Source organism: Hymenobacter siberiensis (assembly GCF_018967865.2).
Lineage (GTDB): Bacteria > Bacteroidota > Bacteroidia > Cytophagales > Hymenobacteraceae > Hymenobacter > Hymenobacter siberiensis.
This window is the reverse complement of sequence record NZ_JAHLZY020000001.1, coordinates 1,319,730-1,549,290: the sequence shown is the minus strand read 5'-3', so window position 1 is coordinate 1,549,290 and position 229,561 is coordinate 1,319,730. Positions and strand designations below refer to the sequence as shown.

207 protein-coding genes, 5 tRNA genes and 7 pseudogenes (1 of these 219 running past the window's edge) are annotated in these 229,561 nt (G+C 60.7%); 107 read left to right on the top strand and 112 right to left on the bottom strand.

Translation table 11 applies throughout. The annotated features are described in order from the left end of the window. Positions 1-120: the 5' end (the start) of a THUMP domain-containing class I SAM-dependent RNA methyltransferase gene (locus KQ659_RS06910; protein WP_226915621.1), read on the bottom strand. Its footprint begins 1,062 nt before the window's first position; 120 of the gene's 1,182 nt are visible here — the first part of the coding sequence; its start codon is at positions 118-120; the stop codon falls past the left edge of the window. A 111-nt stretch (positions 121-231) separates the two neighbouring features. On the opposite strand from KQ659_RS06910, the gene KQ659_RS06905 reads away from it, so the two are divergent. The 5 genes from KQ659_RS06905 to KQ659_RS06885 all read left to right on the top strand — a co-directional run bounded on the left by KQ659_RS06905 (position 232) and on the right by KQ659_RS06885 (position 7,121). Continuing rightward, positions 232-1,647, top strand: coding sequence for a sugar MFS transporter (locus KQ659_RS06905; RefSeq protein ID WP_216689484.1), 1,416 nt, complete (start codon positions 232-234; stop codon positions 1,645-1,647). A gap of 128 nt (positions 1,648-1,775) precedes the next feature. Continuing rightward, a complete protein-coding gene (locus tag KQ659_RS06900) occupies positions 1,776-2,330 on the top strand; it encodes a hypothetical protein (RefSeq protein ID WP_216689486.1) in 555 nt (184 codons plus the stop codon). 112 nt (positions 2,331-2,442) lie between these two features. Continuing rightward, positions 2,443-3,483, top strand: a complete 1,041-nt coding sequence (gene murB, locus KQ659_RS06895; protein WP_317196128.1) for a UDP-N-acetylmuramate dehydrogenase — start codon at positions 2,443-2,445, stop codon at positions 3,481-3,483. A gap of 115 nt (positions 3,484-3,598) precedes the next feature. Next, the gene (locus KQ659_RS06890; protein WP_216689488.1) at positions 3,599-4,609 is read left to right on the top strand and encodes a fibronectin type III domain-containing protein; all 1,011 of its coding nucleotides are present in this window, start codon (positions 3,599-3,601) and stop codon (positions 4,607-4,609) included. Positions 4,610-4,763: 154 nt separating this feature from the next. Further along, complete coding sequence (locus KQ659_RS06885) at positions 4,764-7,121, top strand: phospholipase D-like domain-containing protein (RefSeq protein WP_216689490.1); 2,358 nt, start codon at positions 4,764-4,766, stop codon at positions 7,119-7,121. Positions 7,122-7,264: 143 nt separating this feature from the next. Here the strand turns inward: KQ659_RS06885 and KQ659_RS06880 are convergent, their stop codons facing one another. The 5 genes from KQ659_RS06880 to KQ659_RS06860 all read right to left on the bottom strand — a co-directional run bounded on the left by KQ659_RS06880 (position 7,265) and on the right by KQ659_RS06860 (position 13,090). Then, on the bottom strand, positions 7,265-9,709 hold the full coding sequence (locus KQ659_RS06880) for an endonuclease MutS2 (RefSeq protein ID WP_216689492.1): 2,445 nt from the start codon (positions 9,707-9,709) through the stop codon (positions 7,265-7,267). A 515-nt stretch (positions 9,710-10,224) separates the two neighbouring features. Further along, positions 10,225-10,527, bottom strand: a complete 303-nt coding sequence (locus KQ659_RS06875; protein ID WP_226929865.1) for a transposase family protein — start codon at positions 10,525-10,527, stop codon at positions 10,225-10,227. A gap of 133 nt (positions 10,528-10,660) precedes the next feature. Further along, positions 10,661-11,164 carry a transposase family protein gene (locus KQ659_RS06870; RefSeq protein ID WP_216689496.1) on the bottom strand — a complete coding sequence of 168 codons (504 nt, stop codon included), beginning with the start codon at positions 11,162-11,164 and terminating at the stop codon, positions 10,661-10,663. An 84-nt stretch (positions 11,165-11,248) separates the two neighbouring features. Next, a complete protein-coding gene (locus KQ659_RS06865) occupies positions 11,249-12,001 on the bottom strand; it encodes a TIGR02757 family protein (protein WP_408610774.1) in 753 nt (250 codons plus the stop codon). A gap of 150 nt (positions 12,002-12,151) precedes the next feature. Then, positions 12,152-13,090, bottom strand: a complete 939-nt coding sequence (locus tag KQ659_RS06860) for a DPBB and LysM peptidoglycan-binding domain-containing protein (protein ID WP_216689500.1) — start codon at positions 13,088-13,090, stop codon at positions 12,152-12,154. Positions 13,091-13,273: 183 nt separating this feature from the next. Between KQ659_RS06860 and kdsB the strand changes: the two genes are divergently transcribed. Then, positions 13,274-14,023: a 3-deoxy-manno-octulosonate cytidylyltransferase gene (gene kdsB, locus KQ659_RS06855; protein WP_216689502.1), complete on the top strand. Its 750-nt coding sequence runs from the start codon at positions 13,274-13,276 to the stop codon at positions 14,021-14,023. Here kdsB and KQ659_RS06850 read toward each other — a convergent pair. The 4 genes from KQ659_RS06850 to gap all read right to left on the bottom strand — a co-directional run bounded on the left by KQ659_RS06850 (position 14,020) and on the right by gap (position 17,018). Next, positions 14,020-14,466 (bottom strand): DUF1622 domain-containing protein, encoded by a 447-nt coding sequence (locus KQ659_RS06850; RefSeq protein WP_216689504.1) that lies wholly within the window; start codon positions 14,464-14,466, stop codon positions 14,020-14,022. The genes kdsB and KQ659_RS06850 overlap by 4 nt on opposite strands. Before the next feature lie 59 nt (positions 14,467-14,525). Continuing rightward, positions 14,526-14,861, bottom strand: a complete 336-nt coding sequence (locus KQ659_RS06845) for a translation initiation factor (RefSeq protein ID WP_216689506.1) — start codon at positions 14,859-14,861, stop codon at positions 14,526-14,528. A gap of 109 nt (positions 14,862-14,970) precedes the next feature. After that, positions 14,971-15,840 carry a diacylglycerol/lipid kinase family protein gene (locus KQ659_RS06840; RefSeq protein WP_216689508.1) on the bottom strand — a complete coding sequence of 290 codons (870 nt, stop codon included), beginning with the start codon at positions 15,838-15,840 and terminating at the stop codon, positions 14,971-14,973. Positions 15,841-16,010: 170 nt separating this feature from the next. Further along, entirely contained in the window at positions 16,011-17,018 is a 1,008-nt protein-coding gene (gap, locus tag KQ659_RS06835; protein ID WP_216689510.1) for a type I glyceraldehyde-3-phosphate dehydrogenase, read from the bottom strand. Positions 17,019-17,333: 315 nt separating this feature from the next. Between gap and KQ659_RS06830 the strand changes: the two genes are divergently transcribed. Beyond that, a tRNA-Glu gene (locus KQ659_RS06830) sits at positions 17,334-17,405 on the top strand. A 444-nt stretch (positions 17,406-17,849) separates the two neighbouring features. Here KQ659_RS06830 and KQ659_RS06825 read toward each other — a convergent pair. From KQ659_RS06825 to KQ659_RS06815, 3 genes and pseudogenes are all read right to left on the bottom strand, one after another. Beyond that, positions 17,850-18,571, bottom strand: a pseudogene (locus KQ659_RS06825) (IS5 family transposase); the annotation flags it as partial. 82 nt (positions 18,572-18,653) lie between these two features. Then, positions 18,654-19,133, bottom strand: coding sequence for a transposase (locus tag KQ659_RS06820; RefSeq protein WP_262905545.1), 480 nt, complete (start codon positions 19,131-19,133; stop codon positions 18,654-18,656). A gap of 152 nt (positions 19,134-19,285) precedes the next feature. Then, positions 19,286-19,498: pseudogene (locus KQ659_RS06815) on the bottom strand (transposase); the annotation flags it as partial. 193 nt (positions 19,499-19,691) lie between these two features. Here KQ659_RS06815 and bglX point away from each other — a divergent pair. After that, positions 19,692-21,998, top strand: coding sequence for a beta-glucosidase BglX (bglX, locus tag KQ659_RS06810; RefSeq protein ID WP_216689514.1), 2,307 nt, complete (start codon positions 19,692-19,694; stop codon positions 21,996-21,998). A gap of 1 nt (position 21,999) precedes the next feature. Here bglX and KQ659_RS06805 read toward each other — a convergent pair whose 3' ends face one another. The 3 genes from KQ659_RS06805 to KQ659_RS06795 form a co-directional block, all read right to left on the bottom strand. Further along, on the bottom strand, positions 22,000-22,608 hold the full coding sequence (locus KQ659_RS06805) for an HlyD family efflux transporter periplasmic adaptor subunit (protein WP_216689516.1): 609 nt from the start codon (positions 22,606-22,608) through the stop codon (positions 22,000-22,002). Positions 22,609-22,852: 244 nt separating this feature from the next. Beyond that, on the bottom strand, positions 22,853-23,959 hold the full coding sequence (locus tag KQ659_RS06800) for a carbohydrate-binding protein (protein ID WP_226915623.1): 1,107 nt from the start codon (positions 23,957-23,959) through the stop codon (positions 22,853-22,855). Positions 23,960-23,989: 30 nt separating this feature from the next. Next, positions 23,990-25,600: an alpha-L-rhamnosidase-related protein gene (locus KQ659_RS06795; protein WP_226915624.1), complete on the bottom strand. Its 1,611-nt coding sequence runs from the start codon at positions 25,598-25,600 to the stop codon at positions 23,990-23,992. A 99-nt stretch (positions 25,601-25,699) separates the two neighbouring features. Here KQ659_RS06795 and KQ659_RS06790 point away from each other — a divergent pair, with 99 nt between their 5' ends. Then, positions 25,700-26,137 carry a DUF4174 domain-containing protein gene (locus KQ659_RS06790; RefSeq protein ID WP_216689518.1) on the top strand — a complete coding sequence of 146 codons (438 nt, stop codon included), beginning with the start codon at positions 25,700-25,702 and terminating at the stop codon, positions 26,135-26,137. 165 nt (positions 26,138-26,302) lie between these two features. Here KQ659_RS06790 and KQ659_RS06785 read toward each other — a convergent pair whose 3' ends face one another. From KQ659_RS06785 to galK, 5 genes are all read right to left on the bottom strand, one after another. Then, positions 26,303-28,216, bottom strand: coding sequence for a DUF294 nucleotidyltransferase-like domain-containing protein (locus KQ659_RS06785; protein ID WP_216689520.1), 1,914 nt, complete (start codon positions 28,214-28,216; stop codon positions 26,303-26,305). A 151-nt stretch (positions 28,217-28,367) separates the two neighbouring features. Continuing rightward, positions 28,368-29,096: a 3'-5' exonuclease gene (locus tag KQ659_RS06780; RefSeq protein WP_216689521.1), complete on the bottom strand. Its 729-nt coding sequence runs from the start codon at positions 29,094-29,096 to the stop codon at positions 28,368-28,370. A gap of 17 nt (positions 29,097-29,113) precedes the next feature. Continuing rightward, positions 29,114-30,139, bottom strand: coding sequence for a LacI family DNA-binding transcriptional regulator (locus tag KQ659_RS06775; protein ID WP_216689522.1), 1,026 nt, complete (start codon positions 30,137-30,139; stop codon positions 29,114-29,116). Positions 30,140-30,348: 209 nt separating this feature from the next. Beyond that, positions 30,349-31,398, bottom strand: coding sequence for a UDP-glucose--hexose-1-phosphate uridylyltransferase (locus tag KQ659_RS06770; RefSeq protein ID WP_216689523.1), 1,050 nt, complete (start codon positions 31,396-31,398; stop codon positions 30,349-30,351). A 289-nt stretch (positions 31,399-31,687) separates the two neighbouring features. Next, complete coding sequence (gene galK, locus KQ659_RS06765; RefSeq protein WP_216689524.1) at positions 31,688-32,854, bottom strand: galactokinase; 1,167 nt, start codon at positions 32,852-32,854, stop codon at positions 31,688-31,690. 297 nt (positions 32,855-33,151) lie between these two features. Between galK and KQ659_RS06760 the strand changes: the two genes are divergently transcribed. The 4 genes from KQ659_RS06760 to KQ659_RS06745 all read left to right on the top strand — a co-directional run bounded on the left by KQ659_RS06760 (position 33,152) and on the right by KQ659_RS06745 (position 38,728). Beyond that, positions 33,152-35,740, top strand: coding sequence for a cellulase family glycosylhydrolase (locus KQ659_RS06760; RefSeq protein WP_216689525.1), 2,589 nt, complete (start codon positions 33,152-33,154; stop codon positions 35,738-35,740). Between the two features lie 90 nt (positions 35,741-35,830). Then, the gene (locus tag KQ659_RS06755; RefSeq protein ID WP_216689526.1) at positions 35,831-37,576 is read left to right on the top strand and encodes a glycosyl hydrolase 53 family protein; all 1,746 of its coding nucleotides are present in this window, start codon (positions 35,831-35,833) and stop codon (positions 37,574-37,576) included. Between the two features lie 66 nt (positions 37,577-37,642). Then, positions 37,643-37,783 (top strand): hypothetical protein, encoded by a 141-nt coding sequence (locus KQ659_RS06750; RefSeq protein ID WP_216689527.1) that lies wholly within the window; start codon positions 37,643-37,645, stop codon positions 37,781-37,783. A 42-nt stretch (positions 37,784-37,825) separates the two neighbouring features. Further along, positions 37,826-38,728 carry a T9SS type A sorting domain-containing protein gene (locus KQ659_RS06745; protein WP_216689528.1) on the top strand — a complete coding sequence of 301 codons (903 nt, stop codon included), beginning with the start codon at positions 37,826-37,828 and terminating at the stop codon, positions 38,726-38,728. A 71-nt stretch (positions 38,729-38,799) separates the two neighbouring features. Here the strand turns inward: KQ659_RS06745 and KQ659_RS06740 are convergent, their stop codons facing one another. Next, positions 38,800-39,015 carry a heavy-metal-associated domain-containing protein gene (locus tag KQ659_RS06740; protein ID WP_216689529.1) on the bottom strand — a complete coding sequence of 72 codons (216 nt, stop codon included), beginning with the start codon at positions 39,013-39,015 and terminating at the stop codon, positions 38,800-38,802. Positions 39,016-39,104: 89 nt separating this feature from the next. Between KQ659_RS06740 and KQ659_RS06735 the strand changes: the two genes are divergently transcribed. Next, complete coding sequence (locus tag KQ659_RS06735; RefSeq protein WP_216688119.1) at positions 39,105-40,217, top strand: IS4 family transposase; 1,113 nt, start codon at positions 39,105-39,107, stop codon at positions 40,215-40,217. Positions 40,218-40,365: 148 nt separating this feature from the next. Here KQ659_RS06735 and KQ659_RS06730 read toward each other — a convergent pair whose 3' ends face one another. The 5 genes from KQ659_RS06730 to KQ659_RS06710 form a co-directional block, all read right to left on the bottom strand. Next, a complete protein-coding gene (locus KQ659_RS06730) occupies positions 40,366-40,593 on the bottom strand; it encodes a heavy metal-binding domain-containing protein (RefSeq protein ID WP_216689530.1) in 228 nt (75 codons plus the stop codon). 233 nt (positions 40,594-40,826) lie between these two features. Continuing rightward, complete coding sequence (locus KQ659_RS06725; protein ID WP_216689532.1) at positions 40,827-41,141, bottom strand: outer membrane beta-barrel protein; 315 nt, start codon at positions 41,139-41,141, stop codon at positions 40,827-40,829. A gap of 130 nt (positions 41,142-41,271) precedes the next feature. After that, positions 41,272-42,444, bottom strand: coding sequence for a carboxypeptidase regulatory-like domain-containing protein (locus KQ659_RS06720; protein WP_216689534.1), 1,173 nt, complete (start codon positions 42,442-42,444; stop codon positions 41,272-41,274). 322 nt (positions 42,445-42,766) lie between these two features. Then, positions 42,767-43,882: a cytochrome-c peroxidase gene (locus KQ659_RS06715; protein ID WP_216689536.1), complete on the bottom strand. Its 1,116-nt coding sequence runs from the start codon at positions 43,880-43,882 to the stop codon at positions 42,767-42,769. 119 nt (positions 43,883-44,001) lie between these two features. Then, the gene (locus KQ659_RS06710) at positions 44,002-45,984 is read right to left on the bottom strand and encodes a PAS domain-containing sensor histidine kinase (RefSeq protein WP_216689537.1); all 1,983 of its coding nucleotides are present in this window, start codon (positions 45,982-45,984) and stop codon (positions 44,002-44,004) included. Positions 45,985-46,082: 98 nt separating this feature from the next. On the opposite strand from KQ659_RS06710, the pseudogene KQ659_RS06705 reads away from it, so the two are divergent. Next, positions 46,083-47,281: pseudogene (locus KQ659_RS06705) on the top strand (ISLre2-like element ISRsl1 family transposase). Between the two features lie 194 nt (positions 47,282-47,475). On the opposite strand, the gene KQ659_RS06700 reads toward KQ659_RS06705, so the two are convergent. Further along, positions 47,476-47,883: a hypothetical protein gene (locus KQ659_RS06700; RefSeq protein WP_216689539.1), complete on the bottom strand. Its 408-nt coding sequence runs from the start codon at positions 47,881-47,883 to the stop codon at positions 47,476-47,478. A gap of 82 nt (positions 47,884-47,965) precedes the next feature. Continuing rightward, on the bottom strand, positions 47,966-48,973 hold the full coding sequence (locus KQ659_RS06695) for a BLUF domain-containing protein (protein ID WP_216689541.1): 1,008 nt from the start codon (positions 48,971-48,973) through the stop codon (positions 47,966-47,968). 280 nt (positions 48,974-49,253) lie between these two features. On the opposite strand from KQ659_RS06695, the gene KQ659_RS06690 reads away from it, so the two are divergent. Then, the gene (locus KQ659_RS06690; protein WP_216689543.1) at positions 49,254-49,700 is read left to right on the top strand and encodes a BLUF domain-containing protein; all 447 of its coding nucleotides are present in this window, start codon (positions 49,254-49,256) and stop codon (positions 49,698-49,700) included. 9 nt (positions 49,701-49,709) lie between these two features. Here KQ659_RS06690 and KQ659_RS06685 read toward each other — a convergent pair whose 3' ends face one another. Next, positions 49,710-52,742 (bottom strand): CheR family methyltransferase, encoded by a 3,033-nt coding sequence (locus KQ659_RS06685; protein WP_216689545.1) that lies wholly within the window; start codon positions 52,740-52,742, stop codon positions 49,710-49,712. A gap of 196 nt (positions 52,743-52,938) precedes the next feature. Between KQ659_RS06685 and KQ659_RS06680 the strand changes: the two genes are divergently transcribed. After that, the gene (locus KQ659_RS06680; RefSeq protein ID WP_216689547.1) at positions 52,939-53,952 is read left to right on the top strand and encodes a chemotaxis protein CheB; all 1,014 of its coding nucleotides are present in this window, start codon (positions 52,939-52,941) and stop codon (positions 53,950-53,952) included. A 92-nt stretch (positions 53,953-54,044) separates the two neighbouring features. On the opposite strand, the gene KQ659_RS06675 is transcribed toward KQ659_RS06680, so the two are convergent. Then, positions 54,045-54,407 carry a hypothetical protein gene (locus KQ659_RS06675; RefSeq protein WP_216689548.1) on the bottom strand — a complete coding sequence of 121 codons (363 nt, stop codon included), beginning with the start codon at positions 54,405-54,407 and terminating at the stop codon, positions 54,045-54,047. A 250-nt stretch (positions 54,408-54,657) separates the two neighbouring features. Between KQ659_RS06675 and KQ659_RS06670 the strand changes: the two genes are divergently transcribed. The 4 genes from KQ659_RS06670 (at position 54,658) to KQ659_RS06655 (ending at position 58,357) form a co-directional block, all read left to right on the top strand. Continuing rightward, positions 54,658-55,047 carry a COG3415 family protein gene (locus tag KQ659_RS06670; protein WP_216688105.1) on the top strand — a complete coding sequence of 130 codons (390 nt, stop codon included), beginning with the start codon at positions 54,658-54,660 and terminating at the stop codon, positions 55,045-55,047. 2 nt (positions 55,048-55,049) lie between these two features. Then, positions 55,050-55,607 (top strand): IS630 family transposase, encoded by a 558-nt coding sequence (locus KQ659_RS06665; RefSeq protein ID WP_262905480.1) that lies wholly within the window; start codon positions 55,050-55,052, stop codon positions 55,605-55,607. Between the two features lie 408 nt (positions 55,608-56,015). Beyond that, positions 56,016-56,390, top strand: a complete 375-nt coding sequence (locus KQ659_RS06660) for a DoxX family protein (protein WP_216689550.1) — start codon at positions 56,016-56,018, stop codon at positions 56,388-56,390. A 176-nt stretch (positions 56,391-56,566) separates the two neighbouring features. After that, the gene (locus KQ659_RS06655; RefSeq protein ID WP_216689551.1) at positions 56,567-58,357 is read left to right on the top strand and encodes an ABC transporter ATP-binding protein; all 1,791 of its coding nucleotides are present in this window, start codon (positions 56,567-56,569) and stop codon (positions 58,355-58,357) included. Positions 58,358-58,455: 98 nt separating this feature from the next. Here KQ659_RS06655 and KQ659_RS06650 read toward each other — a convergent pair whose 3' ends face one another. Together KQ659_RS06650 and KQ659_RS06645 are read right to left on the bottom strand one after the other, a co-directional pair. Next, positions 58,456-59,286: a polyphosphate kinase 2 family protein gene (locus KQ659_RS06650; RefSeq protein WP_216689552.1), complete on the bottom strand. Its 831-nt coding sequence runs from the start codon at positions 59,284-59,286 to the stop codon at positions 58,456-58,458. 61 nt (positions 59,287-59,347) lie between these two features. Next, positions 59,348-60,076: a VIT1/CCC1 transporter family protein gene (locus KQ659_RS06645; RefSeq protein WP_216689553.1), complete on the bottom strand. Its 729-nt coding sequence runs from the start codon at positions 60,074-60,076 to the stop codon at positions 59,348-59,350. Between the two features lie 118 nt (positions 60,077-60,194). On the opposite strand from KQ659_RS06645, the gene KQ659_RS06640 reads away from it, so the two are divergent. Then, positions 60,195-60,893 (top strand): Dps family protein, encoded by a 699-nt coding sequence (locus KQ659_RS06640; RefSeq protein ID WP_216689556.1) that lies wholly within the window; start codon positions 60,195-60,197, stop codon positions 60,891-60,893. Positions 60,894-60,978: 85 nt separating this feature from the next. Here KQ659_RS06640 and KQ659_RS06635 read toward each other — a convergent pair. Beyond that, a pseudogene (locus KQ659_RS06635) lies at positions 60,979-61,410 on the bottom strand (low affinity iron permease family protein). Positions 61,411-61,653: 243 nt separating this feature from the next. On the opposite strand from KQ659_RS06635, the gene KQ659_RS06630 reads away from it, so the two are divergent. Beyond that, positions 61,654-61,735: transfer RNA gene (locus KQ659_RS06630), tRNA-Leu, on the top strand. A gap of 111 nt (positions 61,736-61,846) precedes the next feature. Here the strand turns inward: KQ659_RS06630 and KQ659_RS06625 are convergent. The 5 genes from KQ659_RS06625 to KQ659_RS06605 form a co-directional block, all read right to left on the bottom strand. Next, positions 61,847-63,460, bottom strand: coding sequence for an NFACT RNA binding domain-containing protein (locus KQ659_RS06625; RefSeq protein WP_216689558.1), 1,614 nt, complete (start codon positions 63,458-63,460; stop codon positions 61,847-61,849). A gap of 8 nt (positions 63,461-63,468) precedes the next feature. After that, positions 63,469-63,828 carry a cupin domain-containing protein gene (locus tag KQ659_RS06620; RefSeq protein WP_216689560.1) on the bottom strand — a complete coding sequence of 120 codons (360 nt, stop codon included), beginning with the start codon at positions 63,826-63,828 and terminating at the stop codon, positions 63,469-63,471. 91 nt (positions 63,829-63,919) lie between these two features. Next, positions 63,920-64,687, bottom strand: a complete 768-nt coding sequence (locus tag KQ659_RS06615; RefSeq protein WP_216689562.1) for an MBL fold metallo-hydrolase — start codon at positions 64,685-64,687, stop codon at positions 63,920-63,922. 119 nt (positions 64,688-64,806) lie between these two features. Further along, on the bottom strand, positions 64,807-65,193 hold the full coding sequence (locus tag KQ659_RS06610) for a response regulator (protein WP_216689564.1): 387 nt from the start codon (positions 65,191-65,193) through the stop codon (positions 64,807-64,809). A gap of 57 nt (positions 65,194-65,250) precedes the next feature. Further along, positions 65,251-68,901 (bottom strand): PAS domain S-box protein, encoded by a 3,651-nt coding sequence (locus KQ659_RS06605; protein WP_216689566.1) that lies wholly within the window; start codon positions 68,899-68,901, stop codon positions 65,251-65,253. Positions 68,902-69,032: 131 nt separating this feature from the next. Between KQ659_RS06605 and KQ659_RS06600 the strand changes: the two genes are divergently transcribed. The 6 genes from KQ659_RS06600 (at position 69,033) to miaA (ending at position 76,677) form a co-directional block, all read left to right on the top strand. Further along, on the top strand, positions 69,033-70,160 hold the full coding sequence (locus KQ659_RS06600) for a glycosyltransferase (protein WP_216689568.1): 1,128 nt from the start codon (positions 69,033-69,035) through the stop codon (positions 70,158-70,160). Positions 70,161-70,325: 165 nt separating this feature from the next. Next, positions 70,326-72,005 carry an amidase gene (locus tag KQ659_RS06595; RefSeq protein WP_216689570.1) on the top strand — a complete coding sequence of 560 codons (1,680 nt, stop codon included), beginning with the start codon at positions 70,326-70,328 and terminating at the stop codon, positions 72,003-72,005. Between the two features lie 362 nt (positions 72,006-72,367). Further along, on the top strand, positions 72,368-72,877 hold the full coding sequence (locus tag KQ659_RS06590) for a hypothetical protein (protein ID WP_216689571.1): 510 nt from the start codon (positions 72,368-72,370) through the stop codon (positions 72,875-72,877). A 48-nt stretch (positions 72,878-72,925) separates the two neighbouring features. Further along, a complete protein-coding gene (locus tag KQ659_RS06585) occupies positions 72,926-73,459 on the top strand; it encodes a transposase (protein WP_216689572.1) in 534 nt (177 codons plus the stop codon). A 181-nt stretch (positions 73,460-73,640) separates the two neighbouring features. Further along, positions 73,641-75,605 carry an OmpA family protein gene (locus KQ659_RS06580; RefSeq protein WP_216689573.1) on the top strand — a complete coding sequence of 655 codons (1,965 nt, stop codon included), beginning with the start codon at positions 73,641-73,643 and terminating at the stop codon, positions 75,603-75,605. Between the two features lie 160 nt (positions 75,606-75,765). After that, a complete protein-coding gene (gene miaA, locus KQ659_RS06575) occupies positions 75,766-76,677 on the top strand; it encodes a tRNA (adenosine(37)-N6)-dimethylallyltransferase MiaA (protein ID WP_216689575.1) in 912 nt (303 codons plus the stop codon). Between the two features lie 106 nt (positions 76,678-76,783). Here the strand turns inward: miaA and pfkA are convergent, their stop codons facing one another. After that, positions 76,784-77,755 carry a 6-phosphofructokinase gene (pfkA, locus tag KQ659_RS06570; protein ID WP_216689577.1) on the bottom strand — a complete coding sequence of 324 codons (972 nt, stop codon included), beginning with the start codon at positions 77,753-77,755 and terminating at the stop codon, positions 76,784-76,786. A 232-nt stretch (positions 77,756-77,987) separates the two neighbouring features. Between pfkA and KQ659_RS06565 the strand changes: the two genes are divergently transcribed. Next, positions 77,988-78,446: a tellurite resistance TerB family protein gene (locus KQ659_RS06565; protein WP_216689578.1), complete on the top strand. Its 459-nt coding sequence runs from the start codon at positions 77,988-77,990 to the stop codon at positions 78,444-78,446. Between the two features lie 111 nt (positions 78,447-78,557). On the opposite strand, the gene KQ659_RS06560 is transcribed toward KQ659_RS06565, so the two are convergent. From KQ659_RS06560 to KQ659_RS06545, 4 genes are all read right to left on the bottom strand, one after another. Further along, a complete protein-coding gene (locus KQ659_RS06560) occupies positions 78,558-79,748 on the bottom strand; it encodes an aspartate aminotransferase family protein (protein ID WP_216690736.1) in 1,191 nt (396 codons plus the stop codon). 283 nt (positions 79,749-80,031) lie between these two features. Beyond that, positions 80,032-80,520 (bottom strand): hypothetical protein, encoded by a 489-nt coding sequence (locus KQ659_RS06555; protein ID WP_216689580.1) that lies wholly within the window; start codon positions 80,518-80,520, stop codon positions 80,032-80,034. A gap of 25 nt (positions 80,521-80,545) precedes the next feature. Continuing rightward, positions 80,546-81,013: a hypothetical protein gene (locus KQ659_RS06550; protein ID WP_216689582.1), complete on the bottom strand. Its 468-nt coding sequence runs from the start codon at positions 81,011-81,013 to the stop codon at positions 80,546-80,548. A 66-nt stretch (positions 81,014-81,079) separates the two neighbouring features. Next, entirely contained in the window at positions 81,080-81,628 is a 549-nt protein-coding gene (locus tag KQ659_RS06545) for an RNA polymerase sigma factor (protein ID WP_216689584.1), read from the bottom strand. Between the two features lie 175 nt (positions 81,629-81,803). On the opposite strand from KQ659_RS06545, the gene KQ659_RS06540 reads away from it, so the two are divergent. From KQ659_RS06540 to KQ659_RS06530, 3 genes are all read left to right on the top strand, one after another. After that, positions 81,804-82,148 (top strand): single-stranded DNA-binding protein, encoded by a 345-nt coding sequence (locus KQ659_RS06540; RefSeq protein ID WP_216689585.1) that lies wholly within the window; start codon positions 81,804-81,806, stop codon positions 82,146-82,148. 29 nt (positions 82,149-82,177) lie between these two features. Beyond that, complete coding sequence (locus KQ659_RS06535) at positions 82,178-83,263, top strand: tyrosine-type recombinase/integrase (RefSeq protein ID WP_216689586.1); 1,086 nt, start codon at positions 82,178-82,180, stop codon at positions 83,261-83,263. A 139-nt stretch (positions 83,264-83,402) separates the two neighbouring features. Then, a complete protein-coding gene (locus KQ659_RS06530; protein ID WP_216689587.1) occupies positions 83,403-84,146 on the top strand; it encodes a PIN domain-containing protein in 744 nt (247 codons plus the stop codon). A 209-nt stretch (positions 84,147-84,355) separates the two neighbouring features. On the opposite strand, the gene KQ659_RS06525 is transcribed toward KQ659_RS06530, so the two are convergent. The 7 genes from KQ659_RS06525 to KQ659_RS06495 form a co-directional block, all read right to left on the bottom strand. After that, positions 84,356-85,312 carry a transketolase family protein gene (locus KQ659_RS06525; RefSeq protein ID WP_216689589.1) on the bottom strand — a complete coding sequence of 319 codons (957 nt, stop codon included), beginning with the start codon at positions 85,310-85,312 and terminating at the stop codon, positions 84,356-84,358. Positions 85,313-85,417: 105 nt separating this feature from the next. Continuing rightward, positions 85,418-85,780, bottom strand: a complete 363-nt coding sequence (locus tag KQ659_RS06520) for an endonuclease domain-containing protein (protein WP_216689591.1) — start codon at positions 85,778-85,780, stop codon at positions 85,418-85,420. Positions 85,781-85,887: 107 nt separating this feature from the next. Further along, positions 85,888-87,294: a vWA domain-containing protein gene (locus KQ659_RS06515; RefSeq protein ID WP_226929863.1), complete on the bottom strand. Its 1,407-nt coding sequence runs from the start codon at positions 87,292-87,294 to the stop codon at positions 85,888-85,890. 147 nt (positions 87,295-87,441) lie between these two features. Further along, positions 87,442-88,329 carry a transketolase gene (locus KQ659_RS06510; protein WP_216689593.1) on the bottom strand — a complete coding sequence of 296 codons (888 nt, stop codon included), beginning with the start codon at positions 88,327-88,329 and terminating at the stop codon, positions 87,442-87,444. 92 nt (positions 88,330-88,421) lie between these two features. After that, the gene (bcp, locus tag KQ659_RS06505) at positions 88,422-88,871 is read right to left on the bottom strand and encodes a thioredoxin-dependent thiol peroxidase (protein ID WP_216689594.1); all 450 of its coding nucleotides are present in this window, start codon (positions 88,869-88,871) and stop codon (positions 88,422-88,424) included. A gap of 263 nt (positions 88,872-89,134) precedes the next feature. After that, on the bottom strand, positions 89,135-91,099 hold the full coding sequence (locus KQ659_RS06500; protein WP_226929862.1) for a M23 family metallopeptidase: 1,965 nt from the start codon (positions 91,097-91,099) through the stop codon (positions 89,135-89,137). Between the two features lie 180 nt (positions 91,100-91,279). Then, the gene (locus KQ659_RS06495) at positions 91,280-91,894 is read right to left on the bottom strand and encodes a fumarylacetoacetate hydrolase family protein (RefSeq protein WP_216689598.1); all 615 of its coding nucleotides are present in this window, start codon (positions 91,892-91,894) and stop codon (positions 91,280-91,282) included. Between the two features lie 211 nt (positions 91,895-92,105). On the opposite strand from KQ659_RS06495, the gene KQ659_RS06490 reads away from it, so the two are divergent. Continuing rightward, positions 92,106-92,903, top strand: a complete 798-nt coding sequence (locus KQ659_RS06490) for a M48 family metallopeptidase (protein WP_216689600.1) — start codon at positions 92,106-92,108, stop codon at positions 92,901-92,903. An 86-nt stretch (positions 92,904-92,989) separates the two neighbouring features. Continuing rightward, positions 92,990-93,508, top strand: a complete 519-nt coding sequence (locus tag KQ659_RS06485) for a hypothetical protein (protein ID WP_216689602.1) — start codon at positions 92,990-92,992, stop codon at positions 93,506-93,508. A gap of 265 nt (positions 93,509-93,773) precedes the next feature. Here KQ659_RS06485 and KQ659_RS06480 read toward each other — a convergent pair whose 3' ends face one another. After that, positions 93,774-95,177 carry a UDP-N-acetylmuramate--L-alanine ligase gene (locus tag KQ659_RS06480; protein ID WP_226929861.1) on the bottom strand — a complete coding sequence of 468 codons (1,404 nt, stop codon included), beginning with the start codon at positions 95,175-95,177 and terminating at the stop codon, positions 93,774-93,776. Positions 95,178-95,579: 402 nt separating this feature from the next. Between KQ659_RS06480 and dnaB the strand changes: the two genes are divergently transcribed. From dnaB to KQ659_RS06465, 3 genes are read left to right on the top strand one after another with little or no spacing between them, the layout of a single operon-like run. Further along, positions 95,580-98,138, top strand: coding sequence for a replicative DNA helicase (gene dnaB / locus KQ659_RS06475; protein WP_226930104.1), 2,559 nt, complete (start codon positions 95,580-95,582; stop codon positions 98,136-98,138). 3 nt (positions 98,139-98,141) lie between these two features. Next, positions 98,142-98,576 (top strand): hypothetical protein, encoded by a 435-nt coding sequence (locus KQ659_RS06470; RefSeq protein ID WP_216689606.1) that lies wholly within the window; start codon positions 98,142-98,144, stop codon positions 98,574-98,576. Between the two features lie 11 nt (positions 98,577-98,587). Then, complete coding sequence (locus tag KQ659_RS06465; RefSeq protein ID WP_226915628.1) at positions 98,588-99,376, top strand: sulfite exporter TauE/SafE family protein; 789 nt, start codon at positions 98,588-98,590, stop codon at positions 99,374-99,376. Positions 99,377-99,389: 13 nt separating this feature from the next. On the opposite strand, the gene KQ659_RS06460 is transcribed toward KQ659_RS06465, so the two are convergent. The 5 genes and pseudogenes from KQ659_RS06460 to KQ659_RS06440 form a co-directional block, all read right to left on the bottom strand. Continuing rightward, entirely contained in the window at positions 99,390-100,595 is a 1,206-nt protein-coding gene (locus tag KQ659_RS06460) for a PepSY-associated TM helix domain-containing protein (RefSeq protein WP_216690739.1), read from the bottom strand. Positions 100,596-100,636: 41 nt separating this feature from the next. Continuing rightward, positions 100,637-101,143, bottom strand: a complete 507-nt coding sequence (locus KQ659_RS06455) for a type IX secretion system membrane protein PorP/SprF (protein ID WP_216689608.1) — start codon at positions 101,141-101,143, stop codon at positions 100,637-100,639. A 154-nt stretch (positions 101,144-101,297) separates the two neighbouring features. Next, on the bottom strand, positions 101,298-101,666 hold the full coding sequence (locus KQ659_RS06450; RefSeq protein WP_226915629.1) for an LLM class oxidoreductase: 369 nt from the start codon (positions 101,664-101,666) through the stop codon (positions 101,298-101,300). Positions 101,667-101,678: 12 nt separating this feature from the next. Next, the gene (locus tag KQ659_RS06445) at positions 101,679-101,837 is read right to left on the bottom strand and encodes a hypothetical protein (RefSeq protein WP_226915951.1); all 159 of its coding nucleotides are present in this window, start codon (positions 101,835-101,837) and stop codon (positions 101,679-101,681) included. Positions 101,838-101,970: 133 nt separating this feature from the next. Beyond that, positions 101,971-102,267, bottom strand: a pseudogene (locus tag KQ659_RS06440) (LLM class flavin-dependent oxidoreductase); the annotation flags it as partial. Positions 102,268-102,539: 272 nt separating this feature from the next. Between KQ659_RS06440 and KQ659_RS06435 the strand changes: the two are divergent. Beyond that, positions 102,540-103,253, top strand: a complete 714-nt coding sequence (locus tag KQ659_RS06435; protein WP_216689609.1) for a dienelactone hydrolase family protein — start codon at positions 102,540-102,542, stop codon at positions 103,251-103,253. Between the two features lie 235 nt (positions 103,254-103,488). Here KQ659_RS06435 and KQ659_RS06430 read toward each other — a convergent pair whose 3' ends face one another. Both KQ659_RS06430 and KQ659_RS06425 read right to left on the bottom strand, forming a co-directional pair. Continuing rightward, positions 103,489-104,526 (bottom strand): bile acid:sodium symporter family protein, encoded by a 1,038-nt coding sequence (locus KQ659_RS06430; protein ID WP_216689610.1) that lies wholly within the window; start codon positions 104,524-104,526, stop codon positions 103,489-103,491. Between the two features lie 97 nt (positions 104,527-104,623). Further along, on the bottom strand, positions 104,624-105,127 hold the full coding sequence (locus KQ659_RS06425) for a hypothetical protein (protein WP_216689611.1): 504 nt from the start codon (positions 105,125-105,127) through the stop codon (positions 104,624-104,626). A gap of 189 nt (positions 105,128-105,316) precedes the next feature. Here KQ659_RS06425 and KQ659_RS06420 point away from each other — a divergent pair, with 189 nt between their 5' ends. From KQ659_RS06420 to KQ659_RS06405, 4 genes are all read left to right on the top strand, one after another. After that, a complete protein-coding gene (locus KQ659_RS06420) occupies positions 105,317-106,360 on the top strand; it encodes an SDR family NAD(P)-dependent oxidoreductase (protein WP_216689613.1) in 1,044 nt (347 codons plus the stop codon). Between the two features lie 487 nt (positions 106,361-106,847). Beyond that, positions 106,848-107,276 (top strand): hypothetical protein, encoded by a 429-nt coding sequence (locus KQ659_RS06415; protein ID WP_216689615.1) that lies wholly within the window; start codon positions 106,848-106,850, stop codon positions 107,274-107,276. Positions 107,277-107,385: 109 nt separating this feature from the next. Next, positions 107,386-107,874 carry a hypothetical protein gene (locus tag KQ659_RS06410; protein ID WP_216689616.1) on the top strand — a complete coding sequence of 163 codons (489 nt, stop codon included), beginning with the start codon at positions 107,386-107,388 and terminating at the stop codon, positions 107,872-107,874. Further along, positions 107,846-108,712 carry a tetratricopeptide repeat protein gene (locus KQ659_RS06405; protein ID WP_216689618.1) on the top strand — a complete coding sequence of 289 codons (867 nt, stop codon included), beginning with the start codon at positions 107,846-107,848 and terminating at the stop codon, positions 108,710-108,712. The genes KQ659_RS06410 and KQ659_RS06405 overlap by 29 nt, the downstream gene beginning before the upstream one ends. 101 nt (positions 108,713-108,813) lie before the next feature. On the opposite strand, the gene mutM is transcribed toward KQ659_RS06405, so the two are convergent. From mutM to KQ659_RS06390, 3 genes are all read right to left on the bottom strand, one after another. Next, entirely contained in the window at positions 108,814-109,668 is an 855-nt protein-coding gene (gene mutM, locus KQ659_RS06400) for a DNA-formamidopyrimidine glycosylase (RefSeq protein WP_216689620.1), read from the bottom strand. A 206-nt stretch (positions 109,669-109,874) separates the two neighbouring features. Then, positions 109,875-110,789, bottom strand: a complete 915-nt coding sequence (locus KQ659_RS06395; RefSeq protein ID WP_216689622.1) for a PhzF family phenazine biosynthesis protein — start codon at positions 110,787-110,789, stop codon at positions 109,875-109,877. A 133-nt stretch (positions 110,790-110,922) separates the two neighbouring features. Beyond that, positions 110,923-111,873, bottom strand: a complete 951-nt coding sequence (locus KQ659_RS06390) for a M48 family metalloprotease (RefSeq protein ID WP_226915630.1) — start codon at positions 111,871-111,873, stop codon at positions 110,923-110,925. A 20-nt stretch (positions 111,874-111,893) separates the two neighbouring features. On the opposite strand from KQ659_RS06390, the gene KQ659_RS06385 reads away from it, so the two are divergent. The 4 genes from KQ659_RS06385 (at position 111,894) to KQ659_RS06370 (ending at position 114,530) form a co-directional block, all read left to right on the top strand. After that, positions 111,894-112,091, top strand: a complete 198-nt coding sequence (locus KQ659_RS06385) for a hypothetical protein (RefSeq protein WP_216689624.1) — start codon at positions 111,894-111,896, stop codon at positions 112,089-112,091. Between the two features lie 138 nt (positions 112,092-112,229). Then, the gene (locus KQ659_RS06380) at positions 112,230-112,694 is read left to right on the top strand and encodes a hypothetical protein (RefSeq protein ID WP_216689626.1); all 465 of its coding nucleotides are present in this window, start codon (positions 112,230-112,232) and stop codon (positions 112,692-112,694) included. Between the two features lie 30 nt (positions 112,695-112,724). Next, positions 112,725-113,240: an MOSC domain-containing protein gene (locus KQ659_RS06375; protein ID WP_216689628.1), complete on the top strand. Its 516-nt coding sequence runs from the start codon at positions 112,725-112,727 to the stop codon at positions 113,238-113,240. Between the two features lie 84 nt (positions 113,241-113,324). Further along, complete coding sequence (locus KQ659_RS06370) at positions 113,325-114,530, top strand: DUF4394 domain-containing protein (protein ID WP_216689630.1); 1,206 nt, start codon at positions 113,325-113,327, stop codon at positions 114,528-114,530. A 330-nt stretch (positions 114,531-114,860) separates the two neighbouring features. Here the strand turns inward: KQ659_RS06370 and KQ659_RS06365 are convergent. The 3 genes and pseudogenes from KQ659_RS06365 to KQ659_RS06355 all read right to left on the bottom strand — a co-directional run. After that, a pseudogene (locus KQ659_RS06365) lies at positions 114,861-115,270 on the bottom strand (RtcB family protein); the annotation flags it as partial. Positions 115,271-115,652: 382 nt separating this feature from the next. After that, positions 115,653-116,084: a transposase family protein gene (locus KQ659_RS06360; RefSeq protein ID WP_332875081.1), complete on the bottom strand. Its 432-nt coding sequence runs from the start codon at positions 116,082-116,084 to the stop codon at positions 115,653-115,655. A 5-nt stretch (positions 116,085-116,089) separates the two neighbouring features. Next, positions 116,090-116,593, bottom strand: a complete 504-nt coding sequence (locus KQ659_RS06355) for a transposase family protein (protein WP_216689632.1) — start codon at positions 116,591-116,593, stop codon at positions 116,090-116,092. Between the two features lie 173 nt (positions 116,594-116,766). On the opposite strand from KQ659_RS06355, the gene KQ659_RS06350 reads away from it, so the two are divergent. Beyond that, positions 116,767-117,669, top strand: a complete 903-nt coding sequence (locus KQ659_RS06350; RefSeq protein ID WP_216689634.1) for a histone deacetylase family protein — start codon at positions 116,767-116,769, stop codon at positions 117,667-117,669. Positions 117,670-117,942: 273 nt separating this feature from the next. Then, complete coding sequence (locus tag KQ659_RS06345; RefSeq protein ID WP_216689636.1) at positions 117,943-118,920, top strand: J domain-containing protein; 978 nt, start codon at positions 117,943-117,945, stop codon at positions 118,918-118,920. Positions 118,921-118,969: 49 nt separating this feature from the next. Here the strand turns inward: KQ659_RS06345 and KQ659_RS06340 are convergent, their stop codons facing one another. The 4 genes from KQ659_RS06340 to KQ659_RS06325 all read right to left on the bottom strand — a co-directional run bounded on the left by KQ659_RS06340 (position 118,970) and on the right by KQ659_RS06325 (position 122,031). Continuing rightward, a complete protein-coding gene (locus KQ659_RS06340) occupies positions 118,970-119,848 on the bottom strand; it encodes a hypothetical protein (RefSeq protein ID WP_216689638.1) in 879 nt (292 codons plus the stop codon). Between the two features lie 187 nt (positions 119,849-120,035). Beyond that, positions 120,036-120,332 (bottom strand): putative quinol monooxygenase, encoded by a 297-nt coding sequence (locus KQ659_RS06335; protein WP_216689640.1) that lies wholly within the window; start codon positions 120,330-120,332, stop codon positions 120,036-120,038. 72 nt (positions 120,333-120,404) lie between these two features. After that, the gene (locus tag KQ659_RS06330; RefSeq protein WP_216689642.1) at positions 120,405-121,328 is read right to left on the bottom strand and encodes an alpha/beta fold hydrolase; all 924 of its coding nucleotides are present in this window, start codon (positions 121,326-121,328) and stop codon (positions 120,405-120,407) included. 109 nt (positions 121,329-121,437) lie between these two features. Beyond that, a complete protein-coding gene (locus KQ659_RS06325) occupies positions 121,438-122,031 on the bottom strand; it encodes a TetR/AcrR family transcriptional regulator (RefSeq protein WP_216689644.1) in 594 nt (197 codons plus the stop codon). 325 nt (positions 122,032-122,356) lie between these two features. On the opposite strand from KQ659_RS06325, the gene KQ659_RS22065 reads away from it, so the two are divergent. Then, complete coding sequence (locus tag KQ659_RS22065) at positions 122,357-122,587, top strand: transposase (RefSeq protein ID WP_216689646.1); 231 nt, start codon at positions 122,357-122,359, stop codon at positions 122,585-122,587. 187 nt (positions 122,588-122,774) lie between these two features. Next, the gene (locus tag KQ659_RS06315; protein WP_216689648.1) at positions 122,775-123,071 is read left to right on the top strand and encodes a transposase; all 297 of its coding nucleotides are present in this window, start codon (positions 122,775-122,777) and stop codon (positions 123,069-123,071) included. A 98-nt stretch (positions 123,072-123,169) separates the two neighbouring features. Here KQ659_RS06315 and KQ659_RS06310 read toward each other — a convergent pair whose 3' ends face one another. From KQ659_RS06310 to KQ659_RS06290, 5 genes are all read right to left on the bottom strand, one after another. Then, entirely contained in the window at positions 123,170-123,898 is a 729-nt protein-coding gene (locus tag KQ659_RS06310; RefSeq protein ID WP_216689650.1) for a PD-(D/E)XK nuclease-like domain-containing protein, read from the bottom strand. Between the two features lie 166 nt (positions 123,899-124,064). Then, entirely contained in the window at positions 124,065-124,415 is a 351-nt protein-coding gene (locus tag KQ659_RS06305; RefSeq protein WP_216689652.1) for a hypothetical protein, read from the bottom strand. A 60-nt stretch (positions 124,416-124,475) separates the two neighbouring features. Next, positions 124,476-124,865: a hypothetical protein gene (locus KQ659_RS06300; protein ID WP_216689655.1), complete on the bottom strand. Its 390-nt coding sequence runs from the start codon at positions 124,863-124,865 to the stop codon at positions 124,476-124,478. 29 nt (positions 124,866-124,894) lie between these two features. Further along, entirely contained in the window at positions 124,895-125,143 is a 249-nt protein-coding gene (locus KQ659_RS06295) for a hypothetical protein (RefSeq protein ID WP_216689657.1), read from the bottom strand. Then, a complete protein-coding gene (locus tag KQ659_RS06290; RefSeq protein WP_216689659.1) occupies positions 125,133-125,987 on the bottom strand; it encodes a Kelch repeat-containing protein in 855 nt (284 codons plus the stop codon). Before KQ659_RS06290 ends, KQ659_RS06295 begins: the two co-directional genes overlap by 11 nt. Positions 125,988-126,196: 209 nt before the next feature. Here KQ659_RS06290 and KQ659_RS06285 point away from each other — a divergent pair, with 209 nt between their 5' ends. Beyond that, positions 126,197-126,619, top strand: coding sequence for an EamA family transporter (locus KQ659_RS06285; protein ID WP_216689661.1), 423 nt, complete (start codon positions 126,197-126,199; stop codon positions 126,617-126,619). Between the two features lie 430 nt (positions 126,620-127,049). After that, positions 127,050-128,315, top strand: a complete 1,266-nt coding sequence (locus KQ659_RS06280; protein WP_216689663.1) for a T9SS type A sorting domain-containing protein — start codon at positions 127,050-127,052, stop codon at positions 128,313-128,315. Between the two features lie 59 nt (positions 128,316-128,374). Here the strand turns inward: KQ659_RS06280 and KQ659_RS06275 are convergent, their stop codons facing one another. The 4 genes from KQ659_RS06275 to argB all read right to left on the bottom strand — a co-directional run bounded on the left by KQ659_RS06275 (position 128,375) and on the right by argB (position 134,141). Then, the gene (locus KQ659_RS06275) at positions 128,375-130,612 is read right to left on the bottom strand and encodes a TonB-dependent receptor (protein WP_216689665.1); all 2,238 of its coding nucleotides are present in this window, start codon (positions 130,610-130,612) and stop codon (positions 128,375-128,377) included. A 238-nt stretch (positions 130,613-130,850) separates the two neighbouring features. Then, positions 130,851-132,152: an argininosuccinate lyase gene (gene argH, locus KQ659_RS06270; RefSeq protein WP_216689667.1), complete on the bottom strand. Its 1,302-nt coding sequence runs from the start codon at positions 132,150-132,152 to the stop codon at positions 130,851-130,853. Positions 132,153-132,303: 151 nt separating this feature from the next. Next, complete coding sequence (locus KQ659_RS06265; RefSeq protein ID WP_216689669.1) at positions 132,304-133,371, bottom strand: M20 family metallo-hydrolase; 1,068 nt, start codon at positions 133,369-133,371, stop codon at positions 132,304-132,306. Continuing rightward, a complete protein-coding gene (argB, locus tag KQ659_RS06260; RefSeq protein ID WP_216689671.1) occupies positions 133,359-134,141 on the bottom strand; it encodes an acetylglutamate kinase in 783 nt (260 codons plus the stop codon). The genes KQ659_RS06265 and argB overlap by 13 nt, the downstream gene beginning before the upstream one ends. Before the next feature lie 423 nt (positions 134,142-134,564). Here argB and KQ659_RS06255 point away from each other — a divergent pair, with 423 nt between their 5' ends. The 11 genes from KQ659_RS06255 (at position 134,565) to KQ659_RS06205 (ending at position 146,703) form a co-directional block, all read left to right on the top strand. Next, positions 134,565-135,155, top strand: a complete 591-nt coding sequence (locus tag KQ659_RS06255; protein ID WP_216689673.1) for a GNAT family N-acetyltransferase — start codon at positions 134,565-134,567, stop codon at positions 135,153-135,155. Between the two features lie 96 nt (positions 135,156-135,251). After that, positions 135,252-136,436, top strand: a complete 1,185-nt coding sequence (gene argG / locus KQ659_RS06250; protein WP_216689675.1) for an argininosuccinate synthase — start codon at positions 135,252-135,254, stop codon at positions 136,434-136,436. A 107-nt stretch (positions 136,437-136,543) separates the two neighbouring features. Beyond that, complete coding sequence (gene argC, locus KQ659_RS06245; protein WP_216689677.1) at positions 136,544-137,533, top strand: N-acetyl-gamma-glutamyl-phosphate reductase; 990 nt, start codon at positions 136,544-136,546, stop codon at positions 137,531-137,533. A 12-nt stretch (positions 137,534-137,545) separates the two neighbouring features. After that, complete coding sequence (locus KQ659_RS06240) at positions 137,546-138,091, top strand: hypothetical protein (RefSeq protein ID WP_216689679.1); 546 nt, start codon at positions 137,546-137,548, stop codon at positions 138,089-138,091. A gap of 55 nt (positions 138,092-138,146) precedes the next feature. Further along, positions 138,147-139,286, top strand: a complete 1,140-nt coding sequence (locus tag KQ659_RS06235; protein ID WP_216689680.1) for an aspartate aminotransferase family protein — start codon at positions 138,147-138,149, stop codon at positions 139,284-139,286. A gap of 539 nt (positions 139,287-139,825) precedes the next feature. Further along, a complete protein-coding gene (gene carA, locus KQ659_RS06230) occupies positions 139,826-140,917 on the top strand; it encodes a glutamine-hydrolyzing carbamoyl-phosphate synthase small subunit (RefSeq protein WP_216689681.1) in 1,092 nt (363 codons plus the stop codon). 101 nt (positions 140,918-141,018) lie between these two features. Next, complete coding sequence (locus KQ659_RS06225; protein ID WP_216689682.1) at positions 141,019-141,345, top strand: hypothetical protein; 327 nt, start codon at positions 141,019-141,021, stop codon at positions 141,343-141,345. 23 nt (positions 141,346-141,368) lie between these two features. Continuing rightward, positions 141,369-141,659 carry a GIY-YIG nuclease family protein gene (locus KQ659_RS06220; RefSeq protein WP_216689684.1) on the top strand — a complete coding sequence of 97 codons (291 nt, stop codon included), beginning with the start codon at positions 141,369-141,371 and terminating at the stop codon, positions 141,657-141,659. Between the two features lie 100 nt (positions 141,660-141,759). Beyond that, the gene (carB, locus tag KQ659_RS06215) at positions 141,760-144,993 is read left to right on the top strand and encodes a carbamoyl-phosphate synthase (glutamine-hydrolyzing) large subunit (protein ID WP_216689686.1); all 3,234 of its coding nucleotides are present in this window, start codon (positions 141,760-141,762) and stop codon (positions 144,991-144,993) included. 98 nt (positions 144,994-145,091) lie between these two features. Next, positions 145,092-145,475: a hypothetical protein gene (locus tag KQ659_RS06210; RefSeq protein WP_216689688.1), complete on the top strand. Its 384-nt coding sequence runs from the start codon at positions 145,092-145,094 to the stop codon at positions 145,473-145,475. Positions 145,476-145,758: 283 nt separating this feature from the next. After that, positions 145,759-146,703, top strand: coding sequence for an N-acetylornithine carbamoyltransferase (locus tag KQ659_RS06205; RefSeq protein WP_216689689.1), 945 nt, complete (start codon positions 145,759-145,761; stop codon positions 146,701-146,703). Between the two features lie 231 nt (positions 146,704-146,934). On the opposite strand, the gene KQ659_RS06200 is transcribed toward KQ659_RS06205, so the two are convergent. Further along, positions 146,935-147,007 (bottom strand) — tRNA-Lys (locus KQ659_RS06200). A 197-nt stretch (positions 147,008-147,204) separates the two neighbouring features. Between KQ659_RS06200 and KQ659_RS06195 the strand changes: the two genes are divergently transcribed. From KQ659_RS06195 to KQ659_RS06185, 3 genes are all read left to right on the top strand, one after another. Then, complete coding sequence (locus tag KQ659_RS06195) at positions 147,205-147,849, top strand: hypothetical protein (protein ID WP_216689690.1); 645 nt, start codon at positions 147,205-147,207, stop codon at positions 147,847-147,849. A 55-nt stretch (positions 147,850-147,904) separates the two neighbouring features. Continuing rightward, positions 147,905-148,729: an MOSC domain-containing protein gene (locus KQ659_RS06190; RefSeq protein WP_216689692.1), complete on the top strand. Its 825-nt coding sequence runs from the start codon at positions 147,905-147,907 to the stop codon at positions 148,727-148,729. Positions 148,730-148,817: 88 nt separating this feature from the next. Continuing rightward, on the top strand, positions 148,818-149,483 hold the full coding sequence (locus tag KQ659_RS06185) for a DUF2461 domain-containing protein (protein WP_216689694.1): 666 nt from the start codon (positions 148,818-148,820) through the stop codon (positions 149,481-149,483). A 175-nt stretch (positions 149,484-149,658) separates the two neighbouring features. Here the strand turns inward: KQ659_RS06185 and KQ659_RS06180 are convergent, their stop codons facing one another. The 4 genes from KQ659_RS06180 to KQ659_RS06165 all read right to left on the bottom strand — a co-directional run bounded on the left by KQ659_RS06180 (position 149,659) and on the right by KQ659_RS06165 (position 151,563). Next, a complete protein-coding gene (locus KQ659_RS06180) occupies positions 149,659-150,324 on the bottom strand; it encodes a transposase (RefSeq protein WP_216689696.1) in 666 nt (221 codons plus the stop codon). A gap of 69 nt (positions 150,325-150,393) precedes the next feature. Next, on the bottom strand, positions 150,394-150,564 hold the full coding sequence (locus tag KQ659_RS06175) for a hypothetical protein (protein WP_216689698.1): 171 nt from the start codon (positions 150,562-150,564) through the stop codon (positions 150,394-150,396). Positions 150,565-150,627: 63 nt separating this feature from the next. Then, the gene (locus KQ659_RS06170) at positions 150,628-150,771 is read right to left on the bottom strand and encodes a hypothetical protein (protein WP_216689700.1); all 144 of its coding nucleotides are present in this window, start codon (positions 150,769-150,771) and stop codon (positions 150,628-150,630) included. Positions 150,772-150,939: 168 nt separating this feature from the next. After that, on the bottom strand, positions 150,940-151,563 hold the full coding sequence (locus KQ659_RS06165) for a deoxynucleoside kinase (protein ID WP_216689701.1): 624 nt from the start codon (positions 151,561-151,563) through the stop codon (positions 150,940-150,942). A gap of 126 nt (positions 151,564-151,689) precedes the next feature. On the opposite strand from KQ659_RS06165, the gene KQ659_RS06160 reads away from it, so the two are divergent. Beyond that, positions 151,690-152,115 (top strand): STAS/SEC14 domain-containing protein, encoded by a 426-nt coding sequence (locus KQ659_RS06160; protein WP_216689702.1) that lies wholly within the window; start codon positions 151,690-151,692, stop codon positions 152,113-152,115. Positions 152,116-152,205: 90 nt separating this feature from the next. Here the strand turns inward: KQ659_RS06160 and KQ659_RS06155 are convergent, their stop codons facing one another. Next, positions 152,206-152,655 (bottom strand): hypothetical protein, encoded by a 450-nt coding sequence (locus KQ659_RS06155; RefSeq protein ID WP_216689704.1) that lies wholly within the window; start codon positions 152,653-152,655, stop codon positions 152,206-152,208. Between the two features lie 117 nt (positions 152,656-152,772). On the opposite strand from KQ659_RS06155, the gene KQ659_RS06150 reads away from it, so the two are divergent. After that, positions 152,773-153,300 (top strand): GNAT family N-acetyltransferase, encoded by a 528-nt coding sequence (locus KQ659_RS06150; RefSeq protein WP_216689706.1) that lies wholly within the window; start codon positions 152,773-152,775, stop codon positions 153,298-153,300. A 117-nt stretch (positions 153,301-153,417) separates the two neighbouring features. After that, positions 153,418-153,642 (top strand): CDGSH iron-sulfur domain-containing protein, encoded by a 225-nt coding sequence (locus KQ659_RS06145; protein ID WP_035558496.1) that lies wholly within the window; start codon positions 153,418-153,420, stop codon positions 153,640-153,642. A 107-nt stretch (positions 153,643-153,749) separates the two neighbouring features. On the opposite strand, the gene KQ659_RS06140 is transcribed toward KQ659_RS06145, so the two are convergent. Both KQ659_RS06140 and KQ659_RS06135 read right to left on the bottom strand, forming a co-directional pair. Beyond that, the gene (locus tag KQ659_RS06140) at positions 153,750-154,799 is read right to left on the bottom strand and encodes a hypothetical protein (protein ID WP_216689708.1); all 1,050 of its coding nucleotides are present in this window, start codon (positions 154,797-154,799) and stop codon (positions 153,750-153,752) included. A gap of 127 nt (positions 154,800-154,926) precedes the next feature. Further along, a complete protein-coding gene (locus tag KQ659_RS06135) occupies positions 154,927-155,181 on the bottom strand; it encodes an acyl-CoA-binding protein (protein WP_168674628.1) in 255 nt (84 codons plus the stop codon). A 153-nt stretch (positions 155,182-155,334) separates the two neighbouring features. Between KQ659_RS06135 and KQ659_RS06130 the strand changes: the two genes are divergently transcribed. Further along, positions 155,335-156,633, top strand: coding sequence for a metal-dependent hydrolase family protein (locus KQ659_RS06130; RefSeq protein WP_317196131.1), 1,299 nt, complete (start codon positions 155,335-155,337; stop codon positions 156,631-156,633). Positions 156,634-156,655: 22 nt separating this feature from the next. Here the strand turns inward: KQ659_RS06130 and KQ659_RS06125 are convergent, their stop codons facing one another. Continuing rightward, positions 156,656-157,237 (bottom strand): hypothetical protein, encoded by a 582-nt coding sequence (locus KQ659_RS06125; protein ID WP_216689709.1) that lies wholly within the window; start codon positions 157,235-157,237, stop codon positions 156,656-156,658. Positions 157,238-157,375: 138 nt separating this feature from the next. Between KQ659_RS06125 and KQ659_RS06120 the strand changes: the two genes are divergently transcribed. Both KQ659_RS06120 and KQ659_RS06115 read left to right on the top strand, forming a co-directional pair. Next, a complete protein-coding gene (locus tag KQ659_RS06120; protein ID WP_216689710.1) occupies positions 157,376-158,566 on the top strand; it encodes a zinc dependent phospholipase C family protein in 1,191 nt (396 codons plus the stop codon). A 234-nt stretch (positions 158,567-158,800) separates the two neighbouring features. After that, positions 158,801-159,541 (top strand): peptidylprolyl isomerase, encoded by a 741-nt coding sequence (locus tag KQ659_RS06115; protein ID WP_216689712.1) that lies wholly within the window; start codon positions 158,801-158,803, stop codon positions 159,539-159,541. Between the two features lie 20 nt (positions 159,542-159,561). Here KQ659_RS06115 and KQ659_RS06110 read toward each other — a convergent pair whose 3' ends face one another. The 5 genes from KQ659_RS06110 to KQ659_RS06090 form a co-directional block, all read right to left on the bottom strand. Then, positions 159,562-159,969 (bottom strand): BLUF domain-containing protein, encoded by a 408-nt coding sequence (locus tag KQ659_RS06110; RefSeq protein ID WP_216689714.1) that lies wholly within the window; start codon positions 159,967-159,969, stop codon positions 159,562-159,564. A gap of 173 nt (positions 159,970-160,142) precedes the next feature. Continuing rightward, the gene (locus tag KQ659_RS06105) at positions 160,143-162,242 is read right to left on the bottom strand and encodes a M13 family metallopeptidase (protein ID WP_226929860.1); all 2,100 of its coding nucleotides are present in this window, start codon (positions 162,240-162,242) and stop codon (positions 160,143-160,145) included. Between the two features lie 156 nt (positions 162,243-162,398). Further along, positions 162,399-164,498: a M13 family metallopeptidase gene (locus KQ659_RS06100; RefSeq protein ID WP_216689715.1), complete on the bottom strand. Its 2,100-nt coding sequence runs from the start codon at positions 164,496-164,498 to the stop codon at positions 162,399-162,401. 149 nt (positions 164,499-164,647) lie between these two features. Beyond that, on the bottom strand, positions 164,648-166,705 hold the full coding sequence (locus KQ659_RS06095; RefSeq protein ID WP_216689717.1) for a M13 family metallopeptidase: 2,058 nt from the start codon (positions 166,703-166,705) through the stop codon (positions 164,648-164,650). Positions 166,706-166,870: 165 nt separating this feature from the next. Next, positions 166,871-168,919, bottom strand: a complete 2,049-nt coding sequence (locus KQ659_RS06090) for a M13 family metallopeptidase (RefSeq protein WP_216689718.1) — start codon at positions 168,917-168,919, stop codon at positions 166,871-166,873. Between the two features lie 153 nt (positions 168,920-169,072). On the opposite strand from KQ659_RS06090, the gene xseA reads away from it, so the two are divergent. From xseA to KQ659_RS06060, 6 genes are all read left to right on the top strand, one after another. Continuing rightward, on the top strand, positions 169,073-170,461 hold the full coding sequence (xseA, locus tag KQ659_RS06085) for an exodeoxyribonuclease VII large subunit (RefSeq protein WP_216689720.1): 1,389 nt from the start codon (positions 169,073-169,075) through the stop codon (positions 170,459-170,461). Between the two features lie 48 nt (positions 170,462-170,509). Further along, a complete protein-coding gene (xseB, locus tag KQ659_RS06080) occupies positions 170,510-170,797 on the top strand; it encodes an exodeoxyribonuclease VII small subunit (RefSeq protein ID WP_216689722.1) in 288 nt (95 codons plus the stop codon). Positions 170,798-170,990: 193 nt separating this feature from the next. Then, positions 170,991-171,218, top strand: coding sequence for a hypothetical protein (locus tag KQ659_RS06075; protein WP_216689724.1), 228 nt, complete (start codon positions 170,991-170,993; stop codon positions 171,216-171,218). A 177-nt stretch (positions 171,219-171,395) separates the two neighbouring features. Further along, on the top strand, positions 171,396-172,097 hold the full coding sequence (locus KQ659_RS06070; protein ID WP_216689726.1) for a hypothetical protein: 702 nt from the start codon (positions 171,396-171,398) through the stop codon (positions 172,095-172,097). A 292-nt stretch (positions 172,098-172,389) separates the two neighbouring features. Further along, positions 172,390-173,172, top strand: a complete 783-nt coding sequence (locus KQ659_RS06065) for a sensor histidine kinase (protein WP_216689727.1) — start codon at positions 172,390-172,392, stop codon at positions 173,170-173,172. Further along, on the top strand, positions 173,169-173,582 hold the full coding sequence (locus tag KQ659_RS06060; RefSeq protein ID WP_216689728.1) for a response regulator: 414 nt from the start codon (positions 173,169-173,171) through the stop codon (positions 173,580-173,582). The genes KQ659_RS06065 and KQ659_RS06060 overlap by 4 nt, the downstream gene beginning before the upstream one ends. Positions 173,583-173,669: 87 nt before the next feature. On the opposite strand, the gene KQ659_RS06055 is transcribed toward KQ659_RS06060, so the two are convergent. Continuing rightward, positions 173,670-176,396 carry a TonB-dependent receptor gene (locus KQ659_RS06055; protein ID WP_216689730.1) on the bottom strand — a complete coding sequence of 909 codons (2,727 nt, stop codon included), beginning with the start codon at positions 176,394-176,396 and terminating at the stop codon, positions 173,670-173,672. A gap of 374 nt (positions 176,397-176,770) precedes the next feature. On the opposite strand from KQ659_RS06055, the gene KQ659_RS06050 reads away from it, so the two are divergent. Genes KQ659_RS06050 through KQ659_RS06040 form a run of 3 tightly spaced genes read left to right on the top strand, consistent with a single transcriptional unit; the run spans position 176,771 to position 178,076 of the window. Beyond that, on the top strand, positions 176,771-177,046 hold the full coding sequence (locus KQ659_RS06050) for a hypothetical protein (protein WP_216689731.1): 276 nt from the start codon (positions 176,771-176,773) through the stop codon (positions 177,044-177,046). Between the two features lie 36 nt (positions 177,047-177,082). Continuing rightward, positions 177,083-177,844: a hypothetical protein gene (locus KQ659_RS06045; RefSeq protein ID WP_216689732.1), complete on the top strand. Its 762-nt coding sequence runs from the start codon at positions 177,083-177,085 to the stop codon at positions 177,842-177,844. Position 177,845: 1 nt separating this feature from the next. Next, positions 177,846-178,076 (top strand): hypothetical protein, encoded by a 231-nt coding sequence (locus tag KQ659_RS06040; RefSeq protein ID WP_216689734.1) that lies wholly within the window; start codon positions 177,846-177,848, stop codon positions 178,074-178,076. Between the two features lie 7 nt (positions 178,077-178,083). Here the strand turns inward: KQ659_RS06040 and KQ659_RS06035 are convergent, their stop codons facing one another. Further along, positions 178,084-178,440: an MGMT family protein gene (locus tag KQ659_RS06035; protein WP_216689735.1), complete on the bottom strand. Its 357-nt coding sequence runs from the start codon at positions 178,438-178,440 to the stop codon at positions 178,084-178,086. Positions 178,441-178,633: 193 nt separating this feature from the next. Between KQ659_RS06035 and KQ659_RS06030 the strand changes: the two genes are divergently transcribed. The 3 genes from KQ659_RS06030 to KQ659_RS06020 all read left to right on the top strand — a co-directional run bounded on the left by KQ659_RS06030 (position 178,634) and on the right by KQ659_RS06020 (position 184,724). Continuing rightward, entirely contained in the window at positions 178,634-179,827 is a 1,194-nt protein-coding gene (locus KQ659_RS06030) for an efflux RND transporter periplasmic adaptor subunit (protein WP_216689737.1), read from the top strand. 232 nt (positions 179,828-180,059) lie between these two features. After that, positions 180,060-183,143: an efflux RND transporter permease subunit gene (locus tag KQ659_RS06025; protein ID WP_216689738.1), complete on the top strand. Its 3,084-nt coding sequence runs from the start codon at positions 180,060-180,062 to the stop codon at positions 183,141-183,143. Positions 183,144-183,338: 195 nt separating this feature from the next. Further along, positions 183,339-184,724 carry a TolC family protein gene (locus KQ659_RS06020; protein ID WP_216689739.1) on the top strand — a complete coding sequence of 462 codons (1,386 nt, stop codon included), beginning with the start codon at positions 183,339-183,341 and terminating at the stop codon, positions 184,722-184,724. Positions 184,725-184,774: 50 nt separating this feature from the next. Here the strand turns inward: KQ659_RS06020 and KQ659_RS06015 are convergent, their stop codons facing one another. The 5 genes from KQ659_RS06015 to KQ659_RS22060 all read right to left on the bottom strand — a co-directional run bounded on the left by KQ659_RS06015 (position 184,775) and on the right by KQ659_RS22060 (position 186,775). After that, on the bottom strand, positions 184,775-185,185 hold the full coding sequence (locus KQ659_RS06015; RefSeq protein ID WP_216689741.1) for a T9SS type A sorting domain-containing protein: 411 nt from the start codon (positions 185,183-185,185) through the stop codon (positions 184,775-184,777). Positions 185,186-185,206: 21 nt separating this feature from the next. Further along, entirely contained in the window at positions 185,207-185,671 is a 465-nt protein-coding gene (locus KQ659_RS06010; RefSeq protein ID WP_216689742.1) for a hypothetical protein, read from the bottom strand. 195 nt (positions 185,672-185,866) lie between these two features. Next, entirely contained in the window at positions 185,867-186,049 is a 183-nt protein-coding gene (locus KQ659_RS06005) for a T9SS type A sorting domain-containing protein (RefSeq protein ID WP_216689743.1), read from the bottom strand. Positions 186,050-186,089: 40 nt separating this feature from the next. After that, on the bottom strand, positions 186,090-186,668 hold the full coding sequence (locus KQ659_RS06000; protein WP_216689745.1) for a transposase: 579 nt from the start codon (positions 186,666-186,668) through the stop codon (positions 186,090-186,092). After that, positions 186,575-186,775, bottom strand: coding sequence for a transposase (locus KQ659_RS22060; protein WP_408610772.1), 201 nt, complete (start codon positions 186,773-186,775; stop codon positions 186,575-186,577). Before KQ659_RS22060 ends, KQ659_RS06000 begins: the two co-directional genes overlap by 94 nt. Positions 186,776-186,930: 155 nt before the next feature. Here KQ659_RS22060 and KQ659_RS05990 point away from each other — a divergent pair. Next, a pseudogene (locus KQ659_RS05990) lies at positions 186,931-187,131 on the top strand (ethanolamine ammonia-lyase light chain EutC); the annotation flags it as partial. Positions 187,132-187,189: 58 nt separating this feature from the next. On the opposite strand, the gene KQ659_RS05985 reads toward KQ659_RS05990, so the two are convergent. Beyond that, positions 187,190-188,452 carry a zinc dependent phospholipase C family protein gene (locus KQ659_RS05985; protein ID WP_216689749.1) on the bottom strand — a complete coding sequence of 421 codons (1,263 nt, stop codon included), beginning with the start codon at positions 188,450-188,452 and terminating at the stop codon, positions 187,190-187,192. 104 nt (positions 188,453-188,556) lie between these two features. Continuing rightward, positions 188,557-189,609 carry an aldose epimerase family protein gene (locus tag KQ659_RS05980; RefSeq protein ID WP_216689751.1) on the bottom strand — a complete coding sequence of 351 codons (1,053 nt, stop codon included), beginning with the start codon at positions 189,607-189,609 and terminating at the stop codon, positions 188,557-188,559. Positions 189,610-190,265: 656 nt separating this feature from the next. Here KQ659_RS05980 and KQ659_RS05975 point away from each other — a divergent pair. From KQ659_RS05975 to KQ659_RS05965, 3 genes are all read left to right on the top strand, one after another. Further along, positions 190,266-191,498, top strand: a complete 1,233-nt coding sequence (locus KQ659_RS05975) for an isocitrate dehydrogenase (NADP(+)) (RefSeq protein ID WP_216689753.1) — start codon at positions 190,266-190,268, stop codon at positions 191,496-191,498. Between the two features lie 408 nt (positions 191,499-191,906). Further along, positions 191,907-192,062: a hypothetical protein gene (locus KQ659_RS05970; protein WP_216689754.1), complete on the top strand. Its 156-nt coding sequence runs from the start codon at positions 191,907-191,909 to the stop codon at positions 192,060-192,062. 64 nt (positions 192,063-192,126) lie between these two features. Further along, positions 192,127-192,426 (top strand): transposase, encoded by a 300-nt coding sequence (locus KQ659_RS05965; RefSeq protein ID WP_226929859.1) that lies wholly within the window; start codon positions 192,127-192,129, stop codon positions 192,424-192,426. Between the two features lie 208 nt (positions 192,427-192,634). Here KQ659_RS05965 and KQ659_RS05960 read toward each other — a convergent pair whose 3' ends face one another. The 6 genes from KQ659_RS05960 to mltG all read right to left on the bottom strand — a co-directional run bounded on the left by KQ659_RS05960 (position 192,635) and on the right by mltG (position 196,388). Further along, the gene (locus KQ659_RS05960) at positions 192,635-193,117 is read right to left on the bottom strand and encodes a hypothetical protein (RefSeq protein ID WP_216689756.1); all 483 of its coding nucleotides are present in this window, start codon (positions 193,115-193,117) and stop codon (positions 192,635-192,637) included. 142 nt (positions 193,118-193,259) lie between these two features. Beyond that, positions 193,260-193,344: transfer RNA gene (locus tag KQ659_RS05955), tRNA-Ser, on the bottom strand. 74 nt (positions 193,345-193,418) lie between these two features. Then, a tRNA-Ser gene (locus tag KQ659_RS05950) sits at positions 193,419-193,505 on the bottom strand. Positions 193,506-193,617: 112 nt separating this feature from the next. Further along, positions 193,618-194,598 (bottom strand): YihY/virulence factor BrkB family protein, encoded by a 981-nt coding sequence (locus KQ659_RS05945; protein ID WP_226915632.1) that lies wholly within the window; start codon positions 194,596-194,598, stop codon positions 193,618-193,620. 85 nt (positions 194,599-194,683) lie between these two features. Further along, the gene (locus KQ659_RS05940) at positions 194,684-195,175 is read right to left on the bottom strand and encodes an acyl-CoA thioesterase (RefSeq protein WP_216689760.1); all 492 of its coding nucleotides are present in this window, start codon (positions 195,173-195,175) and stop codon (positions 194,684-194,686) included. Positions 195,176-195,305: 130 nt separating this feature from the next. Then, positions 195,306-196,388 (bottom strand): endolytic transglycosylase MltG, encoded by a 1,083-nt coding sequence (gene mltG / locus KQ659_RS05935; protein WP_216689762.1) that lies wholly within the window; start codon positions 196,386-196,388, stop codon positions 195,306-195,308. A 205-nt stretch (positions 196,389-196,593) separates the two neighbouring features. Here mltG and KQ659_RS05930 point away from each other — a divergent pair, with 205 nt between their 5' ends. Next, the gene (locus tag KQ659_RS05930) at positions 196,594-197,226 is read left to right on the top strand and encodes an L-threonylcarbamoyladenylate synthase (RefSeq protein ID WP_216689763.1); all 633 of its coding nucleotides are present in this window, start codon (positions 196,594-196,596) and stop codon (positions 197,224-197,226) included. A gap of 176 nt (positions 197,227-197,402) precedes the next feature. Here the strand turns inward: KQ659_RS05930 and KQ659_RS05925 are convergent, their stop codons facing one another. Next, complete coding sequence (locus KQ659_RS05925) at positions 197,403-198,329, bottom strand: lysophospholipid acyltransferase family protein (protein ID WP_226929858.1); 927 nt, start codon at positions 198,327-198,329, stop codon at positions 197,403-197,405. Positions 198,330-198,331: 2 nt separating this feature from the next. Beyond that, complete coding sequence (locus KQ659_RS05920) at positions 198,332-199,201, bottom strand: hypothetical protein (protein WP_216689764.1); 870 nt, start codon at positions 199,199-199,201, stop codon at positions 198,332-198,334. A gap of 167 nt (positions 199,202-199,368) precedes the next feature. Here KQ659_RS05920 and KQ659_RS05915 point away from each other — a divergent pair, with 167 nt between their 5' ends. The 10 genes from KQ659_RS05915 to KQ659_RS05870 all read left to right on the top strand — a co-directional run bounded on the left by KQ659_RS05915 (position 199,369) and on the right by KQ659_RS05870 (position 216,512). Beyond that, positions 199,369-199,785 carry a hypothetical protein gene (locus KQ659_RS05915; RefSeq protein WP_216689766.1) on the top strand — a complete coding sequence of 139 codons (417 nt, stop codon included), beginning with the start codon at positions 199,369-199,371 and terminating at the stop codon, positions 199,783-199,785. Between the two features lie 148 nt (positions 199,786-199,933). After that, complete coding sequence (locus KQ659_RS05910; RefSeq protein WP_216689769.1) at positions 199,934-204,520, top strand: CusA/CzcA family heavy metal efflux RND transporter; 4,587 nt, start codon at positions 199,934-199,936, stop codon at positions 204,518-204,520. 150 nt (positions 204,521-204,670) lie between these two features. Then, positions 204,671-205,855: an efflux RND transporter periplasmic adaptor subunit gene (locus KQ659_RS05905; protein ID WP_216689771.1), complete on the top strand. Its 1,185-nt coding sequence runs from the start codon at positions 204,671-204,673 to the stop codon at positions 205,853-205,855. A gap of 72 nt (positions 205,856-205,927) precedes the next feature. Beyond that, positions 205,928-206,698, top strand: coding sequence for a WbqC family protein (locus KQ659_RS05900; protein ID WP_226929855.1), 771 nt, complete (start codon positions 205,928-205,930; stop codon positions 206,696-206,698). Between the two features lie 186 nt (positions 206,699-206,884). Then, positions 206,885-209,500: an ATP-dependent Clp protease ATP-binding subunit gene (locus KQ659_RS05895; RefSeq protein WP_216689773.1), complete on the top strand. Its 2,616-nt coding sequence runs from the start codon at positions 206,885-206,887 to the stop codon at positions 209,498-209,500. Between the two features lie 106 nt (positions 209,501-209,606). Further along, positions 209,607-210,263 carry a Uma2 family endonuclease gene (locus tag KQ659_RS05890; protein ID WP_216689775.1) on the top strand — a complete coding sequence of 219 codons (657 nt, stop codon included), beginning with the start codon at positions 209,607-209,609 and terminating at the stop codon, positions 210,261-210,263. 220 nt (positions 210,264-210,483) lie between these two features. Further along, positions 210,484-212,628 carry a S9 family peptidase gene (locus KQ659_RS05885; RefSeq protein ID WP_226915635.1) on the top strand — a complete coding sequence of 715 codons (2,145 nt, stop codon included), beginning with the start codon at positions 210,484-210,486 and terminating at the stop codon, positions 212,626-212,628. A 139-nt stretch (positions 212,629-212,767) separates the two neighbouring features. Further along, the gene (locus tag KQ659_RS05880) at positions 212,768-214,336 is read left to right on the top strand and encodes an acyl-CoA carboxylase subunit beta (RefSeq protein ID WP_216689777.1); all 1,569 of its coding nucleotides are present in this window, start codon (positions 212,768-212,770) and stop codon (positions 214,334-214,336) included. 134 nt (positions 214,337-214,470) lie between these two features. After that, a complete protein-coding gene (locus KQ659_RS05875) occupies positions 214,471-215,541 on the top strand; it encodes a M42 family metallopeptidase (RefSeq protein ID WP_216689779.1) in 1,071 nt (356 codons plus the stop codon). Between the two features lie 110 nt (positions 215,542-215,651). Further along, positions 215,652-216,512, top strand: coding sequence for an ABC transporter substrate-binding protein (locus KQ659_RS05870; RefSeq protein WP_317197791.1), 861 nt, complete (start codon positions 215,652-215,654; stop codon positions 216,510-216,512). On the opposite strand, the gene KQ659_RS05865 is transcribed toward KQ659_RS05870, so the two are convergent. Together KQ659_RS05865 and aroB are read right to left on the bottom strand one after the other, a co-directional pair. Beyond that, positions 216,496-217,740: a 3-phosphoshikimate 1-carboxyvinyltransferase gene (locus KQ659_RS05865; RefSeq protein WP_216689781.1), complete on the bottom strand. Its 1,245-nt coding sequence runs from the start codon at positions 217,738-217,740 to the stop codon at positions 216,496-216,498. The two genes, KQ659_RS05870 and KQ659_RS05865, sit on opposite strands and share 17 nt — an antisense overlap. An 81-nt stretch (positions 217,741-217,821) precedes the next feature. Then, on the bottom strand, positions 217,822-218,862 hold the full coding sequence (aroB, locus tag KQ659_RS05860; RefSeq protein ID WP_216689782.1) for a 3-dehydroquinate synthase: 1,041 nt from the start codon (positions 218,860-218,862) through the stop codon (positions 217,822-217,824). A gap of 120 nt (positions 218,863-218,982) precedes the next feature. On the opposite strand from aroB, the gene KQ659_RS05855 reads away from it, so the two are divergent. Further along, positions 218,983-219,432, top strand: a complete 450-nt coding sequence (locus KQ659_RS05855; protein ID WP_216689783.1) for a hypothetical protein — start codon at positions 218,983-218,985, stop codon at positions 219,430-219,432. A gap of 64 nt (positions 219,433-219,496) precedes the next feature. On the opposite strand, the gene KQ659_RS05850 is transcribed toward KQ659_RS05855, so the two are convergent. Next, entirely contained in the window at positions 219,497-220,624 is a 1,128-nt protein-coding gene (locus KQ659_RS05850) for a chorismate mutase (protein ID WP_216689785.1), read from the bottom strand. Between the two features lie 148 nt (positions 220,625-220,772). On the opposite strand from KQ659_RS05850, the gene KQ659_RS05845 reads away from it, so the two are divergent. The 6 genes from KQ659_RS05845 (at position 220,773) to lysS (ending at position 229,307) form a co-directional block, all read left to right on the top strand. Next, positions 220,773-221,972 carry a proline dehydrogenase family protein gene (locus KQ659_RS05845; RefSeq protein WP_216689786.1) on the top strand — a complete coding sequence of 400 codons (1,200 nt, stop codon included), beginning with the start codon at positions 220,773-220,775 and terminating at the stop codon, positions 221,970-221,972. 352 nt (positions 221,973-222,324) lie between these two features. Next, positions 222,325-222,693, top strand: a complete 369-nt coding sequence (locus KQ659_RS05840; protein WP_216689788.1) for a hypothetical protein — start codon at positions 222,325-222,327, stop codon at positions 222,691-222,693. 210 nt (positions 222,694-222,903) lie between these two features. Further along, complete coding sequence (locus KQ659_RS21775) at positions 222,904-223,755, top strand: hypothetical protein (protein WP_317196133.1); 852 nt, start codon at positions 222,904-222,906, stop codon at positions 223,753-223,755. Between the two features lie 243 nt (positions 223,756-223,998). Then, complete coding sequence (locus KQ659_RS05830; protein ID WP_216689790.1) at positions 223,999-226,167, top strand: carboxy terminal-processing peptidase; 2,169 nt, start codon at positions 223,999-224,001, stop codon at positions 226,165-226,167. Between the two features lie 243 nt (positions 226,168-226,410). Continuing rightward, a complete protein-coding gene (locus KQ659_RS05825; RefSeq protein ID WP_226929854.1) occupies positions 226,411-227,511 on the top strand; it encodes a hypothetical protein in 1,101 nt (366 codons plus the stop codon). A gap of 245 nt (positions 227,512-227,756) precedes the next feature. Then, positions 227,757-229,307, top strand: a complete 1,551-nt coding sequence (gene lysS, locus KQ659_RS05820; RefSeq protein WP_216689792.1) for a lysine--tRNA ligase — start codon at positions 227,757-227,759, stop codon at positions 229,305-229,307. The last annotated feature ends 254 nt before the right edge of the window (positions 229,308-229,561 follow it).

Below are 229,561 nucleotides of genomic sequence, written 5' to 3'. Positions count from 1 at the left end.
GTGGTCACCGATGAACTCGACGGCGCGGCTGCCTACGTGGGTGATGTCGGCCCCGAGGGCGTAAAGCTCGTCGGCGAGCAGTTCTTCCAGGCCGAACTGGGTGGTGGCGGTGAGGTGCATAAAGTAGCGCAGACTTTTAGTCCGCGGCCGCAAAGGTCGGCAGAAAGTGTAGCGCATGCTTTAGCTTGCGCCATCAAACCCGTCACATTCCCACTGGGCGCAGGCTAAAGCATGCGCTACGCTCCTATGGCCCTCGCCCCTTCCTCTGCTCCCACCATCAGCACCGCCGCGCCCGCTCGCTCCTACGCCGGCCCCATGGTGCTGATGACTACCCTGTTCTTCCTGTTCGGGGCCGTCACCAACTTCAACGATGTGCTCATGCCCTACCTCAAGGACGTGTGCCAGCTCACCGACTTGCAGTCCTCGGCCGTGCAGTCGGCCTTTTTTGGGGCGTATTTTCTCATGTCGCTGCCGGCGGGCTGGGTGCTGAAGAAGCTGGGCTACCAGCGCGGCATCGTGGTGGGCCTGCTGGTGATGGCGGGCGGCGCGCTGCTCTTCATTCCGGCGGCCGACTCACGCGCCTTCGCCCTGTTTCTCACGGCGCTGGCCACGCTGGGGGCGGGTATCACGCTGCTGCAGGTAGCGGCCAATCCCTACGTGAGCATCCTGGGGCCGGCGCGCAACGCGGCGGCGCGGGTGAGCATTGTGGGCGTGGCCAACAACTTCGGTGGGGCGCTGTCGCCGCTGGTGGGCGGACTGGTGCTATTCGGCGGCTCGGTGGCACTCAAGGCGCGGCTGGCAGCCCTGCCGCTGGCCGAACGGCTGGCCGAAGAATCACAGCTGGTGAAAGGGCCCTACATCGGGCTGGCCGTGTTTCTGGTGCTGCTGGCGGGCCTGTTTTTCTTTCTGGTGAAGCTGCCCGACATTGAGGGCATTCCCGAAGAGGCCGCCGAAGAGGCACGGCCCATGGCAGCCGGGCGCACGTCGGCGCTGGCATTTCCGCATTTGGTGCTGGGCGTGGCGGCCATTTTCGTGTACGTGGGCGTGGAGGTTGGGCTGGGCTCGTTTCTGATTCGCTACGGCGAGTCGCAGAGCATCCGGCAGCTTTCCGGCTTCACCCAAAGCCTGGTGCAGGGGCTCAACGTGGCCACCAACTACGCGCTGGTGCTGTTCGGCAAGGAGCCGTCGGCCATTGATACCACGGTGGGTTTCACCAAGGCGGTGGGCGCGGTGCTGGTGTCGTCGTACTGGTTTGGCTCGCTGGTGGGGCGGCTGCTGGGCATTCCGCTGCTGCTGCGCTTCCACAACCGGGTGCTGCTGGTGGCGGTGTGCGCGGCCGGCACCGCGCTGGTGGGAGCCAGCATTCTCAGCACCGGCGAAACGGCGCTGTGGCTCATCGTGCTCTGCGGCCTGATGAACTCCATTATGTGGCCTGTTATTTTCCCGCTGGCCATCACCGGGCTGGGGTCTTTCACCAAGCAGGGCTCTTCTTATTTGATTATGGCCATTGTGGGCGGGGCGCTCATTCCGCCGCTCATGGGCTGGCTGGCTACGCATGGCGGCGGCCTGCGGGTGGCGTTTGTAGTGCCAGCATTGTGCTACCTATACCTGTTGTTTTATGCCGTGAGCGGCTACCGAGTACGGTAGAGCGAGCGACGCAGCGAGATGAATGGGGCTTTCAAACCAGGAGCTGAGGTTGGCCGTAGATTGCGCCGTGGTCCGTAAATTTACCGGCCTGGTTCTTTCTGTTATCTTATTACAACTGCTTATTTGTCATGAAAAACCCGTCTAACAGTTCCAAAGTCCTATCGCTGTTTCTGCTTGTTGTGTTGCTAGGCACCAGCAGCTGCAAGAAAATTGAAGACCTGCTCACATTCCAGGTCAACGATTCCAGCAGCTTCATGATACCGGCCTCGGGCCTGCTCAATACCACGGTACTCTCGCTGCCGGGCGCTACGGTTAGCTCCTCGTCGTCGGGCACGTATTCGGCCAACAACACCAGCGCTGACTACGTGCAGGACGTGACCCTCGACCGCCTCGCCCTGACCGTGACCGACCCGGCCGGGCAGAATTTTGACTTCCTGAAGAGCGTAAAAATCTATATTGCCAGCGACAACCAGGGCACCAACAAAACCCTGCTGGCCTCCCTCGACCCCGTGCCCACCGGCCAGACGGCCATCACCCTGACGCCCTCCGGCGCCAAGCTCGACCTGTACCTGCGCAGCGGCTACTACTCGCTGTTTACCGATGTGACCCTGGCCCAGCCCGTGCGCCAGAACACCACCGTGCGCGCCGACTCGCGCTTCAACGTGAAAGCCAAGCTGAAATAATGTAGCGCGAACTTTTAGTCCGCGAGTGCCGGCCAGCCACCGAGCTTGCTGGCAGCGCCGAAATATGCGCGGACTAAAAGTCCGCGCTACATCGTCCGCTACCTTTGCGGGCATGATGCCTCAGCTCGAAGAAAACGTCTCCCTCCGCCCCTACAATACCTTCGGCCTCGATGTGCGGGCCCGCTACTTCGCCCGCTTCGCCTCGGCCGATGAGCTGCGCGCGCTACTAAAGCTACCCCAGGTACAGGCGGCTGAAAAGCTCATTCTGGGCGGTGGCTCCAACCTGCTGTTCACCCAGGATTTCGCCGGCGTGGTGCTTAAGAATGAGATTCGCGGACTGGAAATTATCAGCGAAGACGGTGATGCCCAAACGGCCCTGGTGCGGGCCGGAGCCGGCGAGAGCTGGCACGGCATGGTCGAATACACGCTCGACCAGCAGCTCAGCGGCATCGAAAACCTCTCCCTCATTCCCGGTACGGTGGGCGCGGCACCGCTGCAGAACATCGGCGCCTACGGGGCCGAGCTGCGCGATACCTTCGACCACTTGGAGGCCGTGGAAATAGCCACCGGCGAAGGCCGCGTGTTTTCGGCCGGCGAGTGCGGCTTCGGCTACCGCGAAAGCGTGTTCAAAAACGTGCTCAAGAGCCAGTTTGTGGTGACGGCCGTGGTGCTGCGCCTGCACCGCCAGGCCCGCCCCAACCTGCAGTACGGAGCCATTGCCGATACGCTGGCCGAGCTCGGCATCGAAGGCGAGCCCACGCCGCAGGACGTGAGCCGGGCCGTGGTGCACATTCGCCGCTCCAAGCTGCCCGACCCGGCCGAAATCGGCAACGCCGGCTCCTTCTTCAAGAACCCCGAAATCTCCCAGGCCCGGTTCGACCACCTCAAAAGCCAGTACCCCGACCTGCCCGGCTACCCCGTGCCCGGCGGCGTGAAAGTGCCCGCCGGCTGGCTCATCGAGCGGGCCGGCTGGAAGGGGCTGCGGCGCGGCCCCGGCGCGGGCACCCACGGCGTGCACGCCCGCCAGGCCCTGGTGCTGGTGAACCACGGCGGGGCTACGGGCGGCGAAGTACGCCAGCTGGCCGAAGAGATAATCTCGTCCGTACGCCAGCAGTTCGGCGTCGACCTTCACCCGGAAGTTAATATTTTGTGATTGAATGGCACCCGGCCAATCAGTCGATAATATTGCTGAAAACAGGAAATGATGCGTAATTTGTCGCATTCTTTACATCAGCCATTTCGCGGCCGGTCTGCTTATTCTTCAATTTATGAAACCAACTTTCCTTCTGCTTGCCGGGGTGCTCGCCGGCCCGGTGTGGGCAGCTCCGGCTTCCCTGCTCACGCCCCCTACGCCCCCGGTTCTCACCCTGAAAGCTGCCCGGGCCTTGGGGCCGGGCAGCACGGTTACGATACGGGCCGTAGTACTGAACGGGACCGAGATGGGCAACATTCGCTACGTGCAGGATGGCGAAGCCGGCCTGGCCCTCTATGCCCAGCCCGCTAAGCTGCCGGGCTTCGGCGATTTGCAGGCCGGCGACAGCATTCAGGTTACGGGCCAGCTCAAGGCCTACAACGGGCTGCTGGAAATGGACCCCGTCGCTTCGTTTCATAAGCTGGCCGGCGGCCGGCGGCTGCATCCGCTGCGCGTGTCGGCAGACCAGGTTACCACGGCTTATGCCGAGGCGAATGAAAGCCGGCTTGTTGAAATAACCGGCGTAACGCGGCTGCTCACCCCAACCAGCGCCCCCGCCGAGGCCCTGGTTGGCAACGCCAACTACCTGCTCGACGGCACGGCCGGCGCGCTGCTGCGCGTGGGGGCCGCCAGCACCGGGCCCGACGGCCTTATCGGGACCACTCCGCCCACCGGCGAGCCGTTCGACGTGCGCGGCATCATGAGCCAGTACTCGCCGGGGGGCACCGGCGGCTACCAGCTGCTGCCGCGCCTGGCCACCGACTTTGTGCGCGGCAGCGGCCTGCCCCGCCTCACCGAAGAGCCCGTGCCCGTCAATGTCAGTGCTACGGGCTTCACCGTGGTGTATTCCACCCTGAACCCCGGTGATACCCGCGTGCGCTACGGCCTCAATGCCAAAGAGCTGAAAGAAAGCCGCCTGGATGCAAGCCTGACCACCCACCACAGCCTCACGCTGAACAACCTGATTCCCGGCACTACCTACTACGTGGAGGTGGGGTCGCGCAATGAAGCCGGTACCGAAACGGCCACGCCGGTGCCCTTCATCACGAGCACCGGCAAGCGCAACCGTAGCAGCGGCAAAAACTAAATCGGGAACGTTAAATACGCCAACGCCCGTGTTGGGCCGCCACGCAAACCGGCGGCCCGACACGGGCGTTGGTTTGCCCAAAATTCAGCATCTTTGTATTTCGGCCCAGTGCTTCAACTTTAACTTAATCATTTCTTTACATTCTAGTTTTCTTATGAAGAAACTTACTCTGCTGGCGTTGCTGGCGTGTGCTACGTCGTGGCACGCGGCTTCCGCCCAAACGGCCATCACCATTGCGGCGGCCCGCGCTCAGGCCCCCACGGCCAACAACGTGGCCGGCCCCACCGTAACGGTGCGCGGCATTGTGACCAACGGCGACGAGCTGGGCTCCACGGTGAGCATCGTTCGTTATATCCAGGACCGCACGGCGGGCATTGCCGTGTACACGACGGGCGGTGCCACGGGGCCGCTGGTGGCGCCGCTGGTTCCCGGCGACAGCATTGAAGTAACCGGCAGCCTGAAAATGTATCGCGGCCTGCTCGAAATCGACCCCATTGCCTCCCTCACCGTGCTGGCTGGCAACCGGCCGGTGCCGGCCCCGGTAGTGTTCACGGCGGCCCAGGCTGCTTCGGCCTACGCCGAGCAGTACGAAGGCATGCTGGTACGCATCAACGGGCTGACCTCGGTGAATACTACCGGCGGCGGCGCGGTATCGGCCTTCACGGCCAACACCACCTACCGGCTGAACAACAATACCACGCTGGTCAACTATGTACCGACCAACTCCAACGGCCCCGATGGCCTCATTGGCAAGCCCAGCCCCACGGGTACCTTCGATGCCATTGGCATCATGAGCCAGTATTCGCCTTCGGCCACCAGCATTGTGGGCGGCTACCAGATGCTCAGCCGCAAATATGCCGACTTCGTGCAGGGCCTCACGCCTAACCTGACCACCAGCCCGGTGCCCTCCAACATCACCACCACCGGCTTCACGGTCAGCTTCAACACCCAGAACGCCGGCAATACCATCCTGTCGTACTCAACCTCGCCTACCGGCACGTTCACGACAGTGCCGGGTTCCACGGCCCTTACCACGGCTCATAGCCAGGTTATTACGGGCCTGCAGCCCGCTACCATCTACTACGTGCAAGCCGTGTCGGTGAACAGCGTGGGCCGGTCGGAGTCGCGCGCGGTGCCCATGATTACGGCTTCGCTGTCGTCGGGCGTTATCAAAAACTTCTTCAACCGGACCGTAGATGCCTCCCTGGCCCTGCCCGGCAATGCGGCCGTGACCATGCTCAACGGCGCGGCCCCCGATACGCTGGTGCGCTACATCAACCGCGCCACCCAGACGCTGGACATTGCCATCTATAACTGGAACAACACGACTATTCTGAACGCGGTGAATGCCGCCAAGACGCGCGGCGTGCAGGTGCGCGTTATTTTCGAAGACGACAACGCCAACGTGAGCGTGGGCCAGCTGCTGGCTTCTATTCCCCGCGTACCCCGGCCGGCCCAGCCCGGCAGCAGCGGCAGCAGCATCATGCACAACAAGTTTGTGATTATTGATGCCGAAAGCACCAACCCCAACGTGCCGTGGGTGTGGACGGGCTCTATGAACTGGACCCCGGCCCAGCTCACCACCGACGCCAACAACGTGATTGCCATTCAGGACCAATCACTGGCCCGCGTCTACGCGGTGGAGTTCAATGAGATGTGGGGCTCGCAGACGGCTACGCCCGGCACCAGCCTGTTTGGCTCGCGCAAGTCCGACAACACGCCGCACATCCTCAACATTGGCGGCAAATCGGTCGAGTCGTACTTCTCGCCCACCGACAACGTGAACGCCCGTCTGCTCACCGCCATCGCCTCGGCCGACAACGACCTGCACTTCGAGTCCATGCTCGTGACCCGTGCCGACCTGGGCCGCGCCATTGCCAACCAGGTCACCCAGCGCGGCATCACGGGCTGCTCCGACGGCCTCGTGAACGACACCAGCGGCACGGCCGGCTACGCCTTCCGCCTCGCGCAGGCCGGCCTGGGCAACCGTCTCATCATCAAGCGTACGGCGGCTGGCTTCGGCATCATGCACCACAAAACGCTGATTGTGGATGCCGGCGCCAGCCAGTCGGACCCCACGGTATTCGTGGGCTCGCACAACTGGACGGCTTCGGCCGACACCGAGAATGACGAAAACACGCTGGTGGTACACGATGCCCGCGTGACCAACCGCTACTACCAGGAGTACGCCGCCCGCATCGCCGAAAACACCACGGCCTTCACGGTGTGCCGCCTGGTACTGGCCACCCGCGCCGGCACCGTGCAGGCCAGCACAATGCAAGCCTACCCCAACCCGGCCCGTGGCAGCTTCCAGCTGCACCTGGCCAGCAGTTCGGCCCGCACCGCCACCATCGTGCTGCGCGACGTAACCGGCCGCGTGGTGCTCACCCAGACCCAGCCCCTCACCGGCACCGACCTGAACATCGACGCTACGTCGCTGAAATCGGGCCTGTACATGGTGCAGGTAACCACTCCCGAGGCCGTGCAGACGAGCCGCGTGGTAGTGGAATAGCTTGCGCGAAACTGATACAAAAAAGGCGGCTCCCGAATCGGGAGCCGCCTTTTTTATTGTTGGTGAACGTCAGAAAATTATCTGAACCGTCATGCTTCGCTACGCTCTGCATGACGGACGGTCTGTCATAAAACCGTTCTCCCCTACTTCAGCACGGCAATGGTCACGCCATCGCCGCCCCGGTCGGCGTGCTCGTCGGCCACGCTGGCTACGGCGCGTTGGGAGCGGAGGTAGTTGCGCACCACCTGGCGGAGCACGCCGTTGCCGCGGCCGTGCAGGAGCTTGATTTCGGGCATGCCCAGCATCACGGCGTCATCGACGAAGCTCATGGTTTTGGTGAGGGCGTCTTCGGCACGCTCGCCGCGCAGGTCGAGGGTGGGGCTGAAACCGGCCATGCGGTCAGTGATGTTCACACCGTTGCCACCGCCGGAGCTGCCGCCGCTGAGCTTTGATTTCTTGGATTTGGCAGCCTGCTCGCGCTCGCGGATTTCGGCCCGGCCCAGCTTTTCGAGCTGGCCGAGCTTGGTCAGCGTCTTCATGCCACCGAACATGACTTCGGCGGTCTGGCCTTTCACGCTCACTACTTCGCCGTGGCCTTCCTGGCCGAACAGGGCCACTTTATCGCCGGGCTTGAGGTCGCCGGCCTCGGCGCGCTCGCGGGTGGCTTTGGGCTTGGGCGGCTCTATTTGTAGCTCTTTCTTGACGAAGTTATCAAGCTTCTCGCGAGCGGCCTTGTTGATTTCCTTGTCGGCATTGCCACGCCGGATTTCGCCGATGGTGGCTTCGATTTGCTGGTTAGTGTTCACCAACAAGGCTTTGGCCTGCTGCTTAGCCGTGCGCAGTGTTTCAAGCTTAGTGTCTTCGAGGTGCTGCTTGAGGTCCTGGTATTCCTTGGCGGCGCTTTTGAGGCGGCGCTCGGCTTTAGCAGCCTCGGCAGTACGGGTTTCGAGCTCGGTTTTCTCCTTTTCGAGGCTTTCGAGCAGGCGGTCGTAGCGGATTTTGTCCTTGCCCACCAGCTGGGTGGCACGTTCCACTACCTCCTTCGGCAGGCCGATTTTGCGGGCTATTTCGATGGCGAACGACGAACCCGGCTTGCCCACTTCGAGGCGGTAGAGCGGCTGCAATTTCTCCGGGTCGTAGCGCATGGCCCCGTTCACGAGGTGCGGGGTGCGCTCGGCGAAGTTCTTGAGGTTGGTGTAGTGGGTGGTGATGACGCCGTACACACGGCTGCGGTTCAACTGGTCGAGCACGGCTTCGGCAATGGCCCCGCCCAGGCTGGGCTCGGTGCCGGTGCCGAATTCGTCAATCAGCACCAGGCTCTTCTTACCGGACAGCAGCATGAATTGCTTCATTGCCAGCAGGTGCGAGGAGTAGGTCGAAAGGTCATTTTCCAGGCTCTGCTCGTCGCCGATGTCCAGGAAAATATCCTCGAATACGCCGGCTTCGGAGTTGTCGGCACAGGGAATGAGCAGGCCCATCTGCAGCATAAACTGCACAAGGCCCACGGTTTTCAGGCTCACCGATTTGCCGCCCGCGTTGGGGCCGGAGATGATGAGGATGCGCTGCTCGTGGTTCAGCTCCAGGTCCAGGGGCACTACTTCGCGGGGGTCGCCGGTGTCGCGCTTGTGCTGGGCAAAGGCCAGCTGGAGCAGCGGGTGGCGCACTTTCACCCACTTCAGCAGGGGCTTGTTGTGCAGCACGGGCAGGCGGCAGTCGAGGGTGACAGCCAGCCGGGCTTTGGCTCTGATAAAGTCAATCAGCCCGAGGTAGGAATAGGCTTTGCGCAGGTCCGGGATGTGGGGCCGCAGCTGGTCGGTGAGGGCCGTGAGGATGCGAATCAGCTCGCGGTGATAGGCATTGTCGAGGTCCTTGATGTCGTTATTGAGCTCAAAAACGGCTTCCGGCTCGATGTAAACCGTCTGGCCCGAGGCCGATTCGTCGTGAATCAGGCCCTTCACCTTGCGCTTGTGCTCGGCGATGACGGGCAGCACCAGCCGCCCGCCGCGTATCGTAGGCTCGGAGTCGCTGGGAATCCAGCCCTCGTTTTTGGCGTGGCGCAGGATGCCGGCAATCTGCTTGCGCAGCTGGCCCTGGCGGGCAATGAGCTCCTGCCGAATCTGGCGCAGCAGCGGGCTCGCGTCGTCGCGCACCGCGCCGTCGTCGTCCACCACTTTGTCCAGCGCGGCCAGCAAATTGCGGTCGACCTGGACGCCGATGCCCAGCAGGCGCAGCGAGGGGTACAGGCCGGGGTCGGCATCGGAGAAGAAGCTCAACGCCTGCCGGATGGTTCGCAGGCTCATCTTTACCTCGAAGAAGGCGGCCACGTCGAGGTAGGCGCCCGGCAGGGCGGCGCGCTTGAGGTGGGCCTGGGCATCGTGGTAGTGCGAGGCCGGAAAATCGGCCCCGGAGCGCAGCAGGTAAGTGAATTCGTCGGCCTGTTGGAGCAGTTTCAGCAGGGGCTCGTGCTTGGGCTGGAACTCCATGCGGGCCACGTAGTGCCGGCCCAGGGCGGAAAGGCAATTGGCCTCAAGCTGCTCGCGCAGGGTGGTGAAGCCGATTTTTTGTTCGAAGTGTTGGGGTAACAGCAAGAAATTGAGCTTTGCGGGATTTCAGAATTGGGTACGAAGGTAAACAGCGAGCGGGGCGGGAAAGATTCGCGGGAGGCCGCTCAAGTTGATGCTGTTTCATGAGCGTCTGTCATCCCGAGCGGAGCGAAGGACCTTATCACCGCCGAACGATAGGTGCAAACTTGAGAAGGTCCTTCGCTCCGCTCAGGCTGACAGACGCTCAGAATATCGGATTAATGAAAAGCTTCGCTCTCAATAGGACCAGAAAGTCAAAAAATACCTGTGGCCGGAAGCACCGGCATATAGCGTTTATCCAAGCCGGCCCGTAGCTTTGGCCCCGACTATAATTTCCACACATTCATTTTTATATAATAGAGTTGTTGCGAAGCAAAAAGCCTTGATAATTAATTAATTATGTCAAAAATAAAAACCGACAAAAATTGCAAAGAGAACGTCTAAGCCACATTGCCAATAAAATTAGCGCGATTTCATGCCTGTAATAGGCTGATTTTGAGCACAAACATTACGCAACAAGTCTACTTGTCAAGATTGGCGGGTGCGTGTGTGAGATAAGCCCGGTGTTGGCTGCGGACGCGCAGGTTGTGCAGTCCGCAAGCCACCACCATCACGGTGTCGCGAAACCAGTCGCCGCGTAGGCGCAGCTTGTCGCGGACCATCCGTAAGCGCTTGATGCCGCTGTGGACGTGTTCAATGACCACCCGCAATGAGCTGAGCAACTGGTTGTAGAGCAGCTGGGAAAAGGTCAGCTCGCCTTTCGGCGGCTTCTTATGGGGCATCTCGATGAGCACCCCCGGCGGCCGATGGCCGAGGAAGCCCAAATCCTGCCGCAGCACGCTGCCGACCGGCAGGCACAGGGGGTAGAGGTCGACCTTTTTTTGTCGTGCACCCGCCCGGACTCGGTGGGCGAAAGATCGTGCAGGTACTGCGTATCGTCGGATAAGGTGATGTTTTTCAGGGCGTGGACTTTTTTTTGGCGCTGTACTCTTCTTCCTGTGCTGCCCGGTCGGCGTTGCGCGGAATGCCGCGCTCCACCCCGTCGCAGGTGAAGACCTTCACCGGGTGCGCGGCCAGGCGCTGGGCCAGCTGCGCCCCGTCGCGCACGGGCAGCAGGTGCCGGGCGGCCAGCGTCTGGTTGAGCACGTCGAGCAAGGGGCCCGCCAGGCGGCTCACGCGGGTCTGCGACACGCCGAAGCTGGCAGCCTGGTGCTGCTGCAAGAAATTGGTTTTGAGGTAGGTCAGCAAGAAAAAAAGCTTCGTGCCGGTGCCCGCTAAGGTGGCGTTGGCCCGTTCCCGGTGCGCCGGGATGCGCCGCCGGTCGCCGTCGAGGGTATGGTAGCGGTGGTAGCGCTCCCAACGGGGCGTAAAGTCAGTGAGCAGGTCATCAAATTCGGCGGGCAGCAGGCTGGTCAAGGCCAAAAACTGCGTCGGCCGCTCGCGCAGGGCCACATAATTCATCCTCAAAAATACGGCCTCGCCTCACGGGATAACATAAACTAGCTTTACCGCATCAGCATTATTGCTTTGCCATTGGTTTGAGTATCACTTATCCACCCCCGCCCCAAAGAGCGCGAAATCGTATTTCACCGGGTCGCTGGGGTCCAGCAAACGCAGGTTAGCCGTCAGTTCCTCCGCCGCTTCCCAGTCCACGAGCTTGCGGGTGAGCAGGCCCAGGGGGCGGGCCTGGCGCTCGACGTGCAGGTCGATGGGCATGATGAGGTCGGCGGGCGAGAGGCGGGTCCAGAGGCCGAAATCCACGCCGTGCTCGTCGCGGCGCACCAACCAGCGCAGGTACATGTTCACCCGCTTGCAGGCCGATTTGCGGGCCGGCGTGGCCACGTGTTTGCGGGTGCGCTGGGGCGCATCGGGCAGACTGAAGAAATGGTTGTGGAAGTTTATCAGCCGCTCGCGCTGCGTGTGGCCCACCAGAAACGCGGTTTCCAGCGTGTCGTGCTGCCCGTACCAATGGCGCAGGAAATGCACGAAATAGAGCAAATCAGTATCGCAGAATGTGCGGTGGCAGAAACCGAGCAGCTTCTTCAAGTCCTCGTCCTGGTGCTGGGTGATGAACTGGTGCGGGGCATCGTCCATGCGGCGCAGCAGCTCGTTGCACTTATTGATGATGGTTGGCCGCTGCCCCCAGGCCAATAGCGCCGCAAACAGGGCCGCGATTTCAATATCCGGCCGCTGGGTGAAGCGGTGGGGAATTTGAATGGGGTCGTTTTTGATGAACTCGGGACGGTTGTAGCGCTCGTATTGCGCATCGAGCTGGCGGCGGAGCTGGGCGATGTTCACGGGAATGGCAGCGTTTGGGTGGGAGGAGTAAGGCCCGTCATGCAGAGCGCAGCGAAGCATCTTGCCCGCAGCAACTAACTCAATCGAATGAATTACTTACTGCGGGCAAGATGCTACGCTCTGCATGACGTTCTGTTTGAACGACCAGCCCTACTGCGGGATGTAATTCGTCTCCACGCGGAAGCGGGAGTCGGCGGTGCCGAGCTTCTGCACGGCGCGGGGCGAGAGGCGCACCAGCACGTTGTTGTTCTCACCCGTATCGGGCAGCTTGCCGATGACGCGCACGTACACCGAGAGGCCATTCATGGCATTTTTCACCTGCATGATGGTGCCCACGGGGGCCGTTTTGTGCAGGGCAAGGTACTTATCGGTAATGCTCTTTTCGATGGGCGCGCCGAGGCCGGACTCCACCACGCGGGCCAGTACTTCGCTGGCGCGGCTGGGGGTGCGGTCCTCCTTTTCTTCCTCGCGGTCGGGCGTCACGGTGGCTACCTGGGCGGGCTTATCGGGGGCCGGGGCCTTGGCGGGCGTGGCGGGCACGGCTTCTACCTCAATGGGGCGCACGGGCGCGGTTTTGGCGGTGGCCGGGGCGGCAGCGGTTTCGGCCGTGCCGGTGAGGATGAGCAGCTGGCCCACGCGCACGGTGCCGCCGGCGGGCAGCTTGTTGAGTTTAATCAGCTCATCGGGCGTGAGCTGAAACTTGCGGGCAATACCGAACAGAGTTTCGCCCTTCACCACGGTGTAGCGAGCAGGCACGGCCACGGGCGCGACGGCCGTGGGGGTTTTATCGGGCGCGGCAGCAGTTGTAGCGCGGCCGGCGGCGGGGCGGGGCACGTACACAATCTGGCCCACGCCGAGCCCGTTTTTAATCTGCGGGTTGGCCTCTGTGAGTTGGGCCAGGGTGACGTGGTAGCGGCGCGTGAGGGCGGTGAGGGTTTCGCCAGCCGCCACGCGGTGCTTCACGAAGCGCTGGCCGCCGCGCATTTCCTGGCCAATGGAGTCGGCAGGGGCACTTTTGGCGTGGCCGGGTTTGCCCGGACCGGGACCGCCCAGGGCCAGCAGCGTCAGCAACGAAAGAATTACAGTCATAGAAAATAGCCTTCCAAAATTCACTTTGCCCCCGCCCGGAAGCGCCGGCTCAGGCAGCCCGCGAGGCAAAATAACGCAATAACCGGTGGGAAATTGAACCCGGCCGGTTTCAACCCTGCCCAGTTCCGTTATTTGGGGCTTGTTGGCAGTCATTTTCCCGCTCCTCACTTCCCACTTCCATCCATGGTACTTGGCCTGATTCCCGCCCGCTTTGCCTCCACCCGCCTGCCCGGCAAGCCGCTCGTCGATTTGGGCGGCCAGAGCATGATTCAGCGGGTGGTGCGGCAGGCCCAGCAAGCCAACCTGGCCCGCGTAGTGGTGGCCACCGATGATGCGCGCATCCTGCGTCACGTACAGGATTTTGGGGGCGAGGCCGTGCTCACCCACCCCGACCACCCCAGCGGCACCGACCGCTTGTGGGAGGCCTTCCAGCAGCTCGGCAGCCCGGCCGACGTGCATTGCATCGTCAATATTCAGGGCGATGAGCCGTTCATTCACCCCGCCCAAATCAACGCCCTGGCCGATTTATTCGCCGATGCCGCCACCGCGCCCGCCATTGCCACGCTGGTGAAGCCGGTGCTCACGGCGGAAGAGTTATTCAGCCCGCACCTGCCCAAAGTGGTGCTCAGCCAGCAGGGCCACGCCCTGTATTTCAGCCGCCACCCCCTGCCCTACCAGCGCGGCCGCGAGCCGGCCGAGTGGCTGGCCCACCACCGCTACCTGCGCCACCTCGGCCTGTATGCCTACCAGCCGCAGGTACTGGCGCAGCTCACGCGCCTGCCCGTGTCGCCCCTCGAAGCCGCCGAAAGCTTGGAGCAATTGCGCTGGCTGGAGGCCGGTTTCCAGATTCGCTGCGCGGAAACCGAACTGGATGCGTTCGGTATTGACACGCCGGAGGATGTGGCGCGGGCGCGGGCGCGGCTGGGCGTTTAGCTATCGGCGCGGTCTGCCACGGCCGGCGTTTCGGTGTTGGTCTGGTGGCGCTCGTCGCGCATTTCGCGGGAGAGAAAGTAGTTGAGGGCCGTGCGGATGATGGCAATGGTCCCGAGCTTGCCCAATTGCTCCCAGCTGGGCGAAATGGCCGTCGAAAGAATATCGGCCCCCAGCTGAAACTCCAGCGCCAGGGCCAGGTACCGGGCCAGTGCCAGCCGAATAGCCGTAAAATCGGCCGTCTGGCCCCGGCTCAGGGCCTTTATCAACAGCCAGCCCGCGCTGATAATGCCCAGCGCAATGATGCCCGCGCCCACGGTTTCCACGCCCAGCTTCAGCCACAGCACGGCGTCGATAATCGTGCTTTCGGCCCGGCCGTGCACAGAAGTCACGTCGCGGGCCGTTTCGGGCAGGGCCGAAAAAACAGGAGTAAGCCGCAAAATCATAGGCGCAAGCGAAGCAGGAACGCGAGGCGGAATACGGAAAACCCACGCCCGAAGCCGAATCAGCCGCCGGCTTTCTTGGCCTTGTAGCCTTCCTTAATCAGCACTTCCAGCACCTTATCGCGGAAGTCACCCTGCACCACTATTTCGCCGTCCTTGGCGCTGCCGCCCACGCCACACTTGGTTTTGAGGAGCTTACCGAGCGCCTGCAAGTCCCCGTCGGTGCCCATAAAACCAGTTACGAGGGTGACCTGCTTGCCGCCGCGCTGCTTTTTATCGAGCTGCACGCGCAGCTGCTGCTGCTGGGGGGGCAACGTGGTGGCCGCCGCCGCTTCATCGGTTTGGAAGGAGAAATCGGGATTGGTGGAATAGACCACGCCGGTACGGTTCTGTTTCATTTAATAATTAACATTTAGCATTTAATAATTCGGGAAAGCCGGGCCGGCATCAGTTTATCGAGGTATCATCCAAAATTTGTTAAATGTTAAGTGACACCTGTTAGATGACCTACACCGCCACGGCCAAGGCCAGCGGCAGCAGCTCTACGTCGAACTCGGTAGCATGGCCCAGGTAGTCGCCATCGACGTGAAAACCGATGGGCGCGGCGGCCACCACCCGGCCGCGCGGCACCCGAAAATATTCGGCCGCCTTGCTTTGCGGGAGGGTACCGAGGGCCATGGCCAGGCTCACGCGGAAGGCCCGGCCCACGGGCAGGACATCAATCAGGCACACGTCGAGCAGGCCGTCGCGCAGGTCGGCCAGGGGGGCAATATAGGCGTTGTTGCCGTATTGCGAGGCATTGGCGAAGGCCAGCACGTAGCAATCGGTGCTGATTTCCTGACCATTGAGGTTGGCCTGCACGGGCACCGGGCGGTAGCGGCGATACTCGCGCAGCGTTACCTGCAAGTACGTGCTCAGGCCCCGCGAGCCGGCCTGGGCGAAGTGCTGGCTCACGTGCGCATCAAACCCCAGCCCGGCGGTGCAGAAGAACGGGTGGCCGTTTATCACGCCCACGTCCATGCGGCTGAAGGTGGGCGCGGCCAGCCGGCGCAGCGCATCGGCCAGGCCCAGCGGCACCTTTAGGTGGCGGGCCAGGCCATTGCCCGAGCCCTGCGGGATGATGCCCAGGGTAGTTTCGGTGCCCAACAAGCCCCTCCCCACTTCGTTCACGGTGCCATCGCCGCCCACGGCAGCCACCACGGCAAAGCCTTCGGCGGCAGCCGTGCGGGCCAGCTCCACAGCATGCCCGGCGTATTCCGTGGGCCAAATTTCGTAGTCGGTTTCCCGCGCACCGAAGTACCGCGCAATCAGGGCGGGCATGTCGTGGCGCTGGCTGGGGCCGGCCTTGGGGTTCAGAACGAAGCAGGTTTTGGGCAATTTTTTTAAATATGAAGGAGACGGAAAACAGGAAGAATGTGCAAAAGGAAGGATGTATAGGCTACGGATACAAAGCAAAAAAGCCTGCCAAAAGGCAGGCTTTTTTGTTGCTTTGCCGAAAATCCGCTGTTGCGCACATTTTCACATTCAGCACATTTTCACATCAAAACTTACCCGTTCATCTGCTCGCCGAGCTTCTGAATCAGGTCGGCCGTGCGGGTCGAGTAGCCGGTTTCGTTGTCGTACCAGCCAATGACCTTGGCCAGCGTACCGTTGGCCGAAGTCAGCTCCGAGTCGAAAATGCAGCTATGGGGGTTGCCCACGATGTCAATGCTCACAATCGGGTCGGTGGTGTACTCGATGATGCCTTTCATGGGGCCTTCAGCGGCGGCCTTCAGGGCAGCGTTGATTTGCTCCCTGGTCACTTCCTTTTTCAGGATAACGGTCAGGTCGGTCATTGAGCCATCCGGCACGGGCACGCGCATGGCCAGGCCGTCGAGCTTGCCCTTCAGCTGGGGCAGCACCAGGCCCACGGCCTTGGCCGCACCGGTGCTGGTAGGGATGATGCTGTAGGCAGCGGCGCGGGCGCGGCGCAGGTCCTTGTGAGGCGCATCCTGCAGGTTCTGGTCCGACGTGTAGGCGTGCACCGTGGTGATGTAGCCTTTCTCGATGCCGAACGCGTCATCCAGCACTTTGGCCATGGGGGCCAGGCAGTTGGTGGTGCAGCTGGCGTTGCTGATGATGGTTTCCGAGCCGGTGAGAATTTCCTCGTTCACGCCCAATACCACAGTCGGAATATTGCCCGTAGCGGGGGCCGAAATCACAACTTTCTTGGCACCAGCAGTGATATGCTGGCCAGCGCCGGCCTCGTCAACGAAGCGGCCGGTCGATTCCAAAACTACATCAACGCCCATTTTGCCCCAGGGCAGGAGCTTGGGGTCGCGCTCGGCGAGGGCAGCGATTTTCACGCCGTTCACCGTCAGGCTTTCCTCGTCGTAGCTCACAGTACCGTCGAAACGGCCGTGTACGGAGTCGTACTTCAGCAGGTGGGCCAGCGTTTTGTTGTCGGTCAGGTCGTTGATAGCAACGATTTCCACGTTGTCGCGGCCAAGCAGCGACTTAAAGGTGAGACGGCCGATGCGGCCGAAGCCGTTGATGGCGACTTTAATTTTTGCCATTGTAAAACAGGTGGGGATTAGTGGCCAGCCGCCACGCTGGCGGCCGGTTGAAACGCGGGGCGAAGATAGCAAACCGGCGCGGGTTAGCCCACATTCTGCTTCGACCTTACATAAAGCCCGATTCCTCTCCGGCCTCCGACCCGATTCAACGGGCAGTTGTCCGGTCCCAGGCCCCACGACAGCCCCGCGATAGGACGCCGTGAAAATTTTTCAGCCTGAAAAACAGGGTACTTTGCTCTGAATAGCACTTTTTTTTCACCCAGAACTTGCACGAAACGAAGCGCGCCGTACCTTTGCATCATCAAAACGAACAACGGTCCGTTCGTCTAGGGGTTAGGACAGTAGATTTTCATTCTACCAACAGGGGTTCGATTCCCCTACGGACTACTAAAAAGGCCCTCACAGCAATGTAAGGGCCTTTTTTATTGTACCCAATAGCATCACTGGCAACAGCTGGGCGAAGGTTACAATGCTCATGCGGCTTCAATTGTGCCAGCTGATACGAAGCACGAAATGCCGCAGCGCTTCGAAAAGCGGCTTTGGTTGCGATGAGCGACAGCTTTTCCGGCAGAGCGGCGCAGCTGCTGCATAAAATCAGGTGCCGGGGTTTGAAACGCCTCCCCTAACACGCACAAAAAAATCCTCGCCCAGAACAGACGAGGATTTTTTGAACATATGAAGCTGTTTAGAAAATCGGGTTGCGCCGGTCCGACCGCCCTAGGCGGCCGGACCGGTTGCCGTTGGCATCGGCCCAACAAGCACTGGCGCCGTTCTCGCGGCAACCGGTCCGACCGCCTAGAGCGTGAGGACAATAAAAGATTTATTTATTTATCTAAACCAATCTAGCGTAGCACCAATATACCAAAAGGCGAGGAAGGAAACGGCGGTTTTTTCGTAGCGGGTGGCCAGGCGGCGGTATTGCTTGAGGCGGCCAAAAAAGCGCTCGACTTTGTTGCGGTCGCGGCAGGTTTCTTCGTCCATTGCCAAGGGTTCTACCCGGTTGGGATGGCTGGGAATGACGGCTTCGATGCCCCTTTCGGTGCAATAGGCGCGGGTTGCGTCGCTGTCGTAAGCCGTGTCGGCCAGCACTTTGCCCGGCTGCAGGTCCGCCAGCAAGGGCAGCGCCTGCGGGCTGTCGCCCGCCTGGCCTTCGGTCGCAATCAGCCGCACGGCGTTGCCCAGCGACTCCACGCAGGCGTGAATTTTGGTGCCGATGCCCCCGCGGCTGCGTCCGAGGCACTCGGTGGCGGCGTTACTTTTTTTTGGCCCGCTGAATGCTGGTGCGCCCGCACGACGGTCGAATCGAGCATGACCCAGTCCAGTTCGGGGGCTTGCAGGGCCTGGAAGGCCCGCTCCCAAACCCCTTTGGTCGCCATGCGCCGGAAGCGCTTGCACACGGTGTTGAATTTGCCGAAGCGTTCGGGCAGGTCGGCCCACGGGCAACCGGTGCGCATTATCCACACGACCGCGTTGAAAAACAAGCGGTTGTCTTTGCCCGTTACCCCGCAATCCGTGGCTTTACCCGACAAAAGGGGACTCACCGCCAGCCATTGAGCATCGCTAATCTCATGTCTTCTCATAAATAATTTCTTCGTTATAAACGATTGCCAAAGCAAAGGTAATTGTCCTCACGCTCTAGGGCGGTCGGACCGGAACAACGAAGCTGTTTAAAAAGTCGGTTTTCGGTTGATTTTTCGCAAAAATGATGACAACGAAGGCGAGCCAGTGCCAGGCCAGCAAGTTGCCGACGCTGGTTTCGTAGCGCACGAGCAAGATTTTGAAGCCGTCGAGCCAGGCGTTGGCGTGTTCGACCACGACGCGGTGGCGATAGAGCTCGGGGTTGAAGGGAGTGTCGTCGGCGGTCTGCCAGGCGGCGGCGCAGCGGTTGCGGGGGATGTTGGCCTCGATGTCGCGCCGGGCGCATTCCCGGCAAAAGTCCTTGGTGTCAAAGGCTTTGTCGGCGTTCAGAAACAGCCCGGCGACGGGAATATTGGCCGCTTCGAGCGAGGCGTAGATTTCGCCGAACAGGTTATTGAGCAGGTGGGTGTCATGGTGATTGCCCGCCTGCGGGCTGGCGCAGGCCAGGGACTGGCCCCGGTTGTCGGAGAGGAACAGGGCCGTGGTGGTGCGGGCTTTTTTGCGGCCCTGGTAGCCGACGGCTCCCCCCCCCCGTTTTTGGCGGGCGTGTGGCTGCCGTCGAGCTGGACGCTGGAACAGTAGAGATGGGCCCCGTTTTCGCGCAACATCCTGAGCCAGAACCCTTGCCAGGACCCGTCCTTGCGCCAGGCATTAAAGTGGGCGTACACGCCCTGCCAGGTCAGGGATGCGCCCGTAAAAAACTGTTTGACCGGCAATAAGCGCCACTGACAGCCGCTTTTGAGCTTGTAGAGAATGACTTCTACCAACTCAACCGGCTCCACGACCGAGGGGCGGCCGTGGGCCGAGAAAGGGAGCGCGGGCAGAATCCATTGGCGAATCATATCTTTGGACAGGACTTCCATTAAAATGCGAAAAAAGGAGTGTTACACCTCAAATTTCGCGCTTTTTTGGGAGTCCTTTGACTTTCTAAACAGCTTCCTCGATAGTAATTAATGCTGTTGCAACGAAGCGGTAAAGATGCTTCGCTGCGCTCTGCATGACAATTTAGCTCAGAAATCAACCTCCCCCTCCCACATGAAACGAATTCCCCTGCTCCTCCTCGCCCTCGCCCTGGCTCCCGCCGCCCAGGCCCAGAAAAAGCCTACGCCACCCGCCACCCCTTCCGCCCAGAAGATGAAGCAGTACATCGATGGGCTGATGGCGAAGATGACGACGGAGGAAAAAATCGGCCAGCTAAACCTGGTTTCCGTGGGGTTCGACGTGACCGGGCCGGTGGTGAGCAAGGACGTTGATGCCAACATCCGAAAGGGACTGGTGGGCGGCGTGTTTAATACCTACACGCCCATTGCCGTGCGCAAGCTACAGGAAATGGCCATCAAGGAATCACGGCTGCACATTCCGCTCATGTTTGGGTACGATGTTATTCACGGGCACCGCACCATTTTTCCGATTGCGCTGGGCTTGTCGGCCAGCTGGGACCTGAAAGCCATTGAGCAGAGCGCCCGCATCGCGGCCGAGGAATCGACGGCCGATGGCTTGAACTGGGTGTTCTCGCCGATGGTAGACATTGCCCGCGACGCCCGCTGGGGCCGCATTTCGGAAGGTGCCGGCGAAGACCCCTACCTCGGCTCGCGCATTGCCGAGGCCATGGTGCGCGGCTATCAGGGCCCCGGCAACGATATGACGAAGGATAATACCGTGATGGCCTGCCTCAAGCACTTCGCCCTGTATGGCGCCGCCGAGGCAGGCCGCGAATACAACACCACAGACATGAGCAAGCAGCGCATGTACAACGAGTACCTGCCGCCCTACAAAGCCGCCGTAGCGGCCGGCGTGGGCTCGGTGATGTCGTCCTTCAACGACGTGAACGGCACGCCCGCCACCGCCAACAAGTGGCTAATGACCAACCTGCTGCGCACGCAGTGGGGCTTTCAGGGCTTCGTGGCCACGGACTACACCGCCATTCCCGAGCTGGTGGAACACGGCATGGGCACCCCCGAGCAAGTGGCTGCCCTGGCCCTGAACGCGGGCATCGACCAGGACATGGTGGGCGAGTCATTTCTGAACTACACAGCCAAAAACCTGCAGTCGGGCGCGGTAAATAAGGCCCAGCTCGACGCCGCCTGCCGCCGCATTCTGGAGGCCAAGTACAAGCTCGGCCTGTTCCAAGACCCCTTCCGCAACGTGAGCACCGAGCGCGCCACCAGCACGCTGATGAAACCTGAGTTCATTGCCGCCGCCCGCGACATTGCCCGCCGCAGCATGGTGCTTTTGAAGAACGAGCGCAGCGCCCTGCCGCTGAAGAAAACCGGCAGCATTGCCCTCATCGGCCCGCTGGCCAACCGGCAGCGCGATGTAATTGGCAGTTGGAGCGGAGCCGGCGACTGGCACCAGGCTGTGTCGGTAGAGCAGGGCCTGCGCGCCGCCGCGCCCGCACTCAAAATCACCTATGCCAAGGGGGCCAACATTGCCGACGACCAGCAGATGCTGGACCGCCTGCAAGCCCACGGCGGCGAGCTGGAGCTGGACAAACGCAGCGCCGAGGACATGATAAAAGAAGCCGTGCAGGTGGCCCAGGCCGCCGACGTGGTGGTGGCCGTAGTGGGCGAAAGCCAGGGCATGACCGGCGAGGCCGCCGCCCGCGCCGACATCGGCCTGCCCGGCCAGCAGCTGGCCCTGCTCAAGGCCCTGAAAGCCACTGGCAAGCCGCTGGTACTGGTGCTCATGAACGGCCGGCCGCTGGCCCTGCCCTGGGAAAACCAGAACGCCGACGCCATCCTCGAAACGTGGTTTGCGGGTACGCAGGCAGGCCATGCCATCGCCGACGTGCTGTTTGGCGACTACAACCCGAGCGGCAAAATCACGGCCACCTTCCCCGTGGCCGTGGGCCAGGAACCCATTTACTACAACCACAAAAACACCGGCCGGCCCTACACCGGCGTGAAGCTCGACAAGTACAAGTCGCGCTACCTCGACGTGCCCAACGAGCCGCTCTACCCCTTCGGCTTCGGCCTGAGCTACACCACGTTCACCTACGGCAAGCCCACGCTCAGCAACCCCACCATCGGCCCCGCCGAAACCCTGACCGTGAGCGTGACCGTGCAGAACACCGGCCAGATGGACGGCGAAGAAGTGGCCCAGCTTTACATCCGCGACCTGGTGGGCTCCATCTCCCGCCCGGTTTCGGAGCTGAAAGGCTTCCAGAAGTTGATGCTGAAGAAGGGCGAGAGCAAAACCCTCACCTTCCGCCTCACACCCGATGCCCTCAAATTCTACAACAACGACCTGAAATTCATGACCGAGCCCGGCGACTTCCAGGTGATGGTGGGCGGCAACTCGCGCGATGTGCAGATGGTGCCGTTTAAGCTAACAGCAAAGTAGCTCAGCGCTTTAGCAGCACGCTAGCCACCTCGCCCAGGCGCAGCGGGGAGCGCGAGGGCAGCCGGATTTCGAGGGTGATGCCGCCGGTGGTGTCGGTGGCAGGTGCGGCCACACCGGTTACCACGCGGGTGGGCCGGGCCGTGGCCCATACCCGCACCGAGTCGCCGGGCTGCACGTGGGTCGTCCTTTTGGCCAGCAGGCCCACCGGCACCAGCAGGAAGCCCTTCTTCGAGATGGTGCTGACCACAGTTGTAGGCGTCACGTACTGGCCCACGGTCACCTGCCGCTCGCCCAGAAAGCCGTCGTGCGGAGCTACTACGAAGTTGTAGTCGGCCAGCTTGGCCATCACGGCCCCGCGGTGCATGTACTCGCCGGGACTAAAATACACGTTACGGATACGGCCGCGCTTGCGCGACAGTACCGGCTCGGTGCCGCCAGCCCCCACGCGGCCCGTTAGGATGACGACCGTCGAATCGGGCACAACAGCGGCGGGCGCGGGGCCGGCGGCCAGGGTCGCGACCTCAGCCGTGGATTTCCACCACCAGCGGCGGCCCGCCACGGCCACAACAATCAACAACAGGACCAAGGCAACAAGGAGTGGTTTTTTCATGAGATTCGGGAAGGGCTCAGCAGCCGGAACGTGGGCGAAGCTTACCAGCATACGGTAAAAGCTGTCCGGTAGCTGCCCCGTCCAATTGCGCCTTGGTGCTCTCGGGTGCTCTTTCGGAGTTGCACTCCGAAAGCTCCAACTGCCGGGGACTTGTAGTCCCCAGTCGCTGCCCACCCACGGGCGGCGTATAACTCCGCAACAAGGCGACTTTTGGAGTACAACCCCAAAAGAGCAAAGCACTAAACTACTCCACCCGGCGCACGCGCAGATAGTCCAGCATGGCCTGGTTCACCTCGCCGTTCATGTTTTGGTTGGCGGGCTCGTAGGCCAGGGTGAGGGGGTGAGTGCCTTTTTCGAGGCGCACGAGAATGGGGTTTGAGAAGCCCCAGCTGCTCCACTCCTGCACGCCGCGCTGGGGCAGCACCACGGTGCCCAGCAGCGCAGGGCCGCGCCGCAGCGTGCGGATGGCGCACTGGTTGTTGGTATTGATGGGGCCGTTGCCGTTGGCGTAGCGGAAATCGAGCGCGTAAAGGCCAGTTTCGGGCACCGTGACGGGAATGGTGAGGGCCGGGTTTTTGGTCGTCGATATTTCGATAAAGCCCTTGCCGGCGTAGCCTTTGTAGGGCTGGGTGGCTTTGGGAGCCAAGGTTTCGAGCTGATTCTCGTGGGTGAATAGGCCGGGGCCGACGGCCAGCGGCTCGCTGGCAAATGACTGTAAACCTGCACGAGTCCTCGCAATAACCTGATACTCGTGGTAGCCCGCAAGGTCCGGGACAGAAAAATAGTCAAGTACTGCATCGTCGGCGGTATCGCTATCACCAACCACCTTCCCATTTCGCAAGATTAAGTAGAAGTTGGCTCCGTCTATTGGCTCCCAGTGCAGCTTGCCGTCGCGGTAAGTCACGGTGGGCGTTTCGGGGGCCACGGCATCGACCACGCGGTTCACAGGCTGAACGACGGGCACTTCGCTGCTGAGCACGATTTTCACTGCGTGCCGCCCGCTCAGGCTGGCCGGCACGGCGGCATCAACCAGCGGCTGGCCATCCAAGGTGATGCTTTTGATGGCGTTGCCGAAGCCCATCATCTCCACGTCGAGCACGGCCTTGCGGTACTTGAAACCAGTGAGCCGGCGCGCCCCCTGAAACGCCTGCGGCACGAAGGGCCGAAACACCAGCCGCTCACCCTCGTACCGCAGTCCAAACAGTACCTTATACACCAGCCCCAAGCTGCCCAACAGGCTCCAAAGCATGTTGCTGGAGTTGATTTGGGTGCCGGCATAGTCGCCGGTGCGAGCCACGAAATTCTCCTTATTCGTAAGAAACAGCGCTGCCGGCCGGTAGATAGCAGCCATGCTCTCAGTAAGCGACGCCTCGTTGCCGGCCTACGCGGCGGCCAGCGCCCAGAAGCTCTGCACGAAGGGCCACACGGCATCGTTATGGTACGGTGGGATGCCCGGAATCTGGGGGTAGATGCACGGGATACCGAAGGGCACGGTGGGAGTTTTGCTCACTACCTGCTGCGCCCGCTCGCCCTCGACAATGCCGAACAGCACGCACAGGGCCTCACCCAGCGCCTCGGCTTTGGGCGAGAGCACCAGCGCAGTACGGCCATACAAAAACTGGCCGTAATAGCCCTTGTCGGCCTGCCAAAGGTGCTGGTTGATGGCGTCTTTAATATTGGCGGCCTGGCGCTTGTGCTGGGCGGCCACGCCGGGCTGGCCAAGCCGGGCGGCCATCTGGGCCAGCACCACGTTGGCCTGGTAGTGCACGACGTTGGTGCCCAGGTTTTCACTCTGGTAAATGTCCACGGGCTGCATCCAGCGCGGGTAGGTCTGCTCGCGCCAGTCGAGAAACGACGACTCGCCGCGCACCAGGCCGGTGGCGGGGTCGTAGGCGTTCTGCACATCATCGGCAATGCTCTGCCGGATGATAGGATATACCTTGCGCAGCCAGGCCTCATTGCCGGTGGCCTGGTAGACTTCCCACGCCGCCGTGGCCCAGATAATGCGGTCGGTGGAGCACGGGTAGGCCCCGCCCGTGCCGGTGTCCTGAATGATGCGGCCGGTGGGGCTCACCTTGCGCATCAGGCTTTTCATGGCCACTTTCGGCTGCAAAGAAGCCTGCGCCAGAATAATGCTGTAGCTCACATCGCGGGTCCACACGCCGGCCCACTCCTTGCCGGTACGGAAGGTGCTATCCGGCTCCACGGCGCGGCGGGCTTCCTCCAGGGCCAGGTTGTAGAGGGCATCGGCGAGGGGATGGTCGGAAGAATATTGCGGGAAATCGGCGGTGTTAATGACCTTTTTCCAGCTGGCGGCAGTGGTTTTGGTGGCAGCGGGCTGGTTCAGGGTCAGCGTGGCTTCGTAGATGCCGTCGCCGTCCGGGTCCTTCATTTCCAGCTCCGGCTTGTTGGTCAGGTTGTCGAAATCCCAGCTCAGCGGCGCAGTGCCCCCGGCAACGTAAACGTGCTTGAAATCCTGCTGATATAGCTTGTCGCCCTTGAACATGGTGTAGAAACCCTGCTTCTTAAAATCCGCCAGCACCGGCCGCAAATCCAGCCGGATTTTAATCGGGGTATTGGGGGCCAGATAAGTATCGGCGGTGGCCGGCACGGCATCCACGTAGCGCTGCCCGAACACGATGGGCGGCGTTTCGATGGGCCCGCCGCCGGGCCGGGGCACGGCCACCAACAAATGGTTGAGGCCGGGAGTCATTTCATTATCCTTGCCGTTGATGCTGAACTTGAACTCGATGCGCGGACTCTGCCGGTCGTTGGCCGGGCTCACGTAGTTGGATACCAGCTCAGTGGCGGAGAGGGCGCGGGCCTCGTGCGGGCCCTGCACCACTTTATCGCGGTACAGGCGGTAGGCATCGGATTGCCAGATGGGCGTTTGCACGGCGGGGGTAGTGGTGGTGGTAGGCTCCATGGTCTGGCAGGCCGTGAAAAAGCCGAGGGTGAGCAGGAAACCAGTAGCGAGAGAAGTTGATTTCATCAAGGCGAAAGGCAGCGAAAGTAGCGGGAACGCACAAATCACGGCACTTATAACACGTCCAGCCGTTATCATGAGCGCGCTGCTTTTAATCAACTCCCTATGAAACGACTGTGTTTTTTGCTTCCGGCCCCGCTCCTGCTGCTGGGTCTGCTCCTACTCACCGCCCAAACCTCCAAACCCATGCCGCTGGAACAAACCCTGCGCGAATACCGCTGGAAGAAACGCGTGCTCCTGCTGGCCGCCCCTACAGCCGAACAAGCCGATTTTAAAGCTCAGAAAGCCCTGCTCGCTGCCGAAAAAGCCGGAATGGCGGCACGCGATTTCGTCGTACTGGAAGTATTCTACAACCAGCTTTCCACCACCGACCAGCAATTTCTCACGAAGAAAACCGGGGTTTCGCCCCCAGCATTTGCGGCCGTGCTCATCGGCAAAGACGGCGGCGTGAAGGAGCGAAGCAGCCATCCCATCCAGACCGCCATCCTGTTCGGCACCGTGGATAAAATGCCCATGCGCCGCGAGGAAATGCGGCAAAAGTAAAGCAACAGCCGCGTAGCGGCGATAGGTTTGTAGTTCCGATAACCGTTTACCCACTAAGCCGCGTAGCGGTGACAGAAACGCCCGCAAATCTGTCACCGCTACGCGGCTTTTGAATCACTTGAATCGTGATTCTCTACAAACCTGTCGCCGCTACGCGGCTACTTTTCAGCTCAGCGACTTCGTGAACCCCACCTTAATCTTCAATTGAAAATCGGCAATGACCTTGAAAATCTCCTTCAGCGTCACCTGCTCTACCTTGGTTAGGGTCTTGGGGTCGAGGTAATTATCGGGCGTCACGTTGTCGTTGATAATCTGGGCGGCCTGCTTTTTCAGGCGCACGCCCATGAGGTAGTAGTACGATTGCAGCAGCTCGTGGGCCTCACGCTCGGTGAAGATGCCCAGCACCTTGAGGGCCTCCAGCCGCTCGCCGGTGTTGGTGGCGAAAATGCGGTGCTTGAGGGCATACATCCGCACCAAATCGACGATGGGCGACATGGTTTTCTTGAGGTTGAACACCTGATGCGCGCCGTGGGCGAAGGTGCGGATATTATTGAAAAACGTGAGGGGCGGCTCGTATTGCAGCGCGTTCACGGCCATGTGGTGGAAGAAGCGCTCCACCGGCTTTTGCAGCTCCACGGCCAGGAAATCGTGCAGCTCGTCCATGATGGCGGGGTCGCCGTAGAGGTAGCGGCAGTCGAAGGAAGCGGCGAATTGCATGCCGGTTTCGGGGTTCGATTCGGTCATCCACGCCACGTAGTTGCGCTTCCAGTGCGAGAGCGAGTGCGTCCACTTCGGGTTTTTGGCCATGAAGCCGCCCTCGCAGTAGCTGAAACCGATTTCGTTGAGCTGGTCGCTCACCATCTCGGCGAATTTCAGGAAGTAGTCGCGCACCAGCTCGCGCTGCTCGTTGGCCTTGTCTTCGTAGATAATAGCGTTGTCCTGGTCCGTGAGCAGGGTTTGTTCCTTGCGGCCCTCGCTACCCAGCACCATGTACACGAACTTGGCCGGCGGTGGGCCAAGCTCGGCAATAGCCCCCTCAATCAACTTCAGGGCAATGGCATCCGACACGGTGGTGATGACCTGGTTCACGATTTCGGGCTTCACGCCCCGGTTCAGGAGCTGGTACACCATTTCCGGCACCTGCTCCCAGCGGCGCTTCAGCTCGGGCACGGCCTGCGCCTGCTTCACCGACTGAATGAAGATGAATGGCGACTGCGCCTGGTCGTCGGTCAGCAGCTTGTTGCGGCTCAGAAAACCCACGTACTCGCCATCGGTTTCGACCAGCAAATAGCGCGTCTTAGTCCTGAACATCAGCAAAATAGCCTCATACACAAACGCCCGCGAGCTGATGCTGACCACCGGCGCGTCCACAATAGTTTCGACGGGCAGACTAGCATCGGCGCAGGCGGCCACTACCTTGTCGCGAAGCGTAATATCCGTGACGTAGCCAATGATGTGGCCGTCCACGTCGGCATTGGTGATGAAGTAGCAGCTGGTGCGGGCGGCGGCCATGCGCCGGGCCACTTCGTGGATGGGCGTGTAGGCCGCGCACACGTCGAGGGGCCGCAGCTCCAGCGTCTCGATACGGCGCGAAAACAGTTGGTCCGAAGCCAGGTAGCTGGAGCCGCTGCTCGTGGCGGGCCGCACAAAGTGGGCGTACTCCTCGTTCAGCATGCGCTGCCCGTAGCGCGTGGTGAAGAAGTGAAAGAAGCTCTCGTAGCCCTGGCACAGCGCCAGAAACTCGCGCCGGTGCAGGAAGTACACGCGGGTGTGGCGCTTGGCCACCACCGTGCGCAGCGACTTCTTCTTGTTGAGCAGCAGCGAGATGCCTCCATAGCACTCGCCGCGCCGGGTGAATTCCACCACGCGCCGGTTCTGCTGGCTGTCGTAGAAAAACGTCTCGTACTCGCCCTCCACGATGATGTCGAGGCCCCGCAGTTTCGTTTCGTCCTGGTAGTAGATGACGCCCTCGCGGGGATGGCGCACTTCTTCCAGGCCCTCGGCTACTTCGGCCAGCACATCTTCGGGCAGGCGGTCGAAGGGCTTCACGGTGCGCAGGAAATCGAGTTTTTCGCTCATGGGGCAGAGTATCGAAGGTTTAATGGGTAAAAGTAGACCGTCATGCAGAGCGCAGCGAAGCATCTCGCGTGCATTACTAATTCATTCGATTGAGTCACTATCACAAGCGAGATGCTTCGCTGCGCTCTGCATGACGGTCTTCCATCTTCATTCACATCAACAAAAACACCGCCAGCAGCACCAGCGCCACGCCGGCCAGCAGCAGCCACGGCGCCACGCCAATACGCAACCGGCGCCGCAGCCGGCGCGCCAGCCGGGCCGGCTGCGTGGGCAGCCCGATGGGGACTTGCTGGGCAATTATTTCGTCGGTAATCACGCCCTGGGCCTGCATCTGGAAGTAGCAGCGGGCCGTGGCGCGGGCATCCACCAGGGCATCATGCTCGCGTAGCAGCGGCTCCTGAAACAGGCGCTGGTGCAGCTCGCCCAGCCGCAAAAAGCCCTGGGTGCTGTGGCGCAGCAGCGGCCCCGTGGCCCGCATGGTGCAAAACTGGGGCAGCTCCAGCAACGGGTTTTTCAGCCCGGCCCGGTGAAAGCCCACGCCCAGCATATGGAAATCGAGCTGCATGAAATGGGCCACCACGCGGGGCTTATAATGCAGCAGGTCGCGGTGCAGGCGCTGCATCACGGCGTGGCGCGAGCGGCCGTTGGCCTGCAAAAACGCCGCCGTGAGGCCATGGATTTTGCCCGACTCCGGGCTCATGTCGTAGTCGCTGGGGCGGATGTAGTGGTTTTCGGCCTTCACTTCCTGGCCATCGGGGGTGCATACTACCCAAGCCAACTGCACAATGTGCGGCCAATTGTGGCGGCTGGCGTACGGCTGCGTCCAGTCGCGCGGAATGCCCGATGTTTCGGTATCGACGAACAGCAGGTAGTTGCTCACGGGAACCGGGCGCGACGTTAGGGCCGCTGGTGCCAGAGCGACGATTCCCGCTTCATCAGCCGGGGCTGAATCACGATTTTGCGGGGGGCCTGCTCGTGCTCCTGCACCATTTCGAGCAGCAGGCGCATAGCGGCCAGGCCCATTTCTTCGCAGCACTGGTCCACCGAAGTCAGGTTGGGCTCGGTGAGCAGGGTGAAGCTCTCGTTGCTGAAACCCGACAGCGCAATGTCCTCGGGGATGCGCAGCTTGCGCTCCTTGAGCACGCGCATGGCCCCTACCATGGAAAAGTCGCTGGCCGAGAATACGGCCTCAGGCGGCTTGGGCAGGGCCAGCAGCTGCTCCATGCCGGTGCGGCCATCGGCCTCCCACATCTCGCTGAACAGCACCAACTCTTCCTCCACCGGAATGCCGTACTCCAGCAAGGCCTGCCGGTAGCCGCCAAAACGGTTGATGTAGATATTGAGGTGCTGCGGCCCGCCGAAGTGCGCAATGCGCCGGCAGCCCTGCTCCAGCAAGTGCTTGGTCGACTGGTAGCCGCCCTGGAAATCGTCGAGCTCCACGGCGTTCACCTCCGGGCTATCCAGAATGCGGTCGAAGAACACCAGCGGAATATCGCGCTTCTTAATCTTGTCGAAGTGCTTGTAGTCGTGCGTGGTACGGGCCACCGACACCATGATGCCATCGACCTGCGCGTTAATCATCGTATCTACGTTCTTCTGCTCCTGGCCGTAGTCCTCGTTCGACTGGCACAGCAGCACGTTGAAGCCGGCGCGGTTGGCCACGGCCTCCGCCCCCTTCATCACCTGCGAAAAAAAGTACCCATCGATGTGCGGCACGATAACGCCCAGCGTGTTGCTGCGCCCCTTGCGCAGGGCCGCCGCCAGGTGGTTGGGCTGGTAGTTGAGTTGTTCGGCCAGTTTCCACACGCGCTTGCGGGTGGCTTCACTAATGCGCGAATGGCCGCTGAGCGCCCGCGAAACAGTAGAAACGGCCAAGTTTAGCTCCTTGGCAATGTCCGAGATAGAGGCGCGTTTTTGAGCCAAAGCGGAAATAAATTAGTGAGTGCGGGGCTAAATGTAACCCACTGGTACCATAACACCGATGAAGCGCGGAACGTTAACGGCAATTATTGTTTCTGATTTCGGGCGGGCTACGCGCCTGGGCCGGGCTGACCGGGAACGACCTCACGACGCCGCCCGGTCTGACCGCCTAGGGCGGTCAGACCGGGGGACGGCGCCCGGCGGCAATAAGCCTATTGAGCGGCCTTATAGTGTACTTCCGACTGCTCGCGCAGCCGCCCGGCGCTGAACTCGGGCGTGATGTCGCGCTGCGGGTCGCCCAGCAGCTCGTAGCCCACCATGAATTTGCGCACCGTGGCCGAGCGCAGCAGCGGCGGGAAAAAGTGCATGTGCAGGTGCCATTCGGGGTGCTCCTGGCCGTCGGTGGGGCGCTGGTGCAGACCGGCCGAATATGGGAAGGAGATGCTGAACAGGTTGTCGTAGCGAATGGTGAGACGGCGCAGCATGTCGGCCAGCGCGTCGCGCTCCTCGGGCGTGAGCTGGGTCACGTCCTGCACCGGGCGGCGGGCAATGACGATGGTTTCGAACGGCCACACGGCCCAGAACGGCACCAACACCACAAAATGCTCGTTTTCGATAACGACTCGCTCCTTTTGCTCCAGCTCGATTTTCAGGTAGTCGCTCAGCAGCGTGCGACCGTGCTGCTGGAAATGGGCCAGCTGCTGCACCGTTTCCTTGGCGGGCTCGCCGGGCACGGTGCGCTGCGCCCAAATCTGGCCGTGCGGGTGCGGATTCGAGCAGCCCATCATCGCCCCCTTGTTCTCGAAAATCTGCACGTAGTTGATATCCGGCCGCGCCCCGAGCGTCGTGAATTCCTCCACCCAAAGGTCCACCACCTTGCGAATGGCGGGCGCTTCCATCTGCGGCAGCGTCAAATCGTGGCGCGGCGAGAAACAGATGACGCGGCAGATGCCCGACTCCGCCTCTGCCCGCAGCAAGCCGCCTTTGGTGATGCCGCCGGTAGGTACGTCGGGGGTCAGCGCGCCGAAATCATTATTGAACACGAAGGTATCGGTGTACTGCGGGTTCACCTCGCCGCCCACGCGCACGTTGCCGGGGCAGAGGTAGCAGGTGGGGTCGTAGGCGGGGCGCTGGTCCGGCGCAGTTTCTTCCTGCTGGCCCTGCCAGGGGCGCTTGGAACGGTGCGGCGACACCAGCACCCATTCGCCCGAAAGGGCATTAAAGCGACGGTGCGGGTGCTCGGTGGAGTCGAAAGAAGACATAGGAGTTGTTTAGAAAGTCACAAAAGGTACTCAAACGGTCATGCAGCGCGCAGCGAAGCATCTTACTCGCATCGTTGAACGGGCCTGACGATGCGAGCAAGATGCTGCGCGCTGCATGACCGTTCGGGGACTTTCTAAACAGCTTCTTAACAAGTATTTTTAGAACGGTGTAGAGACGCAATATTTTGCGTCTCGTCGTTGCTGATGTTATTTAGTTGTTTGTGCGAACGGCACGGCTCCGGCCGTTCAACGCGGGTCGTTCAACGACGAGACGCAAAATGTTGCGTCACTACACCGCCACCGCCCCTACTCCACCCACAATCGTAGTCTGGCAGGTTTCCAACGTCATCCCGAATTTTTCCCGGTACGCCGCGCTCACGCTGGCAATAAACGCCGCCACCTTATCGGGCGCAACCAGGTTGATGGTGCAGCCGCCAAAACCGCCGCCCATCATGCGCGAGCCGAACACGCCGGGCGCTTTCCGGGCTGCCTCTACCAGCACGTCAAGCTCCTCGCAGCTTACCTCGTAGTCGTCGCGCAGGCCGGCGTGGCTGGCGTACATCTCCTGGCCAAAGGCGGCCAGGTCGCCGGCTTCGAGGTGGCGGCAGGCTTCTACTACGCGAGTGTTTTCCCGCACCACGTAGGCGCAGCGGCGGAACACCGTGGGGCCCAGCTCGTCGCGGTGGGCATCGAGCTGGGCCAGCGTGGCATCGCGCAAGGCTGCGATGTGGGGGTAATGCTGCTGAAGCACCGCCACGCCGCGCTCGCACTCCTGGCGGCGGGTATTGTAGGCGGTGCTGGCCAGGCTGTGCTTCACGCCCGAGTTGCAGAGCACGATGCGGCAGGCCGTGGTATCGAAGGGGAAATGTTCGTAGTCAAGCGAGCGGCAGTCGAGGCGCACGACATGGCCGGGCCGCCCAAACAGGCTGGCAAACTGGTCCATGATGCCGCACTGCACACCGGCGTAGGTATGCTCGGCCAGCTGCGCAATGCGGGCCAGCTCCATTTTATCGAGGTTGGTACCCAGGAAATGATTGAGCGCGAAGGCCAGCCCGCACTCCACGGCGGCCGACGACGACATGCCCGCACCCATGGGTACGGTGCCGGCAAACACGCAGTCGAAGCCCGGCACGGCGTGGCCGCGCAGCTGGAACTGGGCCGCCACGCCCAGCAGGTAATTGGCCCAATGCGTAGCGCTGGAGCTGATTTCGACGGCTTTGGCCAGCTCAAAATCCTCGCCCAAATCATAGGCCACTAGGCGGATTTTCTCGGTCCCATTCAAGCCCACGGCGAAGCTCATTTCCTTGTCCACGGCGGCGGGCAGCACGAAGCCGGCGTTGTAGTCGGTATGCTCGCCGATGAGGTTGACGCGGCCGGGGGCGCGCACCAGCAGCGGCGCGTAGCCAAAGCGTTGTTGAAAATCGGCCTGAACGGCCTGAATGAGTGGAGTAGGCATGGAAAATCGGTGGGAAAAAGACCAGACAAAAACCGAATGCAAACGAGGCTATGGAATTACGCAACGGCGGACCAAGTGGACAGCCAGACGCCTTTGCGAGCCGAAAAGTACAGCTTGGCGCGTACATTTGCACAATCGTTTGTGTAAAGTATCCGGTCCTTCCTGCGCAGTGTACTGGCTGTTACGGCGAACCGTTTTTATAACCTTCGGTTCAACATCGGGCCGGCTGCCCAGTTGGCGCAGCTTCGTTTCTCCGACGTTTTTCGCTTGTCTGTTTTTCGACATTTCCCTTTGCGTATGCCTCTCCGCCTTTCGTTTTTGCTGCTGCTCGGCGGCTTTCTTCAGGTGCTTAGCGCTCCGGCAGCCACGGCTCAAAAGGCGGCTAAATTGCCTTCGGGCGATGTTTTTGTGGACAGCAAGGGCGTGCTGCGCTGGCAGAAAACCCGGCAGGAAGTAGCCCTGTTCGGGGTGAACTACACCGCGCCCTTCGCCTACTCCTACCGGGCCCACCAGAAGCTGGGCGTGAACGTGGAGCAGGCCATCCGGCAGGATGTGTACCACCTGGCCCGGCTGGGTGTCGATGCATTTCGGGTGCACGTCTGGGATGTGGAAATTACCGATACGACCGGAAATCTGCTAGAAAATGAGCACCTGCACTTATTCGATTTCTTGGTGAATGAGCTGAAGCAGCGCGGCATCAAACTCATCCTTACACCCATTGCCTACTGGAATAATGGCTACCCCGAAAAGGACTCGGGCACTGGCTTTTCCAGCATCTATTCCAAGGGCGAAGCCTACACCAATCCGCGCGCCATCGCGGCTCAGGAGCGGTACCTCAAGCAGTTTCTCAACCACCGCAACCCCTATACCAAAAACCTCAACCGCGAAGACCCGGATATTCTGGCCTTTGAGGTGTGCAACGAGCCGCGCTACCATAAGCCCGAAGCCCAGGTAACCATTTTTGCCGACCGCATGGCCGCTGCCATTCGGGCCACGGGCTGCCGCAAGCCGGTGTTCTACAACATCTCGGAAAACCCCGATGTGTACCAGGCCATCCTCAACGCCAAAGTTGATGGCCTGACTTACCAATGGTACCCGCAGGGCCTGGTGAGCAACCACACGCTGCACGGCAACTTCCTGCCCTACGTGGACCAGTACCCCATTCCGTACCGCACAGACGCGCGCTTTCGGAGCAAGACGAAGATGGTGTACGAGTTCGAGTCGGCTGATATTATTCAGCCGGTGATGTACCCGGCAATGGCCCGCAGCTTCCGCGAGGCCGGTTTTCAGTGGGCCACGCAGTTTGCCTACGACCCCATGGCCATTGCTTACGCCAACACCGAGTACCAAACCCATTACCTGAACCTGGCCTACACGCCGGCCAAGGCGCTGAGCCTGCTCATCGCGGGCAAGGCGTTTCGGAGCGTGGGGCGCGGGCAATCGTTCGGGCGCTACCCGCAAGACTCGGTTTTTGGCAACTTTCACGTCAGCTACCGGCTGGGGTTGAGCGAGCTGAACTCGCCCGAAGAATTCTACTACACTGCCAACACCGGCACCGCGCTCCGGCAGCCGGCCCGGTTGCAGCACCTGGCGGGCGTGGGCTCGTCGCCGGTGGTGCGCTACGGCGGCACCGGCGCGTATTTTCTGGATAAGCTGGCCCCCGGCGTGTGGCGGCTGGAGGTAATGCCCGATGCCGTGGCCATCCGCGACCCATTCGAGAAAGCCTCACTGAGCAAGCCAGTAACGCAGATTTCGTGGAACGACCAGCCGCTGCAAGTGTCGCTGAGTGACCTCGGCCGCAGCTTCACTATAAAAGGCCTGAACGAGGGCAACGCCATCCAGACCCAAGCCGCCGAGGGCTGCGCCACCGTGCGCCCCGGTGTGTACCTGCTGGCCGCGTCCGGCAAATCCACGGCCGCCTTCACGGCCCAAACAGCCTTCAATCACATCAAGCTGGGCGAGTTTGTGGCCCCGAAACCTACCGAGCTGGGTCCGCAGGTGCGGCACACCGCGCCGGCCCAGGCCACGGCGGGCCAGCCCCTGCGCATCAGCGCTACCATCAGCGGCCTCGTGCCCACCGACAGCGTGTTTCTGGTGGCGCAGCACTACTATGGCCCCACGCGCACCCTACCCATGACCACCCGGAGCTACGCCAATTTAGAGGCCACCGTGCCCGCCGAGCTGCTCTATCCCGGCCAGCTCCGCTACTGGCTGGTGGTGAAAAAAGGTGCGCAGGCGCTTACGTTTCCCGGCGGCTTTAATGGCCAGCCGCGCGACTGGGACTTTGCCCATAATGAGCACTACGAAGTACCCATTGTGGCGGCTGGCGCGCCGCTGCCGCTCTTCCAGGCCAGCCGCGACCAAGAGCGCATTGAGGCCCATGGGCTGGCTCCGATGAGTTGGACCGACTACGTGACGCTGCCCAACGGCACCCTCGCCCTGCGCCTTGTGCAAGGCCCGCCCCGGCCTAACCAGCCCGTTACTACCGGCCCGGCCGCTAGTCTGCGGGCATTTTTCGGCGATAAGCTGGCTGGCCGCACCACCGATTTAGCGGATTTTACGACTGTCGTCGTGCGGGCCCGCAGCAGCCAGCCCAATACCAGCGTAAGCCTCACCCTGACCACGAAAGATGCCGTGGCCTACGCCGCGCCGCTGGCGCTGAGCACGGAGGTGCGGGAAATCCGGCTGCCGCTCAGTGCCTTCCGGCCGGCGGCGCTGCTGCTGATGCCCCGGCCCTACCCCGGCTTTCTGCCGCTGCACTACCAAGCTCCCGGCGCGGGCAGCCTGAAAATTGCGGAGGCCGAAGTGCTGCATTTGACCTGGGATGCGGCCAACGTTACCGGCAGCCCGGCGAATGTGGATATAGAGTCGATTTCGCTGCAATAGCGGTTCTGTCAGACTGAACGAATACTTTTCTCAATGATTACATAAAACCCTCTACGTTAGCTAATTAGCTCGCCAACCATCCCCACCGCTATGATGAGAAGCCTACTTTTGTTGCTGATAATGGGGGCCCTTACCGAGCTGCCGCGCCACGCGGCCGGCCAAACCCCCGCTGCTTTTGCCAAAGGGGCCGATGTGAGCTGGGTGAGCCAGATGGAGGCCGCCAACTACCGCTTCTACAACGAGGCCGGCACGCAGCAGGACCTGTTTCAGCTGCTGCACGACCACAACATGAACACCATCCGGCTGCGGGTGTGGGTGAACCCGGCCGGCGGCTGGAACGGCAAAAACGACGTCATCGCCAAGGCCATCCGAGCGCACAACCTGGGTTTCAGGCTCCTCATTGACTTTCACTACAGCGACTCCTGGGCCGACCCCGGCCAGCAGACCAAGCCCGCCGCCTGGGTGGGCCACACCCTGGCCCAGCTGCAAACCGACGTGTATAACCACACCTACAGCATTCTCGACTCGCTGAAGACTAACAACATCGTGCCCGAATGGGTGCAGGTGGGCAACGAAACCAACGACGGGATGCTCTGGCCCGAAGGCCGCGCCTCGACCAACATGGCCAACTTCGCCAGCCTCGTCGACCGGGGCTACGCGGCCGTGAAGGCCGTGAACCCCACCAGCAAGGTTATCGTGCATATTTCCAACGGCTTCAATAACAGCCTGTTTCGCTACCTGTTCGATGGGCTGCGGAATAACAATGCCCGGTACGATGTCATTGGCATGTCGCTCTACCCCACGGCCGCCAACTGGCCCACGCTCACGGCGCAGTGCCTCACCAATATGAATGACATGGTAAGCCGCTACCCCGGCAAGGAAGTGATGGTGGTAGAAACCGGCATGCCCGCCAACGTGCCCATTCCCGCACAGCAAATGCTGCTCGACCTGATGGCCAAAACCCGCGCCGTGCCCAACAACAAGAGCTTGGGCGTGCTCTACTGGGAGCCCCAGGCGTATAACTGGATGAGCTACGGCCTAAGCATCTGGAACAGCAACGGCCAGCCCACCGGGGCCATCAATGCCTTTCTGAACAACCCGCCTAGCCCCGGCCTGGTCTACAACCCGGGCTTGGAGTACACCGCTGCCACCCAAACGCCGCTGGGCTGGAGCACCGCCACTACCGCCGATGCCGACGCCGACCTGACGCAGAACTACGGCTACGCCAGCACCTACCAGCTGGCCCACCAAAAAGCCACCGCCTACCAGGTGCGCACCTACCAGCTGCTCGCCAACGTACCCAACGGCACCTACACCCTGCGCGCCTGGGCCCAGAGCAGCGGCGGCCAGGCCCAGTGCCAGCTCTACGCCAACGGCTTCGGCGGCACCGAGCTGGCTACCACCCTGCCCACCACCAGCACCTGGACGCAGGTGCTGGTGAGCGGCATTGTGGTGAGCAACGGGCAGTGCGAAATCGGGCTGCGCTCCGATGCCCACGCCGGCGAAACGGCTGGCATTGATGACGTAGAATTCGTATCTTCATCCGTAACCTCTTCTTTGCCTGGTGCTTCCGGGGCAGGCTTCACGGCCCAAGTATTTCCGAACCCGGCCCCAGGGGCCCGCACCGTAGCCCTGGTGCTCGACCGCGACGAGACCGTGCAGCTCACGCTCTACACCCTCACGGGGCAGCTGGTGCGCACCCTCACGCCGGCCCAGCACCTCACGCGGGGCGCGCATCAGCTTTCGACCCACGAAACCGGAATTGCGCCCGGCACTTACCTCCTGAAAATAATGCATGGCGACCAGGTTACGATGCGACAATACGTGCAGCTGTAGCCGCCTGTCACGCCCACCGCTTTCCATCATTTTCATCCTCAAACCCACTTTTAAAAACCCACCATCATGAAAATCTTTACGCTTGCAGCGATGGGCGCCCTCACAGTCGCCTCGCTCACTGCCCACGCGCAGTTCACCCTCGATGGCCAGGCTACGGCTGCGGAAATTGGCACTGGAGCTGGCAAATACCAGCTGGCCGGCAGCTAAATCGGCAATCATCTCGCCGACCGGGGCCTGAAAGCCCTGTACATGGGCTACACCGCCACCACGCTGAATATTCTGGTGGCCGGCTCGGCCGAAGCAGCCACTTCGGGCAGCTACCGCGCCCTCGTAGTGTACCTGAACACGCCGCTACGCAGCGGTGCTCCGGCGGGGGTGCAGCTGGGCGGGGCCGATAACCAATCGCCCCTGAAGCACCGGCCCACGTTGGATATGCAGACGGACTACGGCTTCCGCGTGTCGGCTGGGCCCGGCGCTACCGATGTCTATTTCAGCAACGCCTCGTACATCACCGGTACCGGGGCACCCACGGCCGGCACCGATACGTACACCGGCTCGGGCAACAAGAACGGTACCGTGGTTACCTCCTCGGCAACCGTGTTGCCCGGCACCCGATTTGCCTACCTGAACACGGCCAGCCTCACGGCCAACACCGGCAATGCGGGGTTTGAGATTGAGATTCCGCTCGCGGCCCTGGGCACGCCCCTGCTCACCGCCGGCAGCCGCCTCGACCTATTTGCCGCCTACACCGACGGCGACGGCATCTTCTTCTCCGATGTAATCCCACAAATCACCGGCCGCACCACCACCCTTGGCGCCGACCCGAACTTCACCACCATCCCCGGCACGCAGTCGGTGGCGTTCTCGCTGGGCGCGGGCGGGCTGGCCAGCCGCAACGCCGTGGCCAGCAGCCTCCATTTCCAGGTGTACCCCACTTCGGCCACGTCCACCATTGCCTACACCGTGCCGGCCGGCCGCCAGCCCGTGGCGCTGGCCGTGTACAACGCCCTGGGCCAGCGCGTGCGCGCCCTGGCCGATGCCGAGCAGGCCGGCAACCAGCAGTTTGCCCTCGGCAGCCTGCCCGCCGGGACCTACCTGGTCCGGCTGCAAATCGGCGACCAGCTCACCAGCCGAAAAGTGGTGGTGCAGTAGCTTTGGCAAGGTCAAAAGGCAAAAAAGGCGGCTCCACTACGGAGCCGCCTTTTTTACTGATTATGAAAGGATTAGGCCACCAGGGCCTGAATCTCGAATCCGGCGTCCTGCACGGCTTTCACAACCTGGGCGGCGATGGCCGTAGGGGAATTGACCGTGAGGATTTTATCGGCATTGGCGGTATCAACCTGCCAGTTGTTGGCCCCAACTTCCTGGTTGAGCCCGGGCGTGACGGCCTTGATGCAGCCGCCGCAGTTGATGGTGGTTTTGAAACGAAGCGTTGACATGGAATACTCTACCCTACTATTTTTCAGGTACAAAAACGGGGCAGCCCGACCTTTGGGGTTACGACACCACCAAAAACCCGTTCTGCCCCGTGAAGCAACACTTCGCCGCTAAAATTACGACGCTTTTGCAGCAGGCCCCGTTTGTGGGCCACTTGTCCCGCCAAAAGTTTGTGGGCCAGTTTATTCTTGGCCTGATAAAGAGCCGCAACGTGCAATTCGGCGAGGTGGCCCAGCACCTCAATGACGCGGCCAAGCCCGCCTCGAACGAAACGCGCATTCAGGACTTTTTCCGCGAAGTAGACCTCAATTACGTACTGGTGGCCAGGATTTTACTGAGTTTGTTGCCTGCGCAGGGCAAGCTGCGCTTATGCCTCGACCGCACGGAGTGGGACTTCGGCCAGTGCCAAGTGAACATCCTGCTCGTCACCGTCGGCACGGGCGAGGTCCACGTGCCCCTTTATTGGCACCTGCTCGACAACCGCAGCGGCAACTCCAACGCCGCCGACCGCATCGCGGTGCTCGAAAAGTGCCTGGCCTTGCTGGGCAAAGACCGCATCGGCCTGGTCGTGGGCGACCGGGAATTTGTCGGCCATGCGTGGTTCAAGTGGCTCAAAGACAATGGGCTTAATTTTGTCATGCGCCTGCCCAAGCACCACTGCCTGACCCACGCCGACGGCCGGCGGCAGGCCGTGGCCGACCTGGGCCTGGTGCCGGGGCAGGTGCGCCGCTTCGCCCACGTGCAGGTCGACGGAGTCTGGGGGCAGGTCTGGGTCAAGGCCGTGGCGGCGGACGCGTTTGTCTTCCTGTTTGCCACGGCCGGTCTGAACCACCTCGAGCAACTCTATGCCAAGCGCTGGACGATTGAGCAATGCTTTCAAAATCTGAAAGGGCGGGGCTTTAACCTGGAAGCCACCCACTTGCGCTGTTTCCAAAAGCTGCGCAAGCTCGTGGCCCTGGTCAGCCTGGCCTACGCGTTTTGTCTGGGCGTGGGCGCGGCCGCCCACGGCGGCCGCCAGCCCATTGCCCGCAAAAACCACGGCTACCGGGCCGCCAGCCTGAGCCGCCACGGCCTCAATCTGCTCCGCCAACTCGCCCGCCCGCTGACCCTGCCCGAGGACCCATTGGCCCGCTTGGTTGAAACGCTACTGAACTGGATTACGAGGCAACTTGCTAAAAATCAATTACTAAAAATAGTAGGGTAGAGTAGACATGGAATTGACCAGTTAAGCAGTGGGAAAGCGCCCGACCTTTGGTATGGGGACGACACTGTAAAATTATGACTACAGCCCCCGCTGGCGGGCACAGAATTCCTATGCAAAGCTGCAGAATTCTGACACGAGCGGCTTGCAGCTACGATTTTTTGACAAGCTCCATCTCGCAGGTGGGGCACTTGCCGGGCTTGCTGCTTTGGCTGCCGGCGCAGCCCATCGGGCATTCATAGCTGGCTTCGGCCACGGGCGTGGCGGCGGGCGTAGTCGTAGCCGGGGCGGCGGCGGACTTCGGGCTCTCGCAGCTGCTCAGCAGCAGGGGGGCTGAACAAAGGGCAGCCAGCAGGAAAGCGGGAATTTTTGGAAACATCAGGGAGTCCGGAAGAAGAAAAAGCAAGGAAACTACCGCCGCGGCAGTAGCGGCAGCCGAACGGCAAATTTAAGGCGTAAGGTTCCGTTTGGGCTGCTCACGCCGGCGGCTTAGCACCTATTCGAACAGGCGTTTGTCATTCCGACGAAGGAGAACTCTGACGACGGCTCTTGCCTGGTTTTGCTCAGATTCCTCCTTCGTCGGAATGACAAACGCCATTTTCCAACGGCCGCTTACTCGCAGCCGCGCCCGCCGGCGTCGTCGGGCTGCTCGTCTTTGCGCTTACTGCGGGGCGTGTCGCCCGCGTTGCCGAAGCGGTAGGTGAAGCCCAGGTACACAATGCGCGACTCGCGCTTGTTGCGGGCCAAGGACTCGAAGCCGGGGCCGTAGGCGTTGAAGTTGAATTGCAGGGTATTGTAGATATCGGACACCCGCAGCGTGATGTTGCCCTTGTCTTTGAGCACGCTCTGCTTGGCGGCAAAGTCGGCGCTGAACTGGGTGAGGCGCTGGCCCAGGGCCGATACCACCGGCGAGCGGTAGTTGGCCAAGAGCTGCAAATCGAGTCAGACCACTAGATACTGAACTGCTGGTGCTGGGAGCCGGTGGTCTGGTCGCAAAAATTCACATCCGAATTCACCCCGACATTGTACTGCACGGGCATGTAGATGGCGTTGGCGGTTAGCTCGCGGCGCTTCTGCGCGGGCCACAGGCGGCGGTAGTCGAGGCTGAAATCGGCCGGCTTCGCGGTGCCAGCGTTGGTGACGTAACGGCTGTATTGCCCAGCGGCGGCGTAGCGCCGGTGCTCAGGTTGGTCTGGGTCGAGAGGATATTTACCCGGTTATCCTGGGTGTTGAAGCGCGGCTGCACGGTCAGGGTCAGGGTCTGGTCGGGCGTGAGGGCGTAGTCCAGGCCCAGGCGCACGGCGTGCGAAATGCCCTGCGATACGCTGGTGCGGTCCTGGTTCAGCACCACGGTGGTATCGGCGCGGGTGGTGCGCTGGCGCACCGAGCCGTAGCCCGTGCGCCGGTCGTCGCGAAAGTCGTAGGAGCCGAACACGTTCACCTTGCCCTTGTGGTAGTTCAGGCCCAGGGAGGTGTTGTACTTCTGACCGGTGCCGGCGGTGGCGCTGGCCTGGCCGTTCCAGCCATCCTGGCGCTCCTTTTTCAGCACGATGTTGGTGACCACTTCAATGGTCTGAATGGAGCTGGCCGGCAGTTGGGCGAGCGTGACGCCGGTGGGCTTGCCGTCCACAAAAATCCTCACATTCGTCGAGCCGCGCAGGCTTACCGCGCCGCTCTGGTCCACCGTCACGCTGGGCACGTTCTGGAGCACATCCACGGCGGTGCCGACGGTGGCGGTAAGGTCCTTGGTCACGTCGATTACCTTTTTGTCGAGGTTATCGGTCACGATGGCGCGCTCGCCCTTCACCACTACTTCGGCCAGTTTGGTGGCGGCCACGCGCAGGCGCAGCGGCCCCAGCTGGAGCGTGGGCGCAGCAGCCGTGAGGGCCACGGCGCGCTGCCCGGGGCAGTAGCCCACCACCGAGGCCCGCAGCACGTAGCTGCCAAAAGGCACTTTCTCGATGACAAACGCGCCGGTTTCCAGCGTCTGTGCGCCGGCTACGAAGCTGGAGTCCGTGGCCCGCAGCAGCACCACGCCGGCGAAGGGCAGCGGCTCGTTGGTGGCCGCATCGAGCAGCCGGCCGCTCACGGTGCCACTAGCCTGCGCCCGGGCAGTGGATGGACTGGCCAGCATTGCCATCAACAACATCCCACCCCAAAACTGCTTTTGCCCCAGCCCAATGGCGCGGGCACTAAAAAACCGCACGAGGGCGGCGAGTAGACGTTTCATATCCCTTAGGACTTACGCACTTCAAAAGCTATGCAACCTGAAAATCAACGACTTGCATTAAAGACATATATTTATTGTATTGCTGTTTTTCAGTTGGTTAGTGCTTCAACTGCGTAAGTCCTATCCCTAAAAGTCATCGATTCACTGGCGTAAATGACCCCATTCCCCCGCACTAGCTGCTTGCAGCCCCAAAATCGCAGTCCGAACCTGTGGCAATTCTGTGCCGTGCTGCCGTACCGTGGACGCTGCGAGTCCGCGCGTCTGGCGGTCTATGCGCTTGAACCGCCAGACGCGCGGACTCGCAGCGTCCACGGTACGGCAACTACGGCTTAGCAAAGCGCGGGTCGTGGGTGAACGTGGTATCGGTGAAGGTGCGCAGGAAGGCCACGATTTTGGCCTTTTCGTCCCGGGTAAGGCCCAAGGGGTGGCCGGCCCCGAGCTTGTTATTGCTGCCGTTCAGTATCAGCGGGTCGAGGTTGGGGCTGGCGGTGGCAATGTGCTCGTTGTAGTGGCTCAGCACGCTGTCGAGGTTGGGGAAGCGGCCGTCGTGCATGTAAGGGGCCGTGAGGGCGATGTTGCGCAGAGAGGGCACCCGGAACTTGCCATTGTCGGTGGGCTTGCCGGTTTGCGCGCCCAGGCCCAGGTCGGTGAGGGTGGCGTCGAGGCCGTTGTTGCGGAAGGCGTGGTCGGTTTGCAGGCTGCCGCCGTGGCAGTCCTGGCAGTTGCCGCCCCGGATGCCGGCCGGCCCGTCGGGGTGCGTCACGAACAGCACCAGGCCCTGCTGCTCGTAGCTGGTGAGGGCGGCACGGTTGCCGCGCTGGTACTGGTCGTAGCGCGAGTTGCTAGATATCAGGGTACGCTCGAACTGGGCCAGGGCCTTGAGCAGGTTATCCTCCGTAATCGTGCTGCTGCCAAAAGCCTTACGGAACAGCGGCGGGTAGGCCGCTGTGGCTTGCAGGCGGGCCACGCCGGTGACCAGCGACTGGTGCATCTCCACAGGGTTTTCGATGGGGATGCGGGCCTGGGCTTCGAGGCTGCTGGCGGCACCATCCCAGGTGAGCAGGGGCTCCCAGGCCAGGTTGGCCAGCGGCATGGCGTTGCGCAGCGTGGTACCGCCGTTCACGCCCCGGGCGTGGGCCAGCCCGTCGGTGAAGGCCAGCTCCTGGCGGTGGCAGCTGGCGCAGGAAAGCGTGCTGTTCACCGACAGACTTTTTTCATAGAACAACTGCCGGCCCAGCGCCACGCCTTCCACCGTCAGGGGGTTATTGGCGGGGGTGGCGGGCAGGGGCGGAAAGTTGCCGGGCACCGTCAGGTTATAGGCCGTGGGGGGCACTACCGGACCTTCCGGGTCCACGGTGTCGCGGTCGTGCTGGCAGCCGACCAGGGCCAGTAGGCCGGCGCACAGCCACGCGGCGGTTGTTTTCGTAGCCTTCCGCATTTGGGTATTCAGGAGTAAAGAGTGGTTAATGGGAAGGCGGAAGAGCTAAGTTAAGAGTTAAGAGGGATGAGCTTGTGCCTTCCCTCCTAACTCTTAACTCCTAACTCTCAACCAGGGCCTCACACTTCCAGCTCGAAGCTCACGATAGTGCCCTGCCCCAGGCGCGAGCTGATGGCCAGCCGGCCGCCCAGCAGGGCCACCCGGTTGCGCACACCGGCCAGGCCAATGCCCGCCAGCGGCTGTCCCACCAGCGCGGCCGGCTCGAAGCCGCAGCCGTTGTCTTCCACGCTTACGTCGAGGCGGCCGTTTTCGTAGGCTACGTGCACCACGGCTTCGGTGGCGTGGGCATGCTTCATCACGTTGTTGAGCAGCTCCTGCACCGTGCGGTACACCCCAATTTCGGCCTGGGAATTGAGGCGGTGGCCGAGGCCAAGCAAGTGCAGGCGCACCGGCAGGCCGGACGGCGCAATGCGCTTCACCAACTCCTGCAGGGCCGTTTGAAGGCCAAAGTCTTCGAGCACGCCGGGCGTGAGCTCAAAGGAAATGGTGCGCGTGGCCCGGATGGCCTCATCCAGCAGCTTCAATGACTCGCGGGCCAGGCCCGGCACCCCGGCCCGGCCCGCCAGGCTCAGCTTGGTGGCGTAGAGGAGTTGGCCCAGGCCGTTGTGCAGGGCTTCGGCAATGCGCTTGCGCTCGGTTTCCTGGGTGTCCAGAATGGCGGCCAGCACTTCCTGCTGCCGACGCAGGCGCTGCTGAGTGGCCTCTTCGGCCAGGCGGTCGCGCTCGGTCACGTCGCGCACCACCGTGAGCACGCCGCTGGGCTGGCTTTTGCCATTGTGGTATAGCGGCACGATGTGGACATCGTAGCGGCCGGGCTGCTGCTGAAACTCGCGGCCGAACAGGTCGATGCGCTCGCCGGCCAGCGCCCGGGCCACGAGCTGCTGCGATTCGTTGTTAAGGTAAGGCAACACCTCGGCCAGGGGGCGGCCCAGCACTTCGGCGGCTTCGCGGCCAAAGTAAGTGGTGGCCTGGGCATTCCAAGCCGTGATGCACTGCGCCTGGTCAACGGCAATAATACCGTCGAAGGTGTTATCGAGGAGGCTTTCGGTAAATCCCTTGCTCTGCCGCTGCTGCTGCTGGGCCTGCCGGGCGGCCGTGATATCGCGCCACACAGTGTGCACCACCGGCGTGGAGCCACCCAGCTCGATGGGCGTAAACACAGCCTCAACCCATATTTCCTTGCCCGTGGCGTGGCGCATCACGGCTTCGCAGCGCTGCGAGCCGGTGCGCAGGGCCTCGGCCATGGTGTCGTGAAACAGGTCGATGGTGCGGCGGCCGTCGGGCTGGTACTCGGGGGAGTGAGCCCAGGCCACCTGGCCCACCAGCTGCTGCCGGTCGGTGGTGCCCAGCAGGCGCAGGGCAGCAGCGTTGCAATCCACAAAGTGGTAGCCCTGCACGAGCACCACGGCAGAATAGCTTTCGGTGAACAGCTTGCGGAAGCGGGCTTCGCTGGCCGCTAGGGCGGTAGTGGCCTGCTGGCGGGCCGTGGTGTCGAGCACGGCCAGGCGGCACTGCGGGCCCGCGGGGCTATCAACCCGCAGGCCTTCGAGCTGCCCGAAAAAAGTGGTACCGTCTTCCTGCTGCAGCTTCAGCTCGATGCTCTGCGTGCTGTCGCTGCTGAACACGCGGGCCAGAAACTGCTCAAAATCCAGGCGCCGGGCCGAAACCACAAACAGGGTAAAGCGCCGCCGCGCCAGCTGCTGCCGCACAGTACCCAACAGCCGGGCCCCGCAAAAGTTGAGCTGCTCGATGAGGCCCGTATCGGTGAGGGTGAAGTAGCCCACCGGGGCGTAGTCGTAGAGGTCCACGTACTGGCTGCGGGCGGCCTGGGCTTCGGTCTGGGTCAGCAGCAGCTCTTCGTACTGCATTTCCAGCTCTATCTGGTGCACTTGCAGCTCCTGCACCAGGCGCTGCATTTCTTCGGGGGAGTGCAGCTCGGTGGGCTGGGTCACCAGCGCCCGGCGCTGTTCGGCCCGGGTGCGCAGTTCCAGCAGCGAGGCGTGCAAATCGGTGAGGGGCGCTGGAGTATCGGGGGGCAGCATGGCGGTGAAGCAAGGTAGATTGTGAAGGTAAGCAAGGCAGCGCGCCGGGCCAGTGGGGTGCAACCCAAATTGTCGCTAAATTCGGATTAACTTGTGTCATGACAACAGCACCTACCCCCGCCATGAGCAAGGCTGAATATCTGGCATTGACCGAGCAAAAATACGACGATTTGCAGGCGCTTGCGACCCAGCCGACGTTTTACGGTTACGAGAAATCCTTTGAAGCCATCTGGATGGATTTGGACCGTCAAGTGTTGGAGCGCAACGTCGGCGTTGTGCCGGCTGACCGCCGTAAAAAAAGATAACGACCCGCTTTGGTCAGATTCATATAGCGAACAATCAGGAATTTAGCCATCATCCGAACGGGTTTGGCGTCAGCCCCTACCTACAGGAGAAACTGGTTTTTTTGGGGCAATTCGAGGTCTATCAACAGGCCGCCGCGTTGGTCGAAACGTTGCTGGGCCTATCCGTGGGGGCCAGCCAAATTGACCGCCTGACGCACTTTTACGGCGGGGCCATCGCCGACGATATAGACCTGGCCGCCGCCGATGCCGCCGCCGTGGGGGTCGTCTACGCGCAGGCGGACGGGGCCATGCTGCTGACTGACGAAGGCTACAAAGAAGTGAAACTGGGCCGTATTTTTGCGGCTACAGCCCTGCAAACGAGCGCCGTAGAGGAGCGGGGCGGGCACATTGCCTCATCCGTTTTTGTGGGCCATCGAGGAAATGCGGCGGCGTTTGGGGTCAAGTTAGCGACGCAACTCGCCCCCTACAACGGCCGGGGGCGCGACCTGGTTTTTATCAGCGACGGGGCGCTGTGGCTGCGTCAGCTGATGGAAAAAACGTGTCCGCAGGCAACGCTGATTTTGGACCTCTACCACGCCATGGAACACATTGGCCAAGCCGGAAAGGCGGGTCTTGGGACCGGATAAGCGGCTGCCGACTGGTTTGATATACAACGCAAATTACTATTATACAGTAAGTTATACGAAGTATTGGCAAACCTCCAGCAGTTGAAAATAGCCCCTGCCTTGCGCCATTCCGTCGGTGCGTACCTGCAATCAAACCGCGACCGGATGGATTATAAATCGTACCGCGAACGCGGGTTGTTGATTGGCTCGGGGGCCATCGAATCCGCTCACCGCACGGTGATGCAACGGCGCTTAAAGCGGGCGGGGCAACGCTGGAGCAACAACGGCGCACAGCGGGTCTTGACCCTGCGCGTTTGCGCGGTGAGTAATCGGTGGCACTTGGTACGACAACGCATTGAACCCTGCAACCCACTCAGGCAGGCATAGCGACAATTTGGGTTGCACCCGCCGGAAGTGCCTAAAAACACCGGCTTTCCGGTGGCCGGGCATCTGTATTGCTTCTCCCAATAATTACCCGCCCACCGTATGCTCAGCCAGTTCCATTCAGCTAGTGCGGCCAGCGCCTACACCGAGGTGCACCCCCCCAGAGCTGGTAAGTGCTATCGTTTATAGCCCCGGGCTCAGGCCAGCAGCCAGCGCACGGCCGCGCCCTCGTCGGCAAAGGGGCGCAGCAGGTAGGGAAGGCCGGGTAGGGTGGCCGGCCGCACCTCGTCTCCTATCGCCGTATCGGCGGCAAGCTCAGCGGCGCGGGTGGGAGCTACCAGGTAGGCCAGGCGCAGGGGGGCGGGCAGCAGGGCCGCCGCCCGGGGCAGCCAGTCGGTGATGACCCAGCGGGCGCTGGTGGCATCGGTGTAGGGCCGGCGGCGCACATCGAACAGCCAGCGGGTGGTGCGTCGGGCTTCGGGCAGCAGCAGCAGGGCCTCGTAGTCGCTGCGGGAAGTAGCGACCAGCTCGTGGGTAGGCCAGCGCACGGTGAAAAGGTCGAGGTCGGGCCGGTAAGCGTAGTCGGGAAAGTCAGAATCGGGCATGGGCAAAAAAGAATGGCGGTGCCAACGGAAGCGGCAAAAATACTTCCCGGCCCGGGACATGGCGCCCCGGCCGGCGGGTGGCCTAAGCCGCCGGGTCCTGCAGCCAGGTCACCGCCTCGGCCTCGCCCATAAAGATGGCGGCCTCGTAGGGCTGCGTGGCCGCGAGGGCGGCCTGCACGGCCGGAACTACTTCGGCATCGTGGCGCATTTGCTCAAGGCGCTGCATGGAGCTGAACACCGCCAGCCGCAGCCGGCGCGGGGCCAGCTGCGCCACGGCCACCGAAAAGAAGTCGTGAGTGAGCCAGGCGGTTTCGGCCAGTTTGAGCGGGCCCGAGCGGCGCGAGTCGAGCAGCCAGTTGCCGCAGCCGTGGGCCAGCGCCAACACCAGGGTCGCCTCGTACGAGGCCTGCGCTTCGGCCAGGGTGTCGGGGGACAGCCAGCGCAGGAACACGATGTCGAGGTCGGGGCGGTAGCTCAGGGTATAAGTGCTCAACGGTGTAGGATTAAAAACAGGAGGAGTACGCCCCGGTGGGCAGGGCTTGGTTTTGGCTTTCTTGCCAACCCTGGCCGGGGCTGGCGGGGCTGGCAGCAGCGGTGCCCGCAAGGTACGGTCCAGGTCGGGCGTCGCTACGCGGCCAAAGGCCATGCTCCAGCCGGCAAAGTGCCGCTCGGCCGTTGGGCCGGCGCTCACCGTCACCACCTGCGTGTGCCAGGTATCCTGCTGAATGGCGACGTACAAGTTGCGCACGGCCTCTTCGGACCCTTCCAGCACCTGCACAAAGTGCCCGGCGCTATAGAGCAGTATGTCCGAAATCCGGTGCTCCGCATTAAAGCGGCGGGCCGTGTGGAGAAGCTGTCCCAACGCCTCGTCGCTCAGCGGCGCGGTGGCCCGGCTACGGTAGAGCATCTGGTACACACTGATATCGAGCAGCTCGATAACCTGGTCGATGGTGAGGTCGCCCAGCTGGTAGCGGGCCAGCAGCTGGCGCTCGTAGCGCTGGGGCGAGAGCGTCGTATTGGCTGTTATCGCAACAGCCCAATCCACGGCCCGCCGACGCTGGCTTTCAGTTATCAGGAAGGCATCATTCATTCAGCTAGTCATACGCCGCCCTCCCCTTTGTGGGTTATCCCAATTGTACTCCGGATAAATACGGATTTTTACTCAGTGGCACCGCTCCGCATTGCACGCCCGGCAGGCACAGGGCTTCCTGGGGGCACTAGCGCAGCGGGGCGCCCAACCGAAGAATAAAAGACACGCCAAAAATTATTATGATTCTCTTATATTTAAGTTCCCTCCCCTCCCCCCCCCGCGCCTACTCTCGAAGTCTACATTACCCACTTCGCGCTGTACCCCACGCACTTTTTTAATTATGAGGACATATCACCTCATCTACCAGAGCCAAGCCATGGTGCCTTTCAACGCACCCGAGCTGCGGGCCCTGCATCGGCAGGCGCAGGCCTACAACGGTACCCACGGCATTACGGGCGTGCTGCTCCACACCGCCGACGGCCGGTTCCTGCAGCTGCTCGAAGGCACAGAAGCTGCCGTGCGGCACCTCTACTACAACCACATCGTACGGGACCCGCGCCACCGCGATTGCCACATCCTGGCCGAAGGCCCCTGCCTGAAGCCCAGCTTTGCCAGCTGGGCCATGGTGCTTCGCTTCGTGCGGCCCAACGAGGTGCGCGACCTGCTGGCCCATGTACCCGCCGACGGTAACCAGGCCCGATGTGTGCCGCGTGCCCGCACCGGGCCCGAGTTGGCGGCGGCGCTGCGTGGCTTCATTGCCACAGGCCAGACGGCCCAGCAGACGTAAGGCCGACGGCTAAGCGGGCACCACTTCCACGCCCAGCAGCAGGCGGCCCGTGCGCGCCCCGCCGCTGGTGAGGGGCCGCCCAAACAGCCGCAGCGTGCGGGGGCCGGCCTTGGGGAAATCAGCCACGTAGGGAAAATCCAGGAAGGACTGCTCCGGGTGGCGCAGGGTGGTTTCGAGGCGCTCGCGCAGGGCGGGCTGCTGCCAGGCCCCGCCATCGAGCTCGCGCAGCAGCTGGCCCTTGCTGCGGTCGCGGTCGAGACCGAACAGCGTGGCAAAGGCCTCGCTGATGGCCAGCACCCGCTGCTCGGTATCGAGCACAAGCAGGGGCTCGCGCAGGGTTTCGGCAATGCTTTCGGCAAAGCGGGCACTTTCCTGGAGCTGGGCTTCGAGGGTTTTGAGGGCCGTAATGTCGGTGAAGGTGATAACGGCCCCGCTGATGTAGTTATCGAGGGTGCGGTAGGGCAGAATGCGCATGACGTACCACTCGCCCTGGGTGGTCTGAATATTGGCCTCCACGGTCACCAGCCGGTCGAGTACCTGTCGCACGTCCTGGGCCAGGGTTTCGTGGCGCAGGGTATTGGCAAAATGCATGATGGGGCGGCCCACGTCGCTGGGCAGCAGGCTCACAATGCGGTTCACGGGCGGCGTGAAGCGCTTTATCACCATGTCATTGTCGAGGAAGATGGTAGCAATTTCCGTGGCGTCGAGCAGGTTCTTCATGTCGTTGGCGGCCTGGCTCAGTTCCTCGGTTTTATTGAGATACTGCATGTTAAGGGTCATCAGCTCCTCGTTCAGGCTCTGCATTTCCTCCTTGTTGGTCATGGCCTCCTCGTTGGTGCTCTGCAGCTCCTCGTTGGCGCTTTGCAGCTCCTCGTTGGTACTTTTAAGCTCTTCCACGCTGATTTCCATCTCCTCAATGGTGGTCTGGAGGCGGTGCTTGGTGTATTGCAGCTCCTTTTGCAGGGTTTGCACCTGAGCGTCGTGGTCGGGGGCCAGGGTGGCTTTGCCCAGGCGCACCCGCCGGGGCGTGGGCTGCTCCTCAAACACCACCAGCAACAGGCCTGCCAGGGGCTCGCCTTCTTCCAGCACCTTCACCGTGAGGCGCAGCAGCTGCACGCCGGTTTCAAGGCGCAGCTTCACGCCCTCGGCCACCACGTCGTGGCGGGTGGCCACGGCCTTGTGCACGGCCTCGCTCAGCTCATAGTTGAGCTCTTCGCGGGCCATGTCAAACACGTTCATGGCGCCCAGGCCGGGCGCCGGCTCCAGAAAACGGCCGGTGCGGCCGTTCACGTACAGAATTTCGCCCTTGGGGTTGATGACTACGGCGGGCGGCGTGTACTGGCGCAGCAGCACGCGCTGGACCAGCGCAGTAAACGGAGAATCTTTGCGGGCGGTATGAGCCATCATGGGACTAGCGGCAGAAGCGGACGGAGCCAGGGCATGCTGCCGGGCCAGGGCAAACGGAAAATTGGCCAGCCGAATGAGCGACGACGGCGTATCCATACGCCGCGAAATCTTCCATTTTACGTCCAATGACTGAAATAAGTCCTGAAAGCCAGCAATGTTTTCGCTCGGCCCCAGAAAAATCAAGCCATTCGTAATCAAGGCGTAGTGAAAGAAAGGGATAAGGTTTTTCTGGAGCTCGGCGCTGAAGTAGATGAGCAGGTTGCGGCACACCAGCAGGTCGAGCTTGGTGAAGGGCGCGTCCTTGTTCAAATCGTGCACAGCAAACACCACCACGTCGCGCACTTCTTTCTTGATGCGGTAGCCGTCCTCGGTTTTGACAAAGTAGTGCCGCAGCCGCTCGGGGCTCACGTCGGACACCACGTTGTCGGGGTAAATGCCCACACGGGCAAAGTCGATGGCGTCGGGGTTGATGTCGGTGGCAAAAATCTGGAGCTTGAGGTAAGCGGTAGACTCCAGGCCGTCCAGGCATTCGAGCAGGGCAATGGCCAGGCTGTAGGCCTCCTCGCCCGTCGAGCAGCCGGGGGCCCACACCCGCACGGTGCTGTCGGCGGGCTTGAGGCGCAGCAGCGGCAGCAGGCGCACCTTCAGCTGCTCAAACGCCTCGCGGTCGCGGAAGAATTTGGTTACCCCAATCAGCAGCTCCTTAAACAGGGCATCTACCTCGGCTGGGGTTTCCTGAAGGTAGCGCACGTAATGCGTAAACTCCCGAATCTGGTGCGAGTTCATGCGCCGCTCAATGCGCCGGAACACCGTGTTGCGCTTGTAAAAGCTAAAATCGTGGCCCGTTTTGGCCCGGATGAGGTGAAAAATCTTTTGCAGGGCGTGGGCCGGACGGGCGGCGCTTTCGGCTTCCTCGCGGCGCGGGCGGGTGGCGGGGTGGCGCATGTAGGCCAGCAGCTTGGCGGGCAGCAGCTCGGCGGGCAGCACAAAATCCACAAACTCGGTGGCCAGGGCCGAGCGCGGCATCGAGTCGAACTCGGCCGTTTCGGGGGCCTGCACCATCACCATCCCAAAGTTTTCCATCACCATTTTCAGGCCCAGCGTGCCATCGGAACCCAGCCCCGAGCAGATGACGCACACTGCGCGGGCGCGCGCATCCTTGGCCATGCTCTGAAAAAAGAAGTCGATGGGCAGCCGCCGGCCCTTGGGCTGGGTGGGCGCAAACAGCAGCAGCATTCCGTGCAGAATGCTCATGTCGCGGTTGGGCGGAATCACGTACACCTGGTTGGGGCGCACGCGCAGGCCATCGCTGGCTTCCCGTACCGGCATGGTGGTGAAGTGCTGGAGCACCTGCGCCAGCTCCGATTCCTGGTCGGGCGAGAGGTGCGTGATAACCACGAAGGCCATGCCGCTATCGGCCGGCATGGCCCGAAAAAACCGCTCAAACGCGGCCAGCGCGCCCGCCGAGCCGCCCAACGCTACCAGCGGGAACTTATCGGGCGAGAAATCAGGGTGCCGGACTTCGCGGGCCAGTACAGGGATAACGGGCTCATCGCCGTCGCGGGGCATTTCTGCGGGCGGGGTGATGAGAATACCGGGTTCGCCGGGGACGGGCGCTGAATCGGTGGGAGTCATGAGGCAACGGGTATGAAAGGGGCCGCAGGGAGATGCTGCCTGCGGCGCGCCAGGCGGCAGATGGTGGCCGTTTGCATTGGCGCACGCAGTCGCCCCGGGAGTAGACCAGAAACAAATTTACCGGAAAAAGCCCGAGCCCTTCGCCGTCCCCGGATATTTCCCGTAGAAAATGCCACCTCTCACACTTCTTTCCTTTATGTCAGCGCCTGCTTACCTTATTGTAGTTGGCACTTCGGCCGGCGGCATGCCGGCACTGGTCCAATTTGTGGCCCATCTGCCCGCCGCGCTGCCCGCCGCCATCCTGGTGGTGCAGCATTTTGCCCCCGATTCCAACGGCCAGCACCTCGTCGAACGCCTGGCCCGCCACACCACCCTGCCCTGCCGCCTGCCCACGGATGGCGAAACCCTGGCCGCCGGCACCATTTACCTGGCCCCGCCCGACCGCCACCTACTGGCCAAGGACGGCAGCGTGCCCCACCTGCTGGTGACCAAAGGCCCGCGTGAAAACCACTACCGCCCCGCCGCCGACGCCCTGTTCCGCTCGGCAGCCGTGGCCTACGGGGCGCGCACGGTGGGCATCGTGCTCACCGGCATGCTGCACGACGGCACGGCCGGCCTGGAATTCATTAAGCGCTGCGGCGGCATTGCCATTGTGCAAGACCCCAGCGAGGCCGAATTTCCCAGCATGCCCGAATCGGCTTTGCACAATGTGGACGTGGACTACGTGGTGCCCCTGGGCCAGATGGCGGCCCTGCTCGAAGAAATAACCCACAGCCCCGCTCCCCCGCGCCAGCCCGATATTCCCGAGGACCTTAAACAGGAGGCCACCATTGCCGAAAGAGTAGTGGGCGACATTACCGCCGTGGCTGAAATCGGGCACCAAGTGCCCCTCACCTGCCCCGACTGCGGCGGCAGCCTCTGGCAAGTGAACCAGGGCAAGGTGCTGCGCTACCGCTGCCACACCGGTCACGCTTTCACCGCCGGCAGCCTGCTACACAATTCGCAGCAGCACCTCGAAGAAACCCTGTGGGTGGCCCTGCGCATGATGGAAGAACGCAAAAACCTGCTCACCGGCATGGCGGCTCGCGGCACCGGGTCCTACTCCGCGCAGCAGGAAGAGCGGCTGGACGAAATCAAAAAGCACATCAACCGCCTGCGCGAATTCCTGCTCAATGACGGCCCCACCACCATTGCCACGCCCGAAGACTAGTGGCCCGTAGGCGGCCGCCGGCGGGCTAAGCAAAACAAGCGGGCGGCCGGCTTTTACCGGCTGTCTGCTCAACTACCAATTTGAATAATTGCTTAGGCCTCCATGCTCCAGTCGTGCCAGTGGGCCTGCCGGGCCGCGTCGAGCAGGGTGGGCACAATGCAGGACGCGGGGCCAAGCTCCTGCTCCAGCAGCTCGCGTTTCACGCGTTCGGGCACGTGCACCAGCACCAGCTGCGCGTGCTGCTCCTGCAGCTGGAAATGCGTGTCCCACAGCAGCCGCGCCGCTTCGGTCGACAGCGAATCCAGCATGCCGCAATCGACCCACACCGAAGTCTTGCCGCTGCGCCGTGCCCGCCGCAGCCAGCGCGCCAGCACCGATTCCGGCTGGCCGGGCCGGCCAGGGGCTAAAATGAGCAGGTAGCTCTCCGGCAGTAATTCATGATAGATAACGTGCATAGCAAACAAAATTTAGCCATTAATCGAATAGAAATAAGCAAGTTAAACTAACACTATACAGTAGTTATCCGCACAATGTTGATACAAATTTCGCCAATGTTATAATTCTATTCCTTATGGATAACTACGGATTATGATGATGAAAAGTACTTAAATTAAACTTTTACCATTAAATTTTTCATCGTATCGCCGATTATGCTGCTTAGAGCGGTTTCCAATTTAGTGTACAGAATCTGATGCACCTTGCGTTATGAAAGCATATTCGATTGATTTGCGGGAACGGGTAGCGGCGGCATGTGCCGCACCGCAGGCCCGGATTTATCAGGTGGCGGCGCAATTTAGCGTCTCCATCTCCTTCGTGGACAAGCTTTTGCGCCGGCAGCGCACGAGCGGTTCGCTGGCGGCCCTGCCCGCGAACGGCGGCCCACTGCCGCGCCTGGACCCGGCTGGCCAGGACCTATTGCGGGCCTGTCTGGTGGCGCAGCCCGACGCGACCCTGGCCGAACTGGCCACGGCCCTGCTCGCCGCCGACGGTCCGGCCCTGAGCCGCACGAGTACGTGGCGGGCGGTGGAGCGCCTGGGATGGGGGCGCAAAAAAAAAGCGTCCACGCCGCCGAGCGTGACACCGAACGCGTCGTAGCCATGCGCCGCTTATTTTTGGAAGCCATTCAGGAAGAAGATGTGCGCCGTTTCGTGTTCGTGGACGAGACGAGCACCAACCTCACCTACTGCCGCCGTTACGGCCGGGCCCCGGCCGGCCAGCGCCTGGACCAGGCCGTGCCGTTGCACGGCGGCCCGAACGTGACGCTCATCGCCGCCCTGACCCCGGACGGGCTCGGAGCCTTGTTGAGCGTTAACGGGGCCGTTAATGGCGACGTGTTTGCCGCCTACCTCGACCAGGTGCTCGGCCCCAACCTGCGGCCGGGCGACGTAGTAGTGCTCGATAATCTGTCGGTACACAAGGTGGAAGGCTTGGACGAAATCGTGAAAAAGTACGGGGCTCGGCTGCGCTACCTGCCGCCCTATTCGCCGGATTTCAATCCCATTGAACTCGCTTTTAGCAAACTCAAGACCTGGTTGCGCACCGCGAAAGCCCGCACCCGCGACTTGCTGGAGGAAGCCATCCGGACCGCCGCCGACTGGATAACCGAACAGGATGCCAAGAACTGGTTTGACCATTGCGGATATCATGTACAGTGATTTGGAAACCGCTGTAGTGTCTCAATTGACCGGACCCGAGCCGGGGACGGGAACGGTTCGGGGCACTCTTTATTGTAACAAAATAAATTTAATTATATATTTAGCTTTAAAACAATATTCGGCCGCAAAAATTCCGGAAATTCTCTTTTTGTTAAAACACGATGGCAGTTCAGCCGTCATCCTGCTGTCCCTCCCGTTTGGATGGGCCCATCATCGGTGTAGCGACGCATCTTTGCGCCGTGTAGCTGAACTTTACCAGATACACGGTGCAGCTGCAGACATGCATTGCTACACCATCCGGCAAAATATAAATCGCAATAAATCAGCGTACCATAAACAAAGTGGAGCTGGCAAGCTGGCCACCACATCGCGCTTTACCACCTTTTTTCACCTTTCCCTTCCTCACTCATGAGTCCATCTGTTCGCAACGTCATTGCCTGGATTTTACAGGCGCTGCTGGCCGCCTCCTTTATTTATGCCGGCAGCCAGAAACTCATGGGCCTCGATGGAACCATGGCCATGTTTGGCAACCTGGGGTTGCCGGGCTGGTTTGGCGGCTTCATTGGTGTGGCCGAGGTGCTGGGCGGCATTGGGCTGCTGGTGCCGCGCACGGTGCGCCCGGCGGCCCTGGGCCTCATCGTCATCATGCTGGGGGCCGTGTTCATGCACGCCACCAAAATACCCGGCGGGCTGGCCAATGGCATACCCGCTATTGTGACGCTGGTGCTGCTGGTGGTAGTGCTGGTGCTGCGCAGCCGCACCGCAGCCCGGGCAGCAGCCTAAGCGCTGTGCCGAAAAGGCCGGCGGCCCACTCAACCCGGAGTAACAAGCCTTTCTTTGCATAGCCACCAAACCGCCCCCCAGGCCGAGCGTTATCCCAAACCATTGCCGCGCCGGCCGGGTTGCTTGTCTTCCGGCCGGCCCAACCGGGCCACTGACCGGGCCACTTGTGTGTTCTCATGAAAATCCTTTATAGCTACCTGCGCAACTACTGGCCACTGCTGGCGCTGGCCCTCGGGCTGGCCGCTGTGAACCAGGTATTTTCGCTGCTCGACCCGTATTTCTTCCGCAAACTCATTGACCACTTCTCCCCCAAGGGTGGCGATTTGGGTACAATACACTTGGTGCCATTTGGGCCATTCCTGCGCGAGGCGCTGCCCTATATCGGGCTCATGCTGGGCGCAGCCATGGTGTCGCGCATTGCCAAAAACTTCCAGGATTATTACGTCAACGTCATCACCCAGCGGCTGGGGGCCAAGATGTATTCCGACGGCCTGCGCCACTCGCTGGAGCTGCCATACCAAGTGTTTGAGGACCAGCGCTCGGGCGAAACCCTGGGCAAGCTCCAGAAAGTGCGGATTGACGTAGAAAAGCTCATCCAGAGCTTCGTGAACGTACTTTTTACGGCGCTGGTGGGCATCATTTTCGTGATGTGGTACGCCATCACGGTGTACTGGCCCATTGCGCTAGGCTACTTTCTCACCATTCCGCTGCTGGGCATTCTGAGCTTTTTTCTAAGCAAGAAAATCAAAGTTATTCAGAAGACCATCGTGGCCGAAACCACGGCCCTGGCCGGCTCTACCACCGAGAGCCTGCGCAACATCGAGCTCATCAAGAGCCTGGGCCTGGCCCAGCAGGAAACCGAGCGCCTGAACGCCACTACCGATAAAATCCTGAAGCTGGAGCTGCGCAAGGTGCGCTACCTGCGCTCGCTGAGCTTCGTGCAGGGCACCTTCGTAAACCTGCTCCGCAACGTGATTGTGCTGCTGCTGCTGTACCTGCTGGTGCAGCGCCACATCAGCCTGGGGCAGTTTTTCTCGTTCTTCATCTACTCGTTCTCCATCTTCGGGCCGTTGCAGGAGCTGGGCAACATCATTGGCGTGTACCGCGAAACCGAAATTTCGCTGGGTAATTTCCAGACGATTCTCGACACGCCCAAGGACGTGAAGCCGGCACAGCCCAAGTCGGTAGCCCACATCGACAACCTGGCCTTCGACCACGTCAGCTTCCAGCACCTCACGGCCAAGGGCAAGGCGCTGACCAATATTTCCTTCGGCGTGAAGCTCGGCGAAACCATTGCCTTCGTGGGCCCGTCGGGCTCGGGCAAAACCACGCTCGTGAAGCTGCTGGTGGGCCTCTACCCGCCCCTGGCCGGCCAGATTCTGTACAATGGCATCCCCGGCGATGAAATCGACCTCGATGAGCTGCGCGAGCAAATCGGCTTCGTGACGCAGGACACCCAGCTTTTTGCCGGCACCATCCGCGAGAATCTGCGCTTCGTGGCTCCCCACGCTACCGACGAGGAATGCCTGATGGCCCTGCATCAGGCGGCCGCCGATACGCTACTGGCCCGCGCCCCGCTCGGCCTCGATACCGTGATTGGCGAGGGCGGCGTGAAAGTAAGCGGCGGCGAAAAGCAGCGCCTCAGCATTGCCCGCGCCCTGCTGCGCAAGCCCACCCTCATGGTGTTCGACGAAGCCACGTCGGCCCTCGATTCGCTCACCGAAGAGGAAATCGGCAAAACGGTGCGCAAGCTCTCCGGCTCGCGCCAGCACATGACCATCCTCATTGCCCACCGCCTCAGCACCATCCTGCACGCCGACCGCATCTTTGTACTTGAGCGCGGCCACATTGCCGAGCAGGGCGGCCACGCCGAGCTGCTGGCCCAAAAGGGCCTCTACTACGCCATGTGGCGCCAGCAAATCGGCGAGCGCAAGGAGGAAGAAGCAACCAGCGCCGTAGCCGTGTAAGGCAAGGAACTGGCGCGAGTTACCGGAACTGGCGCGAGTTTAGCGCAGCGTAACTCGTGCCAGTTGGGCCAGTTGGGGATAGTACTGAAATTCAGCACTTACACAATCACCTGTGCTTCCACATCGAAATTCGGCTTGGGTGGCTTCGGATTCATTTCTTCCAGCACGGCCACCACAATTTCGGCAATGGCCAGGTCCCGCACCCACTTGTGGTTGGCGGGCACCACAAACCACGGGGCATCATCGGTAGAGCAGTGGCGCAGGGCGTCTTCGTACACGCGCTGGTAGTCGTCCCAGAGGGCACGATCTTTGAGGTCGTTGGGGTCGAATTTCCAGTTTTTGGTGGGGTCGTCGAGGCGGGCCTGCAGGCGCTCGGCCTGCTCGTCTTTGGAGATATGCAGGAAGAATTTGAGGACGCGCGTGCCGTTGCGGGTCAGCAATTGCTCAAAATTATTGATATCCTCGAAGCGCTGCCTGGCCGTTTTGTCGTCAATCAGGCCATGGACGCGGGTGATGAGCACGTCCTCGTAATGTGAGCGGTTGAACACCCCAATGCGGCCCCGCTTGGGCGTTTGGGCATGAATGCGCCAAAGGAAATCGTGGTTAAGCTCATCGGTGGAGGGCGCTTTGAAGTTGGCCACCTGCACCCCGGCCGGGTTCACGCCCGTGAGCAGGTTCTCGATAAGGCCATCCTTGCCGCCCGTATCCATCGCCTGAAACACCAGCAGAATGCTGTGCCGGTGCTCGGCATACAGCAGCTCCTGCAGCTCGCAGAGCCGGTGGCGCAGGGCATCCATAAACGGGTGGGCCTCCTCCTGGTTGGTGAGGCGATGCTTGAACGGCTTCTCGGAATCCGGGTCAACATCGGCCAGTTTGAAGGACTTATGCCTGACCTGCACGGCAGGCGTTTCGGGATAGTTAACTTTCATGAGCCGCTTGCTGAAAATAAGGATTGAAAGGAATACCTACGCGAAAGCCGTGGGCGGCGGGCTAGCCGCCCACGGCCCGCGCAATGCCAAAGGCCGCCGCTGCCGCCAGCGCACCCACCACAGCCATTTTCACGGCTCCGGCCACGGGCGGCTGCCCGGTCATGCGGCTCTTGAAATAGCCAAATACGAACAGGCACACCAGCGTGATGGCCGCCGACCACGCCAGCCCCTGCTGGGGCGTGTCGGTCATGAAGTAGGCGCTAAGCGGAATCAGCCCGCCCACCGCGTAGGCCAGGCTGATGGTGACGGCACTTTTGGGAGCCTGCCGGGGGTCGGGCTCCTCCAGGCCCAGCTCGTACTTCATCATGAACTTCACCCACTGCTCGGGGTCGGCGGTGAGCTCGGCCACAGCCTGGCGGCGGGTTTCGGCCGAAAGGCCCATATCGGCCAGCAGCTCGTCTACTTCGACGCGCTCCTTGTCCGGCACTTCCTGCACCTCGCGGTGCTCGCGGCCCAGCTCCGAGGCGTAGTGCTCTACTTCGGTGCGGCCGGCTAGGTAGCCACCCAAGCCCATGGCAATGCTACCCGCCACTATTTCGGCCAGCCCCGCCGTGATAACCAGGCTGGAGGACGACACGGCCCCACTCAGCCCTGCGGCCAGCGCAAAGGGCACCGTCAGGCCGTCGGACAACCCAATGACCACGTCCTGCAACATGGCCGAGCTGGTAAGGTGGTGCTCGGGATGCACGTCGTGGGGCAGCTGGGTCGTCGTCTTTATTGGTTCGGTCATAAAGGAAAATTTAAGAATGTGGCCTGAACCCGGCCGGGTGCTTTACGTACGAAGAACATAGAATTTTCGCTGCCGAAATGTTTCGGTTGCTGCCCTCACCTCACTCGTTTTTATCATTATGGCTGCTCCTGCCAAAACCGCTGCGCCCAAAACCGCCGCACCCCAAAAAGCTGCCGCCCCGGCTGCCAAAAAAGCCCCCGCCAAAAACGCCGGTAACGCCGGCAAAGGGGCCGGCTCCAACGCCGCTGTCGATATTCAGCCCATTCTCAACCAGCAAAACCATGCCCCTGCGCCCACCCAGCGCTTCGGCACCGTGAGCCAGCGCCTGCCCATCGGCCTCGAAGAGGCCACGCGCTACGATAGTGTAACCATGCTCAACCAGCTGCTGGCCGATACCATCACGCTGCGCGATATGTACAAAAAGCACCATTGGCAGGTAGTGGGCCCCACGTTCTACCAGCTGCACCTGCTCTACGATAAGCACTACGAAGAGCAGGCCGGTCTAGTCGACACCATTGCCGAGCGCATCCAGATTCTGGGCGGTGTGGCCGTGGCCATGGCCCACGACGTGGCCGAGCTCACCAGCCTGCCCCGCATCCCGCGCGACCGTGAGGAGGCGCCCATTCAGGTTTCGCGCCTGTTGAGTGCCCACCAGTCCATCCTCAAAAACTGCCACGAATACGCCAAGCGGGCCGATGAGTCCGGCGACGACGGCACCAACGACCTCATCGTAAGCGACCTCATGCGTACCAACGAGCTGCAAGTGTGGTTCGTGTCGGAGCACGTAGTAGAGTCGCCGCTCACCCGAGCCGAGTAACCTTCCCGGCTGCAGGACAAAAAAGGGCTGCCGCAGAATCTGCGGCAGCCCTTTTTTGTCCTGCAATCTGAGTGAGAGTTGATGGCTAGTTGACATTTTCTTCGACCCGCGCCTCCAGCTTATCATTTTCGTTGTCTTCGGCCTCTTCTACCGAATGGGTTTTGCCGAGGTCGCTGTCCTTTTTGGCCAACTCGGCAAGGGCGCAGTAGAAGTTGTGGAAAAGCTTGATTTCTTCCTCCGAAAAATCCTGCGCGTTGATAAGGCGGTTGCTGGCCCCCTGCGTAGCCGCAATCAGCTCGTTCAGCTTAAGGTGCAGCACCAGCGAATCCTTGTTCTGCGCCCGCTGAATGAGAAACACCATCAGAAACGTGATGATGGTGGTGCCCGTGTTGATGACCAGCTACCAGGTTTCGGAATAATGAAACAGCGGCCCCGTCACACCCCAGATGACAATAATGGCCGACGCCCCAATAAAAGCAGCCGTGGAACCCGAAAACTTGGTAATACCTTCGGCCATGCGGCCAAAAAAGGAGTTGGAAGTCGATTTAGCGGCGGAATTCATGGCCAAATGAACGGTAAGATTGAGAAAGCTTACGGCCTTCTTCTGCGGAACCACAAGGTAAACGACTGAACGATGGGCCTTTGATGAAAAAGCGTGGCAGAAGGTTGTAGGAGCCGATTTCACCTCCTATCTTTGCACCCGCTAAGCTACCTCAGCGACGCCGGCCTCGGCTGAATACCCGGTTTAGTTGCTCTATTTGCGCACGTGGTGAAACTGGTAGACACGCCATCTTGAGGGGGTGGTGCCTTCGGGTGTGGGAGTTCGAATCTCCCCGCGCGCACGCAAACAAGAAGAGCCCGCTGCAAGCAATTGCAGCGGGCTCTTTGCTATAGTGCGAAGCGGTGCTTCGCGCCCCAGTTGCTGTTTCACGGCTGCGAAGCACTGCTTCGCACTACTGCTGCTGCTCAAACGGGTTGCCGGGCTTCACCAGCACCACCCGCTCACGCTCAACTACCACCTGGCCGGGCAATGCGCCTTTGGGCTTGCGCACAAATTTCTTGGGCGTGACCGTGACCGGGCACAGCGTGTCGTGCTGGCGGCGCGAGTACCAGCCGGCCAGCATAGCGGCGTGCTCCACCACGGGCTCGGGCACGGGCTGCCCCGCCCGGTGCCGGATAACGACGTGCGAGCCCGTTACGTCCTTGGCGTGCAGCCAGAGGTCATCCTTGTGGGCGTATTTCTGGGTGAGCAGGTCGTTGTTCGCGGCGTTGCGGCCCACCAGAATGGTGAAGCCCCGGTCCTCAAACACCTTGAAGGGCAGCTCCGTGGCCGCTTTGGCGGCCGTGGGCGTGGGGTCGAGGCCGTGCTGCTTGCGCCAGGTACGCAGGCCGCGCAGCTCGGCCAGGGCCGGCTGGGTGTCCATGTCTTCGAGGCGCTCCAGGGCCGAGAGGGCTTCGGCCTCGCGGCGGGCAATGCGCTCGGTGAGCTGGCGCTCTTCAATTTGCTGGTTTTTACCCTTACGGTAGAGGTTTTCGGCGGTAAACTGGGGCTTCTCGGTGCGCTTAAGCTTGATGAGCCGGGGCAGGTTAGTGTAAAAGTCAATCACCTCAATCTGCGTGGCTCCGGCCGGAATGGCGTGCAGGTTGGCCATTATTAGGTCGGCGGTGTGGCGATAGCCAGCTTCGTGGGCCAGAGCGTAGAGGCGCTGGCGGGCATGGGCGGCGGCGGTATCGGCTTCGGCGGCGCGGCGCTCCAGCAGCTGGCGCAGCTGTTTGGTTTCCGTTTCGAGGGCGCGGCGGCCCAGGGCCATGGGCACGAAGCGGCGCAGGGCGGCCACGGGGTCGGTACCGGCAAAGGTTTCCAGCACCTCCCCTAGCGGCAGCAGGCTGAGGCGCGTGCGGCCGTCGAGCTGAATGAGGTAGTAATGGGCGGGCTTTTCGAGCTGAGCCAGCACCTGGTTTACTTGCCGGGTTTTGGTTTCGGGCGAAGCCAAGTCATAGCCGTTTTCGCGCAGGTAGCGCAGGGGCAGGTCGGCCAGCGGCGGCGGAAGTTTCTGGACCGCAGATTTAACGGGTTTGTCGGATTGCGCCGATTCGGATGAATTTGGGGTTTCGGATGGGGGCGGCGTAGTTTGGGCCTGCGGGCGCAGGTCGGCATCGGCCAGCAGCTTTTGGTGGAAAAGCTGGGCCTTGCTATCGGGCGCAGCGCGGAAAATGGCGTTCGGGCGCGGGCCGTAGAGCTTGAACACGAGCCGGCCCCCGCTGCGGAAATTGAGTTGCACCACCCGGTCCTGGGGCCAGGCGGCCACGGTTTCGACCTGCTCGCCCAGCATATCCGGGAACAAATCGACGGAATTGGCGCGGGCGCGCTGGAAGGTTTCGGGCAGGGCCAGGGCGGGGAAATTAGCCCCCAGCTGCGCCTTTAGCCAGAACTCGGCCGTGCCGTTGGTAAGGCCGATTACCAGCTCGTCTTTTTCCTGGGTGAAGCATACGGCCACGCGGTAGCCCCGCAGCCGCTCGGTGAGGGCGGGGGCCAGTTGGCGCAGAAAATAGTAGTTGGTGTGCACGGGGCCGCTTAAATCCGGGGCTGGTCGTGGCGCGTCAGGTCGTGCTCGACGGCCCCGGTATGCCGGGTAGCCTGGGGCTCCATGAGCATTATCCAGGTTTCCTCACTGGCATGGGGCCGGTGTTCAATGCCACGCGGCACAATCAGCATTTCGCCGGTATTGATGGTGGCTGTATGGTCTCGGAACTCGATGTGCAGCTGCCCTTTCACTACATAAAACAACTCATCCTCGGCTTCATGGCTGTGCCAGATGAATTCACCCTGCACCTTGGCCAGCTTCACCTGCTGCCCGTTCAAATCGGCCACTACACGCGGGTGCCAATGGTCGCTAAATTGACCAAATTTCTCTTCAAGATTAATAACTTTCATCGCAAGCTGAGTATAAGTTGGAGACAAATAGGGCTATGATTACCAGACGGCTCGCCGTAATTACCTACCAAGTGCAAGCATAGCGGTTATTTCACACCGCCACTTTCAACCCATCATACGCCAGCCGAATCCAGGGCGGCAGTTCGGCTTCTACCTCGCGGTGTAGGCCCAGCTGGTGGCTAATGTGGGTGAGGTAGGCGCGTTTGGGCGCGGCCTCTTCGAGCACGGCCACGGCCTGGGCCAGGGTGAAGTGCGAGATGTGCTCCTCGCGGCGCAGGGCGTTGAGAACGATGACGTCGGCATCGCGGAGCTGGGCACGGGTTTCGGGGCCGAGGTGGTTGGCATCCGTCAGGTAGCAGAAGCCGCCGATGCGGAAGCCCAGCACCGGCAGACGGTGGTGCATGGCCCGCAGCGGCAGTACGGGCACACCCAGCACGTCGAACGGCACGTCGTCGCGCTCGATGGGGTGCAGCACCACGCGGGGCACGCCGGGGTACTTGTGCTCGGCAAAAATGTAGGCAAACTCCTGCCGGAGCTGCTGGAGCACGCGGGGCTCGGCAAAAACCGGCATATCGGTTTTCTGCCGGAAGTTGAAGGCCCGGATGTCGTCGAGGCCGGCGGTGTGGTCTTTATGCTCGTGGGTGAAGAGCAGGGCGTCGAGGTGCATGATGCGGGCGCGCAGCATCTGCTGGCGGAAATCGGGGCCGGAATCGACCACGAAGCTGCGGCCGTCCACTTCCAAGTGCACGGACACGCGCAGGCGCTGGTCGCGGTGGTCGAGCGAGCGGCACACTTCGCAGGTGCAGCCAATCATTGGCACGCCGGAGGACGTACCCGTACCTAAGAATGTTACGGTCATTAAGTTGAGTTAAGAGTTATGAGTAAAGAGTTATGAGTTTGGGTGGTCAATCCTGAGTGGTCATCAACCGGAATCTCCGTTGCCAACTCCTAACTTTTAACTCATAACTCTTAACTCCCTTAGCCCACGTACTGCTTCACCACGCGCACCAGGGCGTCGAAATCGAGCGGCTTGGGCAGGTAGTCGGTCACGCCGGCCTCGCGGAACTGGTCCATCGAGTAGTTGTTGGCGTTGCCGGTGATGGCGATGATGGGCAGCTTGTTAATTTTGGGGTCGGCGTGGGCGCGAATTTCGCGGGTGCACTGCATGCCGTCCTTCACCGGAATGTTGATGTCCATCAGCACACAATCCACCTGGTTGCTTTCCAGCTGCTTCAGTACTTCGCCGCCGTTTTTAGCCAGCACGATTTTATACTTCTGCAATTCCAGAATTTTGCGGGTGAGATTGAGAATTACCGAGCTGTCCTCAGCAATTAGAATGGTTTTGGATGCGGGTTCGGCGGACATTTTCGAAGGGTTTTGGGTTGGGTTCATAGGGTAGAGCAGATAAGAGATTTACCGCGCTCAGGCGGCAGAAGGGTTAGCAGCGCGCTCGACTGCGCCGGGATATTCGGCAACGAGCTGCGCAAAGTAATGTTCCAAAAGTTGAAACCCCACGGCACCTTCGTCCAGACGCTCCTCTTTGAACTGATGCTCAAGGTGCCGGGCCTGCGCGGCCAGGGCCACCCCGCCGAGGGTAGAGGCCGTGCCCTTGAGCTGGTGCAGCATGGGCAGAAGCTCGCGGAAGTTGGCTTCGGCCACCAGGAGCGCGGCGTCGCGCAGCAAATCGCCGGCTTCCTGCTCAAACTCCTGGTAGAGGTCGGACGCAAATTCGGCCCCGCCCAGCTCTATCAGCTGGTGCAGAATAGTGGTGTCGAGCGTAGGCTCCTGGGGCTTGGCCGCGACTGGCGCGGGTAGCGGAGCGGGGGCGGTACCATTGTTCTGGGGGGCGGCCACTGCCGGCAGCAGGGCGGGCGTGGCCCGCGGCCGCAGCCAGCGGTGCAGTACTTCGTAGAGGTGGCGGCTTTTCACGGGCTTGCCCACGTAGTCGTCGAGGCCCTGGCTCATGAAGCGGCCGGCGTCTTCCTGCATCGAGTAGGCCGTCATGGCTACCACGGGCGGGCAGGCGGCCCCCAGCAAGCGCCGGATTTCGGCGGTGGCGGCTACTCCATCCATGTCCGGCATCTGAATGTCCATGAAAATGATGTTGTAGCCGATGCCCGGCGTGCTGACCAGCCCAATGGCCTCGGGGCCGCTGCCGGCAATGGTCACGTCGCAGCCCAGCTTGGTGAGCAGGCGCTGGCCCACCTTCTGGTTGATGGCGTTATCGTCAACGAGCAGCACCTGCGGGGCGGCCTCAAAGGGCTGGAACGCGGCCTCGCGCACCGGGGCTATGGTGGGCGGGTCGACGTGGTGGGCCTCGCGGGCGCTGATGGTGAACCAGAACACGCTGCCCTCGCCCTCGTCCGACAGCACCCCGATTTCGCCGCCCAGCAGCTCGGCCAGCTGCCGGCTGATGCTCAGGCCCAGGCCCGTGCCGCCGTAGGCCTTGCTGGGCGTGGTGTCGAGCTGGGTGAAGTTGGTGAAGAGCAGGCTGGCATTGTCGCTCGAAATACCGATGCCCGAATCCTGCACCGCAAAGCGCAGGGTATGCAGCTCGCCGTCGGTGCTCACGCTGCTCACCACGATGGCCACGGTGCCCTCGTTGGTGAATTTGATGGCGTTGGCCACCAGGTTGGACAGGATTTGGAGCAGGCGCACCTCGTCGGTTATCACGTAGCGCGGGGTGTGCGGCGTGATATAGTAGGTGAAGCGGATGTGCTTCTGCTCGGCCCGGTAGATGAACAGGGCGCGGATGCGCTCCATCACGGCCTGCAGCTCGATGGGCATTTCGTGAATCTGGAGCTTGCCGGCCTGGATTTTTGACAAGTCCAGGATATCGTTGAGGATGGTGAGCAACGCGTCGGAGCTCTTACGCAGCGTGTCCACGTAGTCAACCTGCTCGTCGGTTTCCACCGTCTGGTCGAGCAGGTCAATCATGCCGATAATGCCGTTCATGGGCGTGCGCAGCTCGTGGCTCATGTTGGCCAGGAACTGGGTTTTGGCCTCCAGGGCGGCTTCAGCCTCGTCTTTGGCGTGGCGCAGGTCGTCCTGCATCTGCTTAATTTCGGTTACGTCACGGGCAATGCCCTGGGTGCCCACCAGACCCTCGCTCACAATGCGCGCATTCACGAGCATGCTCACCGGGTAGCCGTCCTTGTGCCGAAGCTGGGTTTCGAAGTTGCGCAGGCCGCCGCTGCGCTCCACCTCCTCGTTGCCCCGGAGCCGGTCGGAAGGGTCCACGTAAAAGTCTCCCACGGCTTTGCCCAGCACTTCTTCGGGCTCGTAGCCCAGCACGTCGCGCACCGAGGGGCTGACAATGGTGAGCAGGCCCTCTTCGTCGGTGCGGTAGTAGATGTCCTGAAACGACTCGAAGATGGAGCGGAACTTCTCCTCCTGCCCTTCCAGGGCCAGCTGGGCGCGCTTCTGCTCGGTGATGTCGTGGGCAATGGCCGAAATTTCCTCAAACGAGCCGTCGCCCAGGTAAATCGGGTTCAGGTAGATATCGGTCCACACGTCGTAGCCGCGGGCATCGCGCAGGCGCATCTCAAAGCGCTGGGCCTGGCCATTGGCGGCCGCGTCGTAGTGCGCCACGAAGGTGTCGCGCTCATTGGCGGGCATATTCTCCAGGTCGGACTTCCACAGGTTGAGGCCGCGCACCGGGTAAATACCGTTGCGCCGCAGGAACAGGGCCGCGTAGTTGCGGTTGAAGTTCATGAGGTTGGCGCGGGTATCCACCGTCCACATCACGTGCGAGCCACTCTCAAAAATGGCATTCAGCCGGGCCGTTTGCTTGCCAATCTGCTCCTCGTTGCGCTTGCGCTCAATGGCCAGCGCCACCTGGTTGGAGATAAAATGGAGCACGTCGAGGTCGCCGGGCGTGTAGGCATCGGCGCGGCTGTAGTCCTGCACGGCCAGCACCCCGATAATGCGGTCGCCGATGCTCAGCGGTGAGGCCAGCATTACCTCCGGGGCCTGCCCGAAGGCCGTGACAACCCCGCTGCGCACCAACTGCTGGTAGTCGGTGTGGGTGAGGTAGCGCGGCTGCCCGCCGGCAATGATGTACTCCGACACACCCGCCGAAAACGGCCGCGTGCCCTGCGCCCGGGCCTGCGGGTGCTGGTCGACGTGGTACACGAACTGCAGCTGCGTGCGGGCATCGTCGCAGAGGGCGATGAACAGGTTGCTGGTTTCGATAATCTTGCTCAGCTCGCGGTGAATGGCCCCGTAGAGGCTGGGCAAGTCCTTGGCCGAAATGGCCAGGTTGGCAATGCTGTAGTAGACTTTTTGCAGGCGCTCGGCCTTGATGCGGTCGGTAATGTCGTGCAGAATGGCGCGGCTGCTCACCGGCTGGCCTTCCTCGCGCACCACGTTCATGCTCCCAATGAGGTGCACGGGCTTGCCCTGACTGGTCAGAAACACGGTTTCCACCTTGTTCACCGGCTCGCCGTCGTAGAGGTTGCGGAGCTGGTAGAGCAGCTTGGCCTTGTAGTAGGGGTGCACCACGTCGGCCAGGGTGCGGGTGGCCAGCTCGGCATCGGTGTAGCCCAGCTTTTCCTTCCAGGCCTTGTTCACAAACAGGAAGCCGTTGTCGGCCCCGAGGTGCTGCACCAGGTCCTGGGCATTATCGAGGAAGTCCTGCAGGTGCGTGCTGTCGCCGGCCAGGGCCGGGCTCACCACGCTGTGGCTGGCAACTTCGTGCCCGGCCAGCCACATGCCGGTAATGCGCCCGGCGGCATCGTGCGTGAAGCCGACCTGCCAGGTCAGGTAGCGCAGTTGGCCCGTGCGCGTCAGTACCGACCGCTCGTACTTAGCATCTAAAACCTGATTATCAATACATTCTAAAAATTCGCGGCGCCGCGACTCGCGCTCGGCCGGCGGGGAAAACAGCTGGTGGTAGAGCTGCCCCAGCACCTTATCGCGGGTATAGCCCGTGAGGGCCAGCAGGGCCTCATTTACGTCGATGATAGTGCCCTTCAAATCGGCCAGCAGGTACATCTGGCCAAGCTGGTCGAGCAGCGCCGCCAGGGGCGGTGCCACGGGGCGGGTAGTGGAAGTAGCCGAAAAAGAAGCCATAAATGACACGTACTACCGGTTGATATTTCCGGCTAAGATAGCCACCGCGCTGCGAGGCGGCGGTGTAAATTTGACCAAAATAAAATAACCCCAGCCGTGCCCGCACGGCCAGCCCTTGCCCCACTCCCCCATTGCCGCTCCCAACCAAGCCGCTACTTTTCACCGTCACCACCGATTTGTGCTTCGACCAGCGCATGCAGCGCATCTGTGGTAGCCTGGCCGCCGCCGGCTACCGGGTGCAGCTAGTGGGCTGGCAGCGGCCTACTTCGCCCCCGCTCACGCCGCAGCCCTACCACCAGCACCGGCTGCAGGGCTGGTTTCAAAAGGGAAAGTTTTTTTACCTTGAATACAACCTGCGGCTGTTTTTTTACCTGCTGGGCCAGCGCGCCGCTGCCTGGTGCGCCTGCGACCTCGACACGGCGCTGCCCATGTGGCTGCGCGCCCGGCTGGGCGGCCAGCCCTTCGTGTACGATGCCCACGAGCTATTTACGGAAGTGCCCGAGGTGGTGGCCCGGCCCGCCGTGCAGCGCCTCTGGCGCTGGGTCGAGGGCTTCATCGTGCCGCGCACCCGGCTGGCCTACACCGTGGGCCCGGCCCTGGCGCGGGTGTTTGAGCAGCGCTACGGCCGGTCCTTCGCCGTGGTGCGCAACGTGAGCCGCCTGCGCACCGACGAGATGCTGCCGCCCACGCCCACTGCCGCGCCGCCCAGCGGCTACATCCTCTACCAAGGCGCGCTGAACGTGGGCCGGGGCCTGGAAAGTCTGATTGATGCAATGCCACAGGTGGCGGGCCGGCTGGTGATTTGCGGCGAAGGTGACCTTTCGGCCGCCCTGCGTGGGCGGGCCGAGCGGCTGGGGCTGCTGGTTTCCGGCAAGGTTGAATTTCGCGGCTTCGTGCTGCCGGGGGCGCTGCGCGAAGTCACGCGGCACGCGGCCGTGGGAATTATGCTGCTGGAAAATATCGGCCTGAGCTACTACTATTCGCTGGCCAATAAATTCTTCGACTACGTGCACGCCGGCATCCCGCAGGTGCTCATCGACTTCCCCGAGTACCGCGCCCTCAACGACCAGTTCGACATGGCCGAGCTGGTGAGCGACCTGGAACCCGCTACATTGGCCGCCGCCCTCAACCGCCTGCTGCGCGACGAGCCCGCCCGCTACCAGCACCTGGCCGAAAACTGCCGCCGCGCCGCCCCCCAGCTCAGCTGGCAGCACGAAGAACAAGTGCTGCTGAAACTGTTTGCTGGTTTGTTTCTTTAGAGGCTTTTTGAGTTAGCGGGTGAATGGTGTAGAGACGCATCTTTGCGTCTCGTAGGTGAATGATTTCAGCCACACGGCGCGGACGATGAGACGCAAAGATGCGTCTCTACACCGTTCCAGCAGCACAATAGATTTAAACCAGACGTATTCTTAGCTTCGTTTTGCATGAAAAAACTTTTTCCCTCGCTGCTGCTCGGCGGCGCTTGCTTTGTGGCCGGGGCCTTTGTGGCCCGTCCCACTGCCCCCGATGAAATTACGGTACCCATTCTGCGCGCCGCGCAGCAGGTTTTCGGGTTGAATTTCAACGACGCCCAGCTCGATTCGACCCGCCGCAACCTCACGGGCTACCGCGACAGCTACGAAGCCCTGCGCAAAATCCCGCTGCCAAACAGCGTGGCACCATCCGTAGTATTCGACCCGCGCCCGCTGCGGATGCGGCAGGCGCAGTTGGCCGCCGCCACCACCAACGCCGGCAAGCTGCCCGAAACCGCCAAGGTAAAGCTGCCCGCCAACCGCGACGACCTGGCCTTTTACACCGTACGGCAGCTGAGCGAGCTGCTGCGCACCCGGCAGGTCACGTCCGAGGAGCTGACCACTTTCTTCCTGGCCCGCCTCAAGAAGTACGACCCGCGCCTGCACTGCGTCATCACCCTCACCGAGGACCTGGCCCTGCAACAGGCCCGGCAGGCCGACCAGGAAATTAAAGCCGGCAAATACCGCGGGCCGCTGCACGGCATTCCCTTCGGGGTGAAGGATTTGTTTAGTGCCAAGGGCTACAAAACCACCTGGGGCTCGGTGCCTTACAAAGACCAAACCCTGGACGAGGACGCGGCCGTGGTGGAGCGCCTGCGGGCCGCTGGAGCCGTGCTGTGCGCCAAGCTCACGCTGGGCGAGCTGGCCCAGGGCGACGTGTGGTTTGGCGAGAAAACCCGCACGCCCTGGGACGTGACCAAGGGCTCCAGCGGGTCGTCGGCGGGCTCGGCCTCGGCGGTGGCGGCGGGGCTGCTGCCGTTTGCCATAGGCACCGAAACACTGGGCTCCATCATTAGCCCCAGCACGGCCTGCGGCGTAACTGGCCTGCGCCCCACCTACGGCCGCGTGAGCCGCGCCGGGGCCATGGCTCTGAGCTGGACCATGGATAAAGCCGGCCCCCTCACCCGCTCGGCCGAGGACTGCGCCATTGTGCTGGCCGCCCTGTGCGCAGCCGGCCCCGATGCCCGCGACCCCGCCACTATGCTGGCCCCCAACCGCTTCCAGTACGCCTTCGGCACCAATATCAAAAAGCTGCGCGTCGGCTACCTCAAGGCCGCGTTCGACCAGAACTACCCCACAAAGGCCAACGACCAGGCCACCCTCGACGTGCTGCGCAAGCTGGGCGTGGAGCTGGTGCCGCTGGAGCTGCCGGCCATCTCGCCCGGCGCGCTACGCTTCGTGCTCACGGCCGAGGGCGCGGCGGCGTTCGACGACCTCACCCGCTCGGGCCGCGACGGCCAGATGGTGCTCCAGAACCGTTCGGCCTGGCCCAACGGCTTCCGCTCGGCCCGCTTCATTCCGGCCGTGGAATACCTGCAGGCCCAGCGCGTGCGCAGCCTGCTTATTGAGCAGATGGACGCCCAACTCAAGGGCTTCGACTGCTACATCGCGCCCTCGTTCAGCGCCAACCTCGTGCTCACCAACCTCACCGGCCAGCCCGCCATCGCCCTGCCCAACGGCTTCACGGCCGCTGGCCTGCCCACCACTATCACCTTCATGGGCCAGCTTTACGAAGAAGGCACCCTGCTGGCCCTTGCCAAGGCCTACCAGGACGCCACCGATTTCGACGAAAAGCACCCGCCAATGCCATAAGCCATTAGTCCGGTTGCCCTGCCTCCACGGCCGCTTTTTGTACGGAAGACGGCGCTGAGGGATACATTGCCGGCTTAACGGGTGGCACTACGCGCCGAAATCATTGTTTTGTGGCTACTTGCCCTGATTTGGGACTGAAAGCATTTGGTTTTGTTAGTCTATTACTAGACGCTTGCTGATTTGCTGATTGTTTGCTGTTAATAGTAGTAGGTATAGGCCCGATGTACTCTACCCTACGATTTTCACAAGGCATTGCTTCACATATAGTTAAGCAGGGGATAGCTGCTGGCCCAGGTTACCGGGCATAAAAACGGGGTGGGCCGACCTTTGCAGTTCCAACACCTCAAAGCCCTTCCCACCCCGTGAAGCAACGCCTCATCGCCAAAATTACGACCGTTTTACAGCACGTGCCCCTGGTGGGCCACCTCTCGCGGCAAAAGTTCATCGCCCAGTTCGTTATTGGCTTGATAAAGAGCCGCAACGTGCCGTTTTGCGAGGTGGCCCAGCACCTCAACGACGCGGCCAAACCGGCCTCGAATGAGACCCGGATTCAACATTTTTTCCGCCTCGTGACCCTGGACTATCTCGTGCTGGCACAGCTCTTTATCCGCCTGTTGCCGGCCACCGGCAAGCTGCGGCTGTGCACGGAATGGGATTTCGGCCGGTGTCAGGTCAATATTCTGCTCGTCACCGTGGGCCAGGGCGCGTTTCACGTACCGTTGTACGGGGAACTGCTCGACAACCGCAGCGGCAACTCCAACGCCGCCCAGCGCATCGCCCTGCTCGAGGTCTGCCTGGCCTTGCTCGGCCGCGCGCATATCGGCCTGGTCGTGGGCGACCGTGAGTTGGTGGGCCATGTATGGCTCAAGTGACTCAAGGACAACGGCCTGAACTTCGTCATACGCCTGCCTAAACACCATTTGCTGACCGACGCGCACGGCCACCGCCCCGCCATTGCCGACCTGGGGCTGGCCGAGGGGGAGCACCGGCGCTTTGCCCAGCGCCAGGTGGATGGGGTGTGGGGGCAGGTGTGGGTCAAGGCGCTGGCCGGCGGCAAGTTTCTTTTTCTCTTTGGCACCTCGGGCTTGCAGCAGTTGGGCCAGCGCTACACCAAGCGCTGGACCATCGAGCAGTGCTTTCAGAATCTGAAAGGCCGGGGCTTCCACTTGGAAAACAGCCACTTGGCCTGCCACCACAAGCTGCGCAAGCTCCTGGCCCTGGTCAGTCTGGCCTACGCCTTTTGTCTGGCCGTGGGGCAGGCCGCAGACCGACGCCAGCCCATCGCCCGCAAAAAACACGGGTACCGGGCCACGAGCCTGAGCCGCCACGGCTTGGACATCGTGCGCCAACTCACCCGTCCGACGACGGGCGCACAAACAACAGCCAATCAGTTAGCTGAACGGTTGTTGGACTGGATTATCAGGCAAGTATTTTATTATCAAATACTTGCCTGATAATCATAGGGTAGAGCAAACCACTTGAATACTTAATGAGCAAATAAATACTTATTTGCAAAAATCAGGGCCGAGCCTGGGAACAGTTTCTGGACAGTATTTCCGGGTAAGCGCTGCACCGGGTGCGCCAGGTGGTAATTTGCGTTTAATTACCTGACGAAATCCCCCGTTGCTCCGGCCTATGAAGATTTTTCTGCTGCTGGTCTTGTTAAGTTGCCGGTTGATACTGAGCGCGCAGCCCACGCCGCCGGCCACCCAGTACACCAACGCGCAGGCCCGCTACCAGCTGGCGTATGCGCGGGGCTGGGTGCCGCCCCGGGCGGTGGGCGGGCCGGTGGCCACGTTCACGGCCGGCGCGCCCGCTGGGGGCGCAACGGTAAAAGTCAGCCAACAGGCCCTGCCCGATGACCGGCGCGACCTGCGGCTGCTGGGCGCAGGCCGGCCCGATTCGGTGTGGCAGCGCATTCAGCGGCTGCACCGCGTGCAGGTACTGCGCCTCGACCAGCACAGCGACGGCCCCACCGATGAGATTGACTATGAATATACTTACGCCCCAGCGGCCCCTGCCACACGCACGCACGTAGTGGGCCGGCAGCTGTGGCGCGGCGGCTACGAGTTTCGGGTAGAGTACCGGGCCGCCACCGCACAGGACGGCCGCTATCTGGCCGAAGGCCGGCAGCTGGTCAAGTCGTTTGCCTTTACCAACTCGCCCTGGCCCAGCCGCCGCTACGCCGACCAGATTTGCGACGGCAAGATGTACGGCATCGCCGCCCTGCGCTTTCACGACGGGCAATGGGAAGATGACTGCCGCACCATTCACGAGTTTTCAACGGCCAACCCCACGGCCACGCCCAGAGCGCACCGCCTGGTGCTGCCGTTTCAGTCCTACGCCCTGGCCAAGGGGTTCGATAACTGCCTGTATTCCGTTACCAAAGCCCCCACCAACGCCCCCGAGCGCGTATATCGCTACGACCCCGCCGCCCGGCGCGGGGCCTACACCGACTGGCAGCTGCCCGCCCAAGGCCCCGAGAACGTTTGGATATCTGCCGCCACCGACGACCACGGCGACCTGTATTTCATGACTTCCGACGCCAACCAGCTGGTGCGCGTGAGCCCCCACGAGGGCCGCGTGAGCGTGGTGTGGGCCGCCGACCCCATCCGCAAAGCCCCGTATTATTCGCTCATCGGGTTTGCCAGCGCGGGCACGCACGGCAACTTCTGCCTCGACGATGCCAGCACCATGTACATGGTGTACAGCACCGATGGCTCGCTGCTGAAAGTGAATATGAATACCAAACAGCCGTCGCCCGAGCGCATTATGCTCGATGGCCTGCCCGTGCGCGGCGGCTACAGCGACCTGCTGATGCAGAACGACGCCGCCGGCCGCCGCCGCATGTACCTAGCCGGACCGCACGGACTTTATCAGGTTGACCTGGCGCGCCGCCAGGCCACCCGCGTGCGCGGCGGCACCTACACCGACCTGGCCGGCTGCAACCTGTTTGGTGTGGTGCCACCCGCCCCGGCCGTGCCGCCACCCACGCCCACCACCGCCACCTGGGAAGGCCGCGTACTGGATGCCACCACCTCGCTACCCCTGCCGCAGGCCCAGCTGCGCCTCGACCGCGATGAGGCGGGCACGGCCGTGCTGCTGTCGGTACGGGGCAGCTTCACCTACACTACTGCGCCGGGCCGCAGCTACCAATACCACGCCCAGCACCCCGGCTATTTCCCCGCCGATAGCACCTGGGCCGCTGCTCCCGGTCCGCTGGTGCGCGACATCCTGCTCCGGCCGCTGGCCGTGGGGGCCACCCAGCAGCTGGCCACTGTGCAGTTTGAGCAGGGCAAAGCAGCCCTGTTGCCCTCGTCGGCCACCGCGCTCAACAAGCTGGTGCTGCTCATGATTGACAACCCCAGCCTCACCATCGAGCTGCGCGGCCACACCGATAACGTGGGGCCGCCCGAAAAAAACGTAGTGCTCAGCCAGCAGCGCGTGGCCGCCGTGAAAGCCTACCTCGCCGACCATGGCGTGGCAGGCACCCGCATCACCGGCCTGGGCCTGGGCGGGGCCGAGCCCATTGCCAGCAACGAGCAGGAAGCCACCCGCCGCCTCAACCGCCGCGTCGAATTTCGCATCGTGGGGCTGTAATCATTAATTGAAGCTGTTTAGAAAGTACTCAAACGGTCATGCAGCGCGCAGCGCTGCATGACCGTTCGGGGACCTTTTGTGACTTTCTAAACAACTCCATTGCCTGTCATCCTGAGCTTGCGAAAGATGATAGCTGTTTGCCCATCCACCCGTTCACCCCATGCTCCCTCCCGAAATCCTCGCCCAGCTGGCCCCTACTGCCGCCGACCCGCGCCCCGTGCTGCTCACCATTGCCGGCCCCACAGCCGTGGGCAAAACGGCCCTGTGCGTGCAGCTGGCGCAGCAGTTTCACACCGAAATTGTGTCGGCCGACTCGCGCCAGTTTTTCCGCGAGCTCAGCATTGGCACGGCCAAGCCCACGCACACCGAAATGCAGGGTGTACCCCATCATTTCATCGACAGCCACAGCATCACGGAGGATTACAGCGCCGGCCGCTTCGCCACCGAGTGCCTGGCCGTACTCGGCAACTTGTTCCAAAAACACCCGCTCGTCATCTTCACCGGCGGCTCGGGGCTCTATGTGCAGGCCGTGACCGATGGGCTGGATGAGCTGCCCGGCGTGCCGCCCGAGGTGCGCGCCCAGCTCCACGCCGAGCTGGCCGCCCACGGCCTCCCCCACCTTGTGGCCGAGTTGGCCGAAACCGACCCCGTGGCCCACGCCCGCATCGACCAGCAAAACCCCCAGCGCGTGGTGCGCGCCCTGGAAATCACCCGTGCTACGGGCCGGCCGTTTTCCAGCTTCCACACCGCCGGCCCGCCGCCCGAAAACCCGCTCTTTCGCAACGTGAAAGTGGCGCTCACCCGCGAGCGGGAAGCGCTCTACCAGCGCATCAACCTGCGTGTGGAGCACATGCTGGCCGCCGGCCTACTGGCCGAAGTAAAATCGGTGCTCCCCTACCGCCACCACCACGCCCTGCAAACCGTGGGCTACCAGGAAATTTTCGGTTTTCTGGATGGGGATTATGACTGGCCCGAAGCCGTGCGCCTGCTCCAACGCAACACCCGCCACTACGCCAAGCGCCAAATGAGCTGGCTGCGGCGCGACCCGGCGTATCAGTGGGTAGAAATGTAACGCGAAGCGGCAGCTTCGCGGACGAGCGCAGCGAGTATGCAGTTCAAACGCTGAACACTCACTTCGTTCGTCCGCGAAGCTGCCGCTTCGCGCTTCGCGCTACACACTATACGCTCAGAATCTCCACCATCCGCATAAAGCTCTGGTTGATGATTTTTTTCTTGTTAATAGTATCCGTGAACGGCGTATAAACCAGCTTCTTATCCACAATACCGGCCATTACGTTGCGCATGCCGTTCATGAGGCCTTCCACGGCGGCGATGCCGATTTGGGAGCCCAGCAGGCGGTCGGCGGCCGTGGGTGAGCCGCCGCGCTGAATGTGGCCGATAACCGTGACGCGGGTATCGAGCTGCGGGATGGCTTCCTTCACGCGGGCAGCCGTGGTGGTGGCATTGCCTTCTTCCTCGCCCTCGGCCACAATGACGATAAACGAGGTTTTGGAGCGCTTCCAACCCGTCTGCAGGGTTTCAATCACCACATCCACGCTCATTTGCGTTTCCGGAATCATCACGATTTCGGCCCCGCCGCCAATGGCGCACGGAATGGCGATGTAGCCCGAATCGCGGCCCATCACCTCCACAAAGAAGCACCGGTCGTGCGAGTCGGCCGTATCCCGGATTTTATCGATGCACTCCAGCGCCGTATTCACGGCCGTGTCGTAACCAATGGTGTAGTCCGTGCCGTATAGGTCGTTGTCGATGGTGCCCGGTGCGCCCACCGTGGGGATGCCGAACTCCTCCTCAAAAATCATAGCCCCAGTGAAGGTACCGTTGCCGCCAATGGCTACCAAGCCTTCAATGCCGTTGTTCACCAGCTGGTCGAAAGCCTGCTGGCGGCCTTCCTTGGTCATAAATTTCTGGCTGCGGGCCGATTTCAGAATGGTACCGCCCTTCTGCACCGTGTTGGACACCGAGGCCGAATCGAGACGCACGAACTCGCCCTTAATCATGCCACTGTAGCCCCGCATAATGCCGTATATCTCAATGCCGTGGTACGTAGCCGTGCGCACCACGGCCCGGATGGCGGCATTCATGCCCGGCGAATCGCCCCCACTTGTGAAAACTGCTATTCTCTTCATCTGAACTGTCATAAATGCAGCAGGGCGCGCAAATGGCACCCAAAGCGCGCAAAGTTGGTGAAATGAATGCAAACCCTCAACCCAAGCGTAGAAATTGGCGTTATGGAAACGATTGTAATTTCACTTAGCAGAATAATAAATTGACAACAATAAGCCGATTTTACGTGTATCTTACGCCTGAAGTCGCAGTTTCGTTTCCAAAATCATCTCCCACTTCTTACTTCCCACGTTTATGTTCGGTTTTTTCGAAAATGAGCAGGCCAAAAAAATCAAGAGCCACCTGTTGAATCTCGCGGCACTGGCTAAAGCCGACGGCCATATCGATGCCCGGGAGATGAATTTCATCCTGGCGGTAGGCAAGAAGAACGGCATCAGCTCGTCGGAAGTGCAGGCGTTGGTGTCGGGTGCCAAAGGCAGCAGCAATGACCTGCCTACCACCGATTCGGAGCGTTTCGACCAGATTTTTGACCTCGTGGATATGATGCTGGCCGATGGCATCGTGGACGATACCGAGATGGACTTCTGCATCATGATGGCCGAGAAGCTGGGCTTCCGCAAGGCCATTGTGGGCGTGCTGGTGCGCAAGATTTCGCAGGGCGTGAAAGATGGCCTGCCCCAGGAGCGCATCAAGGAAGAAAGCACTTCTTTTCTGAATTACAACGAATTACCCCGGCCCAACGTGGTGGTGTAGTTGGTGAACTAGTGAAGTGGTGAGCTTGATGTTTGAGCAGCGCGATTTGCGCAGGCAGAACACCAAACTCACCACTTCACTAGTTCACCAACTCACCATTTCACCAACTCACTATTTCACCACCGCATCGACGGCCCGCAGCAGCGCGGCGCAGGCTTCGTCAATCTCCGCGTCGCTGATGGTGAGCGGCGGGGCCAAGCGCAACGAGTTATCGCAGAACAGGAACCAGTCGGTGAGGATGCTTTCGTACTCCAGGGCGTAGTCGATGATGGGCTTGAGCACGGCGAAGGAATCGAATTCCACGGCTATGAGCAGGCCGCAGCCGCGCACGTCCCGAATGGCCGGGTGCCGCAGCTGCTCCCGGAACCGTGCCGCCTTGGCGGCCACGCCTTCGGCCAGCTTTTCGTCCTGCATCACTTGCAGGGTGGCCAGGGCGGCCGCGCAGCTCACCGGGTGCCCACCAAAGGTGGTACAATGCCCCAGAATGGGGTTAGTTTTGAAGCCCGACATAATTTCGGTGCTTGAAATGAAGGCCCCGATGGGCATGCCGCCGCCCATGCCCTTGGCGCACACTAATATATCGGGCTCGATGCCAAATTGCTCGAAGGCCCACATGGTACCGGTACGGCCGTAGCCGCACTGAATTTCGTCGAGGATGAGCAGGGCGCCCACTTCCCGGCAGCGGCGGCGCAGCGCCGGCAGGTAATAGAGGGAGGGCACGCGCACGCCGGCCTCGCCCTGCACGGTTTCGATGATGACGGCGGCCGTGCGCTCGGTAATCAGCATCAGGTCGGCAAAGTCGTTGTGGCGGATGTGGCGCACGTCGGGCAGCAGCGGCCGGAAGCTGTTTTTGAAGTCTTCGGAGCCAGTGATGGACAGCGCGCCGTGCGTGGAGCCGTGGTAGGCATTGAGGCAGGAAATGAGCTCGGTGCGGCCGGTGTGGCGCTTGGCCAGCTTCAGCGCACCCTCAATGGCCTCGGTGCCGGAATTGGTGAAAAACACCGAATCCAGGTGCGCGGGCAGGGTTTGGTGGATGGCCTCGGCCAGTTGCGCGGGCACGGCCTGCACCAGCTCGCCGTACACCATCAGGTGCAGGTACTTATCGAGCTGGGCCTGAATGCCGGCCAGCACGCGCGGGTGGCGGTGGCCCACGTTGCTCACGCCAATGCCCGAAATAAGGTCGAGGTAGCGGCGGCCGTCGGGGCCGTACATGTACACGCCTTCGGCCCGCTCAATTTCCAGCAGCAGCGGGAAATCGGAGGTTTGGGCCTGGTGGCGCAGGAATAATTGGCGGGGTGTCAGGACCACGGATTTATCGGATTTAAGCGGATTGGGACGTATTCTTTGTGGTTCGGTGCGGGTGGATGCGCAAGTAGGTTGAACGTCATGCTGAGCGCAACCGAAGCACCTCTACCGCAATGAGTAATTCATTTACTAATGCGGTAGAGATGCTTCGGCTGCGCTCAGCATGACGGGCAAGGGCTCCTTACCTAACCAGCTAAACCCGGTTTCGATTATTCCACAAAAATAAAGAGGCCGCTGCGGGGGCAGCGGCCTCTTGGCATAGCTCAGAAAGAAAAAGAATCTAGTTGGTGTCAATGGCGGGCGGGCCACCCGCCCCGGCCACCCGCTTGATGACTTCCTTGGTGAAATCGCGCTCGGCCTGGAATAGCTGGGCCACCTGGCGCAGCGAAACTGCCTTTTGAAATTTCTCGAAGTACTCCTTTTCCAGGTTCAATTCCTGCTGGCGCATGGCGAAGGCCTGGTTGAAATTGTCGCGGATTTCGGGGTCAGTCATGCCGTCGGTCACGTCGCGGCGCAACAGGCGGCCACTGCGGTTGAGCTCGCGGCGGCGAGTCGAAAACTCGTTGTAAAGCGGCCAGAATTTCTGGGCCTGGTCCTGCGTGAGGGACACGCGGTTGGTGATAAAGGCAATTTTGGCATTTTCGAGCTGGCCCAAACGCTGGCCCTTGCGGCCGCCACCCAAGCCGCCCTGGGCATGCGCGGCAGGTGCCACGGCCAGCAGTAATGCTGCCAGACTCAATAACCGAAACGTGGATGATAAAATGGACATGATAGCAAAGTGGTAATTCAGGGATTTATAGATACGTAGCGTCTTCGGAAGGTTGCGCGTCCAGGGCATCGTTCAGCTCGTCTTCCGAAGCGTGCAGGAAACCGTTGGCCAAACCGGGGTTGGCGGCCGTGAGGATGGCCAGGTCGGAGTTTTCGACGCGGGCCCCGCTCGTGAGCAGGTAGCCCACCAGTTCGGTACGGGGCACGGCATCGAGCGAGGCAGTGCTGGCAGTGGCCGGCACCAGCGGCGGCGTACCGCTCAGGAAAAACGAAGCCGCAAAGCCGCCCAGTACGGCCACCGAGGCCAAACTGGTGCGCAAAGCCGGCGACAGAAAAGCCAACCAGCGCCAGCCGGCAGCCGCCTCGCGGGCCTCCGCCTGGGGCAGCCGGGCCATTATCTGCATCGGAAGGTGGTCGAAGTAACCAGCGGGCGGCTCGCTCAGCAGCGGGCGGGGCCGCCGAGGGTGCGCATCTAGCTTGAAAGTAGGTTTCATGTTGGTTGGATGAGGAACAGGGGGCGGCGTTTAATTCCGCGAATAAAAAATTGTGCTGGGGCCGGGCTATTCGTCAGTGTTGCGGGTCACGTAGTCCTCCACTTTTTTCACGGCGTGGTGGTAGCTGGCTTTGAGCGCGCCCACGCTGGTGCCGGTTACCTCGGCCATTTGCTCGTAGGGCATCTCGTCGTAGTAGCGCAGGTTGAATACGAGGCGCTGCTTGTCGGGCAGGCGCAGAATGGCTTGCTGGAGCTTCAGCTCAATGGCATCGCCGGCCATGGCGGGGTCGGCTTCCATTTTGGCGGCCAGCTCAGCTCCCACATCCGTGAGCGGCAGCAGGAACTTGCGCCGCTTGCTGCTCAGGAAATTCAGGCACTCGTTGGTGGCAATGCGGTAAATCCAGGTGAAAAGCTGGGCATCCTGTCGGAAGTTCTCGAGGTGCTTCCAGACCTTAATGAATACGTCCTGGGTGAGGTCGTCGGCATCGTCGTGGTCCACCACCATTTTGCGCACGTGCCAGTACACCTTGCTCTGGTACTTGCGCACGAGCTGGTTGAACGCCAGGTTGCGGCTGGCGGGGTCCTGGAACTTGAGGAGGATTTCGTGGTCTTCCAAGCGGGGAGGCCGGGGCGTGGGCGGTGAAGTGGCGGTTGGAGGGCAAAGTAAGCGCCGCGTTTAATGAAGCCGCATAAAAAGGGGGCGCATTACCGGCTCAACGGCAACAGGCTAATCAAACTTCCTGACGTTCTTGCCTCTGCAAGCAGCATACTCCGCTTAATGCATCAACTTTATGCGCGGCCTCAACAAAGTAACCCTCATCGGCAACCTGGGTAAAGACCCCGAAATACAAGTACTGGAAGGCAACGTGCCCGTGGCCAAATTTTCGCTGGCTACTTCCGAAACGTACCGCGACAAAAGTGGCCAGACCCACACCAACACCGACTGGCACACCATTGTCCTGTGGCGGGGGCTCGCCGAGTTGGCCCAGGCCTACCTGCGCAAGGGCAGCCTGGTGTATATCGAAGGAAAACTGAAAACCCGCCACTACGACGACCCCGCCGGCCTACGCCACTACGTGACCGAAATAATTGGCGAACAGGTACTGATGTTGGACAAAAAGCCCGGCGACCAGTAGCGCAAACTTCCATCATCCGCCTGCTACCTATGAAAGCTGCTGTTTCACTCCGCCTCCGTCCCTCGCGCACCGAGTTTCTGGTGTTCTTCCCCTTCTCCAATGAGCCGACGCGGACCGCCCTGCTCGCCGCCGGCGTTCGCTACGAGCCCGCCGCCAAAGGCTACGTGCTGCCTGCCGATGCCGCGCTGGTGGCGCGGGTACGGGCCGCCTGCCAGCACCTGGGCCTGGTGCTGCTGGTGCCGCCCACACCGGCGCTGGCCGTGGCGCTGCCCCCGCCCACCCCGCACGAGGTGCTGCTTTCGCGCTACTGCCAGTTCATCGCCCTCAAACGCTACAGCCCCAACACCCTCAAAAATTACCGTAGCGCGTTTCAACTTTTCCTGGCTTATTGCGGCCCACGGCTGCCGCTGGCCCTCAGCAAACAGGATGTGCTCGACTATCTGGCCGGGCGCGTAGCGGCAGGCATTTCCGAAACGTACCAAAACCTGCTCATCAACGCCATCAAGTTTTACTACGAGCAGGTGGAGGGCCAGCCCCGGCAGTACTACAGCATTCCGCGCCCCAAAAGGCCCCAGACCAACCCCAAAGTGCTGGCCCAGGAAGAAGTAAAGGCTCTGCTGCAAGGCACCGAAAACCGCAAGCACCGCGCCATGCTCATGCTGGCTTATGGCCTGGGCCTGCGCTTAGGTGAAGTGCTGGCCCTCACGCCCGCCGACATCGACAGCAAGCGCATGGCACTGTACGTGCGCGGCGGAAAAGGCAAAAAAGACCGCGACCTCCCGCTTCCCGAATCCTTGCTGCTCCTGCTCCGCGAACAGTTCCGGGAATTTCGCCCTATCACGTTTATCTTCGAAGGCCAGCACCCCGGCGAGCCCTACAGCGAGCGCAGCCTGCAAATGGTAGTGAAGCAGGCCGCCAGCCGGGCCGGCATCCAGCGCCCCATTTCGCTGCATATGCTGCGCCACTCCTATGCCACCCACCTCATGGAAGCCGGCACCGACACGCGCATCATCCAGGATTTGCTGGGCCACAGCAGCATAAAAACCACCGAAATCTATACCCATGTCGCTCAACGCGCCCGCCCGCCCTCTCCGCTCGACAGCTTGGGATTATAGCCGGCGAGTTGCGTATAGCACGCTGGTTTAGCCAGTTTCCCGCAAGTTACTTGCGCACTAAGGTCAGATTGACGCAACTTGCCAATACTGCGGGTTGCGGCAATCGTAATGTTGTGTGCCATTTTTAAACAAACATTTCGTGGACAAAAAAGCTAAGGATATTTTATTTAAAACCTATTGGACTTCTGGAGGCTGGATAGATGATGGCGATAGAAAGACTAAACCTAATGACTTTGATTATGCAAAATCGAAAGGTGTTATGTTTGACCCATTTTCAATTAGCAAATCAGAACTTGTTGCAAGACTTACGAAACTTCTAAACAAGATTTCAAAAGAGGACATTTCAAATGCCTTTTTATGTAGTTTAAGAACAAAGCAATTTGAGTTACGCTCGGCAATTGCCAGCTATGCAAATGCTTTGAGAATTATTAATGGCGATAAAAGTGACAGTTGGGATTTGCAAGATGAGTATGTTGACGAAGATTTAAATGTCTTGAATTTTGAGAGAATAAAATGGGGTGGAGTTAGGCACCGTCAAGCGCTTTACAATTACTTTGACTTGAATCTTTTCTCCCAACTTGAAATTGACATACCTATTGAAGAAGACTTAATAATTTTCGGAAAAATATTAAGGACAGTAGAACAATCCGCAGATGGTGACTATCCAAGCAAACTACGTGATAGATTAAAAGACGTTTATAAATCATCAAAAGATGAAAGAAGTAGCCTTCTGGAAATTCTAGCTTGCTGTAAAATATTAAACCCGACGAGTTATGACAGACCGACAACCGGGAGACATGACTGGGATTTTGTAGAGTATTGGCGTGGAGAAGATAAGTACGACTCGAAGGCTGTTTACTTTTATTTTAAACGTCTCTTTTGACAGACCAAAACGGCACACAACAGTGTGTTTATAAAATTGTGGCGGGACGAATGAGCATTCGACTTTAAATCGCTATTATGCTTTTGTGGTTTATTGAAACTGACGTTTTTCAAGTTCCACAACTTCATAAACACTTCAACGTTAGCGACAACAAAATAAAAGCCCCCGCAGCAACTTGTGCTACGGGGGCTTTTACTTATCCGGTCAACCTACTTCTTCCGCTTCATCACCGCTTCTACGGCTTCCACGATGGCGGCATCGGTGAGGCCGTATTTCTCCATCAGCTGGTCGGGGGTGCCGCTTTCGCCGAAGCTGTCGTGCACGGCCACCATTTCCAGGGGCAGGGGCTCTTCGCGAGCCAGTAGCTGGGCGATGCTGTCGCCGAGGCCGCCGTTCATCTGGTGTTCTTCGGCGGTGACCACGCAGCGGGTTTTGCGCACCGAGGCGAGGATGGCTTCGGCATCGAGCGGCTTGATGGTATGGATGTTGATGATTTCGGCGTTGATGCCTTTTTCGGCCAGGAGCTTACCGGCCAGCACGGCTTTCCAGACGAGGTGGCCGGTGGCGAAGATGCTCACGTCGGGGCCTTCGTTCATTACCCAGGCTTTGCCGATTTCGAATTTCTGGTCGGCAGGCGTGAAGTTGGGCACCACGGGGCGGCCGAAGCGCAGGTACACGGGGCCTTCGTAGTCGGCGATGGCGAGGGTAGCGGCTTTGGTCTGGTTGTAGTCGCAGGGGTTGATGACGGTCATGCCGGGCAGCATTTTCATCATGCCGAGGTCTTCCAGAATCTGGTGGGTGGCGCCGTCTTCGCCCAGCGTGAGGCCGGCGTGCGAGGCGCAGATTTTCACGTTCTTGCCGGAGTAAGCAATGCTCTGGCGAATCTGGTCATACACCCGGCCGGTGCTGAAGTTGGCAAAGGTGCCCGTGAAGGGGATTTTGCCGCCAATGGTCATGCCGGCGGCCACGCCCATCATGTTGGCCTCGGCAATGCCGACCTGGAAAAACCGCTCGGGGAAGGCCTTTTTGAAGGCATCCATCTTGAGCGAGCCGGTGAGGTCGGCGCAGAGGGCGACTACGTTGGGATGGGTGGTGCCCAGCTCGGCCAGGCCAGCGCCGAAGCCGCTACGGGTGTCTTTGGATTCGGTGTAGGGGAAGTCTTTCATGGGTATATTAAGGAGGTTTCGTTAGAACAAACTCCCCTCCTTACCAAGGAGGGGACGTTGAGCCGCAGGCTCAACTGGGGTGGTTGTGGCGTTGAACGGCAAACGTCAGCGCCCACTAAAACTACTTTCAATGGAATGCAGCACGCTATCCAGCGCCGACCAAATTAACTTATTCTCAAACCGCATTACCCGAATACCCGCTGCATTCAAATAATCAGTACGCGCTGCATCATGCAAATTACCGGATGCCGTGAAATGGCCCGCACCGTCTAATTCAACCGCAAGCTTTTCCTGCGGGCAGTAGAAATCAAGAATGAACTCGCCGATGCTGTGCTGGCGGCGGAATTTGCGGTTGGCCAACTGGCCGTTTTTCAATTGGTTCCAGAGGACGGCTTCGGCGGGGGTTGGGTTGTTGCGGAGGGTGCGGCGTTCTTCTTTTTTGTGGGGGAGGATGTTGAGGGTTGTCATGGGGCTGTCATTTGATTCAACGATTCTTCAACGCCTACAACCACCCCAATTTTCACTTTGTGAAAATGTCCCCTCCTTGGTAGGGAGGGGAGTTTTCCGTTCTCACGTCATTTTCCGAAAATGGCTACTGATGTCGTCTGCCCGCTCCGAATGCTAAAATTGCGCACGTCCGTAAACTTGCTGCCGATGCTGGTTTTGGTGCGAAATACCAACCGGTATGCCCCCGGCTGCATGGGTAGGTTGATTTTGCTGCTGCCACCTTGCGGCAAGTCGTAAATCCAGGTTTGCGACTCATCATCATTCAATTGATAGATACTACCGTAGCCTTTCAGGTCGGAGGTAATATTGAGGGTGCCGGGGGCATCGTAGGTGAAAGCGTATTCCTGGCCTTGCTTGATAATGATGCGGCGCACGGTGCGCGGCAGGGTCAGGGCTTCCACTTCGTAGTTGCCGGCCAGCAGTTTCTGGCGGGTGCCGAAGGTGCCGGCCGTGACGGTGGCCCCCGCCGGGCTGCGCACCACCGCCCGGATGGTACCATACGGGTTGGGTGTGAGAGGTGGGTTTTGCAGCCAAAGCGTGCCCTGAGGCGTTTTGTAAGTGAGCACGTTGGCCTTGCCGGGCGTGATGGGGATGTTGGCCTGGCGCACGGGCGGCACCGTGTTTATCACGAGGTCGTAGCTCTGGAGAGCGTCGATATCGACGACATCGGCCTTGCCCTGGGCGTCGCGGTAGTGCACGTAATTGTACTCCGGCTGCTCGGTCACGTTGTTCACGAAGGTCATGTTCACGTTGCTTTCCACGGGCTTGCCGTTGGCGTCGGTGAGATTCACCGAGACGGTGGTTTTGCTCAGCGTTTTGGCAATTACGTCGTTCATCACCGTGCGGAAAGTGGCGACTTCGGCGGCGTTGTAGTACTGGCCGAGGCATTCGAGCTGCTTGCCGAAATCGCGCTCGGCCCCGATGCCGATGACGAAGGGCTTGAGGAAAACGTGCTTGCGCTGCAGGGCGATGGAAGCCGCGCAGGGGTCGCGATTGCACGATTCGAGGCCGTCCGTAATCAACAGCAGCACGTTGCGGGAGGACTTATCGGTGGGGAAATCGTTGGCCGACTGCTCCAGCGAGTACGTGATGGGCGTATTGCCCTGGGCTTTCAGCTCGGTCAGCTTTTTCTTGATGGCCACCGCGTTGCGCGGAGCGAAAGGCACTTCCAGCCGGGAGTCTTCGCAGTTTTTCTCGGCATTGGGATATTGGTGGCCGTACACGCGCAGGGCTATTTCCAAGTTGGGATAGGTGTTGAGGGAGTCCACCATTTTGCTGAGCATGCGCTTGGCCACGTTCCAGCGGGGCTGGCCTTCCCAGGGGGCCATCATCGAGCCCGAGGCATCGAGCAGGAAAAGAATGCGGGTGACCTTGGGCTTTTCGAGGGGGGCGTTCTGGGCGTGGGTGTTAATGCTCCATAGCAGCAGCAGCAACGCCGCCAGGCGCAACCTCACCCCCCCGGCCCCCCTCTCCAAAAAAGAGGGGGGAGCTTTACGATTTTGCTTGAACAGGAACGTAAAGCTCCCCCCTCTTTTTTGGAGAGGGGGGCCGGGGGGGTGAGGTTGACGTAAGGCGCAGGACCACATCAGCGAAATCTCGGTTAATCAGCGAAAATCAGTGATTTAGTAGTCGCCTTCCGTCCCGGTTTTCAGCTCATCGAGGGCGGTGGCCAGCTGGGCATCGTTCGGTGCTACGCCGTGCCACTTGTGGCCGTCCATCATGAAATCGACGCCGAAGCCCATTTTCGTATCCATTACGAATATGACGGGCCTGGCTTTGCCGGTGGCGGCCACGCAGTTTTCGAGCAGGGGAATCAGGGCATCGAAGTGGTTGCCGTCGCCTTCGATGACGTGCCAGCCGAAGGCTTTGAACTTCTCACCAATATCACCCAGGCCACCAATTTCGTCGGTTGAACCATCAATCTGCTGGCCGTTGCGGTCCACGATAGCGATGAGGTTGTCGATTTTGTGGTGGCTGGCGTAGAGGGCGGCCTCCCAGTTCTGGCCTTCCTCCAGCTCGCCGTCGCCCATGAGCACGAACACGCGCTGCTTGTCGCCGTTCATCTTTTTGGCCTGGGCCGCGCCGCAGGCCACGCTCAGGCCCTGGCCCAGGGAGCCCGAGGCTACCCGAATGCCCGGCAAGCCCTCGTGGGTAGTGGGATGGCCCTGGAGGCGGGAGTTGAGCTTGCGGAACGTGCTCAACTCACTGATGGGGAAGTAGCCCGAACGCGCCAAACACGAGTACATGGTGGCCGACGTGTGGCCGTTGGACAGGAAGAACAGGTCCTGGTCCTTGCCGTCCATATCGAAGGGCTCGGGGTGGTGCTTCATTACTTTAAAGTAAAGCGCGACCAGCAAATCGGTGATGCCGAGCGAGCCGCCGGGGTGGCCCGAGTTCACGGCATGCACCATGCGCACGATGTCGCGGCGCACCTGGGTGGCAATTTCCTTCAGCTCCTCGTTTGATTTCTCGGGCTGTTCAACAGTTTTGGTGGTGGTGGTATCGGCCATGTCGGGAATAGTTGGGTTCGGTGGGTAAAGGTAGTAAACGGCGGGATGGGCCAACGGGCCCTTTCGGGGCAAAGCAGTGCTGCCGGCTGCCGCTACTTCAGCAGTTGGGCGGCGTGCTCCTTGGTGTCCACTTTCTTGATAACCTGCTCAATCAGGCCGTTTTCATCAATAAGGAAAGTGGTGCGAACGGTGCCCATGTAGGTCTTGCCGTAGTTTTTCTTCTCCTGCCACACGCCGTAGGCCTGCACGATGGTTTTGTCAGTATCGACGAGCAACGGGAAGGGCAGGTCGTACTTGAGGGCGAATTTCTGGTGGGCCGCCGCGCCGTCGATGCTCACGCCGATGACTTTGATGTTGCTGGCTTTCAGCTCCTCCTGGTGGTCGCGCAGGTTGCAGGCCTGGGCGGTGCAGCCGGGGGTATCGTCCTTGGGGTAAAAGTAGAGGGCGACTTTCTGGCCGCGCAGCTCGTGCAGGCTGATGGTGTTGCCGTCCTGGTCCTGGGCGGTGAAATCGGGGGCGGGTTGGCCGGGTTCGAGGGACATGATGGGAAGGGTTTTTGAGAAGAGTAAGACGGTCAAAACTCCCCTCCTTACCAAGGAGGGGATGCTGGCGCGAAGCGTCAACTGGGGTGGTTGTGGCGTTGAACGGCTGGCGAAATGAATGCAATAAATGTAATTTAAGCGCTTACGGGAATTGACTGGAAATCGTGCGGATGCCATGCAACGCTACAACCACCCCAGCTGACGCTTCGCGCCAGCATCCCCTCCTTGGTAAGGAGGGGAGTCTTATTCGCACTTCTCCGCTACTACAAGCTCAGCGGAATCACCCGCTCATTGCCGGCCTGGTCCGTCAAACGCAGTTCGGCGGGGCCTTTCAAGCGGGCACCCAGCGTATCGGTCGGCACCGAAAACAGCGTGGAATTCTTGTGTTCGAAGCGCAGCATCCGGAACCGCCCGCCCACCAGCAGGCGGTAGGTAGCCAGGCCGGAAAGGTCGTCGCCGACGCGGAAGAGCACCTGCCCGCCGGGCCGCCCGATGAGGCTGCCCTTAGGGGCCACGGTATCGGTGAGAATGCGGTAGGAGGCAAACTGGCGGATGTTGGCCGTGATGTTGCCTTGCTCGTCCCACTTGCCGCCCAGGTAGGCCTTGCCGCCCTTCAGCGTGGCCGCGTAAATGGCAGTGCGGGCCGGGTCGGCGGGCGGGGTGGTGGGCTTGAGAGTGAGGGTGGCCGTGTGATAGAGTGGAATGAGCGGCGCGCCCACCGTCCAGAAGCCGCTGCCGATGGGCTCGGGCTTGTAGCTGGTGCCGAGGTAGATGTTACCGAACAAGGTTTCCTTGCCGAACATCACGTTGAGCTTGGCCGTGGCGTAGTTGGTCTCCTTGCCCGCCGGAATCATCACCTGCCGGTCGAACTTCTTGGTGATGGTGCCGAAACGAATGGAATCGGGCAGGCCGGCGCGCAGGTCGTAGAGGTACACGGTTTCGCTGTTCTGGGTGTAGCTCGGCTTGATTTCGAGGCGGCGGTTGCCGCGCAGCAGCACCAGGTTGGCGCCCACCGAGTCGGCGCTGGGGTCGGCGGCCACGGCTTTCAGCAGGTTGCGGGTCACCTCGAAGCGCAGGGCGGGCTTTTTCACCACGGCGGCGCGGGTTTTGAAGTAGGCCGGCTGCTCGCCGCGCAGCACCAGGTGCAGGGCCGTCTGGTTGTTGTAGGAGTCGGCCAGGGTGATATCGACGTTGTACACCTTACCGGCTTCCACGGTCAGGCGGCCCTTGGTGGGGCTGGTGGTGGCGTACATCAGCAGGTCGTTGCCATCGTCTACCCACAGCTTTTGCAAGGTGCGGCCCTGGGTGTTCTGATACAGGAAATCGACGAAATTGCCCACCTGCCGGGTGCCCGTCGGGAAGGGAATCGCATCGATGTTATGCTGGTAAAACGGCTGCCCGTTCACCGTCATGGCCACCCGCTGAATACCGTTGCGGTTCCAGGCATTGTCAAACCTATCGAAGCCTTGCACCAGCACGCCCACCGTGCCAAAGGCACTGATGGTATCGGCCCAGGTAGTGGCCACGCCCGGCCCCGGCTGCACTTTGGGCGCAAACAGCGCCTTGGCAAACACGTTCTTCACCCGCGCCTCAATAGACAGCGGCTCCAGCGCAAATGCCTGCAGCGTAGGGGCTACATGGTCCTGAATCTCGGGGAAGCCGCCCCATTGCAGGGGGTTGTACTGCCGGTCCTGGGCATCGCGCACTTCCCAGTGCAGGTGCGGGCCGGCCGAGCCGCCGGTGTTGCCGCTCAGGGCCACCAGCTCGCCACGCTTCACCGGAAACCGGTCCTTCTCGAAGAAGGCTTCCAACTCGTAGCTCTGCTTGTCGTACTGCCGACGCAGCAGCTCGGCCGCGAAGGCACCTTTGAACTCGTTGAGGTGGCCGTACACGGTGGTCAGACCATTTGAATGATTGATATAGAGTACGTTGCCGTAGCCAAACGACGACTGCTTGAGACGCGACACGTAGCCATCGGCGGCGGCGTACACGGGCTGGTTTACCCCGCCGCCGGTCTTGATGTCGAGGCCACCGTGGAAATGGTTGGGCCGCAGCTCGCCCATGCTCCCGGCCAGGAAGCCCGGCTTGCCCGGCGCAATCGGAAACATAAAATACCCCGGCGCCACGGTAGCCCGCCCGGCATTCAGCAGCTCGCCGGGGGCGCGGTCGCGGTCGGAAGTGTCAGCCTCCTGCCCTCCTACCCGCCATGCCAGCAGCACCAAAAACACACTTCCTATCAACCGCGCAGTTAGCTTTCCCTTTTGCACAATAACGCTTCTTTTAATTCAGCTAATACTTTTCATAAACGGATGTAGAGACGCATCCTTATGTCTCCGGCACCGCGCCAATCAGACTCGTTCACAGCCCAACCGTTCAACGCCAAGCCGCCAGAATGCGTCTCTACATCCCTATCGAATGCCCAGCTCCAGCAGCTTCTCCCCTTCCAGGAAGCCTTCCAACTGGTCGCCCATCTGCACGGGACCCACGCCGGCGGGCGTACCGGTAAAAATAAGGTCGCCCATTTTCAGGGAGATGTATTTTGATACGAAGCTGATGATTTTGGCGAAGGGGTGCAGCATCAGACCGGAGTTGCCGGTCTGGCGGGTTTCGCCGTTCACGGTGAGATGGAAATTGATGTTGGCCAGGTCGGCAAACTCGGCCACGGGCTGGAAGGTGTTCGAAATCGGGGCCGAGCCGTCGAAGGCTTTGGCCAGCTCCCAGGGTAGGCCTTTTTTCTTGAGCTCGGCCTGTAAGTCGCGGGCCGTGAAGTCGATACCAAGGCCAATGGCATCGAAATAATTGAGGGCAAACGACTCGTCGATGTGGCGGCCGTTCTTGCTCACGCGCAGCACCAATTCTATTTCGTGGTGAATGTCCTGCGAGAATTCGGGGATGAAAAACGGCTGGCCGCGTTGCAGCAGCGCCGTTTCGGGCTTCATAAAGATAACGGGCGCGGAGGGCACCTCGTTGTGCAGCTCGGCAATGTGGTCGGCGTAGTTGCGGCCGATGCAGATGATTTTCATGGCGACGGGAAAGGCGGGTCGTAGATAAGTCAAAACTACGGCTCCCCGCTGGCTTACGGCCATCGGCCGGCCCATTTTTACGGCCCGCCGGCCTGGCCCGGCCAAAACTTTACCCCGCCCTGCCCCCGTATAGCCCGAAACGGCTGCCCGCGCCGGAGCCCGCCACGTTGGCGTGGGGCCAGCGCATTCTTCCACTTTTTCACTCATGCTCATGCTCAAAAAACTCACCCTCGTGGCCAGTCTGGCCTTGCTTTCCGCCTGCTCTACGGTGCCCATCACGGGCCGCCGCCAGCTCAGCCTCGTGAGCGACGGCGAAATCAACACCCTGGCTTCCACGCAATACCACGAGATTATTGCCAAAGGCCCGCTCTCCACCAACTCGCAGCAGGTGGCCATGGTTCGCACCGTGGGCCAGCGCATTCAGGCGGCGGTGGAAACCTATTTCCGCCAGCAAAACGCCTCCGACCAGCTGGCCGGCTACCAGTGGGAATTCAATGTGATTCAGGACGACAAGCAGCAGAATGCCTGGTGTATGCCCGGCGGCAAAGTGGCCGTGTACACCGGCATTCTGCCCATTACGCAGAACGAAAACGGCCTGGCCGTGGTAATGTCGCACGAAATCGCGCACGCCGTAGCCAAGCACGGCTCCGAGCGCATGAGCCAGGGCCTGCTGCAGCAGTTGGGCGGGCAGGTGCTCTCGGCCGCCCTTTCGACCAATGCTCCCGCTACGCAGCAGCTGGCGTTGCAGGCGTTTGGCGTAGGCTCGCAGCTGGGCCTGTTGCGCTACGGCCGCAACCAGGAATCGGAGGCCGACCACCTGGGCCTGATTTTCATGGCCATGGCCGGGTACAATCCCGACGGCGCTATTACGTTCTGGCAGCGCATGGATGCCCGCGAGAACCAAGCCTCGCCGCCCGAGTTCCTTTCTACTCACCCCTCCAACGGCACCCGCATCGCAGATATTCAGCGCGAATTGCCGGAAGCGCGTAAGTACTACAAGGGCCGCTAGGTAGCGGCTCCCAAGGCCCAACTTTTTGCTATTCTACTATGAAGCTTTTTCCGCGTTTGCTTGGGTTGGACCTATTGAGTATTTCAATGCTGTTGCTGGTCATGTCGTGCGAAAGCACCAAACAGGCTACCAGTGAGTTTGGCAGCCCCAACCGCATCAAAGGCGAAGTTATTGCCAAGCCGGAAAGCCGGCAAATCGTGCATTTCACCGACAGCTCCACGGAGTATAACACGCCGCGCAGCGAGCTGGCCCAAGCCTTCATCCGGCAGTTTGGCGATGGCACCGTAATCGATAAGATTCAGGTGCGCAAAGCCCCCACCGGCCCCGACGAGCCCATTAGCTACTACCTAATTGGCATGGGCCTGCGCAACGGCATGTTTCGGGCCATGGCCCTGCCCCTCACCGCCGGCGGCGACAACACCTACTACCTACGCCCCACCGCCGAGCGCTACACCATCACCGGCCAGGGCTGCCCCATGTGCTTCTTCAATTTTGAAAACGGACGCATCGTGGGCACCACCTGCGGCGAGAAAGTGGGCGGCAGCACCTGCGACCTGAAAGTGAACATCAACAATTCGCTCTTCTCCTCGGCCCCTGTCAAATGAATACGCGCAATAAATGGCTGCTGCGAGCCGCGCTCACGGCGCTGGCCCTGCTCATCACCACCGATAAGAAACCAAAAAAGCCCGCTGAATAGCGGGCTTTTTTGGTTTCTTATCTACTCCGGTCCGACCGCCCTAGGCGGTCCGACCGGTTGAAGAAAGCACGATTTGATGCAGACCGGCAACCAGTTATAAAAACACGTTCCAATAGACAACGACAACCGGTCGGACCGCCTAGGGCGGTCGGACCGGAGCACGGCATATTCAATCAACCCACAATTTCTGCCGCCAAGCCATTCAAGTCCAACCCGTCGAATGTGCCCGACGACATGAGCAGCAGGTTGGTATTGTCCCAGGTCTGGCTTCTTAAAAATGCGGCCAGCTCGGCGCTATCGGTTATCACTTTGATATCCGGCCGCTGGAAAGCCTGGGCCACGGTGGCAGCGGCCAGCGGCGGCAGGCGCTTGTGCTCCAGCACGTGGGGGTTAAAGTAGACCACGGCCACGTCGGGCGCATCGAAACAATGCGCGTACTGCGGCAAAAAGGCCGGGTTGAGGCTGCTGAACGTGTGCAGTTCCAGGCAGGCCACCAAACGGCGCTGCGGAAACTGGGTCTTCAGGGCCGTGGCCGTGGCCTTTAGCTTGCTGGGAGCGTGAGCGAAATCCTTATATACCACCGAAGTAGTGCCTTCGCGCACCAGCTCCAGCCGCCGCGCCGCGCCGGGGAACGTGGCCACTGCCCGGAAGAAATCCTTGCCCTTGATGCCCAGCTGTTTACACACCTCCTTGGCGGCCGAGATATTGCGCAGGTTGTGCTCGCCGAACACCTGCACGGGCACTTCCTCGTCCTTTTTGGTGATGAGGAACGTGCGGCCGTCGCGGATAACGTTTTCGTGCGGGCCGTAGCCGATGTAGGTCACGTCGGGGTTGGTGGGCACGGCGATGAGCTGGGTTTGCTCGTCGTCGCGGTCGTAGATGAGCACGCCGGCCTTGGGCGTCATATCGGCGAAGATGCGGAACTGCTCGCGGTAGATTTCCTCGGTCGGAAACACGTTGATGTGGTCCCAGCTGATGCCCGAAATCACGCCGATGTGGTGCTGGTAGAGGTGAAACTTGGGCCGCCGGTCTACCGGCGACGACAGGTACTCATCGCCCTCGATGATGATGATGGGCGCGTCATCGGTCAGCTGCACCATCAAATCGAAGCCCGCCAGCTGGGCCCCCACCGCGTAGTCGAACTTGCGGCCGTGGAACCGCAATACGTGCAGAATGCAGGCCGTGATGCTGGTTTTGCCGTGCGAGCCCCCGATGACGATGCGCTGCTTGTCGCGGCTGGCTTCGTAGATGTACTCGGGGAAGGAATAGATTTTCAGGCCCAATTCCTGGGCCCGCAGCAGCTCGGGGTTATCGGGCCGGGCGTGCATGCCCACGATAACAGCCGAGAGGTCGGGCGTGATGCGGGCGGCATCCCAGCCTTCCTGGGCGGGCAGCAGGCCGGCGGCGACAAGGCGGCCTTTGGCGGGCTCAAAAATCTCGTCGTCGGAGCCCGTGACGTGGGCACCCCGGCGGTGCAGGGCCAGCGCCAGATTGTGCATAATGCTGCCGCCCACCGCGATGAGGTGAATGGCTTCTGGGTGGATTGCTGGTTGCTGGTTGCTGGTTGCTGGTTCCAAAGGAGTTGATTCAGGACACTTTATGCTGGATTCTAAGCACTGATTTGTACCCCGCCATCCGAAAAGACTAAGGGGGAGTAGCGGCTAACGTAGCTAACGTTCAACCAGCCACCAGAAACAAGAAACCAAAAACTATTTCGGTGGGGCGCGAAATTACAAACTACCGGCTGCCGCCGCCATTCCATAACCAAAAGAATCGAATTTGTCCACCAATCTTTTCTCCGTTGGCGGGGTTAGCTTTGTATATATCACGGCCGGCCCGGTTTTATTTTCCCGGCCGGTTTCCTCGTCTCCGCTATTTCGTTACTTTAGTTTCCCAATTCCCCTATGCCCGACCAGATGGACGACCGCCTGAAGCAATCCGCCGCCCGCGCCAAAGCGGCCTGGACCAATCGGGGGGGTATGGTGGTTCCTCAGAATGCCAGTGCGGCCGGCAAGCTGCCGCCCCAGGCCCCCGAGCTCGAAATGGCCGTGCTCGGTGCCCTGATGCTGGAAAAAGACGCCCTCACCTCGGTTATTGACCTGCTCAAGCCCGAGAGCTTTTACAAAGATGCCCACCAGCGCATTTACCGCGCCGTTATCCGGCTGTTCGATAAGTCAGAACCCATCGACCAGCTCACCGTGGTGCACGAGCTGCGCGAGATGGGCGAGCTTGAAGCCGCCGGCGGCCCCTTCTACGTAGCCAACCTCACGCTGAAAGTTAACTCGGCGGCCAACGTCGAGTACCACGCCCGTATCATCACTGAAACCGCCATCAAGCGCGAGCTGATTCGGATTTCGAGCGAAATCCAGCGCGATGCGTTCGAGGATACTACCGATGTATTCAAGCTGCTCGACGATACGGAATCGGCCCTGTTCGAGGTGTCGGAATCGAATATTCGTAAGAACTTCGACGACATGCGGAGCCTGATGGGCAAAGCCATCAAGGAACTCGAAGAAAAGAAGAACCAGGCCGACGGCCTGACTGGTGTACCCACCGGCTTCACGGCGCTGGACCGCGTCACTAGCGGCTGGCAACCATCTGACCTTGTGATTATTGCGGCTCGTCCGGGCATGGGCAAGTGTTTGGGCAAAGGCACCAAAGTGCTGTTGTTCAACGGCGACCTGTGCAACGTGGAAGACGTGCGCGAAGGCGACCTGCTGATGGGCGACGACTCGACCCCGCGCCGGGTCCTGAGCATTGCGCGCGGACGCGAAAACATGTACTGGGTGCGCCAAAACAAGGGCGACGACTACCGCGTGAACGAGAGCCATATTCTCTCCCTGAAACGCTCACGCAATGAGGGCCCACACCGCCACGGCGACGTGCTGAACATCACCGTAAAGGACTATCTGGCCAAAGACCCAAAATTCCGCTCAAACTATAAGGGCTACAAGGTGCCGGTGGAATTTGAGGCGCAGGAGTTACCCGTGGACCCGTATTTCCTGGGCGTATGGCTGGGCGATGGCAACACTGGTAACTGCCGCATCACCGGCCAGGACCCAGAAATCATCGATTACCTGCACGAATACGCCGCTGCGCTGAAAATGCAGGTGACCGTGGGCGTGGTGGAAAATCGCTGCAACAGCTACGGCATTACCAAGGGCCGGCAGGGTGGCAACATTGCCGAGTATTCCTTGCAGGATGAACTGCGGCAGCTGGGTGTGCTGGGCGATAAGCACATTCCCCGCGCCTACGCCATCAACTCGACCGAGAACCGCCTGCGCCTGCTGGCCGGCCTCATCGACAGCGACGGCCACCTCGACCCAGTTTCCAACGGCTACGAAATCACCCAGAAAAACCAGCGTTTGGCCCGCCAAATCAAGTTTTTGGGCGACTCGCTGGGCTTCCGCACTTCGCTCACGAAGAAGCGCGCCACCATTTCCAGCATCGGCTACGAGTGCGAGGTGTGGCGCGTGCGCCTCTACGGCGACATAAGCCGGGTGCCGGTGCGCGTGGCTCGCAAAAAGGCCCAGCCCTGGACCTCGCCTGTTGACTGGCGGCAGACCGGCATTACCGTTGAGTTCGACAACGTGGATGACTATTACGGCTTTGAGATTGACGGCAACCGCCTGTTCCTGCTTCAGGACATGACGGTGACGCACAACACGGCGTTCGTGGTATCGGCCATGCGCAACGCGGCGGTTGATTTCAAGAAAGCTGTGGCCATTTTCTCGCTGGAAATGTCCTCCCTCCAACTCGTCAATCGTCTGATTTCGGCCGAGGCAGAGCTGGATTCCGAGAAAATCAAGAAGGGCAGCTTGGCCGACCACGAGTGGCAGCAGCTCAACCACAAAATAACGGCCCTCTCGGCCGCCCCGATTTACATTGACGATACGCCCGGCCTGAGCATTCGGGAGCTACGCACCAAGTGCCGCCGCCTGCGCTCGCAGAAGGATGTGCAGATGATTATCGTCGACTACCTGCAGCTGATGAGCGGCAACACCGACGGCCGCGGCGGCAACCGCGAGCAGGAAATTGCCAGCATCTCGCGGGCCCTCAAGGGCATTGCCAAGGAGCTGAACATCCCCGTGCTGGCCCTGTCGCAGCTTTCGCGCTCGGTGGAAACCCGGGGCGGCGACAAAAAGCCCCAGCTGAGTGACCTGCGGGAATCGGGCTCCATCGAGCAGGATGCCGACATGGTTATCTTCCTCTACCGCCCCGAATACTACGGCCTCGACCAGGACGCCGAGGGCAACTCGACCCAGGGCGTGGGCGAAGTCATCATCGCCAAGCACCGGAACGGCTCGCTCGAAACCGTGCAGCTCAAGTTCATCGGCAAGTACACCAAGTTTGCCGACCTCGATGGCGTGGGCGGCGGCTTCGACAGCGGCTACCAGCCCATGGGCCTGCCCGCCAGCAACTTCGACAACGAGCCAAGTCCTTTCGCCCCGAACACCATCCGGCTGGGCTCGAAGATTAACGAGTCGCCGGTGCCATTCCCGAAGAGCAACAGCTTCGGCGAGGAGCCGCCGTTCTAGCGTGTGATGCAGGGCGAAAACGCAGCAGCACTCACTAGTGTGCCCTGCCAACGCCTCTATTCGGCAGGAGGAATCAGGCTCTTGTCGTTGTTTTTTAATACGATAGTGGGTGGGGTGATGGCATTCCAGAACCTGAGGGATGTCCGGCAGCCCAAGACGGCCCGCGTTGTTTTGTGGGGCAGCATTGGCTACACAATCATCGCGCTTTTCCTAGTGGCCCTACTGACCGGCCCGCCAGCTTCCCTATGGCTTTCATGGACTTTTAACATACTCGGTGGCCTGGGGCTGGAAGCGTATTGCCGCAGGTTTATACCTGATTGGCAAACGGCTCCACTGAAAAGCAATTTCAAGCCGATTATGCTTTGTCTGGGCATCTTTGCGCTTCTGTTCGGGCTACTCTTTTCGCTCGCCGGCCATGCTAATCAGCCACCGCTTTAACCAAGGCTTTTATGATGGATGGCATCAGCCTGACTACCCTGGCGCTATTGAGCTTTTTCGCCTTTCTGGCCGGTTTTATTGATTCGATGGTGGGCGGCGGTGGGCTCATTCAGCTGCCGGCCCTGCTGCTACTGCTGCCCAAAGACACGCCCATTCCTACGGTGCTGGGCACGGGCAAAGTGGCCAGTCTGGCGGGTACGTCGGCGTCGGCATATCGCTACCTAAAGGGCCTCACGGGCGTACCCATTCGCTGGCGCACGGTGGCGGTAGCGGCCGTGGTGGCAGGTTGCTTCGCGTTGCTGGGCGCCCGCGCCGTGAGCGGCCTCAACAAGGAGCTAGTGAAGCCGCTGGTGCTGGCCTTGCTGGTGCTGATGGCCGCCTACACCTTCTGGCGCAAGGACTTTGGCAGCCTGCACGCGCCCCGCCTGCACGGTAGCCGCGAGCTGTGGACGGGCGTGGCGCTGGGCGCGAGCATTGGGTTTTACGACGGTTTTTTTGGGCCGGGCACGGGCAGCTTGCTGCTGTTTGCCTTCGTGGGGTTGTTTGGCTACGATTTCCTGGCCGCCTCGGCTTCGGCCAAAGTGGTGAACGTGGCCACCAACATTGCCGGGCTGGCTTACTTCGTTTCCACCGGGCAGGTGCTGTACCAAGTGGCGCTGCCCATGGCGGTGTGCAATGTGCTGGGCGCCATGCTGGGGGCGCGCATGGCCATGCGGCGGGGCACGGGCTTCGTGCGGGTGCTGTTTTTGGTGGTAGTCAGCGCGTTTATTCTGAAATTGGGCTGGGAGACATTTGCGTAAAAAGCCTGTAGCGCTAAGCGGCTTGCAGCTGAGCTTTACGCTGGCTTTTGCGCCGCCGGTTCCACCACATAATGGTGCCCGTAATGGGAAAGGTGGCCCCCAACAGCCCGATAGCAAAGGCCAGAATTTTGGTTGGCAAGCCCCCAATGGCCCCCGTGTGCACTGGCTTGAACAGGCCCCGAATACGCTGGCCCACCGGCCGCTGGACATACGGCTGGCTGCTGATAACGTGGCCGGAATACTGGTCGAGATACACTTCATCGGTGGCGTTCTCGGTGATGGCGCCGGGGCGCAGGATAGCCACCCGAATACTGCCGGTAGGCTCCTTGGGCATTTGCACGGAGTATGACTCAGCATCGGGGGCCTGCTGGCAAGCCAGGGCCAGCACGGCATCGGCGGCGAAGGGCGCGGTGCCGGCCACAACGGGCGCGGCCGAGGTGGGCGGTTCGGGCCGCTTCAGGGGCGAGTGGGTGAGCTTGTTGATGCCCGCGCCCACCCAATCGAACGACATATCGATGCCCGTGAGGGCCATGATGAACAGAAACACGGCGGCATAAAAGCCCAGCGAGATGTGAAAATCGTGGTTCAGGCGCTTCCACCCGCTGCCCCATTTCACTTTCAGGCGCGGCATGAGGGCTTTGCGGGCGGTAGGCCACCACAGCACCAGCCCGGTACTGAGGATGAACAGAAACACCACAGAATTCACGCCCATCACCAGCTTGCCGGTTTTGCCGGCCACCAGGCCGCGGTGCAGCTGCTCCACGGTTTTGAAGAAGTTGTCGCGCGGGTTGAGCTCGCCCGTGATGGCGGCCGTGTAGGGATTGACGAAGATGCGGGGGCCGCCGCCCTCGCCTTTACCACCCTTGTCGCCTTTGCCGCCTTTGCCGGGGCCAGCGTCGGGACGGCCTCCGCCGACCATCCGGCCCGCGCCGCTGCGGGCATCCCCTTTCCCCTCCTTGTCCCCACCGGCCAGGCTGACTTCCACAGTGCGGGCGGGGTCGGCGTAGAGCTTGAAGCCGCCGATTTTGGCTTCGGGTTTGGAGGCTTTCACGGCCTCGGCCAGCTGCGCCAGCGGCAGGCGCGGCATGGTGGCGGAGGCCACAAAGTAGCGCGCCGGGTGCCACGCCTGCTCTATTTCCTGCTCGAAGGCCAGCACGCTGCCCGTGAGGCATACGAACACGATAATCAGGCTGTTGCCCAGGCCCAGCCAGCGGTGGATGGTGCGAAAAAAGGGTTTTGGTCGGGCTCATCGGCTTATTATTACAGCTTGTAGCTCAGCGTGGTGGCGAAGGTGCGGGGCACGATGGGGTTGATACTGTTGTCGTTGTGCACGTTGTAGCTCAGCTCATTGAGCAGGTTGGCCATTTTGAAGCGCACCGAGAACCGCTCGTAGGCATAGCCCACCGAGGCATCAAAGAGGAAATAGTTGGGCAGGGCAATGAGCTTGAAGGCATCAGCCGATGCCGTGCCGTTCGTGGCCCAGGGCTTGCCGGTGGTGGGGTCGAGCAGGCGGGGGTTGCGGCCGGCCAGGCGGTCGCCCACGTAGTAGACCGTCAGGCCGACGCTGAGGCCGCGCAGGAAGTTATTGTTGGCGAATACATTGGCAAAGCTGTAGTACAGGCTGGCATTGGCCGTGTGGGCGGGGTTGTAGCGCAGGCGGCTGCCGTCTTCGTAGAGGTTGCTGCGGGTGTAGGCCGTGTGGTTGTAGCTGTAGCCGGCAATGAACGAGATGCCATTGACGGGCCGGCTCTGGATATCGACTTCCACGTCCTTGCTAGTGACCTGGCCGGCCAGCTCCTACGGGCTGGCAGTAGCGGCCGTGAGAAAGCGCGGGGCGATGGGCAGCACGCTCTGGACCTGATTGCTGTTCACGATGCGGTAGGCCATCACGTTGGCCGACAAAGCCCCCTTAAACAGGTCGCTATACCGTGCTGGCGAAGTCGTGAGCTCTGTTAGGCGTCAGTGTACAGCCGTTCAACCAGGCCAGCTGGGCCTCGTGCTTGGCCGGCGTGGGCGTTAGCTCGAAGGCTTCGGCCAACAGCTCGTAGGAGCGCAGGCGGTCCTGGAAATCGGTGGTGATGGTGACGACCGTGATTTCATCCACCCCGTAGTCGGCGGCTAGCTGGGTGAACTGGGCGTGCACCTGCTCGGGGGTGCCGCTTACTACGCGGTTGCGGTTGGAAGCAAGGTGGGCCTGGTCCTGGGCGGAGAAATGGTGGTTACGCACTTCTTCGGTCGAGGGAAAGGTGCGGTATTCGCCCCGGTTGAAGCGGATGAGCTGCATGTCCATTGCTTTGCGCAGCTACTGGGCTTTTTCCTCGGTATCGGCGCAAAACGTGAATACGGCCACGTTGGCCAGCGGCGCGGCCAGCTCGCGGCTGGGCCGGAACCGCTCGCGGTACTGGCGCACGGCCGCCGGGCCGCCCGCCCCGTTGATGAACTGGGCGAAGGAAAACGCCATGCCCAGGTGCGCGGCAAACAGGCCGCTCTGGCCGCTGGAGCTCAGCAGCCACAGCTCCGGCGCGGCAGGGATTTGGGGGGGCGGCCATCACCCGCTCGTGAATGGTGTCGGGCACCTTGTCATCGCGCAAATAGGCCTGCAGGTCCATGAGCTGCTCCACGAAATCCTGCTCGCTGAAGGTGTTGCTGGGGTTGAGGGCGTGGGCCGTGAGGCGGTCGCCGCCGGGGGCACGGCCCATGCCCAGGTCGATGCGACCGGGAAACAGGACTTCGAGCAGCCGGAAGTTTTCGGCCACTTTCAGGCGCGAGTAGTGGGGTAGCATTACGCCGCCCGAGCCCAGCCGGATGTGCTGCGTCTGACTGCCGAGATGGGTAATGAGCACCTCGGGCGTAGAGCCGGCCAGCGTGTGGGTATTGTGGTGCTCGCTCACCCAGAAGCGGGTGTAGCCGAGGCGGTCGGCAAGCTAGGCCAGCTGCACAGTTTCGAGCAGGGCCTGACGGGCGGTGCTGCCCGGCCGGATGGGCGACTGGTCGAGGACGTTGAGGCGGATTTGGGGGGTGGATTTCATAGCCAGCGGATTGGAACAAGGTGGTGAACCCCTGGTGGGGCCATCCGGTTCGGAAAAGCGCCCGGGCCGGACCGGCGCAATGAACAATTGCCCGTTCAGCTGTTAGTGCCCGAAACAATCCCAAATCCTTTCAAATGAGCAACCAGAATTTCGTCACCCTCGCCGTGGCCGATGGCACCGAGATGCGTGCCTACACCGCTTTCCCCAACAGCACCGGCCCCGTACCGGGCATCATCCTGTTGCAGGAGGCCTTCGGCGTTAACCACCATATCCGCAGCGTGGCCGACCGGCTGGCGGCGGCCGGCTATGCCGTTATCGCCCCCGAGCTGTTCCACCGCACGGCCGCGCCGGGCCTGGAAATCGACTACGCCAATTTCGGCACCGAGGCCATGCCCCACTACATGGCCATCAATAACGATGACCTGACTTCGGACCTGCAGGCAGCCTACGCCTGGCTGCAAACCCAGCCGCTGGTGAAAGCTGAAAAAATTGGCAGCATCGGCTTTTGCCTGGGCGGCCGGGTATCGTTTCTGGCCAATGCCGTGCTGCCGCTGGCGGCAGCCGTATCGTACTACGGCGGCGGCACCCACACCATTGCCGACCGCGCCAAAGACCTGCACGCCACACACCTCTTTTTCTGGGGCGGGCTCGATGAGCACATTGGCAAAGCCGATATTAACCAGGTAATTGAGGCGGTGGAAGCGGCTAATAAGCCCTACATCAACACCGTCATCTCCTACGCCGACCACGGCTTCCACTGCGACGCACGGGCCAGCTACCACCCCGAAGCCGCCAAAGAAGCCTGGGCGCTGACGCTGGCGTTTTTTGGGGAGAAGCTGGGCGCGTAAGCACCGGTGCAGAAGTAAGCGTATGCTCCGGTCCGACCGCCCTAGGCGGTCCGACCGGTTGTCGTTAAACCGAAATCGCTGGTGCTTCAACCGGTCAGACCGCCTAGAGCGGTCGGACCAGCAGGCCCGACTCGAATACGATTACTTCTGCCCCAGTACTTAAACGCTGATAAAGCGTGACAATAGACCATCATGCCTCGGCTGCGCTCGGCATGATGGTCTTTTTTGTTCGTATTTACCTGATGACCATCGCCGGCTCTATCACCGGCTGGCGGCCCAGATACTGCGCCATGCTGCTGGCCAGCACAATCTGCAAGGCATGGTAGAGCATGAGCGGCAGCAGAATAAGCCCCGTGGCGGCGCTGGCCGGAAACAGCAGGCTGGCCATCACACTACCGTGCACCAGCGACTTTTTCGAGCCGCAGAAAACGGCCACAATCTGGTCGGCGCGGGGGAAGTGGAGGGCGCGGCTCAGGGCCCAGATGATGCCGAACACCAGCAGGTACAGCGCCACCATGCCCGCGCCCAGCTTGAAAATATCGGCCGGGCGGTAGCGGCTGAAAATGCCATCGGCGAAGGAATCGCAGAAGGCGGTGAAGACGATGAGCAGGATGGTGACCTGGTCGAAGATGCGCAGGCCGGCCTTGTGGCGCTCGGCGAAGGCGTGGAAGCGGGAATTGAGCAGCACCCCCGCCCCTACCGGCAGCACCACCTGCCACAGCAGCTGCACGGCCAAGCTCCAGAGCTGGCCACCGCCCGTGCTGGTGTGCAGGAAAAAACTGCACAGCAGCGGCGTGAGAGCTATGCCCAACAGACTGGAAATACTGGCGTTGAAAATGGCCGCCGGCAGGTTGCCGCCCGCAATGCTCACCATCACCACCGACGTGGAAACCGTGCTGGGCAGCGCGCACAGAAAGAAAATACTTTGCCAAAGCAGCTCGCCGCCTTCAGTCCCAAAAAACGGGTGCACCAGCAGCGCCAGGGCCGGAAACAGCCCGAACGTACTCAGCTGCACCAGTGTGTGCAGCCGCCAGTTGCGCATGCCGTCGCGCAGCTTTTCAAAGCTCAGCTTCAGGCCATAAAAGAAAAAAACCAGCGCCACGCCCACCGTCGTAATGGCGTGCCACGGCACAGGACTGGCTTTACTGCCCAGGCCGGGCGCGAAGTAGGCCAGCGCCACCACACCCAGCAGCGCCAGCAGAAACCAGTCGAGCCCGGCGCGGGATAAGAGGGCGGCAAAGCGGTTTGGGGCAGCGGGCGGAATGGGAGTCATAGCGCAAGAATACGCCGGACGGGCCAGGATGATGCGGCCGGGCTACGAAAAGGCGCCCGTCATCCTGAGTGGAGCGAAGGATGACGGGCGGTCCGGCCTACTCGTTGGGAACACCGCCGCCCAGGCCGGGCGCGGCGTTGCCCTGCACGCCCTGTGCATTGGGCACGCCCATTTTCTCTTCGCGCTTGCGCTGGTATTTGCCGAACTGGGCGGGGTTGAGTACGTCTTTGAGGGCTTCGAGGCGCGAGCGGCCGGCACTTTCTACCACGCCGGCCAGCTTGCGCGGGTCGGCTTTGTAGCGCAGCCGGCCGATTTCGACCTGCTCTACGGCGCGGCGATTGATGACGCGCACCTTCTCGGTTTGCTGGGGGTTGAGGCCCAGGTTTTGCTGCATGTTGGTGGTGAGGGCGTTGGCTTTGGCATCGATAACGGCATCGGGCGGCGAAACCACGAAGGGCTCGGCTGGCACGGTGATTTTGATTTTGACGCTGGGCTGACCGGCGGGCTTCACCTTGGTTTTGACGGTGGCCTGCGCCTGGGCGGCCGGAGCCGCCGACAACAGGGCCAGGGCCAGCAGCGGCGAGAGCAACAAAAATTTCATAGAAAAGCGAAAAAGCAAAAAGCAGCGCCCGGAAACATAGCGCTATGAAAGAGTAAATATCGACCAAAAGCCCGGCTCATATCGTGCCGAACGCCTTTCCACGCATCTTTCGTGCCAGCGAACCCCGAAAATTCGGGCCTCCCCGGCTCAGCTTGCAACCTTTGGGCTGCTTTTTCCATACTACTGACTATGAAACAAGCCAAACGCTCGAAATCAAACTGGCTGCTGGCCGCCGGCCTCGGCGCGGCTACGCTGGCCGCCACCCTGTGGGGCAACCGCCGGGGCTCCTACGACCTGAGCCGCCGCGTGGTGCTCATCACCGGCGGCTCGCGCGGGCTGGGCCTCGTGCTGGCCCGCCAAGCCGTGGCCGAAGGCGCCCGCGTAGCCATCTGCGCCCGCGACGAAGCCGAGCTGGCACGCGCCCGCCAGGACCTGCTAATGGCCGGCGCCGCCGAGGCCGACGTGCTCACGCTCTCCCGCGACGTCACCAACGAAGTCGAGGTACGCACGATGGTAGCCGAAGTCGAAAGCCGTCTCGGGCCGGTTGATGTACTCGTGAACAACGCCGGCATCATCACCGCCGGCCCACTGGACAACATGGATTCGCGCGACTTTGAGGAGTCGATGGCCGTGCACTTCTGGGCGGCGCTGCACGCCATGCAGGCGGTGCTGCCCAGCATGCGGCGGCGCGGCGCGGGTCGCATCGTCAATATCTCGTCGCTGGGCGGCAAGGTGGCGCTGCCCCACATGGCCCCGTACAGCGCCAGCAAGTTTGCGCTGGTGGGCTTGTCCGAAGGTTTCCGGGCCGAGCTGCGCCAGCACGGCATTTCGGTGACCACCGTGTGCCCTGGCCTGCTGCGCACCGGCAGCCAGGACCACGCGCTGGTGAAGGGCCAGCAGCAGAAGGCGTTTGCCTGGTTCAGCATTGCCGATGCGCTGCCCGGCTTCACGCTCAGCGCCGAGCAGGCCGCCCGCCAAATCTGGAACGCCTGCCGCCGGGGCGACGGCGAGGTCATTCTGTCGCTGCCCGCCAAGTTTCTGGCGGCCTTCCACGGCCTGCTGCCCGGCACCACCACCGACATTCTGAGCTGGATGAACCGCGCCCTGCCCGCCACCGGCGAAAGCCCGGCCGCCAACGTGCGCCGCACCGGCTTCGAGAGTGAGTCGGACATTACCCGCTCGCCCCTCACGGCGCTCACCCGCAAAGCCGCCGCAAAAAACAACGAGCTATAAGCCCAAATACCCCGAATAGGCAGTTCGGCCCGCCAAAACGATTCCAAGCGGATTGTTCTGGCGGACCGAATTACCTATTTGGGGTTTTCGTTTTTACGGCGCATCCTGCGCCCTGCGTATTTCCGTTGAGCTTATTCTAGGGCATTGATTTCGGTCGCGGCATTGCCACGCCATTAACAGTTGCGAAATCCTGTTTCCGGGGCTGTTGACGCTACTATTGTGGCTGCTGGCACGGCAGTAGCACTTGGACGACGGGCGGCGATTTGAGCTGTTTCTAAGCAGTTGTATACTGTTGCAACTGCTGGTGGGCTTTATCAAGATTACCTGATGATTTATCGCGGCTGGGGCTCACAGCCATTCAGTGGGCTTGCGTGGCGGGGCTGGGGTATTATGGGTGGGGGTGGGTGCGGGAGGACGGAGTAAAAAGAAAAACAGACTTTTCTTCGGCATCCGTTCATTAGTTTCTCGGTACACGTTCAGCGATCTTATGAAATTACTTCTTTTGCTTGTGCTGTTGCCTTTCGGCCTCTCGGCGCAGAAGCTGGATAGTTGCGGCCTCAACAACAGTTCCTTGCTGAATGCGCAGGAGGCAGCCTATTTCAACACGCGCCATGAGGATACGCGCGGGGAATTCAGCTTTCTAAATAAGCGCCTGATATTCATCACGGGTGAAGCAGGAGGCATGCTGAGCAGCAAACGTGGCTATTTCGACGATGTGAAAAAATGGCAGGCTGCGTATAAGCGTAACGACGTCGGGGGCTCCAGCCTGATAGTGCTTACCGAAGCCCAACGGCTGCAATCGAACGGATACGATGCCATTGTCACCTACTGGACAATAGTTCATCCTTCGGCCGACCATATAATCAAGCGGGTCAACCGAAAGGCGACAAAGCACCAGTATCCCTTACCCGATTGACCCTCCTTCCCATGTTAGCGCATCAATACATTTATTGCGATTTCACGCTCGGGCTGCTCTCACAATGCCTGCGCCGCATCGATGCCAGCCGGGCAATAATAGTCTCTGCATGAAATACTTGTTTGTCAGCTGGCTAGTGCTGCTTGTAAACAGCATATCCACCCACGCCCAATACCTCCCATTCCACGGCGGCGAATACCTCGACACCACCACCACCCGCAACCCCGCCTGCGCAAGGACCATGACGCTGCCCTACTTCGCCGTGGATGGAAAGTACCCGCGCAGCTCGGCCACACTGGTGCGCGAGGCCACCGCCTTTTTACAGCGCGGCAACCGCAAATTTGGCGGCAGCGGCTACCTCACGTTTCGTTTTGTGGTCGATTGCGCGGGGTTTCGGCAGCCGATGACGCAGGTGCTGCAAACCGATGCGAGTTACGCGGCCATTCACTTCCGCCCGGAGCTGGTGCAGGAGCTGTACGCCTTTCTTAAAACGCTGAAGGACTGGCGGATGGTCACCTATAGCGACCACGCCGTGAGCTACTTCACTTATTTAACGTTCAAGCTAACCGATGGAAAAGTGGTGGCCGTTATTCCTTAGCCTGCTGGTTCCGGCTTGTCGCGGCTATGGCCAGGCACTGGCTGCCGCCGGCATCCCGCCGCTGGCGGCGGCGTGTGGCAGCAAAGCCTACCAAGACAGCCTCGTGGCCCGGTACCTCGACCGGGGCGCGCACCGCGTCAGCTACCTCAGCCCGCAGTGGGGGCAGTATTGCGACAGCCTGATTGCGGCCTGCCCCAACATTGCTTACGCCTACCAGCAGAAGGCCATGCCACTGATTAAATGCGGCGACTACGCCCAGGCTTTCCCACTGGTAGACAAGGCCGTGGCGCTCGATGCAAACCGCTGGCTGGCCTACCGGGGCTTCCTCAAGTGCATTTTCACGAAGGATTATACCGGGGCCATTACCGATTTCCAGCGCGTGGCCAGGCTCAAGCCCAACGGCCGCGAGATGGACCACACGTATCCGTTTTTCGAGGGTATTTGTGAGCTGGAGCGGGGGCATTACCAGCTGGCCGAAACCGCGCTGGCCCAAGATATGGCCTTGCAGCGCGGCCCCGACGGCCAGGGCCCGGTTCACTTCAACACGCTGTTCTATGCCGGCGTGACGGCCGCCCGGCTCAAGCAATCCACCCAGGCGCAATTCTACTTACAACAGTGCCTGAAAGCCTATCCGCAACATCCGGAGGCCAATTATTACCTGGCGCTCACCTACCAGGCGCAGGGCCAGCCAGCCTTGGCCCGCCAGCATCTGGAAGCCGCGCAACGGGCCCTGATTGGCGGCTACCGGCTGAATGAGGACAATATTTTCTACGCCAACTACCCGGAGCAGATAACGGAGTTCGAAGTGACGCAGGCGCTAAAGGAAATCAATGATTAACCAATTGATTTACAAAGATTTTACATCTTACATCATGTAATTTCTGTCAACGCAGGAATTGGCTATGATTTGGGCATTACCCGGCGGGCATCGGCCTGGCCTCAACCGCCGGCGGCCTGGGCGGCAGGCACTAAAGCGGGCGCAGGCTGGCACTTCGGGCAGAGGTAGGTGGCCCGGCCGCCCACGTAGTATTTCTCGATTTTCACCTTTGGGTGGCGCGGGCAGAAGGTGTGCGCGTCGGAGCCGGGCGTGGCCGAGTCATCCCACTCGCGGGCGTGGATAAGGAATCTCTTGGGGAAATATTTATAGTTGGCCTCGTGGGCGATGGCCGTGGTGAGTACCAGTTGAATGGCGGCGTGGAGGGCTTTAAATTCGGTTGAGGATAACGAAGCACCCAGCCGCTCGGGGTGAATTTTGGCCTGAAACAGCACCTCGTCCACAATCCAGTTGCCGAGGCCGGCGGTGATGCCCTGGTCGAGGAGCAGCGGCTTGAGCAGCGTTTTGCGGCGGCTGATTTTGGCCTGCAATTCGGCGGCGGTGATGGCGAGGGCATCGGGGCCGATTTTTTTGGCGGCCTGGTGGGCGGCGGCGCTTTCAGCGAGGCGGATACGGCCGAATTTGCGCGGGTCGATGAAGGCCAGGCGTAGGCCCGAATCGTCGAGGTGCAGGGCCACGCGGGTGAAGCGCGGGGCGTCGGGCTCGTCGCGGTAGGCGCCGATGTCGCCGGTCATGCCGAAGTGCAGCACCAGCACCTGGCCGTTATCGAGCTCCACAAAGCAGTTTTTGCCCAAGCGGCTGGTGCCCGTGATGGTGCGGCCCACCAGGCCGGCACGGAGCTGGTCTTCAGGCGTGGCCAGCACGTGGGCATCGTTCACCTGCACGGCGGCAATGGTCTGGCCCACGGCAATTTCGTCGATAAAGCGGCGGTAGGTTTCGACTTCGGGTAACTCGGGCACTTGGGAAGGGTTGAGTTTTGAGGGTTGAATGTTGAAAAAGGCCGTCATGCCGAGTGCAGCCGAAACATGACGCACGGGGAAGTAACTCAATCGATTGGTTTACTACTGCACGCGAGATGCTTCGGCTGCGCGGACGCCAGATGAAGCATGATATTCTTTTTCTGGCTCATTAACAGAAACAAGCCAGGCGCGGTTGCCTTCCCTGCCTACAAACCTCCGCGCAGCCCGCCTTCCAGCACCACCACGCCGGTGCCGCCAATCTGCACCGCTGCAATGGCCTCGCGCGGGCCGCTGATGCGAACCTGCACCGCGCCGGCCCGGTCCATGTCGTGGCCCTGCTCGGCGATAAACTCGGGCGAGTTGATATAGCCGTGGTGCCAAAGATAGGCCGCCATGCCGCCGGTGGCCGAGCCCGTGACGGGGTCTTCCGACACGTCGGGCGGGGTGCCGAAGTGGCGGGCGAAGGTGTGGCCCGCCGGCGTGGCCCCGCCCAGGCAAAACAGGTGCGGACTGAAGAAGTCGCTGGTGGCGCGGTAGCGGCCCAGGCCGGCGGCGTCGGCTACGTGAGCGCGGCGCAGGGCGGCGTGGTCACGTAGCAGTATCATGAGCTGCGGCGTGCCGGTGCTCACCGTCTGGATGGGCGCGCCGGGCAGCAGGTCATCGTGTCTGAGGCCGAAGAGCGGCAGCACCGCTTCCGGCGCGTGCATGGCCCCAAAAATTGGTTGCCGCTGCGTCATCCAGACCAGGGCCGGGGCCCCGGCCGCACCCGGCAGTACATCGACCCGAATGGGCCCGTGCAGCAGGTGCAGCGTGAGCGTGAGGGCCCCGCCGGAAGCGGGCAGCGCCACCCGGCCCGCGTGCAGCAGCGCCGTAATGGTGGCAATGGTGGGGTGCCCGGCCAGCGGAATTTCCTCGGCCGGCGTGAAAAAGCGCACCGTGAATTCGGTGCTGCCGGGCGCGGCGCGGTTCACAAAAGCGGTTTCCGACTGGTTGAACTCGCGGGCCAGGCGCTGGCGAAGCACAGGGTCGAGGTCGTCGGCATCGAGCACCACGGCGCAGGGGTTGCCGCGCAGGGGCTCGGTGGTGAAGGCATCAATCAGCAGAAAAGGAAGCTGGGACATAAGGCAGTGAATGGGGGACATGGGGAAACCGGCCGCGAAGGAACAACAGCCGGCCAGAACCAAACCCGCCGCCCCACAAAAAAGCCGGCCCGCAATTACGCAGGCCAGCTTTCGATTATGGGCAAACGGCTCCTTACATGGTGTCATGCAGCTTAGCTACGCGCTGGCCGGCTTTGTCGTACACGTCGCCGCGGGCCGTGATGAACAGGCGGTGCTGCTGGCCATCGGTGAGCACGAAGGGGAAAGTTTCGTTGGTGGTGCGCGTCACGCGGCCCACCACTTCGGCGTTGTCGTCCTCATCTACCCGCACCACTTTCAGGGCGTTGGTGAGGTAGTAGCGCTGGCTGGGGTCGTTGCGGAAGGTGAGCTGGCCCACGAGGCGCACGGCCCCACCGGTTTTCTGGCTTACGGCCACCATTTCGCCCTCGTCATCGGCCTGGGCCGTGGGGTAGCGGCGCACCGGCTGGCGGGCGTAGGTTTCGCGGGCCGGCGGCGCTGCTACCACGGCCGGCGCGGCCGAGGGCGCGGCCGCGCGGGCACTGGCCACCAGCTGCGAATTGGCCCGCTGCCAGCCCTGGCCGATGGCGGCCAGGCGCGGCGTGCGGCCGGGGTGCGTGGCCGAGTCGTCGGCATCGGGCACGGTGGCCATGGCGGCCTGGGCCTGGGCCAGACTGGCTCCCAGCTTGCGCAGCACAAAACCGGAGAATTCGTCGGCCTCCAGCTCATCGGCGGGCTGCGAGCCACCGGCGCGCAGGGTGTGGCCGTTGAGGTGGTGGCCCATCTCGTGGGCCAGAATGCTGATGCCGGCCCAGTCGGTGTGGCCGGCGCGGTTCACGGAGTTCAGAAAATCGGGGTTGTAGAGCAGGAACCGCTTGCCGTTGTACACCACGGCGGCCGCGTTATCGACTTCGCGGGTGGCGCGCAGCTCGAAGCGGGCTTTGAGGCCCACGGCATCGGTGATTTCGCGGATAACGTCGGTGGGCGCAGGGGCAGTTTGGGCCTGCGCGGGAGCGGCCAGGGCCAGCGGCAGCACAAGCAGCAGCGGAGCCACCAGGCGGCTGATAAAACGAGGGAGGAAAGCCATATCGAAGCAGGAGAAGGGAAATGACTGTTGATTACAAATCTGAAGGCAAGCGTAATGCCAGCTTTCAGCGCCCGCTGACGGGCTTATTAGCAAGCGGATACTGGTGTAAAGCCCGCCATAACCAACAGTTAAGCGCCGCAGAATTGCCGCTGAAAATCAGCCAACGACGCGGGGCCGCTTTATTGCGCCATTGGCAACATATCCGGCTGGTTAAATAACGATTTTACCCCGCTGGCAGTTCATTAAAGGAGAGTCGTTGCCCGGGAAAAAGGGTTGCGTGATTCCGGCCGCCCACGGGCCCGGAGTAGCTTTGCGCCTCCGGCCGCCATCCCCCATTCCGTTTTCATTTAGCGTTGATGAACCAAGCCCACCTGCACCTCATTGTCAACCATGTGCCCATCATGGGCAGCCTTTTTGCCGCCGTGCTGCTGGCGGCGGGCGTGCTAAAGCACAGCCTCGACCTCACCAAAGCCGGCCTGGTGGCCGTGCTGGCCGCCGGCCTGCTGTGCCTGCCGGCCCAGCTTACGGGCGAGGGTGCGGCGGCCATTGCCCTCAACCTGCCCCGCGTGAGCCGCGCCCTCATCCAGAACCACGAGGCGGCGGCCGAGCTGGGTTTCTGGGTGTTGGAGGCAGCGGCGGCAATGGCCCTGTTCGGGTTGCTGCTGCTGAAGAATGGGTCGCCCAAAGCCCGCCTGCTGACGCTGGCGGCGCTGGCAACGGCCGTGCTTAGCTTCGGCCTGCTGGCCCGGGCCGGCAACCTCGGCGGCCAGATTCGGCATACCGAAATCCGGGAGGGCTTTGGCACTCCCGACGAGCTGTAATATCCCACAACCAAGCCCCGTCCCTTTCGCATGGCTTTTCCTTTTTTTGGCGACGATAAATCGACGGTGGCGCGCCTGCTGGGCACCCTGCCCCAAACCGGCCGCGTGACCTGGATTGGCCAGCGCCCGCTGCGTCGCGAGCCACTGGTGTCAGTGCCCGAAGTCGAATTAAAAACCGACTCCCACATGCTCGGCGACCACGCCCGGCCCAAGGCGGGCGGCAAGCGGCAGGTCACGCTTATTCAGCACGAGCACCTAGCGGCGGTGGCGGGCTACCTGGGGCTGGATGCGCCGCTGGACCCTGCCCGCCTGCGCCGCAACCTAGTGGTGAGCGGTCTGAACCTGCTGGCCCTGAAAAACCGTCAGATTCACATCGGCGATGAGGTTATTCTCGACATCACCGGCGAGTGCCACCCCTGCTCGCGCATGGAGGAAGAGCTGGGCCCCGGCGGCTACAACGCCATGCGCGGGCACGGCGGCCTCACGGCCCACATTGCGCAGGGCGGCATCATTCGGGTGGGCGATGCGGTGCGGGTAGTGGCGTAGCCGGCGCAGGCCCGGGCCAGTAACTTTCGGCAGCGGGTAGCCGTTTGCAGAACAGGCATTTCACCCGTTATCGCTCCGATTTTTATGGCTACTTCTTTACGTTCGTTTTCCGGGCGGGCCGGTATTTTGCTGGGCCTGGTCGTGCTGGCCGGCCCCGTCGCTCTGGGCCAGACGGTGTATGGGCTGGGCACGCTCACGGCTCCCTATCTGGGCTCGCCGGCCGGGTCGCAGGGCCTGGTTGCCATCAATGTGGCCAATGGCATGGCCGTGGGCACGCCCGCTACCGTGGCCGGCGTGGCGGCCGGCCAGAGCCTGGTAGGCATGGATTTCCGGCCTGCCAACGCCCAGCTCTACGCCCTGGGCTACGACACGGCCGCCCTGGCCCCCGCCCCCAATGCCCAGCTCTACACCCTGAACCTGACCAGCGGGGCCGCCACACCGGTAGCGCCCGCCCTGCGCCTGGAGCTGGGCCGCCGCACCGCCCGCATCGGCTTCGACTTCAACCCCCTGGCCGACCTGATTCGGGTGGTGAGCACTACCCGCGCCAACTACCGCCTCAGCCCCAGCACCGGCGCGCTGGCCGGCACCGATACCAACCTGACCTATGCCAGCGGCTCCCCGGCCACGCCCGGCATTGGGGCCGTGGCCTACACCAACGCCTTTCCCGGCGCGACCAACACCACACTCTACGCCTTCGACGAGCTGAATAACGGCCTGCTTTCGGTAGTGAGCCCGCCCAATGGCGGCGTACTCACAGCCCCGGTTACGGTGATGCTGCAGGTGCCGTCGGGCACGTATGGCATTGGGTCGCCGCAGGCCATCGATTTCGATATTTATTTCAATGCCGGCCTCAACCGCAACGAAGGCTTCCTGATGGAGGTGACGGCTGGCGGCAGCAGCAACTTCTACCGCTTCAATCTGACAACCGGCCTGGCCACGCTGGTGGGTAACACGGTACCGGCAGTAGTGCCCTTCGTTATCCGCGACATTGCGGTGGGCATTGGTGCGCCGCTGGCCACAGCCCCGGCCGCCCTGGCACGGCTGGCGGCGGTGTACCCCAATCCGGCCCGGGGCACGGCCACCCTGCTCCTGCCCGCCACCCTGCGCGGCAACCAGCCCACGCTGGTAACCGTGACCGATAACCTGGGCCGCCCGGTGCTCACGCGCACCCTGGCCGCCGGCCCCGCCGAAGCCCTTGACCTGCCGCTGGCCGGCCTTGCCCCCGGCGTGTATTCGGTGCAGGCCCGCACGGCGGCTGGCCTCGTGGCCAAGCGACTGATGGTGCAATAACCCCTGCTGCTACCCGTCCTTTCTGAGATAAAAAGCACAACGCCACGGCTGCATTGGCTAGGGCGTTGTGCTGTGGGATACCATTTCCCTGTAATTAAAAAACCTCCCGCCAAGGGCGAGAGGCTTTCCGAGCTATGAAAACAACTGTCCCCTGTAAGAGACACGCAGCTATGTACGCACGGCACCGGTCGTTCGGATTGCGGGGGAATTAACTGCTGCAACGCAGTTGCTGCTGAAGCAGGAGCTTTTGTTTCTGGTTTCTAGTATCTGGCTGGACGCTATTGAGCCGTTTTTCAGGATAAAAACCAACCAGCAACGAGAAACCAGCCATCAGGCCCCGTCCATCCGCACGATTTTGGGCGTGAAGGAGCCCAGCACGTCCACCAGCTCGTGCTGGCTGGCCATCACGGCGTAGATATATTTGTAGGCCATGGGAGCTTCGTCGAGCCCTCCGCCGATGAGCTCGATGCCGTGGTCGGCGAGGTACTTGCGCACCTGGCTTTCGCCCAGGTCGGCCTTGGCGCGGGTGCGCGACATGAACCGCCCCGCCCCGTGCGAAGCCGAAGGCAGCGACCCGGCCCCGTTCCGCCCCGCACAATAAAGCCGGGGGCCGTCATCGAGCCGGGTATGATGCCGAGCACGCCCGTGCCGGCCGGCGTAGCCCCCTTGCGGTGGGTGATGACCTCGCGGCCATCGGCCAGCCGCTCCTTCCAGGCGAGGTTGTGATGGTAGTTCAACATAGATTCGATATAATGCTTGTAAAGTATTGATTATAAATTTACCATAAGTTTTAATGCAGTGCTTTATTTTGGGGCATCCAACTTTTTGCGGGTTTTGTTGGATAGGTAAGCGGCTGTTATGGGATAGGGTGCCAGTACGGGCAAGGTTGCACTTTGGCAGGTTGGGCGTATGGTGTAGGCGGCTGGCTATGGTGGGCGCTGGCTGCTGCTGTGGGTGGTGGTGGTGAGAGGGAGTAGCCGGAAAACGCTCAGAAACGGGCCTAGGTTGAACGCTTATCAGCTGGAAAGGGAATTAACGGAAGGATACCATTCGTCGGGTGCTGTGGCTGCCTAGCATCTGCCTTTTTTCGTGTACTGGCGTAAATACTAAAGCTTGTGCGGATTACTTGTCAAGATTGGCGGGTGCGTGTGTGAGATAAGCCCGGTGTTGGCTGCGGACGCGCAGGTTGTGCTGTCCGCAAGCCACCACCATCACGGTGTCGCGAAACCAGTCGCCGCGTAGGCGCAGCTTGTCGCGGACCATCCGTAAGCGCTTGATGCCGCTGTGGACGTGTTCAATGACCACCCGCAACGGGCTGAGCAACTGGTTGTAGAGCAGCTGGGAAAAGATCAGCTCGCCTTTCGGCGGCTTCTTATGGGGCATCTCGATGAGCACCCCCGGCGGCCGATGGCCGAGGAAGCCCAAATCCTGCCGCAGCACGCTGCCGACCGGCAGGCACAGGGGGTAGAGGTCGACCATTTTTTTGTCGTGCACCCGCCCGGACTCGGTGGGCGAAAGATCGTGCAGGTACTGCGTATCGTCGGATAAGGTGATGTTTTTCAGGGCGTGGACTTTTTTTTGGCGCTGTACTCTTCTTCCTGTGCTGCCCGGTCGGCGTTGCGCGGAATGCCGCGCTCCACCCCGTCGCAGGTGAAGACCTTCACCGGGTGCGCGGCCAGGCACTGGGCCAGCTGCGCCCCGTCGCGCACGGGCAGCAGGTGCCGGGCGGCCAGCGTCTGGTTGAGCACGTCGAGCAAGGGGCCCGCCAGGCGGCTCACGCGGGTCTGCGACACGCCGAAGCTGGTAGCCTGGTGCTGCTGCAAGAAATTGGTTTTGAGGTAGGTCAGCAAGAAAAAAAGCTTCGTGTCGGTGCCCGCTAAGGTGGCGTTGGCCCGTTCCCGGTGCGCCGGGATGCGCCGCCGGTCGCCGTCGAGGGTATGGTAGCGGTGGTAGCGCTCCCAACGGGGCGTAAAGTCAGTGAGCAGGTCATCAAATTCGGCGGGCAGCAGGCTGGTCAAGGCCAAAAACTGCGTCGGCCGCTCGCGCAGGGCCACATAATTCATCCTCAAAAATACGGCCTCGCCTCACGGGATAACATAACTAGCTTTACCGCATCAGCATTACTATTCAGCAATTCAGTTTGCCAATGTAGAGACGCATCCTTGCGTCTCTACATTGTGCTGGAGTTCTTGAACGAATTAAAACATCTGCCCCGGATTACTAGTACCTGCGACGTATGCCCCGCCTCGCCACTTCCGACCACTACACCCTCGACCTGCCCGCCGGCCACCGCTTCCCCATCGCCAAATACGCCCTGATTCGGGAGCAGCTCCTGTGGCAGAGCATTGCCGAGCCGGCCGATTTCTACGAGCCCGGCCTCTGCGCCGAGGCCGATGTGCTACGCGTGCACACCGCCGACTACTGGCACCGCGTACGCGACCTCCAACTCATGCCCCGCGAAGTGCGCAGCCTGGGCCTGCCGCAAAGCCCAAAGCTGGTGCGCCGCTCGCTGAGCAGCAGCGCGGGCACGCTGCAATCGGCCCTGCATGCCTTGTGCGACGGCATCGGCCTGAACCTGGCCGGCGGCACCCACCACGCCTTCGCCGACCGGGGCGAAGGTTTCTGTGTGCTCAACGACCAGGCCATTGCCGCCGCGCACCTGTTGGCGCACGGACTGGCCCGGCAAGTTTTGATTGTGGACCTTGACGTGCACCAGGGCGATGGCACGGCGGCCATTTTCCGCAACGAGCCGCGCGTGTTCACATTCTCGATGCACGCCGGAGCCAATTACCCGTTGCGCAAGGAGCAGTCGGACCTGGATGTTGCGCTGGCGCTGGGCACCGATGATGCAGCATATCTGGCGCAGCTTGCGGCTACGCTGGGACCACTGGTGGAGCGCGTGCGGCCCGATTTCATCTTCTACCAGGCGGGGGTGGACGTGCTGGCGACGGACAAGCTGGGCAAGCTGGCGCTCACGCCCGCCGGCTGCCGGCGGCGCGACGAGCTGGTGCTGGGCCTGTGCCACGCCCGCCACCTGCCGGTGGCAGTGAGCATGGGCGGCGGCTACTCCGAGCGGCTGGCCGATATCGTGGACGCGCACTGCAACACGTTTCGGGTGGCCTTTGAGCTGTGGCCGTAAATTCACCCCATCCCCGGCCCCTCCCCGTGCGCCTCATCCCCCGGCCCCTTCTCCGAAAAGAAGAAGGGGCCGGGGGATGACCTTGCAAACCACTTTTTGAGCGCGCCGCCGTGGCTCCCCCTCTACTTTTCGGAGAAGGGGCCGGGGGATGAGGCGCACGGGGAGGGCGACGACAGTAGAACTTAACGGCTCTGGGGCCGGGGGTGGGGTGAAGCAGTAGAACTACCTTTACAGCTGATGAAAAACCCTGATTCCGCGCATCCCAAACGTATTATGGTCCCGGTACTGACCACTGAGCCGCCCACCGGAACCCTCGCGCAACAAGCATTCCGGCAGGCTATTCTGGATGTGGAGAACCTGCGCGAGCGGCTGCGCGACCTGCGCGCCGAGCAGGCCGAGGCCCGGCGGCGCTACTGGCAGCAGGTGGGGCCGGCGGCCACGGCCGTGGTGGCGGCCCGCCACGCGCTGTATGCGCCGCTGGAAGAAGCCCTGCTGCTGAGCTACTTCAGCCGCATGGAAGAAGCCCAGATTACGGGCGTGATTCTGGGCAATGCTCATAACCTAGAAGACCGGTTTGGAGAGGATGAAGCGGCCATTATCCGCAAATATGCCCCGGCCGGGCACCGCCCCGCAGGAGCCAAACCCGCCGCCGGGCGCAAAAAACCCGAAGATTCGGCCCCGGAGTTTATCCCCGACCCTACCCTGCCGCCGCACGAGCAGGCTGCCGCCGCCGCCCGCGCCCGTCGCAAAACCAAGGCCCAGCGCCAGCAGGAAGCCGCCGCGCTGGCCGACCAAAAGCAACTCGAAACCAACGCCAAAACCATCTACCGCCAGCTGGCCCGCACCCACCACCCCGACCTGGAGCGCGACCCCGAAAAGCAAGCCGACAAAACCGCCCAGATGCAGCGCATCACCGAGGCCTACGAGGCCGACGACCTCTACACGCTGCTACAGCTCCTAGCCGAATCGGCCCCCGCCGACGCGGCCGCCGACGATGTGCTGGCCCGCTACACTCGCGCCCTGCTCCAGCAGCAAATTCAGCTGAAACAGGAAATGAACGAGCTGAAATATGGCCCCAATGGCTTCGCCATGGCCTCGGGCAAGAAGCAGGAACTGGAGCTCCGCCAGCTCAAGCGCGACCTGCGCGCCGAGGCCGAATACGTGCAGCACATTGGCCGGATGATGAGCGATGCCGACGGCTTGCGTGATGTTTTGCGCCAGCTCGCCGCCGAAGGCCTGGATAGCATCTAGCGCGCTGCCGCTGAGCAGAGGCCCGGCTCCGTCCTGATTTCAGCCAAAATCAATCGTGGCCTTTGGGTTGGTGCTTGGTGAGGTACGACAGTCGGCCATCGGTGAATAAGTTGTGGAAATACGCCACGGCGATGGCAAATACCACGGAAAACAAGCTGAGCAGCGCGTTATAATACACCGGGGCCAGCAGCGAAAACCGGATAAATACCGTTACCAGCACAAAGGCGGAATACCGGAAAACGTCCGGGTAATGCAGCGTGTACCGGAAGGCCACGAGCATGAATAGCAGGTCGGCAAAAATTAATATCATGTAGAACCTGTCTGCAGACTGCACCCAATGGCTGCTGCTAAACATGTGAAAAACATCGTATCCATACATGCCCAGCAGGGTAACGAAGACGAGCAGCGCAATGAATTGTTTCAGCAATACGAATTGCAGCTTGTCGCTTTCCTGCGTGATGGAGCGGTGCCGCTGAATACCGTAGTAGACGTAAATCAGCAGGAAAACCAGCAGGGCGCCCACACCATCGGCCACCATTTTATACACCGATTCGAGCTGACTTTGCAGCGGAAGCTGGAAATTGTAGTGCGAAAATTCTTTGAAAGAAGACCGCAACAAAATCAGGCTCAAAATTTCAATTTGCTTGCCGATGGAATTCGCAATGGATTCGGGAATAACAAATACCAGGCTCACCATTTCAAAAAACAGCAACAGCGTAAACGATATTTCCACGGCTTGCAGGAAATGGATTTGGCCCCACATGCCCGGCAATTGCAACATGCCGGTGTAGTTGACCAAGGCCACTGCGATGCTCAACACAAACACCGTTACCAACGCCACGCTCAGCAGATAAGCCGTCCGCTTGCTTTCCCAGATGAGTTGTAGGGGTAAATAAGTTGCCTGTACGATGCGAGCCAGTAGTAGCATAAGTGGTAGTCTATTTACAGCATTTTCAAACTCATATATTACTCAACAATAATGAACGCAAAAAAGCCAGCCACTCAGGCAGAAACCTGAACAGCTGGCTTTAGGATGCAACCCGGACGCGGGAAAGTCTTATCAGGCAGCAGGCGCACCGGCACGGCCCAACAGGAAACGACCGCAAAGGGCGTGCTTACGCGCCTTTCGAGGCCAGAATGTCTACCATTTCAATGTGGGGCGGGCTAGCCCACAGGTCGGCGTGGGTGCCCAGGGCGGCGGCTACCTGCCCGGCGAGATGGGCTTTGCGGCCGGCTTCATCGAGGAAAGTATCGAAAATACCGAACGTAGAAGGGCCCAGGCGCAGGGCGTACCAGGTGGTCGTAGCAGGCTCCGCTTCGACGATGGGCAGGGCCCCGGCCAGAAAATCGGCGACGGTCTGCTCATGACCAGGTTTTACTTCGAGGCGAACTAACAGCGCAACTTTTACCATGACAGGAAGAAAAATGAGTGAAATATTCTCTACAACAAAAGCGGAGGAGTTTTGGCGGTGAAGAACTAAAAGCTACACGATGAAGCGCACCACGGATTGCACCACGCCGGCATCGCGCAGAATGCGGTTGTGGCCCAGGCCGCGCGTGGCGTGCAGCACCGCGCCGGGCCAGGCGGCCACAATCTGCCCACTTTCGGCGAAAGGGATGATTTCGTCGGCCTCGTCGTGCAGCACCAGCACCTTTTCGGCCCCGATGGACGGCCCCGAGACGGCAGCGGCAAAGGAATCGGCGGGCCGGCCGGTATTCTGCTCGATGTGGGCCGCAAACCGCGCCACCAACCCTTGGGGCAGGTGCAGGAAATCGGCAAACCGCTCGGCCACCACCCGCGGCCCCACCGGCGCACTAATGAGCACGAGGCGCGGCAATGCCGCCCCCGCCGGCAGCCGCACCGGCAGCCCCGCCACCGACGCCGCCCCAAACGAGTGCGCCACGATGGCGCGCACCGCCCCCAACGTATTCACCACCGCCTGCACGGCCCCACCAAAATCGGTGAGCGTGACCTGCCGGCCGCTCGATTCGCCGTGCGCGGGACCATCGAGGGCCACCACGCGGTAGCCGGCCGCCAGCAGCGGGGCCACCCACGCCCCCCAAAAGCTGGCCCGATGCTCCCAGCCGTGCACCAGCAGCACCGCCGGGGCGGCAGCCGGCCCCCACTCATACACGGCCACGGTGCCGGTACCGGCCGCCACGGTGCGGCGGCGAGCACTGGCCAGGGCGGGGCCTTCCCAGGCTTTGAGGGCCAGGCGGCGCGGCGTCACAAACAGCCCCCACGCCTGCCGAAACGCCCGCGTGGGCATTATGGCCCACTGCACCCGCAGCTGCCAGCGTAGCCAGCGCAAGCCCGGCGGCGGCGAAGGATAGCGAATTTTAGGAGCAGCAGGCAGCGGGGCAGCGGTCATAAGTAAGGAATGCGCGGGCGAATAGGTATTGGTCATCGGCGAGCGATTGTAGCACATGCTTCAGTTTGTGCCGCGTCAGGATTAACAGGTATTTTTCAATAATCCATTACTGCACAAGCTAAAGCATGTGCTACAGGCAGTCGAATTAAGCCAGCAGCTCCAACCGCAGCTGGCCCACTATCACCTGAAAGGGCGTTTCGTCGTGCACGCGGGCTACTTGCAGGGCCCCGGCCAGCGTAGTGAGTACCTGCGCCGCCTTTGCCGCCGGGCTGCCCACGAAGCGCAGGGTACCCGTGACCCGGCCCACGGCCAGCACCTGGGCCAGCCACTCGGTCAGCTCGCGGTTGAAGGTGCGGAGCTCGGCCTGCATGGGCACGGGCAGGGTCCGGAAATCGGCCGCCAGCGCGCCAAACAGGCACACGCGGCGCTCATGGCCGAGGTGCGTGTCATACACCGCCAGCAGGGCTTCGAATTGCGCGACGGGCAGCAGGTCGGCCACGCGGGGCAGGTCGCGCCACTTGCGCAGGCGGCGCAGCTGCCGAGCCACAATTGCCATGCCCAGGTCGTCCTTGCTCGGGTAGTGGTAATGAATGGCGGCCGGCTTCACCCCCAATTCTTTGGCCAGATGCTGGTAGCTGAAGGCATTAAAGCCCCGTTCCAACAACAGCCCTTCGGCCAGGTCGAGGATGCGGATGCGGGTGTCAGCAGGAATGATGGGGATTGTAGGGGCAGTGGTCATTTCAGGACAAATATACTACTTACTTACTAATTAGTAAGTTTTTTTAGTTAATACAAGAAAGCGCCCTCCTGATCAGGAAAAGGGCTTTTTGGAAGAACCCAAGGTAAAGGAGCTACTGCAAAAGGGCTCGACGGGCTAGGCGGTTTTCCTCAATTAGCCCATACTGCGAAGTAGCCGCAGAGCGGCGGCAGGTCTGTAGAAAGGCAAACGGTTAAGAAGCTGTCTGAGTTAATTTTGCAAGATGGATGCCTCCGCTATTTTGACCTGAAAGCTATATAGCTCAGGCCTTTGCGCTCGCGACTGGCAGCGGCTGTAGCCGCTGCTGGTGGTCAAGCGGCGCAGCAAATGGCCGCTGGTGGAAATCGTCAATGCCATTTTGTACGTGCTCAAAAACGGGTGCGTCTGGCGGGACGTACCGGGCGATTTACCGCCCTGGAGCACGGCGTACTGGTACTTTGACAAGTGGGAAGCCGACGGCACCTGGGCGCGGGTAAGCGCCTGTTTGACGGTGAGCAGCCGGGAACACGCCCAAAAAAAGCCTGCCCCACGGCCGTGATACTCGACACGCAAAGCGTCAAAAATACGGCCACGGCCACCGGAGCCACCGTGGGCTTCGACGCGGGCAAGTTGGTCAAGGGGCGTAAACGCCTGGTGCTCACCGACACGCTGGGCCATGTGCTGGCCAGTCGGGTGCTGCCCACCGATGCGGTGGACGGCGCCGCGGCCATTGCTTTTGGGACGAGGTGGCCGCCACGCACGAACTGCTGGGGGCCATCCAGGTCGTTTTCGTGGACAGTTCCTTTCACGGCGGTTTCCGCCGGCACCTGGCCCGGCGCTACGGCATCCGGGTCGAGAAACCGGTGCACGTACTGGTGCGGAAAACCAATTTCTGCATCCACGCCTGGCGCTGGATTGTCGAGCGCACGTTCGCGTGGCTCGACATGAACCGGCGCTTGCCCAAAGAATACGACCGGACGTTGCGTCATGCAAATGCCTGGATTGCAATAGTTAACATTCGCAGAACCCTGAAGTTCTGCTAACTCAAACAGCTTCTTAGAAAGCCGGCATTGCACACCTAAAAACTGATAATCAACTCCTTATGCCATGCGGTCGATTGAATTGTACCGGGATGCAGTGGCTATTCCGCCGGCCGGTTTTCCTCGGCCTGGCCCAGGGCGGCCACCGCCGCCTGCACGGCTTCGGCGCGGAAGGCGGGGGCGGTGCCGGGGGCTTTTAGCAGGCGCAGCAGGCGCTGGTATTTCTGGCGGCCTTCGGCCAGCATCTGCTCGCTCACTTCGATGATGAAAACGCCGAAGGGCTCGTTTTTTTGCACGCCCACCAGCAGGAACCGCTCGGCGCGCAGGGCATCGGTGTAGAAGGCGGCCTGCCGGTCGTAGTCGTAAGCCGAGCATTGCCAGAGGAAATGGTCGGCGTCGCGGGCGCTGGTGGTTTTGAAGTCGATGATGGTGAACGGCTCGTCGGGGTGAGCCACCACGAGGTCGGCCCGCAGCTTACAGAGCGTGTCAGATTCGGGCTCGGTGAAAAGCACGCTCACTTCGGGAGTTCCGTACTCCAGCAGGCTGACCAGCTGCGTGTTCAGCTTCACGCCCTCCACCAGCCACCACACCAGCGTATCGTTCAGGCCGGGCTGGCCGGCCACGTAGTCGGCGGGTTCCAGCAGGGCGGTATGGAAAGCGGTGCCAAAGCTCAGGGCGCCTTCGTTGGCACTGGTTTGGGGGCGGGGCGGGCGGCCGTCGAGGGCATCGCGCAGGCGCGAGAGGTCGGAATTGGCAATGGCGGGTAGGGCGCGGTAGGTATCGTAGTCGAGGCGCAGCAGGTCGGGGCGCGGGGCGGGCAAAGTTGGCATAGGTCAATAACAGCATAAGCCCGCATTTGGTGGCAGGTCCGGCCCGCAAAAACCGGTCTGACCACCCCTGAAAAGCCGTCAGACCGGCTCACTACTCGCCAATAACAACCTGATTGATAGCCGCCAAAATTATTTTAGCAATTCCCGGGCAATGAGCTGCTGAAAATTAATGGCTGAGAAAATACAGCTCCAGCCGCAGGCGGTTCTCGCTGCGCCTGGGGCCGCCCAGCACCACCCGCTCCGGGCTGGTAGGCGCGGCCGATGCCAGCAACACGCCATCGTTTTTGAGTGTGCGGTCGACCACCGCCTGGCAATAGGCAGTGATGGCGAAGTTGTAGGAGCCCGTTTCCAGACCGGTCAGCGTCGACACGCTATTCAGGTATGGAACGGCGACGGCCCCCACGGCCAGCCCCTGCTGATTGCCGCGCCCGGCCAGGTACGAAACCAGGCTGCCGGGCGGCGGCAGGTAGCGCGTGGTGGAGCCCGGTAGCGCTTCGAGCACCAGATGCGCCTGCACAATGGTGATGCCGGAGCCAAAGGCGCGCAGGTTATTCAGGTACAGAATCTCGATTTTGGTCTACAGGCCCAGCGCGCCATCGATGTAGCTTTCCTGGGCGGCACGCGACACGTCGAGCGCCTGCAACGAAGTAGTGAGCGGCGTGAGGGGCGTGCCCGTGCCGTCGGTGGCTACCTGGTAGAAATGCTCGGCACCCGCAGCCAGGGCAAAGTCCTTCACAATGGCCGTAAGCGGGTCGAGGGGCAGGTGCGTGTACAGGCTCAGGGCGGCCCCGGCGGTACTCACCTGGCTGCGGAACAGGGCCGCGTCGTCGGCCGCATCGGGCTTCAGCACCAATACAAGGGAATCAAATACTTCGTCGGTAGTGGGCGCGCAGGCCGCCCGCTGGCCCACCCACACAAAGCTGCGGGCCGTGATGATGCCAAGGCGTGGGTCGTGGTAGTGCCCCACCAGCAGGTTATCGGTGATAGAATTGGCTATCAGTCGTGTAGCACCGTGGCCACCCGCACCGTCAGGGTGTCGACGTAGTAAGCCGTGCTGCCGGTGCTGGTGGCGGGCAAATCGAGCGCGATATTGCCCACCGGGTCGCAGGCGGTGGCGGCAGCGGCCACAGCCAGCAGCGCCAGCTGCAGCCCCCGCCGCCACCAGCCTGCCCCCGCCGGCCGGCCGGCGGCGAGCCCTTTCCCATAGGAAGTGCCCGCCTGGATAGCGGGGCGCTTAGTCCACATCGGTAGCGGGCTCCAGTTTCCAGAGGTCGTCGTAGCGGATGCTGCCGCCTACGCCCAGCCCGACGTAGCCGTAGTCGCCCAGGCCAAAAGCTGCCGCCAGGGTGCGGGAGGCCCCGCTGAACTCGGTTTTCTGGTGCCAGCTGTCATCCGTGGGGCTGTAGGCCCAGCAACTGAGTGACTGGGTGTCTTTGCTGCCCAGCGTGACGTAGCTGGTATTGGCAATGGTGAAGGCCACGCCGTAGGCCCGGGGCACGGCGCTGAAGTCGAAGCCGGTGCCGTTGGTAGTCGTGCCCTCCAGCTTGCGGTGCTCGGTCCAGGTTTCGGTGGTGGGGTTGTAGCTCCAGTTATCGGTCTGGTACGTGCCGTTGTCGAGGCCCGTGCAGATGTAGCCCTCATTGTTGGCCACAAACGCCACCGCTCCCAAGCGCTTGTTGCCACCGAAGCTGGGCTTCTGGGTCCACACGTCGGTGCTGGGGTCGTACTGCCAGAAGTCTTTCTTGTAGTTACCGTCGTAGCCGGTGCCCACGTAGCCTTTGTCGTTGGCGGCGAAGGCCACGGCCTGATAGCGCCCCACGCCCGGAAACGGCGCCAGCTGCTTCCAGGTATTGGTGCCGGGCACATACTGCCAGAAATTGGTGTACTTGTCGGTGCCATCGGTGCCGAGGCCCACGTAGGCCTTGCCGTCAATCACGAAGCTTACCGCACCGCTCCGGGCCAGGCCCTCAAACTGCGAGCGGCCATACCAGGCGCCAATGATGGAGGCGACATCCGTTGAGTCTTTTGTGCAGCTGTTCAGGCTGGCTAAAATCAGCAGCAATACTGCCAGTAATCGGGTTGTTTTCATGGGAAGCTGAATGGTGATTTGTGCCTGTAGAGGGCTGGCCACACCATTTCCGGTTGCAGGCCCCCTTTCCCCGGATGCCTTATTTTCTCCCAAACCAGGGGTTTCCACCTCCTAACGGGCCACTATCATCGCCCAGCCCGTAGCTTTCATTGGTCACCGGTGTCTTTTCAGGCTCCACTCCTTTCCTTTAACCAGCCTTCCCTCTGATTATGGCTTCCTGGATTCCCTACGCCCTGCTTTCGGCCCTGTTTGCGGCCCTCACCGCCATTTTTGCCAAAATTGGCATCAAGGGTGTCGATTCGGATTTGGCGACGGCCATCCGCACGGTGGTGATTTTGCTGCTGGCCTGGGGCATTGCCATGGCGCGCGGGGCCACGGCAGGGCTGCCGGCCCTCACGGGGCGCACCTGGCTGTTTCTGGTGCTGTCGGGCGTAGCTACGGGGGCATCGTGGCTGTGCTATTTCCGGGCTTTGAAATTGGGGCCGGTAACGAAGGTAGCCCCGGTCGATAAGCTAAGTGTGGCGCTGGCCATGCTACTGGCAGTGGCCTTTTTGGGCGAAACCATCAGCCTGAAAGGTGCCCTCGGCGCCGGGCTGATTCTGGCCGGCACCGTGGTGCTGGTGTGGGCATAAGCATCACCGATTAATGAAAATAAGCTGAGTAGCAAGCGCTTATTCAGACATCACAAAGTACAATGATACCCCCTGCATTTGCACTGCAGGGGGCTTTTCCGCATCTAATACATCCGTAAATACTAAAATCAATAAGCTGTTTTCAAGAGAGCTTAGAAATTGCATCTTTTTTTATAATGCGTACCATTTTTACTTCATTTACGTATTTTAATTATAATTGAGCGCCATGAAAAAGATTATCACCTATTAGAGTTGTTTCGAAGCAAAAAGCCTTGATAATCAATTAATTATGTCAACAATAAAAACCGACAAAAATTGCAAAGAGAATGTCTAAGCCACATTGCCAATAAAATTAGCGCGATTTCATGCCTGTAATAGGCTGATTTTAAGCACAAACATTACGCAACAAGTCTATTTATTACTGACCATTATGCTACTGCTTGGACGGGCTTTCAGTAGCCAAGCCCAGTGCACGTTCACGGCTGTGAAAGACGGCTATTTCTACGACCCTGCTACCTGGCAGGCGTCCAGCTCAAAATGCACCGGCACGGCCCCCGTTTCCAATAGCGACGCCACCATTGTCATCAACGGCTTTAACGTGGTGCTGAATGGAGACTACGCCGTGGCTAAAAACGGCTCTATTTCCCTGCTGGACGGCGGTTCGCTGATTGGCGGGGCCAATCTGACGCTGGGCGATGGCAGCGGCGGCCTCACCGATACCAACCTCCTGGTGAGCGCGGGCAGTACCCTGCGCGTAGCCCAGCTGACGGTGGACAAGGCCCGGGTGATGGTGATGGCGCAGGGCACGGCGACCACCCCCACCCTACTCAGAACCGACTGCAACTTGATACTGGTAAACTCCGACATCATTGACAATAGCCGGGTGGTTATCAACGGCAGCATCGACCTGACCCGGGGCGGGGCCAATAATACGCTGTGTGGCACGGGCAGCTTACGCATTGGCGGCTGCGTATTTGGCAATAACGGAGCCTTCAAAAAGCTGGCTGCCAACTGCGCCTCCTCCCTCGTCACCGTGTGCGCCCTGCGCCTGACCACTGGCTGCCCCGGCCCCATCGATGCCACCAACAATTCGGAGCTGGAATGCCAGAGCCTGGCGGTGTGCACCGGCCCGCTCCCCGTCGAGCTGGTGATATTTACGGCCACCGTAACCGGGCGGCAGGGTGTGGCCCTGCACTGGGTTACGGCCTCGGAGAAAAACAGCAAGGAGTTCGTGATTGAGCACTCGGCCGATGGCAAAAACTTCAACGCGCTGCACACGATGGCGGCCGCCGGCAGCACGCAGGCCCGTACTACCTACGACTACACCGACGAGCAGCCGCTCTTCGGCGCCAGCTATTACCGCCTTCGCCAGGTCGATTTCGATGGCACCACGGCCTACTCGCCGGTGCAGGTGGTGCGCCCGGGCAGCGCCAACGCCGAGGAGCTAGCCGTGTACCCCGGCAGCCAGGCCCACCAGTGGGTGGTGAGCACCAGCCTGCCCGCCGAAGTGCTGGCTACCGGCCCAGCTACCGTGCGCGTATTCGATGCCCTGGGCCGCAGCCAGCAGATGACCTGCACGCCCCAAGCCGGCCAGCCCGGCCGCTGGCTGCTCGACCTGCGCACGCTGCCCACGGGCATCTACATTGTGCGGCTGGTATCGGCGGCGGGCTCGTTCAGCCAGCGCATTACGCAGTAGCTACAATCCGGGCAATTAGTTGACCATGGGCCGCCTGAGCTTTCGAGCGCGGGCGGCCTTTAGGGTTTAGCCCAGCGCCACGTCAGCGACACGTTGAACACGCGGCCTTCCACAGGCGCCCACAGCTCGCGGAAAACCGGGTTGTCCAGCGGAGCGAGCACTACTTTTTCCTGGCGCGTCTGGCGGTAGTCGAACAGGTTTTCGCCATTCAGAGCCAACGTAAAATTGCCCGCGTGGTAGCGCAGCAGCGCGGCAAACAGCGGGTAGCCGGGCGTGGTATGCCCATCGGACAGGTATTGCTGGCCAATATAGGAGGCTTCGAGGCCGGCACTGAGCGCATCGGTGAACTCCACCAACCCTACGGCCGCAAACTTGTGCCGGGCGGCCAGCGGCAGGTGCGGGTTCAGAGCATCGTACTGCCGGCGGGCATCGGTGAAAACGTAGCCGAGGTAGAGCTCGGTCTCGTCGGCCCGCAGGCGCACGTAGGTTTCGAGGCCGCGCGTGGAGAGCGGAGCCGCGGCATTCTGCCAGGTAAGGTAATTGGCCTGAAATGGCCCCGTAAAACCCAGCCCATTCAGCACCAACGGATTGCCTACACGAGTGAAGAAAAATGACTGATTCACGCTCAGCACCAGCGGCTCGTCGAAGCCGTCGAAGGTGCGCTGGTAGTTCACGTCGCCGTTCAGGCCAAAGGAAGTTTCGGCGCTCACGCCTTGTAGCGCCTTTACCAAGTGATAATTTCGCTCGTCGAGGCTGTTGATGTAGGGCACCGGGGCGCGGTAGCCCAGGCCGGCGTTGAGGCGGGCCGTCACGGCCGGGCTGGCTTTGTAGAGCAGGGCCAGCCGGGGCAGTACAAAGGTCCCATACTGGTTATGGTGGTCGAGGCGCAGGCCGGCTTGCAGGCTCAGGCGCGGCAGTACGCGCCAGTCGTCCTGGACAAACGCGCCCAGCGTGTGGTAGGTGTAGGGGCTGCGCAGCGGCGTGGCGCTGCGGTTGAAGGAGGCCAGCTGCTCGCCGTTGGCGTTCAGGCCCACTACCAGGGTGTGGCGCGGGCCGGCCGCGTGCAGGTAGCTGGCCTCGGTGTAGTAGGTGGTCTGGTAGGCGGTGAAAGCATTGGAATTGGTGTTCACGTCGCGGATAAAATCCGTGATGGTGCCCTTGACGGTGAGACGGCCGCCGGCCAGGCTGTCGTTGGTATACAGCAGGTCGGCGGTGTTGCGCAGGCTGGTATTATCGATGTAGAATGTGTGGCCGCCCACCGGGTCGTAGCCCTTTTGCAGTACCACAATATCGCCGGCCCGGCGATTTTCCAGCATACCGGTGTAGCCCAGCGCCACCTGGCTATGGGTGTTGGGATAGAAAAACAGGCGCGGGTGCAGGTTGAAGCTATGCACCCGGGGCACGTCCACGAAGCCGTCGCCGTCCACGTCTTTTTCCTTTTGATTGACGAGCCCCGCAAAGACCGAGTAGCCCCAGCGCCGCCCACGCCGAGCCGCGAACCCGTTCAAATCCGTCTCGCGCAACGTGGTCTGGTTGAAGCTGGCGGCGTACTGCGGCGTGCCCAGCGTGGGCGTTTTACTCACCAGGTTCACCAGCCCGGCAATGGCCCCGCCACCATACAGCGTCGAATTCGAGCCCTTGATTAATTCCACCTGCCGCAAATCGAGCGGCGGTACCGTGAGCAGCCCAAACGAGCCCGCGAAGCCGCCGTACAGCGGCAGACCGTCGCGCAAAATCTGAGTGTACTGCCCCGGCAGGCCCTGCAGGCGCAAATCCAGGTTGCCGGTGGTGGGCGAAGTGGGCTGAATCTGGGTGCCCGCGATATCGCCAAACAAGCTGGCAATGCTGGCCGGCCTGATGCTGCTTTCCTCCTCCATCTCCTCGGCCCCCAGCACCTCCACGCGGGTGGGCAGGTCCTCGATGCGCGAGTTGGTGCGGGTAGCCGTTACCAGCACTTCCTGCTCAATCGCCACGCCGCCCGGGGCCAGCAGCAGCAGCAGCCCCGCCCCTGCCGCCGGGGCCACCACGAAGCGCGTCCGGTAGCCCAATGCGCTGATGAGCAGGATTTTGCCGGCTGCTGGGGCGGGCGTGAGCACGGCCATCCCCGTAGCATCGGTGGCCGCCCCCACGCCCGTGCCCGGCACCACCACGCTGGCCCCAATCAGGGGCTCGTGGCGTAGCGAGTCGCGCACCTGCACGCGCAGGGCCTGGGCGTAGCTGGCCGTGGGCACCCCCGCCGCAACCAGCACCGCCAGCCAACAGCTACTAAACCACCAAAACGAAAATCGAGAAAACATACCAGAAGTAACTGCAGAATAATCTGTAAAACTACAGTGCGCTACTGCGCTAATTCTGTGCAGAATCTGTGGCTACACGGCCAAGCAAGCAGCTCCGGCACGTTTCCGCACCAGAGCTGCTCAGGAATTCACCAATAATACCGCCGGCTCGTCGCCAGCAGGTTTTCACTACTTATTTGAACAGCTCGCTCCGGCGGAGATGGCGGCATCCACGAACTCCTGTTCGAGTTTTCACTACTTATTTGAACAGCTCGCTCCCCTCCTTCCACCGCGCCACTTTGGCCGCGATTTCTGCTAGTCCCAAATTGTGAATGCTCCCCAGATGGGTGGTCTGAAACTCGCGGTGCGGCACGTAGCTGCCATCCTCCACGCTGCGCCCCACCTGCTGGTACGCATCGCGAAACGGCACACCGGCGATAATTAATTGATTGATATTCTCGACCGAAAATATCGGGTCGTATTTCGCCTGCTCAATCACGCCCTCTTTAATCTTGATTTCGGGCAGCGCAAACAAAAGCATATCCAGCAGGTCGGCAAACTGCATCATCGGCCCGAACAGCAGCTCCTTCAGCAGTTGGAAGTCGCGGTGGTAGCCGCTGGGCAGGTTACTGGTGGCCAGGATAATGTCGTTAGGCAGCGCCTGCAGGCGGTTGGCATGGCCGCGCACCAGCTCAAACACGTCAGGGTTTTTCTTGTGTGGCATGATGCTCGAACCCGTCGTGAATTCCTTGGGCAGGTTCACAAAGCCCAAATCCTGGCTGTTGTACAGCACCAAATCATACGCCAGCTTGCCCAGTGTGCCGGCCGCGCCCGCAATGGCAAAGGCCAGTGTTTTCTCGGTTTTGCCGCGCAGCATCTGCGCGCCCACGCTGCTCACGGCCACGCTGCCAAAACCCATTTCCCGAGTCGTCATTTCGCGGTCAATCGGGAAGCTGCTGCCAAAGCCCGCGCCCGAGCCCAGCGGGTTCTGGTCGGCCACTTTGTGGGCCGCCTCAAACAGCGCCAAATCCAACAGCAAATGCTCGGCATAAGCCGAAAACCACAGCCCGAAGCTGCTCGGCATTGCCGCCTGAAAGTGCGTGTAACCCGGCAGCAGGTCATTTTTGTGGGCTTCGGCCTTTTGCAGCAGCACTTCCACCAAGGCCACTATTTTGGCCGAAATCTGCTCGGCATAATCCTTCAGGAAAAGCTGGATAGCCGTCAAAACCTGGTCATTCCGCGAGCGGGCGGTGTGAATTTTCTTGCCCGCATCACCGAATTTCTCGGTTAGGTAAGATTCAATCTTGGAATGCACGTCCTCAAAGTCATCCTCAATCTGAAACGTGCCGGCGGCCACCTGCGCCAGCAGCTCATCGAGCCCGATAATAAGCTCCTGCCGTTCCGCTTCCGAAATCATGCCCACTTTAGCCAGCATATTGGCCTGGGCTTTCGAGGCCAGCATATCGAACGGCGCGAGGTACATATCCAGCACCCGGTCCTGGCCCACCGTGAATTTTTCGATGGTATCGTTTACCGAAAACCCTTTTTCCCAAATTTTCATAGTGCGCTATTCTCTAAATTCATGTAGAACGTCATGCTGAGCTTGTCGAAGCATCTCTACCGCGCAGAGTAAACCCTGCTGATTGGATTACTTGCGCAGTAGAGATGCTTCGGCAAGCTCAGCATGACGATTTGGTTTTGTTCAACCTATTTTAAAACCTGAAACCCTCCAGCAATTCAATATAATCCCGAATTCCCGCTCGAATCTCGCTCACCAAGATAAACTCGTCCGGCGTGTGCGAGCGGGCACTTTCGCCGGGCCCCATTTTCAGCGTTTCAAACGGCATCATCGACTGGTCCGACAGCGTCGGCGAGCCATAAGTCATCTTACCCATCGCCAACCCCTTCTGAATTAGCGGATGATTTTCACTGATGCATGAGGAATTTAAATGCGTGGAGCGCGGCACAATTTCCGACTGCAATTTCTCCCGCAGGAAATCAACAATTTCCTGGTTCTGGTACAACTCATTCGTTCGCACGTCGATTACGAACTGGCACCTATCCGGCACCACATTGTGCTGCGTACCGGCGCTAATTTGCGTCACCGTCATTTTCACCGGCCCCAGCAGCGGCGACACATCAGGAAACGGAAAGCCCCGCAGCCACTGAATATCATCCAACGCTTTGTAGAGGGCATTCTCACCTTCCTCGCGGGCGGCGTGGCCGGTTTTACCATTGGTAGTACAGTCCAGCACAATCAGACCCTTTTCGGCGATTGCCAGATTCATCCCTGTGGGCTCACCCACAATTCCCAGGTCAATTTTCCCTAATTCCAGCAGCACGCTACGGATGCCATTGGCACCCGAAATCTCCTCCTCGGCGGTGATGGCACATATCAGATTAAAGGCATTCGATTTATTCTGAAAATAAAGGAATGTCGCCAGCAAACTCACGGCCGAAGCGCCCGCATCATTACTACCCAAACCGGTTAATTTATTCCCGTTCAGAGCTGCGCCAAATGGGTCGGCCGTCCAGCCCGCACCGGGCTTCACCGTGTCGTGGTGCGAGTTGAGTAATACCGTTGGTTTGCTCGCGTCAAAATGCGCCGAAACGGCCCATACGTTATTCTGCTGCCGCTTCGCTGCTACTCCGTGCGCCAATAGAAACTCCTGAATTAGCGTGGCAGTGCCAGCCTCTTCGCGGGAGAAAGAGGGTGTTTTTATGAGCCGGATTAATAAATCAACGGCATCATTGTTCAGTTGCTCAATTAATTCAGCCATAGCGTCGTTTTCAAATCCTCATTGATGTGCAGCGCGTGTTCGATAACAACTTTATCAACGCCGAATTGCAGCGCGTCAAACGCATTTTCTAATTTGGGCAGCATGCCGTCGGCGATAATGCCGCTTTCTTTTAATTCGGCGTAATCCGCAAGATTAATTTTCATAATTACGGAATCATCGTCGTTAATATCCGTGAGCACGCCGCGCTTTTCAAAGCAGAAATGTAATGCTACTGCATATTTCTTACTTAACGCTTTGGCGACGGAAGCGGCAATGGTATCGGCATTGGTATTTAATAGCTGGCCGTGGCCGTCATGATTAATCGGGCAGAAAACCGGCGTCAAACCGAGCGTCAGAAACTGATGCACCAACTCTGTATTTACACTGGCCTCGCTCAGGTCGCCTACGAAACCGTAGTCGATATCACGCACCGGGCGCTTCACGGCCTGAATCACGTTGCCATCGGCACCACTGAGGCCCAACGCGTTGACGCCATGGCTTTGCAGCGCTACCACAATTTGCTTGTTGGTCTTGCCGGCGTAAAACATGGTTACTAAATCCAGCGTGTCGGCGTCGGTAATGCGGCGGCCATTTATCATGCGCGGGGCGATGCCCAGATTTTTCATCATTTCGCTGGCGCCTTTACCACCGCCGTGCACCAGAATTTTCGGCCCCCTAATTTTGGAAAACAAGCGCACGAATTCCCACAAATCAGCCTCGCTGTCAATTATACCGCCACCTATTTTAAATATTTTTAATTTGGATTTCATCACTACTTCACATACGCGCAAACCCAGCGTCGGGCAAGTGCTATTTTAAAAAAACCACCGGAAAGGTTGCAGGCAAAAGTAGGAGCTTTTACATTTGTGCCAGAATTGAACCACTTGGTTCGCTGCTTCGTTAAAGCGCCGAATCACTTTGACTTTCATCATGCCCCTCCTCGTTTCCACGTCTTCCATGCTCGCCTCCGCCGTTCGGCCGGGTGCAGCCGGCGTGTGCCAAACGACTTGCGCGCTGGTGCGACGACCCTAGCGGCTTCAGCAGCCGCATGTTGGCCCCTTGGCCAGCCCCTTTTGAGCCGGGCTAGTATCCGCTCAACTTACAGACAGGTTTGGGCTTTAGCAGGAAATCACCGTGTAGCAATGCGGGTTTTCCGGACAGCCGCGCATCTATCCCTAAGTTTCTAATAATCAATGACAATTCGGGTTGCAACTGCAGCGGACGCACAGTACGCTGAACAATTATGCCAGTGGTACGTCGAGTCGGCCAAAACGCGGGGCACCGGCATCGCCAAGCGCGAGCCGGCCTATGTGGCCACGAAAATGGCCAGCGGCGACGGCATCATCGCCTTCGTCGATGGCGAGCTTGCGGGGTTTTGCTACATCGAAACCTTTGATGACAAGACCTTTGTCGTTAACTCCGGCCTGATTGTGAACGCCGAAATCCGCAAAGGTGGCGTAGGCAAGGCCATCAAGCAGGCCGTGTTCGAGCTGTCGCGCAGCAAGTACCCGCAGGCCAAGATTTTCGGCATCACGACCAGTCTGGCCGTGATGAAAATCAACACCGACCTCGGCTACGAGCCCGTTACCTTCTCGGAGCTGACCACCAGTGAAGACTTCTGGAAAGGCTGCAAAAGCTGCAAAAACTATAGCATCCTGATGGAGAATGAGCGCAAGCTGTGCCTCTGCACGGGTATGCTGTATGACACGCCCGAAAAGCAGCTGGTGCAGTTGCAGGCACCCGATTTTGCGGCCCTGGACCAGAAAACAGAATCGGCTTCCTAGCTTGTGCGGTAAGCTTTCGCCGGCACCGCAGGGCCGTGTCCCTGCTAACATCTTAACTATCCAATGGCAAGCTAAAGCTTACCGCACACTCGAAAAATGAAGAAAAAAGCCATACTTGCCTACAGCGGCGGCCTCGACACCTCGTTTTGCGCCGTGTATTTGTCGCGCGACCTTGATTTGGAAGTGCACACCGTCATCGTCAACTCCGGTGGCTTCACGGCCGAGGAGCTGTCCGCCATCGAGAAGCGCGCCTACGAGCTGGGTTCGGTGAAGCACGAGGTGATTGACGTAACCACCCGCTTTTACCAAGACTGCCTGCGCTACCTGCTGTTCGGCAACGTGCTAAAAAACGACACGTACCCGCTGAGCGTGAGCGCCGAGCGCATGTTCCAATCGCTGGCCATTGCCGAGTATGCCCGCGCCAACGAGGCCGACTACATCGTGCACGGCAGCACCGGAGCTGGCAACGACCAGGTGCGCTTCGACGTGGCTTTTTCGGTTATTTCGCCCAAAACGGAGATTCTCACGCCCATCCGCGACCTGAAACTGTCGCGCCAGGCCGAGATTGAGTACCTACAAAAACAGGGCTTCGAGATGAGCTGGGAGAAGGTGAAATATTCCATTAATAAAGGCATCTGGGGCACCAGCGTGGGCGGTGTTGAAACGCTGACTTCGCACGAAGCTTTGCCGGAAAGCGCCTACCCGTCGCAATTGCAGCGGCACGATTCGGAGCGCGTGGAAATCACCTTCGAGAAAGGTGAGCCCGTGGCCCTGAATGGTGAGACGATGGACCCAGTAGCCCTGATTCAGAAGCTGAACGAACTGGGTTCGGCTTTCGCCATTGGCCGCGACACGCATGTGGGCGATACCATCCTGGGTATCAAGGGCCGCGTGGGCTTTGAGGCGCCCGCGCCGCTCATGCTCATCAAGGCGCACCACCTGCTGGAGAAGCACACCAGCACCCGCTGGCAGCTGCTGCACAAGGACTACATCGCCAACTGGTACGGCACGCTGTTGCACGAGGCCCAGTACCTCGACCCGGTGATGCGCGACATGGAGGCGTTCCTGCAATCGTCGCAGAACCGCGTATCGGGTAAGGTGTTCGTACAGCTCCACCCCTACCGGTTCGAGCTGCTCGGCATCGAGTCTAAGTATGATATGATGCAGTCGAAAGTGGCCACGTATGGGGAAGAGAATAATGCCTGGGATGCGCGGGATGCGCGTGGTTTCATCAAGATTTTCGGTAATCAACTGAAGATTAGCGCTAGTTTAAACGAGTAGCGCGGACTTTTAGTCCGCGGGTCTGACCGCTAGCATACTGTCCATCCCTACTCTCAACCGGGTTCGCCGATTCCACATACCCGCGGACTAAAAGTCCGCGCTACGCCATGCAAAACACCAAAATCATCGCCGGCATCGTGGGCGGGGCCGGCTACACCGCCGGCGAGCTTATCCGCATTCTGCTGCACCACGAGTTCGTGGAGCTAGGCGGCATCGTGAGCTCGTCGAACGCCGGCAACCAGGTGCACCAGGTGCACGACGATTTGGTGGGCGAAACCGATTTGGTGTTCGCCTCCGAGCTGGCCGGCGATGAGGACGTGGTGTTTCTGTGCCTGGGCCACGGCAACTCCAAAGCCTGGCTGCTTAAAAACGCCCTGCCCGCAACCACCCACGTCATCGACCTGAGCAACGATTTCCGCCTGACGGCCGATGCTGAATTTGAAGGTCGCGAGTTCGTATACGGCCTGCCGGAGCTGAACAAAAACCGTATCCAGCAGGCCCAGAGCATTGCCAACCCGGGGTGCTTCGCCACGGCCATTCAGCTGGCGCTGCTGCCGCTGGCGAAAGCCGGCAAGCTCACCCACGACATCCACGTGTCGGCCATCACCGGCTCGACCGGCGCGGGCCAGAGCTTGGCGGAAACGGTTCATTTCTCGTGGCGCTCCAACAACGTGTCCATCTACAAGCCCTTCACGCACCAGCACCTCGGCGAAATCGGTGAGAGCCTGGCGCAGCTGCAGCCGCAGTCGGATGCCGATATTCACTTCATCCCCTACCGTGGCAATTTCGCGCGGGGCATCTTCGCCAGCGTCTACACGCCCTCGGAGCTGACGCAGGACGAGGCGCGGGCGCTGTACCAGCAGTTTTATGCCGACGCGCCGTTCACTACGGTGTCGGACAAGGAAATTCACCTCAAGCAAGTGGTGAACACCAACAAATGCCTGCTGCACGTGCAGAAACAAGGCAAACAGCTCTTGATTACCTCGGTGATTGATAACTTGGTGAAAGGCGCGTCGGGCCAGGCGGTGCAGAATATGAATCTGCTGTTTGGCCTGCCGGAAACGACGGGGCTGATGAGTAAGGCTTCATTTTTTTAAATAATGCCTAAAATGAAACGCTCTCTTTTATATTTCATTTTGTTGGCGGCTTGCATATCTATTAGCTGTCTAGAGAAAGATGCTTGTGTAATAGACACGTCAGATTGGACTGAATATAAGCTAGATACCCACTGGATGCTTAAAGCACCAAAAGGCGCTAAAATAATTTATGAAAGAGGTGTAGATTCGGTTCCAGGCAATATCATCTTGGAAGGCAATTCTATAAATCTTGAATTTGACAGCACTTTTGGCAGGTCAAATGATACAGCTTGTAGCTTAAGCAGTGAACTGTCACGCGCTAGAGAAAACGTAACAAGAGGAGATTACAAATTTTTGAACAAACCAGGTATAGAACATATTGCCAAGGCCGACACAATTAATGGCATGGCAGCAATTATTATAACGCCCATGAAAACAGGAGTCGGAGTTACTGATATCTTCATTGATAATTGCAAGCATCATTCTGGACTAGGTATTTATGGAAAAAATCTTTCCGGCGCTAATCAGACTTTGGTTTTAGAAATATTTAAAAGCATTCGGTATAAGGCCGGTAAATAGCAAGCATTAGTCGAAATCATTCTCTGTCTAAAGTAGCTAACAGCTCAAAAAAAACATGGAGCTTTTCAACGTTTATCCCCTCGTCAACATCACGCCCGTGAAGGCGCTGGGCGCCAAGCTGTGGGACGACCAGGGCCAGGAATACCTGGATTTCTACGGCGGCCACGCCGTTATTTCCATCGGCCACAGCCACCCGCACTACGTGCAGCGCCTCACCGAGCAGCTGCAGAACATCGGTTTCTACTCCAACTCGGTGCAGATTCCGATTCAGACGCAGCTGGCGCACAAGCTGGGCCAGGTGTCGGGCTACGATGACTACGCGCTGTTTCTGTGCAACTCGGGGGCCGAGGCCAACGAGAATGCGCTGAAGCTGGCCTCCTTCCACACCGGCAAAACCCGCGTGGTGGCGTTCAAAGGCGCGTTCCACGGCCGTACCTCGGGCGCGGTGGCCGCCACCGACAACCCGAAAATCGTGGCCCCCTTCAATGCCGGCCACGCCATCAGCTTCGTCGATTACGACCTGAAGGCGGTGGCCGAAATCCTGCGCGGCGGCGACGTTTGCGCCGTCATTATCGAGCCGATTCAGGGTGTGGGCGGCATCATCATGCCTTCCGATGATTTTCTGCAGGGGCTGTCGCTGCTGTGCGGCGCGCACAACGTGCTGCTCATCGCCGACGAGGTACAGAGCGGCTACGGCCGCAGCGGTACCTTTTTCGCGCACCAGCACGCCGGCATCCAGCCCGATATCATTTCCGTGGCCAAGGGCATGGGCAACGGCTTTCCCATCGGCGGCATCCTGATTGCGCCGTCGCTGAAAGCCTCATACGGCCTGCTGGGCACCACCTTCGGCGGCAACCACCTGGCCTGCGCCGCCGCCCTGGCCGTGCTCGAAGTCATCGAAAATGAACACCTGCTGGCCCACGCCACCGAGCTGGGCGACTACCTCCGCACCGAGCTGCTGGCCCACGCCGGCGCCGAAGAAATCCGCGGGCGGGGCCTGATGGTGGGCATCAAATACGACTTCCCCATCAAGGAAATCCGCGACCAGCTGCTCACTGAGCACCACATTTTCGTGGGCAACGCCTCCGACCCCACGGTGCTCCGGCTGCTGCCGCCGCTGAATATCACGAAGGCCGAAGTTGACCGGTTTTTGCAGGCGCTGTACACACTTATTCCGGCAGAGGTAAGGAGTTAAGCCGCTTGTGGCCTAACTTGCAGCCCCAATGAGTAGCACGATGAAGTTTACGAGCCAAGCTCCCCTTCTAATTAGCTGCACGCTGCCATTGGCCACTTTTGCGCAGCAGCCGGCTGGTTCTTTCCATGAAAGAGCGGCCACTAACTATTCCTTTCAGCAGTTGTGCCCGCCCGACTTCCCGATGCCTGACATCCGGAAACGGCATTGCGCGGAGCAGATTGATTTACACGCTTTCGCTCCCGTTTGGCTTACAACCTACTTCGGCTGGAACAGACCCCTGATTTACGGTCCTGTTCCAGCCGAAAATGTATCGTGGCTACTACAAAAGCGGGTTAAGGCTACGCCGCACACCCGCCAGACGTCTGGCAGTAAGCTTTCCGGAATCGTCGCAGGCACCTTGGCGAGCCAGGATTCGATTATTGTTGATGGGGATGGTGAGCCCACCTGCCACTCCCTCCCAACTCAACGAGAAAGTAAGCTGCGTGCCTGAGTACTGCAGAAAATCAATAACAGAGTAAACCCCTTATTCTCATAATAAAGTGGAAAACGCTAAATCGGTAAAACTCATCCTCGAAGACGGCACCGAAATCCAGGGCGAATCCTTCGGTGCGTTCACCTCCGCCGCGGGCGAAGTGGTGTTCAGCACGGCCATGACCGGCTACCCCGAAAACCTCACCGACCCGTCCTTCGCCGGCCAGATTCTGGTGCTCACCACCCCCATGGTGGGCAACTACGGCGTGCCCGGCGAGGAACTGTACGAGTCGATTTCCAAGATTTTCGAGTCCGACAAAATTCACATTGCCGGGCTCGTAGTGAGCTACTACTCCGAGGAGCACAGCCACTGGAATGCCGCCAAAAGCCTCGGCGACTGGCTCAAGGAGTACAACATCCCCGGCATTTTCGGCGTCGATACCCGCATGCTCACCAAGAAGCTGCGCGAGAAAGGCGCCATGCTGGGCAAAATCGTGGCCGAAACCGACGTGCCCTTTCACGACCCCAACCTCGACAACCTGGTGGCCCAGGTGAGCCCGGCCGGTGTGCAGCACTACGGCCACGGCCAGCACAAAATCGTGCTCGTGGACTGCGGCACCAAAACCAACATCATCCGCTGCTTCCTGGAGCGCGACGTGGAGCTGATTCGGGTGCCCTGGGACTACGATTTCACGACCTTGGATTACGACGGCCTGTTCCTAAGCAACGGCCCCGGCGACCCCAAAATGTGCGAAGCCACCATCGCGCACCTCCAGAAAGCCCTGCAACAGGACAAGCCCATTTTCGGCATCTGCCTGGGCAGTCAGCTCATGGGCCTGGCGGCGGGCGGCGACACGTTCAAGCTCAAATACGGCCACCGCAGCCACAACCAGCCCGTGAAGCTCACCGGCACCCAGCGCTGCTACATCACCAGCCAAAACCACGGCTTCGCGGTCGATACTGAAACGTTGCCCGCTGAATGGGACATGCTTTTCGAGAACCTGAACGACGGCACCTGCGAAGGCATCAAGCACAAAACCAAGCCGTTTTTCTCGACGCAGTTTCACCCTGAGGCCGCTGGTGGGCCGCAGGATACGGAGTTTCTGTTTGATGACTTTTTGAAGGCGGTGGTGGAATATAAGAGCAGCATCCAGAAGTAAAAGTATCGTCATGCTGAGCGGAGCGGAGCGCAGCGAAGTCGAAGCATCTCTACCGCTTTGTTGGAATTGCTTTCTAGTAAAATTCAACTTGCTTTACCTGCATGAACAGCACCAATAAAAAGCAAATAATCGCAGTTATAATATTGGCTGTACTCAATCTTCTAATCAGTAACTCAACAACCGGCAACGGATACACACTTGAGGGACACGTTGTGATGGCTCGGAGTCCCGAGATGCGTAGTGCAACTATCACAACTCTATTCTTCGGCATCCAGCTAATGAGTTTTTTCATTGGGGCACTGCTAGCAGCGATTCCTTTCAGAGGCAAAAGCTATTTAGAGAAATGGGTGACGGTTTCGCTAGGCATTGCTATTTGTGTTCATGCTTTTGCTTTTGTGATGAGCATTTCCAAGTTGTTCATGCGCTAGTCAACCGTTCTAAAGCAGCCAGCATGTACGTCTACATCCTGACCAATCAAACCCAAACCGTGCTGTACATCGGCGTCACCAACGACCTCCCGCGGCGACTTTACGAGCACAGCAGCGGCCGGGGCGATGTCGGAAAATTCACCGGACGATACCAGGTTGATTTGTTAGTCTACTTTGAAATAGCTCCCGATGCAACACAGGCCATCGCGCGGGAGAAACAGTTGAAAGGCTGGACGCGTCGGAAGAAAGACGCATTAGTTAATGCATTTAATCCGACTTGGAAGGCCATTGATTTAGAAACCTGGACCGGCTGATTACTCCTTCGACGAAGCGGTAGAGATGTTTCGACTTCGCTGCGCTCCGCTCAACATGACGTTCTGATTGCTCTTGGCAATCTGTTACCAAACCCTTAAAATGAACAAACCCAACAAAGTACTCGTCCTTGGTTCCGGCGCCCTCAAAATCGGCGAGGCCGGGGAGTTCGATTATTCCGGCTCGCAGGCCCTCAAGGCGCTGAAGGAGGAAGGCATCCGCACCATCCTCATCAACCCCAACATTGCCACCGTGCAGACGTCGGACAACATTGCCGACGACGTGTACTTCCTGCCCGTGACGCCCTACTTCGTGGAGGAGGTCATCAAAAAGGAGCAGCCCGATGGCATTCTGGTGGCCTTTGGTGGCCAAACGGCGCTGAACTGCGCCGTGGCCCTGTACCGCGCCGGCGTGTTCGAGCAGTACAACGTGCAGGTGCTGGGCACGCCCGTGCAGAGCATCATCGACACCGAGGACCGGGAGATTTTCAAGGTCAAGCTCGACCAAATTGGTGTGCTCTCGGCCCGCAGCGTGGCCTGCACCACCCTGGACGGCGCGCTGGCCGCGGCCGAGAAAATCGGCTTCCCCATCATCGTGCGGGCCGCGTTTGCCCTGGGCGGCCTGGGCAGCGGCTTCGCCAATAACCTGGACGAGCTGCGGGCCCTAGCCCAGCAGGCCTTCACCACCTCCGACCAGATTCTGGTGGAGGAATCGCTGAAGGGCTGGAAGGAAGTGGAGTACGAAGTGGTGCGCGATGCCTTTGATAACTGCATCACGGTCTGCAACATGGAGAACTTCGACCCCATCGGCATCCATACTGGCGAGAGCATTGTGGTGGCCCCTTCCCAGACGCTCAGCAACCGCGAGTACCACAAGCTGCGCACCATCGGCATCCAGACCATCCGCCACCTGGGCATCGTGGGCGAGTGTAATATTCAGTACGCCCTCGACCCCGTGTCGGAGGATTACCGCGTGATTGAGGTGAACGCGCGCCTGTCACGTTCCTCGGCGCTGGCCTCCAAAGCCACGGGCTACCCGCTGGCCTTCGTGGCCGCCAAGCTGAGCCTGGGCTACTCGCTGGCCGAGCTGAAAAACAGCGTGACCCAGACCACCTCGGCCTTTTTCGAGCCCGCCCTCGACTACGTGGTGGTGAAGCTGCCGCGCTGGGACCTGGGCAAGTTCGCGGGCGTGAACCGCCAGATTGGCTCGGCCATGAAGAGCGTGGGCGAGGTGATGGCCATCGGCAAATCGTTCGAGGAAGCCATCCAGAAAGGCCTGCGGATGCTGGATACCGGCAAGCGCGGCTTCGTGGCCAACCGGCCCGAGGACGCGCTCGACCACGCCGCCATCGACCAGCTGCTGAGCGAACCCAACGAGGAGCGCATCTTCGCCATCAACACCGCCTTCGAGGCCGGCTACACCCTGGAGCAGGTGCACCAGCTGACCAAGATTGACCACTGGTTTTTGCAGCGCCTGTACACCATTTTCGGGCTGGGCCAGCAGCTGGCCGCTGGCCGCGCTACCGGCCTCGACGGCCTGGAAACCAAGCTACTGCGCGACGTGAAAAAGGCCGGTTTCTCCGACCAGCAAATTGCCGTGCAGCTGCTGGGCGAGGGCGACGTGAAGGCCGACGAGCTGCTCGTGCGCGCCCGCCGCAAGGCCCTGGGCGTGCTGCCCGTGGTGAAGCAGATTGACACGCTGGCGGCCGAATTCCCGGCCAAAACTAACTACCTCTACACCACCTACCACGGCACCGAAAACGATTTGACGCGCGAAACCGCCAAGTCCATCTTAGTACTGGGCTCGGGCGTGTACCGCATCGGCTCGTCGGTAGAGTTTGACTGGTGCGGCGTGCAGGCCGTGCAGACGGCGGCCGAGGAAGGCTACAAAACCATCATTATCAACTACAACCCCGAAACCGTTTCGACCGATTACGACGTGTCGGACCGGCTGTATTTCGAGGAGCTGAGCTTCGAGCGGGTGATGGACATCCTCGATTTCGAGCAGCCCGGCGGCGTGATTCTGAGCACCGGCGGCCAGATTCCCAACAACCTCGCCACCCGCCTCGAAGAAGCCCACGCGCCCATCCTGGGTACCTCGGCCGCCCGCATCGACGAGGCCGAGAACCGCCACAAATTCAGCAGCATCATGGACGAGCTGGGCATTGCCCAGCCGCGCTGGAAGGAGCTGACCTCGCTGGCCGCCATGCAGGAATTCGTGCAGGAAGTTGGTTTCCCGGTGCTCATCCGGCCGAGCTACGTGCTGTCGGGCGCGGCCATGAACGTGGTATCCAACAACTTCGAGCTGGAAGAATTCCTAAAAGCCGCCAAGGAAGTAAGCGCCGAATACCCGGTGGTGGTGTCGGAATTCATCCAGGAAGCCAAGGAAATTGAGCTGGACGCGGTGGCCGACCACGGCGACATCGTGAGCTACGCCATTTCCGAGCACGTCGAGTTTGCCGGCGTGCACTCCGGCGACGCGACGATGTACTACCCGCCGCAGCGCGTGTACGTGGGCACGGTGCGCAAGCTGAAAATCATCGCCGAAAAAATTGCGAAGCGCTACGAAATCAGCGGCCCGTTCAACATCCAGTTCTTGGAAAAAAACGGCGAAATCCGCGTGATTGAGTGCAACATCCGCGCCTCGCGCAGCTACCCATTCGTGTCGAAAGTATCGGGCAACAACCTCATCAAAAAGGCCACCCAAGTGCTGCTGGGCAAAAAGGTAGAGCGCGACGAAAGCGAGCGGGTATATGACCTGCCCTTCGTGGGCGTGAAGGCCCCGCAGTTTTCCTTCACCCGCCTGCCCGGCGCCGACCCGGTGCTGCGCGTGGACATGGTGAGCACCGGCGAAGTGGGCTGCCTGGGCGACACCGCCGAGGAAGCCCTGCTAAAATCGATGCTGAGCGTGGGTTACAAAATCCCGCAGAAAACGGTGCTGATTTCCGGCGGCCCTATCATCTCCAAAGTGGCCCTGCTCGCACCCACCGAACTGCTCATCAAAAAGGGCTACACTGTATACGCCACCCAGGGCACCCACCGCTTCTTCGCTGAAAACGGCATCCCAAGCAGCCTCCTCTACTGGCCCGACGATGCCCAGGAGCCCAACGTGCTGACCTACCTGAAGGAGAAGAAAATTGACCTGGTGATTAATATCCCCAAAAACCTCTCGAAAGGTGAGCTGGACAACGACTACAAAATCCGCCGCACGGCAGTGGATTCCGGCGTTGGCCTGCTGACGAATGCGCGGCTGGCAAAGGCCTTTATCCAAGCCTTCTGCAAGCTGGAGATGAAGGATTTGAAGATTAAGAGCTGGAACGAGTATAAGGCGATGTAATCATCAGAACGACGGAGAACGCACGCCCTAATAGAACGTCAGGCTGAGCGAAGTCGAAGCATCTCTACCGCTTCGTTAAAAATCATCTCAAGCCGACTTTGATACAACCTTATCTTGACCCAGAACCAAGAAGCTTCGCGCAATGGTGCAGTGATTTAGGCATTAGCAGTGAAGGCAGAGTTTGGCCTGACAACCAGGTTATGACTTATCTAGAATTTTGTTACCTCCCTGAAACAACGCTCAGGAAAGTTAGCGAAGGACCTGTATATGAGTGGTGGCGTCAATACGGTGATATATATGGTGAGGCGAGGACAGTTCAAGAATGGCTGGATGACATCGGCTGGCATATTGTTGAGCCCATCGAAGACGATTTGAAGGATATGAATCTATTTCTAGGGCACGATGAATTCTGGGAATGGAGTAGTGGCAAAATAGAGCAGACACTAAAGAGTCGAATGGAATCAGTCTGTTTGAAAAATTAAGAAAGCTCTTTGCCAAGAAGTAAATCTTAATATCAGCAACTCGAGGACTCTCAGAGTCCACGCTACACTCTCCCGAACTAGCGCGAGTTTAGCGCAGCGTAACTCGTGACCAGCCATGAGGTGGAGGCTGGGCCTCCACTGCCGCGCCAGCGGCAAGCCGGAACCGTGCCGTCTGCTTCGTTCAACGATGTCGTTCTGTTACGAGGCACAGCCTCGCCCGAATGGCCGGCACGAGTTACGCTGCGCTAAACTCGCGCCAGTGGTTTCTTACTACAATTGACCCATGAAAAACTTCACCTCCTTCGCCGATGCGGGCGACTACAAAGCCCTGTTGCAGCAAGCCTTGGAAATCAAGGCTAACCCCTACGGCTACCAGCACATCGGGCGCAACAAAACCGTCGGGCTCATATTCTTCAACCCCAGCCTGCGCACCCGGCTCAGCTCGGTGAAGGCGGCTTACAACCTGGGCGCGCAAGCCTGGGTGCTCAACGCCGGAGCCGACTCATGGACCTTGGAAATGGCCGACGGCGCGGTGATGAACGGCGGCACCCAGGAGCACATCAAGGACGCCATCGCGGTGATGAGCCAGTACTGCGACGTGCTGGGCGTGCGCACCTTCCCCACCCTCAAGGACAAGGCCGAGGACTACGGCGAAGTCGTCTTCAACAAGATTCTGCAGTACGCCACCGTGCCCGTCATCAGCCTGGAAAGCGCTACCCTGCACCCGCTACAGTCGTTCGCCGACCTCATCACGGTGGCCGAAACCAAGCAGAAGGAGCGCGTGAAAGTGGTGCTCACCTGGGCCCCGCACGTGCGCGCCCTGCCCCAGTGCGTGCCCAACTCGTTCTGCGACTGGTTCTCAGAAATCGACTGGGTCGATTTCGTCATCACCCACCCCAAAGGCTACGAGTTGGACCCCAAGTTCACCAAAGGCGCCCGCATCGAATACGACCAGCAGAAAGCCTTCGAGGGCGCCGACTACATCTACGCCAAGAACTGGAGCAGCTACCGCGACTACGGCCAAATCCTCAGCTCCGACCCCGCCTGGATGGTGAGCGAAGCCCACATGGCCCTCACCGACAACGGCAAGTTCATGCACTGCCTGCCCGTGCGCCGCAACGTAGTCGTGACCGACGCCGTGCTGGACTCGCCCAACTCCCTCATCATCCAAGAGGCCGGCAACCGCACCATTTCCATGCAAACCGTGCTGCATGAACTGCTGAAGTAGCTGCCGGACATTCCGCAAGCAGTAATTACCGGTAAAGCCGGCACTATTCATTGCCTGGTAATCTGCTATTAATACAAGTCCAAGGTTCTCAACTAGTAGCTCAACGCTGCCAGCTGAGAACCTTTTTGCGTATCGGTCGGCCCACCGGCCGGATGTGAGCCAAACCAGCCGTGGCCGGAACCGTGCCAATGAAAAAGCCCCATCCTGTTTCCAGAATGGGGCTTTTTGCTGTGATCCCGCTGGGATTCGAACCCAGGACCCGTACATTAAAAGTGTACTGCTCTACCAGCTGAGCTACAGAATCGGTACCTTTACCTTGGAAGGGCGTTTCCTTCTTTGGTGGTACAAAAGTACTATAGCCCTCGGAACTACACAACCCTGACTTTAAAAAAAGTCACCCTCATTGCTGTGCGAATCCTTTTATTCTTCCTAATCTTCCTGCCTATCTGTGCCTTGAGTGCAAATCCGCCGGCAAAAAAAATTTCAGCAGCTCCCCTTTCCATGTCGCCCACCGGCCTGCAACGGGCCGATTCGCTTTTCACGGCGGGGCAATACGAGGCTTCTTTTCCTGATTATCGACAGCAAGTGTGGCAGCAGCGGCGGGTTTCGCCCGAGCTTTTGCTGAAAATGGCCTTCGCCCAGCAGCAGTTGGGGCATTATCCGGCGGCGCTGCTCTACCTGAGCATGGCGCAGGCGCGGCAGCCCCGGGTACGAACGTGGCGGCAACTGGTGGCCCTGGCCACCCAGCACCGGCTGGTGGGCTACCCTGCCACCTGGCAGCAGGAGCTGCGGGTGCAGGCGCAGCGCTACTTCTACCCGGGCTTGCAGGGCTTGCTGGCGGGCGCGGTGGTAGCCGCCGTGGTACTGCTGTGGCGCCGGAGCCCGCGCGGCGCGTGGCTGGGCTACACTGCCTACGTTGCCCTGCTGGGGGCCTACCTGCATTTCCTGCGGCCAACGCCGACGGGGCTGGTGGCCCGCCCGGGAGCAGCCCTGATGGACGGGCCGGGCGCCGCCGCCGCCTGGCTGAGCACCGCCGCCATGGGCGACCGCCTGCCCGTGCTGGGCCGCCAGGACATCTGGTACCGGGTGCAGTGGCAGCAGCGCGTGGCTTTTGTGCGGGCCGCCGATTTGCTGGTGGTAGAGTAGGCCGCTCGGAATAGCGGAGCGGCGCAGTTACGGCGCGGCCGGTACTTTTGTGGCTATGTCAGCTCCCCTTTCCCTCACCGGCCTTTTTCTGTACCCTGTAAAGTCCCTCGGCGGGTATGCCGTGGCCGAAGCCGAGGTGACACCCCGCGGCCTGCGCCACGACCGCCGCTGGCTGCTGGTGGACGAGCGCAACCGCTTCATGACGCAGCGCCAGCAGCCCGAGTTGGCCCTGCTGGCCGTGGCCCCGGCTTATAATGGCTTTCTGATTTCACACCGCCAACGGCCCGATTTGCTGCCGCTCTTCATTCCCTTTGCGGCCACGCCCGACCGCACCCTGTTCGTGACCGTGTGGGACGATATTCTGTGGGCCTGGCGCGGCACGCCCGAGGCCGATGAATGGCTGGCCGAGGCGCTGGGCCGCCCCTGCCGGCTGGTGTATATGTCGGACATGGTGCGGCGCGACGTGGAGCCGGAATTCAACCCCGAAGGCCAGCTGGTAAGCTTCGCCGACGGCTACCCCTTCCTGCTGGCCGGCGAGGCCGCGCTGGCCGACCTGAATACCCGCCTGGCCGAGCCGGTGCCGATGAACCGCTTCCGGCCCAACCTCGTGTTTGGGGGCGGCGCGGCGTATGAGGATGATGCGTGGGAGCAGTTTCAGATTGGCGAGGTGCCGTTTCGGGCCGTGCGGGGCTGCGGGCGCTGCGTGCTCACCACCATCGACCAGGCTACGGCCCGCAAAAGCCCCGTGGGCGACCCGCTGCGCACGCTGGCCACTTACCGGCAGGCAGAAAATAGTACGCTGTTTGGCCAGAACGTGACCGGGCCGGGCCGGGGCCGCCTGCGCGTGGGCGATGCCGTGACGGTGCTCAGCCGGAAATAAGGCCGGTAGCGGCCGCTGGCGGCTGTTTTGCAACTCCGGCGGCGGCGGGTGCGTTGGGAGAGGCCAGGCCTGATACCCGGCTTTTTTTATGGAACTGGAATACCTGCTGAACTTCCTGGCCCGGCTGGCGGCCAACAATACCACGGCCTGGATGGCAAAGCATCGGCCCGACTACCAACGCGCCCGCACCGCCTGCATCGAACTGGTGAAGCAGGTGCTGGCCCGCGCCGCCGCCACCGACCCTGATTTGGCCAACCTCACGCCGGGCGACGTGATGTTTCGGCTGCACAAGAATGACCGGGCCCACCCCGACCCGGAGCCCTACAAGCGCCGCATGGGGGCCGGCCTGAAGCGCGATGGCCGCCACGCGCCCCGGGCGGGTTATTTCGTGGCCATTCAGCCGGAGGGGCGCAGCTGGCTGAGAGCGGGCACCTGGTGGCCAACCCCGGAGCTGCTGGCGGCCATTCGGCAGGAAATTCACTACAGCGGCGACGGGTTTCACCGGCTGCGGCAGGCTCCGGCGCTGCTGCGCTACTTCCCCGATGGCCGCGACACTACCGGGCCGCAGCTGCCCCGGCCGCCGCGCGGCTATGCCGCCACCGACCCGGACTTGGCGTGGCTACGGCTGAAAACGCTTGGAGTGGGCCGCTATTACTCCGATGCGGAGGTGCTGGCCCCTGGCTTTGTGGATGAGGTGGTGGCCGGCATTGCGGCGGCCCGGCCGCTGGTCGATTTTTTCAACGCGGCACTGTGAGCGGCTGAGCTTACAATGGGTTAAACCAGAACGTCATGCTCATCTGGCGTCCGCGCAGCCGAAGCATCTCGCTTGTGGTAGTAACCCAATCGTTAGACGAAAGAGTTACCATTGCACGCGAGATGCTTCGGCTGCGCGGACGCCAGATGAGCATGACGTTCTGTTTATGTTTACTCTACCCTATGATTTTCACAGGTATTTGATAATGAGATACTTGTCTGATAATCCAGTCCAACAAACGTTCAGCTAACTGATTGGCTGTTGTTTGTGCGCCCGTCGTCGGACGGGTGAGTTGGCGCACGATGTCCAAGCCGTGGCGGCTTAAGCTTGTGGCCCGGTACCCCTGCTGTTTGCGGGCGATGGGCTGGCGTCGGTCTGCGGCGTGCCCCACGGCCAAGCAAAAGGCGTAGGCCAAACTGACCAGGGCCAGGAGTTTACGCAGCTTGTGATGGCAGGCCAAGTGACTGTTTTCCAGGTTAAAACCCCGGCTTTTCAGATTCTGAAAGCACTGCTCTATCGTCCAGCGCTTGGCGTAGCGCTGGCTTATCTGCTGCAAACCCGAGGTACCGAAGAGGAAGAGAAACTCGCCGCCGGCCAGGGCCTTGACCCACACCTGCCCCCACACCCCATCCACCTGGCGCTGGGCAAAGCGCCGGTGCTCCCCCTCGGCAAGCCCCAGGTCGGCAATGGCGTGGCGGTGGCCGTGCGCGTCCGTGAGCAGGTGGTGCTTGGGCAGACGCATGACGAAGTTCAGACCGTTGTCCTTGAGCCACTTGAGCCATACATGGCCCACCAACTCACGGTCGCCCACGACCAGGCCGATGCGCGCGCGGCCGAGCAAGGCCAGGCAGACCTCGAGCAGGGCGATGCGCTGGGCGGCGTTGGAGTTGCCGCTGCGGTTGTCGAGCAGTTACCCGTACAACGGTACGTGAAACGCGCCCTGGCCCACGGTGACGAGCAGAATATTGACCTGACACCGGCCGAAATCCCATTCCGTGCGATCGATGCACAGCCGCAGCTTACCCGTGGTCGGCAACAGGCGGATAAAGAGCTGTGCCAGCACGAGATAGTCCAGGGTCACGAGGCGGAAAAAATGTTGAATCCGGGTCTCATTCGAGGCCGGTTTGGCCGCGTCGTTGAGGTGCTAGGCTACTTCGCAAAACGGCACGTTGCGGCTCTTTATCAGCCCGATAACAAACTGCGCGATGAACTTTTGCCGCGAGAGGTGGCCCACCAGGGGCACGTGCTGTAAAACGGTCGTAATTTTGGCGATGAGGCGTTGCTTCACGGGGTGGGAAGGGCTTTGAGGTGTTGGAACTGCAAAGGTCGGCCCACCCCGTTTTTATGCCCGGTAACCTGGGCCAGCAGCTATCCCTTGCTTAATTATCTATTAAGCAATACTTTGTGAAAATAATAGGGTAGAGTAGTTTATGTTCTTACGGTCTTAGAACACCTTCTAAAACAGCCCGAACAGCGTGTTATTAATCTTTTCGATGATGGTGCCCAGGTCCTCGGGGTTGCGCACGTAATCGAGCTCGTTCACGTCCACGATGAGGGAGCGGCCGGCGTCGTAGGTGCTAATCCACTTCTCATAGTGTTCGTTGAGGTTTTTGAGGTACTCGATACTGATGGTATTCTCGTAGTCGCGGCCGCGCTTCTCAATCTGGCCGATGAGCTTGGGAAGGTCGGCGCGGAGGTAAAGCAACAAATCGGGCGGGGCCACGAGGTCTACCATCGACTCGAAGAGGGCGTAATAGTTGTTGTAGTCGCGGGTTTCGAGCAGGCCCGACTGGTGCAGGTTGGCCGCGAAGATGTGGGCATCCTCGTAAATAGTGCGGTCCTGAATGATACCTTTGCCGGCCTTTTGCAGCGCCTTGATGTACTGCGTCTGGCGAAAGCGGCCGTTGAGGAAATAAACCTGCAGGTGGAAGGCCCACCGGGGCATGTCGTGGTAAAAATCCTTCAGATAAGGATTATCGTCCACATCTTCCAGAAATACTTCCCAACGGAAGTGCTGGGCCAGCTTGTGGGCCAGCGTGGTTTTACCGGCCCCAATGTTGCCGACGATGGCAATGTGCATGCGCTACGAACGAAAAAAAACGAGAGAAAAGCAGAACCCCAAAGGTAGCAGCACGGTCCGTATTGGCTCAACGATTTAAGCACGTAATTATGTAGTATGTTTGATATTAAATACTACCCATGTGCCATGTTAACAGCCGAAGCCGTTCACCTGACCACCATAGCCGACTGCTATGGGGCACCGTTGGCCGAATATTATTTTTTTCCGGACCATTCTCTGCTCTACATCAGCTGGCACGGCCAGCTCACCGCCGCCGAAGTAATTCGGGGAGTACTGGAGGGTACGCGCCTGCTGGAGAAGCATGCATTTCAGCGGATACTCAACGACAAGCGCGATACCGGCGGCGACTGGAGCGAGGCCCTGCCCTGGCTCGAATACGAATGGCTACCCAAGGCCATAGCGGCCTGCCTGCGGGCCATCGCCTACATCCTATCGCCCAACCTGGATGCGCAGATTGTGAGCCACAAATTCGTAGAAGCCGTGCAGGGCCAGATTCAGATTTCGCTCTTTACCAACGAAGAAGATGCCCGGGAGTGGCTGGAAATACAGTAGTTGAGAGCTGTCATTCCGACGAAGGAGGAATCTGAGAACAACTACTTGAACGGTTTTTCTCAGATTCCTCCTTCGTTGGAATGACCTTTTTTAGTCGAGCTTATCCTTCACTTGCCGCGCCCCGCGCAGGGTGTGAAACTCGCCCTGAAATGAGCGCACGCGGAGGCGCTCTTCGAGCGGCAGGGTGGTGCGCACCTGCTCGTAGCGCTGGTTGAGGCGGGCCAGCACCTGGCCGGCGGCATCCCACTGCGGGTAGCTCCACTGGCGGCGCTCGTCGCGGGTAGTGGCAATGAACCGTTCGTAGAGGCTGGGAAGCTGGTCGGCGCTGGCCTGAGCCAGGTTCACGTCGGTTTGCAGCAGGTGCTGCTGCACGGGGTCGGAAGAGGTGTTTGTGGGGCGGGGGGCAGTTTGCCGGGCCTGGCTGCGGGCGCTGGGCCGGGTGCCAGTGAGCTCGCCGCGCCGCAGCAGTTCGGCCTGGGTAGTTTGGGCGGCGGCAGCGAATGGCAGGGCAGCCAGCAGAATGATGAATGCAGATTTCATGGAATAGGGCGTAGAAAAACAACTTATTGCGGGCCTAAACGCAAGGAACGGGCCAACCGTATGCCCAGAGACAGGTGGGTTTCGGTTTTTTCGCCCCAATTTCGTGTTTTACTGCTTATGACTTCTGACGCCCCTACCGCGCCGCCGCGCATTGAGCCCGCCACGCTCAACGATATTCCGACCATTATTCAACTGGCCGAGGCTACCTGGGAGCCTACCTACCGCTTCATCATTTCGGAGGAGCAGCTGGAATATATGTATCGGGTGATATACTCACCGGCCGCCCTGAAGCGGCAGATGAGCGAGCAGCAGCACGTTTTTCTGCTGGCCCAGGTGGAAGGCGAGCCGGCCGGCTTTGCCTCCTTCGGCCCCCTGCCGGCCGAGGACGGCAGCGGCTCCGGCTACAAATTGCACAAGATTTATGTGCTTCCCACCCGCCAGGGCCAAGGCCTGGGCGTGCACCTCATCGAGGCCGTAGAAAACGCGGCCCGCAGCGCCGGCGGCCAGTTCCTGGACCTGAACGTGAACCGCTACAACCCCGCTATTGCCTTCTACGAGCGGCGCGGCTTTGTGCGCCAGCGCGAAGTGGACGTGCCGATTGGTCCCTATTTCATGAACGACTACGTAATGCGAAAGGCATTATAAAAGGTTGAGTTTTGAGGGTTGAATGTTGAGTTATTTTTCAATTTCCAACTTTCAACCCTCAAAACTCACCCCTTCCCTAAACTCAACATTCAACCCTCAAAAATCAACCCTCCCAAAATGAAACTCACCGTCCTTTCCAATGGCTCCCTCCGCGTAGAGGGCGAAAATATCGAACTCGTAGATGCCCAGGGTCAGCCCTACGGCCTCGGCGGCCGCGAGCGCATCAGCATCTGCCGCTGCGGCCTTTCCAAGCAGAAACCCTTCTGCGACGGCTCGCACAAAGGCCATTTTGAGCACGACGCCACGGCGTTTGACCTGCCCGCGCCCAAGCCGGCTGTGTAGGCAGTCGGGAAGCCCCGGCATTGTCCCAAAAAAAGCACGCCCGGCCGAAGCCAGGCGTGCTTTTTTTGGGATGGGGAAGAGTATGAGGTCTGGGGGTATTCGCAGTATCAGGTTTTTTCGCCCGCGCTCCGGCGCAGCTGTGGTCCCAGCGTGTGCCACAGGTTCTGGCGCACGATGTCGCCCATCGAGTCGCACTGGTCGAAGGCATCGGTGTGGTGGTAGCGGTTGAGCTCGGCCTTGAGCTGGGCCACTTTTTCGGGCGGAGCCAGCTCGTGGCGGCGCATGGCGGCCAGCAGGTCGCGCAGGCGGTGGCGCTCGGCGCGGGCGCGGCGGGCCATGAGGGCGCGCTCCTCGGTTTGGTACTGGCGCACGTTTTCGGGCTTGAGGTGGCGGGCGCACATGGCCACCACGGCGGCATTGTCCTTAAAAAATTGGGGCAGGTACATCACCCGGCGGCCCTCGTAGCTCTGCTGGTCGAAGTCGATGGCCTTGACGCGGTACTGCTCGTTTTCGAAATCGGGCGTCACCGCAATCACGTAGTTGTAGGCCCGCATGTCGCCCAGCAGCCGCACGAAGCAGCGCTCGTTGAACTTCACAAACTCCTTGGCCAGGCGCACCTGGTTGAGATGGGGCTGGCTGAGGTTTTTGCAGATAAAATCATCGCCCGGAATGCCCACAATATGCTCCTCAATGAGCGTATCGCCGCTCACGAGGAAGTTCATGGAGTTGGGCGAGAGTAAATGCTCCAGCTCCAGGCCGTAGAGGCGTGAGGCATCGGCCTGCTTCACGTAGAAGTAGTCGTAGTTGTCGTTGAGCTGGTTCACGATGCGAACCCGAAACGGCCGCGAGTTGCCAAACTCGCAGTAGTCGATGCGGTCGGCCACGAGCTGCTCGGAGAACGACAGGTCGCCGGCCGTTTTCAGCAGCGCATATACCTCCGTGAGCCCTTGGCTGAGCTCGCGTAGCGTCTGGGGCTCAAAGAATACGGTTTGCCAGAGCGTGTCCTTGCCCGCCCGGTCCAGCAGCGGAAACGAGCCCGTGAACTGCCGCAAATCGGCGTAGGCCACGGGCAGCAGGGCTTCGCGGTCGTAGGCGCGCAGGTACTGGCGCAGGGCCGGCGTGATGGGATACGGCGGCTTTTTGCGGGAGATGTCCATTTTAATGATGTGGAAATGTAATGAATATAGAAAATGTGAAAATGAAGTAAGCGGCTGGCTCGGCTACGTTGCTCAACTAGCAAGCTGCATTTTCACATTTTCCACATTCAGCCTATTTTCACATTACCTACCCCGCCAGCTCGCTCACCAGCTCAACGTATTGCTGGCGGGCGGCTTCCTTACTAGTGCCTTTCAGGCCGTTCCAGGCGTCGTACTTGGCAATGGCTTTGAAGTCGAAGCCGCCGGGGCGGTCGCCGGTCAGGTCGCCATCGGTGGCCTGCTTGTAGAGGGCGTAGAGTTGGAGCAACACCATGTTGGAGGGCTTGCTGGGCAGCTGCTGGGCGCGCTGGCTGGCGGCGTCGAATTCTTCTTGCGTAGTCATGGGGTGAGGGGATAAAATGGTGAAGTGCGAGTGCTGAAGGCAAGAGGTAAGGGACGGTTGGTTGAAGCGGCTCGGGCTGGCGAAAAGTATCCCTCCTTCCCTCACCATTTCACCCCCTCACCTCTTACCTTGGCGGTTCATTCACACAAACGTATGATGCGCAAATCTATTCCTGCTTTGGCCACGGCCATGTTTTTACTGGCCGCCCCGGCCGCCTTCGCCCAGAAGACCTATCTGCACTGCGGCCACCTGCTGGACGTGCGCAGCGGCAAGCTGCTGGCCCAGCAAACGATTGTGGTTGAGCGCGACCGGATTACGGGCGTGCAAAGCGGCTATACCGCCGCCGCCGGCCCGCAGGATAAGGTCATCAACCTGGAAAACCGCACCGTGCTGCCCGGCCTCATCGACTGCCACGTGCACCTCGAATCGACACCCAGCCGCAACAGCTTCCGCGAAGGTTTTACGCTGAACCCGGCCGATGTGGCTTTCCGCGCCCAAGGCAACGCCCTCACCACGCTGCGGGCCGGCTTCACCACGGTGCGCGACTGTGGCGGCTCGGGGGTGAACACCAGCCTGCGCAATGCCGTGGCCCAGGGCCTGGTGCCCGGCCCGCGCATCTTTTCGGCGGGCATGGCCATCTCGGCCACCGGCGGGCACATGGACGAAACCGACGGCCTCAGCGAGGACCAGATTGCCAAGGCCGGCCACCCCATCAACCTGGCCAATGGCCCCGACCAGTGCCGGCAGGCCGTGCGCGAGCAGTTTAAGCGCGGGGCCGACCTCATCAAAATCGCCAGCACCGGCGGTGTGCTCGACCTGAGCAAGGACGGCACCGGCGCGCAATACACCGAGGAAGAAATAAAGGCGATAGTGGAAACGGCCAACGATTTGGGCATGCGCGTGGCCTGCCACGCCCACGGTGCCGAAGGCATCAAGCGGGCCGTGCGGGCGGGCGTGACCAGCATCGACCACGGCTCGCTGATGGACGAAGAAGCCATCAAGCTCATGGTCAAAAGCCGCACCTGGTACGTACCCACGCTCATCGCCGGCAAGTCGGTGGCCGACACTGCCCGACTGCGGCCCGGCTATTTTCCACCCGTTATCGCCCGCAAAGCCCTCGATGTAGGCACCAAGATGCAGGGCACCTTCACGCGCGCCACCAAGGCTGGGGTGCGGGTGGCGTTTGGCACCGATGCCGGCGTGTTCCGCCACGGCCAGAACGCCAAGGAATTCGGCTATATGACCGAAGCCGGCATGAGCCCGCTCGACGCCATTCGCACGGCCACCCTCAACGCGGCCGAGCTGCTGGGCGAGACCACCGACCTCGGAACCATTGAAACCGGCAAAATGGCCGATATCGTGGCCCTGGACGGCGACCCGTTGCAGGATATTTCGGCCCTGATGCGGCCAACGTTCGTGATGAAGGCCGGCGTGGCCTACCGGCAGGAATAAAAGTAAGGTGCGGGGTCGTACCCTACTTGTCAGCCGCGTCGCGATACAGCGTGGTTACGCGAAACAGGCCGGTTTTGCGGTCGAAATCTACCAGGCTCTGGTCGATTCGCAGCTTGCTGGCGGCGGCCACGAAGTTGGGGTTACTGGCTTCGTAGGCTTCGCGCAGGTAGCGCGTGGTGAGGGGGAAAACGAGGCCGGTGAGGCCCCGACTGAAAAAATAGCGCGTGTTGTCGCCGTTGGCACCGCCCAGGGCCCCATTCACGGTGGTCGAGCTCTGGGTGTACACGCACAGGGTGTCGGCGTGTTCGAGGCGGTATTCTTCGTTACGGAACAGGCGGGAGGTGCGGCCCTTGCCCGATACGTAACCCCACACGCTGTCGGGGGCCACGCGCAGCTTCACGGTTTTGGGGCCGCGCGGCACCACTACCACCAGCTGGCCGCGCTTGTCGGGGTAAAAGGCATTGATGCCGGCGGGCTGGGGCTGCTTGCGGTGGTAGGCCGCCGCCGTGCGGTAGGCCCCCGGCGGAATGGTGAACACCTGGGCGGCCACCGGGCCGGCCAGCAAGCTAAACAGGCCTAAAAACGAGCAGCGCGTGAAATTCATAGCAAGTGGTTGAGCGACGAAGGTACGGCCCGCCCCACCCTGCCAACGGGGCCCGGCCCCGGGGCTTCTGAATGTGGTGGCCAGTGCCGAACTTTGGCCAGGGGAACTACCCCTGGCCCCGTAATCATTCCCGCATCTATGAAAAAAACGTTGTTGCCGCTGCTGCTCGCGGCCCTCATCCTGGCCCACGGCACCGCGAGCGGCTGGGGGTTCTTCGGCCACCGCACCATCACGCAGATTGCCGTGTACGAATTGCCGGCCACCATGCAGGGGTTCTACTTCCGCCACATGGCCGAAATTGTGCGCCTGAGCACGGCCCCCGACGAGCGCCGCAACGACGACCCCACCGAAGCGCCCAAGCACTACATCGACATGGACCATTACTCCGAGAGTAACCCATTTGCGAAGATGCCGCGCCAGTACGACGAAGCCGTGGCCAAGTTCTCGGCCGATACGCTCAAGAAGTACGGCACCGTGCCGTGGGTGATTCTGGAGATGAAGAACAGCCTGACCGAGGCCTTCCGCCAGCGCGACACGATGAACATTGTGAAGTACTCGGCCGAGCTGAGCCACTACGTGGGCGACTCGTTTGTGCCGCTGCACACGACCATCAACTACGACGGCCAGCTCACCGACCAGAAGGGCCTGCACAGCCTCTGGGAAAGCCAGCTGCCCGAAAAGTACATCAACGACTACAACCTCACCGCCGAAAACGCCAGGTACATCAAGGACCCGCAAACCGCCATCTGGACCACGCTGCAGAGCAGCTATGGCTTTTTGGGCGAAACCTTTGACCGGGCCAGCAAAATTGAGAAAGTGATGAAGCCCGACGTGCGATTCACGTTCTCGCACAGGTACGGCAAAACCACGCGCCGCTACTCCGACGCCTTCGCCGCCGAGTACGAAAAAGAAGTGGGCGGCATGGTTGACAACCGTATCAAGGAGGCCACCACGCTGGTTTCGGCGCTCTGGCTCACGGCCTGGCAGGATGCCGGCAAGCCCGACCTCGGCGGCATGATGACGCCCAACAAACCCACCAAGGAGGAAAAGGAAAAGCTGAATACTGAAGTTTCGGCCTGGAAAAAGAACACCCTGGCCCAGGACCAACTCCTGCTGGCTCAGCAAAAGGTGAAGAAGGTGGAAGCCGTAGACGAAATCAAATCGGCCAAGGACATGGCCGAGCCCGCCGCCGAAGCCGAGGACTCGCCGGCTCCTGCTGCCACGGCCCCGGCTGCCACCAAGCCTACCGCGCCCTTAGATAAGCTGAAGGTGAAAACCAAGGCTGGCAGCGAAAAAACCAAGCAAAAGGCCGGCAGCCTGGAGTGGTAATCCCGCTGGGCATTTGCTTCACCCCCAAAACTGTTTGACGGATACCAAATAGCGAACCGTTGCTCCGGTCCGACCGGTTGTCGTCAGGGCGAAATCATTCTCACTTCAACCGGTCCGACCGCCTAGGGCGGTCGGACCGGGGCAACGCCCCCAGTATGGGCTTTTTTGGGCGTGCGCCCAACCGGCGGGGCCGGCTCCTCGTCTTACCTTGGGGCACTTTTCGGCCCTGATTCTATGCCTACATCTTTTTCCGTCGCTTGCTGCCTGGTGCTTGGCCTGGGCCTGCTGGCCGCCTGCAACCAGGCTCCGCCCGCCACCGCGCCCACCGCCGCCAGGCCCGTAGTGCCCGGCCCCGACCTGGCCACCCTCACCGACAGTGCCGCGCCGGCCGCGCTGCTGGCCTATGGCCGCCAGTACCCCGGCTCCGAAGTGCTGGTGCACACGCGCCTGGGCAACATTCGGGTGCGGCTGTACGACGATACGCCCATTCACAAGGCCAACTTCCTGCTGCTGGCCCGCAAGGGCGTGTTTGATGAAACAATGTTCAACCGCGTGGTGAAAGACTTTGCCGTGCAGGGCGGCCAGACCTACAACGCCCGCACCATCCGGCTGAAGCGCTACCGCCTGCCGCCGGAAATCAGCACCGCGCACTTCCACCACAAAGGGGCCCTGGGCATGGCCCGCTACGATGACGAGCAGAACCCCGGCCGGCTGTCCTCCAACACCGATTTTTACTTTGTGGTGGGCGAGAAGCTGGCCCCCAGCCAGTCGCAGGCCATGGCCGGGCGCAAGCTCACGCCCGCCCAGGTGCAGGCCTACGCCACCGTGGGCGGCGTGCCCTCGCTCGATGGCCAGTACACCGTATTCGGCGAAGTAATTGAGGGCCAGGATGTGGTGGACCGCATTGCCAACGAGCCCGTGGAGTCCGATAAGTGGCCGGTGAAGGACATCACCATAAAAGTGGAAGTGAAGTAGGTGCGAAGCGGCGCTTCGCGCTACACTCCCCTCGGCGGCTCCTCGGCCATGAAGGCTTCGAGCAGCGGCACGAGGTTGCGGATGTGCTCCGGCGTGGCATCGGGCCGGAGCGTGAGGCGCGAGAAATCGGCCGGCGCAACGCGGCGAAACTGCATCAACCAGTCGGCAAAGGCCCGGCTGGGTACGGGGCCATCGGCCAGCTTCACCAAATTGCGGTGCCGGATATCGGCGGCAATCACGGTGTAGAGCTGATGCACCACCGTGGCATCGCCCTCCAACACCTGCATAATATTGCCCTCGGTGCTGAAAAGCAGCAGGCCGGTGATGTTGAGGCTGACGTTGGTGCTGCGCCAGTGGCCCAATTGTCGTTGCATCTCGGCTTCGGTGAGGCCAATGCTGGCAGTGCTGGAGTAGACGAGGTGATGCATAGGGCCTAAATGGCGGAACGGACCCAAAGCTAGAGCACTGCGCAAATTACTGCAACCATAAACTTTCGGCCCTGGGCAATTAAAAAGGCCCGCCCCCAGGGGAAGCGGACCTTCTCGTATCGGGCGCGGAAACAGTTTTCCGTGCGTGATTCAACCAACTATATGCAAAGACCTTACCAGATTTTGGCACGCGCCGTTGCCGAGCGCACCATCTTGTCGCCTTCCTTGCAGTTGAATGCCTTGTGAAACTCCGGCATATTCTGCAGCGGGCCAATGGTGCGGTACTGGCTGGGCGAGTGCGGGTCGGTCTGAACTTGTTGGCGCAGGGATTCGGGACGCTGGTTTCGGCGCCAGATTTGGCCGTAGGCCAGAAAGAAGCGTTGCTCGGGCGTGAAGCCATCGATGGACTTACCGGCCTTGGCCTGGGGCGTTTTCATGAAGGCCGCGTAGGCGATGGTGAGGCCGCCGAGGTCAGCCAGGTTTTCGCCCATGGTTAGTTTGCCGTTCACATGTACCGAGTCGAGGGGCGAGAAAGCGTCGAATTGTTTGCCCACCACATCGGCTTTGGCCATAAACTTCTCGCCGTCTTCCTTGGTCCACCAGTCGCGCAGGTTGCCGCTGGCGTCAAACTGCCGGCCCTGGTCGTCGAAGCCGTGGGTCATTTCGTGGCCAATCACCGAACCGATGCCGCCGTAGTTCACGGCATCATCTGCCTGCGCGTCGAAAAAGGGTGGCTGCAGAATACCGGCCGGGAACACAATCTCATTCAGCAACGGATTGTAGTAGGCATTCACCGTGGGCGGCGTCATGGTCCATTCCGTGCGGTCTACCGGCTTGCCGTACTTGTTCAGATTTTCCTGATTGGCAAACTCGTTGGCCGCAAACATATTATTCAGGTAGCTCTCGCGGCTGACCGTGAGCGTTGAATAGTCCTTCCACTTATCCGGGTACCCAATCTTTACTACGAAGGCGTTGAGTTTTTTCAAGGCCGCCGCTTTGGTGGGGGCACTCATCCATTCCGTGGCCTGAATGCGCTCGGCATAAGCCGCACGAAGGTTTTCGACCAGCGCCTTGGCCCGGGCTTTGGCCGCGGGCGGAAAGGCCTCGTCCACGTACAGCTGGCCGAAGGCCTCGCCCAAGGCGCCGTCGGTGGCGGCCAGGGCCCGCCGCGTACGGGGCAGCTGCTGCTTGGCCCCGCTCAGCATCTGCGAAAAGCGAAAGGCCTCGTCGACATACGCTTTGGGCAGCGCCGACATGGCGGAGGTGACCAAATGCCAGCGCAGATACGTTTTCTGGTCGGCCAGGGGCTCGCTGCCCAGCATGGCATTCAGTTCCTTGGCAAATTCGGGCTGGCCAATCACGAGGTCCTGGGCCGCGCTAAGGCCATCCATTTTCAGCTGTTGCGGAAAGTTCAGGTTGGGGTATTCCGTGGTGAGCTGGGCCACGGTGCGCTTGTTATACAGCGCCGGAATGTCGCGCATGGCCACGCGAGTGCGGCTGGCCTGCGCCAGGCGGGTTTCGAGGCGCTGCACGGTGGCGGCATTCTTTTCGGCAGTGGCGGGGCTGTCGCCCAGCAGCTTAAAGGTATTCGTCAGATACGTTTGGTACGCCGCCCGAATGGCTTTCGAACGGCCGTCCTCTTTCAGGTAGTAGTCGCGGTCGGGCAGTCCCAGCCCGCTCTGGCTGAAAAAGGCCATGTACACATCGTTCTGCTTGAGGTCCTGGATGACCCCAAACTCATACCATGCGTTGCCCGTGTGGCTCTTGGGGTCGGCGAGCAGGCGCTGCATGCCGGCCAAGTCTTTCACGGCCTCAATCTTATCGAGGTGCGGCTGCAGATATTTCAGGCCGGCCGCTTCAATGGCGGCCGAATCCATGGCCGAAGCGTAGAAATCGCCCACCTTCTGCGCGTTCGAGCCCGGCTTGGCCGTGCGGTTGGCTGCTGCCTGGTTTAAAATGCGGAGCGAAATGGCCCGGTTGCTTTTGGCCAGCACGCTGCCCGCACCCCAGCTTGATTCCGCCGCTGGAATGGGGTTATTTTTCAACCACGTACCCGAGGCGTACCGATAGAAGTCGTCGCAGGGCGGCACCGACTTATCCAGATTGGCCAGCGCGATGCCCGTGCCGCTGGTGGGCACTGGCACGGTGGTCTTTTGCTTGCCCGCACCGCTGGACTTGGTTTTAATTTTTGTCTGGGCTTGGACTGTGCCAGCCAACAGGCCGAGCATGGTGGCTGACAGAGCCGCACACCGCAAAAAGTAAAATTGATTCATACAATGAAAAAAAGAGACAAAACCATTAACACCACCAAGGTAAGCAATTATCCAGCACCAATGAAAAATGACCAAAAAAAAGGAAGAACAAAGGAGTAGCATGGCTGCTGCCCTCCCCTGTTCTTCCTCTCAAACCGTTAAAAGTCGGCTACCTCCTTACCAGATTTTGGCGCGGTTGGCGGCAGAGCGCACCATTTTGTCGCCGTCTTTGCAGTTGAACGCCTTTTGGAACTCCGGGAAGTTCTGCAAAGGCCCAATGGTGCGGAACTGACCGGGCGAGTGCGGGTCGGTTTGCACAAGCTGGCGGGTGGTTTCGGGGCGCTGGTTGATGCGCCAGATTTGCGCCCAGCTCAGGAAGAAGCGCTGCTCGGGCGTGAAGCCATCGATGGACTTGCCGGCCTTGGCCTGGGGCGTTTTCATGAAGGCCGCGTAGGCAATGGTGAGACCGCCGAGGTCGGCAAGGTTCTCGCCCATGGTCAGCTTGCCGTTCACATGCACCGAGTCGAGGGGCGAGAAAGCGTCGTACTGCTTGCCCACCACATCGGCCTTGGCCATGAACTTATCGCCGTCTTCCTTGGTCCACCAGTCGCGCAGGTTGCCTTCCGAGTCCACTTTCCGGCCCTGGTCGTCGAAGCCGTGGGTCATTTCGTGGCCAATCACGGCGCCAATGCCGCCGTAGTTCACCGCGTCGTCGGCCTTGGGGTCGTAGAACGGCGATTGCAGGATGCCGGCCGGAAACACAATCTCATTCAGGCTGGCGTTGTAGTAGGCGTTCACCGTGGGCGGCGTCATGCCCCACACCGTCCGGTCCACGGGCTGACCAAAGTGGCCCAGGTTGTCGTAGGTATTGAATTCCGACACCGCAAACAAGTTGTTCAGGGCGCTTTCGCGGCTGATATTCAGTTTGGAATAGTCCTTCCACTTGTCGGGGTAGCCAATTTTTACCACGAAGGCATTGAGCTTTTTCAGGGCCTCGGCCTTGGTGGCGGCGCTCATCCACTCGGTGGCTTGAATGCGCTCGGCGTAGGCCATACGCATGTTTTCCACCATTTGCTTGGCGCGGGCCTTGGCGGCAGGGCTAAAGTCCTGGTCCACGTAGAGCTGGCCGAAGGCTTCACCCAGCGCACCATCGGTGGCGGCAAAGGCACGCTTCCAGCGGGCCTGCGGCACCTTGGCGCCGCTAATCACCTGCGAAAAGCGGAAAGCCTCGTCTACATAGGCCTTAGGCAGGGCCGACGTCACGCTTTCCACCAGGTGCCAGCGCAGATACTGCTTCTGGTCGGCAATGGGCTCGTCTTTTATCATAGCGTTGGCCTCCTTCAGGTAGTCGGGCTGGCCCACGATGATGTCCTTCGCCCCGCTCAGGCCGCTTTCCTTCAGGCGCAGCGGAAAGTCCAGGTTGGGGTAGGCGGCGGTGGCCTGGGCCACGGTCATCTTGTTGTAGTTGCTTTCGCGGTCGCGCAGGGCCACGCGGTCGCGGCTGGCTTTGGCCATGCGGGTTTCGATGCGCGTTACGGCATCGGCGTTTTTCTCCGCCGTGGCCTGGTCATCACCCAGCATTTTAAACAGGTTGACCTGGTAGGTGCGGTAAGCCGCCCGAATGGTTTTCGAGCGGGTATCGTCTTTGAGGTAGTAGTCGCGGTCGGCCAGGGTCAGGCCGCCCTGGCGCACCTGCACGGCATACAAAGTACTGTTCTTGCTGTCCTGGCCCACGCCAAAGCCGTACCAGCCCTTGCCCACGTTCTTGGGGTCGGCCAGGTAGCGCTGCACGCCGGCCACATCCTGAATGGCGTTAATCTTATCCAGGCGGGGCTGCAGGTATTTCAGGCCGGCGCGTTCCACGGCCATGCTGTCCATGGCGGAGGCGTAGAAGTCGCCCACCTTCTGCGCGTTCGTCCCGGGCTTGGCCGTGCGGTCGGCAGCTACTTTCTCCAGAATGCCCCGGGCTACGTCGCGGTTGCGGTTGCGCAGCTGATTGAAGCCGCCCCAGCCGGTTTCGGAGGCCGGAATGGGGTTGTTTTTCAGCCAGTTGCCGTTGGCAAATTGAAAGAAGTCGTCGCAGGGCGGCACCGATTTATCCAGGTTGGCCAACGTGATGCCCACGCCCGACTGCCCCATGGTGGATACCACCACTTTCTGCTTGCCCTGGCTGCTGGACTTGGTTTTGATTTTAGTTTGGGCCTGCGCCCCACCGGCTACCAGGGCCAGCATCGCCGCCGAAAGCGCCACGCGGCCGGCAAAGAATGATTTAGACATGTGACAAGAAAAGTGAAATTTATTATTGAATGGCAAGATACAACCGCTTGCTACCGGCAAAAACTCAACAAACAAAAAGAAGAATGAAAGAGTGACAATTCAGGCCGCTCCTCCATTCTTCCTTTCATTATTGTGCTACGTGGTCTGACCTACCAGATTTTGGACCGGTCGGCCGAAGCGCGCATCATCTTGTTGCCGTCCTGGCAGCCGAAGGCTTTGTAGAACTCCGGCATGTTCATCAGCGGGCCGTTGGTACGGAACTGCGCCGGCGAGTGCGGGTCGACCTGCACCTGCTGGCGCAGGTACTCGGGCCGGGCGTTGGTGCGCCAGATTTGGGCGTAAGCCAGGAAGAAGCGCTGCTCGGGCGTGAAGCCGTCGATTTTTGCCTGGGCTTTGGCCTGCGGGGTTTTCTCAAACGCCTGGTAGGCAATGGTGAGACCGCCGAGGTCGGCCAGGTTCTCGCCCATGGTCAGCTTGCCGTTCACGTGCACCGAGTCAAGGGGCGAGAAGGCGTCGTACTGCTTGCCCACGATGGCGGCTTTGGCGTTGAACTTGTCGGCATCCTCCTTGGTCCACCAGTCTTTCAGGTTGCCTTCGGAGTTGTACTGCCGGCCCTGGTCGTCGAAGCCGTGAGTCATTTCGTGGCCAATCACGGCGCCAATGCCGCCGTAGTTCACTGCGTCGTCGGCCTTGGGGTCGTAGAACGGGGGCTGCAGAATGCCGGCCGGGAACACAATCTCGTTCATCGGCGGGTTGTAGTAAGCATTCACCGTGGGCGGGGTCATGCCCCACTCGTTGCGGTCAATCGGCTTACCGAAGTGGCTGATTTCGTCCTTGCTGGCCCACTCACGCGCAGCCAGAATGTTGTTCAGGTACGACTCGCGGCCGATGGTGAGGGCTGAATAGTCCTTCCACTTATCGGGGTAGCCAATTTTTACCGTGAAGGCGTTGAGCTTTTTCAGGGCCTCCGTTTTAGTGGCGGCGCTCATCCAGTCGGTGGCCTTGATGCGCTCGCCGTAGGCCGTGCGCAGGTTCTCAATCATCTGCTTGGCGCGAGCCTTGGCGGCGGGCGAGAAAGCCTTGTCTACGTAGAGCTGGCCGAACGCCTCGCCCAAGGCGCGGTCCGTCGAGCCCAGCATACGCTTCCAGCGGGGCTGCTGCTTTTTGGCGCCGCTCAGCACCTGCGAGAACTTGAAGCCCTCGTCGCCGAAAGCCTTGGGCAATGCCGGTACCACGCTGGTCACCAGGTGGAAACGCAGGTACTGCTTCTGGTCGGCAATGGGCTCGTCCTTGAGCATGGCGCTCACTTCTTTGAGGAACTCGGGCTGGCCGATGATAACCTCTTTGGCCGCGCCCAGGCCTTCTTCTTTCAGCGTGAGCGGCAGGGCCAGGTTGGGATAAGCGGCGGCGGCCTCGGCCAGCGTCATCTTATTGTAGTTGGCGTAGGGGTCGCGCAGGTCTACGCGGGCCTTGCTGGCTTTGGCCAGGCGCGTTTCGATGCGCTGCACGGTGGCGGCGTTGGCCTTGGCCGTAGCCTCGTTGTCGCCGAGCATCTTGAAGGTGTTCACCAGATAAGTATCGTAGGCCGTGCGAATGGCTTTCGAGCGGGCGTCGTCCTTCAGGTAGTAGTCGCGGTCGGGCAGCGAAAGGCCGCCCTGGCCGAACTGCACGGCGTACTGGGTGCTGATTTTGTCGTCCTGCCCCACGCCCATGCCGTACCACACGCTGCCGGTATGGGCTTTGGGGTCGGCGAGGAAGCGCTGCATTTCGCCCAAATCCTTGATGGCCGCAATGCGGTTCAGGTGGGGCTGCAGGTATTTCAGGCCAGCCGCTTCGATGGCGGCCGAGTCCATGGCCGAGGCGTAGAAGTCGCCCACTTTCTGGGCGTTCGAGCCTTTGGCAGCTTTGGGCGCATTCTTAGCGGCATCGTTCAGGATGGCGCGCAGCGTGGCGTTATTGTGGTCGGCCAGCTCATTGAACGAGCCCCAGCGCGACTCTGCCGCCGGAATCGGGTTGCTTTTCAGCCAGTTGCCCGAAGCGTAATGAAAGAAGTCCTCGCAAGGCTTGACCGACGGGTCGATGTTGGCAATGGTGATGCCAACGCCCTTCTGGGACGTGGTGGCCTGTGCTGCCGCAACAGTGGCCGACAGGCTGCTCAAACCGAGCACGGCCAGACTTAGCCGCCGCGCAAGAGAAGTTGAAATCATGTATGTAGTGGGAATTGGGTTAGAGAATGATGCCGTGAAGTTAGGGACACGCGCGGGTACCGGCCGTTGCACCAATGCAGCGGTAAGCAACCGCTACACCAAAAGATTTATGGCCGGACAGCAGCGAGCCTTCATTAATCCCTGCCCTTGGTATAAGCAGTGATGCTACCATATTTTGGCCCGGTCGGCCTGGGCGCGCATCATCTTGTTGCCGTCCTGGCAGCCGAAGGCCTGGTAAAACTCGGGCATGTTTTGCAGCGGGCCGATGGTGCGGAACTGGTCGGGCGCGTGCGGGTCAACCTGGATGAGCTGCCGCACGGTTTCGGGGCGCGCACTGCTGTGCCACACCTGGGCCCAACCCAGGAAAAACCGCTGCTCGGGCGTGAAACCGTCGATTTTGGCGTGGCCTTTGGCCTGCGGGGTTTTCTCAAAAGCGGCGTAGGCAATGGTGAGGCCGCCGAGGTCGGCAAGGTTTTCGCCCATGGTCAGCTTGCCGTTCACGTGCACCGAATCGAGGGGTGTGAAGGCATCAAACTGCTTGCCCACCACAGCAGCGCGGGCGTTGAACCGTTCGCCGTCCTCCTTGGTCCACCAGTCGCGCAGGTTGCCTTGGGCGTCGTACTGGCGACCCTGGTCGTCGAAGCCGTGGGTCATTTCGTGACCGATGACCGCGCCGATGCCGCCGTAGTTCACCGCATCGTCAGCCTTGGGGTCGTAGAAGGGGGGCTGCAGGATGCCGGCCGGAAACGTAATGTCGTTCATGCTCGACATATAGTAGGCATTCACCGTGGGCGGCGTCATCAGCCACTCGCCCCGGTCTACCGGCTTACCAAATTTCCGCAGGTTGTACTTGTTCTCCCATACCCGGGCCGCCAGCAGGTTGTTGAGGTAGGACTCGCGGCCGATGGTCAGGGCCGAGTAATCCTTCCATTTATCGGGGTAGCCAATTTTGACGGCGAAAGCATTCAGCTTTTTCAGGGCCTCCGTTTTGGTGGCCGCGCTCATCCAGTCGGTCGCCTGAATGCGCTCGCCGTAGGCCACGCGCAGGTTTTCAATCATTTGCTTGGCCCGGGCCTTGGCTTCGGGCGAGAAGGCCCGGTCAACATACAGCTGGCCGAAGGCCTCTCCCAGGGCTCCGTCGGTGCTAAGCATCATGCGTTTCCAGCGGGGCTTGCGGATTTTAGCGCCGCTCAGCACTTGCTGAAACGCGAACTGCTCCTGGCCGTAGGCGGCAGGCAACGCATCCATCAGGCTATTCACTAGGTGCCAGCGCACGTAGGCTTTCTGGTCGGCCATCGGCTCGGCTTTCAGCATGGCGCTCAGCTCCTTGAAGAATGCCGGCTGGCCCACAATAACGTCCGTGGCCGCGCCCAGACCTTCGGTTTTGAGCAGCAGCGGCAGGTTGAGATTGGGGAACTGGGCGGTGACCTGGGCCACGGTCAGCTTATGGTAGTTGGCAACGGGGTCGCGCAGGTCCTCGGGGCGCTTGCTGGCGTTGGCCAGGCGCATTTCGATGCGCTGCACGGCCGCCGCGTGCGCCGTGGCCGTGGCCTGGGGTTCGCCCAGCATCTTGAACACGTTGACCAGATAAGTCTGGTAAGCCGCCCGGATGCGCTTGGATTGGGCATCCTGGTTGGTGTAGTAGTCGCGGTTGGGCAGGGTGAGGCCGCCCTGATAGAACTGCATCGCATATTTCGCGCTGTTCTTATCGTCCTGCCCCACCCCGCTGCTGAACCACGCGCCGCCCAGCGCCAGGTTGGGGTCGGCCAGCAGGCGCTGCATCCCGGCTAGGTCCGTCACGGCATCGATGCGCGCCAGGTGGGGCCGGAGGTACTTCAGGCCCGCCGCGTTGATGGCCGCCGAGTCCATGGCCGAGGCGTAAAAGTCGCCCACTTTCTGCGCGTTGGTGCCTTTGGCGGCGGTTGGAGCTTTGCGGGCCGATTCTTCCAGAATAGTGCGCATGGTGGCGTAGTTGTGCTCGGCCAGTACGTCGAAGCTGCCCCAGTAGCCATCGGTGGCGGGAATGGGGTTGCTTTTCAGCCAGCCGCCCGAGGCGTACTGGAAAAAATTATCGCAGGGGCTCGCCGTGGGGTCCAGGTTAGCCATATCGAAGCCAGTACCTGCGGTTTGGGACAGCGCGGGGGTGGCCCACGCGCAGCCAATGAAGCCCAATGCGGCCAACGCCAGCCGCCGGGTCAGTATAGATGTCGTCATGCCAGTAAAAAGCAAAGTGTACTTGGTTTAAAGCGGGGAAAGTTACAATCATTTCATCATTTAGTTTAGCATCTGATTTTATCGGTCTGGTAATGCCTACTCGCAGGCATGCCCCTGCTTTCCGGCTGCGCCTGCCACCCGTAACTTGCGCCCATGCCGCTCTACAACCGCCGTTCCGAACTAGCACCCCCGCCCGCCCCCGCCCCCCTGGGCCTGGCCGAGCTGCTGGGCTATGTGCGCCTGGCCCTCCAGCAGCAGCTGGCCGACTCCTACTGGGTGGTGGCCGAAGTTTCCGACCTCACCCTGCCGCGCTTTGCCGGCGCGCACTGCTACCTCACCCTCACCGAGCAAACCATCGACGGCCGGGGCACGCCCCTCAAGGCCCAGGCCCGGGCCACGCTCTGGAGCCAGCGCTACCAGCAGCTGGCTCCCACGTTTGAGCGGGCCACCGGCCAGCCGCTGCGCACCGGCCTCAAGCTGCTGCTGCGCGTGCAGGTGCGCTTTCACGAGCAGTATGGCCTGAACCTCGACGTGGTGGCCATCGACCCGAGCTACACCGTGGGCGAGCTGGCCCTGCTGCGCCTCAAAACCCTGCGCCTGCTGGAAGAAAAAGGCCTGCTGGAGCGCCAGAAGCAGCTTATGCTACCGCTGGCCCCGCAGCGGCTGGCCGTAATCTCCTCGCCCACGGCGGCCGGCTTTCAGGATTTTGTGCAGCAATTGCAGGAAGCGCCCTACGACTTTGCCCTCACGCTGTTTCCGGCCATTATGCAGGGCGACGGCTCGCCGGCCAGCATAATGGCGGCGCTGGACGGCGTGCGGGCCCGGCGCGGGCAGTTCGATGCCGTGGTGCTCATCCGGGGCGGAGGCAGCCGCACCGATTTGCTGGCCTTTGATGAATATGGCCTGGCGGCGGCCGTGGGCGCGTTTCCGCTGCCGGTGCTCACGGGCATCGGCCACGAGCGCGACGAAGCCCTGGTAGACCTCACCGCCCACCGCGCCCTGAAGACGCCCACCGCCGTGGCCGCCTTCCTGGTCGAGCGCCTGGCCCGCCTCGAAGCGGCCGTGCTGGGCCTGGGCGAGCAGGTAGTGGCCGTGGCCCGCCGCCAACTCAGCCAGGGCCACGCCCGCCTCGACCAGCTTAGTGGCCGCAGCCGCTACGCCGCCCACCGCCAGCTCGATGCCGCCCGCGAGGCCCTGCGCGCCCGCGCCCACCAGGCCACCCTGGCCCCGCGCGAGCAGCTCCGGCAGCTGGCCGTGGGCCTCGGGCGCTTCCGGCACCAGCTGCCCCGCGCCGCCCGCCGCACGCTGGCCCGCGAGCAGCGCGGCCTGCGCCAGCGCGGCCGGGTGCTGCTGCGGCGCTTTGGCCGGCACCACCAGCGGCGGCGCGAGGTCCTGCTGCGCCAGCGCTACCAGCTGCAGCTGGCCGTGGAACGCCAGCTGCACCGCGCCGAGCTGCGCCTCTGCCGGTTGGCGCCTGCCAGTGCGCCATCGGTGGTGGGCAAAGCATCCGGCACCCCATCACCTCACCAACCCGGCACCTGAGCTACCGCCTGCTGCCAACCGTTTATTGACAACCGATAACTGAAATACATGACTTACCGCGAAGCCATTGAGGAGCTTGAAACCATACTCCGCGCCCTGGAAACCGATGCTGTGGACGTTGACGACCTGACCACGCGCGTGGAACGCTCGGCCGAGCTTATCCGCCTGTGCCGCTACAAGTTGCGCCACGCCGAAGCCTCACTCGACCGAGTATTTGATACGCTGGACGAAGAGGAAGAAACCGGCGCGCCCACCGACCCCGAAGCCAACGCAGAAGACAGCGACGACGAGGACGAGCACGACCACCTGCCCGGTGGCCCCGGCCGGGGCTGGTAATTATTTTCAGCCTCGGGTGTCATTCATCAGCCATACCGCTATATTTGATACCTCAATCCAATGCAAACTTCTTTTTTTTCAATTTTCTCAACAATACCTGATGGCATTTAATGGAGGCGAAGGCCGCGCAATTGACCCCACCAAAGCAGGGGAATGGACTAAGAGCTTTCGTGAAGCCCATCCAGGAGAAATCATGGGGCATTTTTTCGGCCGCGACATTCTGCTGGACCTCCTCAACCAAGAGGCTTGCCAGGGCATTCGGTTTTATTACGGCTCCGATGGCAACATGCCGCAGCTGATAGCCGTGGGGGCCGATGCCAACGAAAACGACCAGCTAGGCCCAAACCGCATTGTGGCCGATGAAGCCTACCCTTGCCCAACCAGTTGCAGCCAGCCTAACATTCTCAATGGAGTTGTTTAGAAAGTCACAAAAGGCACTCAAATAGTCATGCAGAGCGCAGCGAAGCATCTTGCTCGCATCGTCAGGCCCGTTCAACGAGGCGAGCAAGATGCTTCGCTCTGCATGACCGTTCGGGGACTTTCTAAACAGCTTCATTAGCTAATTTCGCTTTTCTTCTTTCACCGACTGCTGAATATCATGAGTTTAGAGCAATTTTATTCTTGCTTGAATTGGCTGGTAACGTTTATGCAGTTCAGCATTCTGGTGCCGATGGTGGTGGTATGGTGGCGACGGCAACACTTTTCGCCAGCCGTGAAAGTGCTGAGCTGGTATGTGTACATATCCGCTTTTTTTGCATTAGGCGCTCGATTATCAGGTATTTATCTGCATAATAATCTCTTTTTTCTAATCGGGTTCAACGTCACCAAGGTGCTGCTATTTGCGGCGATATATCGGATGGTACTCACTGCGCCACGCATGCGCCGGGTGCTGGCGGTAGCCACGCTGGTAGCGCTTGGCATTGTGGCGGCATCTTTTGCCTTAGACACCGCGCGCACCGTGACGGTGAGTCGGGTAGTGCAATGTGCCGTGCTGGCCGGTTTTGCGCTGGTGTATATGGAGCAGGGGCTCAATCGTATCGGCAATTATAAATTCAGCCACGACCCCATCTGGCTTTTGAGCGTGGGGCAGCTTATTTATTCAGCCACTACTGTTACAGCTTTTAGCATTGGATTTGTAGCGTTATTTCGTGGAGACATATTCGACAAGATGTCAGCCCTCTCTTTTTCAATTGGTGGCTTGGCATTAAATTACTTTCTTACGCTGGCTTTTCTGCGGGCCAAGCCCGATGTGCCGGCCCCAGCAGCGGTTGCCGGCAGAAGTCGGTTGGTTGGTTCCTGAATTTCTCCGGCCCTGTACACCAACCTGGGAACTGCTTGTTAGCGCGGTTTCCAGGTTGGTGTACAGGGCCGGACAGTAGCGCGAACTTTGTCGTTCGCGCTACTGATACACTGACGCTGAAGCTACTACCATCCGTTGTTCATAATCTGAGCTGTAACCTGAACATTCTGCGCTACGCTCCTGCTTCCTGTTGACTGACTTAACAGAAAGCTCCTTTCTTCTTTTTTCGCGCTTCTCTGCCGGGTGCCCTCACGTGACAAACCTTTTACCGTTGTTACTCCTCACTCCTACATTGCTCTTGCTGGTGCTTGGGCTGGTGTGGTTTGTGGTACGGTACCAACGGGGGCAGCTGCAGCAGCAGCAGCAGCTGGCCCAGATGCAGGAAGCCGCGCAGCAGCAGGCCCTGGCCGCCGCGCTGGTAGCGCAGGAAGACGAGCGCCAGCGCATTGCCGCCGAGCTGCACGATGGCGTGGGCACCATTCTGGCCCTGGCCAAGCTGCACCTATACGGGCCCGGCAGCCAGCCCTCGCCCGAGGCCAGTGCCCTAATTGACCAGGCCGTGGCCGAGGTGCGCCGCATTTCGCGCAACCTGCAGCCGGCCACGCTTCAGCAGCTGGGCCTGGCCCAGGCGCTTCAGGCGCTGGTGCAGGCCGTGCCCACCGACAATGGCCCCAACGTGCGCCTGGAGCAGGAAGGCCCGCTGGGCCGGCTCATTCCGCCGCACGAGCTAATGGTGTACCGCATTGCCCAGGAGCTGCTCACCAACGGCTTGCTGCACGCCGAGGCGGCGCACATTGTGCTGCACGTAGCCACCGTACCGGGCCTGCTCACCCTCACCTATTCCGACAACGGCCAGGGCTTCGACCTTACCGCCCTGGGAGAGCTGCCGCCCCCCGGCCCGCACGGCCAGCCCGTGGGCATGGGCCTCATCAACCTGCGCAGCCGCGTGGCGGTGCTGGGCGGCCAGCTGCACTATCATTCTGAGCCCGGCGTGGGTACCCGCGTCGAGGCCGTACTGCCCATCACGCTGTTGCCGGCGGGCACGCCCAACCCTTCTTTCTCCCTTAACTCATGACTGCCATCTCCGCTTCCCCAGCCAGTGCTACTCCCGTGCGCCTGGCCATTGTCGACGACCACATTCTGTTCCGCAAAGGTTTGCGGGCGCTGCTCAGCGGCTACGCGGGCATTGAAGTGGTGTGCGAGGCCGGCAATGGCCAGGAGCTGCTTGAGCTCCTGGACCAGGGCAGCAACCCCAACGTAATTCTAATGGACATGCAAATGCCCATTCTCGACGGCCTGCAAACTACCCGCCTGCTGCGCACCCAGTTCCCGGCCGTGCGCGTGGTCATCATCTCCATGCACGACGACCCTTCGCTGGTGAGCACCGTGCTGGCCGAAGGCGCACACAGCTACCTGGTCAAAAACACCTCGCCCGAGGAAATGCGCAGCGCCGTGCTGGCCGCTGCCGCCGCAGGCAGCCGGTAGCGGTGAAATAGTGAGGGGTGAGTTTGTTGTTCGGTATGCGCAGATGGCGCATACCGAACAACAAACTCACCCCTCACTATTTCACCGCTACAGCGTGGCCGAGAGGCCCACGGTGAAGGTGCGGCCGCGGTTGAAGAAGCCCTGCAACAGCGACGGGTTGGTGGCCGAGGTGCTGGCCGGCACGTCGGTGATGTAGAACTCGTTGAGCACGTTGAGGACGGAGCCTTTGATACCCAGGCGCACTTTGTCGCCGAATAGGCGCTTGGGCAGGTCGTAGCCCAGGTGTACGTCGAGGTTGCGCGAGGTGGGCACGCGATAGGTATCGGTGCGGTTGGCTTCGCTGAGGAGGGTCACCGGGTCGAAGCCGGCGTAGTACTTGGTAAAGAGCAGGAACGAGGACCGGATGTAGAAGTTGCTGAACGGCTCGTAGCGCATTCCCACCTGAAACTGGTTCTGGGCGGCGTCGCCCACGTGCACGTCCTTGAGGTAGATGGGCTGGTCGGTGGCACCCACCTGCACGTTGTTCACGTCAAATTGGTTTACCACGCCGTTGCCGGCCCAGCGCCAGTCGCCGAGGCTGATGGCGGCGTTGAGCTGCAGCCGACGGCTGACTTCCTGGGCCACGCTCATTTCAATGCCCATGTGGCGGGCATCCACGTTGCGCACGCTGTTGAGGACGGCATCATCGCCGAGGCCGCTGATGGAGTTGCTAGTTTTGTTGGTCCAGTAGGTGTAGTAGGCATTCAGAGTCACCTTCAGGCTGGGGTAGTTGATGCCGTAGCCCAGTTCCAGGGAGGTAATGCCTTCGTTGCGGATGTCGTTATACTTCTGCCCGGTGTTGCTGAACACAAACTGATAGAACGGCACCTTGCTGTTGTAGCCCACGTTGGCAAACAGGTTGTCGTGCTCGGTCAGGTTGTAGTTGGCGCCGGCTTTCACGCTGTAGCCGGTGATGTTCACCGGAGCGCCTTCGAGGTAGTGGCCGTCGGCGTTGGTGTAGCTCTGGCCGTTCACCACCACAGGGGCCGCGCCGAAAGGCACGTCGTAATTCTTGCCATCCAAGGTTACCTGCTTGGCCTGGAAGTAGTCGATGCGCGCGTAGCTGATGCGCGAAACCGTGCCGCTTACCACCGCCGAGAGTAGCTGCGTTTTGTATTCGAGCTGGCCATAGCCGCCCAGCCACCCGGTTTTGCTGTCGTTGTAGAAGCCAAATTTATCGCCCACCCGCAGGCGGGTATTGGCATCGGCGTTGCGGTTGATGCTGTTACCGGAGCCAAGGGCGAAATCGCCGCCCAGCAGGTCCCGGACCTGGCGGTAGTGCGTGCCGTAGTAGTAGCGGGCATCCACGCCGGCCGACAGCGTGAGGCTGGGCTTGAGCAGGTAGTCGAACCCGGAAATCAGGCCGGCCCAGCGGTGCGAGTTCACATTGTTGGCCAGAAACTGCGTGGACTGGCGCTGGCCGTCGGCCTTCACGTTTTTGTAGTTGGTGTCGTATACCTTCTGGAAGTCGTCCTGGCCCGCCGCGTCTACAGGCAGCGTGCTCGACGTGCCCGCGCCTTGCGAGCCGCCACCCGTGCCCTGGGAAGCGTAGAGGACCGTGGAAATGAACAGCCGGTCGGTCACGTTCCAGAAGTGGTTAAGGTTGAGCTGGGGCTTGTAAAAATAGTTTACCCGCTCGTTTACCACTTCCTGGCCGTGGCTGATGCGATTGCCGCTGGCATCCAGCGTGTAACGGTCCAGGTAGCCCCAGCCTTTATTGTAGCGGAAGCCCCGGTCGGCGCCGAGCGCGGCCCCCAGCTCCCGGGCTTTCTCGTTGGAATACGTTCCGATGCGCTCGCCGAAGGGAATGCGCTGGCCGTGGCTTTGGGGCGAGCCCATGCCCGTGAGGGAAAGGGTGTGCTTGCCGATGCGCTTGCTCAAGGTGCCGAAGTAGGTCCAGGCATCGTCAAACGTTTTGTCGACCCAGCCATCCTGGGTGCGGCGGGCGCCGTAGGCCGTCACGGCCCAGTCGCCCTTCAGCTGGCCGCTACTGAGCATGAGCGAGTATTTCTGGTAGTTATTCGAGCCGCCTTCCACGCGGGCCACCACCGAGCGTTTATCGTCGAAGCCCTTGGTGAGCACGTTGATGGTGCCGCCCACCGAGGGCACGGTAATCTTGGCGGCCGAGAGGCCCCGCTGCACCTGCAGCGACTTGGTCACGTCGCCCAGGTCCCAGTTGCTCCAGTACACCTGGCCGTTCTCCATGTCGTTCACGGGCACGCCATTGATGAGCACGGCCACGTTGCGCTGGTCGAAGCCGCGCACGTTGATGCGGGAGTCGCCGGTGCCGCCGCCCGTGCCCTGGGTGGCGTACACGCCAGGCGTTTCGTTGAGAATCATCGGCAGGTCGCGGTTGGAGAGGGTTTCGCGCAGCTTCACCTCGTTCACGGCCGCGAAGGCCACGGGCGTTTCGCGCTCCTGGGCCTGGCTGGCCACCACCTGCACCTCGTCGAGGCTGGCGTTGTCGGAGGCCAGGGAGAAGGAGGCCACCACGCTTTGGGTCGAGATTTTGACCGTTTGGGTGTTCACTTTGTAGCCAATAAAGCTGGCCTGCACCGTGTAGGTACCGGCGGGCAGGTTGCTCACCTTGTAGCCCCCGTTGGCATCGGCGCCGGCCCCGGTATTCTTGCCGTTGCCGGTTACCTGCACGGTAGCCCCGGGCAAGGTTTCACCGGTCACTTTATCAAGCACGCGCCCGCGAATGGAAAACGTGGTTTGGGCCAGCGCGGGCAGGGTAAGCAGAACGAATAAAAGCGCAGTAACGAATTGCTTCATACCTATTTAAATACTCCCCGGCACATTCCGGGACAACAAATATACAGATTAGCCGGGGTCGGTAGTAGTGTACCGGCCGTAAAGGTTTGATGAAGAAAGGAAATTAGCCGCTGGCCCGAATCTGGCCAGGGCCAGCCATCGCCGCCCGGCCATTGGTTCAGATTGCCCGGCTGCTACCTAGGTTTGCATGCTACTGCCTCGGCCATTCCCAATGCGCGTCCTTCCGCACGTCCTTTCGATTTCCGTTTTTTGGCCGGCCCGTCCGCTTCAACCCAGGGCTGTGCCTGCTATTCTTCATCTTTTGCAGCCGGCCGGCGCTAGCCCAGGTTTATTACCTCGACCTGAGCCAGCAGCCGTTGGACTAGCCCGGCCGCATGGTGTCGGTAGAGCAGGTGGTGGATGGCCGCCCGGGCCGCCCAGCCAGCGTGGGCACCATCTACAAAGGCCTGAATGACAACCCGGCACCCGTACTATTCCGGCAAAGCCTGGAAACGGAGCTCACGGCCTGGCTTGGGCAGCAGCTGCCCGCCCGGCCCACCGACCAGCCCGTACTGCTCTGCGTGCGCCAGCTGCTGGTGAGCGAAACGGTGACGTCCAGCATACTCGCCGATAAGCCAATCGCCGGTGCGGAGCTGGCCCTTGATGTGTAAGCCCACCGGCCCGATGGCTACCATTTTGTGCGCAACGTGGCAGCCCACTCCAGCAAGCCGGGCATCACTATCAATTCCGACCACGCCCTATATGTGGCCCAGCTGATGCGGCAATGCCTGACTTCGCTCACGGCGGCCGATTTGGCCACCGCCGCCCAGCGCCCGGCGCGCTCCCTGGCGCTGGCGGCAGCCCCGGCAACCCGGCCCGCCATGCTGCGGGCCGCTGCTCCCCGACGCGGCATCTATTTTTCCGCGGCGCAATTCGCGGCCAACCAACCCGACACCACCAGCCAGCAGCTTCTCGACACGGTGCGATGGAGCTCCGTGCGCGCCAGCATTCTGGCTCCCAATGGCCTGGTACTGGCCACCACCAACCGCACGGCCCGAGGCTACTCCCGCTCGGTGGTCAGCACGCCATCGGGCTGGCAGGGAACGGTGCAGCTAAAAGCCAAAGTGCGCACCGCCACCAGCGACCGGGTAGCCGCTCGCGACGTGTGGGGCTTTTCGGACGGCCGGCAGGCCTACTTGCGGCAGGCCAACTACTACCGGCTGTTGGGCCGAAAAGACGCGTTTTACACGTTTTTTGGCGCGGCCCCGCTCGATTTGCCCGCTGCCCACCGCCAGGCCACGGGTGCCCCCACCAGCCGCATGGTCCATGGCGGGATGCGCATTGATGTCAGTGACGAATCCGGCGAGCCCGTTACGTTTGCCCTCGACCTGCGCACAGGGCAAACGGCGCGGTTTCCGCCGCACGGCCAGCCGGCCCACGGCACAGCCCAGACTGCTCAACGACCGTGAAATGGGCCAGCTACAGCCCGGCGCCTTTCTGGAGTTAACCTGGCCCCACCTGGGCGATGTCGTGCGGCTGAGTCTTAACTCGCCGAATGGCCCTACGCTGCTGCTGGGGCCCAGCACCACCATTGCCAACTACGTGAAGCTGCGGTCCGGTGCCGCTCTCACGCCCTGGCAGGTGGTGCCCGCCACGCAGGGCGAAGCCGAGGTAGACGCGCTGGAGAAGCCCGGCAAGTAGCCCGGCGCTACGCCAGCTCCACGGCGGGGTCCCAGAGCAGCTTGTCGAAATCCGGTAAGCGGTCGATGTCTACGCGCACGCCTTCGGCTTCCAGGGCTTCCTGCATGGCGGTGGGCGTGGCAAAGTGCAGGCGGCCGGTGAGGTGGCCCAGGCGGTTGACTACGCGGTGAGCGGGTACGTACTGGTCGGCGGTGTGGGCGGCCATCATGGCGTAGCCCACGGTGCGGGCTCCGTGGCGCCCCCCGAGGTAGTGCGCAATGGTGCCGTAGGTGCTCACCCGGCCGGCCGGAATGAGGCGCACCACTTCGTGCACATCCTGAAAAAAATTGCGCGGCTCGGGCGCGGCGGGGGCTGATGGTTTCATCGGGACGAAGATAGTTTCGGTCAGGGTGATGCCAGCTTACGTCTATTTCCGAGCGGGGCACGCAACCTTTTAGCTGAAATTTGCACTATGTCTTTTCGGGCGCGCCGAGGCCCGGGCGTTGCGCCCGCGCCCAACCCGGCGGCCGGATGGCCGTCCTCAAACATCTGCCTACTGCCGCACGTTCCTGCATACTATGTCATTGGAAACCATCACTGCTACCCCACCCAAAACCTGGGATACCACCACCACTACTCCCCCGCCCCTGGCCCCTGAACCCACGCCCCAGCCGGCCCCGACGGGCAAGCGCGGCTGGTTGGGCTGGTTGATAGCGGCGTTGATTATCGGCGGCATCGCCTGGGCCAAAGTCAAGTATTTCCCCAGCAACGCGGGCGGCGACAAAAAAGGCGGTGGCAAAGGCAGCGCGGGCAAAGGCGCGCCGGGCAGCAATGGCCCGCTGACGCCGGTGCAGGTATATGTGGTGGCTGCCACCAACCTCACCGACCAGGTGGCGGCCACCGGCTCCGTGCTGGCCGAGGAGTCCGTCATCATCAAAAGCGAGCTGTCGGGCAAAATCACCAGCCTTAATATTAAGGAAGGGCAGTCGGTAAGCAAGGGCCAGCTGTTGTTCAGCATCAACGCCGACGAGGCCCAGGCCGCCATCCAGAAGCAGCAGTACAACATCAAGCTGTACCGGGACCAGGAAAAGCGCCAGCGCACCCTTCTCGATAAAGAATACATCAGCGCTCAGGAATACGAGCAGTCGAACAACGCGCTGCTGACGGCGCAGGCCGACTTGCAGGCCTTGCGCGCCACGCTGGCCAAGGCCTACGTGCGGGCCCCCTTTGCGGGGGTACTGGGCCTGACCACCGCCACGGTGGGCACCTACGTGAGCCCGGGAGCCGAAATCACGACGCTCTCGAAGGTGCGGCCCGTGAAGATTGACTTTGCCGTGCCCGGTCGCTTTGCCGCCAACGTGCGGGTGAACGACGTGGTGGACGTAGTGGACGAAAGCACCAACAAAACCTACAAAGCCAAAGTCTACGCCATCGACCCGCAGATTGACCCCGTGAGCCGCACCCAACCCGTGCGCGCCCGCTTTGCCAACACCAACAACGAGCTACGCCCCGGCGCCTTCGTGCGGGTGAACCTGAAGCTAGGCGAAAGCGAAAGCGCCCTGCAAGTGCCCACCGAAGCCGTGATTCCCGAAGCCAGCGGCTACAATGTGTACACGGTGAAGGGCGGCAAAATGGTCCCGCAGAAAGTGAAAATCGGTATCCGCTCCGACAAGGTTATCCAAATTACCAAAGGCATTGCGGTGGGCGACACGATTATTCGCACCGGCATTCTGCAAGTGAAGCCGGGCGACGCGGTTAAGGTAATTAAGTAGTTAAACATCAAACTCCCCTCCTTACCAAGGAGGGGATGTTCGAGCCAAGGGCTCGGACGGGGGTGGTGCCACCGGAGGGCGGGCGTTGAACAGTAGGTTGGCGTAACTAACAAGAGCCTAACGAACCGGCCGCGAACCGTGCAACGCCCATAACCACCCCAGTTGTCGCTGACGCGACAACGTCCCCTCCTTGGTAAGGAGGGGAGTTTATCGCGCTATAGCTAAAAACCAAATGAGTCTTTCCACCACTAGTATCAACCGGCCGGTGCTCGCCATTGTGATGAGCCTGGTCATCATCATTTTTGGGGTGATTGGGTTCCGGTACCTGAGCATTCGGGAGTATCCGAGCGTGGACCCGCCCATTATTACGGTATCGGCTACGTACACCGGGGCCTCGGCCGACGTGATGCAGAGCCAGGTGACGGAACCGTTGGAGGAAGCGCTGAACGGCATTGCCGGCATCAAGAACATGACGTCGAACTCGCGCGACGGCCGCACCCAGATTACGGTGGAATTTGACCTCGACTCCAACCTGGAAACGGCGGCTAACGACGTGCGCGACAAGGTTTCGGGGGCGCAGGGCCGCCTGCCGCGTGACATTGACCCGCCCATCGTGAGCAAGGCCAACGCCGACTCGCAGCCCATCGTCATTACCTACCTCAACTCCAACAAGCGCACGCTGCTGGAGCTTACGGACTACGCCAACAACACCCTCAAGGAGCGACTCCAGACCATTCCGGGCGTATCGGAAGTGCGGGTGTACGGCGAGCGCAAATACTCTATGCGCCTGTGGCTGGACCCGGTGAAGCTGGCGGCTCTGCGCGTGTCGCCCGTGGATGTGCAGCAGGCCCTCACCCGCGAAAACGTGGAGCTGCCCAGCGGCGCGGTGCAGGGCGCGGCCACCCAGCTCACGCTGCGCACCATGGGCCGCCTGACTTCGGTGGATGACTTCAACAACCTGATTATCCGCAAGGATGCCATCTCACTGGTGCGCCTTTCCGATATTGGCTACGCCGAGTTGTACCCGGAAAACGACCAGACCATTTTCCGGGTGAACGGGGTGCCGGGCGTGGCGCTGGCCGTAGTGCCCCAGCCGGGCTCCAATCAGATTGAAATTGCCGACGAGTTCAACCGGCGCCTCAAGCAGTACGGCAAGGATTTGCCCTCGGATTTGAAGCTACAGGCGGGCATCGACAACTCGGTATTTATCCGCAATTCCATTAGCGAGGTGGAGCATACCATCATCGAAGCCTTTGTGCTAGTGGTGGTTATCATCTTTTTATTCTTGCGCGACTGGCGCTCCACCATCATCCCGGTGGTGGCCATTCCGGTGTCGCTGATTGGTATTTTCTTCGTGATGTACCTGCTCAAATTCTCCATCAACGTGCTTACGCTGCTGGCCATCGTGCTGGCCATTGGCCTGGTGGTGGACGATGCCATTGTGGTGCTGGAAAATATCTATTCCCGCATTGAGGACGGCGAAGAACCCAAGGAAGCGGCCATTAAAGGCACCGAGGAAATTCTGGTGGCGGTGGTGAGCACCACGGTGGTGCTGGCGGCGGTGTTCCTGCCGGTGGTGTTCCTCACGGGCATCACGGGGCGATTATTTCGCGAATTTGGTATTGTGGTGGCGGGCTCGGTGCTGATTTCGGCCTTCGTGTCGCTCACGCTAACGCCCATGATGTGCGCCAAGCTGCTGAAGCGGCAGGAAACGCACAATTGGTTCTATCGCACGACGGAGCCATTTTTTGAGCGCATGATTAACGCCTACCAGGGCAGCCTGCGCTCGTTTTTGCGCAACCGCTGGCTGGCCTGGGTGATGATAGTGATAACGGGCGGCGGCATCTGGGGCTTCACGAAAATCATCCCTTCAGAGCTGGCCCCGGTGGAAGACCGCAGCCGCGTGAACGTCAACGCGACCGGCCCGGAAGGGGCCTCGTTTGAGTACATGGACAGCTACGTTTCCCAGCTTACCAAGCTGGCCACGGACTCGGCTGGCGCTAAAAACCTAAGTAGCGTGTTCACGGTCACCTCGCCGGGTTTTGCCGGGGGTTCGAACTCGGCCATTGCCCGCATCATTCTGGTGGAGGCCGACCAGCGCACCGGAACCCAGGACCAAGTGGCCAACGCCGTGAGCGCGGGCGTAAAAAACCTGCCCGCCGCCCGCACCTCAGTATCGCAGGACCAGAGCATTGGCGGGGGCGGCGGGGGATTGCCGGTGCAGTTTGTGGTGCAAACCCAAGACTTTGAGAAGCTGCGCAAAGTGGTGCCGAAGTTTCTGGACCTGGCCCGCCAGGACCCCACCTTCCAGTTCGTGGATGTGAACCTGAAGTTCAACAAGCCCGAACTGCGCATCAACATCGACCGCGAGAAGGCCCAAAGCCTGGGGATTTCCGTCCAAAGCATTGCCCAGACCCTGCAGGCCGGCCTCAGCGGCCAACGCTACGGCTACTTCATCCGCGACAGCAAGCAGTATCAAATTATTGGCCAGGTGGCCCGCGAGGACCGCAACCAGCCGCTGGACGTGCGCCTGCTGTCGGTGAAGAACGACAAGGGCGAGCTGGTGCAGCTCGACAACGTAATCCGGCTGGAGGAAAGCAGCACGCCGCCCCAGCTCTACCGTTTCAACCGCTACAACTCGGCCACGTTCTCGGCCTCGCTGGCCCCCGGCAAAACCCTGGGCGACGGCATCGCCGCCATGCGCGCCATTGCCGATAAAAATCTCGACGATGGCTTCACCACCGAGCTGGCGGGCACTTCCCGCGACTTTGAAGAAAGCTCCTCCTCATTGCTCTTCGCCTTCGGCCTGGCCCTGGTGCTGATTTACCTGGTGCTGGCCGCGCAGTTCGAGAGCTTCCGCGACCCGGTTATCATCATGGTGACGGTGCCGCTGGCCCTGTCCGGCGCGCTGCTCAGCCTGTGGTATTTCAACCAAACGCTGAACCTGTTCTCGCAAATCGGCATCATCATGCTGATTGGCCTGGTAACCAAAAACGGAATTCTCATCGTGGAATTCGCCAACCAGCGCGTCGAGAAGCACAACGTGGACTACATGACGGGCCTGATTGAGGGTGCTACCGCCCGCTTCCGCCCCATTCTGATGACTTCGCTGTGCGCCATTCTGGGCATTATGCCCATTGCCATTGCCACGGGTGCGGGCGCGCTCAGCCGCCGGGCCATGGGCATTGGCGTAGTGGGCGGCCTGCTGTTTGCCACGGGCCTCACGCTGTATGTGGTACCGGTGATGTATTCGTATTTCGCTACGGCTAAGAAACATAAGTCGAAAGTGGCAGAGCCGGAAGCGGTAGTTGCTTAAACTCCCCTCCTTTTTTAAGGAGGGGATATTTCCGCGAAGCGGAAATTGGGGTGGTGAAATCGTTGAACGATGATTGGATGACTGCCGAGTGCGTCGTTCGGCCATCGTTCAACGACTTCACCACCCCCGTTCGGCCTGCGGCCGAACATCCCCTCCTTAAAAAAGGAGGGGAGTTTGAAGTTCTGAATTTCCTGCATGAAACTTTTTCGATTCCTTCTTCTCCTCCTCCCCTTCTCCGCGCTGGCGCAGGTGCCCACGGCCCGGCCCAACCAGCTGGCGCGGCCGGCCACGGTGGCTCCGGCCCCCGCGCTGTCGCTTCAGCAGGCCATTGCCGAGGCGTTGCAGCACAACTACGGCATCCTGCTATCGCGGCAGGATGTGCAGATTGCGGAGAACAACGTGACCCGGGGCAATGCCGGCCAGCTGCCCAACATCAACGGCAACCTGACCCGGACGTTCAACCGAAACAACATCACCTCGACCATTGGCGACAATGCGCCCCGCGTCATCAACGGCGGCACGTCGAACCTGCTGAACTCGAACGTGACGCTGGGCTGGACGCTGTTCGACGGCTTCGGGATGTTTGTTGCCTACGACCGGCTGAAAACCCTACGCCAGCAGCAGCAGCAAATAACCCGTGCCACGGTGGAGGAAACCGTGGAAAACGTGGCCAACGCCTACTACGACGTGGTGCGGCAGGCCGGCAAAATCACCTCGCTCGAAGAGGCCCTGAAAGTCGGCCAGGCCCGCATCGACCTCACCCAGGCGCAGGTAGACGTGGGCGTGAGCGCCAAAGTGGAGGTGCTGACCGCCCGCGTGGACTACAACGCCGACCGCAGCCTGTTTCTGCAGCAGCAGCAGGCCCTGACGGCCGCTAAAATCACGCTCAACAACCTGCTGGGCCGCTCATCGCGCTTCGATTTTGAGCCCGGCGACAGCCTGACCGTGACCCGCAACCTGCGCGAGGACGTGATTACGGCCAGCATCAAGGCCAACAACCCACGCCTGGCCCAGGCCCGCCTGGGCACCGACGTGGCCACCTACGACCGCAAGCTGGTGACGGCTTCGCGCTTCCCCCAAATCGGATTGGTGACGGGCTACGGCCTTACCCGCAACATCAACAATGCACAGTTTATCAACCTGCCCACCGGCCCCGTCCTCACCACCAGCATCAACAATGTGCGGGGTCTCAACTACGGCATCACGGCCTCGATGCCAATTTTTAACGGGTTTAATACCCGCCGGCAGGAGCAGAACGCCCGCGTGGTAGAAGAGCAAAGCAAGCTCAGCCTGGCCCAAACCGACCTGCAGCTCGATGCCGATGCAGCCACGGCCTTCGCGCAGTACCAAAACTTTATCCAACTGCTCGAACTAGAGGAAACCAACATCCAGCTGGCCCGCCAGAACGTGGGCATTGCCCTGGAGCGCTACCGCCTGGGCCTGCTCACGCCCCTGGCCCTGCGCGAAGCCCAACGCAACCAGTTGGCCGCCGAAACCCGCCTGCTCGATATCCGCTACTCGGCCAAGCAGGCCGAAATTGCACTGCAACGGCTGAGCGGCGGGCTGGTACAGGCACCGTAACCTCACCCCCCGGCCCCCTCTCCTTGGGGAGAGGGGGCCGGGGGGTGAGGTTATTCCTTTAAAAAGCGCTTGGTCTGGGTACCGCCTTTGGTGGTGATTTTGTAGAAATACGTACCGGCCGGCACGTCGTGCAAATCAAGCTGCTGGGTTTGCGGGCCCTTTTCCTGGCTGGCTTCCGATACCAGGGTGCGCAGCTTATTGCCGTCCTTATCGAGCAGGTCGATGGTTACGGGGCCGGTTTTGCGCACGTCGTAGTCGAGCTGGCTGGTGGGCGCGGCGGGGTTGGGGTAGAAGCTGGTATTGCCTACGCCCTGTTCATTTTTGTTGGCAGCGGGGGCATTGGGGTCCAGCAGCAGGAACGCGGCGGGCTTGAAGAAGCGGCGCAGGCCGCCGCGCTCATGCTTCCGGCCCTGCATGGCAGCCATTCGCTGCTGCTGCTCGGGCGTGGCAGTTTTGGCCACGATGGCCTTGATATCAGTGGCCTATTTCTCTTTCTGCGGGGCTACTTCCTGGGTGAGCTGAGCTATGGGTGCGTCGTATTTCTGGGCCATCTGGGCCACGTTCAGCATGATGCCCCGGGCCTGGAAGCGCAGGTCGTGGGCCTGCTTCTGCTGGGCCTCGGTGAGGGTTGGGCGAGTGGCGGGAGTAGCCGTGCCCGCAGGCGCTACGCTGCGGCGCAGGGCCTGGCCCTGGTCCTTCAGCGCTTTGAGCTGGGTACGGTAGGTGGCGAGCTGGATGCGGTCGGAGGCGGTAAGCTGGGGTTCCAGCTTCTGGCGCTGCTGTTGCAGCACGGGCAGCACATTGGCCTGGAAGTAGGCCCGGACTTCGCGGCGAATGGGCCGGTCTTCGTGCTGGCGGTGCCGCCCGCCCCGGGCCACACCCACTACCGTTGCGGAGAGAACAACCAGCAGCAGCAAGGTCAGAATTTTGGGTGCGTTTGATTTCATAATGCTGTAGAAGAATGATGCGTTAACAGGTTTCATACTCAATAGACTGCGTGATGATGAAGGAGTTTAAGTACACACTAACTTTCTTACAAACGGCTGTTACGCACCAGCCACACCGCAGCCATTCCCCAACCAAACAAAAAGAGCCAACTCAATCGGGCCGGCTCTTTTCCGGTTTCAAAGCAGGCAATCGAGCTATTCAAACACCACCTTGCGCGTGATGGGCGTGCCCGCCACGTCGAGGCGCAGGTTGTAGATACCGGGGGCCAGGCCGTGCACGTCAACCTCAGTTTCCACGGCGCGGCCGGCGGTGGCGGGCAGGCTGCGCGTGAGCACCTGCTGGCCCATGTTGTTGAACAGGCGCAGCAGGGGTCGCACGATAGTAGGAACGAAAAACAACGCTTAGAAGCTGTTTGAGTTAGCAGAACTTCAGGGTTCTGCGAATGTTAACTATTGCAATCCAGGCATTTGCATGACGCAACGTTCGGTCGTATTCTTTGGACAAGCGCCGGTTCATGTCGAGCCACGCGAACGTGCGCTCGACAATCCAGCGCCAGGCGTGGATGCAGAAATTGGTTTTCCGCACCAGTACGTGCACCGGTTTCTCGACCCGGATGCCGTAGCGCCGGGCCAGGTGCCGGCGGAAAACGCCGTGAAAGGAACTGTCCACGAAAACGACCTGGACGGCCCCCAGCAGTTCGTGCGTGGCGGCCACCTCGTCCCAAAAAGCAATGGCCGCGGCACCGTCCACCATATCGGCGGGCAGCACCCGACTGGCCAGCACATGGCCCAGCGTGTCGGTGAGCACCAGGCGTTTACGCCCCTTGACCAACTTGCCCGCGTCAAAGCCCACGGTGGCTCCGGTGGCCGTGGCCGTATTTTTGACGCTTTGCGTGTCGAGTATTACGGCTGTGGGGCAGGCTTTTTTTGGGCGTGTTCCCGGCTGCTCACCGTCAAACAGGCGCTTACCCGCGCCCAGGTGCCATCGGCTTCCCACTTGTCAAAGTACCAGTACGCCGTGCTCCAGGGCGGTAAATCGCCCGGTACGTCCCGCCAGACGCACCCGTTTTTGAGCACGTACAAAATGGCATTGACGATTTCCACCAGCGGCCATTTGCTGCGCCGCTTGACCACCAGCAGCGGCTCCAGCCGCTGCTGGTGGTCAAGCGGCGCAAAGGTCTGAGCTATATAGCTTTCGGGTCAAAATAGCGGAGGTATCCATCTTGCAAAATTAACTCAGACAGCTTCTCAGCACGCCCGATAGCCTCGGGGCCTACTTCACCTACGAGCCCCGGCCAGGCCTTACCGATGAAGCCCACAACTGCGTGCCAAATATCCGGCCGGCGGGCCTGGCCTATCCGGCAGCGGCGGCGCGGCTGCTGCACCTGCTGCGGGAGGCGCTGCGGCGGCAGCTGTCGGGCGTGGGATTGAAGGATGAGTCGGGTTTGCTGCTTGACTAGTTGCTGCTGCGCGGCGGCCAGTAGCGCGAACTACAATATCCGGGAGTGCGAAACCTGTTTAGTGTAGCGTCCGAAGCTTTTCCAGGGCGGCGTGGGTTTCCTTTTGCTTACTGCCCTCTTTTTCTTCTTCCGAGGCCGGGGTTTTGGGCTGGGTGCCGTAAAAAGCGAGGATGTTTTGCCGAGCCAACGGGTTGAGGTTTTCGAATTTCTTGTCGGCCAGCTTGCGCAGCCACTCGCCGTAGGTTTCGTCGGCCTTGCCGTACTCGCCGGCGTGAGTGGGCTTACCGGTATCGAAATCGGCATTGGATAAGGAGAGGGGCGCAGCGGCCGTATCGGCGGGCTGGCGGGCCACGTTCACGCAGTAGCTGGCCATCACCTTGCGGAAGCTGGCCCGGAAAACTTTCTCCGCTTCCGGCGTGGGCAGCTTGAAGGCAAAGGGCTTCAGCGGGCCAATTTTGGGCAGCACCCGAATGAAATACGAGATAATGCGCGCCCCAAAACCGGGCTTCTTGTACTCCTTGCCGTATTCCTTGCGGAACGCCTTGGGGTGGTTGCGCGCCATGTAGTCGCGCCGCCGCGCACTGGGGCTCAGCTTCATAATGTCCTTGCGCTTGTAGTGCCAGGCGGCGCGGGCCGCCGTCGGAATAAGCTGGCTCACGGCAAAACGGTAGCTGGCAATGCTCAAGTCCACGTTCACAATCACCTGGCCCAACTCCAGGCCGTAGGTTTTCAGGAAGGCTCGCTCCAGCGGCGATTTGCTCACCTTGAAGCCGATTTTCTGGTGGTAGTCCTGGCTGTGGTACTTGCCGCTGGCCAGCTGCACCACATCAAACGAAAACTCCAACTGCCCGTGCTGCTGGGGTCCCTGCTCATAGGTCACCACGTTACCATATTTCGCTTTCAGCTCGGGGTACACCATCGGCACGGCCCGGTTGGTTCCCTCCGCATGCCCATCGAGGTCGGCCGAGTAGTGGGCCAGCGCCCCCAGCGCAAAGGCATAGTCGTTGAGGTCCCGGGATTCGAGAATGAGGTTGCGAATGAAATCGCCGGAGCGCACGTAGTGCGTCAGGTTCGTGAACAGTACCGAGCCGAAGGGATAATAGCCCATGTCCTGAATAATGGCTCCACCATAGGCATATGCCTTGGCATCAATCAGTTGTTCGTCCGTGGAACCCGGATAGCGCTTCAGAATGGCCGGCACCAAGCAGCGCTCCCAGGTCGAGTCGATGTTGGCCTGGTGCGTCAGCACGGAATAGCCGGCGGCTGGCCGGCTGCTCAGTGCCAGCAGTAAAACCAGCAAAAATGAATAAATACGAAGCATGAAGTAAGCGCGGGGGTAAGCACAACGTTGGGTACTTGCAACGGTAAAGGGGCCGGCCGCGTTGCCGGCCCCTTTACCGTTGCCGGCAATCAAGCCAGCCAGCATTACCCCCGCACCCCAAACGTATAGGTGCTGGTGGTGCGGTAAGTTTCGCCCGGCTTCAGTATGGTGTTCGGGAAACCGGGCTGGTTGGGCGAATCGGGGAAGTGCTGGGTTTCGAGACAGAAGCCCGCGTGCAGGCCGTACACGGTGCCGCCCTTGCCGGTCAGGCTGCCATCGAGGAAGTTGCCGGTGTAGAGCTGCACACCGGGCTGGTCGGTGGTCACCGCCAGGGTGCGGCCCGAGGCGGGCTCGTACACGGTGGCGGCGGGGTGCTGGCCGGTTTCAGCGTTCAGCACCCAGTTGTGGTCGTAGCCGCCGGGCACCTGCGCAATGCGCCCCCCAATGGCGTGGGGCGTGGTAAAATCGAAGGGCGTGCCCTGCACCGGGCGCAGCTCGCCGGTCGGTATCAGGTCGGCATCTACCACGGTGTAGCGGTTGGCGGGCAGGGTCAGCTCGTGCTGCATAATGTCCGGGCTCACGCCCGCGCTCAGGTTGAAATAAGCGTGATTGGTGAGGTTGATGGGCGTGGCGTGGTCGGTGGTGGCGGTGTAGGCAATGCGCAGGGCATTGGTATCGGTGAGGGTATAAACCACGGTAATGCGGAGGTTGCCGGGGTAGCCTTCTTCGCCGGCTTTGCTCAGGTAGTGCAGGGTCAGAGTGGGGCCATCGGGCGAGGTGCCGGGAGTGGCGTCCCATATTTTCTGGTCGTAGCCCACCTGGCCGCCGTGCAGCGAGTTGGGGCCGTTGTTCACGCTCACCTGGTAGGCTTGGCCGGCAATGGTGAATTTGCCGCCCGCAATGCGGTTGCCGTAGCGGCCGATGAGCGCGCCAATGTAAGGATTGGCCGCATGGAACGCCGGGCTCTGGTAATCGCGCACGCCATCGAAACCGAGCACCATATCGCCCAGCTTGCCGTGCCGGTCGGGCATCAGCAGGCCCACGAGGGTGCCGCCGTAGTTGGTGATGGCGGCGGCGGCCCCCTGCTTATTGGTGAGGGTGAAGAGCTGGACTTCGGTGCCGTCGAGGGCGGTACCGAAAGAGGCGGAGGCAGGCATAGACATAGCTTTGGTTGGAAGGATGATGGCAGTGGCCGAAGCCAATCGGCGGGGCAGGTAATATTACGGCCAGCGGCCGGGAACCATGGATTTCAGCCGCGGAATAGGAAACACGAGTCGGCAGGGCTAAAAAAGCCGCGGCCTCAGCGCGCCTGTCCCCCACTGGCCGGGTAGGCTTGCGGGTGCATGCTTGTGCAAGCGCAACAGCCGGCGGGCATTTTGCAAGCCTGCACAATCGTTTGTGAGAAATATTCGCAAATATGCTGGAAGATTCGCTGACTCGGCGCGGCGTACCAGGGCTGCGCCACCATTCCCTGCGCCACCATTCCCTGCGCAACCGATTCTCCCGGGCTTCTGGCAGGGGCCTTGCCCAGCCAGTCGGCTACCATACACCCAGTTAGCCAGCATGTTGCGCCGGGCAAGGCAACAGTAATCCGGCCACCTGGTGCTACCCGGCAAAAAATTGCTTCCGGCCTGTAACCTGGTTTCTGCCTGGGCTGCCTATTTTTAGCCTCCTATTGGTTAAGATTATCTGAATAGCTGGCACCGCTGGTGCTGCCTCTGCGCAACGCCAAAGTTGTTACCCGGCATTCCACACCTATCGTAACCCATTGTTTATCAACATTTCACCATTTCCACCTTTATCCCGTAGCGGAATGACCAAAATTAAAGTAGCCAACCCCATAGTAGAGCTCGACGGCGACGAGATGACGCGCATCATCTGGAAATTCATCAAAGACAAGCTGATTCTGCCCTACCTGGAGCTCGACATCAAGTACTACGACCTTGGCATTGAGTACCGCGACGAAACCAACGACCAAGTCACCATCGACTCGGCCAATGCCATCAAGCAGTACGGCGTGGGCATCAAGTGCGCCACCATCACCCCCGACGAGGAGCGCGTGGCCGAGTTCGGCCTGACGCAGATGTGGAAATCGCCCAACGGCACCATTCGCAACATCCTGGACGGCACCGTTTTCCGCGAGCCAATTGTAATGAGCAACGTGCCCCGCCTGGTACCCAACTGGACGGCCCCCATCTGCATTGGCCGCCACGCTTTCGGCGACCAGTACCGCGCCACCGATTTCGTAACCAAGGGCAAGGGCAAGCTCACCGTCACCTTCCAGCCCGAGGATGGCGGCGAAACCCAGTCGTTTGAAGTGTACAACTTCAAGGGCGACGGCGTGGCCCTGGCCATGTACAACACCGACGAAAGCATCCGGGGCTTTGCCCACGCCTGCTTCAACCAGGCCCTGAGCAAGGGCTGGCCGCTGTACCTGAGCACCAAAAACACCATCCTGAAGAAGTACGATGGCCGCTTCAAGGACATTTTCCAGGAGATTTACGAGCAGGACTATCTCGCTAAGTTTAAGGAAGCCGGCATCACCTATGAGCACCGCCTGATTGACGACATGGTGGCCTCGGCCCTGAAATGGCACGGCAACTTTGTGTGGGCCTGCAAAAACTACGACGGCGACGTGCAGAGCGACACCGTGGCCCAGGGCTTCGGCTCGCTCGGCCTGATGACCTCCGTGCTCATCACCCCCGATGGTACCGTGATGGAGGCCGAAGCTGCCCACGGCACCGTGACGCGCCACTACCGCGACCACCAGAAGGGCAAGCCCACCAGCACCAACCCCATCGCCAGCATCTTCGCCTGGACGCGCGGCCTGGAGTTCCGCGGCAAACTCGACGGCAACCAGGAGCTCATCGACTTCTGCCACGCCCTGGAAGCCGTGTGCATCGAAACCGTGGAAAGCGGCAAGATGACCAAGGACCTCGCCGTCTGCATCCACGGCAACAAGGTGGAGCACGGCCGCGACTACCTCTACACCGAGGAATTCCTGGCCGCGCTGGACGAAAACCTGAAAGTGAAGCTGGCTAAGTAGTTTTTCCGGATACTTCACAAAAAAATCCCCGCCTGTCCGGCGGGGATTTTTTTGTGAGCAGTAGCTGCGAAGCGGTGCTTCGCAAACGTTCGCATCATTGCATTCAGTAGATTTGCGAAGCACCGCTTCGCAACTATCTTACTTAGAGCAGTTTCGAAGATATTGTACGTGCTTTAGCTTTAGGCATATATTCGGAAATGAAAGCATATTCACAAGATTTGCGGGAACGCGTGGCGGCGGCATGCGCCGAGCCGGGGGCCAAAACAGACCAGGTCGCGGCTCGTTTTTACGTGTCCCTATCGTTCACCGACAAGCTCTTGCGCCGCCAACGCACGAGCGGCTCGGTGGCCGAGTTGCCCCGTCATCCCGGCCCGGTCCCGCGCCTGGACGCGGCGGACGACGAGCGCCTTGCTGGCCTGCCTGCGGGCGCAACCCGATGCCACGCTGGCCGAAATCGGGCAGGCGCTGGTGGCGGCCGGCGGCCCCTCGTTGCAGCGCACGGCCGTGTGGCAGGCCGTGGAACGCCTGGGCTGGGGACGCAAAAAAAAGCGTCCACGCCGCTGAACGCGATACCGCGCGCGTCGTCGCCTTGCGCCGCTTGTTTATCGAAGCCATCCAGGAAGAAGAGGTGACTCGTTTTGTCTTCGTGGATGAGACGAGCACGAACCTGACCTATTGCCGCCGCTACGGCCGGGCCCCAACCGGCCAGCGTCTGGGCCAGGCCGTGCCGCTGCACGGCGGTCCGAACGGGACGCTCATCGCCACCCTCACCCCTGAGGGCCTCGGGGCGCTGCTCACCGTCGAGGGAACCGTTAATGGCGACGTGTTTGGGCGCGGGTATTTATCGTGGTCGTGGTCGAAAGCAGGAGCGGCCGAGGCAGCAGTTGAAACGAATAGCAGGCCGGTGGCGAGGAGCGAAAGCAGGTAGGATTTCATAACGAAGAGGAAGTTGAAGAGTGAATGGAGATTGTGACGCATCTGTATCTCCAAATGCAAGGCCTGTGCCAGTGCCGGAAATCACCCAAAACCTCTTTTTTCACCAATCAATTACCCTCCAATATCTTACCCCTAAAATACGCTGCGAAACCGTCGACCAAGCCGCCAACTCTCCCGACCAACTTCCCCGGCGCCTCGCCTCAGAACCCGCCCAACAGGCCCGCGATTCCTTTAATGTTGAGCCGGGCAAACTTCTGAACCCGCCCAAACCGGTCGGTGGTCTGCGCCAGGTCCTCGTCGGCGGGCTGGCGCGTGAGCACCTGCGTGTGCAGCCGTTCAAAAATGCTCGTGGCAATGTCCATGTAGCCCAGCAGCAGCAGGTAGAGCTGCTTCTTCTCATCCTCGGCGTAGCCCTTGAGGCGAATGGCTTTGACGAGGGTATCGAGCTGCGTGGTTTCGTCGGTGAACAGGTCGCGCAGGGCGCGGCGCTGCTGCTCGTACTCCTGTAGCTGCTCCTCGCTGGCCGCCGAGGTGGCAAAGGGGAACGTATCGGTGAAAGCCACGGCCCTGGCAAACGCGGTTTCGGCCGCGTACACCGTGGCCAGGTGCTTCTGGAGGCTGGTCCATAGCCCGGTGCGGGCTTTGTCGAAAGCGCTGGGGCTGGCCGGTTCGGTACCGTTCATCGGGAGGGTTGCGGGAATAGTAAGGAGCGGCAAAGGTACTCCGGCCTGCCGGGCTGGTGGCTACGGCGCAACGGGCGCGGCCACCGCTAAGGCAAAAAATCAAAAACCCCGTTTCCAGCTTGGAAACGGGGTTTATAGGATGTAGAGAGCGAGGGATTCGAACCCCCGGACCTGTTACAGTCAGCGGTTTTCAAGACCGCCGCAATCGACCACTCTGCCAGCTCTCTGGGTCAGTTACTCGTGCGCTGTGGTTGGTAAAGCAACAAAAAAGGCTTTTTCCAGCGTAGAAAAAGCCTTTTTGTAGAGAAGGGGGGATTCGAACCCCCGATACCGTTGCCGGTATAACGGTTTTCGAAACCGTCGCATTCGACCACTCTGCCACCTCTCTATAAGGACCCCGAGTGATTGGGGAGTGCAAAAGTAGAAAGGAATGCGGAATGGAGAAGTAGGATTGAAGAATTTTTCTTAAAATTTCTGCTATCATCCTCAAAACCAATTCCTCATTTTTCGTTTTTCATTTTCAATTGCTCTTCCAGCATCTTGCGGCGGCGACCGGTCACAGCATCCATACTCACGTTCACTTCAAACCCGATAATCAGGGTCATGCATACAAATTCGAGCCAGACCATGAAGCCCACCAACGCCCCGATGGAACCGTAGAAATGGTTGTAGGAGTCGAAAATGCGAACGTAGAGCGTGAATAAAAAAGACACCAGAAAGATGAGCAGCGTGGCCACAATGGCCCCGGCCGACACCAGCGGCCACTTGTCGTGCACGGGCGGCACGAAGTAGTAAATCACGCAGGTAGTGCTCAGAAACAGCCCCAGCAGCGAGCCGTAGCGGATGAGGGTGAGCACCAAATCGGTGAATCGCTCGGGCACGACTTCATAGAACACCAGCCCATCGATGAGATAGGTACCAAAGAAGATGCCCGCAATAGAAAGCAGCAGTATCAGGGCCAGCCCAAACGTCAGGGCGGTGGCAATCATGCGCTTGCGCAGGTAGCTGCGGTGCTTAAACCACGGGTATTTTTTCTCGAAGGCATCGAGCAGGGCCATGATGCCGTTGGAGCTGAGCACCAGCGCCGTGCCGAAGCCGAAGGAGAGCAGGCCGCCGTGCGGGATGTTCACGATGTCCTCGATGGTGCTGGCCGTGGCCGCGTACAGCTCGCGGGGCATGAAATCGGCCAGAAACTGGAGGATGTCCACGCTCAGGTTCGGCACGGGAATGTACGGAATGAGCGTGAACAGGAAGATGATAGTGGGGAATAAGGCCACCGTGAGGTTGAAGGCCATGTAGGCGGCGCGCTTCTCCAGCGAGTCGAGCCGCAGCTCGTGCAGGATGCGGTCGAGCAAGTCGTAGAGGGAGGCCTGGCCGCCGGGCAGCCGCAGCCGCTTCAGGCCCACAATCATCCGCCGGTAGGGCCGTTGCTGGCGCACATCGGGGAAGCGGGCACGACGAATGGCGGCGGGGGCTTTCAAAGGCAGGGTTAAATTTTGAGAGTTGAGGTTTGAGTGGCTCGGCGGGTTGAGAAATTTAACCCTTAACATTCAAAGCTCAACCCTTTCATTTACGAAACGCCGCCGGGGCAGGCGCATCGGGCGGAATGGCCCCGGGCGTGGGCAGCACGGGGCTATCGAACTCATCTTCGCTAAAGTACGGCAGCAGGCGTTCCTGAATGTTGGCGGGCATGGCCACGGGCCGGCCGGTAGTGGTTTTCACAAATACCATGAGCGTGTGACCCTCGGTGAGCAGTTGGCCGGCCTCGTTGTAAATTTCATACTCGAACAGCACGCGGGCACCTTCGGGCGGCTGGCGCAGCAGCAGGCGCACGGTCAGGAGGTCGTCGTAGCGGGCGGGGCGGCGGAATTTGGTACGCAGCTCCCCCACCGGCATGCCCACGCCATCGGCCTCCATGTCTTTGTAATTAATGCCAAGCTTGCGGAATGCCTCGGTGCGGGCCACTTCAAAATACGCCGCGTAGTTGCCGTGATAGACGTAGCCCATCTGGTCGGTTTCGGCGTAGCGCACGCGGATTTGGATATCGGAGGTGTACATACGGAAAGAATCAGAACGTCATGCAGAGCGCAGCGAAGCATCTTGCCCGCCACCACTAATAAATCGTAAAAGCGTCATGGATTAGTAACTGCGGGCAAGATGCTAAGCTCTGCATGACGTTCTATGGCAACTATTTGATACCCGCCCGATTCAGCGCCGCCTGGTATCTCCGGGCGTTGGCAATGTGCTCCGTTTCATTCGGCGCAAAAGCGTGGTAGCCGCTGAAATCCTCCTTGGCGCAGAAATACAAGTAGTTGTTGCTCTCCGGCTTCAGCACGGCGTCGATGCTGGCGATGCTGGGCAGGTTGATGGGGCCGGGCGGCAGGCCAGCGTACTTGTAGGTGTTGTAGGGCGAGTCCTTTTGTAGGTGCACGTTGAGCACGCGCTTAATGGTGAAGTCGCGGTTGGCATACACCACGGTGGGGTCGGCCTGCAGCTTTATGCCTTTTTTCAGGCGGTTGAGGTACACGCCGGCAATGCGGGGGCGCTCGTCGGCGTGCTGCTGCTGCTCGGCCTCCACGATGCTGGCCAGGATGCTCACCTGGGCGCGGGTGAGATGGAGCTTTTCGCGTTCGGCGTCGCGGGCGGGGGTCCAGAACTTCTCGTACTCCTTCTTCATGCGCTGCATGAGATTGGTAGCCGAAGTGTTCCAATACAGCTCGTAGGTGTTGGGGATGAACATACTGAGCACCGTGGTGGTGTCGAAACCCAGGCTGCGGGTGTAGCTCGGGCTGGCCAGCAGCGAGTCGATGGTGGCGGGACGAGCGTCAATCTGGGTCGAGAGCTTGTCGGCCAGCTCACGGCGCAGGCGCACGTTAGTGAACGTGAGCTTGAGCGGCGACTGAATTCCGGCTTTCAGTACATTGATGAGCTGCCGGTTGGTGAAACCATCCTTGAGCTCGTAGCGGCCGGGCTTCACGTGCTGCGGGTATTTCATGAGCTTGGCTACGAAGTGCAGCGAGAGCTTATCGACCACGGTGCCGGTGGCGTCGATTGTCTTCAGGGCTGCCTGCCAGTCGTCGCCGCGATGCACGATGACGTAGGTGGGTTTACCCCTGGTTTCGATGTTGGCGGTGAAGAACACCTGGTAGAAATAATAAGAGAAGCAGACCAGCGCGAGCGTGAAAACAACACTCACGGCGCCCCAGCGCTTGCGGCGTTTGAGGGCGTCGTCGCGGCGTTCGAGGATGGACTTTTGAGCGGGTTGGGCCATGGGAGTTGAAAAGAGAATCGGGGGAGCGGCGCCAAAAGTACGAAGCCCCGCAACCGGAAGGCACGGGCGGTGGTTGAGTTGTTTCATTTCGGCTAGGCGTAGTACCTTGCCCGCGCCTTTGGTCTGGCAGGTTGCCCACCGCCGAAGGCCGCGGCCGCTACGCCGCCGCATTACGTCTCTAATTTATTACTCATCAGCCGTATCCATGCCCGCCACCCTTCTCCGCATCCACCCCGACAATCCGCCGCAAAGCCGCATTCAGCAAGCCGTTGACGTATTGCGCAAAGGGGGAGTCATTATTTACCCCACCGATACGGTCTATGGAATCGGTTGCGACGTGACCAATGCCAAAGCTGTAGAAAAAGTTTGCCGCATCAAAAAGCTCTTCCCCGAAAAGGCCAACCTGAGCTTCATCTGCTACGACCTGTCGCACATTTCTGACTACGCCCACGGCATCACCACGGAGACGTACAAAGTCATTAAAAAAGCCCTGCCCGGCCCGTTCACCTTCATTTTTGAGGCCAGCGCCAACGCCCCCCGCTTCGGCGGCACCAAGCGCAAAACCGTGGGCATCCGCGTGCCGGACAATCAGATTATCCGCCAGCTGGTGAAGGAGCTCGGCAACCCCATCGTGAGTACCTCGGTGCGCGAGGACGAAAACACCATCGACGAGTACGTAACCGACCCGGACCTGATTTTCGAGAAATACCGAAACCTGGTCGACCTCGTCATCGACGGCGGCTTCGGCAACAACGTGCCCAGCACCATCATCGACTGCACCAACGACGACTTCGAGCTCATCCGCCAGGGCGCGGGCGATATTGAGCAGTATTTGTAGGCGTCAACCTCACCGCCCGACGTTCACCTCACCCCCTGCCCCGCTCTCCTGCGGAGAGGAGGAACCGGATTGGCTTCTGACAAATTTTTCCAAAAAAAGGGTCCAACGCAGTGCGTTGGACCCTTTTTGTTTTTGTCTACCCGAACCGGTGTCCCCTCTCCGCAGCCCGGCAGGGGTCAGGGGGTGAGGTTTCGCTTATGCTTCCAGCGCCGGTGCGTCCACAGATACTGCTCGGGCGAAGCCCGCATATCCGTTTCCAGTTGCCGGGCGAAGGCTTCGGTGACGGGAAACGTGCCGACGGGTGCCTCCTTTACGGCCCGACCATCAGGCAGCTCGGTGAAGGTGACTTCGTAATATCCGCGCCGCACGCGGCGGATGCCCACGTAGAGCACGGCGCAGTCGAGCTGCACGGCCAGGCGGTCGGCGCTGGTGTAGAAGCTGGTGTCCTGGTTCAGGAACTGGGTCCAGTAGGGCCGGTCTTCGGGGCCAGCGGCCTGGTCAGTGAGCAGGCTAAGGGTGCGGCCCTCGCTCCGGTGCGCCACCAGGTAGCGCAGCGTGGCCAGCATGGGCACGGCATCGGCCCCGAAACGGGTGCGCAGGCGACGCATCAGCGTTTCGAAAAACAGGTTGTTGAGCGGCTTATACACGCCGGCAGCCCGGCCGGGAAACTCCAGCGCCGCGCCGTTCAGAATCCACTCCCAGTTGCCCATGTGCGAGCCCAACGAAAGCACCAGCCGGTTTTCGGCAAAATGATTCGTCATCAGCTCCGGGTTGGTGAAGCGCATGCGCCGGGCCAGTTCCTCCCGTGAAATGGCGGCCAGCTTCAGAATCTCGACCACCACCTGCGCAAAATGCCGGTAAAATGCCTTGCCGGTGCGCTCAATTTCGGCCGGGCTTTTCTCCGGGAACGAGTTGCGCAGGTTTTCCGTGACCACGCGCCAGCGGTAGCGCACCACGTAAGCCAGCAGGAAATAAATAGCTTCGGCAAATACGTACAGCACCGCCAGCGGCAGGTGCGCCAGACCCAGCAGCAGCCACCACAGCGGCTCGAAGTACCAGGCGTAGGGCCGGCCGGTGGTGGCGGGAGTTCCTTTGGTGGCCATGCTTAACGGGGCACGGCGGCCCCGGCGGGCGCGAATTCGGCGGCGGAGTGCTCGCCGATGACGCGGTGGCCGGCCAGCAGCTTTTTGTTGCCGGGGCCGCCGTACACTTCCACAAACAGGGTGAACGGGCCATCGGGCAGCGGCCCCATGGGCAACTGCCCGGCGACGCTGGTGGGGCGGCCTGATTGGGGCGTGAGGGTGGCGTCGGCGTCGGCGGCTGAGCCGTCGGGGGTGGTGAGGTGGTAGTGCACGCGCAGGGCCTGGCCCACGGGCGCATTATGCAATTCGGTGTAGAAGAACACGTTATCAGCCCCCCGGCCGTAGCTGCCACCAGGCGCACGAGTGAGGCGGTAGCCGCCCCGGGCGAAATTATCATCGCCCCCGCTGCGGGCGGCGGGGCGCGAGAGCAGCACCACATCAGTCAGAAACGGACCGGTGGGCGCTTCCAGCACCAGCGGCTTTTCCACGACGGTTTCGCTACCGGTGCTGCGGTATTGGTCTTTCAAGGTGCCGCGCAGGGTGTATTTGCCATCGGGCAGCAGGATGCGCTTGAGGAAGCTCTGCGGGTTTTTGATGGCAATAGTAGTATCGGTGAGCACCGGCGGCTTCAGGGTGATGACTTCGTGATAGGCGGAGGAGCCGTCGGCTTTCAAAATATCGAGCGTGACGAGAGCCGACGACTGAAACGCCTTGGGAGCCCGCTGCCGGTACATGAGCGACTGCGTGGGCACGGTTACGTAGATTTCCACTTCAGCCCCTTTCTCCACCTTATTCAGGTTGCGAAAGCGGGCCACGTCGAGCAGCAGCAGCGGCGGGCCGGCCTGGGCGGCCAGCGCGGCGAGGACAATAAGGCAGGTCAGCAGGTAGCGCATGGAGCAAAAGTACGGTGGGAGATGGGAGGGTATCCGGAATGTGCCAAGACATCTGCAGAACCGTGCCGTTCTTTGTACGTTCCTCCCATTAGCTGCCACGACTTAAGATTAACTTAATTTGCCGGTTGCGGCAAACTTTCGCCCGGTCCGGCCGTTTCTCCCCCGATATGCGCGCACCACTTGCCTTCTTTCTGGGAATACTGATGCTGCTGGGCAGCTTCGTGCCCGAGAATGATTTGGGCGAGCTGGCCAAGCTGCCGCAGCTGGTCGAGCATTACCAATACCACCACTCGGCGGCGGGCGGCGGGCTGAATTTCGGCCAGTTCATTGCCGAGCATTACGGCGCGGGCACCAAGCATTATGCCGGCTGTACGCTCTCGCCGCGCCACCAGCAGGACCACCACAATCTGCCCCTGCGCTGCCACCACGGCTGCGTCACGCTCAGTTTTGTGGTAGCTCCCGTTACCCGGCTGGTATTTGCGACCCGGCCCGAAACGGCCGTTGCGCCGGCCTATCGCGCTGCAGCCGCGCCGCGCTACGCCTTCACTTTCGGCAGCTTGCTGGGCCAGCCGCCCCGAGCCTAGCCCAGCCGCGCCCCCGGACGCAGTGTGCCCGTGCCTAAATCGGCTCCGGCTCCGAATTTCGGTCCCCTCCCCTCTCTTATTGGATTTTTAGCGCCTTCCGGGCCGGCCACTGGCTGCGTCTGGACGACGCGACCTTGCACCGTATCGCATGATTTCGGCAATTGTTAATTTCAGCATTCGTAATAAGCTGCTGGTGGCCCTCATGCTGGCTGGGCTGGTAGCCTGGGGCGTGTTTTCGGCGGCTAGCCTGCCGCTCGATGCCATTCCGGATGTTACCAACAACCAAGTCCAGGTTATCACTCAAAGCCCCGCGCTGGCGGCGCAGGAAGTGGAGCAGCTCATCACCGTGCCGCTCGAACTACAGCTGCGCACCATCCCGGGCGTCACGGAAATCCGGTCTATTTCCCGCTTCGGGCTGTCGGTGATTACCGTGGTGTTTGAGGAAGACGTGGACACCTACCACACCCGGCAGCTGGTAGCCGAGAAGCTCAAAGTGGCCGAGGCCGACCTCGGGCAGGGCATTGGCTCGCCGGGCATGGCCCCCATCACCACCGGCCTGGGCGAGATTTATCAGTACACCATCAAAGTTAAAAAAGGCTACGAGAAACAGTATGGCCTGGCCCAGCTGCGCGAGGTGCAGGACTGGCTGGTTAAGCGCCGCCTGGCCGGCGTGAACGGCGTGGTGGACGTGAGCAGCTTCGGCGGCTACGTGCGGCAGTACGAGGTGAGCGTGGACCCGGCCCGCCTGGCCGGAGCGGGGGTGAGCATGGCCGAACTCTACGAAGCCCTGCAGGCCAACAATGGCAACGCCGGCGGCAGCTACCTGGAGCGCGGCCCCCGGGCGTTTTTCATTCGGGGCGAGGGGCGGGCCACGTCGTTGCAGGACATCGGCAACATTGTGGTGAAGCCCGTGGCTACTGCTGGTAAAGGGGGCGCGCCGTTGCTGGTGCGCGACGTAGCGGCCGTGCGCTTCGGCCACGCCGTGCGCTACGGGGCCATGGACCGCGACGGCCTGGGCGAAACCGTGGGTGGCGTGGTGCTCATGCTGAAAGGCGCCAGCTCCGAAGTGACCATTAAAAACGTGAAGGCACGGGTGGCTGAAATTCAGCAATCAATGCCCAAAGGCCTCGAAATAGAGCCCTTCCTCGACCGCACCAAGCTGGTGGACAAGGCCATTCACACCGTGGTGAAGAACCTGATTGAGGGCGGCGTGATTGTGGTGCTGGTGCTGCTGCTGCTGCTCGGCAACCTGCGGGCCGGGCTGGTGGTGGCGGGCATGATTCCGCTCTGTATGCTCTTCGCGCTGGGCATGATGCGGACCTTCGGCGTATCGGCTAATTTAATGAGCCTGGGGGCCTTGGACTTTGGTCTCATCGTGGACGGGGCCGTGATTATCGTGGAAGCCGTCATTGCTCACCTGTTGCACGAGCGCCTCAAAGCCGCCCACGAAACCATGGACGACATCACCGAGGGCGTGACCAACAGGCTCATGCGCTCGGCCCTGTTTGGCCAGCTCATCATCCTGATTGTGTACCTGCCCATCCTCTCGCTCACGGGCGTGGAGGGCAAGATGTTCCGCCCCATGGCGCTCACTGTGAGCTTCGCCATTCTGGGCGCCATGATTATGTGCCTGACCTACGTGCCGGCCGTCACGGCCTGGGCCCTAAAGAAGAATATCAGCGAAAAACCCAACCTGGCCGACCGCATTGTGGGCTTTCTGCACAAGCTGTACGACCCTATTATTCGGGCGGCGCTGGGGGTGCGCTGGCTGGTGGTGGGCGTGGCCCTGGGGCTGCTGATGCTGGGCGGCTTCGTTTTTTCGCGGTTGGGCGGTGAGTTTATTCCGCAGCTCGACGAGGGCGATTTTGCGATGAACGTGACGCTGGCCCCGGGCTCATCTCTGGAAGAAAGCATCCTGCTCACAAGCCGGATTCAGCGCATTCTGAAGAGCAAATTCCCGGAAGTCATTCAGATTGTGGGCAAAATCGGTACCTCGGAAATCCCTACCGACCCCATGTCGCTGGAAGACTCCGACCAGATGATTATCCTGAAAGACCACGCCGACTGGACCAGCGCCAGCACCCGCGAGGAGCTGGCCAACAAGATGCAGGCCGCCCTGGCCGGCGTGCCGGGCGTGAGCCTGGAGTTTCAGCAGCCCATTCAGATGCGATTCAACGAGTTGATTTCGGGCGTGAAGTCGGACGTGTCGGTAAAGATTTACGGCGACGACCTCGACATCCTGAAAGCCAAGGCCGACGAGGCTGCCGCGCTCATTGCCCCGCTGCAAGGAGTGGGCGACATTAAGGTGGAGCAAATCATCGGCCTGCCCCAGCTGCGCGTGACCTACGACCGCGCCAAGCTGGCCCAGTACGGCCTGCGCGTGCGGGACCTGAACACGCTGCTGCAAACTGCTTTTGCGGGCCAGACCACCGGCCAGGTATACGAAGGCGAGCGCCGCTTCGACCTCGTGCTGCGCCTCGATTCGCTGCACCGCCGCGGCCCCGACGACCTCAACCAACTCCTGGTGTCGCTGCCCGGCGGCAGCCAGATTCCCCTCAGCGCCGTGGCCACCGTGGCCCTGAAACCAGCCCCGGCCCAAATCTCCCGCGACGACGCCCGCCGCCGCGTCAACATCGGCGTGAACGTGCGGGGCCGCGACGTGCAGAGCCTGGTGCAGGACATCCAGGGCAAGCTGAAAAGTGGCCTGCGCCTGCCCGCCGGCTACAGCATTGTGTACGGGGGCCAGTTTGAGAACCTGAACCACGCCAAGGCCCGCCTGGCCGTGGCCGTGCCGGTGTCACTAGTCCTGATTTTCATGCTCTTATTCCTGGCTTTCCGCTCGGTGAAGGAGGCGTTGCTGATTTTTACGGGTATTCCGCTGGCGGCCATTGGCGGCGTGCTGGCGCTGGGCATTCGGGGAATGCCGTTCAGTATCTCGGCCGGCGTGGGCTTTATCGCCCTGTTTGGCGTAGCTGTTTTGAACGGCATCGTACTGGTAGCCAGCCTCAACGAGCTGGCCACGGCCGGCGTGCACAAAGTACGCGAGCGGGTGCTGCGCGCCACTGAGGAGCGGTTCCGGCCGGTGCTGCTCACGGCGGCGGTAGCCTCGCTGGGCTTCCTGCCCATGGCACTGTCCGGCTCGGCCGGCGCGGAAGTGCAAAAGCCATTGGCCACCGTAGTTATCGGCGGGCTGATTACAGCCACGTTGCTCACACTGGTAGTGCTGCCGGTGCTCTACACCTTTTTTATGAAAGACGAGGAGCCCAGCCCCGAAGTAGCCGCTGAAGAAGCGGAGGAGGCAAAAATCAAAGAAGAAACCGGCGGCGAGCCCGCCGCTGCAACTGATGAAAAGTCGGATTCGCCGGAAGGCAAATCGAAGCCGGCCAACCAACCCAAAACCGAAGCTGAGCGCGTGGCCCAAGAAAAAGCAGAACTGGAAAAGAAAAAAGCCGAAGCCTCAAAACCAGCTAACCCTGATTCCAAAGATGCTGGCACGGCAGGAGCAACAGGTGTTTCGGCAGTGGTCTTGCTGCTGGTAGCCCTGACCGCCCTGCTGCCCGCTACTGCCCGCGCCCAAAAAGCGCCGACCGATGCGCCGCTCAGCATCTCGCAAGCGCTGAATACCGGCCTGGCGCAGAACCCGCTGGTGCAGTCGACCAACCTACAGGCCCAGCAGCAGGCGGCGCTGACCCGCACCGGCTACGACCTGCCCCGCCTGGTGTTCGACTACCAGTTCGGCCAGATTTCGGGCCCGCTCAACGACCATAGCTTCAACGTGCTGCAGCAGTCGGCTTTCCCTACCATTTACGGAGCCCAGCGCCAGGTGCTGCAAACCACGGCCGAGGTCGGCACCATCCGTGCCCGCGCCCAGCGCCGGGAGCTGAGCCGCAGCATCCGCTCGGGCTACTATAACCTGCTGGTGACCTACCGCCTCGCGGCCCTGCTACGCCGGCAGGACAGCCTGTACCAACGCGCCGCCCGCGCCGCCCGCATCCGCTACCAGGTGGGCGAAACCAACCGGCTGGCGCAGGTGTCGGCCGAGGCCCGCGCCCGCGAGCTGCAAAACCGCCTCGCCACCCTGCGCTCCGAGCTGCTGGTGCAGCGCCGCCAGCTAGCCCTGCTGCTGGGCCAGCCCAATCTGGCCAGCATCGACACCACCGCCAGCCCCCGCGCCGTGCTGCTGGCCGCCGACACGGCCTCTCTCACGCCCGCCGTCAACCCCACGCTGGCCCTTTATCAGCAGCAGCTCACCCTCAGCCAGCAGCAAAGCCACCTCGAAAAGCTCCGCCGCCTGCCCGACCTGCGCGCCGGCTACTTCAACCAGACCATTAATAAAGAGCGGGGCTTCAGCGTGGCTCAGGCCGGCATTGCGGTGCCGCTGCTGGGCGGAGCCCAACGTGCCCGCATCGCCGCCGCTAAAATCGGCGAGGAAGCCGCCCAGGTGCAGCTGGCTTATGCCAACACGCAATTCAGCACCCAGCTCAGCACCCTACGCCAGCAGCTGGCCCGCGCCCAGGCCTCACTGCTTTATTACGAGAACTACGGGCTGCCACAAGCCCGCCTTATCCTCGACACGGCCGAAAAGAGCTTCCGCGCCGGCGATATCGAGTACGTGGAATACGTGGTGAACACCCAGCCCGCCTGGCAGATTCAGGAGGCCTATTTCGAGCAGTTGCGCCAATATAATGAGCTGGTGGCCAACATTCAGGCCCTGGCCGGGACTGATGCGCCTTGATTTAGTTGACAGACAAAAAGAACGTCATGCTGAGCGCAGCCGAAGCATCTCGCGTGCAGCAGCAATCAAGATTATGGCAACGATGCGAGCGAGATGCTTCGGCTGCGCTCAGCATGACTGTTCCGATAAACTCATAAAGAAACCCCTCCCATGAAATTCCTCCCCTACGCCGCCCTCCTCCCCTTCCTCATCGCCTGCGGCAGCAAAGCCGACGAAGCCGCCGACAAGCCCGCCCCGCCCCCCTCCCGGGCCCCCAACGAAGTTTTCCTCAGCAAAATCCAGATGCAGGCGGCCGGTATTGAGCTCGGCACCTTCACCCGGCGCGACCTCGGCACCGAGGTGCAGGCCACGGGCCAGATTGACGTGCCGCCCAGCCACCGCGTATCCGTCACGGCCATTATGGGCGGCTACGTGCAGCAGTTGCCCGTGCTGCCCGGCCAGTTTGTGAAGCGCGGCAGCGTGCTCGCCACCCTGCGCAGCCCCGACTACCTCAAGCTACAGCAGGACTACCTCCAGAGCCAGGCCCGCATCGTATTTCTCCAACAGGAAACCAGCCGCCAACAAATCCTCAACGACGAGGATGTGGGCGCGCGGCGCAAGCTGCAGCAGGCTGCTTCCGAGCTGCGCACCGAGCAGGCCGCCGCTGGCAGCCTTGCCGCCCAGCTCCGCCTCATTGGTCTGAACCCGGGGCGCATCACCCCGGGCAACATCCGGCCTAGCGTGCCGCTCATCGCGCCCATTGGCGGCTATGTGAAGGCCGTACTGGTGAACCCCGGCCAGTTCGTCAACCCACAGGATGTGCTGATTGAGTTGGTCGACCGCTCCGATTTGCACCTTGAGCTGAAAGTTTTTGAGCGCGATATCGCCAAAGTGAAAGTGAACCAGGACATTCTCTTCACCGTGCCGGCCCAGGGCGCGGGAACCCGGCCCCTGCCCGCCACCGTCTTCCTCGTGGGCAAAGCCTTCGACGACGATGGCCACACGGTGAGCGTGCACGCCCACCTGCACGACACCGGCCCCGATGCCGCCGCCGCCGCCACCCTGCTGCCCGGCCAATACGTCAGTGCCCGCATCATCACCGGCCGCACGCCCCAGCGCACCCTGCCCGAAGATGCCCTCGTGCCCGGCGGCGAAGTCAGCTACGCTTATTACCAGGTAAAATCCGATACCAAGGGCAGCACGTTCCGCCGCTTCAGCCTCCGGCCCGGCGCCACCGACCAGGGCCAGGTAGCCGTGCGCCCGCTGGATAAGCTGGCCGATACTACGCACCTGGTAGTTAAGGGTGCTTATTTTTTGGATGCTGAACGGAGCAAAGGCCAAAGCGGCGACGAGTAAAAGCAACGTCAGCAAATAGAACGTCATGCCGAGCGTAGCCGAGGCATCTCGCGGGCAGCAGTAACTCAATCGATGGATTTCTCCCCCCTGCGAGATGCCTCAGCTACGCTCGGCATGACGTTCTTTTACATTATCCAAGCCCTCCTGCCGCCGCCCGAACGCCCCATGATATTCCTCACCGAGCTCCACTACCACCCGCCCGCCGCCCTTTTCGCGGCCCTCATGCACGCCGATGGCATCCTCATCGAAGCCCACGAGCACTACCGCAAGCAAACCTACCGCAACCGCTGCCTTATTCGCACGGCGCAGGGAGTGAAGCCCCTTACCGTGCCCGTGCTCGACGGCAACCGGGCCGAAAAGGTCAGCGTTTCGGCCATCGAAATCGACTACCGCCAGAACTGGATTCACCAGCACTGGCGCACACTCCAAACCGCTTACGGCAACAGCCCGTATTTTGAATATTACGCCGACTATCTGCACGATATTTACGTAAGCAAACCAGCGTTGCTTTTCGACTTAAACCAGCGGTTTTTGCGTTTATTGCTGAAGTGCTTCCGCATTACCCTACCCCTGCACCTCACCACTGAGTACCACGCCTACTACCCTGCGCAGCTTTCTTCCGAGAATGCTGCGCTTGCTACTCCTTCGCTTATCGCCGACCGGCGCGACTGGCTGACACCCAAAGCCGCCATCAAAACACCCGAACCTGACACTCCGGCAGTCTCCGGGCTGGTGCAGCCCTATCCGCAGGTGTTTGGCCCAGGTTTTGAGCCCAACCTGAGTGTGCTGGACTTGCTGTTTTCGCAGGGCCCGGCCGCCGGCAGTTTTTTTAATGTGCGGTAAGCTTTAGCTTGTCGGCCGACGTAAGACGCATCGACGCCCTTATTTTCCACGGCAAGTTAAAGCTTACCGCACATTGCCCGAACCTTCGCCCGAACCGGCTTGTTTGTAAGCCATACCGGCCCAACCCGTACATCGTGTTACTCACCCGACGCGGGGCTTATTTGATTTTTCACTACGTTTATTGGCATGGAAGCTAAATTCTCAAACCGCGTCAAGGAGGTGATTTCCCTCAGCCGGGAGGAAGCCATCCGTCTCGGCCACGATTACATCGGCACCGAGCACCTACTGCTCGGCATGATTCGCGAGGCCGAAGGTACCGCCCTCGGCCTGCTGCGCAAGCTGGGCGTAAGCATCGACGAGCTAAAATTCTCGCTCGAACAGGCTACGCGCAACACTGCTACGCAGGGCACCAGCATCACCGGCTCGATTCCGCTCACCAAGCAGACCGAGAAGGTGCTGAAAATCACCTACCTGGAAGCCAAGATTTTCAAGTCGGAAATCATTGGCACTGAACACCTCCTGTTGTCCATCCTACGGGACGAAGACAACATTTCTTCCCAAATTCTCAGCAAATTCAACGTGAACTACGAAACTGTGCGCGACTCGCTGGATTACCATGGTAACGCCGGCGCTGCCCCGCAAAACCGCACGCCCGATACGGACGACGACGATAACGACAAACTCTTTGGCTCGTCGGGTCCCGGCGGACGTGGTGCCGGTACCGGCGCTGGCGCAGGAGCCAAAAAGCCCGGCGAAAAATCGCGCACTCCGGTGCTCGATAACTTCGGCCGCGACCTCACCAAGATGGCCGAGGACGACAAACTCGACCCCATTGTGGGCCGCGAAAAGGAAATTGAGCGCGTAGCCCAAATCCTGAGCCGCCGCAAAAAGAACAACCCCATCCTCATTGGTGAGCCCGGCGTGGGCAAAACGGCCATTGCCGAAGGCCTCGCCCTGCGCATCATCCAGAAAAAGGTAAGCCGTGTGCTTTTCAACAAGCGCGTAGTGACCCTCGATTTGGCTTCGCTGGTGGCCGGCACCAAGTACCGTGGCCAGTTCGAAGAGCGCATGAAGGCCGTGATGAACGAGTTGGAGAAGTCGCCCGACGTGATTCTGTTCATTGACGAGCTCCACACCATCGTGGGGGCCGGCGGTGCTTCGGGCTCGCTCGATGCTTCTAACATGTTCAAGCCAGCCCTGGCTCGGGGCGAGATTCAATGCATTGGCGCTACCACGCTGGACGAGTACCGCCAGTACATCGAGAAGGATGGTGCCCTGGCCCGTCGTTTCCAGATGGTGATGGTGGACCCCACCACGCCCGAGGAAACCATCGAAATCCTGCACAACATCAAGGACAAATATCAGGACCACCACCACGTGGTGTACACCGATAAGGCCATTGAGCAGTGCGTGCTTTTGTCGGACCGCTACATGTCCGACCGTTTCCTGCCGGACAAGGCCATTGACATTCTCGATGAAGCCGGCGCCCGTGTGCACATCAACAACATTGTGGTGCCTGAGGATATTCTCACGCTCGAAGAGCAGATTGAGAACATCAAAGGCGAGAAAAACCGCGTGGTGAAATCGCAGAAATACGAGGAAGCCGCCAAGCTCCGCGACACCGAGAAGAAACTTCTGGACCAACTCGAAACGGCCAAAAAGTCGTGGGAAGAGGAAACCAAGAAGACGCGCTACACGGTGAAAGAGGAGAACGTGGCCGAGGTTATCGCCATGATGACCGGCATCCCCGTTTCGCGCGTGGCCCAGAACGAGAGCCAGAAGCTCCTCAATATGAACGAGGAGCTGCAGGGCAAAGTAATCGGTCAGGACAAAGCCATCAAGCAGTTGGTGAAAGCCATCCAGCGCACCCGCGTTGGCTTGAAGGACCCCAAGAAGCCCATCGGCTCATTCGTGTTCCTCGGCCCGACGGGCGTAGGTAAGACGGAGCTGGCCAAGGTGCTGGCTACTTACCTCTTCGACAAAGAAGATGCGCTGGTGCGCGTGGATATGTCGGAGTACATGGAGAAATTCAGCGTATCGCGCCTGGTGGGCGCGCCTCCCGGCTACGTGGGCTACGAAGAGGGCGGCCAGCTGACGGAAAAAATCCGCCGAAAGCCGTACTCGGTTATCCTGCTCGATGAAATCGAAAAGGCCCACCCGGACGTGTATAACCTACTCCTGCAGGTGCTGGACGACGGTATTCTGACCGACGGCCTCGGCCGCAAGGTGGACTTCCGCAACACCATCATCATCATGACCTCGAACATTGGGGCGCGTGACTTGCAGGACTTCGGTGCCGGCATCGGCTTCGGCACGAAAGCTCGTCAGGACAACATGGACGAGCTGACCAAGGGCACCATCACCAACGCTCTGAAGAAGACGTTCTCGCCCGAATTCCTCAACCGTTTGGATGACGTCATCGTCTTCAATTCACTGGACAAAAAGGATATCCACAAAATCATCGATATCAGCCTGGCCAAGCTCCTCTCGCGGGTGCAGTCCCTGGGCTACCGTGTCGAATTGACCGAAGCGGCCAAGGATTTTGTATCGGATAAAGGCTACGATCCGAAATACGGTGCTCGTCCGCTGAACCGTGCCATCCAGAAGTACATCGAAGACCCGATTGCCGAGGAAATCCTCAAGGCTCAGGTGGTACACGGCGATGTTATCACCGCCGACTACACCGAAGGTGCCGAAGAGCTGGTTTTCTCCGTTACCAAGAGCGGCGAGGTCCAGAACCTCGCCAGCGACGAGCGCCCGGCCGACAAGCCGGAAACGCCCGACGCGGACGCGAAGAAGTAAGCCAGTAGCACATGCCTTAGCCTGTGCCCGTTAGCAGAAGCCGGTTCCAGTAATGGGGCCGGCTTTTTTCGCTTATTTTTACCACACATCCTCTAGCATAGTATTCATGTCTGCTGCCCGTTCGCAACCTGAACCACCCGTTGTTCCTCCCAAAACCTGGTACAGCCCGGAAGAGTACCTCGCCTTCGATAACGCCGCTGAGGGCCGGTTTGAGTACGCCGATGGCCGGATTACGCCCGTCGGCGCGCCGGAGATAGTCAACGTGCTCGACCCGACTTTTCGGGCGGGGGCAAGCCCCGCGCATTATGAATTATCGCGCGTAGTGAGTGGCTTACTATTCAATCGTCTGCCGGCTTCCTGCCGGGCGTATTCCAGCGATGCCCGCGTGTATATTCCCATCACCCGCGCCTACGCATACCCTGATGTCGTTATCGTATGCGGCAAGCCGGAATATCACGACCCGGATGCGGCCCTGCCGTCGCTGCTAAACCCAAGGGTGCTCATTGAAATTCTCTCCGATTCTACTGCCGATTATGACCGGATTGACAAATTTATGCGCTACCGCAGTATTGAGTCGCTGCAGGAATACGTGCTGATTGACCCGCGCACGGTGACCGTGGAGTTGTTTACGCGCCAGGAATCAGGCGGCTGGAACTACTCGCCAGCCAATGATTTACAGGAAAAGCTGACGCTGGCCAGCGTAGGTTGCACCCTGGCTCTGGCCGAACTTTACGCCGGGCTGTTGCCGACAGTTGCAGCGTAGTAGCCACTGCCGGCGGCTTGGGTCCAGCAGCAGTTGTTTGGGCCAACTCATTTCTCAGCAAGACATCTTTAAATATTCGTGCAGCAATAATTGTACGCCCCGGTCGGACCGAAAGGCCCTACTCGCATACGACAACTCCCACATGCATAATTCATGTAAAAATATCGTAGTATACAAGTTACTTTCGGGCCCTCTTTTTCAATTAATCTTTCTTTCTGTGATGAATTTTGTACAACGTGCTGCGCTAGCTGGGGCTGGCATTGCCCTTACCAGCGGCGCAATGGCGCAATCGGCCCCGGTGGCCCCCATTAAGCCCAAGGTATTTACCGATTTCGGTATTAACCGCACCGATAACTACTACTGGCTGAACCAGCCCACCGACCCGGCCGTCCTCAAATACCTGGGCGCGGAGAATAGCTACTACGACCAGCAAATGGCTGGTACCAAGGGAAACCAGAAGAAGCTGGCCCTGGAAATTAAAAACCGCATTAAGCAGGAAGACGCCTCGGAACCGTACCGCGACAACGGCTACTACTATTACTCGCGCTACGAGTTTGCGTCGGAATACCCGGTGTACTGCCGCAAGAAAGGCAGCGTTATCAATCCGGAGGAAATTCTGCTGAATGGGGATGAGATGGGCACTGGCCAGACCTACTTCCAGATTGGCGACTGGGCCGTGAGCGACAACAACCAGTTGCTGGCCTTTTCGGTGGATACCGTGAGCCGCCGCCTCTATACGCTGCGGTTTAAGAACCTCGCCACTGGCAAAAACTACCCCGAGCGCATTGCCAACACCGGCGGCGAGGTAGTGTGGGCGGCCGATAACAAGACGGTTTTTTACACCAAAAAGAACGTGACCACGCTGCTGCCCTATCAGGTGTACCGGCACGTGTTGGGTACCGACCCCAAGGCCGATGCGCTGGTTTATGAGGAGCGCGACAACACGTTTAACGTACACGTAAACCGCTCAAAATCGCGGAAATACATCGGCATTGAGCTGGCCAGCTCGCTGTCGTCGGAATTCCGCTACGTAGACGCCAACTTGCCTACCGAACAGCCCAAGGTATTTCAGCGCCGCGAGAAAGACCACCTCTACCAGGTTGAGCACTTGGGAGATAAGTTCTACATTCGCACCAACTGGCAGGCCCCCAACTACCGCCTGATGACCACGCCCGTGGCCACCACCGGCAAAGCCACCTGGACCGATGCGCTGACCCGGCACCCCGAAATCTTTCTCGATAATTTCGAGCTATTCAAGGAGTATCTGGTGCTCAATGAGCGCAAGGGCGGCCTGCGCCAGCTGCGCGTAGTGAGCCTGAAAGACAAGCAGGAGCATTATCTGCCGTTTGAGGAGCCCGCCTACACCGCCACCATTGGTGTGAACCGGGAGCTGGACACGCCCGTGCTGCGCTACAATTATACCTCGTTCACCACGCCGCCGTCCATTTTTGAGTACGACATGGGCACTCGCACCAGCACACTACTTAAGGAGCAGCCGGTGCTGGGCAACTACAATAAGTTCGACTACGTGACTGAGCGCATATTCGTAAAATCGCGCGATAACAAGTTCATTCCCATGTCTATCGTGTACAAGAAGGGCACGAAGCTGGACGGGACCGCGCCACTACTGCAGTACGCCTACGGCTCCTACGGCATCTCGCAGGACCCCACCTTCAGCGCCGCCCGGCTGAGCTTGCTGAACCGGGGCTTCGTGTACGCGCTGTGCAACATTCGCGGGGGCCAGGAAATGGGCCGGCAGTGGTTTGAGGATGGCCGCATGCTCCACAAAATCAACAGCTTCACCGATTTTATCGACTGCTCGCTCTACCTCACTACGCCGCAGGTTGCTACCACAGGAACGGCCAAAGGCAAGCAGCAATTCACCGCCACCGACAAGCTTTTTGCCATGGGCGGCAGCGCTGGCGGCCTGCTCATGGGCGCAGTGCTGAACATGCGGCCTGACCTCTACAAGGGCGTCATCGCGGCCGTGCCATTCGTGGATGTGGTCACGACGATGTCGGACCCCAGCATCCCGCTCACTACCGGCGAGTACGACCAGTGGGGCAACCCCGCCGAAGAGGATTATTTTAAATACATGCTCTCGTACTCGCCCTACGACAACGTGAAGCGCCAGGCCTATCCCAATATCCTTGTAACCACCGGCTTGCACGATTCGCAGGTGCAGTATTACGAGCCGGCTAAGTGGGTAGCCAAGCTCCGCGCCATGAAAACCGACAAGAACCTGCTGCTGCTGCACACCGACATGGCGGCAGGCCACGGCGGGGCGTCGGGCCGCTTCAAGTCGATTGACGACACGGCGCGGCAATACGCATTTATGATGATGTTGCTGGGGAAGAATTTGTAGACCTGCTGAAGTAAAAGAACGTCATGCCGAGCGCAGCCGAGGCATGACGTTCTTTTTGTGAGTTCCGTAATCTAGCCATAACCTACCTTTGGGACCCAACTCCCGCGCAATCATCCCACCCGCGCGCTAACCCCTGCTCATGCCCGACCCGCACGCCCACGCCCACCTCTCCAAAACCGAATTGCTGGCCCGCAAAAACGAAGAAGCCCTCCTCGGCGGCGGCCAGGCCCGCATCGATGCTCAACATAAAAAAGGCAAGCTGACCGCCCGCGAACGGGTTGATTTGCTGATGGACGAGGGCTCCTTCGAGGAAATCGGCAAGTTCGTCATGCACCGCTCCAAGGACTTTGGGCTGGATAAGGAGCACTACCTCGGCGATGGCGTGATAACGGGCTACGGCACCGTGAACGGCCGCCTGGTGTACGTTTTCTCGCAGGATTTCACGGTATTTGGTGGCTCGCTGAGCGAAACGCACGCCGAAAAAATCGTGAAAATCATGGACCTCGCCATGAAGAATGGTGCGCCCGTGATTGGCCTCAACGACTCGGGCGGGGCGCGCATTCAGGAGGGCGTGGTGAGCCTCGGTGGCTACGCCGACATCTTCTACAAGAATACGTTGGCCAGCGGCGTGGTGCCGCAGCTTTCGGCCATTATGGGGCCCTGCGCGGGCGGCGCGGTGTACTCGCCGGCCATTACCGACTTTATTCTGATGGTGGAGCACACGAGCTACATGTTTGTGACCGGCCCCAACGTGGTGAAAACGGTGACCCACGAAACCGTGACCAGCGAGGAGTTGGGCGGCGCCAGTACCCACTCGGCCAAGAGCGGCGTCACGCATTTTTCGTGCGCCAACGAGGTAGCGGCTATCACGCATATCAAGCAGCTGCTGAGCTACATGCCGCAGAACTGCGAGGAAACTGCCCCCGCGCAGCCTTATGAGGCTAACGGCGACGAAAGCCGCCCCGTGCTCGACAAGCTGATTCCCGACAATGCCAACCAGCCCTACGACATGCGCGAGGTGATTGAGGGTATTATCGACGCGAATTCCTTCCTCGAAGTCCATCAGAATTTTGCCGAGAATATTGTGGTGGGCTTTGCGCGGCTGGCGGGCCGCAGCATCGGCATTGTGGGCAACCAGCCGGCCGTGCTGGCCGGCGTGCTCGACATTAATGCCAGCACCAAGGCCGCCCGCTTCGTGCGCTTCTGCGATGCGTTCAACATTCCGCTGCTGGTGCTGGAAGACGTGCCCGGCTTTCTGCCCGGCACCGACCAGGAGTGGCGTGGCATCATCACCAACGGCGCCAAGCTGCTCTACGCCTTCTGCGAGGCCACCGTGCCGCGCATCACCGTGATTACCCGCAAAGCCTACGGCGGCGCCTATGACGTGATGAACAGCAAGCACATTGGGGCCGACATGAACTACGCCTGGCCCACGGCCGAAATCGCCGTAATGGGCGCGAAAGGCGCGGCCGAAATCATCTTCAAGCGCGAAATCGCGGCTGCCGAAAACCCCGAAGCCAAGCTTCAGGAAAAGGTAGACGAGTATCAGGAAAAGTTTGCCACGCCCTACCGCGCCGCCCACCGCGGCTTTGTGGACGAAGTAATTCTGCCCTCGCAGACGCGCCAGAAGCTGATTCGCGCCTTCAAGATGCTGGAAAACAAAGTTGATACCATGCCACGTAAGAAGCATGGCAACATTCCGCTGTAGAATCCCCTTCTTTGAACGTCATGCAAAGCGCAGCGAAGCATCTTTACTGCGATACTATTTAATTACTATTGCAGTAAAGATGCTTCGCTGCGCTCTGCATGGCGTTCTATAATCCTAATAACACTCCCTACATAATGCGTCCCGAGTCGTTCGAATTCCTCCAAAGCTACCTCAACAACCCCTCCCCCACCGGCTTCGAAAAAGAAGGCCAGAAACTGTGGCTGGAGTACATCAAGCCGTATATCGACGAGTATTTCGTGGATACGTACGGCACGGTGGTGGGCGTGATTAACCCCGATGCGAAGTATAAAGTCGTTATCGAAGCGCACGCCGATGAGATTTCCTACTTCGTGAATTACATCACCAAGGAAGGCTACCTCTACCTGCGCCGTAACGGCGGCTCGGACCCGTTGGTGGCCCCGAGCAAGCGCGTCAATATCTTCGGCGAAAAGGGCATCGTGAAGGGCATTTTCGGCTGGCCCGCCATCCACGTGCGCAAGGTGGAGCAGGACAAGGCCCCAACCATCGAAACGGTGTTTCTGGACTGCGGCGCGAGCAGTGCCGACGAGGTAGCCGAAATGGGCATCCACGTGGGTTGCGTGGTGACGTTTGAGGACGAATTCACGGTGCTGAACGACAAGTTTTACGTGGGCCGCGCCCTCGACAACCGCGTGGGCGGCTTCATGATTGCCGAGGTGGCCCGCATGCTGAAGGAAAACAACAAAACGCTGCCCTTCGGCCTCTACATCGTGAATGCAGTGCAGGAAGAAATCGGATTGCGCGGGGCCGAAATGGTAGCCCACCGCATCCAGCCCGACGTGGCCATCATCACCGACGTGACGCACGACAGCCAGTCGCCGATGTATGAGAAAAAGACGGCCGGCGACATTAGCTGCGGCAAGGGCCCGGTGATTACCTACGGCCCGGCCGTGCAAAATAACCTGCGCGACCTCATCATCGACACCGCCAAGGCCTCGGATATTCCCTTCCAGCGCGCCGCCGCCACCCGCGCCACCGGCACCGATACGGATGCCTTCGCCTACTCCGGCTCGGGCGTGGCTTCGGCCCTGATTTCGCTGCCCCTCAAGTATATGCACACCACCGTCGAAACCGTGCACAAGGACGACGTGAACAGCGTGACGCGCCTGATTTACGAAACGCTGCTGCGCATCGAGGACGGGCAGGACTTCCGGTATTTTGTCTGAACCGCGGATTCATCGGATTTTGTGGCCGATTTTTCAGTATCCACCGGTACAAATCAGCTAGAAAAAGCCCGCAGACGCGGGCTTTTTCTTTTTATGTTCGCTAATAGCGTATGGCATCCACTAACAGTCAGCCACAAAATCCGATGAATCCGACCAATCCGATAAATCCGCGGTTCAGACACCTTCCCCTCAACGTGACCGACCAGATGCACCGGCGCGTGGCGGTGCCGTTTCCGCCGCAGCGCATTGTGTCGCTGGTGCCTTCGCAAACGGAACTGCTCTTTGATTTGGGGCTGGGCGCGAAGGTGATGGGCGTAACTAAGTTCTGCATTCATCCGGCCGAGGCACGCATGAACGCCAGCGTTATTGGCGGCACCAAGAATTTTGATTTCGAGAAAATAGCCGCGCTGAAACCCGATTTAATTATCGGAAACAAAGAAGAGAACTACCAGGAGGGGATTGAGCAATTGGCTGCCAGTTACCCGGTCTGGCTGAGCGATATCAGCAATCTGGCCGAGGCGCTGGAGATGATTCGGCGCGTCGGGCTTATTGTCGGCGCGAAGGAAAAGGCCGCAACGCTGGCCGAAACCATTGCAGCATCTTTTGCTGCTTTGGCTACTCCCGACGCTTCCGCGGCGGCGCCTGTTTCCGTTGCCTATTTCATTTGGCGCAAACCCTACATGGTGGCCGCCACGGGCACTTTTATCGACGACATGCTGCACCGGGCGGGCTTTGCCAATGCCTTCGCCGGGCTAGGGCGCTACCCCGAAGTCAGCGCGGAGCAGCTGGCGCAAGTAGCGCCGCAGCGTATTTTCCTCTCGTCGGAACCCTATCCGTTCGCGGCGAAGCATGTGGCTGAATTTCAGCAGCTATGCCCCGCCGCGAAAATTGAAATTGTCGACGGCGAATTGTTCAGCTGGTACGGCAGCCGCTTGCTGAAATCGGCCGCCTATTTCAATCAGCTTCCGTAACAGCGAAGCCGCTTTTAGCCAGCTCTTTCCAGAATTGCGGGTAGGACTTGCGCACCACCGTGGGGGCTTCCACGCGGAGGCCCCCGCGCATGGCCAGCGGCGCGAAGGCCATGGCCATGCGATGGTCGTGGTAAGTAGCCACCAACTGGCCGCTCACACCAAATTCCCTCGATTCGGCCCGAAAGTGGCCTTCGCCGAGGTCGCGCAGGTCGCCGCCGAATTTGGCCAGCTCGGTTTGCAGGGCCGCAATGCGGTCGGTTTCCTTAATGCGCAGGCTTTCGAGGCCAGTCAGGTCGACGGGCCGGTTGAGGGCGGCGGCTACCACGGCCACGGTCTGGGCGAGGTCAGGGCAGTCGGTGAAATCGAAGGTCTGGATTTCGGTCTGGGGGGCGAGGGGCACCTGGCGCAGGTGCACGCCATCGGGCAGGAAAGTGGTTTCGACCCCGAAATCGGTCATCATCCCGGCAATGGCCTGGTCGCCCTGCAGCGATTCGCGGCGCAGGCCGGGCAGCGTGATTTCGGAGCCCGCCGGGGCCAGCGCCACAAACGAATACCAGTAGCTGGCCGCCGACCAGTCCGACTCAATTGTATAATCGGTGGGGCGGTACTGCCCGGGGCGCACCGTGAGCACGTCGCCGGCGGCCGAATAATCGGCCCCGAAACGCTGCATCAGCGCCACCGTCATGTTGATGTAGGGACGCGAGCCAATGTGGCCAGTGAGCGTGAGGCGCAGGCCGCCGGGCAGGCGCGGCCCCACCATCAGCAGCGCCGAAATGTACTGGCTGCTGATGTCACCGCGCACGGATAATTCAGTAGGTTCCGTCGTTTCGGGAGCGGCTGCGAAGCCGACGATTTCCAGCGGCGGGTAGCCGTCATTACCCAGGTAACTGATGCTGGCTCCGGCTTGGCGCAGCGCATCCACGAGCACGGCAATGGGCCGCTGCTGCATGCGGGCAGTGCCGGTGAGGCGGCCGCGCCAGTTCGTGACCGTGAGGTATGCCGTGAGGAAACGCATGACCGTGCCGGCATCTTCGGCGCTGAGCTCGGCGGTGCCGGGCGCGGCGGCCAGCAGGCGCAGCATCAGCTGGGTGTCGTTGGCATCGGAGAGGTTGCCGAGAGTGCCGCCACCCGCCAGCGCTTGCAGGATGAGGGCGCGGTTGGCTTCACTCTTGGAAGCCGGAAGTTGGGCAGTGCCGCGCAGCGGGCCGCCGGGCCAGGATAGGTGCATAAGGATTGTGCGGTAAGCTTTAGCTTGCCGTGGGTAGTATTGGTAATATGATAAGATGGCAAGCTAAAGCTTACCGCACAATCATAGTCGGTTGTAGTAGCGCAGCGACTCGGCGATTTCGGCCACCGTCACGGGCTGGTCGTACACGCCATGGCCGATGCCTTCGAGCAGCGTGCAGTTGATGGTGGCCCCGGTGTTTTTCTTATCCTGCCGGGCAAAGTCGGCAATGGCTTCGGTTTCGAGGCTCACGAAATCAATTTTATCGAATACTGAGAACACGAAGGTTTCTATTTTGTCCAGCGCATCCGCACTCAGCAGGCCGTGCTGCATCGATAGCCAGCTTTCGCAGACAATGCCGGCGGCTACCGCCTCGCCGTGCAGGGCCTCGCGGCCGGGCTGCGTGAGCAGGTAGCTTTCGAGGGCGTGGCCCACGGTGTGGCCGAAGTTGAGCAGCTTGCGCGGGCCGGCTTCGAGCGGGTCCTGAGCCACGATGCGCTGCTTGAGCGCCACCGACTCGCGGATGATGGCGGTCCAGTCATCGGTCAGCCAGCCCAGGCGGCGGTTGGTGTCGAAGGCTTCGGCATCGGCAATGAGCCAGTGCTTGAGCACTTCGGCATAGCCGGATTTAAGCTGGCGCGGGTCGAGGGTTTGCAGAAACTTTGGCTCGACGAAAACGCCGGCCGGGGCCTGAAACACGCCCAACTGGTTCTTGTAGCCCTGGAAATCGACGCCGGTTTTGCCGCCCACGCTGGCATCGACCTGCGCCAGCAGCGTGGTGGGCACCTGCACAAACCGAATGCCGCGCTTATACAGCGCCGCCGCGAAGCCGCCCAAATCGGTGACCACGCCACCGCCCAGGTTCACCAGTACGGCGAAGCGGTCGGCGCGCTGCTCCGTGAGCATGCTCCACACGGTATCGCAGCTGGCCAGGGTTTTATACTCTTCGCCGGCCGGAATTTCGACGAGCTTATAATCGACCGGCAGATGCGGTTCCAGTAGCGGCAGGCACAGGCGGGCGGTGTTGCTGTCGGCCAGCACAAATACCTGGCTCACGGCCGGGCGATACAGTAGTTCGGCCAGTGCGGGCAGGGCCCCGGGGCCAATGATGACGGAATTATCCATGGGGCAAAAGTCGGCACAAAAAATTGCAGGCCGGGCAGCTGCCCAAGCAACCTTTCGGGCAGCCCACTGGTCAGGAGTTATATAGCATCTTTTTTATTTCTCAAACACCTCTTTTTCAACATGTTGCATCCAATACGCTTTGCCACGTTTGCTTTGGCCATCGCTAATCTTGGGGCCTGCCAAAAAACATCGGTTGACCCCAACGAAATTTGCATCAGCTATCCACCCGATACGACGACGCAGCTCCTGGGCCGGTGGGAACTCACCGAAATCACCAATGGAATGAACGGCCGCACCTACCCTGCCGACCCCGTTCAGCGCCATGAAATTGTTTTTGATGCATCCGGACAAGCCCGAATGTTTCTCAATGGTACCGTGCAAAGCACTGCACCTTTTTCTTTGCGCCAGGCCCCGTCTTACATAACCCGCCAGCCCGAAATGTTTGTCGTTTATGGTGCCGTCAACGGGTCAACCCTGCAATTTATCGCTGCACTTTCGTCCTCTACCCTAACTATTGCCATCGACGCGGCCGACGGCGGCAGCCAAACATATACTCGGCGCAGCCTTTAGCTCAGCGGCCAGCGGATGGCCAGCATGCATTTGGTAGCTGTTGAAAGCACAGTGGCCGGGTGCGCTACAGTCCCGGCCCGAGATGCTGCACGCCGTCCACCTGCGGGCGGCCGTTGAGCACTTCGGTTTGCTTGCGGATGCTTTCGATGTGAATGAGCTTGTAGAGCTCGGCCACAAACTTGTCGTTCACGTTCAGCTTGCCGGCCCAGTCGGTGCGGGTGAGGAAAATCTCCTGCCAGCGGTCGAACTGCAGGATTTTCACGTTGTTTTCCTTCTTGTATTCGGCCAATTCTTCTACCAGAGCCATGCGGCGGGCCAGGGCTTCCACTATTTCGCGGTCGGCTTCGTCCATTTTCTGGCGCAGCTCTTCGGCTTTGTTCAGGTATTCGGCATTGTCGCTGGAGCGGTAGCGATACTTCAGCTCGCTGAGGATTTCGCCCAGGCGCTGGGGGGTCACCTGCTGCTCGGCGTCGCTCAGGGCGTGGTCGGGGTCGGGGTGGGTTTCGATGATAAGGCCATCGTAATCAAGGTCGAGGGCCTTCTGGGAGATGGGCAGCAGCAGGTCGCGCCGGCCGCCAATATGGCTGGGGTCGCAGATGAGCGGGATGTGGGGAAACCGCGTTTTCAGCTCAATGGGCAAAATCCAGGTGGGGGCGTTGCGGTAGCGGCTGGGCGCAAACGTGCTGAAACCCCGGTGGATAGCCGCCAAATCCGTAATTCCGGCCCGTTCCAGGCGCTCCAGCGCACCAGCCCATAGGGCCACGTCGGGATTCACCGGGTTTTTCACCATCACGGGCACGCCGGTGCCGGCCAGCGCATCGGCCAGCTCCTGCACGGCAAAGGGGTTCACGGTAGTGCGGGCCCCAATCCAGAGCACGTCGATACCATGGCGCAGGGCGTCTTCTACATGGCGCGGGGTGGCCACTTCAATGGCCGTCGGGATGCCGGTTTCGGCCTTCACGCGCTGCAGCCAGGGCAGCCCCACCACGCCCATGCCCTCAAACGAGCCCGGCCGCGTGCGCGGCTTCCAGATGCCGGCCCGGAACAAATCAATCTTCCCCAACGCCTTTAGGCCGTGGGCCGTAGCCAGCACCTGTTCCTCGGTTTCGGCCGAGCAGGGGCCGGCGATGATAATAGGCTGGCCTTTCTGGGCCAGCAAGCGGGTGAAATACGTATCAGTAGCGGGGAGCATTCTGCGAAAGGGACAAATAATAGCCAACGGCCAACCAGCCGCCGAAAAGCCCGGCAAACGTAACTCGTTTCCCCGAAACGTTGTTTACCTTCTACCTTCGCGCCCTGTTCCCATCCGGCCCAATTCCCACGTGTTTTAGTTGCAGCTTATGTCTATTGCCCCTCCTGCCCAGGCCCCGCCCGTTTCCTTCGAAGACACCCGGGTAGCCTTCGCGTCCAAGTCCGATGCACAGCTGCGCAAGGTGTATGCCCTGTTCGCGGCCATGAACAACGGCAGCCTCATAAAAACCGGTAGCGGCCTCATGAAAGCGGCCCTGAAGTGGAATCTACCCGGCACCAAGTTTCTCATCAAGCACAGTATTTTCGAGCAGTTTTGCGGCGGCGAAACCATTGCCGAATGCCGCCCCGTGACGGCCGAGCTGGGCAAATACAACATCGGCACCATCCTCGACTACTCGGTGGAAGGCGAAGGCAGCGACCAGAGCTACGACCGCACCCGCGACGAAATTCTGGCCACCATCGACGAGGCCCATCGCTCGGCCCACATCCCGTTTTCAGTCTTCAAAGTAACCGGCGTGGCTAACGTGGCCATTCTCGAAAAAATCCAGGCCGGCAAGCTTCTCACCGCCACCGAGGAAGCGGCCCATGCCCGCGCCGTGGCCCGCGTAGAAGCCCTGTGTGCCCGCGCCCACCAGCACGGCGTGCGCCTGTTTGTGGATGCCGAGGAAAGCTGGTTTCAGCACACCATCGACCTGCTGGCCTATGACATGATGGCCAAGTATAACCGCTCGACGGCCATTGTGTGGAATACGTACCAGCTCTACCGGCACGACCGCCTCGAAGCCCTGCAAGCCACCCACGATGCGGCGGCCGAAGCCGGCTACTACATCGGGGCTAAGCTGGTGCGCGGCGCCTACATGGAAAAGGAGGCCCGCGTCGCCAAACAGCGCGGCCAGCAGAATCCCATCAACCCCACCAAGCAGGCCACCGACGACCTCTACGACGAGTCCCTGCGCTATTGCATCGCGCACCTTGACCGCATCAGCATCTGCGCTGGCACGCACAACGAGGCCAGTTCGCTGCTGCTCACCCAGCTCATGCAGCAGGCCCACCTGGCTCCCAACGACCCGCGCGTGTGGTTTGCCCAGCTCTACGGCATGAGCGACAACTTGACCTACAACCTCGCCAACGCCGGCTACAACACGGCCAAATACCTGCCCTATGGCCCCGTAGCCGCCGTAATGCCCTATCTGCTGCGCCGCGCCGATGAAAACACCGCCATTGCCGGCCAGAGCAGCCGGGAGTTTCTGTTGATTCAAAAAGAAATTCGCCGCCGCAAAAGGCACTAGCGCTGAAGGAAATCTGAAGATGACGCTGTTTAGAAAGTCCCCGAACGGTCATGCTTCGCTGCGCTCTGCATGACCGTTTGAGTACCTTTTGTGACTTTCTAAACAACTCCAATATAAAAAGCAATAATTCTGCAAGTTACCCATCTGAATTTTACACAAAATTCAGATGGGTAAAACATCATTTCTGGCATTAAAAAGGGGCACCATAGAATTTTAGGAACGATTGTGGCATGCACAAAGCCGCAAGACTGAGGATTATTGACCAAGCTGTGCCCGACACATGGCGTTCGGCATTTAAAAATTACTAATTTTCAGCCCCCCAAACGGTTTTTTGCTCATTTGTAACCCTGCCATGATTGGTCGTATTCGCAAGTATTTAATTCGCTATTCCCGGGTTCAAACCGGTACCGTTAGCTACCTCACGCTAGTGCAGGAAGCCGAATTGGGACTCAACCTGGAAATCTCGCACGAGAAATCCCGGCTCAACGAAATGTTGGCCGAAATATCCACCGCCGAACACGAGGCTGGCCGCCCCCCTCTTAGTGCGCTGGTGAAAGTGCAGGGCTCAAAAGGCCAGGGCGACAACTTTTATAAGCTGTGCGAAAAAATGGAAATGGGCGAGTGGCGCACCCTTAAGCAGGATGAGGATTTCCTGAAAAGACTCATCCGCGACTGCCGCGATTTCTGGGGCGACGAAGAAAATTTTCAGAAATTTTCTTGATTTGTTTCAAGGAAAGCAATTTCATAATAGTGCATTCATAATGAGCAGCTTGCCATATGAATGCACTGTTTTTTTGCGCCTGCCAGTTAGTATATAAAGCGGAACGAATAGAATCAAGGCCTGCTGTAACCCCCATTGAGGCAGCCCCGTTGAAGGTATATATCCAGCTCGCTATGACTGGACTTATCTCTCACATTCTATTCCCTTCCTATGAATACTAACGATTCGAACAACCCGCAGAACACTGGCACCGGTGCAGGCTCTAACTACGGCACCCAAAATACCGGTACCGGTATGGGCAACAGCACCGGCCTCAGCAACGAAGGCACCAGCTACAACGCGGGCACTGGCTCTACTTCGGGCACGGGCGTTTCTTCTTCTTCGGGAGCCAGCCTTTCCAACGCTGTTGATGGCGCCGATTTCAGCGCCACTGCCAAAGGTGGAGCGATGGCCGGCACGGTTGGTGCCGCAGTAGGCCGCTCCGTTGATGGCGTGCAGAACACGGCCGACAGCGCCGCCCACGCCGTAACCGGCGAGCCTTACCGCGATGGCACTTCGATGAGCGGTATGTTCCGCGACCGTACCAGCGCCGAAAAGGCGTACAGCGCCCTGCATTCGCGTGGCTATGGCAAAGACGACGTGAACCTGCTCATGTCGGACGAAACCCGCAAAACTCACTTCGGTGATGACACTGTGCACACCGACCTCGGCGACAAAGCCATGGAAGGTGCCGGCGTAGGCTCGGCCATTGGTGGCACGGCTGGTGCTATCATTGGCGCTATTGCTGCCATTGGTACTTCGGTAGCCCTGCCCGGCCTAGGCCTGATTATTGCCGGCCCGCTGGCCGCTGCGCTGGCCGGCGCTGGTGCCGGTGGCCTCACGGGTGGCCTGGTAGGTGCCCTGGTGGGCTCGGGCATTCCCGAGGAGCACGCTGCCGAGTACGAGAGCGGCATCAAAAATGGTAGTATTGTGATAGGTGTGAAGCCCCGCAACGCCGATGATGCCAAATACTTCGAAGACGAGTTCCGCCGCAACAACGGCGACAAGATTTACAAGTACTAGTCTCGTCGCAGATTCCGGCCTGTTAGTCATCAAAAAAGCCTTTCCCGTCTGGGAAAGGCTTTTTTATTGCAACCTTCAGTCAATTTGAGGGGTTTGTAGAATAGTAGTTGCTTATTGGCAGCCATTTGTAAAACCGGGCACTTATTCCCACAGCAAAGGCGTTTTTGCGGCAGGGATTTGATGCCCGCGTTGCCTGGCAATCTCTGTATATTTGATTTTCATCCTCGTTTTATTTTCTTGCCAATGTCTTTTCCTCGCTTGAAGGTCGGCCTGTATGCCTTTTTGGTGGCAGCCGTGTTTGTTCTGGCATCCTACCGGCTGTTCCGCCGGTCCGACTCGGCAGTACCGAGCAAGGACCAGGTGCTGATTGGCCTCATGCTGAGTGGCCTTTCGTCGCAGCATTACCAGCCCGAAAAAGTTGACGACAATTTTTCGAAACGCGTTTTCGACCTGTATCTGAAGCACCTGGACTACCGCAAGCAGTTCCTGCTCGCGACCGACATAGAGCAGCTGCGCCCCTACCAGACCCGGATTGATGATGAGGTAAAAAGCGGCACTCATGAGTTTCTCGACCTCAGCACCAAGCTGATGACCGAGCGCACCAAGGAGATGCAGGGCCTGTACCGCGACATTCTGGCCAAGCCGTTTGACTTTACCACGGACGAAACGTTCCAGACCGATTTCGAGAAAGCCGCCTTCCCCGCCGATAAGGCGGCCCAGCGCGAGCTGTGGCGCAAGCTGCTGAAGTACGAAACCCTGAGCCGCGTTTCGGAAATGATGGAAGCCCAGGACAAGGCCAAGGAGGCCAAGCCCAGCGCTGCTACCGCCGCGCCTGCCGCCGCCGATGCCTCGGCCCCCACCGCCGCCGAGCCCGTGCGCACGCCCGCTCAGATGGAGGCCGAAGCCCGCAAGCGCGTGCTGAAATACTACGACGACCAGTTCGAGGAAATCAACGATACCGACGCCAACGAGCGCCTCGCGACCTACGCCAACACCATTGCCAATACCTACGACCCGCACACCGAATACTTCGCCCCCAAAGCCAAGGAGGATTTCGACTACGAAATGACCGGCCGCTTTGAAGGCATCGGCGCTACGCTGCGCGAGAAGGACGGCCTTATTTACATCGAGGAAATCATTCCCGGTTCGGCTTCGGCCCGACAGGGCGACTTGAAAAAGGGCGACGCTATTCTGCGCGTGGCCCAGGGCGCGGCCGAGCCGGTGAGCATCGAGGGCTGGCACACAGCGAAAGCGGTGACCCTGATTCGGGGCAAAAAAGGCTCGGAAGTGCGCATGACGGTGAAAAAGCCGGATGGCAGCACCAAGATTATCCCAATTATCCGCGACGTAGTGGTGGTGGATGAAAAGTACGCGCAGTCTTCTATCATAACTGAGAAGGGCCAGAAAATTGGCTACCTGCGCCTGCCCGGCTTCTATGCCGATTTCAACGACAACGGCGGCCGCAGCTCGTCGGATGACGTGAAAAAGGAGCTGGCCAAGCTGAACGCCGAAGGCGTGAAAGGCATTGTGATGGACCTGCGCTTTAACGGCGGCGGCTCGCTGAGCGACGCAGTTTCGATGGCCGGCCTGTTTATGCCCAGCGGCCCCATGGTACAGGTGCGCGACGGCCAGGGCCACACCCAGGTGCTGACCGATAACGACCCACGCGTGCAGTACAGTGGCCCACTGGTGCTGCTGGTGAACAAGTACAGCGCCTCGGCTTCCGAAATTCTGGCCGCTGCCATTCAGGACTACCACCGGGGCGTGATTATGGGCTCGACCAGCACGTATGGCAAGGGCACGGTGCAGCGCATCTTCGACCTGGACGAGGCCCTGCCTTCGGAGCTGAACAGCGTGAAGCCGATTGGCTCGCTCAAGCTCACTACCCAGAAATTCTACCGCGTGAACGGGGGCTCAACCCAGTTTAAAGGCGTGGCCTCCGATATTGTGGTGCCGGACCTGTACTCCTACCTCGATGAGGGCGAAAAAGAGTCGGACTACCCGCTGAAATGGGATGAGATTCAGCCCGCCCGCTACCGCACCTGGGATGCCCCGCCCGCACTCGATAAGCTCCGTGCCAGCAGCAAGGCCCGCGTGGCAACCAATTCCAGCTTTAAGGTGATGGATGAGATGGTGAAGAGCATGCGTAAACGCAAGGACGAAACTACGGTTTCGCTCAAGCTAAGCACCTACCGCGCCGAACAGCAGCAGTCGAAAGCCATTTCGGACCGCTACGAGACCGCCCAAAAGACCAACACCGCCCTGGCCTTCTCGCCCCTGGCCGCCGACGTGCGCGCCGTGGGTGGCGACACGGTGAAGGTGAACCGGGCCGCCCGCTTCACCAAGAGCCTGAAGAAGGACATCACCATCGGCGAAGCCGTGGCGGTGATTCAGGACGAAATAAATCACTGATTTTCGCGGATTAACCTTGATTTCGCTGATTGAGAATGCCCCGGCTCTGGTTGAGTCGGGGCATTTTTCATTGGCTTTCGCAGCCTTTCATCTCATTAGTAAATTTCCCTTCTATTACTAATGCCACTAACCGTTAATATTGCAACATAAACACTTGATTAACAACACTTATTTTATTAGTAAATTTGTCAAAAAAATTAGTAATCAGACAACTAAAAACCTGTCCTATGCTATTTACTTAGCATGACGACTCAAGAGGAAACCCGCATTATCCCGCTCAATCCGCCGGTAGCCGCTATCGCCGATGAGCAACAGCAGAAGCTAGCTGACAAAACCTGGCGCAGGTCTATTCCGGCGCAGGTTTTCCTCAACTATTTCTTTGCTATCAACTATCACATTCGGAAAAACGACGATGCCCTCGGTGGCTTGCAGAACCTGCCGTTTTTCCGCAGCCACCAAGCCCAGCTGAGCGAGGCCGACGTGACCGCGCTTACCAAGATGCTACATACCAGCTGGAGCACCGAGTACGCCCTGCGCGCCACGGCCGAGCTGGGCGACGAGAACTTCCTGCGCAATGCCCTGCACTGGACGTTCCCGCAAGCATACCACGCCATCTGGTCGGGTCTGCAGGCTTTTTTGTACACCACCGGTGTGCGCTCGAACAACGGTCAGCTCATGCGCCGCGAGGTGGGCCGGCTGGTGGTAAAGAATACCTATCCGCGCCCGGTTTCGTTCTGTGCGGCCGGAGCTTACGGCGATTTCAGCATTCACCGCATGCCGCTAGCGGGCTACAAGGCCGGGCTGCACATCGCCAGCCAGGAGATTGACGCGCAGGCGCAGGTAGGCCAGTTCCTGCGCACCACCCGCAAGATGCAGGCGCAGTGGACCCGCGCCCAAGTGCAGACCAATCCCAACACGGCCATCCGCAGCCAGAAAACCGGCCGGCCGCTGGATAAATGGACGGCCGCGCACTGGCAGCAGATTACCTGGCGACTGGGCTACACCACCATTTTCGATTTGCTGGGCCGCCTGCGCATCTCGCAAACCAGCCGCGAGATTGAGCGCTACGTGGAGGCCGATATTGACTTCCGCCTCTTCCACGCCTCGCTGCTCAACATCGTGAGTTACCTCAACGGCGTGCACGAAACCTACGTGGCCAAGGCCCTAGGTCTGGAGCGCTACCGCCAGCTGGTGGCCGAGTTGCCGCTGCACCTGCAGGCGGGCTTCGTGCAGGAGCGGCTGCGCACCCGCGTAGAGCCGGTGCTGGCCCCTACCCCGCCGAGCGCCCCGCCGAGCGCCCCAGCGCTGGCTACAGAGGCCCCGCACTACCGCATGGCCGCTTAGTGTATCAACCACGGATTGGCTGCGCCATCCCTTGATTCGCCCGGAATTTTCGGATTCCACAGATTTTGTGAACGGAAAGCCGCTCCGGTTTCGGAGCGGCTTTTTCGTGCCGTACTTTTGTGGTTCACTTTTTACTTACCGCGTCTGAGCACTTGGCTTCTAGGTGTTCCGATTGGCTCGCCTGAATCGTCCACAAAATCCGTGGAATTCGAAAAATCCGAGTGAATCCGTGGTTCAGATAATTTATGCAACACCTTAGCGAACAAGAAATCCTGCGCCGTCAGAAACTCGAAGAGCTGGAAAAGCTGGGCATTGAAGCATACCCATCGGCCCTGGTGGACGTGACGTTTTACGCCAAGGAAATCCACGACAACTATCACGTTGAGCTGAATAACTTCCAGGACGTGACGCTGGCCGGGCGGCTGATGTCGTCGCGGGTGATGGGCAAGGCCTCGTTCGCCGAGCTGATGGACACCACGGGCCGCATTCAGCTCTATATCAACCGGGACGAAATCTGCCCCGGCGAGGACAAGACGCTGTACAACGTGGTGTTCAAGAAGCTGCTCGATTTGGGCGACTTCATCAGCGTGAAAGGCCACGTATTCAAGACGCAGGTGGGCGAAACCTCCGTGCATGTCACGGAGCTGAAATTGCTTTCGAAAGCCCTGCGCCCCCTGCCCGTGGTGAAAACCCAGAAGGACGAAGCCACCGGCGAAATCGTGACTTACGACGCCTTCACCGACCCCGAGCAGCGCTACCGCCAGCGCTACGTGGACCTGGCCGTGAACCCCGCCGTGCGCGACACCTTCATCAAGCGCACCCAGCTGGTGCAGTCGATGCGTAATTTCCTGAACGACAAGGGTTACCTGGAAGTGGAAACCCCGATTCTGCAGCCACTGTACGGCGGCGCGGCGGCTCGCCCTTTCACCACGCACCACAACACGCTGGACATGACGCTGTACCTGCGCATTGCCAACGAGTTGTATCTCAAGCGCCTGATTGTGGGCGGGTTCGATGGCGTGTACGAGTTCAGCAAGGACTTCCGCAACGAGGGCATGTCGCGCTTCCACAACCCCGAGTTCACCCAGATGGAGCTCTACGTGGCCTACAAGGACTACGCCTGGATGATGGACCTGGTGGAGGAAATGGTGGAGCGCGTAGCCATGGCCCTGCACGGCAAAACCGAAGTGCAGGTGGGCGCGAACGTCATCAACTTCCAGCGGCCCTGGCAGCGCTACACCATGTTCGAGGCCATCGAGAAGTACACCGGCAAGGCCATCGGCGAGATGGACGAAGCGGCCCTGCGTGCCACCGCCCAGGAGCTGAACGTGCACGTGGACCCCAGCATGGGCAAATCGAAGCTCATTGATGAGATTTTTGGTGAGCACGTCGAGCCCAAGCTCATCCAGCCCACCTTCATCACCGATTACCCGGTGGAAATGTCGCCACTGGCCAAGAAGCACCGCGACCGCCCCGGTCTGGTAGAGCGCTTCGAGGCGGTTTGCAACGGCAAGGAAATCTGCAACGCTTTCTCGGAGCTCAACGACCCCATCGACCAGCGCCAACGCTTCGAGGACCAGCTGGAGCTGGGCAAGCGCGGCGACACCGAAGCCATGGTGCTCGACGAGGATTTCCTCCGCGCCCTGGAGTACGGCATGCCGCCCACGGCCGGCCTGGGCATCGGCATCGACCGTCTGAGCATGATTATGACCAACTCCCCGTCGATTCAGGACGTGCTGTTCTTCCCGCAGATGAAGCCGGAGAACGTGCAGAAGGAGAAGCACGAGGAGAAGTAAGCCGGCTGTCATCCTGAGCTTGCGAACCGAAGGTCCTTGGCTACGCCGACCTTCGGTTCGCAAGCTCAGGATGACAGGACAGCCCTAAAATCGGAAAAGCCCCACACGAAATATCATGCGGGGCTTTTCTTTTACAATCGCCCTACCCTTCAAACCGCTTTTCTTGGCAGAAGCTTGCGATGGGATGTCTGATTTTGCTACCGAGTTGTTTAACCAATTTCGGTAGAAGCTCCTACGTCCGGCAATTTTGCTGG

Coding starts and splice junctions, on each gene's coding strand:
- KQ659_RS06220 (WP_216689684.1), top strand. CDS start 141,369: ATGTACGTCTACATCCTGACCAATCAAACCCAAACCGTGCTGTACATC.
- KQ659_RS05905 (WP_216689771.1), top strand. CDS start 204,671: ATGAAATTCCTCCCCTACGCCGCCCTCCTCCCCTTCCTCATCGCCTGC.
- murB (WP_317196128.1), top strand. CDS start 2,443: ATGATGCCTCAGCTCGAAGAAAACGTCTCCCTCCGCCCCTACAATACC.
- KQ659_RS06520 (WP_216689591.1), bottom strand. CDS start 85,780: ATGACAACCCTCAACATCCTCCCCCACAAAAAAGAAGAACGCCGCACC.
- KQ659_RS06240 (WP_216689679.1), top strand. CDS start 137,546: ATGAAACGCTCTCTTTTATATTTCATTTTGTTGGCGGCTTGCATATCT.
- KQ659_RS06750 (WP_216689527.1), top strand. CDS start 37,643: ATGAAAATCTTTACGCTTGCAGCGATGGGCGCCCTCACAGTCGCCTCG.
- KQ659_RS06700 (WP_216689539.1), bottom strand. CDS start 47,883: ATGCCCGATTCTGACTTTCCCGACTACGCTTACCGGCCCGACCTCGAC.
- KQ659_RS06410 (WP_216689616.1), top strand. CDS start 107,386: ATGAAATACTTGTTTGTCAGCTGGCTAGTGCTGCTTGTAAACAGCATA.
- KQ659_RS06430 (WP_216689610.1), bottom strand. CDS start 104,526: ATGACTCCCATTCCGCCCGCTGCCCCAAACCGCTTTGCCGCCCTCTTA.
- KQ659_RS06615 (WP_216689562.1), bottom strand. CDS start 64,687: ATGACCGTAACATTCTTAGGTACGGGTACGTCCTCCGGCGTGCCAATG.
- aroB (WP_216689782.1), bottom strand. CDS start 218,862: ATGGATAATTCCGTCATCATTGGCCCCGGGGCCCTGCCCGCACTGGCC.
- KQ659_RS06325 (WP_216689644.1), bottom strand. CDS start 122,031: ATGACCACTGCCCCTACAATCCCCATCATTCCTGCTGACACCCGCATC.
- KQ659_RS06730 (WP_216689530.1), bottom strand. CDS start 40,593: ATGTTTCCAAAAATTCCCGCTTTCCTGCTGGCTGCCCTTTGTTCAGCC.
- KQ659_RS06390 (WP_226915630.1), bottom strand. CDS start 111,873: ATGGCTTTCCTCCCTCGTTTTATCAGCCGCCTGGTGGCTCCGCTGCTG.
- KQ659_RS06190 (WP_216689692.1), top strand. CDS start 147,905: ATGTCAGCTCCCCTTTCCCTCACCGGCCTTTTTCTGTACCCTGTAAAG.
- KQ659_RS06185 (WP_216689694.1), top strand. CDS start 148,818: ATGGAACTGGAATACCTGCTGAACTTCCTGGCCCGGCTGGCGGCCAAC.
- KQ659_RS06095 (WP_216689717.1), bottom strand. CDS start 166,705: ATGATTTCAACTTCTCTTGCGCGGCGGCTAAGTCTGGCCGTGCTCGGT.
- KQ659_RS06665 (WP_262905480.1), top strand. CDS start 55,050: ATGCGCCGCTTATTTTTGGAAGCCATTCAGGAAGAAGATGTGCGCCGT.
- KQ659_RS05830 (WP_216689790.1), top strand. CDS start 223,999: ATGTCTTTTCCTCGCTTGAAGGTCGGCCTGTATGCCTTTTTGGTGGCA.
- KQ659_RS06890 (WP_216689488.1), top strand. CDS start 3,599: ATGAAACCAACTTTCCTTCTGCTTGCCGGGGTGCTCGCCGGCCCGGTG.
- KQ659_RS06255 (WP_216689673.1), top strand. CDS start 134,565: ATGACAATTCGGGTTGCAACTGCAGCGGACGCACAGTACGCTGAACAA.
- KQ659_RS06465 (WP_226915628.1), top strand. CDS start 98,588: ATGATGGATGGCATCAGCCTGACTACCCTGGCGCTATTGAGCTTTTTC.
- argB (WP_216689671.1), bottom strand. CDS start 134,141: ATGAAATCCAAATTAAAAATATTTAAAATAGGTGGCGGTATAATTGAC.
- KQ659_RS06160 (WP_216689702.1), top strand. CDS start 151,690: ATGTTAACAGCCGAAGCCGTTCACCTGACCACCATAGCCGACTGCTAT.
- KQ659_RS06195 (WP_216689690.1), top strand. CDS start 147,205: ATGTCGCCCACCGGCCTGCAACGGGCCGATTCGCTTTTCACGGCGGGG.
- bcp (WP_216689594.1), bottom strand. CDS start 88,871: ATGTCCCTCGAACCCGGCCAACCCGCCCCCGATTTCACCGCCCAGGAC.
- KQ659_RS05930 (WP_216689763.1), top strand. CDS start 196,594: ATGCCCGCCACCCTTCTCCGCATCCACCCCGACAATCCGCCGCAAAGC.
- KQ659_RS05915 (WP_216689766.1), top strand. CDS start 199,369: ATGCGCGCACCACTTGCCTTCTTTCTGGGAATACTGATGCTGCTGGGC.
- KQ659_RS06495 (WP_216689598.1), bottom strand. CDS start 91,894: ATGAAAATCATCTGCATCGGCCGCAACTACGCCGACCACATTGCCGAG.
- KQ659_RS06770 (WP_216689523.1), bottom strand. CDS start 31,398: ATGTCTTCTTTCGACTCCACCGAGCACCCGCACCGTCGCTTTAATGCC.
- KQ659_RS06740 (WP_216689529.1), bottom strand. CDS start 39,015: ATGTCAACGCTTCGTTTCAAAACCACCATCAACTGCGGCGGCTGCATC.
- KQ659_RS06110 (WP_216689714.1), bottom strand. CDS start 159,969: ATGCATCACCTCGTCTACTCCAGCACTGCCAGCATTGGCCTCACCGAA.
- KQ659_RS05880 (WP_216689777.1), top strand. CDS start 212,768: ATGCCCGACCCGCACGCCCACGCCCACCTCTCCAAAACCGAATTGCTG.
- KQ659_RS06695 (WP_216689541.1), bottom strand. CDS start 48,973: ATGAATGATGCCTTCCTGATAACTGAAAGCCAGCGTCGGCGGGCCGTG.
- KQ659_RS06550 (WP_216689582.1), bottom strand. CDS start 81,013: ATGAAACCTACTTTCAAGCTAGATGCGCACCCTCGGCGGCCCCGCCCG.
- KQ659_RS06205 (WP_216689689.1), top strand. CDS start 145,759: ATGAAAAACTTCACCTCCTTCGCCGATGCGGGCGACTACAAAGCCCTG.
- KQ659_RS05910 (WP_216689769.1), top strand. CDS start 199,934: ATGATTTCGGCAATTGTTAATTTCAGCATTCGTAATAAGCTGCTGGTG.
- KQ659_RS05895 (WP_216689773.1), top strand. CDS start 206,885: ATGGAAGCTAAATTCTCAAACCGCGTCAAGGAGGTGATTTCCCTCAGC.
- KQ659_RS06385 (WP_216689624.1), top strand. CDS start 111,894: ATGACTGTTGATTACAAATCTGAAGGCAAGCGTAATGCCAGCTTTCAG.
- KQ659_RS06905 (WP_216689484.1), top strand. CDS start 232: ATGCGCTACGCTCCTATGGCCCTCGCCCCTTCCTCTGCTCCCACCATC.
- KQ659_RS06135 (WP_168674628.1), bottom strand. CDS start 155,181: ATGACTACGCAAGAAGAATTCGACGCCGCCAGCCAGCGCGCCCAGCAG.
- KQ659_RS06670 (WP_216688105.1), top strand. CDS start 54,658: ATGAAAGCATATTCGATTGATTTGCGGGAACGGGTAGCGGCGGCATGT.
- KQ659_RS06125 (WP_216689709.1), bottom strand. CDS start 157,237: ATGAATTTCACGCGCTGCTCGTTTTTAGGCCTGTTTAGCTTGCTGGCC.
- KQ659_RS06050 (WP_216689731.1), top strand. CDS start 176,771: ATGGTGTCGGTAGAGCAGGTGGTGGATGGCCGCCCGGGCCGCCCAGCC.
- KQ659_RS05870 (WP_317197791.1), top strand. CDS start 215,652: ATGGCATCCACTAACAGTCAGCCACAAAATCCGATGAATCCGACCAAT.
- KQ659_RS05985 (WP_216689749.1), bottom strand. CDS start 188,452: ATGCTTCGTATTTATTCATTTTTGCTGGTTTTACTGCTGGCACTGAGC.
- KQ659_RS06040 (WP_216689734.1), top strand. CDS start 177,846: ATGGGCCAGCTACAGCCCGGCGCCTTTCTGGAGTTAACCTGGCCCCAC.
- KQ659_RS06885 (WP_216689490.1), top strand. CDS start 4,764: ATGAAGAAACTTACTCTGCTGGCGTTGCTGGCGTGTGCTACGTCGTGG.
- KQ659_RS06650 (WP_216689552.1), bottom strand. CDS start 59,286: ATGAAAGTTAACTATCCCGAAACGCCTGCCGTGCAGGTCAGGCATAAG.
- KQ659_RS06610 (WP_216689564.1), bottom strand. CDS start 65,193: ATGTCCGCCGAACCCGCATCCAAAACCATTCTAATTGCTGAGGACAGC.
- KQ659_RS06145 (WP_035558496.1), top strand. CDS start 153,418: ATGAAACTCACCGTCCTTTCCAATGGCTCCCTCCGCGTAGAGGGCGAA.
- KQ659_RS06025 (WP_216689738.1), top strand. CDS start 180,060: ATGAGTCTTTCCACCACTAGTATCAACCGGCCGGTGCTCGCCATTGTG.
- KQ659_RS06620 (WP_216689560.1), bottom strand. CDS start 63,828: ATGAAAGTTATTAATCTTGAAGAGAAATTTGGTCAATTTAGCGACCAT.
- KQ659_RS06275 (WP_216689665.1), bottom strand. CDS start 130,612: ATGTTTTCTCGATTTTCGTTTTGGTGGTTTAGTAGCTGTTGGCTGGCG.
- miaA (WP_216689575.1), top strand. CDS start 75,766: ATGCTCCCTCCCGAAATCCTCGCCCAGCTGGCCCCTACTGCCGCCGAC.
- KQ659_RS06860 (WP_216689500.1), bottom strand. CDS start 13,090: ATGACTGTAATTCTTTCGTTGCTGACGCTGCTGGCCCTGGGCGGTCCC.
- carB (WP_216689686.1), top strand. CDS start 141,760: ATGAACAAACCCAACAAAGTACTCGTCCTTGGTTCCGGCGCCCTCAAA.
- KQ659_RS05890 (WP_216689775.1), top strand. CDS start 209,607: ATGTCTGCTGCCCGTTCGCAACCTGAACCACCCGTTGTTCCTCCCAAA.
- KQ659_RS06565 (WP_216689578.1), top strand. CDS start 77,988: ATGTTCGGTTTTTTCGAAAATGAGCAGGCCAAAAAAATCAAGAGCCAC.
- KQ659_RS06785 (WP_216689520.1), bottom strand. CDS start 28,216: ATGAGCGAAAAACTCGATTTCCTGCGCACCGTGAAGCCCTTCGACCGC.
- bglX (WP_216689514.1), top strand. CDS start 19,692: ATGAAACGAATTCCCCTGCTCCTCCTCGCCCTCGCCCTGGCTCCCGCC.
- KQ659_RS06055 (WP_216689730.1), bottom strand. CDS start 176,396: ATGAAGCAATTCGTTACTGCGCTTTTATTCGTTCTGCTTACCCTGCCC.
- KQ659_RS06580 (WP_216689573.1), top strand. CDS start 73,641: ATGAAGATTTTTCTGCTGCTGGTCTTGTTAAGTTGCCGGTTGATACTG.
- KQ659_RS06415 (WP_216689615.1), top strand. CDS start 106,848: ATGAAATTACTTCTTTTGCTTGTGCTGTTGCCTTTCGGCCTCTCGGCG.
- KQ659_RS06645 (WP_216689553.1), bottom strand. CDS start 60,076: ATGACCGAACCAATAAAGACGACGACCCAGCTGCCCCACGACGTGCAT.
- KQ659_RS05980 (WP_216689751.1), bottom strand. CDS start 189,609: ATGCCTGCCTCCGCCTCTTTCGGTACCGCCCTCGACGGCACCGAAGTC.
- KQ659_RS05960 (WP_216689756.1), bottom strand. CDS start 193,117: ATGAACGGTACCGAACCGGCCAGCCCCAGCGCTTTCGACAAAGCCCGC.
- KQ659_RS06030 (WP_216689737.1), top strand. CDS start 178,634: ATGTCATTGGAAACCATCACTGCTACCCCACCCAAAACCTGGGATACC.
- KQ659_RS06120 (WP_216689710.1), top strand. CDS start 157,376: ATGAAAAAAACGTTGTTGCCGCTGCTGCTCGCGGCCCTCATCCTGGCC.
- KQ659_RS06690 (WP_216689543.1), top strand. CDS start 49,254: ATGAGGACATATCACCTCATCTACCAGAGCCAAGCCATGGTGCCTTTC.
- KQ659_RS06900 (WP_216689486.1), top strand. CDS start 1,776: ATGAAAAACCCGTCTAACAGTTCCAAAGTCCTATCGCTGTTTCTGCTT.
- KQ659_RS06310 (WP_216689650.1), bottom strand. CDS start 123,898: ATGCCAACTTTGCCCGCCCCGCGCCCCGACCTGCTGCGCCTCGACTAC.
- KQ659_RS06395 (WP_216689622.1), bottom strand. CDS start 110,789: ATGTCCCAGCTTCCTTTTCTGCTGATTGATGCCTTCACCACCGAGCCC.
- KQ659_RS06150 (WP_216689706.1), top strand. CDS start 152,773: ATGACTTCTGACGCCCCTACCGCGCCGCCGCGCATTGAGCCCGCCACG.
- KQ659_RS06340 (WP_216689638.1), bottom strand. CDS start 119,848: ATGCTACTACTGGCTCGCATCGTACAGGCAACTTATTTACCCCTACAA.
- KQ659_RS06510 (WP_216689593.1), bottom strand. CDS start 88,329: ATGGCCGATACCACCACCACCAAAACTGTTGAACAGCCCGAGAAATCA.
- KQ659_RS06345 (WP_216689636.1), top strand. CDS start 117,943: ATGGTCCCGGTACTGACCACTGAGCCGCCCACCGGAACCCTCGCGCAA.
- KQ659_RS05875 (WP_216689779.1), top strand. CDS start 214,471: ATGCGTCCCGAGTCGTTCGAATTCCTCCAAAGCTACCTCAACAACCCC.
- KQ659_RS05900 (WP_226929855.1), top strand. CDS start 205,928: ATGGATTTCTCCCCCCTGCGAGATGCCTCAGCTACGCTCGGCATGACG.
- KQ659_RS06105 (WP_226929860.1), bottom strand. CDS start 162,242: ATGAATCAATTTTACTTTTTGCGGTGTGCGGCTCTGTCAGCCACCATG.
- KQ659_RS06280 (WP_216689663.1), top strand. CDS start 127,050: ATGCTACTGCTTGGACGGGCTTTCAGTAGCCAAGCCCAGTGCACGTTC.
- KQ659_RS06760 (WP_216689525.1), top strand. CDS start 33,152: ATGCCTCTCCGCCTTTCGTTTTTGCTGCTGCTCGGCGGCTTTCTTCAG.
- KQ659_RS06850 (WP_216689504.1), bottom strand. CDS start 14,466: ATGATTTTGCGGCTTACTCCTGTTTTTTCGGCCCTGCCCGAAACGGCC.
- KQ659_RS05925 (WP_226929858.1), bottom strand. CDS start 198,329: ATGGCCACCAAAGGAACTCCCGCCACCACCGGCCGGCCCTACGCCTGG.
- KQ659_RS05845 (WP_216689786.1), top strand. CDS start 220,773: ATGTCTATTGCCCCTCCTGCCCAGGCCCCGCCCGTTTCCTTCGAAGAC.
- KQ659_RS06535 (WP_216689586.1), top strand. CDS start 82,178: ATGAAAGCTGCTGTTTCACTCCGCCTCCGTCCCTCGCGCACCGAGTTT.
- KQ659_RS06350 (WP_216689634.1), top strand. CDS start 116,767: ATGCCCCGCCTCGCCACTTCCGACCACTACACCCTCGACCTGCCCGCC.
- KQ659_RS06010 (WP_216689742.1), bottom strand. CDS start 185,671: ATGAAATCAAACGCACCCAAAATTCTGACCTTGCTGCTGCTGGTTGTT.
- kdsB (WP_216689502.1), top strand. CDS start 13,274: ATGGTACTTGGCCTGATTCCCGCCCGCTTTGCCTCCACCCGCCTGCCC.
- KQ659_RS06490 (WP_216689600.1), top strand. CDS start 92,106: ATGCTCAAAAAACTCACCCTCGTGGCCAGTCTGGCCTTGCTTTCCGCC.
- KQ659_RS06035 (WP_216689735.1), bottom strand. CDS start 178,440: ATGAAACCATCAGCCCCCGCCGCGCCCGAGCCGCGCAATTTTTTTCAG.
- KQ659_RS06660 (WP_216689550.1), top strand. CDS start 56,016: ATGAGTCCATCTGTTCGCAACGTCATTGCCTGGATTTTACAGGCGCTG.
- KQ659_RS06285 (WP_216689661.1), top strand. CDS start 126,197: ATGGCTTCCTGGATTCCCTACGCCCTGCTTTCGGCCCTGTTTGCGGCC.
- KQ659_RS05975 (WP_216689753.1), top strand. CDS start 190,266: ATGACCAAAATTAAAGTAGCCAACCCCATAGTAGAGCTCGACGGCGAC.
- KQ659_RS06060 (WP_216689728.1), top strand. CDS start 173,169: ATGACTGCCATCTCCGCTTCCCCAGCCAGTGCTACTCCCGTGCGCCTG.
- KQ659_RS06680 (WP_216689547.1), top strand. CDS start 52,939: ATGTCAGCGCCTGCTTACCTTATTGTAGTTGGCACTTCGGCCGGCGGC.
- KQ659_RS06805 (WP_216689516.1), bottom strand. CDS start 22,608: ATGAAAAAACCACTCCTTGTTGCCTTGGTCCTGTTGTTGATTGTTGTG.
- KQ659_RS05840 (WP_216689788.1), top strand. CDS start 222,325: ATGATTGGTCGTATTCGCAAGTATTTAATTCGCTATTCCCGGGTTCAA.
- KQ659_RS06710 (WP_216689537.1), bottom strand. CDS start 45,984: ATGCTGCCCCCCGATACTCCAGCGCCCCTCACCGATTTGCACGCCTCG.
- KQ659_RS06655 (WP_216689551.1), top strand. CDS start 56,567: ATGAAAATCCTTTATAGCTACCTGCGCAACTACTGGCCACTGCTGGCG.
- pfkA (WP_216689577.1), bottom strand. CDS start 77,755: ATGAAGAGAATAGCAGTTTTCACAAGTGGGGGCGATTCGCCGGGCATG.
- KQ659_RS06070 (WP_216689726.1), top strand. CDS start 171,396: ATGAGTTTAGAGCAATTTTATTCTTGCTTGAATTGGCTGGTAACGTTT.
- KQ659_RS06165 (WP_216689701.1), bottom strand. CDS start 151,563: ATGCACATTGCCATCGTCGGCAACATTGGGGCCGGTAAAACCACGCTG.
- KQ659_RS05865 (WP_216689781.1), bottom strand. CDS start 217,740: ATGCACCTATCCTGGCCCGGCGGCCCGCTGCGCGGCACTGCCCAACTT.
- KQ659_RS06075 (WP_216689724.1), top strand. CDS start 170,991: ATGGGGCATTTTTTCGGCCGCGACATTCTGCTGGACCTCCTCAACCAA.
- KQ659_RS06640 (WP_216689556.1), top strand. CDS start 60,195: ATGGCTGCTCCTGCCAAAACCGCTGCGCCCAAAACCGCCGCACCCCAA.
- KQ659_RS05850 (WP_216689785.1), bottom strand. CDS start 220,624: ATGCTCCCCGCTACTGATACGTATTTCACCCGCTTGCTGGCCCAGAAA.
- KQ659_RS06380 (WP_216689626.1), top strand. CDS start 112,230: ATGAACCAAGCCCACCTGCACCTCATTGTCAACCATGTGCCCATCATG.
- KQ659_RS06445 (WP_226915951.1), bottom strand. CDS start 101,837: ATGGCGTTTTCCTTCGCCCAGTTCATCAACGGGGCGGGCGGCCCGGCG.
- KQ659_RS05920 (WP_216689764.1), bottom strand. CDS start 199,201: ATGCGCTACCTGCTGACCTGCCTTATTGTCCTCGCCGCGCTGGCCGCC.
- KQ659_RS06090 (WP_216689718.1), bottom strand. CDS start 168,919: ATGACGACATCTATACTGACCCGGCGGCTGGCGTTGGCCGCATTGGGC.
- KQ659_RS06485 (WP_216689602.1), top strand. CDS start 92,990: ATGCTGTTGCTGGTCATGTCGTGCGAAAGCACCAAACAGGCTACCAGT.
- KQ659_RS06295 (WP_216689657.1), bottom strand. CDS start 125,143: ATGTGGACTAAGCGCCCCGCTATCCAGGCGGGCACTTCCTATGGGAAA.
- KQ659_RS06265 (WP_216689669.1), bottom strand. CDS start 133,371: ATGGCTGAATTAATTGAGCAACTGAACAATGATGCCGTTGATTTATTA.
- KQ659_RS06450 (WP_226915629.1), bottom strand. CDS start 101,666: ATGGACATGCAGCTCATCCGCTTCAACCGGGGCGAATACCGCACCTTT.
- KQ659_RS06425 (WP_216689611.1), bottom strand. CDS start 105,127: ATGAAATTTTTGTTGCTCTCGCCGCTGCTGGCCCTGGCCCTGTTGTCG.
- KQ659_RS06755 (WP_216689526.1), top strand. CDS start 35,831: ATGATGAGAAGCCTACTTTTGTTGCTGATAATGGGGGCCCTTACCGAG.
- KQ659_RS06745 (WP_216689528.1), top strand. CDS start 37,826: ATGGGCTACACCGCCACCACGCTGAATATTCTGGTGGCCGGCTCGGCC.
- KQ659_RS06330 (WP_216689642.1), bottom strand. CDS start 121,328: ATGACCAATACCTATTCGCCCGCGCATTCCTTACTTATGACCGCTGCC.
- KQ659_RS06100 (WP_216689715.1), bottom strand. CDS start 164,498: ATGTCTAAATCATTCTTTGCCGGCCGCGTGGCGCTTTCGGCGGCGATG.
- dnaB (WP_226930104.1), top strand. CDS start 95,580: ATGGTGGTTCCTCAGAATGCCAGTGCGGCCGGCAAGCTGCCGCCCCAG.
- KQ659_RS06020 (WP_216689739.1), top strand. CDS start 183,339: ATGAAACTTTTTCGATTCCTTCTTCTCCTCCTCCCCTTCTCCGCGCTG.
- KQ659_RS06675 (WP_216689548.1), bottom strand. CDS start 54,407: ATGCACGTTATCTATCATGAATTACTGCCGGAGAGCTACCTGCTCATT.
- KQ659_RS06845 (WP_216689506.1), bottom strand. CDS start 14,861: ATGAAACAGAACCGTACCGGCGTGGTCTATTCCACCAATCCCGATTTC.
- KQ659_RS06290 (WP_216689659.1), bottom strand. CDS start 125,987: ATGAAAACAACCCGATTACTGGCAGTATTGCTGCTGATTTTAGCCAGC.
- lysS (WP_216689792.1), top strand. CDS start 227,757: ATGCAACACCTTAGCGAACAAGAAATCCTGCGCCGTCAGAAACTCGAA.
- KQ659_RS06715 (WP_216689536.1), bottom strand. CDS start 43,882: ATGCGGAAGGCTACGAAAACAACCGCCGCGTGGCTGTGCGCCGGCCTA.
- KQ659_RS06595 (WP_216689570.1), top strand. CDS start 70,326: ATGAAAAAACTTTTTCCCTCGCTGCTGCTCGGCGGCGCTTGCTTTGTG.
- KQ659_RS05855 (WP_216689783.1), top strand. CDS start 218,983: ATGTTGCATCCAATACGCTTTGCCACGTTTGCTTTGGCCATCGCTAAT.
- KQ659_RS06540 (WP_216689585.1), top strand. CDS start 81,804: ATGCGCGGCCTCAACAAAGTAACCCTCATCGGCAACCTGGGTAAAGAC.
- KQ659_RS06870 (WP_216689496.1), bottom strand. CDS start 11,164: ATGAATTATGTGGCCCTGCGCGAGCGGCCGACGCAGTTTTTGGCCTTG.
- KQ659_RS06235 (WP_216689680.1), top strand. CDS start 138,147: ATGGAGCTTTTCAACGTTTATCCCCTCGTCAACATCACGCCCGTGAAG.
- KQ659_RS06355 (WP_216689632.1), bottom strand. CDS start 116,593: ATGAATTATGTGGCCCTGCGCGAGCGGCCGACGCAGTTTTTGGCCTTG.
- KQ659_RS06375 (WP_216689628.1), top strand. CDS start 112,725: ATGGCTTTTCCTTTTTTTGGCGACGATAAATCGACGGTGGCGCGCCTG.
- KQ659_RS06795 (WP_226915624.1), bottom strand. CDS start 25,600: ATGAAATCAACTTCTCTCGCTACTGGTTTCCTGCTCACCCTCGGCTTT.
- KQ659_RS06115 (WP_216689712.1), top strand. CDS start 158,801: ATGCCTACATCTTTTTCCGTCGCTTGCTGCCTGGTGCTTGGCCTGGGC.
- KQ659_RS06155 (WP_216689704.1), bottom strand. CDS start 152,655: ATGAAATCTGCATTCATCATTCTGCTGGCTGCCCTGCCATTCGCTGCC.
- KQ659_RS06225 (WP_216689682.1), top strand. CDS start 141,019: ATGAACAGCACCAATAAAAAGCAAATAATCGCAGTTATAATATTGGCT.
- KQ659_RS21775 (WP_317196133.1), top strand. CDS start 222,904: ATGAATACTAACGATTCGAACAACCCGCAGAACACTGGCACCGGTGCA.
- KQ659_RS06685 (WP_216689545.1), bottom strand. CDS start 52,742: ATGACTCCCACCGATTCAGCGCCCGTCCCCGGCGAACCCGGTATTCTC.
- KQ659_RS05940 (WP_216689760.1), bottom strand. CDS start 195,175: ATGTACACCTCCGATATCCAAATCCGCGTGCGCTACGCCGAAACCGAC.
- xseB (WP_216689722.1), top strand. CDS start 170,510: ATGACTTACCGCGAAGCCATTGAGGAGCTTGAAACCATACTCCGCGCC.
- mltG (WP_216689762.1), bottom strand. CDS start 196,388: ATGGCCCAACCCGCTCAAAAGTCCATCCTCGAACGCCGCGACGACGCC.
- argH (WP_216689667.1), bottom strand. CDS start 132,152: ATGAAAATTTGGGAAAAAGGGTTTTCGGTAAACGATACCATCGAAAAA.
- xseA (WP_216689720.1), top strand. CDS start 169,073: ATGCCGCTCTACAACCGCCGTTCCGAACTAGCACCCCCGCCCGCCCCC.
- KQ659_RS06435 (WP_216689609.1), top strand. CDS start 102,540: ATGAGCAACCAGAATTTCGTCACCCTCGCCGTGGCCGATGGCACCGAG.
- galK (WP_216689524.1), bottom strand. CDS start 32,854: ATGCCTACTCCACTCATTCAGGCCGTTCAGGCCGATTTTCAACAACGC.
- KQ659_RS06555 (WP_216689580.1), bottom strand. CDS start 80,520: ATGTCCATTTTATCATCCACGTTTCGGTTATTGAGTCTGGCAGCATTA.
- KQ659_RS06130 (WP_317196131.1), top strand. CDS start 155,335: ATGATGCGCAAATCTATTCCTGCTTTGGCCACGGCCATGTTTTTACTG.
- KQ659_RS06140 (WP_216689708.1), bottom strand. CDS start 154,799: ATGGACATCTCCCGCAAAAAGCCGCCGTATCCCATCACGCCGGCCCTG.
- KQ659_RS06790 (WP_216689518.1), top strand. CDS start 25,700: ATGAAACGACTGTGTTTTTTGCTTCCGGCCCCGCTCCTGCTGCTGGGT.
- KQ659_RS06800 (WP_226915623.1), bottom strand. CDS start 23,959: ATGGCTGCTATCTACCGGCCGGCAGCGCTGTTTCTTACGAATAAGGAG.
- gap (WP_216689510.1), bottom strand. CDS start 17,018: ATGGCAAAAATTAAAGTCGCCATCAACGGCTTCGGCCGCATCGGCCGT.
- KQ659_RS06370 (WP_216689630.1), top strand. CDS start 113,325: ATGGCTACTTCTTTACGTTCGTTTTCCGGGCGGGCCGGTATTTTGCTG.
- KQ659_RS05825 (WP_226929854.1), top strand. CDS start 226,411: ATGACGACTCAAGAGGAAACCCGCATTATCCCGCTCAATCCGCCGGTA.
- KQ659_RS06605 (WP_216689566.1), bottom strand. CDS start 68,901: ATGGCTTCTTTTTCGGCTACTTCCACTACCCGCCCCGTGGCACCGCCC.
- KQ659_RS06420 (WP_216689613.1), top strand. CDS start 105,317: ATGAAACAAGCCAAACGCTCGAAATCAAACTGGCTGCTGGCCGCCGGC.
- argG (WP_216689675.1), top strand. CDS start 135,252: ATGAAGAAAAAAGCCATACTTGCCTACAGCGGCGGCCTCGACACCTCG.
- argC (WP_216689677.1), top strand. CDS start 136,544: ATGCAAAACACCAAAATCATCGCCGGCATCGTGGGCGGGGCCGGCTAC.
- KQ659_RS06720 (WP_216689534.1), bottom strand. CDS start 42,444: ATGAAACGTCTACTCGCCGCCCTCGTGCGGTTTTTTAGTGCCCGCGCC.
- KQ659_RS06405 (WP_216689618.1), top strand. CDS start 107,846: ATGGAAAAGTGGTGGCCGTTATTCCTTAGCCTGCTGGTTCCGGCTTGT.
- KQ659_RS06335 (WP_216689640.1), bottom strand. CDS start 120,332: ATGGTAAAAGTTGCGCTGTTAGTTCGCCTCGAAGTAAAACCTGGTCAT.
- KQ659_RS05885 (WP_226915635.1), top strand. CDS start 210,484: ATGAATTTTGTACAACGTGCTGCGCTAGCTGGGGCTGGCATTGCCCTT.
- KQ659_RS06525 (WP_216689589.1), bottom strand. CDS start 85,312: ATGAAAGACTTCCCCTACACCGAATCCAAAGACACCCGTAGCGGCTTC.